The sequence below is a fragment of the Candidatus Cloacimonadota bacterium genome (assembly GCA_019429305.1).
Lineage (GTDB): Bacteria > Cloacimonadota > Cloacimonadia > Cloacimonadales > JAJBBL01 > JAHYIR01.
In genome coordinates, this window is the sequence record JAHYIR010000002.1 from 1 (window position 1) to 220,289 (window position 220,289).

Consider the following 220,289-nt stretch of genomic DNA (forward strand, 5'->3'; position numbering starts at 1 on the left):
AATTATATCCGGCTAGAGGTGTAACAGACGATTATGCTTATGGTATGCATGGTATTTTTTGCTATACTTTTGAATTAGCAACAGAATTCATTCCACCTCCTGCAGCTGTACAACAGATCGTCTCCGACAATATGGAAGCTGCAATGATCTTACTCCGCAGAGTACATCACTCTACACTGACCGGACTCATAACAGATAGTATAACAGAAGAACCGGTAGTTGCAGAGATATTTATTGATGGTATAGACAATACTGGAGTATTCAGGAATCCATATCTGAGTAATCAGAATTTTGGCAGATATTTTAGAATGCTCTTGCCGGGTCAATATACAGTACAATTCTCTGCTCCAGGATATTATACTTCAGAGGCACTCGCTTTCAGTATTATCGATCTAGAACAAACAATCTTGAATTATGAGATGATACCTTTGAACATACCTGAAATTACGAATATCTTTGGTGGAGACGGATTCGTGAGATTAATGTGGGAACTGCCAATAGCGGAGTCAGATATTAGACAAGATCTGCAAAGGACTAGCGAACCACTGGGATTTAATCTTTACCGTAATGACATTCATCTTAATCCTAATGAGTTAATTACTGAGAACATATACTACGATTATGATGTCATTAATGGTCAATCCTATACCTACCAATTAACTGCTGTTTATCAAGAAGGAGAATCTTTGTTATCAGAATTAGTTACTGCAATCCCCCTAGAAGATGCTTTAATTTCTCCTGATAATTTGACAATATCTATACTTGGAGATGTCATTACAATAGAGTGGGCTCTACAAGAAAATGCTTTAGGATATCATATTTATTCTACCGAAGATCCTTATGCTGAAGAATGGGAGTATTTGAACTATACTACTGACGCGGAATGGAGCGGCAATATTGATAATAGTTCAAAACTATTCTTTAGAGTTACAGCAGAATACTGAAAAATCAAAAGGTTAATTAATCCAGTGCAATTTCTAATATTGTTTAGGGAATTCAGTTATGAAAGAGAAACTAATATTTATTGTTGATGACGAGCCGGACATTCTGGAGCTTGTGGATCTGAACCTTAAAAAAGCCGGTTTCAGAACAAAGAAATTTGAAGATACTATCGATCTTATCAGTCAGATAGAGATGACGCCACCATCTTTAATTATCCTTGATCTAATGCTTCCTCATACGGATGGAATGGAACTCTGCAAGCAGTTAAAAGCAAACCGTGAATATCGTCATATCCCGATCATCATGCTCACTGCCAAAACCGATGAGATGGATAAAGTACTCGGCTTAGAACTCGGTGCTGATGATTACGTAACCAAACCTTTCTCACCAAGAGAATTGACCGCCAGAGTCAAAGCTGTATTGAGAAGAAAGGTGGAGGTAGAGAATGATATTAGAACTGTTGGTAATCTTTTAACATTAGATCTGAATCAATATAATGTTACTGTAGAGGGGAAAAAAATTACTCTGACCAATACTGAATTAAAGATTCTACAACTGTTGACATCTCACATTGGTTGGGTGTTTTCCCGTGACCAGATTCTTGATTATCTATGGGGTCATGAAAAGATAGTTATTGATAGAACTATTGATGTACACATCAATCACCTTCGTAAAAAACTCGGTAAAGCTGGACATTTAATTCATAATGTTCGTGGTATCGGTTACAAGATCGAAGATAGAACAGAATGAAAAAACACTCTATATTCTTAAAAATTATTTTAGGTTTTATTGTCATCAACATTGTTTTAGTTCTTGCTGTCTCACTGATATCTTATCAAATAATTAAGAATCATTATCTGGATACTTTAAGAGACTACTTGTTCGATACTGGAAATATTTTGCTCATCAATATTAAACCTCTCTTGTTAGAACAAAGATATGCCGATCTGGATATATATATAAAAGAGTTAGGATCAAAAAGTGAATTTCGGATTACAGTTATCACCTCTGAGGGATTAGTAGTTGCCGATTCAGAAAGAGATATTTCGGAAATGGATGACCATAGTGGTCGTCCTGAGATCATAACAGCTCTGCAAGGTACAACAGGTGAGTCAATCAGATTCAGTTCTTCGATCCAAACAGATATGCTTTATGTGTCACTACCTATCATAGAACGAGACGAGGTTATCGGAGTAGTTAGAGTCAGTTTGTTTCTTGATAAGATTGATATTCTTATCAGTTCTTTACGCAATGAGATTTTCTTGATTGCTCTAATAGTATTCATTATTGCCTTCTTCGGTCTCTATCTCTTCTCTTTGCGTCTTACGAAACCAATCAAGGAATTATCTAAGGCAGCCAATAAAATATCTGCTGGTAATTTTGATGTGAGTGTTTATCCAAGAGCTAATGATGATATTGGTTATCTCTGCCGAAGTTTTAATTTTATGGTGACCAAAATCCAAGAATTAATTACAGACATAACTCAGAATAAAGATGCTCTTGATACTATTATCAATACAATGCAGGAAGGTTTGTTAGTTCTCAATGAAAATGGAAAGATTGAACTTACAAATAAGAGTTTCGATCTGATTGCAGAAAGTGATGACCTCATAAGCAAATACTATTTTGAAGGCATAAGAAAACCTGAATTGAGCGAATTTATACGAGAGATGTTTGAATCCCAAGAAAATTACTATAAAGAAATTGTTATTGATGATGACTATTTCATCAGTAACGGTTTATCGCTTCCCAATAAAAAAGATAAACTGGTCCTTCTCTTTAACATAACCGATCTACGTAAACTGGAAAAAGTAAAGAAAGATATGATCGCTAATGTTTCGCATGAACTTCGATCTCCATTGACTGCTATTAAGGGTTTTGCTGAAACGTTGGAAGATGAAGTAACGCCTGAAGGAAAGGAATTTTTAGAAATTATCGAACGGAATATAAACCGATTGATCAATATTGTCAATGACCTCTTGACCCTCTCCCAGCTTGAACAAAGAGATATTGTTGAACTTAAACCTATAGCGATTAATGATATTGTTAATCATATAGCTCATATTTATCGGCAAAAGATAGAAAAGAAGAATATGAAATTACAGCTGGAATTGGCTAATAATCTTCCATCAATAAAAGGGGATGAATTTAGAATAGAACAACTGCTAGTCAATTTGTTGGAAAACTCGCTGCAGCATACTGAGGAAGGTTTTATAATAATAAGGACTTATAAAGATGACAGATTCATAGTTCTGGAAATAGATGATACCGGTGTCGGTATTCCTGCTGAGCATAGAGACCGTATCTTTGAAAGATTTTATGTAGTAGACAAGTCACGCTCAAAAAAATATGGTGGAACGGGCCTCGGATTGGCTATAGTAAAGCATATAGCATTATTACATAACGGCTCTGTAGCACTCAAACAAAAGGATAGCAAAGGAAGTTGCTTTGTAGTGAAATTACCGATCAGATAAATCTTAAGAGCATATCTATACAACTAACTGAAAAAAAAGGGGTTAGCATAAAACCAACCCCTACTTGCTTTTTATAAACCTAAAATCTCCCTCGCTTCTGCCGGTGTGGCTAAAGGTCTGCCGTATTCTTCAGCTAAACGGCTAACCCGGGCAACCAATTGGGCATTAGATTCAGCCAAAACTTTCTTATGATAAAAGATATTATCTTCAAAACCTACTCTAATATGACCACCCATGACTAACGCCATCATAGTACAAGGAAGCTGCCATCTGCCAATACCGGCTACTCCCCAAGTCGCTTGAGGAATTTCTTCTTTTAGATGTTCTGCCATATAGAGTACATTCTTGGGTTTGCCACTCATTCCTCCCGGAACGCCTAAAACAAACTGCATATGCAAAGGTTGATGCGTTATAATTCCTTTATTAACTAACTTTGCTACATAATCGATCATTCCCGATTCATATACTTCGATCTCGGGAGCTACACTAACCTCTTTAAAATACTCAGCTAAACGGACTATATCTTTGGGACTATTAACAAAGACCTCATCTCCGAAATTAAGGGTTCCGGCATTAAGGGTAGCCATATCCGGTTTTAGTTTCAATGGTGCCATTCTTTCTTCAAAAGGTACTCCTACGGCACCACCTGTAGAGATCTGAATTATCATTTCCGGCACTACCTCTCTTATTCTTACAATTGCTTCCTGGAATCTTGCCAAACGCTGCGAAGGTGTACCATCATCTTCTCGCACATGAAGATGGAGTACTCTGGAACCGGCTTCAAAACATCTTTGAGCTTCTCTTGCCTGTTCTTCCGGAGTAATTGGTAAATTGGGTTGATCTTCCCTTGTGGTTTCAGCCCCTGTTAAGGCAGTTGTAATAATTAATGGATCCATTACTTACCTCTTTATTTCTTGTTTCTTTTTCTTCTTTCGATTGTTTTTATTTCAACTCAGATAGTGCTTCCCCAATACAGTCAGCTGCATAGTTCAAGTCTTCATCAGTATGTCGATAGGCAATATATCCATGGTGATAAGGTTGCAGAAAGACTCCCCTTCTGATCAGATGAGTATAGAATTGAACACGGCGGGCTTTATAGAGTTTCTGCTCATCGGAGATGAAAGTAATAAAGGGCATCCATGGTGCTCCACTAAATTCAACAGGGATAGAACTCTCTTTGACGATTTTGTTGAGTTTAGCTGCAAACATATCACCCTTTTCTCTAATTTTACCCAGTATGTTATCACGTTGCAGAATCTCAATTGTTTTTAAAGCAGCAATTTGAGCCAAACTATTGGGGAAAAATGTTGAACTGAGAAATACCTTATCCACCAGTACATCCATGATCTCTCTCTTTCCTACAACTGCACTGATTGAATAGCCATTAGCCATAGCTTTACCGAAAGTAGCTAAATCTGGTGTAACTCCAAACTCTTTCTGTGCCCCGCCAAGAGTAACGCGAAAACCAGTACGGATCTCATCATAGATCATTACTGCACCATATTTATGAGTCAATTCTTTTACTTTTTCCAGATAACCCGGTTTAGGATATTCAACTTTATGAGCCAGAGGATGTCCTAACGGAGTAATAATGACAGCAGCTGTTTTATCTCCGACCTTCTTTAACATATCTTCAAACTGATCAAGGTCATTATATTCAACTTCATGTACATCTTCATATAACTTTGGTGGAATGCCACCTTTAACTTCAACACACCAGTCATGCCAGCCATGATATCCACAACGGATGATCTTCTCTCTGTCCGTATAAGCACGAGCTATTCTAATTGCTGCAGTTGTAGCATCAGAACCGGTTTTAACAAAGACAGATTTCTCGCAACAAGGAATCAATTCTCGTAATTTAGTAGCTAAAACATTTTGTACCGGTTGGGTTAAAGAAAAACAGAATCCTTTTTCTTTGATCTGTTTGATTACTGCATCGTCTATCTCTTCTTCTTTATGCCCGATTATGATCGGTCCATAGGCACAGAGCATATCAATGAATTCATTCCCATCAACATCTTTTACTCTGCCCCCCTTTGCCGAATCAAAAAAGATAGGATACTCTCCGGGAACGAAATTGTAAGGTCTGCGAATGCCTAATATAGCACCGGGTACTAAATCCAATGCCTCTTGATACAGTTTCTCAGAATTATCTAATTTAAGTTTATCTACCATGAATCTATCCTCCACTATTTCTATTTTCTTTCATATAGAGTTGCGATGCCCATCCCACCACCAATACAGAGAGAGGCGAGCCCTTTGTTAACATCCCTTTTCTTCATCTCGTGTAAGAGAGTTACAACAATGCGTGCTCCACTAGCTCCTATAGGATGACCTAAAGCAATTGCACCACCATTAACATTTACTATTTCTTGATTTAAACTGCCTATATTCTCATGTTCCAGACCTTTAAGAACTGCTAATGATTGACCGGCAAAAGCTTCATTCAATTCAGCTAATTCTATATCCGATAAACTCCAAATATTATTTGTTAACACTTTTTTGATTGCCGGTACTGGTCCTATGCCCATTATGCTTGGATTTACTCCAGCAGAAGCATAATCGATATAATATGCCAGAGGTGTAAGATTGAGTTCTCTGGCTTTTTCTTCACTCATCATTAACAGAATTGCAGCTCCATCATTAATACCTGAAGAGTTCGCAGCAGTCACTTTACCGTCTGGTTTAAAAGCAGGTTTTAGTTTAGCAACGCTATCGATCGTAGCACCCTTACGGGGATATTCATCTTCAGACACTATAACAGGTTCTCCCCTCCTTTGAGGAATAGATATCGGTACGATCTCTTCTGTGAATCTCCCTTCTTGCAAAGCTTTCTCTGCTCTATTTTGACTTGTGACAGCAAATTCATCCATCGCTTCCCTGGTTAGACTATATTTTTCAACTAAGTTTTCGGCAGTTATACCCATATGATATTTATTGAAAATATCTGTTAAACCGTCGTGGATCATAAGATCAACCGCTTTACGATCTCCCATTTTAGCCCCCCAACGCAAATCGGGCAGAATATAAGGTATCTGACTCATATTCTCTACTCCACCGGCTACTACAATGTTAGCTCTTCCACTCTCAATCATCAAGGCAGCTAAAGAGATTGATTTCATTCCGGAACCACAGACCTTGTTAACTACAAAACTCGGGATATCTACCGGTAAACCGGCATTAATAGCTATTTGGCGAGCCACATTCTGTCCTAAACCGGCACCAATAACATTACCTATTATTACTTCATCTATCTCAGATGGTTTAACTCCTGTTTCCTGTATAATGCTCTTCAAAACATGAGTTCCTAACTCTACTGCAGAGATATCTTTAAAAACTCCACCAAAACTCCCTATGGGACTTCTGCGAGCAGAGACAATAACAACTTTCTGCATATCAACCTCCCTATTTTTGCTTCCAATATTAAAAGTGACTGTTTGTAGTCAACCGATTTAACAAACTCATTAAGCTAACCCTTTCATGTCATATCTATATTTCCTAAAGTAAGATATTGTGTGTTATAATTGATAAATAGCTTTACAAAAATTATATGGTTAAATAGAGATGATAGCAATATGAAATCAATAAACCAAATGAGTAGTTGGTCAGTCTTCTCCACAGGAGAGATAAACTTCAGGGAGGATGTTTAACGAATGAAAAAAGCTTGTTTTACTATTCTATTGGCTCTGTTTATCCTTTCATATATATCAGCAAATGAAGAAACACTACTTAGAAAGAAAATTATCTTTGGTGGTGACTATAACTATCCCCCCTACGAGTATGTCGACGATAATAGAAGGATTACCGGTTTTAATGTCGAGCTGACACGAGCTATAGCTCAAGAAATGAATTTAGATTTTGAGATAGAGTTAGGACCACGTGATTATATTATGGAGCAATTTCGTGCCGGTAGAATTGATGTGCTGATGGGTGTACCATATTCGAGAGAAAAAGCTGAATATTATCACTTTTCTCATTTTCATTCTCTTTTGGAAATGGCAGTCATATTCCGCAAGGGAGATAATAGATTCATTAATACAAGAGATGTTTATGGTAAAGATATTGTTATCACTAAAAGTGAATTTATTGATGATTTTCATCATAAGATAGAACATGCATATAACATAACAGCAGTCGATACACCCGATAATGCATTAAATCAATTAGATTCCGGCTTACATGATCTAGCAATACTTAATCGAATTCAAAGCTCTTTTATTATTCAACAACGTGGCTTAAAGAACCTAACTACACTGCCTGATAATCTGTTTACACAAGAATACTGCTATATCTCGACACCTGAGAATGCTTATTTAATAGAGTTAATAAATGAAGGTTTATCAAGAATTAGAGCAAAAGACATCTATAACGATCTTCATACCAAGTGGATATTACCATATTCTGCAAAAACCGATCCTCTTATTATCATAAAGAACATACTAACAACTTTAGGTATTCCACTATTGTTATTACTGTTAATTATAGGTACTTGGTGGATTTTATTGAGTTTAAAGATCAAAGTGCGGAATCGTGAACTAAAAAAATCACAAGAGGCAAATAAAATTGCTATAGCTCAATTAACAGAAACTAAAAAGAGATATAATAGTCTGGTTGAGTATCTCTCAGAAATTGTTTTTGAGGCGAATACTGAAGGTAAAATTAACTTTATCAGTAAAAATTGCCGCCATCTGTTTCAATATACACCTAAAGAAGTTGAAAATATTATGCGCTTGAATGAGTTCTTTATACCTTCTCAGAGTAAGCAGGTATTAGAACTCTTTAATAATCTACTTATCAAAAAAGAACGTTTAACAGCCGAATTTACCGGACTAACAAAAGATGGAACAAGCTTTCCTGTAAAAATAATTGCTAATGTACTCCTGAAAGATAAAGAAGCAAAAGGGGTCTTTGGCATAATCGTAGATCTTACTTATCAACGAAAAACTGAACTTTTACAATCTGCTCTATACAGTATATCTGAAGCAATTCACAAAGCAAAAGACATTGATGAACTCTTTTCTCATATTCATAAGATCACCTCCACTCTTATGCCGGCTGATAATTTTTACATTGCTCTCTACGATGAAGAGGAAAAGATGCTAAAATACCCCTATAATGTAGAAGCAATAGATTGGGAACAATTAGATTATAATCCGTCAAAAGGATTGACTGAATATGTCTTCAAAACCGGTAAAGAGCTTTTAGCAGATGCAGAAACAATCTATCATCTTCACGAAGAAAATGAAATTGATCTAGTCGAGAAACCGGCAAAAATTTGGTTAGGCATCCCTTTAAAGATAGGGGAACAGGTGATCGGTGTAATTGCAGTGCAAGACTATGAACATGAAGGGACATATAATGAGCCGGAAAAACAAATTCTTACCTTTATATCCGAACAGATCGCCTTGGCTATCGAAAGAAAGCAAAACAGTGATAATATAAAGAAAACACTAGCTTTACTGGAAGAAAAGGTTAAAGAACGTACTATTGAGTTGAAACAATCAGAAACCTTGTTCAGAACACTTACAGAGAATTCTAATGATGTCATCATGCGTTTTGATAGTGATCTGAGACACCTCTATGTTAACCCTAAAGTACAGGAACAAACTGGCATTAAAGTAGATGATTTCATCGGCAAGAAGCATAGTGAATTAGGTTTTCCAGATGATTTAGTAAAACTATGGGAAAAGGCATTATCGACAGTCTTTAAATCCGGTAAAAAAAATCGAATTGAATTTCAGCTGCCAAACGGAGTCTGGATTGATTGGCATCTTGTTCCTGAATTCAGTAGTGATGGAACTATAAAACATGTACTAACTACCGCTCATGATGTCACAGAACGCAAGCAAAGTGAAGAGGAAATCAAGAAGCTCAATGCTGAATTAGAGCAAAGAGTTATAGAAAGAACTAAGCAATTAGAAGATGAGATCAAAGTAAGAGAACAAGCAGAAAAAATCCAACATACTATATACTTGATATCAGAATCAGTAAATTCAACTCATGACATGAATGCGCTGTATAAAAATATTCATAAAGCAATTCAAAAATTGATGCCGGCAAAGAACTTCTGCATAGCTTTGTATGATGCAGCTGTTGATATAGTAAGTTTCCCCTATAACGTGGATGAATTTGATCATACTCCTTCTCCCCATAAAGCGAGAAAAGGACTCACAGAACTTGTGCTTAAAAAAGCTACTGCTATGCTTGCCAAAGAAAAAGATATTAACGACCTATTGGCTAATGGTGAGATTGATTTAATCGGTAAGATGGCAAAAGTGTGGCTCGGAGCTCCACTGAAAATTAAGGACAACATTGTCGGTGTAATAATGCTTCAAGATTACAATAAAGAAGACACTTATAACGATAATGATAAACAGATTCTTACCTTTGTTTCGGAGCAAATAGCTATAGCCATTGAAAGAAAAGAGGCAGAACATCAAACTAATTTACAGAGATTGTATTTTGAGCAGCTATTCAATAATAATCCTGCAGGTATAGTCATGCTCAATACAAAAAATAGAATACTTGCTTGCAATAATGCATTTACTAATATATTTGGATATACGCAAGAAGAGATCGTACATAAAGAGATTAATGACTTAATTGTTCCCGAAACACTTAAAGAGGAAGCAAACAAACTATCCGAGTTAAGTCAAGCCGGTGAAATAATAGAGAAAGAGAGCATAAGGATTACTAAAAGCGGTGTTAATATTAACGTTAAAATATTTGGTATTCCGGTCATTATGAATGATAAACAGATCGGTATTTATGGCATTTATCTCGATACGACTGACCTTCATAATGCGTTAAATTCATTCTTTGAAGAGAAAGAGAAACTTTTAGTTATGTTGAGCTCTATTGCTGATGGTGTTATTGCTACAGATATCAACGGAAATATTTTATTGCTTAATCAGAACGCTGAAAAACTTACCGGTTGGAAACAGCAAGAGGCAGAAGGTGAAAAAATCGAGGATGTTTATAAGATTATCGATGAATCTAGTCGCAATATTGGTGAAAACCTGGTATCCAAGGTATTAAACTCAGAAGATAATGTTCGACTAACTACACGAACTATACTGATTTCTAAAAACGGAACTGAAAGAATGGTTGAGGATAGTGCTTCACCAATTAAGGATCGAAAAGGTAACTTGATCGGTGTTATCTTGGTATTCCGTGATATCACAGAAAGAAAGATCTATGAAGAAGAATTGCAGAAGAGAGCAAAACTTGATTCGATCGGACTCCTTGCCGGTGGTATAGCTCACGACTTTAATAATATTCTGACTGCTATCATGGGTAATATTACATTGGCAAAAAATATGATTGCTAATACAAATCCTAAAGTCAATGAACGTCTGGAAGACGCAGAAAAAGCTTCTATCCGAGCTCGGGATCTAACCCAGCAGTTACTCACCTTCTCTTTAGGAGGAGCACCTATCAAGAAGACTGCTTCTGTTAAAGATACTATCCAGGATGCCGCTTCCTTTGCTACTCATGGTTCTATAGTTAACTGTGAATATGATTTTGCAGAGGACTTGTTAAATGTAGAAGCCGACTTAGGACAAATAAGCCAAGTCATCAATAATATGGTCATTAATTCCAAACAGGCGATGCCAAATGGTGGAAGCATCAAAATTAAAGCCGAAAACATCGAAATGGAAAAGGAAAATATTCACAAAATGAAACCGGGTAAGTATGTTGAGATAACAATCGAAGATTGCGGCATCGGAATACCTCAATCCCAGCTATCAAAAGTTTTCGATCCCTTCTATACTACCAAGAAAAATGGTACAGGTCTCGGCTTAACAACAAGTTACAAAATAGTAGAAAAACATGAGGGTCTGATAACTGTTGAATCTACAATAGGAGCCGGATCAAGCTTTCATGTCTTTCTCCCGGCAACTGAAAAGAAAGAGATATCTCCCCAAGATGACCAATTAAGTGAGATCCGTGGTAAAGGTGAAATACTTCTGATGGATGACGATTTAGTTCTTATAGAAGTAGTCACAGAAATGCTGGTAAGTTTAGGATATAATGTAACCACGACCAATGAAGGATTATCAACCATAAAGAAATACAAAGAAATGAAGGAGCTCGGTCAAAAATACGATTTGGTGATTCTTGATCTAACTATTCCCGGAGGTATGGGTGGAAAAGATACAATAAAAGAGATCATTGAATATGATCCGGAAGCTGTTTGCATTGTATCTAGTGGTTATTCATCTGATCCGGTTATGTCTCAATATGAAAAACATGGATTTAAAGCTGTTCTCACCAAGCCATATTCCCTACAGCAATTAGGAGACACTCTTAAGAAGGTATTAGATTAAAGTAGCCTTAACCGTATTAATGTACTATAGGTAGCTATAAAATAAATACTGCTACTAACCCGGATAAAAGGGTAATAATTATCGGATTTATCCTTGTTTTCGTCAAAATTAGGAATATGGCAGCAAAAATTATCAGGGAAGGCAACTTGATAAATCCAAGCTGCATTTGATAAAAATCGGTACTAAAAAATCTTCCACTTATCAAACTTTTTTCAACAAAATAGACAGCAGCTACTGCAATCATACCAACAGTAACCGGTTTCACTCCATTTAAAACTGCTGCGATGATAGGATTGTCTTTAAATCTTCGCAACAGACGCAAAATAAAAAATACCAAGATGATGGATGGAGATATTACTCCTAAAGTAGCAAAGAAAGCACCTAACACACCGGCATTGCGAAAACCGATATATGTTGCCGCATTAACAGCAATCGGTCCCGGTGTCATTTGTGAAAGTGCAACAATATCTGTAAACTCTTCTAAAGGGATAAGATTATGAATCTCTATATGTTGATATATTAGGGGTAACATCACGTATCCCCCACCGAAACTAAACAAACCGATCTTGAAGAATATAAGATATAGATTTAGCCAACTAAGGATCATTTTACTTTACCGATTATTTCAGTTAAACTGAACATAGTTTATCATTCTTCAGTATTTGTATCAGCTTCTTCTTTGAGTGATCTTGTGAAGAAATTAATAAAACCGAATATAATTCCTCCCAAAATCATCCATGAAGCATTGATGTTAAAATAACCGATTCCTATAAAAACAATTAAGCTGATTACCATATTGATGATTAACCTTCGTTTATAAACTGTCTTGGCTAAATTTATGGTAGTTGATAATATTAAAGCTGTAGATGCAATAATGATACCGGACAGGAATTTTTGCACCCACTCAATGTCTCTGATGTTAAGGAAAAAAATCATGATAAAAAGAATTGCTAAAAATGCCGGTAATACCAACCCTAATGCAGAAATAAAACCACCTATAACTCCTACTTTTCGATATCCAGCATTAAAGGCAGCATTAACGGCAATTGCACCCGGTATTGCTTGTGATACCGTAAGAATATCAACTAACTCCTCATTATTAAACCATTTTTTATTGATAACTAACTCCCGATAAATAAAAGGGATCATAGCATATCCACCACCAAAAGTAATACAACCAACCTTTACGAAGATAATGAAGAGTTCAAGACAAAGCTCAATTTTTGAAGAGTCTGGCTTTTTAAAAGTTCTAGATTTTTTCTCTTTCACTTTTTTTTAGCTCTGCTTGTGATTTTCTCAAATAATATGGCTCTAAGTCAGCAATGTTTTTGAAATCATAATTAGGGATTTTTTGTTCTTGCACAACTATGCTGATCAATGCTGAAGCAATCGGAAAGTTTTGATGAAGAAGACCGGTAGTTAAAGTATTCTTCATTGAACTGATCAGTTCCTGGTATCGATAAATTCCATCTCCTATTATCAGTGTCTTCTCCTTTATAGTACTGAGAAATTCTTCCGGTTTAGCACTTTTAGGAGCGATAAGCTCCTTCATATCACTGTCATATAATGCTGCATAGACTTCATCCATCCGGGCATCGATAAAAGGCAGAATATTTATCTGACACCCATGAGCATTATAAGCAAGTACCTTAAGGGTATTAACCGGGTATAGAGGCACTTTCTTGGCTAAACATATTCCTTTTGCAGTTGCCAATCCTATCCTAACACCGGTAAATGATCCTGGTCCATTGGAGAGGGCAATCAAATCTATCTCATCAATACTCATTTCACTCTGCTTCAAACCGTAATCTATCTGCTGCATTAATCTTTCCGAATGAGTAACTCGGATATCAAGATAACTAATATATTCTATTCTTCCTTCTCTGCTTAAAGCAACACTACCCCAGCTTGAAGTAGTATCAAGAGCTAAAATATTCAATTTGCTGAACTCCTTTTTTTTATTTATTTTTTCGCCTCCTCTCTTAGCGTCAAGCAAAGAATAATTGAACAGTCTTATAACACTTAATTCTAATCTTATGATACCATTAGGGAAGACCGTAGTCGGCTTTAGCTGATTACGGTCCTCCCTATTGGTAACAAAGAGAAATCTCTGAAGTGTTTACTTAATCAAATTAGGTCTGATTTCAATAAAGCAAGAGAAGGTGAGATAGCTGAGAATAACAAGTTGACATTTTAATCTCAGTACAAATTTTTATCAACAAGGGAAAAAATGAGCAATCAGGACTTTATATGCGGGAAAAGAGAATTAAGAGTATAATAGAATATCTGTTATTCATCATTATTCTTCAACTTTTCAAACTGTTGCCATATAAAGCAAGCCAAATGCTTATTGTTTGGATATTTCTCTTTTCTGGATTGATAGTCGGTATTAGGAAGAGAGTAGTTCAAGAGCAGTTACAAATATCATTTCCTGAAAAAGAAGAAACTGAAATAAAAGTGCTAACCCGCCAAATCTACAAAAATCTGGCTTTCACAAGTCTGGAAATGTTTGCCAAACAAAAACTTGATAACATTGAAGTTGAAGGTTGGGATAACATCCTGAATGCGTTGAAACTCAAACGAGGTCTGATCATTGTAACGGGACATATCGGTAATTGGGAATTAGCCGGTAGATATATTGCCCATCAGAAGTTGACGATCAATGTAGTCATTAAACGTTTACGAAATCGTTATTTCAATGATTATGTAAATCGCACTCGGGAAAGAGATGGCATTAAGATAATTTATAAGACAAAGACGATGAGAACTGTCTTAACTGCTCTTAAAAACAATGAAATTGTGGTGCTATTGATAGATCAGGATGCCGGCAAGGAAGGTGTGATCCTTCCCTTCTTGAATCGTGAAGCTTCGGTCTTTACAGGTTTTGCCCGTCTGGCAGAAAGATATGACACCCCCATGATAACAGGAATTGCTCTAAGAGATAGCGACGATAAGAACCGCTTTGTTTTCGAACAGCATCTTCTTCCATCAGAGTTTAATCAAGAAGAGGACAAAATAATGAAGATAACAGCATATTTTCATGCCAGATTAGAAGACTATATCATGAAACATCCTGAACAATGGTTCTGGGTACATCGTCGTTGGAAAGGGGCTAAAAAAGCTAAAAAACTTTATCAATAGATAAAAAAAGTAAGTTATATCCCTATTCTTTGCACTACTTCCCATGGTTTTCTGAGAAAATAGTTAAGCACGACCTTCTTTTTCCCATAAATGTTATCTTCAATTAATTCCTGATTATCTTCGATAACAAGATAGGTGTCGAACTTGATCTTTTTTTGCTGTGCCACTTCTTCAACTATTTCTATACCGTTTTTGACCATCTGCGGAGTAGTTTCATTCATGAGATTTATATTAGCAATTATCTCAGATATCTTGAGCGAACTTGCAGTCTCCAGCATCTTCATCATATCAATTATCTCTTCTGAATTACTGGTAAACGGACGAAGTGTATTCACTACAAAATGCATCTTGTAACCACGTTGCTCAATATTCTTAATAAATCTTCCTAAAGTACGGCAACCAGCAGGATCACCACCGACATCAAGAATTACTGTTTTGGATTGATTCTGAATAGCACCGGCAATACGGGGTGAGATCATAGGAAGATCGGCATGTCCATACTCACCGTCAGGACTTATAACTTCAACTCCGCGGTTTGTGAAATCGTCTCTAACATCTCGGCTGCGGAAATATGGATTAACCACATCCATATCGATCAAGGAAACATCCTCTCCCAATTCTTTAAACTTCAGTGCTAGATTTATGGCATATTCACTCTTGCCACTCCCGAAGGCACCAATTACTATTATCAAATCATTTTTCATCTATCTACAACTGGGATTTCTCCTCTTTTATTCCTCAAAATAGTTTCTATATCATCTACCTCTGGCAATAACTTCTCCTAATCTAACATTTACTGAAGCAACAACCTGAAACAGATCAAAGTTCTGTAAAACATCTTTCGCAAAAGCCATGTTGAGATCTATATCTCGCATATAATAAGAAAACCCACCTGTAATAACTAACTGGTCTGCTTTCTCAACTATACCCAAATCATAAGGTAAGGGATCAAAAATAAAGTCACCCTCAGTGATAGTATCCTCAGGAATAGCAAATGTTCCGGTATAGACTCCGGGAATACTGATCAAACCACCACGGATATCATAGTTTTCAAATTTCTTCTCAAATCCTATTTTCATCTTCAAGCGATCATCAAAAAGCTCGTATTGATTACTGGTTTGCTCATATTCAAAAGCAAGGGCTATGGTGATATCATCACTATATTTATATGACAAACCGGCTTCTAAAAGAGCTGGGAAATGAGTATCATAAATATAATAATAGGGTTCGGTATTCCCCATCTTTATCTCCTCTTCAGCAGCGAATTTATAACTTACACCGAAAGCTAATAGATCATTAGCATAGAGAACACCGGGTTGGAATCTCAAGACCCCCTGTTGAAATTTTATTCTATCAAAATGGGGTGCTATTAAACGTAGTTCATTGAAAGTATAATAATTATAGATAACATTCAGACCAATATTTAGCTGATCAAAATGTCCTGTCATGGTAAATGTTGTTTGGTAATTATTCATCGATGGGAAACGATCGATATATGCCCCTGTAGGTAAAGCTCTTCCCAGAAGATTGTAACGAACGGTCTGGGGAATTGAAATGCTGGCTCCTAAAGAGATATTGTGATGTGGTGAAAACCCGAATCCAAACATACCCGCTGGTATGCCCTGTTCAAGTTTTTGCTTTTCTCCCACCAGTTCATACTCATCAAGATAACTACCCGCTTCTTCTGGATCTTCAATAAAAGCGGCATAAAGATTCATCTCATCTACTGCAGCTTTCACATGTCCTTCAAAATAGAGTTTAAACCCTTCTCCCTTAAAAGCTGCCGGATTAGCAAGTGCATTCTCAATACCGCCCTGCAGGGCTACTGTAGTAGTACCCATACCAAGAGTGCGGGCATTCAGGAAATTTATTGTATAATGATCATAAAATGACGGGATAAAATCAGGTGCTATGTGATCAGGTCCATTATCACCATTCAGCCCGGCTGTCTGAATCAGATAGATACCGATTATTATACTTATTATAAGGGCACTTCTTTTCATATTGCCTCCTTGTGTTCTTTTAATAATTCTATTATGAATAATATACTGTTAGTTAAGCACTTTATCAAACAAAAATTGTTTGTTCTCTTTCCGGACCGACAGAGATGATGCTGACTCTAACATTTAACAGCTTTTCTATCTCTTTCACATAGAGTTGGGCATTCTTCGGTAAATCCTGAAATCTCCTTACATGAGAAATATCTTCCTGCCAACCGGGTAATTCATAGTATACCGGTTTGGCTATGCCTAATGTTTCTGTATCTGGTGGATATTGATTATAGATCCTCTTATTGATAGAATAACTGTGACAGATCTTTATTGTTTCAAATCCCTGTAGTACATCAAGCAGAGTCAGAGCGATCTCATCAAATCCGTTTATAAGAGTAGAAAAATTTGCCGCTACTGCATCAAACCATCCACAGCGGCGTGGTCTTCCTGTTGATGATCCATATTCATTACCCTTCTCTCTTATCAAGTCACCTGTGGCATCTTTGAGCTCAGTTACTAATGGTCCATTCCCAACCCTTGTAATATAGCTCTTAAAGACTCCCACAATTCGATCAATTTTCTTAGGTGAAAAACCGAGACTTGCCGAAATACTGCCAGAAATTGTGTGCGATGAGGTTACGTAGGGGTAACTGCCATATTCAATATCTAAGAGAGTACCTTGAGCACCTTCAAAAAGTATTTTTCGTCCGCTCTTGTAATAATCATCTAAGAGAAAGGGAACTTGTTTTACATACTCGATCAAATAGTCTCCGCAGTGTAGCAAATTCTTTACCAGACTCTTGATATCAACTTGATTGCTTCTAATTCTATGAAATTTATACAATTCAGTCAGTCTTAACGATAAGGAATCCGGTTTCAGTAGATCAAGCATACGAATCCCTACTCGAGATACTTTATCACTATAACAGGGACCAATTCCTCGTCCTGTGGTTCCAATTTTTGTGCCTTTGGTTTTCTTTTCCTTCTTGAGGTCTAATTCTTTGTGCAATGGTAAAACAATATGAGCACGCGGATCTATAAAGAACCGATCTGTAAATTTTACCCCATTTTTTTTAAGCAGTTCCATCTCTTCGATTAAAGCAAATGGATCAATGACTACACCACTCCCAATCATACAAACGATGTTTTTATAAAAAATACCTGAGGGTACAAGATGCAATATAAACTTCTTCTCTCCTAATTTCAAAGTATGCCCGGCATTATTACCACCTTGAAATCTAACAACTGCCTCAACGTCCTTAGCCAGAACATCTACTATTTTTGCTTTAGCTTCATCACCGAAAAAACCACCGATTACTGCTGTAGAACTCATTGAAAACCTTTCCTCCATATTATTCTCTATCCTTAATAAGAAAGAGGGATTCAATGTCAATAAATTAAAGCTCTGGTTTATTAGATGGGATTTTTTTTGACCGAAAGAAAAAAAAAGTTGACGATAGAGCCATTAATAAGAAGTTTTTTATTAACACTTGGAGGTTTAATTCAAAATGAAAAAAATCAGAGTTCTTATAGGGAAACCGGGCTTGGATGGTCATGACCGGGGTGCTAAGTATATTGCCAGAGCATTGAGAGATGCAGGCATGGAGGTAATTTATACCGGTATCCGTCAAACTCCAGAACAAATCGTTACTGCTGCTATACAAGAAGATGTGGATGCTATTGGTTTAAGTTTATTGTCCGGAGCTCACAACTTCCTGTTCTCCAAGGTTGCTGATCTACTGAAAGAAAAAGAAGTAGAAGATATCCTCTTGTTTGGGGGTGGGGTTATCCCTGATGAAGATATTCCTTTATTGAAAGAAAAAGGATTTAAAGCAATTTTTACACCGGGGACTTCGACAGAAGAGGTTATAGACTTTTTAAACAAAGAGCTCGGTACTAAAGAATAGTACCTGTATCATGAGATACATTTTAGCAGTAAAGTTATTACAAGTAATTCAGAATTTTTTTTTGTTGCTGGTAGGAGATAAAGAGGTTTAGTTTTGTTATTGAATCCTTTTCATCAAAATGAAGAACTTATCTGTAGTTTTGGAGATTGCCAGTTTGATTATGATGAAGTTATTAAACAAAAAGAGATCTATGTGGGAGATACAACAGTCGAAGTGAAAAAGCTATACTTTGCTGAACAGATACATTCAGACAGTGTTTTTCAGTTAACTGATGATCTAATAATCAATGTTAGCAATACTTCAAATATTATTCCCCAAGTTGATGCACTAATAACCCATATAAAAGGTATATTCCTCTCTGTTAAGTATGCTGACTGTATTCCTGTTCTGATCTATGATGTCGCTAAAAAAGTAATTGCTGGCATACATTCCGGAAGAACAGGTACTGAGAAAAACATCACTGGAAAAACCATTCGAAAATTACAGGAAATTTACAAATCAGACCCTTCTGATTGTATCGTAGCCTTAGGACCGGCAATTTGTGATTCTCATTATCCGGTCTCAAAAGAGATCTTTGAAGAATTTATAGAAAAAACTGAGGTTTCTCAAGTTTATCCATTCTTGGACCTTAAGAAAGTAGTTTATAAACAATTGTCTGACTCAGGAATATCTGAAGATAAGATTGTTGATTTTCCTTTCTGCACGTTTGAAGATGAAAATTATTACTCTTACCGCAGAGATAGAACATTAAAAAGACAAATATCTTTTATAGGAATAAAAAATGGCTGATAGTTATTATTATAATTCTGACCGCAGCTTAGTCCTTTCTGTTAAATCTAATGGAATGGAAGCATATTTGACAATTGAAGAGGGCATACCTTTCTATAATGAAGCCGAGCTTTTATCATTGTTTAAACAAGCAGGAATAGTGACCGGTTTTGTCGAAGCAAGGGAATTATCAAACAAGAAAGAAGAAACAAAACACCATGGTAAACCATTTTTACTGGCTGTAGGAACTACTCTTTCTCTTCCCAAAGGCAATTTTTCACTTTTTCAAGAAGAACAAATGATCGACAGGGATTTGCTGTTCAGTGATAGATTGCAGTTGATAGATCTGGAATACAAAGCAAAAGCCAGAAAGAATAGTCCATTAGCTACCTTTTATGTTACTGATTCGGGACGATCCGGACACGACATATATGATAATCTAACACCATTGCCCAAAGATAAAATTGCCCTCTGTCATCTCTATGCAGGTGAGAATGTACTATATGACGAGGATTCAGGACAATATGTAGCAACTTCAGATGGCTATGCTTACCTTGATGAAAGCAACAGAATGGCTGTCTGCAATAATATTCAAATAAAAAGTGATGTCTCATTAACGAATCAAGTACCTGCAAACCAAGAGAACTTCTCTCTGGCAGTAAATAAAGATTACGAGATCTGGGGTAATCTTCATGTACAAGGTAGTATTAATGGTCCCGGGAGTGTGAAGGTAAAAGGGGATCTTTTTGTTGATGGGAGAATAGATAATTGCGACTTATATGTGGAAGGAGAGACTCAGTGTCAAGGTAAGATAGTCAATACTTCATTAACCTCACTAAACAATATCAAAGCAATTTCAGCAGTAAATTCGAGAATCAGCAGTGGTAATGAACTCTCTATTCTCACTTATGCAAAACAATGCCTTCTAACAGCAGAAGTTAGTGTACAGGTGGTTTCTAACGATTCTTTTTGTCAGGATTGCCGTATTTATGCAGGGAAATTGATTAAACTACAAAACTGTTATAAAACTAATGTAGGTCTGTCAGAATTGATTATCAGCATCGCCCCCTTTACTAAAGAGCTTATCACACTTCTCACTAAACAACTAAAGAGTATGATCAAAAATCCTTTTAATGATAAGGAAAAGGTTCAAACAACTAAAGATGAATTGTCAGCACTCAAAGAGCATCTCATGAAGCGTTACTCTATTATAGAGTCAGAAGAAAACAAAATTGAAATCATCAAGACAATTGTTGCTGGTGTTTATGTTCGGATTATAAATTATAATCGTGTATTAGATAATGGTTTTGAGAGTGTTGAATTCTATATTGATAACGAAAAGTTAGTAACTAAATCCAAGGTGTATATCACATAAATAAATTTCTATCTGATACTATCGAACAACAACTCTGCCTTTTCTAAATCTTCTTTTGTATCAATGCCAAAGCCTTTATAATCGGTATTGACCATCCTGATCTTGAATCCATGTTCCAACCATCGGAGCTGTTCCAATTTCTCTATATGTTCAAGAATTCCTGGCCCTAAATCGGCTAAAAGATCTAGAATACCCTTACGAAAAGCATAAACGCCGATATGTTTGTAATATGGGCAATCAAGCTCTGATGATTTGTTTCTATTATATGGTATCAACGAACGTGAGAAGTAGAGAGCATCTTTGTTCAGATCTACTGTTACTTTTACTGAGTTAGGACTTTTAAGGTCGGTGGAATCATCTAAGCGATGCATTAAAGAAGCAATTTCAACTTTTTGGTTGTTAAAGACATTGATCAGATTACTTAGTGCTTCTTTGCTAATAAAGGGTTCATCTCCTTGGACATTGACTATTATCACTTGATTGAGTTTATCTCTTATCTCCAAAATCCTTTCCGTACCACTTTGGCAATCAGGAGATGTTAACAGAGCAAAACCTCCAAAACCTTCAACACAATCTTTTATTTCGTTGCTATCTGTTAATACCAAAACCTCATGAAACAAACCGGTCTCTTGTACAACTTCGTAAACCCTCTGAATGAGCGGTTTACCAGCAAGAAGCTGAAGCGGTTTCCCTGGTAATCTTTCTGATGCCATTCTTGCCGGTATGGCAGCAATTGCACCGATAGACATTTTTCCACCTTTCGTTTACATTTATAATAACAAGAATCGGTCATCCTCTTTTTGACAAGTCATTTTTTGTTGACTCACTGACTAAGAGCTTGTTAATTGACCAACTAAAAAAAGCGAATAGTAAATGTAGTGAGTTGTTTCAAAGGAGTAAGCATGGATTTGAAATCATTATATACTAAACAGACAATTACAATGAAATCCTCTATGATCAGAGAATTAGTAGAAATGACCAAAGGTGTACCCGATCTAATATCTTTTGCCGGAGGTTTTCCCTCTCCTAAAACTTTTCCTAAACACGAATTAGCAGAGTTATTCTACCGGATAGTACTGGAGGAAGGAGATGATGTGCTGCAATATGGCTCTAGTGGTGGTGATAAAGACATAAAAGAAGCTATTATCAATTTTATTGATCCTAATCTCAAACCTGAAGAAGTTCATATCTGTAATGGGGCTACTAATGGCATCTTTTATGCCTTACAAACATTTATAGAGCCCGGCGACTGTATAATAACTGAAGTACCGAGTTTCTTAGGATCTCTCGTTGTCTTTGAAGCATTAGGTGCCTATATCGTACCGGTATCCATAGATGAGGAGGGTATTGATACTGTCGAGCTTTATTCTAAGATAACAGAACAGAAAAAAGCCGGTAGGAAGATCAAATTTATCTATTCTATCCCGGATTTTCAGAACCCCAGCGGAATAACAATGAGTCGTAAAAGACGAGAGAGTTTAATTCAGATAGCTATTGAGAACAATATCATGATACTGGAAGATGATCCCTATAGCAGATTGAGATTTTCCGGTTCTCCTGAAGAAAATCTTTTTTCCATAGCGAGAAATCAGTTCCACAATAATAGTGCAGTAATTTACATTGGCTCCTTTTCCAAACTTCTTGGACCCGGCTTAAGAATTGCTTATGTTGTTACCAATCAAGAAGTCATCAAATTTATGAATTCTTGGTCACAAAAGGTAAATGTAACAACTGATCGTGTAGTGCAAAAAGTAGTAGCTACCTATTTGAATAATAACCTTCTCCCAGCCCAAATAGAGAAAATTGTTTCTATCTACAAACCACTGTGTGATCAAATGCTGCAATCTCTTAGTCATCATATGCCTGCATCAGTCAAATGGACAGAACCTGAAGGGGGGATGTTCGTATGGCTCAATCTACCAGAAGAATATAATAGTAATGATTTGTTTCAAAAAGCTTTGGAAAAGAAGGTTGCTTTTATTCCGGGATGCAAATTCTTCCCTCAGGGTAGTGAGAAATATAACGGCTTAAGACTCAATTTTACTTATCCGACCATTGATCAAATAAAACAAGGGGTTTTGAGATTGTCAGAAGTACTTTCATCCAAACAAGCTTAAGAAGATAATGAGGTATATATATGGAAAATCCAGTAGAATTGATAATAAAGAAACGAAGTAGTGAAAAACTAAGTAAAGAAGAATTAAAAACACTGGTGACAGGATACATTGAAGATAATATACCAGACTATCAGATATCCGCTTTTTTAATGGCTATCTTTCTTAATGGTATGGATAAAGAAGAGATCCAACATCTTACTGAGATCTATATTAATTCAGGCAAGATAATTGAATTTTCACAAGAATTGGAGACTGTTGATAAACATTCAACCGGTGGTGTGGGTGACAAAATCAGTTTAATGTTAGCTCCTATTGTTGCTGCTTGTGGAGCTACTATTCCTATGATCTCAGGTCGCGGTTTAGGGCATACGGGTGGCACTCTTGATAAATTGGAATCTATTCCTGGATTTAGAACTGATCTCTCTGAAAAAGAATTCCGTAAAGTTATAGAACAAGTAGGGTTTTCGATTATCAGCCAATCGAAAGAATTAGTACCTGCTGATAGAAAAATATACGCTTTGCGTGATGTAACCGGAACTATTGAGAGCTTGCCCCTGATCACAGCGAGTATCATTAGCAAGAAAATTGCTGAAGGAGCTCAAAACCTGGTTATCGATCTGAAAGTTGGAAGCGGAGCATTTATTAAAGATATGGATAAAGCTCGTGAATTGGGATTATTGTTAAAAAGTACTGGAGAAAGACTGGGGCAGCAAGTAAACATCGTGTATTCTGACATGAACTCCCCTCTTGGGTATCATATCGGTAATGCTTTGGAAATAAAGGAAACTATCGAGTATCTTAAGGGAAATAATATTCCGGACATTGATGCTCTAACACGATTCTTAGCAATCAGAATGCTTTTATTATCCAAGAAAGCAAAGGATGATACTGAAGCAGCAGAGAAGGTTGATAGAGCAATTTCTTCGGGTAAAGCGTTAGAACAATTTGCTCGTTTTATTGAAGCTCAGGGTGGTAATAGCAAGATCTGTGATGATACTAAACTCCTTCCACAAAGTAAATATTCTCTCAGCATCAGAGCAGAAAAATCGGGCTGGATAAGATCTATCAACTGTCAGAAAATTGGCTATGCACTCTTGCATATTGGTGCCGGAAGGCAAAAAATTGATTCTAAACTCGATTACTCAGCAGGAGCTTATCTTACTCCTAAAAGAGGGGATTTTGTTGAATCAAGCCAAGAGATAGGAAAGATCTATTGTAACGATAAAGAGAAAGGTAGTCTTACGGCTAAAAAGATCTTATCTTCCTACCAGATAAGTGATGCAGAATTACCTAAGTCCGAAAAAGTTGGTGCTGATATTATCTTGAAAATTGATGAATAAAGTCTTATAAGTAACCGCTATCCTTCAATAAGAGAATCAAGCATAAATTCAGCTGAATCGTGTAAATTACCATAAGGATATTCTTCTATTAGTTGTCTAAAAATTTGAGCTGCTTCTTCAGATCTTCCCAGTTCTCGTGCAAGGATAAAAGCTTTGGAAAATAGTGCCCGATAATCATCATCATTGTTCTGATAGTTTTCTATTACTTGATCTAAGAAATCTAGTGCTTCAGTGAAACGACCTCTTAATTGAGATTGCTCTGCTAATGAAAACAACTCATCAGCTGTTAAAGTTATAAATAATCTATCGCGATAAAATTGAACATTGTAATCGGAAATGATCTCTTGAACATACTCCTCCCAACGTTCAGTCCTTCTTTCATGAACTAAAATTTCCGACACATCTCTCTGGACACGATCTAAGGGATAAACATATAAGGGATTGTGTTCCAGAACAATCAAAAAGAAGTACAAACCATTACTTGTCTGCTCAATTTCGCTCAATACCCCTAATTTTGTATTCCATATCGTATTGTAGAGAGTAGTATCTTGTCCAAAAATCGGTAGATTATTATCTCTCTCAACAAATTGTAAAGATCTTATCTCTTGAGGATATTTAGAAGCGTTTATCAAATGAATAATTGGCCATTCATCATCTTCCTCAACAGCTTGCAAGACAGTGTTTCTTGAAGCATTTGCTTCACTTTCTGTATCGAAGAAAAAGATATTTAATCTGCGGCTTTCTTTGACTGAAAAATCATCTAGATTCTCTTCATAGTACTCTCTCAGATCTTCTTGTGTAGGGTTAGCAACATCAATTACCTTTTGTTGAAATAGATTCTGTAAGATAATATGTCTGCGGAGTTGCTGCACTTCCGGATTTTGGAATACTACATAATCATATCTTGTCCCCGGTTGTTCAGTCCTTATTGTTTCTCTTTCCGGATCTCCAATGATCAAATCATCATAACCCATTTCGCGGGCTTCATATGCAAATAGATTAACATCAATGACATTGTTGATCAGTCTTTCTAATGATTCTGGACTACTCAACTCTTGCCATTCTTCTCGGGGTAAATGACGATGCAGATTGTAGTACTCAAGATTAGAAGTTAAATCGTTAGACATTATAAACGGGGTAATATTTCTAAAGTGTTCGTATAAATCACCCACTGTAACATTCATCTCAGGGATATCAGCAGTCACAACTCCTAACTTTAATTCTTCACTGAATGGTGTAAGATTAAACATATTGAGAGAAAAAAGTAAATTGTAATTAACATTAACATTGTATCTGTTCTTCAATTCTGCTACTTTTTGGGTCTTAGCATCAATCTCTTTAACCCGTAGTAAACGGTTATTTATTTCTTCTCTGACTTCTTCGAAAGGTTTTAGCTCCCGGGAATTTCGTTCGAGGACTTTGAAAAAATGGATTCCGGTTTCTGTCTCTAACGGTCCTATCCATTCATTCATAGGAGCATTAAAAATCTCTGAATCTAACTCTTCATCTCTTCCCAAGCCCGGTATAAAACCATTCCCCATTATATTACTGATTATACCATCATTCCTTATAGAACGTTGATGTGTAGAATATCTGCTTACAATCTCATTAAAATCTCTTCTACTTTGAAGAGCATCCAAAACATCTACAGACTGAGATATGTCATCTATCATCAAATACTCGATAGTGGCATTTCCAAGCTCAGTGAACCTCTCTAAATTATTACGATAAAAACTATAAATCTCATCTTCATTGATATCAATGTTGTCCTTTATTTCAATTCTACGGAATATTCCGGCATAATAAGGGTTTAGAAGATCACGATAAGCTGTGAAAGCTTCCGGATCTCTATCAATACCTAATTGCTGTGCCTTAAGATACAAAATTTTGTTTAATACCGTCGCTTCTAAAAACTCTATTTTGCCTTCTCTTGATGAGTATCTCGCTCTAAAAATATTGGGGAGTTTATTAAATTCTTCGTCAAAATCTGCTTTCGTAAAAATCCCGTTATCATATTCTGCTAAGATAGTTTCTGGTGGTATTACTCTTGTTTGAGCATCGATTATTGATGAAAAACACAAAACGATGAGGATAATGATAATACTCTCCGGTCGTTTTTTAATGATACTTATATCAAACATTAATAATCTCCTTCATCATGTGGTTTTTACTTAGTAACGCATTAAAAACAGAAACATATCGTGTTAGGTTAATCATTATTTTGTGAGTATTTGAGAGTAGATCACTTAGAACTCTTTATTGGGAGGTTCTGGTTCGAGGAAGAAAGAGAGTAGTGAATTCCGTTCTGCTTTTTTGAGTATTTCAATTACATACTTTCTGTTTTCAGGTTTAAACCATTGAACTATCGCCTTTTGCAGCTTTACTTCTCTTCCCTTTGGTATATAGAGCTCATTCCCTGTATCGAAATCTCTCCCTGTATAATACATGCAACTGCTTATAGTCATAGGTGTAGGAGTGAACTCTTGCACCTGTTTTAGTTTAAGATTATTTTCTTTCAAATAAACCGCTAAATCAACAGCTTCTTTTAGAGTAGTTCCGGGATGACCTACCATAATATATGGTGTAAGCTGATGTTTAAAACCATATTGTTCACAATAATTGCTGAATAACTTAACATATTCCTGATATGTTGAAAAAGTTTGTTTATTCATTAGTTTAAGAACCTTGTCACTCTTATGTTCAGGAGCAATTTTCAATCTTCCGCCCGTGTGATACTTAACTAATAGTTCAATGAATTTCATATTCTTTAAAGCAAGATCAGCTCTAATTCCTGAGGATACAAAGACATGATTAACTCCATCCACATGCCTGACTTCTTCCAATAACTTCATATAAGATTTATGAGTAGTATCGAGTTTCTCACAAACTTTCGGATAGATACAAGATTTTCTTGGACACTTTAAATCTCTACACTCCATACCGTACATGTTTGCTGATGGTCCACCAATATCTGAAACTGTACCAAAAAAATAATCCTGTTCTCTTAGCTTGTCAACTTCATCTACAATGGATGTTATACTGCGAGATTGGATATATTTTCCTTGATGATAGTTCAAAGAGCAAAAATGGCAACCACCAAAACAACCACGATGAGAAGTAATAGAATTCTTGATCTGTTCGAATGCTGGGATATGGATGTTCTTATAAATCGGATGTGGTTTTCGTGCAAAAGGTAAAGCATATATTTCATCAAGCTTACCTGTATCTAACGGAGTTTCAGGTAAGTTATGTTTTAGATATTGCATTCCCGATCTCTGATACAGAGTTTTAAAGCGATTTTGCTGATGAAACATCCTATTCATCTCCCAAAACAAGTCTGGTGTATAGACCTTTTCGTAATCTGGTAATAGTACTGCACTATCAGGTACTTCTGAAACATTAGTAACTGTCCCAGGCAAGTCCTTTAACTCTTTGATAGATACTCCAGTGGAGAGTTGCATTGCAACTTTCAAAACAGTCTTCTCTGCCATACCATATATCAGTAGATCCGCTTTACTGTCCAAAAGCACTGAATTTCTTACTTTATCAGACCAGAAATCGTAGTGAGGAATTCTTCGCAAACTTGCCTCTATACCACCTAAGATTACCGGAACACCTTTAAATATCTGTTTCAAGCGCTGAGTATAGACGATCGTAGCTCTATCGGGTCTTAACCCTGCTTTGCCTGCTGGTGAGTAAGCATCTTCTGAACGAATTTTTCGCTGAGCAGTATAATGGTTAACCATTGAATCTAAATTACCGGCTGTAACACCGAAGAAGAGTTTGGGCTTACCAAGACGAAGAAAATCAGTATCTGATTTCCAATTTGGTTGTGGTATTATACCAACCCGAAATCCATTTGCTACTAAAAATCTGCCTATTATTGCAGCTCCAAAGGCAGGATGATCTATATAAGCATCGCCTGTCACAATGATTATGTCTAATTCATCCCAACCGAGTTTTAAGCATTCTTCTCTGGTAACCGGTAAATACTTCACTACTTTCACAACTCTATTTCCAAAAATGATTTATGAAAAGAAAAAGTCATATCCTTAAACAGGATATGACTTTAGTTTTAAAGGTGAATGGTAATACTATTATTCTTCTTCAGGTTGATTTACACTCAATCTGATGACATTGATGGCTTGAACTCCCCTATCAGTCTCAATTAAATCAAACTCAACATCTTCGTTGGGTTCTAGAACTTTAAGTTCAGTTGGGGAATTTGTAACAATAGATTTCCAATGAACAAAGTACTCTTTGTTATTGGGTAATATAATAAAACCATATCCTTTATTAGGATTGAACCACTTTACTTTGCCTTGCATAATACTCCTTCTTTTGCTTGCTTAGCTATTTGTTATTCTAACTTCCTTTGAAGCTATATCTTACGACTTAACTTCTCAAAAAGTCTCTTGTTAAACAAAATAATCATAATCATATTTGATCTATAATTCGTAATAATTAATCTAAATTCTTTTCACATAAAATACAACTTAAGAGTAACTTCCAGTCTTTTTACAAATTGCTGGCAGTACAAATAGGTTATATTGAAACGAAATGTTTCATCCATAAAATATCTATTCTATTGCTGCTTGCGCTGCAGCTAACCTAGCAATTGGAACTCTATAAGGAGAACAACTAACATAATTCATGCCTACTTTATGGCAGAATTTAACAGATTCAGGTTCGCCACCATGCTCACCACAGATACCAATCTTCAATTCTTTGTTTGTGCTGCGACCTTTATCAATACCTAATTTAATCAACATTCCTACACCCTCTTGGTCAATAACCTGAAAAGGATCCTTCTTCAGAATATTATTTTCCAAATATACAGGTAAGAATTTTCCTGCATCGTCACGAGAATATCCAAAGGTCATCTGTGTCAAGTCATTAGTGCCAAAAGAGAAAAATTCCGCATGTTCAGCTATCTTATCAGCCACTATTGTAGCTCTGGGAATTTCAATCATAGTACCGACCAGATACTCGATACTGTCATTTCTTTCAGCAAATAATTCATCCGCAACTTTACGAATCAGTTTTTCTTGTAAAACAAATTCTTCAACTGTCCCGATCAAAGGTATCATAATCTCAGGAACAGCTTTGATACTTTTCTTCTTTAAATTAAGAGCAGCTTCAAAAATTGCTCTTGCTTGCATCTCAGTTATTTCTGGATATGTTATTCCCAAGCGGCATCCTCTATGACCAAGCATAGGATTCATCTCATTGAGAGATTCAACCTTAGCTTTTACTTCTTTGGCACTTACTCCCAGCTCTTTAGCCATTTCTTCTTGGCTCTTTTCGTCGTGAGGGACAAATTCATGCAGAGGTGGATCCAAGAGCCGAATTGTTACAGGTAAGTTATCCATAGCAGTAAAGATACCTTCAAAATCCTCTTTTTGCATCGGTAACAATTTTTCAAGGGCTTTACGTCGACCTTCTTCATCGTGTGCTAAGATCATCTCTCTGACTGCTTTTATTCTATCTCCTTCAAAGAACATGTGTTCAGTTCTACATAGTCCTATACCTTTTGCACCAAACTTTCTTGCTATACCTGAATCTTTAGGAGTATCAGCGTTAGTTCTGACTGCCATCGTAGTAAATCGGTCACATAATTTCATCAATGTTTCAAAATCGCCACTGACATCTGGAAGTTTAGTTTCCAATTTGCCTTCGTATACTTCACCCGTTGTTCCGTTAAGTGAGATCCAATCGCCCTCTTTCAACTCCGTATCTCCGGCTTTCAAAGTCTTAGCTCGATAATCAATAGTAACCGTTCCTGCTCCTGATACACAGCATTTTCCCATACCTCGAGCTACAACTGCCGCATGAGAAGTCATACCCCCACGAGAAGTCAGAATGCCTTTGGCTACATTCATGCCACGCAAATCTTCTGGTGAGGTCTCTTTTCTAACCAAGATAACATCTTTCCCTCCTTGTGCCCATTCTTCTGCTTCTTCTGCAAAGAAGACAATTTGTCCAGAAGCTGCACCGGGAGAAGCGGGAAGTCCTTTAGATATAACTTTCGCTTTATCTAATGCTTCTTGGGTAAATATTGGATGTAATAGTTCATCTAACTTACTTGGATCGTTGCGTAACAGAGCCGTTTTTTCATTTATCAAACCTTCTTTGAGCATATCTACAGCTATTTTCACCATCGCCGGACCTGTTCTTTTCCCATTCCTGGTCTGTAATATCCATAGCTTTCCGTCCTGAATAGTGAACTCCAAGTCTTGCATGTCTTTATAATGATTCTCAAGTTTCTGTTGGATTTGGTACAGCTCTTTATAAACTTCCGGCATTGTCTCTTCCAAAGAAGGGTATTTACTTACCCTCTCTTCCTCTGAGATATTCTGTAATTTTGCCCAACGCTGCGAACCTTCTTTTGTAATCTCCTGAGGTGTTCTGATCCCTGCAACGACATCTTCACCCTGAGCATTGATCAAATACTCGCCATTGAATAACTTTTCTCCGGTAGCTGCATCACGAGTAAAAGCTACTCCGGTTGCACTATTATCGCCCATATTGCCAAAAACCATTGCTTGAACATTGACTGCTGTTCCCCAATCTGCCGGATAGCCGTGCATTTTGCGATAATATACTGCTCTAGGTGTATTCCAGCTATCAAATACTGCCATTACAGATTCCCATAATTGCTGCCAAGGGTCTATAGGAAATTCTTTACCGGTTTTTTCTTTGATAATCTTTTTAAATCTATCTACCAGAAGTTTCAAATCGTCAATAGTCAAATCTATATCATTATCAATTTTCTTTTCTTCCTTTAAATGATCAATAATCTCTTCGAAAGGATCTGTATCTTCTTTTTTCTCAGGTTTCAGACCCATAACCACATCGCCAAACATCTGAATAAATCTGCGATAGGAATCCCAAGCAAATCTTTCATTGCCGGCAATTTTACTTAATCCTTCAACTACCTCATCATTTAAACCAAGATTAAGAACGGTATCCATCATTCCGGGCATTGAAGCTCTGGCTCCTGATCTGACCGATAATAGTAGTGGATTGTTTTTATCACCAAAACCTGAACTCATGACCTCTTCTACTTGGGTAACTGCTTTCTTTACATCTTGTTCCAATAGTTTTTTTACCTCATCTCTTCCCAGATCATAATATTCATTACAGGCTTCTGTAGTTATTGTAAATCCCGGAGGAACCGGAAGACCAATTAAATTCATTTCCGCTAAATTAGCTCCTTTCCCTCCTAAAAGTTCTTTCATATTAGCTTTACCATCAGCTTTTCCGTTGCCAAAGAGATATACTCTCTTTTTTTCATCCATATACTACCTCCAGTTGTTCATTACCATATGTGATTGCTTAAACTTTTTATTAACTCTCGATAAAACGATGTGTTTCTAAAAATTTTGGTAAGTATTTCTCAGCTCTTATATGTGTCAACAACTATTTCTAATTGTTATTATTATTTAACTTATACTCCCACTACATAACTTATCAAAGTATTTTACTAATCTATTGTCGGTTTTGTGTTTGACAATAAAATTCCTGCTTAAAGAATTGCTCCCAAAAAAAATAAGTGAGTTTATAATGAAATTATCACCAATCTCTTCAGACAAGATCGTATCTTTAAAAGAAAAAGCTTTAATAGCTCGGGCAGCAATATTGAAAGCCACCACTCTCGCCGGATCAGGACATCCCGGCGGTTCTATGTCAACAATAGACATTTTACTGACCCTTTATGAAATGTTAAACATCAAACCTGATAACTTTCAAAGAGAAGATAGAGATCGAGTAGTAGTTAGTAATGGTCACGTTTCACCCGGTGTTTATGCTGCATTGGCAAGTAATAATTTTATGCCGATGGAAGATTTTATATCTCAGTTCCGCTTATGTGGTAGTATCTTTGAAGGTCATATCGAGAGATCAGTTCCTGGAGTAGAATGGGGAACAGGCAATTTAGGTCAGGGTCTTTCTGCGGGTTGTGGTTTTGCACTTGCTTCAAAGATCAAGGGTTTACCATACAAAGTTATTGTCATGATGGGAGATGGTGAACAGCAAAAAGGGCAGCTTTCCGAAGCACGACGTTTTGCTGCAAAATACAAACTAGATAAGCTTACAGCGATCGTTGATTATAACAGACTCCAGATCAGTGGCAAAATCAATGATATTATGCCACAAAATATCAAAGAAAACTACCTATCCGATGGTTGGCATGTATTAGAGATAGATGGACATAGTTTTACCGAAATCAGTAACTCCATAATTGAAGCTTCAGCAATTGATAAACCAGTGATGATTTTAGCAAGAACCGTTATGGGTAAAGGTGTATCTTTCATGGAAAATAAAGAGAAGTATCATGGAGCTGCCATCTCTGAAGAGCAACTTACAGAGGCGTTAAGAGAATTGGGTTTTGAAAATGACATAGAGATTTATAAAGAATTGCGAAGAGCTTATCAGCCATTAACTTCCTGTGATTTAAGAGATACTCAAAATTATAAGCTCAAGGCGGGAGAGGCAATTCTTTATGAGAAACCTCTCGATAACCGTTCTGCTTGGGGTAATGCCATTGCTGATTTAGCTAAGATCAATAAGAAAGAGCCCTATACACCACTTTTAGTTTTTGATTGTGACCTGCAGGGTAGCGTAAAAACAAATGATTTTGAAAAAGAATTACCCCAAAATTTCTTCCAATGTGGGATCATGGAACATCATACAGCCACCATGTCAGGTGCCATTTCATTAGAAGGGTTTCAGACCTTTTTTGCCGATTTTGGTGTATTTGGTGTAGATGAGACATATAATCAACATCGTTTAAATGATATCAATCATACGAACTTAAAGGCCATAGTGACTCATGTTGGACTTGATGTTGGTGAAGATGGTAAAACCCATCAATGTCTTGATTATCTGGCTCTGATGAGAAATCTCTACCATTTTCGGCCGATCATTCCTGTCTGTCCCAACCAAACCGACCGTGTTATTCGCTACCTGATCGATAAAAAAGGAAATTATCTTGTTGCCATGGGGCGTTCCAAAGTTCCAATCATCACCAAAGAGGATGGATCTCCGTACTATGATGAGCAATACCGTTTCGAGTATGGTATTGCTGATATAATAAGAGATGGGAATGATGGAGCTTTGTTAACTATGGGTACTTTAGCAGGAAAAGCTCTAGAAGTTGTAGATAGATTAAGTGAAAAGGATATTCACTTGCAGCTTTGGGCTATCTCCTGTCCAACTGCTATTGATAATATTTGTTTGCAAAAAGCTGCTTCGACCGGATTGATCTTCACTTATGAAGACCATAATGTTAATTCGGGTTTAGGAAGTATCGTTGCTGACAAATTAATGGAATCTAATCTCAACCCCAAACTAGTCAAATTCGGAGTTACCGATTATGCACTCTCCGGAAAATCAGAAGATGTCTTGCGTTATGCCGGATTAGATCCAGTGACAATTACTGGTCGGATAAAGAACGACTTAATAGCAAGTAGTTAATACATAAATTAAGATCCCTTACTACAAACGAATCCAATTTAATGGTTATCTATAGGCAACTTTTTAGCCAAATATTGTTGGAGTTTTAAGGTATCCCAGATAAAAATATCAACCAGTACAGGTTTTTTACTCGGATATTGAATTACTTGTCTCAATATCTTTCCTTTTAAAAACTTGTGATAGAAGGAAAAGGCTTTTGATTCGTGATAACAATAGACAATAATATTTTTAATACTCTGTTTCAAGTATTCATCAACCACCTTTTTAACAAGGTTAGTTCCTATACCTTGCCCTCTATGATCTTTATCTATAAAGAGATAGTTTATCTCTACACCTTTATCGCAATCATCTTCTTCTGCTAAACTAGAGCCAATAAAACCAACAAACTTTTCATTATAAAATGCTCCGTATAATCGCCTTATATCAGTAAAATCTTTTTCGTTTAACCAAGTATGAATTAGATTTAACTCTTGTTCATAATTAAAAGTCCCCGGCTCTACTATATTGGGGAAATCATTATCTTCACAATAGATCTTCAGTCTAACCGCATCGGATATTTCGCTTTTTTTAAGTTCTCTTATTAGCATTTATTGTTTAATATTGATAATAAATACAAGATAGTTGTATTAAGCCATCACTTTATTCTTCGAAATTATAGTACTTCCGGACTGGTTGTTTGATGTTCCAGACACATTTCAATCCTTTTTGGAAAACGACAAAATCACCCTTTCCAAAATGATAAGTCCCTTCGGTAGTCTCAACTTCTACCTCTCCTTCGATCAACAAACACTCTTCTGTATTATCATAATACCAGTCGAATCGGGAGATCTCTTTCTCCCAAATAGGCCAGTTTCTAATACCTAATCGTTGTATTTCCTCTTCTGAAAGTTTTTTTATTACTAAGGATGCCATAAAACCTCCCATGCAAATGAAGTAGTGTTGAAAAAAAAATGAGACGGGAGCATTCTCCCGTCTCTGAATTTTTCTACTGTTTACTCTTACTACTAATCGATATTTTCTTGATCAATACTGATGGAGCAGAACATGATTGCATATTGAATATTTCATCATTCCCGACTTTTTCAATGTCTTGCAAAATCTGAAAGAAGTTACCAGAAACAGTGAAATCTGAGAGTCCTGTCTTTTTAACCCCTTTTTCATAAAGAAATCCTTCAGCTGCTAACGAAAAGTCTCCTGATATTGGGTTAGCTCCTGAATGTAAACCCTGCAAGCTGACCAGTTCTATAATTCTATCATAGCTCTTAAGTAGATCTTCTTTACTATAATCCCCAGATTGCAGCACAAAGTTAGTCGGTGATACAGTCAAAGAGGATTTGTAACTTCGCGAGGCATTTCCGGTAGATTTTGTCTTATCAATTGTCGCTGTGACATTATTATGTAGAAAACTTGTTAAAATTCCTTTATTTATCAGTAAGGTTTTCTGAGATGGATAACCTTCTGAATCAAATGGTGCAGTTGACATACCGTCAGGGTGTAGTCCATCATCAATAATAGTAACGATCGAGTTGGCTATTGTTTGACCGATTCTTCCTTTAAGAAGTGATTTCCCTTCTTGTACATTTTTTGCTGAGAATATGCCAGAAAACGTACTCAACAAAGCACCCATAGTCTCATTGTTGATGACCACCGGAAATTGTCCGGTATCAGGTTTTTCGGCATTAAGCAGATCAATTGCCTGCCTGACAGCTTTATCAACCAGTTTTTCAGGATTTATTTTTTGGAAATCTCGGGTAATAATAAAATCACTTCCCGATTTCTTATCTTCCCCTTCCTGAGCCAAAACCATTAGAAAAGCAACACAATGGTTAGTTTTACTCTCTTTGTGCAATCCTTTGCTATTTGCGATCTTAGCATAACCGTAACCGTCACTATAAGCTGCATAAGGTACATTAAAAATCCTTTTATCAGCTGCCAATGCCAGAGATTCCAATTTTTTTGCTATATCGATCTTAGCTTCAACCTTTACTTTATCCAACTCTTCTGAATAGATATCTAACTTTTGCTCTAGATCGGGAAAATTACTGAAGAAAACGGGTTCTAAGTTCTCTACAGTTTCACTATTGGCAACCGCTTCTTTGATAATCAAACTAAAAGCTTCGTCACTTAACTCTTCTGTATATGCATATCCAACCCGTCCATCTTTGATGATCCTTATACCAATTCCGATACTGTCAGCATAATCAAACGATTCCACATTCTGATTATGAATTCTCACAGAAAATGATTTACCACTTGATAAGAGTATTTCAATATCATCTACTTTATCTTTTGCTTTCTCAAAAATCGCGTTAAATTCATTATCGTACATAATTTCTCAACCTCCTATTATCTTCCACCGATTATAATCTGGTCAACTTTTATGGCAGGTTGTCCTACACAGGTTGGGATACTACCACTGATCGAACCGCACATACCCTCTGAAAAATCAAGATTATCAGAAACCATGCTGATCTTTTTAAGTATTTCTCCGCCATTGCCAATAAGTGTGGCACCTCTTACAGGTGCAGCAATTTTCCCATTTTGTATAAGGTATCCTTCGGCTACTGAAAAGTTAAAGTTACCTGTCCCCGGAAGTACTGAACCTCCACCCATCTTCTTAGCATAGAGACCAAAATCGATCGATTTGATCATATCATCAAATTTATCGTTTCCCGGTGCAATGTATGTATTACGCATTCTCGATGTAGGAGCATATCTATAAGATTGACGACGACCACTACCTGTAGATTCCATTCCCATTTTTCTCCCACCGAGTTTATCTATCATATAAGATTTTAAGATCCCCTTGTCGATCAAAATGGTTTTCTGAGTTGGCGTTCCTTCATCATCTATGTTTGTTGATCCCCACTTGTTTTCTATTGTTCCATCATCGATAGCGGTTACTTTTTCAGATGCTATCTGTTGATTGAGTTTGCCAGCAAATATCGATGCTCCTTTTGCTACTGAAGTCGCTTCTAAACTATGTCCACAGGCCTCATGAAAAATAACCCCACCAAATCCGTTATCGATAACAACAGGAAATGTCCCACTGGGAGCATATTTTGCTGAGAGCATTGTAACAGCAGATTTTGCTGTATCAGCTCCTATCTTGACCGGATCGAGAGTTTTGATAAACTCATAACCGGCTAAAGCTCCGGGACCGTCAAAGCATGTTTGACTCTCTTTATCATTGCTGGCAATGATCATGGTAAAAATCCTCGTATAATTTCGTTGATCTTCGACATGTAAACCTTCACTGTTAGCTATCAGAATATCCTGTTTTTTCTCCAATAGAGTCAGATCTACCTGTAAAACCCTTTCATTGAACCCACGAGCTGTGCTATCAATTATTCTGATAAAATCAATCTTATCCTTTTTAGCTACATTTTCACCGGGTAAGATCATCTTATGAATATTTGTTATCTGTTGATTTTTTAGTTCCCGAGGAGTGATTATTTTATCGTTCTGATCTGCTTTTGATATTGCTTCTGCAGCTGCTAACAATGATTTTTCAGATAAATCACTTGTATAGGCATAAATCGCCGACTTTCCGTAAAACACTCGTAAACCAATACCAAAGTCTTTACCAACCACACTTTGTTGAGTCTTTCCATTATAAAAACGGATAGTTGAATTATAAGTGTTTTCCAGAAACAGCTCAGCAAAATCAGCTCCGTTAGACAAAGCACAGTCGAGAACTTTAGCGATTAATTCTTTGCTTATCATCAATTTTTACCTCCATTTTTTTATAACTTTGCTGCATTTTTTTTATTCAATACAATATGTCAAATCCTATCTGGAATCTGGCGGATAAGACTATTAATTGCGACTTCTATTTAGTACCTTTTTCTGTATCGTATAAATTGTAATCATTGGATTATATAGGCAATATTTTGGATTCAATAACATCCTAACTGAATTGTTTCAATAATTCAGAAATATTACCTTTGACTCCTAATTCTATACAATAGTTCCAGACAAATATTTGTAGTTGTGCTGAAACTTTTTTTACAGTTTTTATTGACATTGTAAGCAAATAATTTTCTATATCTACCCAATAAGATAAGTTATCATGTCATGTTACTTGCTTTGAGTATTGGAAATATAATTGTGATAACAGGTTTATCTTATAGGAGTAGTATGATAAAGAATAGTTCTATCTTTGATGATTCAACAAATATTCATTCTTTTTACTTTAGATTGAATGCTGAAGTATCTTAATGCAAATTCACATTAACTTCTTTCAAAGACCTAGGCGTTAAACAATTATCAGACAATTAAAAATACTTCAGGTCTATCAATAAAAACTAAGGAGTAAAGTATGAAACAGGTCGTTGTTATTGTAGCACTCTTGCTGGTATTTAGTGCACTAAATGCGCAGAAGAGTTATGGATTGAGAGGTGGATTAAGTATGGTCAAAGTCAACGATATGGATATGATAGGTGATTCAGATAGCAAAACCGCCTTTCATATCGGTGGCATGGTCTATTACCCTCTCGAAGGAGATTTCATTGTTCAAGTTGAAGGGCTGTTTTCGCAGCGTGGTGGTGAATACAAAGAATCTGGGTATGATGGTTGGGATTTATGGTCAGAAACCTACAAGTTGAATTTGACCTATCTTGAAGTTCCTGTACTCGTCAAATACGATATTCCTCTGGAGACATTTAATATCCAACCTTATGCAGGAGCTTCCCTGGGTTTACTGCTGAGTTCAAAAATGAAATGGACTGTAAGGGAAAGTGGTTATTCTGAATCAGGAACAGAAGATATAAAAGATGATACTAATGATATTGACTTCGGTTTGCTTTTTGGTGGTGATGTATTGCTGCGCAACCAATTTTTGCTTGGGTTAAGATACCATCTTGGACTGAGTGAAGTCAACGAAGGTTTTGGGGGTAAGAACAGTGCCATTATGATTAATGCTGGTTATCTGTTAAGATAAAAATATCTTTTCAAGGTGATCTTTAGACTGCTAAAGATCACTTTTTTTTAATTAGTAACAAAAAGCTTTGCTTAATCTGATATACATCAATGTTCTCTTCACTGTCAGAAATTAAACTCTGATAGTTCGCTCACAATCTTTCTAATCCCATTAGGAAGCATACGAATTATCTATGATAAAAATATACCAATCTAGACACCCTAAAAAAATCACAAACCGTTAAATCTATGTAGCACAGATATCTAAAGATAAACCTAACTTTCAGCCTCCAAAACTATGAAATCATTGTAATCAAAGTAAAGTTTCAAGGTATTGAAAAGAAAAATCAGGCAGACAGTGAGAAATAATGTGGTAGAAACTTGAGAGAGTAGCCAGAAAACCTGAAAAGGTTTGACATGAAAGTGGTGTTTTTAGGGAATGTGCGTATAAAAAAGTTAACCTAAAGGAGATGAGAAATGGCATTAATCAGAGCTTTTAAAGGTTTCAGACCGCGCAAAGATATGGTGGAAAAAGTCGCCAGCCCACCTTATGATGTGATCAATAGTGAAGAGGCAAGGGAGTTAGCAAAAGGTAATCCCTATAGTTTCCTGCATGTAGTTAAGTCAGAGATTGACTTGCCGGAAGATACCGATCATTATAGTGATCTCGTTTATCAGACAGCGAAAGAGAACCTGCACAATATGATTAATCAAGGTATTTTCGTAGAAGATAAAGAGCCCTCATTGTATCTATATCAGCAGCAGATGGGTGATCATAAGCAAATAGGTCTCGTTGCTTGTGCATCGATAGATGATTATGAAAAGGACATTATAAAGAAACATGAGTTGACCCGCGCTGATAAGGAGCAAGACCGGATCAAACACGTCGATACTCTCAATGCCAATACAGGTCCTGTATTCCTTACTTACCCGGCAGATCCCGAAATCGATAACACTGTTTCCCGTTTAATAACTCAAGAGCCGGAATATCATTTTCAAACCGATGATTCTGTATATCATACTTTATGGCATATCTCAGATCCGCAGGTCATTGATTTTTTTGTAAGCAAATTCGCCCATATCCCTGCTCTATATGTAGCTGATGGTCATCACCGTTCTGCTTCTGCTTATAAAGTAGGTCAAATAAGAAAAGCAGCTAATCCTAACCATACAGGTAATGAAGAATACAACTTCTTTTTATCTGTACTATTTCCCGGCGAACAGCTCAAGATATTGGATTATAACCGTGTTGTTAAAGATCTCAATGGGCTGACCAACGAACAATTCTTACAAAGAGTAAAAGAACAATTTGTTGTGGATGAGATGCCTACAGGCACACAATACAAACCTAATAGCAAACATACAATCGGAATGTATCTTGCAGGTAGTTGGTATAAACTAACTCCAAAAGAGGGAACTTATCAACCAAACGATCCTGTCAAATCACTCGATGTTGCTATCTTGATGGATAATCTGCTTAGTCCGGTTTTGGGTATCGGAGATCCACGCAAAGATAAGAGAATAGATTTTGTTGGTGGTATCAGGGGTTTAAAAGAGCTGGAGAAACGTGTCAATCAGGGCGAAGCAGTTGCTTTCGCTATGTATCCCACTTCGGTTCAAGATCTAATAGAAATAGCTGATTCCGGTGCTATTATGCCCCCTAAATCTACTTGGTTTGAACCAAAACTCAAGTCTGGAATGGTAATCCATTTTCTGTCTTAGATGTCCGGATATAATAAAAAGCAGAAATTTTTTCTGGAGAGTCTTGGCTGTCCGCGCAATTTAGTTGATAGTGAGTTCTTTGCCGGTTTGGCTGAACAGGGTGGTTATCAGTTGACCAATAATCCCGAAGAGGCGACCCTCATTATAATCAATACCTGCAGCTTTATCAAGGATGCCAAAGAAGAGTCTATCGAACGCATTCTGGAATTGGCAGAGATCAAGAAAAAGCACCATTGCCAACTGATCGTTACAGGTTGTCTCGTTCAGAGATACAAAGAGGAATTGCTAAATAGCTTACCGGAAGTTGATCATTTCGTTGAATTGAAAGACTTCCAGAAGTTTTCCGGACTCCTTTCTCTAACTGATCTCAATATGCAAAGATCAGCCCTTGAACCTCTCCCCTATGCTTATTTAAGGATCTCCGACGGCTGTGATAACCTCTGCAGCTACTGTGCTATCCCCTCCATTAGAGGAAGAGTAAAAAGCGAACCATTAGATCAATTAATTGATGAAGCAAGATTACTCGCTGATAATGGTATTAGAGAACTCATTATCACAGCAATGGATATTACCCAATACGGTAAGGATCTCACTCAAAAAACCGGTTTGATCAAACTCTTGGAGGAACTTTCCAGTATCTCAGGGATAGAATGGATCAGATTACTCTATCTTCATCCGGCACATATTACAAATGAGTTGCTTTATTATATCAAAGGAAATTCCAAAGTCTGCCAGTACCTTGATATTCCTATCCAACACATCAATGATAAGATCCTTTCTCAAATGAATCGACACATCACCCGCAAAGAGATCGAAGAACTTATTGATAAGATAAGAAAAATTTTACCTCAAGCAGCTCTAAGAACTACATTGATTACAGGTTTCCCCGGTGAAACAGAAGAGCAACTCAATGAGTTGGTAGATTTCATTAAAAAGACGAGATTCAACCGCTTGGGTGTGTTTCAGTATTCACGAGAGAGTGGCACTCAAGCTTTCAATATACCCGATCAAATACATCATCAGACAGCTCTTCGGCGTAAAAGAGTATTGACAGAATTGCATAATTCAATTTCAGAAGAACTATTGAAGAAAATTGTCGGACAAACTGTCGAAGTAATTATCGACAACAAGTCACTCGATGATAGTTTTTTATGGGAAGGAAGAACCCGTTTTGATGCTCCGGAAATAGACGGTATGGTCTTTATCACATCAGGAAAAGCCAAAATCGGTGATATTGTCCAGGTTAAGATTACTGATAGTCTGGTCCATGATCTGATCGGTTTTATTCCGGACAATCAGGTGAAATAGGAGAAAATATGAAGAGATTATTCAGCGGTGTTAAGCCCACAGGAGATCTGCACTTAGGAAACTATCTGGGTGCTATAAGACAATGGGTTAAACTACAAGATCAGTATCAGGCAGTGTATGGGATTGTTGATTATCATGCAATGACTGCAAAATACGAACCTCAGAATTTACAGGAAAATGTCTTTAAATGCGCCTGTAATTATCTCGCTTGTGGTTTAGACCCCAATAAATCGATATTAATGATCCAGTCCCATGTCAAATATCATGCTGAGCTTACCTGGATGTTGAACTGCTTGACTCCTGTATCTTGGCTGGAACGGGTACCCACCTATAAAGATAAGTGTCTGCAACAGGCAGATAATATCAACGTCGGACTTCTTGATTATCCTGCTCTGATGACCGCTGATATAATCATCTATAAAGCTGAAGTAGTACCGGTAGGCGATGATCAAGTTCCCCATCTGGAGCTGGCTCGCGAAATAGTCAGACGCTTTAACTCAACCTTTGGACATATATTCCCCGAACCGCAAGCTATTGTCGGCAAGAGAATCAAAGGGCTCGACGGCAACGATAAAATGGGCAAGTCACTCGACAACTGTATCTATCTCTATGAAACAAAAGATCAGATCTGGGCTAAGATATCAAAAGCAATGACCGATCCGGCAAGGATCAAAAAGACTGACCCGGGAAATCCTGAAGTCTGCAATATTTTTACTATGCATAAGATTCTCTCTACAGAATTAGTCCAACAGGATGTTATTGAAGGTTGCACCAAAGCTACCATCGGTTGTCTGGAATGTAAAAGATGGCTTACAGATGCTGTTGAACAAGAGATTGCACCGATCAGAGAAAAGTACCTTTATTATATGAGCAATCCTCATGCTATAGCTGAGATCTACATTCACGGTAATGAGAAGGCAAATAAACTCGCTTTGGAAACAATGACTGAGGTTTATGAAAAGATCGGTTTTGAATATGAGTTCTTAAAATAATGGAGAGTTACTAAAGATCGTTTAGTTAGCTCGAAATATAAAAAGAAACTATTCGAAGATCATTTAAGGGCAACAATGAGTTGCCCTTTTTTTATATGGTTCTCTTGTTTGCCATAATTACAACTATATACTAATCAATGAATTAGATAATTATCAAGAGTTTTTTTCTTCTAGCGACAATCATTGATTTACTAATAGGGAACCCAGTAGTCGGCCCCCATCCGACTACAGTCCTTCCTAAGGGTAAAAGAGGGATATCTCTTTTGAAATAAGAAGTTAAGTATTTTTGTTGAAAGACTAGCGAAATCTAGTGGCTTAAATAGTTGCTAACATAACACTCATAGCATTAACAGTCCTAAAGATTATTCGAAGAGATTATAATTATAGCTTTATATATTGAAACCAACAAATCGAATATTCTTTTTCAAGAACTTTTTTGTCTTGACATATGCAATTATCTTTTCGAAGTTAATGATTCTATAAGAGTAAGATAAATAACTAAAACTAATGAGAGAATGTAGAAGATGAAGTTTAATCATATCGAAAGAGTACTAATCATTATTGCTATCATTTTATTGATGAGTAGTACTTTCACTGATTTATTCTCTCAAGCAGAAGATATAAGAGTACGTAAAGTAGAATTTATCGGAAATGATCATTTATCTTCTGGTCATCTTCGTTCTCTAATGGAAGTACGCTCGAAGACTTTCTTAGAAAATTTTATGATTTGGAAGAAAGCTCCTCACTACGAAGCGGGGTTGTTAGATGGTGACCTGTTAAGGATACAAAGAAACTATCAGAGAGCCGGTTTTTTGAACATCAAAATTGAGGAACCGGTTTTGATCTACAATGCTCCCGAAACAAAAGTAACGATTAGATTAATTCTCGATGAAGGAGAGCGAGTAAGAGTCCGAAACATAAATTTTCGTTTCCCAGAATCTCCATCAGAAAATTTTGCAGAAGAAAAGATCATTGCCTTAAAAAAAGCTTTACAGTTAAAAGAACAATCTCCTTTTACTGATGCTGTCTTCCGCGAAGATATAAAAACAGTCAGCAATTATTTCGACAGACTTGGTTATCCATTTATCAAAGTAGCTCATGATTTATTTTTAACCGAGTCTGAACAAGAAGTAGATATAACATATCTGGTTGATCCCGGTCCCAAAGCTTATCTTGCTGAAATCCGATTCACCGGTTTAGATAAAATTTCGGAGCATTTACTAACCCGTATCATCAATATAAAGACCGGTGATGAATACAGCCAAAGAAGACTGGAACAAACGAGAAGTCGTTTACAATCATTAGGAGTGTTTCAATTTGTTAGTGTCAATTTAAGATTAGACACGGTTAGAGAAAATGTGCCTGTAGAAATTACTGTGCGTGAGAATGATACTATAACACTTAATTTCGGTATCGGTTATGAAGTTGAAATTGAAGAGATAGATAAATACTCAGATTTAATTCAAGAAAGACGCTTCCGATATTTTACAGAAGTAAATAGACTGAGATTCTTGGGTGGTTTAAGAAAAGGTACCCTACTAGTTAAAAGATCTTATTTGGAGCCGATCCATATCAATTTCAGATTATATCAACCAGCTTTCCCAACAACCCTTTCTAATGTAATTCTCAATCCCTTTTATCGTCAAGAAAGAGAGCCCGGATATCGGATAGAGAGGATCGGTGGCAATACGACCTTAAACTATTGGGTTTCGCAGCGAACAAGCACCTACCTAACCTATACCTATGAAGATAATAACTTGATAGAGAGTGCTGAGATAATTGAAATAAGAGGAAACAGAGAATTAAATAATGATCATATTCTGGAAGCTTTTTTTCATACAACTGGATTTTCGTTTATGGAGAACAATGAACCTCATTTTTCAGATTTTATGGACAGAAATTTACTGGAAACTCCAAGATATTATCGTAAATCAAGTATAACCTGGGGTATATTGCGCGATTCTTCCCGACCAGTATTCTATCCTAGAAATGGGTCTTTAGTGTCTAACTCAATCACTCTTTCTGGTATAGGATTTGGCTCAGATTTCCGTTTTGTCCGTATTGTAACAGATGGAAGAATGTATCGTGGTTTATCATCTGATTTAGTGCTCGCTTTAAGGCTAAAAGGTGGCGCTATCAAAGGTTTGGCAGAAGGCGAATATATCCCTATTGAGGATCGACTTTATGCTGGTGGATCTTATTCGGTTAGGGGCTGGACACGTTCAGATTTAGGCCCTAAGTCACCTGAAGGACAACCTTTAGGAGGTAAAAGTCTCTTAGAAGGTAGCATTGAATTAAGATATCCGTTATGGAAACAACTATCAGTTGTAGGTTTCTATGATTTTGGCAATGTTTGGGAAGATACTTTTGATCACGATTTTCAAGATCTCAGATATGCAGCCGGTGGTGGATTGCGTTTTGCAACTCCTGTCGGTCCATTTAGACTCGATATTGGAACTCCCATAGGTGAAGGTAGTAAGCCGGTGCAGGTTTTTATTAGTATTGGACAGGCATTTTAATGATGAAAAAACTCAAAAAGCTGTTACTAATTCTACTACTATTATTAGTGATCTTCTTCTTCCTGCTTTTCTTGTTTGCTGTATTTACCCAAACTGCTCCCTTCCGCTCTTTATTAACTAAGATCATTATCAATCAGAGTGAAAAATACTTGGCTGGTGAACTCTCTATTGGTTCATTAGAGGGTAATTTTTATAATCACATAATAGTACGAGATATTGAGATCATTGACCAGGGTGAGCAAGTTTTCTATCTATCTGAGCTCTCTCTGTACTACCAGCTCAGACCTTTATTGAAGAAACAAGTTATTGTTACTAAAGTCCTGTTAAATGATTTAGATATCATAATTGCAGAAGAAGAGTATGGTTGGAACTGGCAAAGAATTCTCAAATTAGCACCTTTCCAAGAGATAGCCGAACAGGAAACTAAACCTGAAAAAGAGGGGCAAGAACTGGGATGGGAGATAGATGTAGAAAATATATCACTGACAAATTTCGACATAGTAATTCGTACATTGAATGAAGAAGAACAGTTCATTCCCTCTTCCATAAACGATTTCAATTTAGAAAGTACTTTTAGCATGAAAGCTGACTTACTCAAATTTGATCTGCAAAAAACTGCGCTACAGATAAATTGGCAAAATGGATTTTCTCTCAATATCAATAACATATCATTCTTTGCTGATATGTCGGACGATGAGATAAGTTTAGCAGATTTTATACTTGATACTGACAATTTTTTATTAACGGCATCCAGCAAAACAAAAATTGACTTAACAAAACTCACTGCCGAATTAGAATTAACACTTCATAATAGTTCTGATTTTACCCGTCTCTTCCCCAATCTAAAGCAGGATACAGATTTGCGGCTCATTGTAGATCTGAGGGGCGAAGCCGAAAAGTTAGACTTAAGTCTGGCTCTACAGGATGACATGGGTAGGCTTGATCTGACATTAGCGATGATCAATCCTCCATATCTTGATTCAGAAATGGTCCCGGAATATACTGCCAATATTAGCGTTGTTGATTTCAATCCTGCAGCATGGTTAATCGATGATTCTTTTTATTCATTGCTCAATGGGAATATCATACTCTCGGGTAACGGATTTGATTATCTAACCGGTTTTTTTACTGTCAGCATCGATCTGTATAATTCTGTCTTTCATGCACAAGACATTATCCGAGAACCAATATTGATCAAGGTATTTAGCTTAGATACTGAGTTAAATAACAAAGTCTTACAAACGGATTTGCATCTATTAACCGAAGACTTTGGTTTGTTAGGTTTAATAGCCCACATGGGAGATATTGAGCATTTAAGCGATTTTCAATTAACAGGTAGAATTGAGAGTCTTGATTTGGCATTTATAAGTGCTCTTGAAGATCTGCCCAGCAATCTTAACATAACATTTGCAGTAAGTGGTAAGAACCCTGAAGAAAGACCAATTGAATTTCAGCTGGAAGTAACCGCTTCTGAATTTGCCGGTTTCCCGATAGAGAAAGTAGAGCTCAAAGCATCTTTAATAGAAAAGGGTGTTCAAATCGATACCCTCTTTTGTAATATCGTTGAGAATGTCTTGCAGGTTAGTGGCTTTATCAGTGAAACCGAAGAGAGCAAAGCAGATTTTATACTATCTATCAACAATATATCACCTATCTTATCCTGGATAGATGAAGAACTAATAACAAACGACTTGGAAGAAGAGAGAGACCCTTCTCTACCTCTGGCAGAAATGATTGAAACTCAAGGAGTCTTGAGTGGTAGTGTAACAGGAATTCTTGGAGAGTTATCTGTTAATGGGATTTTGAATTTAAAAGATTCCCGTTATGGCAACATATTCTCTGAAGAGATTTATAATGAGTTTACAATAACACAAGAAGAAGATCTATTTCTCGCTCAGATAGAATTATTCTTGCGAAATGTATTAATAAATGAGATCCATCTGGAAACTTTAACTTTAAACGGTCAATTGGATAGAGAAAAGGTCAATATTGGGTTAATTGTAAACCAATCACCTGATATTGCATTGACTTTAAACGCTGATATTTATCAGAATGACGAGATTGAAATAGTGCTGCATCGGCTGGACCTCAACCTACTAGAAGATTTTTGGTACTTATCTGAGGATAATGCTTTTATCGGTATCAAAGGAGACACTTTTGATTTTACTGATTTCACGCTCAAGAATCAAGAGCAGGTATTTAAAATAGACGGTTTGTTATCTTTATCGGAAAGCAACAATTTCCGACTGGTAATTGAAGAATTTAATCTATCTCCGCTACTTGAACTTTTTGAAGTTTTACCTGTCTCTTCCGGTATATTGACCATTGATTTGTCATTACTCGGTACTATGATTAAACCCGAGTTGAATAGCGATATATATCTTACAGAGATCAGAATTCATGATCTGCCTGATCTATCAACTATTGCTTCAATGCAATACATTTCATCAACAGAAACTCTACAAGCAGACCTTAATCTGCTACTACAGGAAGTCCCTTATGCTGACATTGTGCTCTATTTACCAATAAAACTCTCCTTAGAAGATGGTTTGAAGCTGCACGAAGATCGTAATTTCTATGTAAATCTAAGAACGAGTGACATCGCTTTAACCACTTTTGATGGTATGATCGCTGATATCAGGGGTCTTAACGGTATCTTGGAAGCAGAATTAACTATAGGTAACTTTATAAACGACATTAGAGCTATAGGATCTGTAGAGATCAGCAATGCTGGTTTTTCTTTACCTGTTATCAATACTAGATACCGAAATTTCAACCTTCTCCTTGAGCTGGATAATAACCGATTTGATCTGAAGCAGTTCAACCTCAATGCTAATCAAGGGAGACTGAGTAGCGACGGCTATATAATACTCGGTAAAGATCTTGCAGGTGCGTCTAATGGTCTTATGGATGAAGAATTGACAGTGTTCAATTTACAGTTAAGAACTGATAATTTCCAGCTCATCAATACTGCTGCCCTTGATCTTTTGATCGATAGCAGACTTACGATTGAAGGTAGTCCAGATCATCCCCTGTTTAGTGGTAGAATAGATATTAATCGCGGAAGAATAGATATCGACAGATTGGTTGGAGACATGCTCACTGATAGCAAAGAAAAACCTTTACTGCTACAAACTAGAGAGAGACAAACTATAAGTGAAGATGAAATAGTAACGAAAAGTCCAGCAGATAAATTTGAGATGCAAAATTTGAGAGGTGAGATTGCTGTTTCTTTCCCACGAAATACTTGGATTAGAAGTTCTGATATGAATATCGAAATGAGTGGTGACTTGAACATAGTAGTTGATGGACCTCATATTGAGATCTTTGGTAACCTGAGTACTCTCCGTGGATATTATGTCTTTTTCGGCAAAAGATTTAATATAGAAATGGGAGAGATTGTATTTTCTGGTGGTCGGGAACTCGATCCTAGTCTTGCTTTACAGGCAATTTATAGTTTTCGTGGTCTTGATTCTACTCGCAATAGCTTACGTCTGATAGTCACCGGTTCCTTGGAAGATATGCAAATCGCTTTTGAATTAAATGATCAACCGATTGAAGAAGCAGATGCCATCTCCTACATACTCTTTGGTCGTTCTTTTGATGAGCTGACTCAAGGTGAAAAAACGGAAGCTCAGAATCAGGCATTAGTTGTAGGTGGCTTTCTGGCTAACAGATTAACAGATCAACTTAGCACTGTAATCGGTGAAAGTTTTCAACTCGATGTCTTAGAGTTTCGTTCAGATACAACAAGATCTGAGATCGGATTGGAAATTGGTAAATATATAACAGATAACCTTTTTGTCAGCTATAAAAGGGATTTCAGTTTTGATAAAACTCAGGATCAGGTATTTGAAGAAATTTTAGTTGAATATGCCATTACCCGCTTTCTTTATCTTCAAGCATCGAGAAGAGAAACAAACGATTTCGGAGTGGATATTATCTGGCGTTTTCGCTGGAGATAAGAACTTAGCTAATATCTGCTAAAAACTCTTTATTGCTTTCTATAATAGCTGATCTACCCTCTAGAGAATATTGAAAATAAACCTTAATAGTTCTCTCATTAAAGAATAACTCAGCCAGTAAAGGCCACTCTATAACTGTGACCCCATCTTCGAGGATATCGTCAATTCCCAGGCCTAAGACATCATTTTCATTGTGTAGACGAAATAGATCTATATGATTTATTTTAAATTCAGTAGCTTCATATTGATTGATCAAAACAAAGCTGGGACTGGTTACCAGTTCTTTAACACCCAACGCCTTGCATAAATAACGGGTGAAGAATGTCTTGCCTGTTCCTAAATCTCCATAGAGAGCAATAATATCACCTCTCTTGATAAAGGGAGAAATTCTTTCAGCAAGCTTAATTGTATCCTCTTCCCTATCGATATTAAATGCTTTCATCATTAGGACTATGTAAATCTAAAGTGTCTTTTATTAACAAAAGATAATCTAATTATTTAGTTCTGCAAATTGCCAGGGGAAGAATCATCTCTTCCATAGAGATTCCACCATGCTGGAAAGTTCCGTTGAACTGCTTCTGGTATTGATGATAAGAATTAGGATACACGAAATAATAGTCGTCTTTAGCAAAGATAAAATTATCAACTATATTCTTAGCCGGTAAGCCAAAGAGATTTGGGCTTTTGGCAAATACCGCATGTCTCTCATTGGAAGTCAGATTCTTTCCTTGTTTGTATCGGACTGTTAATGTAGTCTCTTTGTCGCCAACAGCTTGGGTTGCCCTGTTAACTCGAATTGATCCGTGATCAGTACTGACAATAACTATTGCATCCTGTTTACTGATTACTTTTAACGCTTCATAGAATGATGAATGGAGAAACCAGTGTTTCGTAAAAGCTCGTAACGCTTGCTCATTAGGAATAGTCTCCTGTAGGATCTGATCACGAGATCTATGGTGAGTAAGTAAATCGAGAAAGTTATAAACCAGTACAATTAGTTTATCATTGTTCCAAGCTTCTATCTTTCTGATAACGAAGTTACCCTCCTCAATGTTGAATATCTTTACATATTTACTCGATGGTTCTAAATGATGACCCAAGTCGTTCAAATGAGCATCTAATAATTGATGTTCATTCCGGTTTCGGCTATTTTCCATCTCTGCTAAATCAACCCAATAAGAAGGAAATTCATTTGCTATATCAACTGGAAGTAAACCGCTGAAAAGCGAATTTCTGGAATATGGCGTGGCAGTCGGAAGAATAGAATAGTAAAGATTCAGTTTAATATCAAATAGCTCGGAAATAAAGGGTTCAATCGCATAGTATTGATCAAGACGAAGACAATCCAGGATAATAAAATAAACAGGTTTATTCTCTTTGAATAGCGGGGTTATATATTCACTTACCACATCATAAGATAAAGCCGGTCGTTCGTCACTCTTTAACCACCGGGGATATTGTTCTTCAATATAATTACAGAACTCGGAATTACTATTACGTTTCTCCAAAAAATGTGTTTGAGCTAAGGCGGGATCATTGATCTCATCAATTACCAAATCCCATTTACACATTTCACGATAGATTTCTGCCCAATCATCCCAGTTAGGTTTGGCAAATAGCTTTTGGTTTATTTTTGTAGAAAACTGGGAGTATTCTTCACCAATACGATTTTGTCGTATCTCGTCTGCTTGAAAGATCTTTTTAACAGCCATAATAATCTGGTTCGGATTTACCGGCTTAATTAGGTAATCGGCTATCTGACTTGCTATCGCTTTCTCCATCAGACCTTCTTCTTCATTCTTAGTTATCATTACAACGGGCAATGAAGAATTGATAAGTTTAATCTCCTGAAGCGTACTAAGTCCATCTAAACCGGGCATCATTTCATCGAGCAGTATCAGATCAAATTGTTCTTGCAAAATACAATCAATAGCATCTCTACCGTTAGTTACGGTTTTTACACCATAATCTCTTTCTTCCAAAAACATTATATGTGGTTTAAAATGTTCAATTTCATCGTCTACCCAAAGTATTTTAACTTTCTGCATAATTTTATCCTCTATATATAATTATTAGTAATTCAGTTTTTTAAGTGATCAGATCACTCTCTTTAAATTTTAGTTGCTTATCTTTGATCGTTTTCTCAATATTATTCAGATCACAGTCTTGGAAGTACAAAGCTAATTTAAACATCAATTCCTTCTGAGAACAATTGAAGAAGGTTACAAAATTCTCTACAAATTGCTCGGTAATGACATCCTTCATACTTTTTTTCTTGCTCTTTTCTTTTAAATCTTTGATAGTTTCTTTCAACTTCGTTGACTTCTCGTTCTGAGCTTTTTGTAACCATTCTTCTTGTTCTAACTGATTAGCTTTCTTTATGATGGGTCGCAATAGATTTAATTTGTCCAAGCCAATAGTGACTAAAGCGTTTTCATCCAGATTAAGCTGCCCAACATAATACTTATAGTTGCTAACTAGTTTATTTACTAAAGAACCTGGTAAATTAAACTCGTCTTCAACGAAATCCTTGAACGACTCGTATCCATAAATTCTGAAAATCTGTTCCTTTTTCATTTCACTAAGCAACTGTCCCAATTCCACAAAATGCTCTTCCATTTTTTCACGCATCGCTGTCAATGCTTGTCTTCTCTCTTCCAAATTCATTAATATCAACTCCCGTATTTAAGCAGTTTAAATCTCGTCCCCTTCATATTTTAAACTCAAATATCATTATTCCGTATCAGTTAAGGGATAATATATATGCTCCTTCTCAGGAAATTTTTTATCCCTCACATCTTGTGCATATTTCATTAAGTTTTTGGTAATTATATCGGCTAAATCAATGTATTGTTTGGCAAACTTGGGCTGATAGTCTGATAATCCGAAAAGATCATTATACACCAAAACTTGTCCATCAGTATATCTACCAGCGCCGATTCCGATAGTTATGATTTTAAGCTCATCAGTAACCTGTTTAGCCAATTTTTCCGGTATAGCTTCTAAAACAAGCATAAAGGCACCGGCTTTTTCTATTTCTATGGCTTGTTTGATAAGCCGTTCCGCCTCTTTCTCTTGTTTCGCTTGTACTTTATAACCACCAAATTTATGTATTGATTGAGGAGTTAAACCGAGATGACCTACTGCCGGAATTTCACAATCTACGATACCCTTGATCATGTCTATACGACTCGGACTTCCCCCCTCTAATTTAACCGCATCAGCTCCACCTTCTACAATTAATTTCGCTGAATTCTTCTTAGTCTCTTCTATATTTACGTGAAAACTCATATAGGGTAAATCTGCTATTATAAAAGTGTCTCCTGCGCCTTTTCTTACTGCTTTCGTATGATAGACAATATCTTCAATTGATACTCCAAGAGTGTTCTTATTTCCTTTAATAACCATACCTAAGCTATCACCGACCAAAATAATATCTATACCTGCTTTCTCGACAAGCTTAGCAGCATAATAATCATACGCTGTGATCATGGTAATTATTTCTTGTCTTTCTTTCTTGGTCTTTAACTCAAGTATCCCGATCATTATTTATCCTCAACTTTTTATTTTAATTACCTTTTTGAACCGATATTTTGTCAATATAATCTTATTGTAACTTTTTATGATCAAACTACCTAAACCACTTTTTAATCTATCAGTTTTTTTTGGAATAATCTGACTCTCCATCCCTTTTGTCATCGTATAATTCTGCTAATTCTGCTAAAATATCTTGTAAGCTATTGTCCAAGATAGCTTCTCTGATTCGTTTCATGAGAACATTGTAATAATAAACACTATGCAGTGAAGCTAATCTCATTGCTAACATCTCATCAATATTAAAAAGATGTCTTAGATATGCACGACTGAAATTCCTACATGTATAACAATCACACTCGGGATCAAGAGGACTGAAATCTTCTTTATAACGAGCGGCTTTTATGATCACTTTCCCTTGTGAAGTAAAAACGGTACCCTTTCTGGCATTTCTTGTTGGCATAACACAATCAAACATATCTACCCCGTTCATCACATTACTTATCAGGTCAAGTGGCGTACCTACTCCCATTAGGTAACGAGGTTTATCTGCTGGTAATACATCATTAAGAAATTCCGTAACTCGGTACATATATTTTTTTTCTTCTCCAACGGCTAATCCACCAATAGCATATCCGGGAAAATCCATTGAAATTAAAGCCCGTGCGCACTCTTCCCGTAAATCTTCATAAATACCACCCTGAACAATAGCAAAAAGTGCTTGTTTATCATTTTCTTGATGAGCATCCAAACATCTCTTACTCCATTCAAGTGTCAATTTCATCGATTCTGCAATATAGCTCTTTGTTTCCGGATAGGAAGGGCACTCATCAAACACCATAATTATATCGGCACCCAATGATCTTTGTATCTCCATTACCTTTTCAGGAGTAAAAAAATGATAACTTCCATCTAAATGTGACTGAAATCTCACCCCTTCTTGGGTTATCTTTCTTAGTCCTTGTAGGCTCATGACTTGAAAGCCACCGCTATCGGTTAAGATCGGTCTATTCCAACCCATGAAATTATGCAGACCTCCTGCCTGTTCGATAAGCTTATGACCGGGTCGTAAATAGAGATGGTAAGTATTTGCTAAAATAATTTGCGTTTCAGTTTCTTCTAACTCAGCAGGTGTGAGGGTTTTAACTGCTGCTGAAGTTCCAACAGGCATAAAGACAGGAGTCAATATATCACCATGACTTGTGTGAATTCTTCCCAGACGAGCTTTAGCAAGTTTTTTTTCGATATAGAAACTAAAAATAATCTACCTCGCTAATATGAGTTTTCAGGGATTTCAATGTTTTCTATAGTTTGTTGCTGGCTCTTTATTGCGAGATCTCGCCTGAATAATCTGGTAATATCATTATAGAAAACAAAGATCATTAATGCTATGAGAATCATAAAACCAATTTGTTGGATCAAAGCTTGAGTCTTGAGTGGTATCGGCTTTTTGAATATTCCTTCAATAAAGTAAAAGAATATATGTCCACCATCCAGTATTGGGATTGGTAGGAGATTCATAATCATCAGAATTAAACTAATGGAAGCAACAAAATAGATTATTGCACCCCACCCCAAAGCTGTAGTTTGCTTGGACATGGCAACAATCATTACGGGTCCGCCAAGTTGGTCTTTTGCCATGATTGGCCTTGAAATCAGACGAAACAAGGCGTAGTAATTAACTACTATGAATGTAACCGTAGAAATAGCTCCATAATTTATCGATTGGAAAAAACCAAATCTTTGAAAATAACTGACCGGTTGTTTTTGAGTGATCCCGATCATTTTCTGTTCTGTATCGAATAAGATGTTCTTTTCCAATTCAATAGCAATAGTAAGAGTATCTTCCTCTCTTCTGATAGTGAGTTCGACTGTTTCTTGCTGATGATTAGCTATTAACTCTCGCATATCGTACCAACTGTCAACTTCTTGATCATCTACGGCAATAACTAAATCATCTACCTGCAAACCTGCACGATAAGCAGGCATTCCGGGAGTTACCGAACCAACTATGGGTAACACTGCTGGCTGTATATCGGTATACCAAGTAGTGGGTTGTATATCTCTCGTTACCATTTTGATAAGTAGTTCATCCCTCAAAATAACAACTTCGTTGATATCATCTTTTCTTGTCTTCTCGGGTAACTGACTCCAGTATTCAATATCATTATTGTTCAGAGCAACAATTTGATCCTGAGGTAATAATAGATTCTCGTACTGAGAAGATACTTTGCCAACTATTGGCTTATGATCTTCAACTGTTCGACCAATCCAAAAAGAGAATGTAAACAACAATAAACCCAAGAGCAGATTCGCTATTGGTCCTGCAAATACAATAACAGCCCTTTGCCACCATTTCTTACCATAGAAGTCCTTATTGCTGAACTCTACTCCATCTTTTGGCTCATCTCCACTCATCTTAACATAACCACCGAGAGGAATTAAAGATATAAGGAAATTTGTCCCTTTATATTTATATCCCAATAACTTAGGACCGAAGCCAATGGAAAACTTTTCTACTTCAACACCAAAAGAGCGAGCTGCAATATAATGTCCAAACTCGTGAACAACTACAAGTATTCCTAGAACAATCAAGACACCTATGATAAACAAGACAATCCTCCAATATATGTTAAACTAAAATTGTTGTTCCCAAACTCTTTGCCACTGTGATAAGGTCAAGAGTTTTCTCGTATTTAAATTCTATTGAAATTTTTCTTCATAAAAAAGATTGACTTCGTATATTGACTCGTTTTTTCTTAAATAGTTTCAATCTAAATTTATCTGTTTAAAGAAAGAATATATCGGAGGTATTAGATGACAGATTTTTCAGTCAACGAGATTATTGAAATGGCAATCCAAATTGAAAAAAGTGGTTATGCTTTTTATGACGGTGCTTTACAAAGAAAAAACCTAAACGAAAAAGGAAGAGAATTATTGTTAAAACTTCGCGATCAAGAAAGACAGCATGAAATTACCTTTAATAATTTACACACTAAAGATGATTTTGAACTTTTAGACTTGGGTAGTGAACAAGAAGTCGTTAGTGATTATCTAAAATCAATCGTTAATTATAGAGTCTTTAATAATCCTAATGCAGCGATTAAGACTGTTGAACAGGCAAAAGATGAATTATCCTTGATAGAAACTGCTATCAATTTTGAAAAGGATACTCTGCTCTATTTCCAAGGTATCAGAGATATAATAAAAGAGTCGAAAGCTAAAGATGTTTTGGAAAAAATAATCAAGGAAGAGATTTCTCACATACTCTGGCTTTCGCTATATAGAGATAAGATCATAGTTTAAGAAATAACAACAACAGAAATCAGGACAGAACTTTACATAGGAGGAATTAATTACATGCTCAGTGATATAGAAATAGCTCAAAAGACTAAACTAAAAGGAATAACAGATATTGGAAAAACGATTGGTTTAAAACCCGAAGAACTTGAACTTTACGGGAGCAGTAAGGCAAAATTAACTTATAAAGCCCTAAAAAGAATCGAAAAGTTGCCTTATGGTAAACTTATACTTGTTTCTGCCATTACTCCCACTCCTGCCGGTGAAGGGAAAACAACAACTTCTATCGGGCTCTCTATGGCACTAAACAAGATTGGTAACAAATGTATAGTTGCTATTCGTGAACCATCACTCGGACCGACTTTAGGAGTCAAAGGTGGTGCAGCCGGTGGCGGATATTCTCAAGTCCTACCTATGGAAGACATCAATCTTCATTTTACCGGTGATATGCATGCTATAACAGCAGCTCATAATACACTCGCCGCCTTGGTTGATAATCATATTTATTCCGGTAATAAATTGAACATAGACCCTGTAAAAGTGGTCTGGCGAAGAGTATTAGACGTTAATGACCGATCCTTACGTCGTGTTATTATAGGGTTAGGTGGGAAAGGACAAGGAATACCAAGAGAAGAAGGATTTGATATTACTTCAGCTTCCGAATTCATGGCTATCCTCTGCCTATCCAATAACCTTGATGAGTTAAAAGAAAAAATTGGTGACATCATAGTAGCTTATACTTTTGATGATCAACCAGTTTCAGTGAGCATGTTAGGTGTACAAGGAAGTTTAGCAGCACTTTTAAAAGATGCCTTACGCCCAAATTTAGTGCAAACTACTGAGAATACACCTGCCTTTGTACATGGTGGTCCATTTGCCAACATAGCACAAGGTGCTAATAGTATTATTGCTACCAAAACTGCTCTTCGATTGGCTGATTATGTCGTCACTGAAGCTGGGTTTGGTTTTGATTTAGGTGCTGAGAAATTCTTTGATATTGTTTGCCGCTATGGTCAATTCTGTACTTCCGCTGTTGTTTTAGTTGCAACAGTTAGAGCTTTAAAAATGCATGGAGATGCAAAACTAAAGGATTTGGCATATCCCGACCCTGAAGCAGTAAAAAAAGGTCTGGTAAACTTAGAGAAACACATAGAAAATATTAACAAGTTTGGCATGAAGTCAGTAGTTGCACTCAATCGCTTTTCTACCGACACAGAAAAAGAGATAAAAATTATTACAGACTTTTGCCGAAAAAAGAACACTGCTATCGAGATAGTAGATTATTTCCAAAAAGGAAGTGCCGGTGGTCTTAATCTGGCTGAAAAAGTCGTTGGCTTAATTGATAAAGAAAAGTGTGAATTGAATCCGCTCTATGATTGGAATTCTCCGGTAGAAGAAAAGATCTATAAGATCGCAACTGAAATTTACGGTGCAGTAAATATTGACTTCACTTCTTATGCTCGCAAAGAGTTAAAAAAAATATACAAACATGGCTTTGATAAGCTTCCTGTTTGTATTGCTAAGACTCAAAAATCTCTTTCTGATAATCCAGAACTATTAGGAAGACCTAAAGACTTCTTAGTTACTGTTAGGGAGATTTTGGTAGCAGCAGGTGCAGGATTCTTGATCCCTATAACAGGAGAAATCATGAGAATGCCGGGCTTACCAAAGAAACCGAACGCGGAGATCATCGATATAGATAACGATGGCAATATCAAAGGGTTGTCATAATCAATAGAGACATTAGTTATTATAATTAATTAACTGTCTATAGAATAAAAAAAGGGGAGCAAGTTTGCTCCCCTTTACATTTATAGTGGTTATACTTTATTTCATGAGGATCATTTTCTTGGTTGAGTTATATGATCCTGACTTCATTCTATAGAAGAAGATACCGCTACCGGCTTCTCTTCCCTGATCATTACGTCCATTCCAGACTACTGTATGATAGCCCGCTTCCATATCTCCATTTACCAGTGTTCGAACTCGTTGACCCTTGACATTGTAGATCTCGATCGTTACATGAGAGAACTCTTTCAAGCTGAAACTAATATTAGTATCAGGATTGAATGGATTCGGATAGTTGCCTCGAAGCTCAGTAACTAACGGAACTAAGATATTATCATCATCAGTGCCGACAAAAGATATCTCTTCGGTCTCGACTGCCTCAGCTTCTCCTGATGTATATTGAGCTATTACTCCATAGACATAGGTTCCGGTCGGAACGTTAAGATCCGTGTAAGTTAACTCTTGCAGACCTTCTACTAGTACTACATCGTTACGCATTACCTTATAACCGGTAAAGGCACGATTAGGTTCAATGTCTCTTTGAATTGAGCTTGTTCGTGTTGTTTGGCTGGTTCCTTTAGATTCACTGATCAGATCGGTTGCTCGGAATGTCATATCGCCTACACTGATATCATCTACATACCAGATATACCAGAGACCATCATTAGTCGGTCCATCTACTGCCTGCCATGCCAACATGATCTCCTGTCCGGCATAACTTGCCAAAGATACACTCATTGGAGTATTGTAATAATTCCAACCTCCGGTCATAGCTGATAGGTCTTGCAGCACAGTCCAATTACTACCGCCATCTGTTGATACTTTCACATAGTAATGGTCGGCATAGGTTGATCCTAAGTAACCTACAGTCCAGTATACAAGCTCTGCATTCGGAGGACATACAAACTCAGGGGTCTTTAACCATTCATCCTGATGATTGTAACTCCACCAGAGACCACAATGATACTGTCCAATTGGACTATAATCTGCTGATGAGTAGTTATTCACTGTCCAGTAACCCGGGGTAGGACCACTGGCATCGGTATTGACTCCCGTTATTGCCCAACCAGCAGGTAATTGACCTGTCTCGAAACCGTTCTCCCAATATTCACCAAAGGTATGACCCGGTTCGTACCAGTTCAAGGTGATATTGTTGTTATCAAAGATATCATAAGTCAGTTCGACTACTGGCAGTAACAACTCTATCAGTTCGATATCATACATGAACGTATCGTCTAAGATAGGCACACCAAAGGCCTCATAATGCTCGAAGCCTGCTAAATGTGCTTCTATCGTATAAGTTCCACGCCAGACATTAGGAAATACTACTATACCACTTGCCGGTGATGACATGGTATATACATGGTTCGGATCACCATCATCATTGATTAAGGTAACTAGCGTTCCCGTAACAGGATCTCCTGAGTTGGTTGTCAAGTTAATGGTTACCAGTGAGGTCATGCTGTGTTCCAAGGTATTGGAAAACGCAGGTGCTGACAGAACATTATTGGTGTAGATCGCCTTGATCGCATATTGGTATACACCGGCATCCAAGGTTGACCACTCTGTATCAGTATAAGTTGTATCGGTTGGTGATGTTATCGTTCCTATCTCGGACCAGAGGTTTTCATTACCCTGATCCTGAGCTAAGAAACGATATGCTAAATATCCCTCTAATGCTCTGGTCTCACGGTTAATTTGTGCTTGAGCTTCATATCCGATAGCTCGTTCTCTGCTCTTATAAACAGGACCATCTACCTTGATACCTCTGGGACTGCTACTACCGGTTGATAAACCGATCACTTCTCTACTAGGTCTGGAATCCATTGCTCTCGTATCTCTACTTACGGCTACTTCTTCTGCTGTACGGGTTAACTCACCATAATCATAACCTATCGCCCTGAGCAGATAGCTTACAAAGAAAGAGAAATTCTCGATCGGATCCCAAACATTTCCTGTATAATCTCCAGTGAAGAACTGGGTATTAGGAACAAATGCCCAAGGGTCTCCTAATCCATCATCTGTTGCTAAACCCAAGAATCCGGCGTAACTGAGACCAACCAAGAAACCATTAGGTGCATCGATAGGATCCGGTAATTCAAATACATTCCATTGCATATCAACATTGGGAACATTCATCTGGGAGAAGAGTATATCGTTACCATTGGGCATACCTGCTGCATTCAAACCAAAGATGAACAGATTGATCGCATTGTGAGGACCACCCTCGCTGGTGGTCATCCAGGTTACTTCATGGATCTGGGCATCTCTTCTATGGACAGCTCCCAGTACGGTATTATTGGTTCCACCGGTGCTCCCTAACTGAGCTACCTGTACTCCGTCATCATATCGGAACTCAGTTAATACACCGCTACCCGGTGTGTTCCAGATCAGATCTACATTGTTCTCTGCTGTAAGTTCTGCTATTACGTTAGATACAGGGAAGGGGATTTCTGTAACCATAACATCAAGTACTGTTACATCTTGTATTGGAATATTTGATTGAGTATAAGTAGCATAACCGGTTAAGGTTACTTCCAGATCATAATTACCCTGCAATACATTATTGAATTGAGCTACAGCAGGAAATGATCCAACTGCTACTTGGGTATAGACAGGACTATTACCGTCAGGATCCTGATCAAGGCAGAAAAGTGTAACTTCAGCTCCTTCAGCACTAGTGCCATCATTAGTAGTAATATTAACGGTCACATTGGTTGTTAAATCTTTACCTACCCAGTTGGAGATAGCTGCTGCAGAAACAACATCATTAGTATGTACTGACTTCACACCATACCGATAATATCCACCATCAACAGTAGCCCAACCATTATCGGTATATGTGGTATCAGTAACTGTCGCTAATTCTACCCAGTTATCTTCATTATCCGTATCTTCATTGAGGAAACGGTAAATCCTAAATCCCTCAAGGACTCTATTAGAATCTCTGAAATTTCGAGAAGATAATTGTCCAATACTATCAATAAAGCTCTGGTCAATATTATCTGCTCTTCTTCCTTGAGGTTCTGAACCGATATATACATCATCTATATACCAACCGGCATAATTTACAACAGTAGTTGCGTAGTGTTCAAAGACAATTTCAACTTCAGATAAACCATCAAAAGCTGAAAGATCTATCACTACCTCTTGCCATTGAGTATTTGTGTAATCCCATGCCGGTCCCCAAACAATCTGACCATTTACTCTTACCTGACCATAATCAAAATTACCGAAAGAATCGTTCCAGCTCCAGAAGATCATAGTAGCATCGGTGAAAGTAGTAAAGTCAAATGTCTGAGACAGATAACTAAAACCACCGGAATTAGTGTGATTGGTAAAAATCACAGTTCCCCATAATCCTGTACCTGAATAAGCAAACGGTGGTGGTGTTGCGGTATCTGAACCGGAATTATACCAGTTATTAACATCATAATTGTTTGCCCATTCCCAGTCACCTACAGGATGCCAATCTGCTGTAGCTTCCCAGCCACCATCATCATTTTCGAAATCTGAGAAGTAGTAATCAATAGCTAAAGGTGAACTCCAGATCAAATCAACATAGGTATCATCAGGACTCTGAGTAGCAACAACATTGTAAGGTGGATAAGCGATCTCATCAACAATGATAACACCAACATCCAGATCCACTTCACCCACTGTAACCTGACCTGTATAGGGAGCATAACCCTCTACCATTACACTGATATTGTAGGTTTGATTAGTATATACCCCGGGTATAGAAAACATCCCATTAGCGCCGGTTGTTGTGCTATAGTTTTCGTAACCGGTAAGATTTACTAGACCACCTACCAATCCTACGGTCGGTTGATCACTCCCAACTACCTGACCTGATACTGTAACGTTATCAAGCTGTACTAAATAGAAGGAGATGGTTGTAGTCTCGTCTTCTTCAACTAAAACGTCTTCTAATATCAGATCATTATAGCCAAAGATAGATGCTTTAACATCATAAGTCCCTTCCGGTACATAAGGGAATACAAAATAACCATTATTATTGGTTACAGCGTTATAGTTGGTGCCGATTACCTCTACAGCAGCCCCTGCTAAAGGATCATTTGTGTCGCTGTTATAAACATATCCGTCTAAAACACCCATACCGGCTGTAACAAAATACAAAGTTGTATTAGGAACTCGATTTGTCAGAGTACCAGTAGTGGGTGGATTGTCAGGAAAGTATTCCGTAGCATCAGCTTGCACATTCCTTGATCTATTGGCAAATGCTGTCACGGAATAAAAGAAATGATTCGTAGATTGATAATATTGAGTATCCATTGGTCTATTGGCTAATATTACCAGATTCGAACCACTATAAGCATAAGGATTCTGTAAAGCAATATTAATCGTATTCTGACCAATAGGAAAATCAATTGTACCGTCAAATACTAATTGCAGCTGGGTAGCTGGTATCCAACCAGCAGATAGGTTATCAAGATCTGTCTCTCCTACCCAGATCTTTACTGGCATGTTCGGTAAATCTTGGGTAAAATTGCTATAATATGTGATCCCCGTTAACAAGCCACCAATATTGAGCTCCGAAGCCATGTAGATAGTCTGAGACATACTGTTTCTATAGAAAAAGTTGAGAGGTAAAGTGTTAGCTGTTGTTGTATCTGTTCCTATATTAACCGCTGCCGTGCCGGATGGTTGTACTGCCACATTCAAGTTCGGTGTAATATTGTTACCGGGAACTTCATCATCAGTTAACACTACCTCACCGTACAGATAAGTTGCTCCCGCCACATCAGGCGTCCAGGTAAAGACATAGTCAATAACTTGGCCTTGTTCTATTGTGGTACCGGCAGTAGAACCAAGTTCAATTCCACCCTCTTGCATCAACTTAACAGTATAATCGGACTGAGTATTCATACCTGCATTACGAACTGCAATAGTATAATCAACCGGAATACCAACCGTCGCACTATTAGGACCTGTTAAGCTCAATGCCTGTAGGTCGTTATCAAAAGATCCTTCAATAGCTAAATGATAAATCCTCCACCAGTTGATATTCCAGGTACTTGTCCCCCAGGAACGGAAACGTAGTTGAACGTCCTGATTTTGGAACGGTACTAATGACAATGTTAACAGTTGACCTCCATCAGCACCCCAATCAGTTCCACTGTGAGTCCATAGAACTGTTGGTGTCCCGTCAACAAGCACTGCTATCTCGAATGCCTCATCTACATAAGAATAGTAATTAACCCATTGCGTAACATGCAGATCACCCGCATTATCCGGGATCGTTATTACTGGGGAAGTAGCCGAAAAATTATAGTTCTCGGTTGTGGGTGACCAGTAAAACTGAAGATAACCGGATGTTATGGACCAATGAGATTCTAAAGTCCAAGTACCCGGATCCACAGCAAAATCTTCTTCCCAAACAAAGGTCTGACCGTAAATGAAAGTAGTCATCACTAAGATCGAAAAGACTAATAACAGCTTAAAATGATTTGTTTTCATAAATTTTTCCTCATAATTTTGTTTTGTTGGTTATCTGACTAACATTTGATAATCGATATTAAGTACATATACTTCATATCCCTAAGATGATAAAAAATTCTTCACAGCAAATTTGATAATCGAAGTTATCATTCACTATTTAATCAATTTTAAGGTATTATCCATGATAAATGTTCCTCATCTCCACCGTAGATACTATAAATTTCCCATATTCAAATTGATAGGATAGTATCTAAGAACTATATCTTTTTAGTCAACCTTTTTTATCGGAGAATTTGTTAGGGCGATTTTTAAAACAAGAATGTTCAATGATAAAGCAAAAGGGACGCATAGCTTATATGCGTCCCTTTTGTAGAATTATTTACTCCGATTAATATCGGAACTCAAGTGTTTATTTCATGAGGATCATTTTCTTGGTTGAGTTATATGATCCTGACTTCATTCTATAGAAGAAGATACCGCTACCGGCTTCTCTTCCCTGATCATTACGTCCATTCCAGACTACTGTATGATAGCCCGCTTCCATATCTCCATTTACCAGTGTTCGAACTCGTTGACCCTTGACATTGTAGATCTCGATCGTTACATGAGAGAACTCTTTCAAGCTGAAACTAATATTAGTATCAGGATTGAATGGATTCGGATAGTTGCCTCGAAGCTCAGTAACTAACGGAACTAAGATATTATCATCATCAGTGCCGACAAAAGATATCTCTTCGGTCTCGACTGCCTCAGCTTCTCCTGATGTATATTGAGCTATTACTCCATAGACATAGGTTCCGGTCGGAACGTTAAGATCCGTGTAAGTTAACTCTTGCAGACCTTCTACTAGTACTACATCGTTACGCATTACCTTATAACCGGTAAAGGCACGATTAGGTTCAATGTCTCTTTGAATTGAGCTTGTTCGTGTTGTTTGGCTGGTTCCTTTAGATTCACTGATCAGATCGGTTGCTCGGAATGTCATATCGCCTACACTGATATCATCTACATACCAGATATACCAGAGACCATCATTAGTCGGTCCATCTACTGCCTGCCATGCCAACATGATCTCCTGTCCGGCATAACTTGCCAAAGATACACTCATTGGAGTATTGTAATAATTCCAACCTCCGGTCATAGCTGATAGGTCTTGCAGCACAGTCCAATTACTACCGCCATCTGTTGATACTTTCACATAGTAATGGTCGGCATAGGTTGATCCTAAGTAACCTACAGTCCAGTATACAAGCTCTGCATTCGGAGGACATACAAACTCAGGGGTCTTTAACCATTCATCCTGATGATTGTAACTCCACCAGAGACCACAATGATACTGTCCAATTGGACTATAATCTGCTGATGAGTAGTTATTCACTGTCCAGTAACCCGGGGTAGGACCACTGGCATCGGTATTGACTCCCGTTATTGCCCAACCAGCAGGTAATTGACCTGTCTCGAAACCGTTCTCCCAATATTCACCAAAGGTATGACCCGGTTCGTACCAGTTCAAGGTGATATTGTTGTTATCAAAGATATCATAAGTCAGTTCGACTACTGGCAGTAACAACTCTATCAGTTCGATATCATACATGAACGTATCGTCTAAGATAGGCACACCAAAGGCCTCATAATGCTCGAAGCCTGCTAAATGTGCTTCTATCGTATAAGTTCCACGCCAGACATTAGGAAATACTACTATACCACTTGCCGGTGATGACATGGTATATACATGGTTCGGATCACCATCATCATTGATTAAGGTAACTAGCGTTCCCGTAACAGGATCTCCTGAGTTGGTTGTCAAGTTAATGGTTACCAGTGAGGTCATGCTGTGTTCCAAGGTATTGGAAAACGCAGGTGCTGACAGAACATTATTGGTGTAGATCGCCTTGATCGCATATTGGTATACACCGGCATCCAAGGTTGACCACTCTGTATCAGTATAAGTTGTATCGGTTGGTGATGTTATCGTTCCTATCTCGGACCAGAGGTTTTCATTACCCTGATCCTGAGCTAAGAAACGATATGCTAAATATCCCTCTAATGCTCTGGTCTCACGGTTAATTTGTGCTTGAGCTTCATATCCGATAGCTCGTTCTCTGCTCTTATAAACAGGACCATCTACCTTGATACCTCTGGGACTGCTACTACCGGTTGATAAACCGATCACTTCTCTACTAGGTCTGGAATCCATTGCTCTCGTATCTCTACTTACGGCTACTTCTTCTGCTGTACGGGTTAACTCACCATAATCATAACCTATCGCCCTGAGCAGATAGCTTACAAAGAAAGAGAAATTCTCGATCGGATCCCAAACATTTCCTGTATAATCTCCAGTGAAGAACTGGGTATTAGGAACAAATGCCCAAGGGTCTCCTAATCCATCATCTGTTGCTAAACCCAAGAATCCGGCGTAACTGAGACCAACCAAGAAACCATTAGGTGCATCGATAGGATCCGGTAATTCAAATACATTCCATTGCATATCAACATTGGGAACATTCATCTGGGAGAAGAGTATATCGTTACCATTGGGCATACCTGCTGCATTCAAACCAAAGATGAACAGATTGATCGCATTGTGAGGACCACCCTCGCTGGTGGTCATCCAGGTTACTTCATGGATCTGGGCATCTCTTCTATGGACAGCTCCCAGTACGGTATTATTGGTTCCACCGGTGCTCCCTAACTGAGCTACCTGTACTCCGTCATCATATCGGAACTCAGTTAATACACCGCTACCCGGTGTGTTCCAGATCAGATCTACATTGTTCTCTGCTGTAAGTTCTGCTATTACGTTAGATACAGGAAAAGCAATCTCTTCCAAAACTATTGTTGGAACTACTAAATCGGTATTTCCGACAACTATTTCTCCGTTATAAGTTTGATAACCCGGATAAGCTACTGTAATTGAGTATGTATGATCAGCATAAACTCCGGGGATAGTAAAATCACCAGTAGCATCTGTTTCTACTTCATAATTATCGTAACCTTGAAGACTAACGGTAGCACCGTCAAGTCCTATACCAGGAGCATCACTGCCAACTACATCACCGGAGACAGTTACTTGTGGTAAGCTGACTAAATTAAATGTTACATCTGTGGTCTCACCTTCAATGATCGTGACAGTTTCTACTCCATCATAATAACCAAATTTTGTAGCGGTTATATCGTGAGTTCCTACCGGAACATAACCAAAGAAGAAATGTCCCTGAGAGCTGGTGGTCTGAGTCATTGTATAACCTTCGATATGAATAACAGCCCCCTGAATAGGATCATTTGTTACACTATCATAAACATACCCCTCTAACGATCCCATATCACTAACAGTAAATGTTAATCTGGTATTGGGAACATTGGAAATAAGTGTACCACCGGTTAAGTTATATGGATCATATACAATACTATCTGATAGCAGATATCTTGTTCTGTTGGGATATTGAGGAGTAGCAGTATAGTAGAATTGATCAAGCGAACTATAATATTGATCATCCATCGGTCTATGGTAAGTTATCGCAATATTTCCGGAACCATAGAAAAATGGTGTTTGTAACTGAATACTAATCTCATTCTGCCCTGAGGGGAAATTTACTAATCCATCAAAGACAAGTGTTTGCTGGTCAACCGGAGCCCATCCACCGGAAAGATCATTTAAAGTTGTTTCTCCTATCCAAATCGCTACCGGCATATTTGGTAAGTTTGTTGAGAAAGTATTGAAGAATGTTACATGTGTGATCAGTCCGCCGACATAGATCTCATTATCATAATATATTGTCTGGCTAACACTGTTGCGATAGTAGAAATTCCAAGGGATATAATACCCGGAGGTAGTTCCTGTACCGATCTGTACGTTAGCGGTACCTTCTGGATAAACTGTTACATTAATTGGTTGGGTATTATCGTTAACAGGATTCTCATCACCGGTTAAGACAACACGACCCCAAATATCAAAAACTCCATCTGTCGTTGGCGTCCAATTAAGATCAAAAGTAGCAGATTCATACTGATTCAACGGAGTTGTGGCAGTATATGTTGCTACTTCAACATTATCTGTTATAATTAACTTAACTTGATAGTTATCCTGCAGTTCAGTACCCATGTTACGGACAGTTACTGAATATGTGGATGGAGTACCTACAGTAGCTCCTATCGGACCGGTAATATTGGTCGCTGCCATATCATCTTCATATATAGTACCGGGTTGAAAAGCCATCTGGATTTGTGGTTTATAATCAACGGTAGCTGTAGTAGTGGCATCTCCTTGATCAGATGAATCACTGCGGACATAACGCATTCCAACCGGAGATGAGAAAATCCTCTGCTGACCTGAAGAACTCCAGTTAGCAACCATATCAAATGTTGTATCGATCAAGATGTTATCTACCCCGTTCCAATCAAAGGGAGTAGTAAAGGGAAGCAGGTTCCATTCATTAACAACTGGCATATAGGAAGCATTCTGATAAACCAGTTCAAAAGGTCCGGCGTCATGAGCACCGGCATTAGTGGCTGTAGTATGCTTGACTCTGATCCTGAAATTCGGTAATGCCAGATTCGGCAGACCGGTGACATAATAAGCGATCGATAAAAGATCATTGGCACCAAAAATCCCTGCTGCATTAAGTTCAGCAACTGTATAGACAGTTTGTGTTCTTAAACTGCGATAGAAAATATTAACTGGTGCAGCTTCAGAAGTTCCATTTGTTGTTTCTCCAGTTCCTATTGTGGCGACAAGAATTCCCGAAGGCATGACAACTACATTGAGATTTGGTGTGGTATTATTTCCCGGATTTTCATCGTCCGGTATTACAACTTCACCATATAAATAGGTTGCACCTTCGACATCAGGTGTCCAGCTCAAAGTATACTCAGCAGTTTCACCTTGAGCTAAACTTTCTGTTCCGACCATTGTATCAAGTTCAATTCCACCCTCTTGCATCAATTTTACAGTATAGTTATTCTGTACAACCTGGCCAACATTAAGCACAGTTATTGTGTATTGAGCTGTTGTACCAACAGATGGTGAAGTCGGTCCGATAATACTCGTTGCTGCCATATCGGTTTGAATAAAAGTTCCGCCTTCAAAAACCATCCTGATCTGAGGTTTGTAATTTTCAGTTGTTGTTGTTGCAACATCAGTTTGATCTGCTAAGTCCGAACGAACATATCGCATCCCATTAGCTGCATCATAAATTCTTTGCTGTCCGGTTGAACTATAATTATCAAGCAAGCTAAAAGCTGTGTCGATCAGAATATTATCTGTTCCGTTCCAATCGAAATCGGTTGTAAATACGAGCATGTACCAATCTCCAGCAACAGGCATCAAAGAAGGATTGGTATAAACGGTTGTGAAGGGCCCATTATCGTGCGCAGAGGCATCGGTAGCTGTAGTATGTTTAACACGAAGAATAAAATTGGGTAATGCATACAACGGTACGTCAGTTACATAATAACCGATCTGCTGCAAGGTTGCCGGTCCGCCAAAACCGATTGCATTCAGTTCCATTGCAGTATAGACTGTTTGAGTTCTCAAACTCTTATACCAGATATTGAATGGGGCAGCTCCTGTTGTAGTATTCGTTTCCGTTCCCTCACCCAGATCAATAGTAATCGTCTGAGCACTCAGCATTACTGCCATACCGACTATTAACATAATAAATAGCGGTTTAATTAGATTTTGTTTCATAAATCTCTCCTTGTTTAGTTTTCACTGGTTAATTTATTTATCATATTCAAGGTCAACATCTTACAGTTAAAGCTGGAGTCACAACAAGTATCCCAACTTTTCTCTACAAAAGCAACCTTAAAAGTTTGTATTACGAAGTTCAACGTTATATCCTCTTACATAACTGTCTGAAACCAATATGTTCAAAGATTCTCTACTCCACTTACCTGTACCAATTAAAAAATTGATACCAGGGCAGAGAACATGATTTCCTTTAAATATCTTATATTCCATTGAAAAACATGTTCAATATTAACTAATAATTCTGTCAAACTTTTTTATCCCATTACAGCATAAAATATCAATATTCGGGCTGATAGACCCTTGCAAATCATTGTTTCATATATCCTGTGTGGATAATTAATTCGATTGACAATAACCTATAATCTAGATAGTAAGGTATTCAAATATCATCAAAGGATTGAGCGAATGAGATTGTTTACTAATAGAGCAGCCAAACATAATTATTTCTTTTTGAATGAATTTGAAGCCGGTATTGTTCTGGTTGGTACTGAGATCAAATCGATTCGGGCAGGCAAGATAAATTTCAAAGACAGCTTTGCCAGAGTAGAGAAAGGAGAAGTCTGGCTCTATAATCTCCATATCAGTCCTTATGAAAAAGGGAACATTTTTAATCACGACCCGGAGAGAAAAAGAAAATTGCTGCTTAATAAAAGCGAGATCAGACGACTGAGTAAAAAAACAGAAGAACAGGGACTCACTCTGATACCTAAGGATATTTTCATTAATGAAAAGGGACTCTGCAAGGTGACAATAGTTTTAGCAAAAGGTAAGAAGCAATACGATAAACGGGAAGATATCCAGAAACGTGATCTGGAAAGAGAGATCGACAGAAGAAAAAAGGTTGAATAAAAAAGACGGTAACACAATGTTTACCGTCTCTTTAGTTATTATTACATCTTACTCAGTTCTAATTATTTGAAAACAGCTAACACCTTCTCATAGTCAGGTTCATTACCTATTTCCGGTACTAATTGAGTATAGATTATTTTTCCTTCTTTATCAATGCCAATTACTGCTCTACTGAGTAAACCCTTCATTGGACCTGAAGTAATTAATAATCCATACTCTTTACCAAAATCCGGAGCTCTAAAGGCAGAAAGAGGAATGATGTTATTTAATCCCTCTGCTGCACAATGGCGCTGTAGTGCAAAAGGAAGATCATGGGAAATTCCTAATACTACAGTATCTGGTAGTTTATCAGCTGCTTCGTTAAATTTTCTTACCGACATAGCACAGACAGATGTATCAATACTGGGGAAAATGTTGAGGATCAAGTTTTTTCCCTTGAAATCATCTATTGTAACCTCGGAGAGGTCTGATTTAACCAATCGGAAATATGGTGCCTTGGATTCCCTATCCGGTAAGTCACCATAAAGCTGTACCGGATTCCCTTTCAAAGTTACTGTTGCCATAACAACCTCCAAACTCTTTTTTCTTATAAAATCTAATCAATTCTGGTACTATGGCAATTATTTTTGAGTTAAAAGACACCTGAGTTTTTGAATCGGGAGAAAAGAGTTTATTTATGATTGTTTTTGAAGGGCAATTCGTGAATTGCCCCTACAAAGAGTTCTACATGTTTATCTAATCTTGTGTTTTTTTACTTTGTAAATCTATATTCGTGATCGAGTAGTTTTTGTTTCAGATCATCACCGGCAGAGAAACCGCCAAAGGAACCATCTTTCCTCAACACTCTATGGCAGGGAATAATGATCAAAAAGGGATTTTTGCCACAAGCATTCCCTACAGCTCTGACTGCCTGCTCCTTGCTTATTTTTTTTGCGATCTCACTATATGATGCGGTCTTGGCATAAGGAATCTGACTTAATGCCTGCCAGACACCTTTTTGGAAAGATGTATGTCCTTCAAAGCTAAGTTTTAAATGGAAATACTTCCTCTTACCGGAAAAATACTCTTTTAACTGGTTGATAGTCTCGGTAATGATCTCATTTAATTCTTGTTTCTTTGGTTTCCCGGTACCAAGGAATGAGATTGAAAGTAAATCTGTTTCAGAAGAGATTATCCCTAACAAACCAATTGGAGAGTCATAATGATATCTGTATTGTTTCTTCATACATCAATGAATATGAACAGACGGCAGAGTTGAAACTACCGTCTGTTCTCTACTCACCCTCCCTCCGTCTAATTAAGTAGCAAAAATTTTCGCACTAAATTACTGTTGTTAGTCACCATCTCATAAAAATAAATACCTTGAGCAACAGATCTGTTCTTACTGTCTCTTCCATCCCATTGCAGAGTATAATTACCCCGAGAAAAGTTTTCCTTAATGAGATTTTTCACTAACTGTCCTTTGATATTGTAAATGTTTATCTTCACAAGAGAATCTTGAGGTAGATTGAAATTGATGTTAACTGCTTGACTTCGGTTGCCTATATTGCGATAAACAGGGTTTGGGTAGTGATACAATTCAGGGTAAGGTATTAAATCTACGGTGTCAACTGACTGATATTCCAAAATCCCGTTAGCCAGATAGAGCTCACCGACTCCAGGAGCTATTGCTTCCTCTTCCAAGCCAATATGCAGAGTAAGGAAGATCTGGTTATCTTGAGCAATAAGACCCAGAGGACTTTTTGAGTTTTCGAAATCACTCCCTGGATGTCTTACAATACCGTGCTGCCAAATATATTGATCCAACAGATCTCCAGTAGGATTATAGACATTGAATTGAATTATCTCCTCATTTATTGAAGCAGCCCAGAATACATTCCCAACATCCGTTGCAATGCCTTGCTCCCAGTTAGGCAGTATTCGTTCATCGATTGTAAACAGTTCGTAACTCCCTGGATCAAATCTTTGCAGCTTATCTTGAGACAAAATAAAGATCCCTTCGGCACTATAAACCAGATCAATAATACTGTCGTTGGTAATGTCGAGTCCAAATTCCTGAAAGTTACTACCGGTTTCATCAGAAAGCAGCAAATTGTTACTCATCAAGATAGCCACTCTATTGTTATGGGCGTCAATCAACAAGTTATCCTTAAAGCGGATTAAATCCTCAGATAGAACGGGACTAAAATCCTCTGAGCCCTCTTCCTGCCTCCAATAATGAAAAGCAAAATTAGCTGCACCATCTAAAATACTACTACTCGGAACATCGAGTGGTCTTAGATACTCCAAGCGGGAATCATGAAAATAGTTTTTATCATAACCGCTTGCCCCACCGGGTGGAGTTAATCCATTAGAGTGATGTCCAAAAAAGTGATTATCTATATCCCAGATACCGGTATCGTAATCTGCATTCCCGCTACGACGGACATAACCACATCTTCTGGAGGCAAAACCACCGAAAAGATTGATAGACCCCCTTAAGTATGTAACACTGGGTGCTCCATGAGGATTGGGGATAGGTATAGAATATGGTGCTCCTGGACTAAAGATAGGACCGGGTTCAGGCCAAAGCGGATTATACCAAGGATAATCCAAACCGGGAGGCCAAGGATCTAAAGATGAAGTAGGATATCTTCGCAGGTGCAGATCAATCTGGGTATAAAAATCGCCTTGAAACATTTGATCGGGGGTAGATCCTTTGGGAAATTGATACTGGAAAGAAAAGATCCCATCTTTATAATGAACCCCTGCAGGTGTAGTCTCTCCCTGACCATCACCGAGAGCAAAGAGATAACCATAGATGTTCACACTGTTGCAGTTAGGTTTGTATCTCATGCCATCGGTAGGATCACGGTATCCATACTGGATCAGAATAGATTTCTCAGAAACGAGAGCTAACATGTCAGTCTCATTGACCGGATATTCACCATCTAAACCACCATCAGGGGGTTGACCAACGATAGTGTTTTGATAAGTAAGATCATCTTTAATATAGATATTATGCGAACTGCCCCATGTCTGTAAACCTGCAACATTACCGGAAATCCACAATTCAAAAGGAACCCAATAAGAAGTATCATTAGACAGAGTTCCGCTCATTACAACCCATGTTGTATCATGTCTGGCGATATAATTGACCCCTATTTGATTACCTATAGGACCATAAGGAGGATATTGATCGTAAATAATAAACTCTTCCGGTGGATGAATTTCTTCAATATGACCGATCCGTGCATTATATAATAAACCATTGATATTAACAAAGGCAATTTTGTTATCAGACTGAGATTCTCCAAATAACCTAACTCCGTTTCGCCTGATCAAATCTGCTCCTCCAGGTAGATCAAAATGTTGATAGTTTTCGATCAAACCACCGCGGAATACCTGTTCTATCGGATAAGCACCTCCACCAAAAACCCTTATTTCGCCGACAGTCGTTACCAGTCCATAGAAGGTTGGCCAACCGTTATTATCTCCCCCTCCGATCTGTCTGATCCAGATGTCAGTATTACTATGAACTCTGCCATGAATTACATCCTGCCCATAAAACCTGACATTCCCCTCTACATCATCTAATGAGCTATATTTATCGAAGAATAAATGATAATCAATGATATCTAACTCATGTTCGAAACCATTTTTAAAGAGGAGATGAAGATTGTCGTCATCGTTGACAACAGCGGCTGTTGTGTAAACACTCTGATAGATCGATTCAGTAGAGACAATAATTCCTTCGGGACTTATTTCCGTCTTCATTAAATGATAAATCTCATCATCGATGTTATAAAGTGGATAGAAAATGAGAACTCTCCCGTCGGACATCAATTCCAATACCGGATCTCCAAAGATCACCCCCCAGTGATCCATCATTTCCGCAATTTCCAGAACCGAGAACTCATTGAATGGTTCGCTTGATTTAGTATATACTATTTGGGGGGAGTAGTCATTACCTGGACCATATGTCCGATAAGTTAGATGAACGGTATCTCCTGCCTGTCTTAGTCCTTTCTGCCCGGCAGATAAGATCCACTCATATTCCTGATTGATCTTGATCGGCTCCCCCATTTGAGCACATAGAAGTGTAAACATTGTGAACATCAAAACAAGAAACGCTATGATTACTCTCTCTCTCATTTTTACCTCCGATAAATGTCGAATTCTATCGATAGATTAAAGGTTTCAATGATCTCTTTCTGCAGAAAACTTATTCTTTCAAGAAAAACTAATAGAGATTATCATTCTATTTGCAAACTTTAGTGCAATTTCTGTTCCATCCATATTGATACTTTGCTTATTTCACCTAGATTGAAAACTCGGAAAATCAAAGAGGATGTAATCATTGATCATCCCTTGTATTATTGTCTTTTACTATTAGTCACTCTACGAGTCGGCTAGGTCCGACTCGTAGGGTGACTAATGGTAAGAGAATGGTATCTCTTTGAAGAAGGCAGTAATAATAAGATTTTCTTTACAAATAATTCAATACTGAATTGATAGTAAATTTGAGGAAAAATATGAGTGAGCCAAAAAAGACAATCTTCTGGGTAGCTGGAGAAAATTCGGGTGATTTGCATTCCTCGATGGTATTGAAAGCGTTAAAGGAACAAGGTGTTGATTATCGTCATATAGGGATTGGTGGTCACCGTATGCAGGCGGAAGGTTTCACTCCATTATTCCCCTTTCGCAAGTTTTCTTTAATGGGTTTTTGGGAGGTATTAAAAAGTTTGCCTTTCATCTGGCGAGTGGAAAAAGAGACCAAGAAATACTTTCAGAATATCAAGCCCGATTTGGTAGTCCTGGTAGATTATCCGGGGCTTAATCTCAGATTAGCCAAGATGGCTTATGAACTCGATATTCCGGTCCTATACTTTATTTGTCCGCAATTTTGGGCATGGCGGCACGGTAGAGTAAAAAAATTGTATGAATATACTAATTTTGTTGCTTCCATTCTCCCTTTTGAAAAGGAGTTGCTCGATTTACATCGGGTAACTTCCGAATATGTAGGTCATCCAATAGCTGAAGAGATAAAGGTAGAGGTGGATCGAGAACAATTTGCCCGTACATTTGGTTTGAATCCGGAGAAGCAATGGCTCGGATTTATGCCTGGCAGTAGAGACACTGAGATCAAGAAGATACTCCCCGTTTTTATGGAAGCGATCAGGAAATTCTCCGATGAAGATTACGAGTTCCTTCTCTCAAAATCTCATACTGTCAGCAACGAGCTTTTTATGAGTTTCATACCCGTAGAAATGGTTAAAAATATCTTTATTATTGACGGCTATATGTATGAGATGATGAAATACTCACATTTTATGGCAGTAACATCGGGAACAGCTACTTTAGAAACGGCATTTATCGGTACTCCGTTCATAATCGTCTATAAAACGAGTAAAATATCCTATACAATAGCTAAGGAATTGGTCAGGATCAAACGCATCGGTTTACCGAATATCATCTTAGAGGATGATGTCATACCGGAACTCATTCAGGACGATGTCAACGGTGATAAGATATACAGCAACATAAAAGATTATCTTTCTAATCAGAGTGAATACAATAAGATTAAAACCGAACTGGCAAAAATAAAGGACCTACTCAGTGAGAAATCTGCATCAAAAGAGGTTGCTTCAATAATCGAGAGGATGGTAGAGAAGGAATAGATGTTAACAAAGCTGCTCTTTTTTCTGGAAAAGCATCTTGTGTGTTGGATGATTCTTCTTCTCGGGAAAACGTTGATTTATCGAGAACAGACACCACGACCGGCAACCCCCTGTATTTACGTTTTCTGGCATCGCAATATCATCCCTCTGATGTATCTCTACAGAAAGCAAAATGTTGCTATTATCGTGTCTCAATCGAAAGAGGGTGAGATCATTGCCGGACCAACCGAGTTACTTGGTTATAAAGTAGTTCGGGGATCTTCCACAAGAAGAGGTACGGAGGCATTGCTTCAGTTCCTGAAAATAGCCGGTGAACATAGCTTAGCTGTAACACCTGACGGACCGTTAGGTCCTCGTGAAGTTTTAAAGAAAAGTATATTATTTATGGCTTATCATACCAACTTGCCGTTAATCCCTATGGCTGTTGATATTGACCGGGAATGGCTCTTCCCGACTTGGGATCTCTTTCGGGTACCAAAACCAAAGAGCATTATCAGCGTCTCTTGTGGAGAACCGGTGTTTATCAACACCAAAGAGGAAATAGAGAGCAAAATGACAGAATTCCAATTTGAAATGGACAGATTACAGTATGTAAATAGAGATTATCGGAATAGAGAAATACAAGAAAGATAGAGGAGAATAATAATGAAATTATCACAACGAGCTTATGATGTACAGGCATCACCGATCCGTAAACTGATGCCTTATGCTAATTCAGCCAAACAAAAGGGGATCAAGGTCTATCATCTCAATATCGGACAACCTGACATTGAGACCCCACAAGTAATGATGGATGCTTACCATCGCTTCAGTGAAAAGGTTTTAGGGTATGGACCTTCGCAAGGTTTAGATGAATACCGTCAGGGGCTTGCCGGTTATTATCAAAAATGCGGACTGAAGGTTGAAGCGGATGACATAATCGTCACCGTAGCGGGTTCGGAAGCTATTGTTTTTGCCTTTTATGTTACCTGTAACGAAGGTGATGAGATCATTATACCGGAACCTTTATACACCAACTATAATGGCTTTGCCACAATGGCAGGCATCAAGATCGTTCCTTTAACTACCTTTGCCGAAAATGGTTTTGCTTTGCCAACTAAAGAAGAGATCGCAAAATTGATAACTCCGAGAACGAGAGCCATAATGCTCTGTAATCCCGGTAATCCTACAGGAACGGTCTATACTAAGGAGGAATTACAGAGAGTAGTAGAATTAGCCAAGGAGCATAATCTCTTTGTCATTTCTGATGAGGTTTATCGTGAGTTTGTATATGATGGTTTGCATCATACCAGCATTTTGGAATTTACCGATATATCTGACCGGACGATGATAGTTGACAGTGTCTCTAAAAGATATAGTGCCTGTGGTGCACGAGTAGGATGTATCGTATCGAAGAACAGAGATCTGATGGCTGCTGTACTGAAATTTGCTCAAGCACGGCTCTGCCCCCCCACTATTGATCAATATGCCTCAAATGCCTGTTTAGAGCTTGGTGATGATTATTTTACAGGAATAATCAAGGAGTATACTAAACGTCGTGATCTGGTTTATGCTGAATTGCAAAAAAATCCTGAGATAGTATGTACTAAGCCGGGTGGAGCTTTTTATATTTTCCCCAAACTACCTGTTATGGATGCTGAGAAATTCATCATCTGGCTGTTAAGTGAATTCGAAATAGACGGAGAGACGGTAATGGCAGCTCCGGCTGAAGGATTCTATGCCACACCTGAACGTGGTAAAGATGAATTGAGAATAGCTTATGTGCTTAATACTGATGCCCTGCTCAAAGCAATGAATATCTTGCTGACAGGTCTGGAAAGATACCGCAAGATAGAAGAATAAAAAAAAGTTAGTTTTTCAAGGATAAGTAAGAAATGAATGAGAGATTTTACGGCAAAATAGACCTTAATGAAGAGATTCATCAAAATCTAACATTATTAAAAGAGCTGGAGCTAAATCTGGAATTGTGCATTACCGACTCATCTTATCTTTATGAAAAATATCAACCATTTGCAAGAACATTAGCGCATACTATTTCCGAACTGAATCTTAGAACAATATTCCATCTACCCTTTTATGGATTACAGCTTGGTTGCAAGGATACCTACATTCGAAAACTATCTTATGAAATTATCATACAGGGATTGAAACGCTGTTCTGAGCTAAATATGAAAAGGGCAGTAATGCATGTTGCAACCCCTTCTTATATACCAGCAATAGGTTTGGAAAAATGGTTACAGAGCTTTTATCAAAATCTGGAGAAAATACTCGGATACTGTGAAGAAAAAGATATTACACTTTTGTTAGAGAATACTTTTGAACCGGATCCGGAGATCTTTGCAACCATTTTCCAGCGTTTTCCATCGGATAAGTTATCAATATGTCTTGATATAGCACATATTTATTGTTATTCTGAAGCTAATTTCCTTGATTGGTGGAGTTCTCTCAGTCAAAAAATACAACATATTCATCTGAGTGATAATAACGGTGAAGAGGATAGTCATCTTGCTCTGGGAGAGGGTATTATTGATTTTCAGGAAGTGTTCGAGCACAGTTTTACTCTACCTGTTACTTACACATTAGAGACCGAAAAATCCTGTTTTAGAAAGTCAATCCATTATTTAAAGAGTTTGATAACCCCCCAAGAGAAAATTTCATGAAGAATGATTGAGTAACAGGTTAGATAAGTGACAACAGAAGAAAAAAGAATCGAGAAGGAAATAAAAAGATTAAGAAAATTGATCGAAAAACATAATCAGCTCTATTATCTATTCACAGAGCCGGAGATAAGCGATTATGAATATGATCAACTCCTGAAGAAACTGACTGAACTGGAAGAGAGGTATCCCCAGTTCAAAAGCAAAGAATCACCAACTGCCAAGGTGGGTGATGATATCAGACTGATAGCAAAAGTCATTGAGCATAAAGTCAGAATGTTCAGTCTTGATAATGCCTATACTTTGGAAGAAGTAGAATCCTTTCTCAAAAGAGCTGCTAAAAATACAGATAATACTTTTCTGCCAGTGACCTTAGAGCTGAAAATTGATGGCTTCAGTATCAACCTTTATTATGAAAATGGTGATCTGCAATACGCAACAACACGGGGTGATGGTTTCAAAGGAGAAGAGGTCACCGAAAATGTTAAGATGATATCCTCTATACCACAAAAGATAGGCTATTATAAACCGATTGAAGTCAGAGGAGAAATTTATCTGCCAGTTTCCGAATTTCAAAGAATAAATCTTGAGAGGGAAAAAGTGGGAGGAAAAATCTTCGCCAATCCCCGCAATGCCGCAGCAGGAACTATTAAGGTCAAAAATAGTGAGTTAGTTGCAGAACGAAAACTCAATTCTCTGATCTATTCAGTAGGAATATTTAACAATAAAGATATCAAAACACAATGTGAATTGCTCGATTTTCTGAGAAACCTTGGTTTTAATGTTAGTCCTCATAACAAGCTGGCTATTAATTTTGCCGAAATAACTGAATACTGTCAATGCTGGGAAAAGAAACGTGCCGAGCTTGAATACGATATTGATGGTGTAGTGATCAAAATTAATGACCTTAGTATTCAACAAGAACTGGGCTTTACAGATAAAAACCCCCGTTGGGCTATCGCTTATAAATTCAAAGCAGAAGAAAAGAGTACCGAACTGCTGGATGTTCTCTATAGTGTCGGAAGAACAGGTGCAGTAACACCAACAGCTATTCTGAAACCTGTTTTCATTTCAGGTTCCACGGTCTCAAGGGCAACGTTGCATAATGAAGATGAGATCGCTCGTTTAGACCTGCATTATGGTGATACTGTGACACTGATCAAATCGGGTGAAATCATCCCCAAAATCCTCAGAGTTGAACGATCATTACGCAAACCGGATGCTTTACCTGTTAAATTCCCTTCTTCCTGTCCGGAATGCCATACCCCCTTAACTAAAGAACCGGAAGGGGTAATTCGCTATTGTAATAATATCAACTGTCCGGCACAAATACAAAGACGCATCGAACATTTCGTTTCTCGTAAAGCTATGGATATCGAGGGATTAGGTGAAGCATTAATAGCTAAGCTATTGGAGAATAATATTATAGGCAACCTGGAAGATATCTATCATATTGATTATCAAAAGGTTTTGGCTTTGGAAAACCAGGGTGAAAAGTCTGTTTATAACTTGAAACAAGCCATCGAAAAATCTATCGAACAACCATTCGACAGGATTCTCTTTGCTCTCGGTATCCGTTATGTGGGAGATAAAACAGCAAAGATCATTTCCGAACACTTTTCTGATCTTTCATCACTCAAACATGCCAGTATTGAGGATTTTTTGCAGGTTGAAGAGATTGGAGAAAAGATCGCTCAATCTTTATATGACTTCTGGCACAATGAAGAGAGTCTAAAAACCGTCGAAGCATTACAAAAAGCCGGCTTGAAGTTTCAAGCAAAGAAGAAAATAAAGAGTGATAAGCTAAATGGTAAAAGTTTTTTAATAACTGGGACACTTGCACGTTATACCAGAGATGAAGCAAATAAATTGATAGAGGAAAATGGAGGGAGAGTGATCTCAGCAGTTAGTAAAAAGTTAGACTATTTAGTTGTTGGTGAGAATCCCGGTTCCAAGATTCAGAAAGCTGAACAAATAGGAACTATTAAAATAATCAACGAAGATAAACTGTTAGAACTCCTTAAAAGCGGGTCAGATGAGTAATAACTTTCGCTAGAGGAAAGACAAGATAATGAAAATATTAGAGCGTTACATCCTAAGAGAGAATGTAAAACCCTTTATTATCGCCTCGATGGTCTTAACTTTTATTTTTCTGCTCGATAAATTGATCGACCTGCTCAATCTGATTATCGAAAAACGGCTCGATATTCCGGCAATTATTTCAGTATTTAGTCTCAGCTTACCCTTCATGTTAGCTCTCTCGATACCTATGGCTGTATTATTGGCAACAATAATGTCCTTCGGCAGATTATCGGTAGATAACGAGTTATCTGCCTTTAAATCTTGCGGGATCAATATTTATACTTTGATGCGTTCAACTGTTATAGCCGCCTTTTTTCTCTCACTTTTTATGATATATTTCAATCATCATATCCTACCAGAGACCAATCATAAACTAAAAAACCTGCTGATCAGATTACATTATCGTCGTCCTGTAACAAATATTACACCGGGTGTCTTTACTACTATTAAGAACTATACTATTTATACTTCTGAGATCAGAAATGATGAACTGATCGGAGTTACCATCTATAATAGACAGGGGACCGGTTTCCCTCAAACTATTACTGCTGAAAGAGGTTTGATAGAGCTGACGGACGGAGGTAATAATTTTAAAGCTACTCTTTTCAGTGGAGAAGTACATGAAAGAGATGCCCGTGACCCGGCACGTTATACTCTCCAAAAATTTGCCCGCTTGGTCATCCATTTACCAGATCTGGGATACCAGATGAATATTGACGATTCAGACTATCGAAGTGATCGGGAGATGAATACGTCAACGATGTTGCAGATCAATAGAGAGCGCAGGCAGGAGATCCTTGATACACAAGCCCAGATAGAACGGCTGCAGAATCGTAACGAGCTTCTTGAACCTGAAATTCATCTATCTCAGGTTAGAACTGAGGTTGAGCGAAACACTAATCTAATAGGTATATCACAGAACAAGATCGAGGATCTGGAACAGCGGGTACGAGAATTTCAAGTAGAGATCCATAAGAAGTATGCAATAGCTTTCGCTTGCTTGATCTTTGTCTTTTTAGGTGTGCCTATCGGAATGATGATCCGTAGTAGTGGTGTTGGAGTTGCTTTCTCCACCAGTGCTATAATTTTTATTATCTACTACATTTTTCTTGTAAGCGGTGAACAACTGGGTGATAAGGGGTATGTTGCTCCATGGATCGCTATGTGGGCACCAAATTTCTTCTTTGGTGCTGTTGGTATATATCTGGTGATCACTTCAACTAAAGACATGAAAACTATTAAGTGGGAAATCTGGAAAGAAAAGATCTCTGCCTTTAAGAGAAGATTTCTTAAGAGATAACAAAAATGCGAATTCTCGATAGATATATAATAACTCAGTTCTTGAAGACTTTCATCATCATAAGTTTATCCTTGGCATTTGTGTTTATTGTAGTGGATGTTTTTGACAGATTACCGAGATTACTTAGAACAACCAGTGAATTACATTTCCTTATTCAGTACTTTCTGCTTCGCATTCCTTACCTTTTTGTTATTACTTCACCAGTTACAGTACTTTTAGCCGGCCTCTTTTTAATGGACATGCTTTCCAAATACAATGAATCAATAGCTATTCGGGCTTCCGGAGTAAGCATTAACCGCTTAGTTACTCCCCTTTTCGTATTCGGAATAATCTACAGTATTTTTATTATGTTTTTTGGTGATCTTATACTACCAAAAGCAGAAGATCATCGAGAATACCTGTTTAGGGTGAAAATTCGCGGACAGGAACATGAAGATGTCCGGATGCGTTCCAATATTCAATATCGTGGAGAAGGTAATACTCTTTATAATATCGGGTTCTTTGATGGTTTCCGAAATACGCTGAGAATGATTGATATTACAACCATTAATCCGAAAACGTATGAAATAGAAAGAAAACTCACTGCTGTAACTGCAAGATGGCAAAATGATCAGTGGATCTTCGACGATTGTGTCATCCGTACTTTCCAAGATGGAAAGTTGTTATCAACCAAGCATTACAAGTCCATATCACTCGATGACATAAATGTCACTCCAACCGATTTTGTAAAGAGTGCAAAAAGTCCGATGTCAATGAATTACTTTGAGCTTAGTGATTATATCGCTCGGTTAAAGCGTGTAGGTGAGAATTATAATACCGAACTGGTTGATCTCTATACCAAAATATCCTTTCCTTTTGCTAATTTCATCATCATGCTCTTTTGTGTACCTCTTGCTACTGTATCTATGCGGAGTAGATATCGAGGCATGATCTTTATCATCGGGATAATTATCTGCTTTCTCTATCTTACTGTAGTCCGAATTAGTCAAAGTCTTGGATATAATGAAGTTTTACACCCAGCAACCGCAGCTTGGTTACCACACGCTGTCTTTTTCTTGACCGGTATTATGTTCGTTTCCAAAGCCGAAGTATAGATAATTTCTTAGATGGTCTGATCTATGAATATTTTAATGCTTTTAGAACACCATTTTCCACCTGATATCAGGGTAGAGAAGGAAATTAAAACTCTTTTGGCAAATGGTTATCAGATCACTGTTGCTTGTGTTTCAGACAAAGATGAGACTGAGACTAATGATAACAAAAATTTAACAATAATTAGAAAAAGGATCCCGAAGTTTGTCTATAAATCTAGCGTCGGTGCCTTGAAATTTCCCTTTTATTTTAACTTTTGGAGAGCTTTCGTTAATTCGATAATAAAGCAAGAACAAATTGATGTTCTTCATGTTCATGACCTTCCACTGGCTAAGATAGCTTGGGAGATTCGTGAAAAACATAGTATCCTCTTTGTTCTCGATCTTCATGAAAATTACCCCTATATGCTACAAGTATCTCCCCATACAAAAACTATACCAGGCAAATTATTATCATCTTTTAACCAATGGCTTGAATATGAAAAAACTATGATCAAAGAAGCAGATTTAGTTCTTAGTGTAATCGAAGAACAAAAAGATCGTCTTGTTGCTCTTGGTGCAGATCCTGAAAAAATCTATCTCGTCTCCAATACTCCCATCATCGAAAAAGATATGATCCATGAAGAAACTACTCTTAACAAGAAGAGAAACGTTTTTCTATATGCTGGCAATTTTTACAGTGCACGAGGCTTGAATATCTTGATACCGGCTTTTAATGCAATAGCTTTACAAGTTTCTGATACTCAATTATGGCTTGTTGGTAACGGGAAAAACCTGCAGAAAATGAAACAATATGCCCATCAGTTTCCAACTTATGACAGGATAGTTTTTTATGGTTGGCAGACTTATGAGAAAACTCTCTCTTTAATAGCAGAATCAGATTTCACAATTATTCCGCACCTGAGAAATGGACACAGTGATAATACCATACCGAACAAATTGTTTCAATATATGATGTTGGGAAAAACTGTGATCTCAAGTAATTGTCCTCCTATAGAGAGAATTTTAACTGAATGTCAAGCTGGACTTACTTATAATGATAAGGATATTCAAGAACTAAGTGATAAAATGCTTTATGCTATCCATCATCGTGAAGAGATGAGAATGATGGGTCAAAATGGCAGAAAAGCTGTGGTGGAAAAATATAACTGGAACTTTGCAGCTAAGAACCTGATAGCGGGATATCAACATTTATTCTAAACCTGACAAAACCTGAGAAAATCCACAAAATTAATGACTATACTTTCTAAGCATTTTAGTATGTACTACAGCATAGAAAATTCTTTATATATCTCTCAAAAAGAAACACTTAAATTATAGTAGAATGAAGAAATTGAATATTAATCCCTCAACCAGTATTTTTGATTGACAAATCTGACGAAAATTGAGATTTGCCTAAAAGTCATGTAGAAGAAGAGTCTCTCTTCGGAAGATGGATTTAATAAAAAGGGTGAAGGGTTACATCTAATCCGAATCTAATTTAAATCGTGGAAATGAAGCAATGAAAAATAATAAACAAAGGAAGTAGATAATGAAAAAGATATTGGTCATCGGTTCAGCCGGTCAAATTGGATCAGAATTAGTTCCCGAGCTGCGCAGAATATATGGGACTAATAATGTCGTTGCCTCCGACATTCAACAGAACCCTCCGGAAATTTTGCTTAATGGTCCTTATGAAATAATAGACTGTTTGGATGCAGAAAAGATTAAAACCGTTATAAAACATAATGACATAGATACTGTATACAATCTAGCTGCTCTGCTTTCTTCAATTGGTGAACGCAATCCTCAACTCTCCTGGAAAATCAATATCGGCGGTTTGATGAACTTGCTGGAACTGGCGACTGAATTTAAGTTTGCTCTCTTTACCCCTTCTTCTATCGGCGCTTTCGGGCCAACAACACCACATGACAACACACCACAAGATACTATTATGCGACCTACTTCCATGTATGGAGTAACAAAAGTAGCCGGTGAGTTACTCTGCGATTATTATCATCTGAAATTCGGAGTAGATGCTCGGGGTGTCCGCTATCCAGGTATTATTTCTAATGTGACCTTACCCGGTGGAGGAACTACAGATTATGCAGTTGATATCTATTATAAAGCTATCCTGGAAGGAGAATTCACTTGTAATCTTAAAGCAGGAACTTATCTTGATATGATGTACATGCCTGATTGTTTAAGGGCAGCTATCGAGCTCATGGAAGCAGATCCGGCAAAATTAATTCACAGAAATTGTTATAATGTAGCCGCAATGAGTTTTGAACCGGAAGAAATTGCAGCTGAAATCCGGAAACATATTCCTGAGTTTAAATTGAAATATGATATAGATCCTGTTCGCCAAGCTATTGCTGACAGTTGGCCTAATAAGATGGATGACTCTGTTGCTCGATCAGAATGGAATTGGCAACATGAATATAATCTTCCTGAGATGACAGTTGATATGTTGAATGTACTAAGAAAAAAACTAAAAAAATGATCTTCGGTATTGGTATTGATAATATAGAAGTTGAAAGAGTCCAAAAGCAATTGGAGAAAAACGGCTTCAAAGAAAAAATATTCTCTGAAAAGGAAATTGAATATTGTTCTGCTAAGAAAACCTATGCTGAGAGTTTTGCTGCCAGATTTGCAGCTAAAGAGGCATTTTTTAAGGCAATTGGAACCGGATGGCGAGGTGGAATGAGTTTCAAGGATATTGAGATTGTTAACAATGATCTAGGAAAACCTACCATTTGTTTGCACGGTAAAGCGAAGCAATTTGCTTTAGAAAACAAGCTTGACAAAATCTATGTATCATTAACTCATCTAAAATCTTGTGCTGGAGCGATCGTCATCATAGAGAAGAAAGATTTTACTTCAATAAAATAAATTAAGGATAAAGGAGAGGTTTTATGTCAAACATAGGATCATACGAAGAGAGAATCAGGAACTTTGATTGGTCAATTTCCGAACAAGAACTCGGTTATAAAGAGGGGGATAATATCAACATTGGTTGGTATTGTTCCGATCGCATCTGTGAAATGGGAAAAGCCGATAAAATCGCACTCTATTGGGAAGGAATGAATGATAAGAGAAAGCAATATACATTCGATCAGGTCCGCATCAACAGTAATAAAATTGGTGATTTTCTTCGTAGTCTGGGGATCAAGAACGAGGATCGAGTTTGTCTCTTTATGGACAAGATCCCTGAACTTTACATAGGTTTTTTAGGAGTTCTTAAAATTGGTGCTATTGCTCAACCGCTTTTTTCAGCTTTTGGCGATGAATCTTTACACGTTAGATTAGATAATGCCAAGACATCAGCTATTATTACTCAAAGAAAACATGTCGGCAAGGTTCGTAAATTACTTGAAATAAGCCCGTATCTGAAACATATAATAGTTGTAGATTCTGATCTGAGCAAACCATTAAAGGAAAGAGAAATAGCTTTTGATATGGAGAATTATCCGGAACCACAAAATTTTGAGATCTATCCGACAAAAGCCGAATCACCATCTGTTTTGCATTATACTTCCGGTACGACAGGACAACCTAAAGGTGTTAAACATGTTCACTATTCACTTATCTCGCAATTTTTAACGACAAAATGGGTACTTGATCTGCAGGATGATGATATCTACTGGTGTACTGCAGACCCTGGTTGGGTTACAGGAACCTCTTACGGAATAATTGGTCCATGGAGTCTCGGTGTCACCCAATTTGTTTCTGATGTTGGATTCAGTGCTGAGAACTGGTATCATTTCATAGAGAAATATAAAGTTTCCATGTGGTACTCTGCTCCAACCGCTATTCGTTCATTGATGAAAGCAGGGGATGAAGTTGTAAAAAAATTCGATCTATCTTCTCTCCGTCATCTGGCAAGTGTGGGTGAACCACTCAATGCCACAGCGGTTATCTGGAGTGAAAAAGTTTATGGTCATCCTTTCCACGATACTTTCTGGCAAACTGAGACCGGATCTATTATGTTGACCAATTTCCCGGGTATGAAAATCAAACCCGGTTCGATGGGAAAACCTTTCCCGGGTATTACTGCTACTGTTTTAGATCCTAAGACTTTCGAACCTTTTACTGAGCCGGGAAAGATCGGTCTGATAGCTTTTCGTCCCGGTTGGCCTGCCATGATTCGTACTTACTGGAATAATGAAGAGACCTACAAATCAAAATTCAAAAATGGTTGGTATTTGTCCGGTGATAGGGCATCTATTGATCATGAAGGTTATTACTGGTTTGTGGGTAGAGATGATGATGTTATCAATACCGGTGGACACCTGGTAAGCCCCTTCGAGATAGAATCAGCACTGCTTGAACATGAAGCTGTTGCTGAAAGTGCTGTTGTATCAAAGCCGGATGAAGTAAATATGGAAGTAGTAAAAGCATTCGTATTATTAAAACCGGGATACGAACCTGATGATATGTTGGAGTTGAGCATAATGAATTTTATCCGCAAGAAATTATCTTCGTTCGCTATGCCTCAGGAAATAGAATATGTAGATAGTTTACCCAAAACACGCAGCGGTAAAATAATGCGTCGCTTACTACATGCTAAAGAATGGGGAGAAGAGATCGGAGATACATCTACATTGGAAGACGATGAATAAATAAATCAAAATAAGAGGAGAAAAAAATGGAAGAGATTAAAGACATTGTATTGGAATATGTGATCAACGAGTATCTGGAAGATGAAGATGAAGAACTTACTTATGATACCCCGCTTATTTCAGGTGGGATCGTAGATTCATTTTCAATGGTATCATTAAAACGATTTTTGGAAGCAAAATATAAGATATCTATCCCTGATGATAAAGCTACACCGGAAGCTTTTGATACTGTGAATAAGATCACACAATTAGTGAAAGAATTTATTGGTTAATCTACCCTTGAGTTGATCAAAGTAATCAAATTTACAGGATAAAACATTTAAGGGTAATTTGTAAATTTCTAATAAGGAGTAAAGATGAGTTATAGCGACAAAATAAGAGGAATATATCAGGAACAGCTTAAATCTATTCAAGATGCAGGAATCTTTAAAGTAGAACGATTTATTCATTCTGCTCAAGCTGCTGATATCGAAGTAGAATTTCCTACCGGTTCCTCACTAAAGAAAGTTATAAATATGTGTGCTAATAATTATCTGGGGTTATCCAGCCATCCGGAAGTTGTGAAAGCAGCACATGAAGGATTAGATACCAGAGGTTATGGAATGTCCTCGGTTCGTTTTATTTGCGGGACACAGGATATACACAAAGAACTGGAAAGAAAAGTTACTGAATTTCTGGGAACAGAAGATACAATCCTTTTCCCAAGCTGTATGGATGCCAATGCTGGTGTTTTCGAAGCAGTACTCACTGATCAAGATGTAATGATCTCCGATCGTTTGGTTCATGCATCAATTATTGACGGTATCCGCCTTTGCAGTGCTATGCATGATACTTTTAAGCATTCAAATATGCAACATCTGGAAGAGAAACTGCAACTTCACAGTGATAAAAGGTTTAAAATGGTCATTACCGACGGTGTTTTTAGTATGGACGGAGACACAGCAAAATTAGCCGAAATGGTTGAATTATGTGAAATATATGATGCCATGCTCTTTGTTGATGATTCACACTCCTCAGGTTTTATTGGAAAAACCGGAAGAGGAACACATGAGCATTGTGGAGTAATGGGAAAGATTGATATCATTACAACAACTTTTGGGAAAGCTCTGGGTGGGGCTTCCGGTGGTTGTGTTTCAGGAAGAAAAGAGCTTGTAGAGATGTGCCGTCAAAAGGCGCGTCCTTATCTTTTCTCTAACACTATTGCACCTGTAGTGGTTAGTGGCGTTTTAAAGGTTCTGGATATTCTTTCGGAAAGCACAGAAAGAAGAGATAAGTTAGAAAAAAATACCGAATATTGGCGAAAAGGACTCACCGAAGCGGGATTCGTGTTGCAACCAGGAGATACTCCAATTGTTCCGGTCATGCTCTTCAATGCTAAACTATCTCAAGACTTCTCTAAAGATCTTTATGATGAAGGGATCTATGCTATTGGTTTCTTCTTCCCTGTTGTTCCCAATGGAAAGGCGAGAATAAGAACCCAGATCTCGGCGGGACATGAAATTCACCATCTTGATAAAGCTCTTGATGCTTTCATCAAAGTTGGTAAGAAATATGACATACTTGGAAAAACTAAACAGGAAATCATCGAAAAATACGGACTATAAAGCTTAAAAACCTGCAGTTGATAAACAGCTGCAGGTTTTTTATTTAAGGAGATGGTATGGAAAATAAATTAGCAAATCCAGCCCCACTTGGTTTAATGGGTTTTGGTATGACTACTGTCCTTTTAAATATTCATAATGCCGGATTCTTTCCTATTAGTGCTATGATCCTTAGTATGGGAATATTCTACGGCGGTATGGCTCAAATATTTGCTGGTATTATGGAGTTTAAAAAAGGAAATTCATTTGCAACTACTGCTTTTACTTCTTACGGGCTTTTCTGGATATCATTAGTCTTTATCTGGGTTTTCCCTAAACTTGGATGGTCACAAGAAACTCCACTTGCTTATATGGGTTGGTATCTCTTCATGTGGGGATTATTTACTTTCTTTATGTGGATAGGAACTTTCGGAAAAAATCGAGCTCTGCAATTCGTATTCCTATCTTTGACCATTTTATTTTGGTTACTGGCAATAAGAGATTGGACAGGTAATGAATTGATCGGGATAATAGCTGGCTGGGAAGGTATTATTTGTGGTTTATCAGCTATATATCTGGCAATGGCTGAAATAATCAATGAATCACATGGAAAAACTGTTTTACCGATAGGTGAAAGACAAGTTACTTAACACTGGATCGGGTTTTTCACTTCTAATTAAAACTCGGATATTTAACAAGTTACGAGAAATCAAAGCTTATCTAAGGAGACTTATTTAGTGATTAAAGTCGTCAGATCAACTAATCGGGTTTGAAGTGCCTAAAAAGAATTTTTTACTGACTTGCATTATATTTAATTGAAAACTATACAACCATGAATAAAGGTACTTTGTACATTATTCCAACCCCCATAGGTAATCTGGGAGATATAACTTATCGGGCTGTGGAAACTTTAAAAAATGTTGCTTTAATTGGTGCAGAGGATACAAGACATTCTGCACTACTACTAAAATACTATCAGATTAGCACGCCAACAATCAGTTACCATAAGTTTAATGAAAGGAGTAGAATAGATAAATTTTTGGCATTGCTTGAAGAAGGTAAGGATGTTGCCATTATTTCTGATGCAGGCACTCCGGGAATATCGGATCCGGCAGCTATTGTAATCAAAGAAGCTATCATAAACGATTTTAATGTTTGCACATTACCCGGAGCTACTGCCTTACTACCCGCTTTAGTAAGTTCCGGATTAAATACGGAAAGATTTCTCTTCTGCGGTTTTTTACCAGCTAAAGAGAGTGAGCAAAAAAAACTCTTTGAAGAAATAGCACCCTTGACTTCTACTTTAATTTTTTACGAAGCCCCACATAGAATAACTACTTTTCTGAAGAAGTTATACGATAATCTCGGAGACCGAGAAGTAACTATTGGCAGAGAATTAACAAAGAAATTCGAAACCTATTATCGAAACAAATTGAGTTACTTCATCGAAAACAATGATGTTATTAAGCATAAGGGAGAAATTGTTATTATATGTGAAGGTTTCCCCGAAGAAAAGGAAATTACTGACGAAGAGATCCTGAATTGTATCAACAACTTATTAGAAAATGGTGAAACTACAAGTTACGCGGTTAACAAAGTAAGTAAAGAACTCAAGATACCAAAAAACAGAGTTTATGCTTTAGCTCATAAAAAAGATGAAAATGATAAGTAGTTTTTTTCTAAGAACGATAGTAACTATTATCCAAAGCTTTATTGCAGTATGATCTTAAGGAAATCATAATCGATCTTGAAAAATCTTGACAGATAGTTCGTTAATACGATGATTTATAAAAAAAAGAGGAGTGATAAATTATGTTCCCAGGTGGAAAGAAAGGTTTGAAAGACCTTATGAATCAAGCTAAGAAGATGCAAGATGACTTAGCTAAAGCACAAGAAGAACTTGCTAATAAGACTGTCGAAGCTACTTCTGGTGGCGGTATGGTTAAACTCGAAATGAACGGCAAATATGAGATAAAAAAGCTAAAAATTGATCCGGAAGTTATAGATCCAAATGATGCTGAAATGCTTGAGGATCTTATAATTGCTGCATTTAACGAAGCTCACGAAAAAATAGCTCGCAATTCTCAGGAAGAGATGTCAAAATTAACTGGTGGTATAAATATTCCCGGTTTGATGTAATGAAATTCAATAAAACACTTGATGAGCTTAAGAATGGTTTGAAGCAACTACCGGGTGTAGGAGAAAAAACCGCTCAAAGATATGCCCTATATCTGCTCAATCAGGACAAAGAAAAAGCCATAGACTTAGCTGATACTATCAAAGAGGCAGTAGAACTACACTCATATTGCCCAAAATGTAATATGTTGAGTGATTCTAATCCCTGTTCAATATGTGCTGACCCGGATCGTGATAAGAGGCTTATTTGTATTGTTGAGAATACTTACGATGTATACTTGATCGAAAATACTGGAGAATACTCCGGTTTTTATTTTGTTTTAGGTCACCTACTATCTCCAATGGACGGTATCGGAACAAATGAAATTCATCTTCCGGAGCTTCTTAAAAGTATAGAAGCATCGGAGATCGAAGAAATCATACTGGCATTAAATCCATCTACTGAGGGTGAAACTACTATAGAACTCATTGCCACAGAGATAGCACATTTGAATAAAAAAATAACTCGTCTTTCAACCGGCTTACCTTTCGGTGGTAACATTGAGTATAGCAGCCCAATAACACTTTCTAATGCTCTTAGAAGACGCTATCCTATTTAAGTATATTATGTTCACTGGTATTATTCAAGAAATCGGCACAGTAAGAAAATGCTTACAAAAAGGAACAAGCAAGGTTATTGTCATTGAATGTACTAACATGTTAGCAGATCTAACATTAGGTGATAGCATTGCTTGTGACGGATTATGTCTTACCGTTTCGGACTTCTCTAATAACAGTATCACTGTTGAAGCAATGCCAGAAACTATTAAGACAACAACACTTAGTCTGTGGTATCCAGGTTATCAGGTGAATCTCGAAAGAGCCCTTAGAGCCGACTCTAAGCTTGATGGACATATTGTTCAAGGACATGTAGATTGCATCACAAGTGTCTTACAGATTATACATCATACTGGTAGCTTGATCATTGAATTTGCTTTACCGTCTCTCTATAAGAATTTCATTGTAGATAAAGGTTCTATTGCAGTTAATGGAGTTAGCTTGACAGTAGCTTCCCTGAATACCGGTTCTTTCTCTGTTTCAATTGTGACGTTTACTCAAGAGCACACTAATCTAAACAACTTAAAACCGGGTAGTAAAGTGAATTTGGAATTCGATATCATAGGAAAATATATCAACCGTTTCTTAACAAATGCAAACCAACAACTAACAAGGGAGAAACTTCTTGAAAAGGGCTTTTAAACTATCTTTTATTGTTTTGTTCGTTTTATTACTTAATGCATGTGGTAACAGAAGAGCCCCAACAGGTGGTGAAGTTGATACTGAGAGTCCTGTTATAGTATCAATCATCCCTGAACAATTCAGTGACATTACTGATCAGAATATTGAAATTACTTTTTCTAAACCCATTGATCGATCTTCTATCTATGAAGGTGAAAGAGGAATTTTGTTCTATCCTCTTATAGATGATAAAAGATTCCGGTGGAGTGATAATAATCTGATCATTGAGATCAATGAAGAGTTAAAGCAAGATCGAAATTACTTTCTGACACTATCTAAACAAATCAGAGATTTAAGAAGAAATAGTCTGGAAGAGGATTATCTCTTTGTTTTCCATACCGGCGTACTCACAAACAATAGAGTTTTTGGTAATATCCGTTATGAAGTAACAGATGATATTGGTAAGGAGATTTCACTCTCTCTCCTATCAGCAGACAGTCTCAGAATTTTTAGTAAGATTATTAGCGGAAGAAATTATAATCTTGAGAATATTGATGATGGTGATTTCATTCTAAGAGCATTTATTGATAAAAATAACAACAGAAGATACGATAGAGGAACTGAACCATATTTTGAGACTGCTTTCTCTGCTGTTAGGAATAAAGAAGTTAATCTTTTCTTAGATTATTACGACGATACTAAACCTGATATTCAATCTATTCGAGCTGAGAATAATTCTCTCATCAGGGTTACTTTTACTAAACCAGTTAAATCTATTGCCGACTTACAGATAACAACTGCTGATTCTCTGCAAAAATCTCTCAATATTCGTGATTATGATATTATAGATAAACAACTAGAGATTGTTACAGTTGCCATGGATTCAGTTTCCTATTCACTTACGCTGTTAGATACAAGAGATTTTAAAAACAATATCTCTAACGAACTAGTTATGGAATACCTTGGAAATAATGTGATTGATGACATTCAACCAGCAATAGTAAATTCGATACCTCGAAATGGTGGTATAGTCGACAATTTAACCCCTTCACTAATAATTACTTTTAATAAATTTATGACTGTTGATAATATTGATATGCTAATGATCAATACTATCACAGGTGAAAAGATACCAATTAAGTTGCAACGTGATAGCTCCAGACAATTTACAGTAATTCCACAAAAAAATCTTACTAATCGTACGCCCTATCATTTAGAAATTTTTGATAGCTCTAAGGATATGTCTGGCAACACCTTAGCCAATACTTACGTCTTGCAGTTTTTACCTATATCCCCTGATTTTTAAGGGTTTAGGTCGCTACTCCTACCTTTTTTTATTGACAACTTTACACTATATTAAAATGATTCACCTTGTAGATACTCATTACAGATGAGTGTATCCTAAAAAAGGAGGAGATATGAAAAAATTTATTCTTGTGCTGATAGTGTTCACCCTTTTTGCATCTTTTGTTTATGCAGATTTATTAACAAGAGGGGAACTAAGAACTCGAATGGCTCTCTATTATGAAATTGGCAAAGATATGCCAACTCAATCTTTCATTGACAGCAGATTCCAGATGACTTTTGAAAAGGCCTTCAGCAACTACTTAACCGCAGTTTGGAAAGTTCAGGTTGGCGATCTAGTTTGGGGTCAAGGTGGAGCTGGATTCCCAGCTGGAGAAGTAAACATCGAAACAAGAAATCTGTATTTGGGATTTCTATGCCCACTTACAGGAGTGAACGCTAAATTAGGTATTCAAGAATGGAAAGATCCACGTAGCTTAGTATTAGATGATGACCAGGCACCCTTCGCCGGTATTATGATCAACAAAATGTTTGGCGAAGATATTATGTTAGAATTTGGTACAGCCAAGTTGTATGAAGGCGAAATCGATTATGATGACGACATCGATCTTTTCTTCATTAATTTCGACAAAGGAAAGATGTTTGGATTAAACAATATTATCAGAAGATGGAATGCCGGTAATAATATTGATGCTTGGATCATGCCCTACTTCAATTACATGTTTGATGGTTTCGATATCAACCTGTTAGCCGCTTACAACATGGCTTCTTACTCAGAATGGATCCCTACTGAAGATGGATGGAAAGATTACTCCAACGGTGGTTTTGCTGTTTCTTTGAAAGCTGGTTATGACTTTGAAGTAGCCATGGTAGGACTTGATTTCTTATACACCAGTGGAGATGATGAAAGTGATCCTGAATCAACTACCATCTTCAATTCAATCCATCCATATTATAAAAATGGATTAGAGATTTTTGGTATTGGTATTCACTCAGGTGCTTCAGCAGGTTATGTTGAACCGGGTAACGATGGACAAGGACTTATGAGCATAGTTCTGAATGGTGCTTATCCGGTAAATGACGAGTTAACTCTTAAAGCCGCTTTTGGTATGCTTAATGCAGTTGAAGCTGATGAAACAGATATGGGAATGGAAGTAAACTTGGGTATGAATTACAAACTATATCAGAATCTTCACTTTGATCTAGTCGGTGCTATGGCTATGCCAGGTAAATACTATGGTGATGATGTAGACAACACAATGGCTCTGGTTTCCAGATTCATGTATAGATTCTAATATAGAAGATATAGATTAAACTTATTCTTAAAAGCTGCTTCGACGAAGCAGCTTTTTTTTACTCATTTAAATGCCTTCTTATAAAATGACAATTAATACGAAAATTTAAATAAAAATCAATTCTATCTAAAATTTCTTGACGTAATATTATAATCCTCTTTTATAGTCAAAATTTCATAGGAGTTTGAAATGAGAATTAGTTTAATTTCTCTATTGGTCTTGTTGCTAGTTACGAGTTTATCCGCTTTTTATCAGGGGACTATTAATGTTGGTGGTAGCGCAACTTACGCAAGTTACAAATCTGATTCTGATGCAAATGCTATTTCAATTATTTCTTTTGCACCACAATTTGGCTACTTCTTTGTAGATAATCTTGTGGCAGATTTTTTGCTTAATTATGAAAGATTAAGTAGCGATGATTGGTCATCATCGACTTTTTCTATTGGTGTTGGAGGAAGATACTTCTACAATCAACTTTATGGTGGATTAGGATTTATGATGCAATTCTATAGCGAAGAAGATGATTGGTATGGAGATTTTAAATACTCTGCTAATTATCTTGATTTTAAGGCAGGATACCTACTTCCTGTAGTCCAAAATGTATTTGTTGACTTTGGCTTAGGTTATGCATTAGGTTTAGGAAAATATGGTGGAGATTATGATATTTATGACAATGAAGAGAGTATTTTTGGGATCTATGTTGGATTACAAATCTTTTTTCCAGCTAGATAATTAATGATCTAAATATTTCGAGCCCGAAGGAGAATTCGGGCTTTTTTTTCTTAAAGAAAGACTTCTTAAGTTAAGCAGCTTTTTTTATTTGTAACTCTACTCTTAACTAATACTTAACAATCGGTTTATTCTTACTTAAATAGTCCCTCCTATAAATAGATATAATAATAAGCTCATTTTTAATGAGTTAACTAAGAGGAGGAACAAATGAAACGATTAATACTCGTTTTGATGGTATTATTTATCTTTGCTTCAACAGCATTAATGGCTGAATTCAACCCTTACGGCAGTGCTAGGATCGGTTATTGGTATAATAGTGAGAACGAAGACTGGAGTAGCACTGGTGAAAATGAATTGAATATGGACTACTATTTACAAAGTAATAGTCGTTTTGGAGCTCGTTTTAACAATGATGATGTTAGTGGACGAGTAGAGTTTGGTGGTACCGGCAGCATTCGTCTTCTATATGGTAAATACAAGATGTCCGGCTGGTCATTATTGATTGGACAGGAACAGGGTAAGATTGAGATGAAGTCAAAGCAGGTTTGGGGTTCAGATAAGAATCTCGTTGGATGGGGTGGTATTGATGAAAGTCGTAAACCCCAAATCCGTATTGAAGTTGACAATGGTTTGTACTTAAGCTTTATACAACCTGAAAAAGTTAATGCCCAAGGAACTGGAACCAACCAAGACAAAAAAGTCTTATTACCAAAAATCAACTTGGGTTATTCTGGTAAATTTAGTGAGAACATAAAATTCCATGGTACATTTGGTGTTAATCACTACACTTACAACGACAATGCCGGAGATCTCGATCAAGCTGTATTAGCTTATATTTTAGGTTTGCTACTTGATTTTAACTTTGACCCTATAATGTTTCGTACCCATTTTAATTATGGGCAGAATACTAAACATTACGGTTTAAACTCTGTAACACCTAATACAGCTATATACGAAGAATCAAAAGATGAAATAGTCGATGTAACAACTATGGGTGGTTTCGGCGAGTTTACTTACAAAATGTCACCTCAAACAGCATTTACAGTAGGTGTTTCTTATGTAACCTCAAATTCTGATAGCTTTGACAATGCAGAAAGTGCTATGGCAGCTTTCGTTCAGATAGAGTATAGATTGCACAGAAATTTCCACTTAATACCTGAAGTAGGTTATTTAGACAAAATGAAAGACATCAATGATAATGATCTTGGTAATATGGTCTATTTCGGGACACAGTTAAGAATGGACTTCTAACGTGTCTCCTCGTAGGAGAAGAGCCCGGAAGAAGTTCTTCCGGGCTTTTTTGTTTTATATGTATCGTTTAAATCTGTTAAAAACTATACTTAAGTGAGAGTTGTGTAGCAATACCGTTACTTTTCCCACCTATGAAGTTGGGACCATCAAAGAGGAAAGAGTCGCTTAGTACACCATCAATAGTAAAGTTCCTGAAATTTACAGCAAATCCTATGGATACATTGAAATTTGATTCATAGTAAGAGTATTTCTCAATCAGATAAGATTGATCACCATAAGTAAAATTCTTTTCATAACCAATAAAATGATATTGCTGATAAGCACCTACACGACCAGTTAGCCAGGAACTAATTCTTGATTCTAATCCTACACGATATTCAGGTAAAGTAGTTATTGTCTGCTCGATCTTAGTGACTTCTTTATCAGCATTTATTAACAGGTACTCCTCTTCATGTGCAGTCTTGGTCATTCCTAATGGTTTTAATCCCAAAACCAGTAGATTATTATCATTGATTTGATAATTGATTCCTATTCCAAAGCTTACACCTAATAATGAGTGGTCATCCTTTTCGGTATAAAAAAGTGTATCTTCATCATAGTGTTTAAATTCAAAGGAGGTATTACTTAGTTTGATATCTAGTATTGTCATCATAGAGACATTGTCTTCATCAATAATAAAATAACGACCATTAAGACCCAACAATAACCCACTCAATTCACCTTTATCTAAACTAACTTCATTTTCGAGAATACCGTTTGGTAATTGCATTGTTAATCCAAGATCAAACATCTCATTAGAATAGCCACCCATGAACTCTAAAAGCAATGCATCGATACTAAATTCCAATTCTATTATGCTTCCTTCTTCTTCATAAACTTGTAAAGTATAATTTGCTTGGTCCATAGCCATACCGAAACCTAGACCAAAATTATCCATAAAACCGAAGATAAAATTAATCTTATGATCCATATCAATAACATCCCAATCTCTGTAAGGACCACTATCGTAATCAAAATCATATAAATCAAGTTCAGTAGGCACATTGAATCTGAAACCAAATACATTGGTATAAAAGGGAATATTTCCACCAACTGACCAATTACTTTTATTATTCCATGAACGCATTTCTGCAAAAACTAATCTGTTATAGCGATGTATTGATCCCGGGTATATCATTACATCTGTATCATCTCTTAAAAACCCATACACACTGCCCATACTGAACATCCGGCTTTCTGAAGCAAAAGCTAAAGTTATAAACAGCAACATAAATAGATTGACGACCAATGTCTTAAAGCTATACATCAAACCTCCAAGTCCTTACTTTTCATTTCAGTTAATGTTTGTTAATATGACATGTTCATTTCAATTTTGTCAACAGATATTTTCTAAACGGAAGATAAAAAAAAATTAACTAACTATACCATATAAAGATAGTCATCAGTAATGACTATAAAGCATATCTAGATATAAGTTTATTTTAGAAGCATCATTTTCTTTACTGCAGACATTCTATTGCCTACAGATAAGCGATAAAGATATACTCCTGACGCTAACTGTCTGTTCCTGTTATCTCTCCCATCCCAACAAACCGTGTGCTTTCCAGCGTTTCTTTTCTCATCTAGAAGTATTATTATCCTTTGTCCCTTAATATTAAAAATCTCTAACTTTACATCGTCAGATCTATCAATATAAAAACTAATATTAGTACCTATACTCTTATCAGTTGATGAAGAGATATTGAAAGGGTTAGGGTAATTACTAAAGAGCACTGGTAATTCCGGTAACTCTTCAACAGAACTAACATCTTTATTAGTAACTAGTATTTTTCCAATTATCAGATCGGATGTTGGTTGAAATACAAACTCCAGTTCATCCGTAAGAACAACAAAAAAATCTTCAATCATGAGAACAATTCTATACTCTGTAGGTAAACTAGAATTTGATAAATTAAAAACAACTGGCTGTAATTCAGAAGACCATTCCAATACAAAATTCCACAGGAGTGAATCTAATCCTACTTGATACAAATCACTTTTAAACTCAGAGTGCAATTTTTGAAAAGGATGAGATTGTTGGTCAGGCAAGAGATAAAGATAAACATCTGAATTAGGTCTGGCTGGAGGTTTTGGTAAATCGTAGAGATAATTATAGTTTTCATCGGTAAACAAAGCACTACCGATTAATATTTGATCTCTAACCCCATCATATCGACTTACTTCAATCTCAGATTGCCAACTAACTGGAAAATCTAAATAATCATTAGTAATGTGGAAAGGTCTTAATCTTAATAACAAATCGGTACTATTTACCCATATCCATACAGATTCACCACTATATAAATAATCGCTCAAGTAGTACCCGCTATCTCTGATCCCAATTACTCCCCTGTTAACTATATTGTATTGCATGGCTTGTCTAAAAGTGTATTGATTATCCTGAGTAACAAAAAGAAGATCACTGACTTTGATATCCGACAGAAATACATTGGGAATTAAATTCCATCCTTGAACTAATACAATATCATAAGTCTGCTGTCTGATACGACCTCTTTTTTCTGTATTATAATGGACAGGCATATAGACAAAATGGCCTAAACCAAATTGATAAAGTAATACGTCATCATATTCTTCTTCAATACTATTATAAGCAAATAATTGTGACTGGTTTCCAAAAACATCGGTACCGAAGATGTAGGGAAGTTCGAGAAAATTCGCAGTCATATGCCAACCAGCTTGGTTAGCGAATGGAATATAAGCAGGTACAAGTCCAAACATATATGGGGAATAATGTTCTAGAGGATATCCATCGATAACAATAGTTCTTACAACTAGTTGAGCATTTTCTAAAAGATGATCATCCGGAACATACCAAGAATAAGTTGTTGTGTCTGAGGGTAAGTTACTGGCAATCAACAGACTATCATTCTCTGTTTTTATATATAAATCTATAGTATCAACAAGGAATTCTCTGTTAATAATCCAACTGTAAACTACAAAATCATTAGCCTGAAGGAAGTGATAATCAAAAGGGGTGAAAACAACTTCTGGTAATAAATCACCCCAATAAAGAGTGAAATACCTAAACCCGACGGTTTCTGCTTCGTAAGTGAAAGAACTCGCAGTTAAATCATGAAAAACACCCTCTAACTGATCAAAAAGATATAACTTTTCACTATTTCTTTGAAAATTAGTTGATATAGAAATATCGAGTGGTTCAAGTAACTGGTCTGTAGCAACTCTGATAACCCAATTTTTTAGTTCATTATCTGGATCAAAAGGGCTATAAATGTCCCGATGTAAATTACGAAATGATGAAGGCCAACTGCTTTTATATGACATTGCCCATATATAAGCTTCATTAGGATGGCTACCTTTAACAATATCGAAATTAGCGTCATAATTATCCGTTGCAAATAGGTTGCAACCAAATTCAACCGTATCGTAAATGGTTCCATTCTGATTATTAATTATAAGAGAATATATAGGGCTTGATGCCGCTTCAGCAATAACATCATGATAGTATTCATTAGTTTCAGTATCATTAGTGGTCAATATATAATAATATTTGTTCCCATTAACAACTGCTGAGTCCTGATAATTATAGATAACATTTTGATTTTCAGTCCCTACCAAGGAACGATCTGTTTCCCAAGAAGAAATTAGAGTAAAAACATTCTCTTCCTCTTCTCTTCTGAAAATATTAAACCCAAGATTATCATACTGAAATCTCGCTAACCAACTCACTCCGATATAATTATCTCGTCCATAGGCAGCAAAATCAGCGATGGAGACCATTCCAGTATAACGTGCGGTCGAATTAGAAAATAGAGAGTAGTTATTATTATAATCCTTAGCTCTGATTTTAAAGTAATACTGAGTTTCAGGTATTAACCCGGAAATCGTGATCTGATCTGCTGCCTGAGTTCCAAAAAATGGAATAACAGATCTGTCATATAGTAGATAATCGTCTTCATTTGAGTCAAAAGGTTCTGTAGCCACCAGCAATTCGTAAGTCTTAAAATCATAAGCATAAGATCTATCCCAAACTAAATCAACAGTTGTATTACCTGACCCTACTACTCGTAAATTAATTGGATCGGTTGGTGGTTCAAGATCGTTGAATTCAAATAAAGGCGGTAAAACTTGATCCATTGCTACTAACCAGCGTGTGTAGAAAGCTATAGCTTTGGTATAAAAATTTTCTGGATGCCAATTTCCCATTATATGATCATAATCATAAAACCATTTATAATGATATTCATCTTGAGGATAGATACTCGGAAGTTCTTCCATTTCAATATGAAAGAAAGGGGTAAACACATCATATTGTGACCAGTTTGACATTGGATATGACATTGGAAAACCTCCCACACCTGGTAAGTTTACTGCATTGGAAATAGGAAGCAATTCATCACCATGTTGATAAAACATACCATGTTGATCATAATAAACTGAATAGTAATCAGTAACAAGAACATCAGAATGTATACCGATTGTATTTGCAGGGATGATCAAATAAGGTGAGGCGTTCACAATATCAAGAAAATTGCCACTTAAATCCCTAATAGGCAATTGTGGATATTGATGGGAAGTAGCAGATATTTGTAAGCATTTTCTACCCATATGGCTATAATCAAAACTGTGAATTTGAACCGATAATTCCCTTCTATTAAAATTCATCCTGATTTCATCAGCAAATTCTTTAAAGGCAACATTAAAAACATGATTTGTGCTTCTAGACGGATCACTAATTGAGAGATTATTATGATATATAGGATAATTATCATGCCACATTACCTCTCTACCTGCTCCAGCAACCATCAGATAACGGGCATTCCACTTTTGAAAAGCATGAACAGCTACAGGTAGAGCGATAAAATCATCTTTTGGATGTACTACATTGATAATTACCGGTACTTCAGATAATGGATCATAAATATATATTCCCCAGCCGTAATCAAAACTTCCGTGTTGATGTATCTGGGGTTGGTTTGGTTCATTATTATCATCAAAATAGTCCATGTTAAGGAATTCTCTAAGCATATAGTAAGTTCTGTTTTTATCTGTATCATGAAATTGCACTATTTCGTAGGGAAAATTAAACCAATCTATTGCAGCTTGCGCTGCATCAAAATCTTCAGTCAAAAAAAGATTTATTATTGTTCTCCAATCTTCTCTCTGAGCAGCATTAGCATGAATATAATTCCCAAACCCATTTGTTTGAACATCCCAAGGAGCATACAAATTATAACCTGGGCGAGCCAATCCCTCAACTACATGACCAACCCAATTATCGTATGAGGTCGCATCAGTAAAGCCATACATAAAATCTCTTAATGATGCTGTTTCTCGTGCAATTGATAATATTGATGTTGTTGATAGAATAAGACAAATAAAGATAAAAAAGCTTTTGGGTAGCTGAATAATGATAGATTTCAACCACAGAATAAAGGGTGGCATTTTACACCTATTGACCCTATATAAATCTCTTTACATAAGGTATTTTGTAACACAAACTTCCAGTTTTATTTTAGCAACATCATTTTCTTGATTTGCGATTTAGTTTCTCCAGTAGTTAAACGATAGAAGTAAACACCTGAGGAAACGGTTCTATTTCTATTGTCGTTCCCTTCCCAACGGACGATATGTTTCCCGGATCCCATTTTTTCATCAATAAGAGTAGTTACTCTTTGTCCTCTAATATTAAAAATTTCTAATTTAACTCTTTCTTCTGTATGAAGATAAAAAGCAATGTTCGTTCCGGTGTTTCTTCTTGAGGATGCTCCAGCAAAGAATGGGTTAGGATAATTACTAAATAACAGAGGCGATTCAATGAGCTCGTCAGTTGAGCTCCCATAAGAATTAGTCACCATGATCTGACCGTTTATTGTAGTAGAAGTTGGAATATAGACATAATCTTCATCTTCAGAGAGAACTTCCATAATCCCATCTAACAGCAAAACAACAGTATAATTTGTCGGTAAATTTGTATCACTTTTTCTGAAATAAATAGGTTGTATTTCTTCATCAATATCAATGACAAAATCCCAGAAACGTGATTCTTCTAAGTCATTATTTAAATCTGTCTTAAACTTGGAATACAATTTGTTGAATGGTTGTGCATCTTGATTTCCAGGTATATAGAAATAGAAATCTGTTTCTGGTCTTTTCGGAGGTTTTGGTAGATCAAAGAAACGATTAAATTCATCTGTAGTATTATGCCAGCTTCCTATTAAGATTTCGTCCCCAATGAAATTTACTTGTTGAGCAATTATTTTTGTCTTCCATAGTGAAGGATATCCTGAGTAATCAGGATTTTGTTGGAAAGGAACTATTTTCAAAACCAAATCAGTGATGTTGGAGTATATCCATAATGATTCTTGACTTGGCAGAAAATCACTCAAAAAATAACGGTTATTATTCATACCATAGAGAGAACGTTCAACCATATTATATTGCATTGCTTCAACGAAATTAAACTGCTGGTCTTGATATAGAAAGAGGAAATCGCGAATATTTATATCAGATAGAAATACATTCGGAATAAGATTCCAACCTTCTTGGAGTGAAATCTCATACTGCAATTTACGGATTGTTCCTGTAGTAGCTAACTCATAATCAACAGGCATATAGAGCCAATATCCTTGACCGAATTGGTATGATAATACTTCCATATATGATTGGTCATTAAAGTTATAAGAATATAATTGAGATTCTTGCCCAAAAAGTGTTGTTCCAATGAAATTTGGACTTTCAAGAGGATTAGATTTCATATGCCATCCAGCTTCATTCGAAAATTGAACCGTGGAAGGTATTATACCGAGCTTGAAATTTGAGTAATTGTCATATGCATATCCATCAACTATATTAGCTCTAACTACCAAATTTGCATCTAACATCATAACATTATCGGGAACTGTCCAATTATACGAAGTAGTTGTTACAGGTAGACCATTGGCAATCGAAAGAACATTTGATCCGTTTGTCAGATAGAGATCGAAATTGTTTACTAATAAAGGAAAATTAACTGACCAATTAAAGTTAATAGAATCTCCTGCTTGTAAAAATCTATTATTCATACCAGTAATGCCCACGTTGGGTAGCAAATTACCCCAATAAAGAGTAAAAGTACGATATGCTGCACTTGTTGCCTGATACACAAAGCTATCTTGCGTCAGATCGACCATATTGCCGGTTGTGGCATCTCTAAGATATACTTTTTCACTGTTCCTCGAAAAGTTATCAGAAAGTAAGATTGTTATTGGTTGATTTGTTTGATTGGTACTAATTCTAATTACATAGGTTTTAAGATATAAATCGGGATCAAAAAAGCCATAAATATCTCTTTGGAGGTTTCTTAGATTAACGTTCCAATTACTATGATAAGACATGGCAAAGATATAATCACCGCCTGGGTTATCGCCTTTTAATATATCGAAATTCGAATCATATCCATCTGTAGCAAAAGGGTTAGAACCGAACTCTACTGTATCATAGATCAAACCGTTATCGTTTTGCACAATGAGACTATAGATATTTTGGGGTGAAGCAGAATAAACAAAATCATGTATAAATTCATTAAATGTGCTATCTACTGAAGCTACTTTATAATCATAGATTAAACCATTTTCTATATTGTTATCTACAAAAGCATAACTAACGTTATTATTAGGAGAACCTAAAAGGTCAGTTTCAGTCTCCCAAGAAGCAATCATTATATAATCATCAGTTCCGCTTATAGCCCGCCAGATATTGAATCCTTGATTATTACTCTGATATTGAGCCAACCAACTAATATCAACGTAACTATCTCGTCCGTAAGCCCTCAAATTGGCTATAGTCGCCGAACCGGTATATATTGATATTTCATTAGAAAACTGAGAATATAGACCATTATAATCCCGAGCTCTCAATCTAAAAAAATACTGGGAAGCAGGTTGTAAACCAGTAATAGTTGCTTTAGTAAATGCTTGTCCAGCTAAGGTTGTTATATTGCTCCGGGTTATGGTAGAGTAATTTGGATTTATTAGATCAATAGGTTCAGTTGCATAGATGATTTCATATGTTTCAAAATCGTATGAATGAGATCTTTCCCACTCTAAAACTATATTATTATAAGAGGCACTAACTAAACTCAAGTTTGTTGGATTAGAAGGCGGTAGATCATCATTTAGATTCAGAACAGTCGGTAAGATTAGGGCATAGTGTTCTAACCACGGTGTATAGAATGCTAAAGCTTGTGTCCAAAAATCTTGAGGATTCCATTGTTGATTAATTGCATCAAATCCATAAAACCACCGGTAATAGTTCATTGTCTGAGGATAGGCACTTGGTAGCTCCTCCATCTCGATATGCATAAAGGGCGTAATTACATCATATTTATTCCACCCGCTATTTGTATAAGCTACTTGATTGTTACCATCAGCACCCGGTAGATTAATGTTATTACTTATGGGTAGGAACTGACTACCAAAATTGAAAAATAATCCGTGTTGATCATAGAGCACCGAATAATAATCAGTTACCAAGATGTCTTCATGAGAACCTATTGTGTTAGCAGGAATAACAAGATATGGAGAAGAATTAATCATATCCAAATAACCACCACTAACGTCTCTGACAGGTAGTCCGGGATAGTTATAATTCCATCCTCCACCACTTATCTGCAGATGATTGTAACCCATGTGAGTATAATCAAAACTGTGTATCTGGACTGAGAGCTCTCTTCTTCCGAAAGTGCTTCTAATCTCCTGGCACATTCTTTGGTAGGTTACATGAAAGACATGATTGGCATTACGAGAAGGATCACTCAGTGATTTTGAATTAAAATATGGTGGTACATTTGTCCAAAGAACCTCTCTTCCAGCTCCAGCAATCATCATAAATCGTGCATCCCATAATTGAAAAGCTTTTGTAGCGACTGGTATGCTGATAAAATCATCTTTAGGATGGACTACATTAACAATCAGGGGTACATTAGAATCGGGATTGAAAAGGTATATACCCCAACCGAAGTCAAAACTTCCTATCTGATGCATCTCCGGTTGATCAGGAAATCCATTATCATCAAAATGTGAGTAGTTAAGTTGTTCACGCAACATATAAAAAGTCCTGCCTGTATCAGTATCGTTGAACTGGACTACTTCGTAAGGGAATTCATATTGATTAATTAATGTCTGTGTCTCATCAAACAACCCTGATAGGAAAAGATCTACAATTTCACCCCAGTTAGTTCTCTGAGTAGTACTAGCATTAACGAAATTTCCAAAACCATTTGTTTGAACATCCCACGGGGCATATTGATTGTAACCGGGTGAAGCTAAACCCTCAACTACCCTATTATAGAAATTGTCATACGCTGTATCTTCTGTTGTTCCAAACATAAAATCCGATAGTGATGCTGTCTCAACTACTAATGAGTTAAGAGCAACAACCGTTAAAAATAACCATAACAAAATGGTTAGTCTCATCTATACTCTCCTTACTTGAATATATTACTCCATTTTCAAATATAAAAGCTTCTTTTCTTAGTTTAATGTCAAGATTTTTTCAAATTCTAGAACTCACATCCCCCCGTTTTTTTTATAGGGGATTAGAAGCTGTTGTGATTTTAACCATCTTCCGGCATACGGGTTAATGTTATATTTGGTTACTGAGGTGAAACACATTTGGACAAGTATAGACAGCCTATAATAAATAAAGTCATAGATCTTTTTCCACCTGGAATTACAGTATTTCATGATACTGGGAAAAGCCTCCAAAAAGAGATAAGCATATCGTTTTAAAGAGTAAAGAAAGCAGACTGCTATCAATAGAATCTGGTTCATGGTCTTCAGTCTGGTGTATGAAGTTAACTGTATCTTTTGGCTTCGCCGAGCTCGGAAGCAGCCACGAAGAAGACCTTTCCTCGGTTCCCAGCCGTAATCTTGTTTAACTTGCTTGTGTACCTCTTCTATCTTCCAACGGATTCCATACATCTTTACTACTTTCTCCATAATTGCCGGTTTCGATAAATGAGGTTGATTAGGGAAGTCACATAGGAAATAGAAAAATCCTGATTTATTTTTCTCATCGGAGATAAAGCGACATATAATCAACCATGCCTCTATTGTTTCTGGATTTTTCTTAGGGTGGGGATCTGTTCGCAACTCTACCCTCTTGATCCCGCATCTTATCTGACGGTTTGATCCCTTTAATTTGAACCAGTGTGTAAACTTGACTGACTTTGCTACTTCTATAAATTTCAGTTCATTACCATCAACTATTAAACTTCGTTTGCCGGTTAATCTGACAATAAAATTTAGTCCGTGTTGTTTTAAAAAAGAGAAGAACTTTCTAGTATCTAATCCCCTATCACCTATATATACTCCTTTCCCATTAACAGTGATGGCTATGTCTACCAACCTATCTTCCAGGGTTTGAGAGATACTGTCCATTTCAAGATCACGGGATATTAAATCAGAACTTATTGGCTTGATCTCATATCCTTCCCCGTTATCCTGAAAGGCTATGATATTCAAAAGATTATAACCGGATTGATCATACCGTCCTGTACTGCCGTCTCTTACTTTCTTTAATCCTTCCATCTTCTTTGCCTTACTTTTGATAATATCACTGTCATCTATTATAATACCTGTATCGTTATCGATCCCCCGACACTGTTTCTTCATTGTTATTTTCTGAAGGATATTAGATAAGTTCTCCTTGTTTAAATGTCTGGTAAAGCGTTCACATGTCTTCTTTACTGTAATGGTCTCAAAAAGCTTTTGAGCAATTCGATGATTGATTACAGAACAACTCTTTAGAATACCTAAGCAAATAGTTTCAAGAAATTTATATTCAGGAACAGTCCGTATTTCGCGGTATCTTCTGAAATATCTTAAAAATTTTACTTGCAAGATTTCTTTGGTTTTAGTTTGAGTCGTATTAATCATGTGTGGCTCCTTTTCTGTTTTAACGAGCAGATAATAGGAGCCATTCTTTTTTGTAAAGTAAAATCATAATATATACTCATTATTATTAACGTTTATCAAAATTATATATTTAATGAATGGTGTATCTCCATAATAGATAAGTGGTTATTAAAATACCATTCTTTCTATGCCATACAATAATCTGAACTTGAGCTGTTCAAATACTTTTTCAACTTTCAAAATCAGTTACTTGCCACTAATAGTAAGTCTTTCGAGCAATCTAAAACTAAAATTTCGGGGGGATGTGAGATTTTCAAATTCTAGAACAGAACGCTCAATTTTATCTCTTTAGAAGCTTGCTCAAACACTATATGTGATAAAATCTTTATCGATACTCTTTACTTCAGCAAATTATGCTGACATATATCTCCTTCTGGACTAATTATCTGATTAGTTGTGGATTTGTTATCAATAGTTTTGTTTTTTTGTTGTTAGTATAAAAAACAGACCTACTATTGCCGGTAAAACTGAATTGATCAGAAAAATAATCAAAGAAGCAGTTACTGCGATCTCCGGTTGAATATCAAAATCTCTCAACAAATAAATGGCAAAGGTTTCTCTCAAACCGAGACCTGCATAAGTAATCGGGATTATGTTGGCTATTAATATTAGAGGTACGCTTATTAATAGTTTAACTAAGCTAATTGTATAAAACTGATTTATTATTAGAAAATATTGAAATACCGTGAGAAAGACAAACAAGATTTGCCTGAGAGTGATCACCGGCACTATTCTGATATATTGACTAAAATAATCTTTCCAAGACTCCATTTTCAAAGCTCTTGACGACCAATAAACAGCAACCGGTATAAGAGTTATTATTACAACACCCCCTAATCTCATATAGAAAGGAAACTGCTTGAAATAAAAAAAGCCGGCAAAAGAGGCAAACCATAGGTTTGTCCATGTTTGCATAAATCTTTCTATCCCTATCGAAAAAAGGGTAGCTCTCTTCTTGTTAGTAACAAAATATACTTTGGCAAAGGTTGCGTGACCACCAGGTATTAAAAAACGTAATGCTTGTCCGATAAAATGAGATTTTAAGATCTCATTTTTTGCAGGTTGGTATTCCGTAGTTATTTTCAGACAGGACTCCCAGTTCTTGTATTGAGTCACAAACTTAATTATAGATATTAATATTAAAAGCATGAAAATTGTTAAGCTAATTCCTGAAGCAGCAAGAAATACCTCGTTAAAATCTATTTTACGGAAAATTAACCATAAAATTATTGTTGTTATGATTACTTTGAACAGAAACAGTATTTTTCTATTAAACAACTTATTGTTGGAGCTAGCAGAAGATCCGGTTTTAGTGTTTTCTAAATAGTGTTTAGAGGTTTGTTTTTCTTTTTTTAACTTTTCCATTGCCAATCACCTTTTGTACCGAGAACAGTATAATAGATCACCTGATAAGGATAGATCAGAATAAAAACAAGATCGAGCAAGCAAAACCTCTCACTGTGTTTAAAAAGATTTACACTCCAGACGAGAAGAGCAGAGAAATAGAAAACAAAAAAACTTAACAAGTCTTTAAAGACAAATAGTCTTATTGGTAGATAGATAAAGAACCCGATAACTAATACTGTTAAGATTAAGTATAGTTTTGAGGACATATGGAGTTTGCCGAATCTCCTCTTCTGTTGGTCTTTGTAGTTTTTTAGTTCAGGATAAGTTATAACATTTTTTATTGGAGAGTATCTTATTTGACCTGGCTGTTTGTTCATAAGATTAAGAATTTGCTTGTCATCTCCGGCTTGAGAACCAGTCAAATTCTTGTAACCACCAGCTTTTAACAGCATCTCCTTCGATATAGCCAGATTTCTACCGTAACAACTAAATGGTTTTCTCAATCCAATAGTAGCGGCAAAAACACCTCCCGTAGCAATCTGAGAGAATCGTCTTAGTAAAAAAACAAACTTCTTTCTTAAGGTTGCTTCTTTTAAAATACCTGAATAATCTTCCGGTGCGTATCCAACAACCATTTTTGTATTATTTTCCCAGAAACTTGATACATCATTTAGCCAATTTTGCGAAAAAATACAATCAGCGTCAGTTAATAGAAAAATCTCCTTACGCGCTAATTCCAAAGCTTTTTGCAGCCCCTCTTTTTTCCCGAGTAATGTCTTCTCTTCTTTTCTTAACTTTACTACGAAGACATTATCCCTAACACTGGCAAATTGCTCAAACAACTGCAATGTGCTGTCTGAGGAACAATCATCAACAAGGATTATCTCATAAAACTCTTTGGGATATTTTAACTTATCAATGGATCTCAAGGTAAATGGGAGATTTTTTTCTTCATTACGAGCCACAATCGCAACTGAGATCGTTTTCAAATCATATTGCCTGCCTCTTTTATTAAGTATAATACCAATACAACCAAGCAGAAGAAAAGCGGAGAAAACTAATATCACCAAACTCATTATTTCTTTTTTCTGTTCGCTTAGTACATCGCTTGATAACCAAATATCAGATTCTGTTGCCAATCATTTTGATCTACTTTCAAAAGTTCCAGCCCGATCCGGAACTTGTGATGTGTTAGCATATTCCAGCTAAGAACACTACGGTTTAACCATCGTTCTGATTTGTCACCTTCCAACCATTTAGCAGTATCAGAGGGGCGGTCATTGTAATTAATAGAAAAATCATTACCGACACTACCCTGTTTCGTATAGGAAAGAAATTGATTTAGTTTTAATGAGGCGATCAAAGGCAAACTGACTTCTCCTGCTACCTGCAGTAAATTACTCCCTTCAGGAAACCCTAAACCAAAACCATCGTGAGAAAACGTAGTCAGTGCAGTTTGATGAGTATACATCCAAGGACGAATTGCAGTAAACTCCACAGTAGTCCTAATCGGTTCATTATCCTTTACAATAAGTCCTTCGCCATATAACCAAGATATTCCTCCCTGTATAGCATATTTATTACCCCACCAATCACCAAAAATTTCGCTCTTTCTTAATTCATCGAGGGAGATACTTCCATAAAGAGTTAATAAATTCCTGATCGTCCATTGCATTCCGGCATAAATAAGAACATTATCCCGATCTTGAAGATTATGTTCTGTAATACGATAGAATGTATGAGGAAGAAGATAACTTGGATCGATGCTTCTGTTAGCATAGATGATTTGTTCTCCAAAGTAAAAATCGAGTTGTGGGCGTGGTTGATAGTTCAAATGGTGCATTACCAAGTACTTATCTTGATAGTCAAAATCACCAAAATCGCTAAGACCATCTGGTATCAATGTAGCATGTAGAAATGAGAGAGATAGTTTACCAAAATAAATTTCAGTACTGAAATAGCCATAGTCGTTAACAGCATCATTTAACACAATACTCCCGCTAATATTATCACCTACTAAGTGAGTCCCCCTCCCGATAGCTACTTTACCGAAATTAAATAGATATGTGATATTACCGGAAATCTTATTGAGATGAGTGTAGGGTGGATGAAGATGATGACTCTTATAAAATCCTTTAATCAAAGGAGAATTTGCTTCTGCATAATCCAAATCACCCTGGAACCTACCTGCCCACCAATTACCCCATAAAACTAAGCGATTATAAATATTTCCCCTGACTTGAACACCTCGATAGAGATGAAGATATTGTTCCTTAAAATCTGTGTGATAATCAACACCGGCAATAAGACTAATCTGTAATCTCCCTGATATACTGTTATCAACAACAGAATACTCTAAAAAGCTCTTTTGTCGTTCTCTATCAGTTAGAAAATGTGAGAGAGCTTCCTTAAAAGACTCAAGACCATAAAGAACAAAACTAAAACTTCCTTCTGGAAATTCATATTTCTCAATCAATGCATCTTCATTCGGTTCTTCCTGCAAGTTAAACAAATATACTTCATTTTTGATCTGAGGTTTCATCATACTCAGTTCAAAGAAACGGGTAGAATTAGCTATATTTTCTGTTAAAGCGGACAAAAAATTTATCTTCAATCCTATCATTATGATAGTTATCATCATAGTTCTAACCTTCATTATATACTCCCTTTACGCTATCAGATTAGATGTAACGATCATCTGCTTTTTAACTTATCTCAATCCTTTATTAGATGAATTTCGATTGCTAGATCTTCTATATTTAAAGTCTGCCACTCGAAATAATGGACAAACATTCTTTTAGAACTAACTGAATAACCTCTCTCTTTGTAGATCGAAAAAGGTTGATATCCCCTATTAGCAATTACAAGAAAGAGATTATCCGGCAATGGTACATCAGGAACAGAAAAATTTATAAAATCATCACCATTGCTAAAACTTCTTGTCTGATAAATTTTGTCTGCTGCTGCATACAAAATCAACTCTAAATTATCAGAACGAAAATTTTCATTACCGGCTATTCGAACTTCCTTGATCAGATAATCATTATTTCCTGCAGGATAAAGACTATAGTCGATACCAATCATTGTTTCCGGATGTAAGTACCAAGAATTTAGAGGATTATAGTCGCTTGCATAAGTCAATATTTCGTTTTTATCTTGTAGAAAGATTATCTTATTTTCCAGTTTATCATTGTCATTATCTAAGAATCGATTTCTTTCATAAGATTGGATCGTTAAGAAACCTTTGTCCGTAAGGTTTGTAGGTATCCAAGGAAAATTGAACTCTCCATCAATTTCGATTATCATTTCTTGCCGATATAAAAGGGACAAACCCTTTGAGAGTGTAAGGTATAAAGATCTTATTGGACCGTCATTATCATCTTGATTATTCTCAATCCTCAAAGGTGGAAAGTACTGAAACACAGGATTGGTCATTATGATTGCTTCACCATTATTGACTCTTTCTTTAAACACGGGAAGCTCTTTTTCCGTATCAATATAGAAGGAATACTCAATTCGCTGATCTTCTTCTTTGAGAATCAAGAATTCCAAGTTGTTTATTAAGATGTTGAAAGGTGTTTCAGATGGTTTTAGATAGTAGAAAAAGTAACCTCTCTGGTTAGTTAAAAGATTTTTCTTATAGGGATTTTGTTTAGATCCGAATATAATTTCAGTATTGCTAAGAGGTAATTCGTAATATCCCTTCACTTTACCAATGAGAAGATTCTTATCATACTCTTGAAGAAGCCTTAACATTGCCCTTGTATGCTTTCTTTTAATCTCTTGCAGAACATTATTGGGAGGATTAACGACTCCCTCTCCATAAGGTGAATTCCCGCCAACTTCAATTAACATGGCTAAAGTTCCATGTTCTGAATAAATATAATCTCGTGCAAAACCAGTTCTAGAAGTATTAAATCTATGAACATTATAATTCCCTCTGGTGTAGGTTCGAGGCAAATTCTGAGCTAAAATTTCAGCAAGATAAAGCATCTCGTAGTAATCGGGAGACATTTCTTCACCCCATCTCCATGGGAAAAAGATCCTTTCCGAGTATGTTCCGGAAGCAGAACTATGATAGAAAAAAGCTAATTGGAAACGTTTTTGTTTGTAAAAATCTATCATTGCTCTGACTTCTGATTGTGACACTGGTTCGTATCCTTTAAAATAAGGACTTTCCGGATCATCCATTTCGTCTTCTTCCCAGTTAAAGGGATAGTTGCGATTCAAATCAACTCCATCTCGATCAATTTCGAAAACTCCATTCATATTGGTATCAGTGTTATTCTTTCTTTTCAACCGATAATACCCTTGATTTACTATCCTAAATCCTTCAGGATTCATTGTGGGTACAAACCATAAATTATAATTATCTAACAGAAAGGTTATAAAGTTGTCTTTACCGTATTCTGATAGAAAGTACCTACTCAAAAAGAAGATTATTTCAACGCCGATCGGTTCTTCAGAATGATGCTGTCCATGGAAAAGTACCGATGGTTTGCTAAACTCTGAACCAGTATTTGGATTAGATATCATAAATGCATAAATAGGGAGTTTTTCATTACTGCTGTGGCCAATCACTTCCCAATGGACAAATTCCGGATTTATATCAACTAACTCCCATAATGATGGCAATATATCTTCCTGTCTATGATAGATAGAATCTAAAGGATATTTGTTGATAATCTCAGCATATAAATTCCCCTGAAAGTTATCAGTTAATCCTGGATAGAAAAAGAAGCAAAGCAATAATAGACCTAAGGTTTGAAGATGCTTTTTATTAGGGTAACTAACTGAAATGGAGTTATTAATCATACTGCTCTATTTATCAGACTACCATTTAAACAAAGATTGAATAGAGGATATAAAAAGCGGGAGCTGCAATAACAAAGCTGTCAAATCGATCCAATACTCCACCATGACCGGGGATAATATTTGAACTATCTTTTACACCTACATCTCTTTTAATCAAAGATTCCAGTAAATCACCAAATTGCCCAAAAATCCCGGCTGATATAGCAGCCAAGAACATAATCCTCATAGTAACGAATTCCCTGAAAAGAAGGTGTAAGATATAAGCACCAACAAAGGCAAAAATTATTCCAAAGATAAAACCTTCGATTGATTTTTTAGGACTGGCTTTTAGAAGCCCCCTATGCTTCCCGAATGCCATACCCAGAAAATAGGCAAATGTATCTGTAGTCCAGATCAGTATTATTAATGAAATGACCAGATATTCACCATTTTCAAGACCTCGAAGTCTATAGACAAAAGAGTAGAGTAATGGTTGATAAACAATGGCAAAGGTAGCTAAAGCCAATCTATTGGTTGCACCTTCAATTCTGTTGGCAAAAATGTCATAGGCGGCAATAATGAGCAGTATAGCAAGAAATGAGATTATAATACCTTCCTGCCCAAAAAACAATACCAACCAGAGAAAAATCAAACCGAGTGGTATAACGCAACATGGTATCACCCCGTATTTCTGTTTAAAAAGCTGCCTTAATTCATAAAGCCCAACAACAGTAAAGATTGATAGCATAATCATAAGAGGAATATCTCCCCTCAACAACGCTACTAAAATCAGGGGGATAAAAATAACTGCTACTATGATTCTTTTCAGGACTATCATTATTCTGACGCTCCAAATCTTCTTTTTCTTTTCTGATAATCTAATATTGCCTTAATGAATTCTACTCGGTTAAAATCAGGCCAAAGTGTTTCAGTGAACCATAACTCAGCATAGGCAGATTGCCAAATGAGAAAGTTGGAAAGCCGTAGCTCACCACTAGTTCTTATCAATAGATCGGGATCGGGCATATCACCGGTATAGAGATATTTCCGCAGCAGTTTATCATCTATCTCTTCCTCTTTGAGAAGACCTTTTTGATGATCTTTGAGCATCTTCTGAGCCATCTCTACTAACTCTTGCCTGCCACCGTAGTTCATTGCTACATTAAGATTTAAACCTGTATTATCCCAACTCTTTTTACAGGTTCTAGTTATCTTGTGGTAATACTTTTCATCCAATCCCTTCTTACTCCCGATAAAACGGACTACAATATTGTTTTTTGCTAGTTCATCTATCTCTTTTAGAAGTGTATCCATAATCAGTTTCAGTAATCCATGCACTTCCGTTTTGGGACGTCGCCAGTTCTCTGTTGAGAAGGCATAAATAGTCAGATAATGCAACCCAATCTCTACACTAGATTCTACCACTTCTCGGACTGCATTTGCCCCATGTTTGTGACCATTCAAGCGAGTAGTGTTATGACGTCTAGCCCATCTCCCATTGCCGTCCATTATAATCCCGATATGCTCTGGTAGTTTATCTTGATTCACTAAAGCCAACAACTCTTTGTATTTTTCCATACCCACTTCCTTATAAAATCTAACCCGTAAACTTTTTGTCTCTATTACTTTCTTTCAAGTGCTTTATTCTTGAGAAACTCATAAATAAAACCGTCTAGATCACCCTCCATTACTGCACTCAAATTTCCTGTTTCATAATCAGTACGATGATCTTTAACCATCTGATACGGATGAAAAACATATGAACGGATCTGATTTCCCCATCCGATATCTGTTTTTTGCTTTTCTACTGCTTCCTTTTCCTGATCTTGAATCTCTTCGTAATATTTATAAAGCCGAGAGCGAAGTAATCTCATTGCTGTCTCACGATTTTTAATCTGAGATCTCTCTTTTTGGCATTGTACAATGATCCCGGTCGGTAAGTGTGTTATTCTGACAGCAGAGTCAGTAGTATTAACATGCTGACCTCCTGCCCCACTAGCCCTGTAGGTATCAATCTTTAAGTCGTTAGGGCTAATCTCTACCTCTATCTCATCTTCAACAATGGGATAAACAAATATTGAAGCAAAGGAGGTCTGTCGTTTTCCCTGTGCATTAAAAGGTGAAATACGAACTAATCTATGAACTCCAGACTCACACTTTAAAAAACCATAAACATAAGATCCACTGATCTCCATTGTTACACTCTTTATCCCTGCCTCTTCTCCGGGAAGCAGATCATCTATAGAAACCTTGAAACCTTTATTGTCTGCCCAACGACGATACATTCTCATCAACATCTCTGCCCAATCTTGAGATTCTGTGCCACCAGCTCCGGGATGAATTGTCAAGATAGCATCATTGCTATCATCTGGCTCATTCAAAATAAATTCAATTTCTATTTTCTTGCTTATATTTTTGTACTCTTTATACTTAGATATTGCTTCGTTAAGAAATTCCTCGTTATCTTCTTCTTCTATAAGTAGTTGATAGGTTTCCAGATCACTGATGATTTTCTGTAATTCATTATCTTTTTCTATCTTCTCACGTAGAAGGGTTAACTCCTTAGTAATGGTTTTTGCAGCTTTTTGATCTGACCAGAATCCGGGTTCATTGGTTTTTATTTCTAATTGAGAAATATTGTGAGATATTCCCTTTATATCAAAGATACCTCCGAATTTCCTGTAATTTCTCTACTAAACTCTCAATTTCTCTAATTAACTCTTGTGAATCCATATTGATCTCCTCAATTATTGTTTATATCTTTCGTTTATTTTTCTTAAGACTTTTCTGCCCCTTCTTTGACTCGACAAACAATATTAACTACTTCCAAGGGATCAAATAATCCTTCGCTTCTTCGTTAAAATACCTGTCGGTCATTGTTGCTATAAAATCTCTCACTTGTTCTGGAGGCGAGAAATGCTGTAAATACTCTTCACTTTTGTTGTCTAAAAAATGTTTGAATACCTTTGAATCCCTGTTCTCCTTCTCAATATCAACCATATATTTTTCAAAGAGGAGCGCCATAGATCTTTCAATCATATCATTATACGCTTTGACATTGTCATTATGATAGATTCTCTCATAATTGAATTTCTTCAGTTTTTCCAGATAGTGAGAAGTCTCCTCATCAAAGGAAACATAATCTTTTTCGTAACTATTTTGAACAACGCTCTTTATCAAAGTATCAACAATATCACTATTCCTATTGCCTAGATATTTAGCACAATCTTCAGGCAACTCTTCTCGTTTCAATATATTAAATCTAATCGCATCCTCAATATCCTGCCCTATATAGGCAACTGTATCGGTTATTCTTACTACGCAACCCTCCAAATTAGCCGGCATCCAATTTTCTACTTTGTTTCCTCTATTTACTACTTGGATATAATTTTGCAGATCTTGCTCTTTTTTTGTTCTTTTGGGATATAATCTCGTATTATGTACTTCACCGTCATGAGAAAGAATTCCATCTCGAACCTGAAAGGTTAGATTAAGCCCGTTACCACGTCTCGCTATATAATCTACGATGTGAAGACTTTCGATATTATGATGGAACTCTCCTATGCCGTATTTTAGGCAGCAATCGTTCAATGCCTTCTCTCCATCATGCCCAAACGGAGGGTGTCCTAAATCATGCCCCAAAGCAATAGCTTCGATCAGATCTTCATTTAATCTCAATAACTTGCCGATTGTACGAGATATTTGTGAAACATAAGTTGTATGCAGACTCCTGTTAGTCATCTCTTCATCGAACATATTAGAAAATGAAAAGACCTGTGTTTTACCTTGATAACGTCGATACGAGCCACTATAGAGGATTCGGTCTCTATCGAGCACAAAATCTGTCCTTAATCTTGTTCGCGTTTCTTCTCTTAACCTATATGCTTCTCTATTTCTGCAAGCATAGGGTGATAAATGCTCTTCTGCTATTTTATGGCTTTCTTCGTAAATCTTCTTTAATTCTTGTCTCTTGATCATCTTTATTACCTCTTGATAAATCGCATATAGTATGGAGGATAGCCCTTTTTCTTTAGTTTTTGTTCAAAATGAGTCTCAATATGGCCATCAAACGGTTCTCTACTAAATCCTTCCGGATAAAAAGACGTAAATCGGTCATTATCCCTGAAGTGTTTGACTATCCATTTCATATATTCCTCATGATCCGTAGTTACAAGGACCTCTCCCTCATCCTGTAATATCTTAAACAGACTCACCAAAAATCCATTTTGAATGAGACGGTTTTTAAAATGTTTCCTTTTCGGCCATGGATCAGGATGAAAGATATAAATCCTCTCAACAGATCCGGATTCTATCATTTTTAGAAACTCTTCATCAACTTTCACTTTCATCAATCTAACATTAGAATGTTTTTCCATATCTAACTTTTTTAGCATTGTAACAATTCTTTTATGCTTCAGTTCTAGACCTAGGAAATTTCTATCAGGTTCTAAAAGAGCTATTTCGACAATGAACTCTCCTCGCCCACATCCTATCTCAATGTGCACGGGTCGATCATTATGAAAAATCTCCTCAAACCTAATTTTATTCCTTACTGCTTCACACAGGAAGAATTCTTCTTTATCTTTCATTGATATATTCTCGCTTGTCAAGTCTATTTTATCAGATAACCTTTTTTAATCATATGCTAAAATTGATTAGGGTTTTCTTAATTGTTAAAAGGTATAAGCTTGATTCCTAAACACCTGTTCAAAACATGGATACATTCGTTATACCTTTGTATTAAAGAAGAACATTAAGTTGGATGACTCAAAGTTAATCTTTACTCCTCGGATGCGCCTGTTTATAGATTTTCAATAGATCTGTATGAGAAATATGGGTATATTTCTCTGTCGTTGAAAGGTTACTATGCCCGAGCATCTCTTGGATGGCTCTTAGGTCAGCACCTCTGGAAAGCAAATGCGTTGCAAAGGAATGTCTTATTGTGTGAGGAGTATATCCCTTTGTACGAGCTACTAATCTAATATATCTATCCAAAATAGCTCTAATTTCATCTGGATGTAGAGGTTTCCCGCTTTTAGAGAGAAACAAGGATTCATCACTATATTTGGATAAAAACTTATACCTTATCTTTTCATATTCTTCCAAATGTTCCTTAGCTATTTTGCCAATCGGTACTAACCTTATTTTATTCCCTTTCCCCAAGACCCTTATCATACCTTTTTTCAGATCAATATCTTTTCGCTGGCAACCGGCTATTTCTGAGATACGTAATCCGCTGGAATACATCAATTCCATTATAGCTCTATTCCTTTTCCCAAATTTACTTGTAGTGTCAGGTATATTTAAGAGAGTTTCCATCTCCTTTTCGGTAAAATATGTAGGAATATAAGATTCTGTCTTAGGCATTGACATCCCTGTCAGCGGATTATGTGTTAAAATACCTTGTCTTACAGCAAAAATAAAGAAATTATTAATTGCTGTCATTTTACGCGAAAGGGTTTTATTACAGCGTTTAGTAACACTCAATTCCCTCAGATAGTCACGCATCATTAACTTTGTTATCACTTCAGGTATGACTACTTCACCTTCAAAGTACTTAGATACATAACCAAAAAACTGCTCTATATCACTGACATATGCTCTTACAGTATGCTCTGATGCACCCGTAGATTTCAGATATTGCCTGTAAAGATCTATCTTATCTTTCATATCGTTAAACCTGATTTACTAATGTAACTCTATCTACTAATTTAGTTTCCTCGTCAAGAATTCTCTTCTTACACATATCCCTGCGACAATAATACTGTGAGAGGCTGAACTTTTATTGAGGCAAAAATGGCGGACGATTATAGAATAAAAAATCAATAATTACGATATAATTTCAAATATTTATTGACTTTTTCCTCAATGTATCTTCATTACCAACATGTTCAAAAATGAAAAAAGAAAAAATGATGTTGGATCTATTGAGAGCATTGATTTACTTTAAGGATTGTAGATAAATATGTTATCATTCGAATTTAAAGCAAGTGAATATTATCCTGACCTGATTACTAACAAGGCAATCTTTCAGCAAACAGCTTTTACGGAAAGAGAGATACCCCGTTTTGTTGCCGAATCGATTATTGCAGATTTCATGAAGGAAGGCACAGAACTAACAGATATTATTCGGGATCAAATAAACGGTTTTATTGAGAATCATGTACCCCACAAGTCACAAAGAGGTGAACTCAAACAAAAATTTCTTAGTTTTGAAGTAGTAAACCTATTAGATAATTATTCTGTTGCAGTAAACAATAATAATGACGAAAAGTACCTACGGATACCATTTTTAAACCTCAATTATGCCGGAGTGATAGCAAAGATTGTTCAAGACAATGAAAATCTTCTCAAACAAGGGGTCTGGGGAATTGGTGAACTTTTTTATGTTCCTTCACCAGACAAATCGGGCGAAGGACAAGTCTGGATGCTTAACTTTCAACCATACAAAACAAAACCAGTAGATCTAATTGCCTTTATTGAGTATCGTAAATTTTTCAATATCACTGAATGGATAGATTTACTTATTTCTTCAATGGGGATAAATCCCGTTGATAATGAAGAACAACAAAAGTTAATACTGCTATCAAGACTAATCCCTTTATTAGAACCAAGTATCAATTTAATTGAGTTGTCATCAACAAAAGATAGATCTTTGAAGATGGATCGGTTCTCACATTATGCAAGTGTTACTCAAGGACCCAGAATCTCGCATGAAACTCTCTTCTATAACCCAAAGATTTTTGTCTCAGGACTCTTAAAACGCTATGATACAATTATGATTGATAATACAAAACATATTAAAGATGATGATAGCGGAAAACTCCTTACTAAGTTGATTACATATCTTAAAATAGGCAAATTCTTTGACGGTAGTTCTGAGACCACTGCCAATACAAATTTAGTGTTATCAACAGACATTAGTTTAGATGAGCATAATATCCCGGTTAATTACGATATGAGCTGCTTCCAAGAACTCCCTCCATTTCTTCAGAAAACCGAGTTAATAGAACTATTCGATGGTGTTATTCAAGATTGGCATCTTCCTACTCCAATCCATGATACACCATCCGAATATATCGGTCTTAAGGGTTATATCTTTGCCGAATTACTTCACGAGCTCAGAAGACACAAGTATTACTCTAACTGTGTTAAGCAAAATATTCGGTTGAACGGATCAGAAGATATGAAAGACCAAAAAGCGATTCTCAAAATGGCTACAGCCTACTATAAACTTTTATTCCCACATCAACAACTTACACTTGCTGAATTCAACCATTACTGTTTGCAACCTGCGATAGAGTTAAGACAAACCCTCCGTGATGAACTTCATAAACTAAACAAATGCGTACCAAAGGTTACACTTGCTATAAAATAGGACAAACTCCTACAACTGGTAACAACTCTCGCAGATTTCATTTTCTTCATTATTGCTTTCATACTATACCACTCGTTGTAGCTAATTCTTTATCAACGTTGCCTCCCTTCATTCATTAGGCACCCTACGAGTCGGCCCTATCCGACTCGTAGGATGCCTAAAGGTTGACCTAATGTTAAATATTTGATAATCAGAGATAAAACAAGTTGAACCAAAACAAAAAAGCCCTCTTTAAGAGGGCTTTAATATGGCTCCGGAAGAGGGATTCGAACCCCCGACCTAGTGGTTAACAGCCACCCGCTCTACCGCTGAGCTATTCCGGAATATTAACTAAGAACGAATACAGCAAAAAAAAGTCGGTATCTTCGTCAAGTAGTATTTTTCAATCTTAATTGTTTTGATGAAGATCCAGGCTGTATGGTCTTCCGATCTGTTTATTATATCTTTTCTATGATACAGAGAACTTCGTCTTTACCCGCATTATCTCCGGCATTCTTGGTAATGAGTTTCACTATACCGTCACTGTGAGCAGTAAGGTTATTATACATCTTCATTGCTTCCAGAACAACAACTGTATCTCCTGCTTTAACTGTATCTCCGACTTGAACTTTATACTCAACCACCATTCCGGGAATAGGAGCAACGATTTCATCTTCACCTACATCGGCATGAACTTCATCTTTAGCCGGTTGGGCTGGTTTTGCCTGCGGTTTAGCAGGTGTCGGAGCAGGTCTCTTAACTACAGGAGCAGTTTTAGGAGTTGCTATAGTGCCTGGATTGGCTGAAACCTTAACAGGATGATGTTGATCAACTTCTACTTCAACTTTAAAATATTCATCGTCAACAAAGACATTAAAACTTCTGAGGTTTTCCGGTTTTTGAATAGTTTCTTTCTTTGACTTTTCTACTAATTCCCCTGCTAATGCTTTCTTGATCAATTCTTGTTCCCTTTGGCAATCTTCATCAGTACGAGGTTTGACTTCAGCAGGTATCTCTTCCAATCCGTATTTCCACTTAAGGAATTTTTTACCTGTTACTGGATAGAGTGCTACTATCAAAACGTCATCCAGATCTTTTGCTAATCCCTCAACCTCTTTTTCAACTTTGGGTAGTTCAGGTTCCAATACATCACCGGGACGAACAGAAATCGGTTTTTCACCTCGTGGATAGTCTTTTAGTGCCCTTTTCTGTACTTCAGGATTTATTGGAGCGGGAGTTGCGCCATAGAGACCATAACAAAGATCTTTTACCTGTTCTGTGATATTCTTATATTCACCTCGGTATGAATCAAACAGGACGTTATTGACTGCTTGAATACCGACGATCTGACTCGTTGGAGTTACCAAGGGAACCTGCCCCAGATCTTTTCTGACCTCCGGAAGAATCTCGAACACTTCATCAAGCTTATCTAAAGCATTCATCTGGCGCAGTTGATTGACAAGATTGGAAAGCATACCACCGGGAGTTTGATGTAATATAACATTTGTATCAATGATCGACATTTTCGTGTCATCTAGGAAACAGCGATATTTAGGAGTTACTTTTTCTAACTGTCGGTCAATCTCAGCTAAGAGTTCGATATCGAAACCTGTATCTCTGGAAGTACCGTATAGAGAGACAACAATCGGCTCAACAGCAGGATGAGAAGTTCGATAAGCATAAGGTGCTAAGCAAGTATCGACAAGATCGACACCAGCTTCTATAGCTTTGAATATTGCCAGATCACCCATACCGGAAGTAAAATGAGTATGAAGATGAATAGGAACGTTCAAATGAGCTTTGAGTGCTTTCACAAGATTATAGGCATCATATGGTGAGATCAATCCCGCCATATCTTTGATACAGACGGTTTCTGCACCCATTTCTTCTAATTGTTTACCTTTCTGCAGATAATAATCAATATTATAGATTTCTCCACCCATTCTATATTCGGTTAAAGAATAACAAATCGTCCCTTGAAAATGTTTACCGTTCTTCTTGATTATTTTTAGTGCAGTCTCAAAATTTCGAAAGTCATTAAGAGCATCAAAGACACGAAAAATATCAATACCATTATCACAGGCACGTTGGACAAAAGCTTCAACTATATCATCGGCATAATTACGGTATCCAACAAGATTCTGACCGCGGAGTAACATAGAGAAAGGGGTATTTTTAATATGTTTCTTGAGGGTTCTGATCCTCTCCCAAGGATCTTCTCCCAGAAAACGATGCATGGTATCAAAAGTAGCTCCTCCCCAGACTTCCATGGAATAGAAACCTACCTGATCTATCAATTCTGCAACCGGCAACATATCTTCCGTTCTACCTCGTGTTGCGAAGATCGATTGATGTCCATCCCTAAATGTTAGATCCTGTATTTTGATAGGATTTGGAGCTTGGGGTCTATCCTTTTTATATTTCATATCTGTCATCGTAACAGCATTATGTTTATCGAAGTTAAATTTCTTAATCTCCTCTTGATTCATGAAACCTCCACAAATATATTTTATCTTTTTACTATTCTTCTTTGAAATCTATCCCGATTGATCATCGTCATCTGCCTACTATATGCAGACCAATTAGTCGGTTGATTTGTTAATTCTCTATCAATTGTCGCAGAACTTCTTTCTTTCTCTTCCTGTAGATAATACATAACTCCTGCAACTGCTGCTTTTTTCTTCTTATCTTGATCCATATGTAACTCCTATACGGGTAAATTGCCGTGCTTCTTAGGTGGCAGTGACTCGCTTTTATATATCATAACTTCCAAGGCATCTATTATGCGTGCTCTGGTTTCGGAAGGACGAATGACTGCATCTATGTATCCTCTTTCGGCAGCTATATATGGATTATTAAACGCTTCCTCATATTCTTGGATCTTTTCCTGACGCTTTTTAGCGGGATCTTCTGCCTCTTTGATCTCTTTACGATAGCTGGATATAATATTCGCCGCACCCTGTGCTCCCATAACAGCTATTTCCGCAGTAGGCCAAGCAAAGACCATATCAGCTCCCAGATGTTGAGAACTCATAGCAATATAAGAACCACCATAATTCTTGCGGGTTACTATCGTCAGTTTGGGTACTGTTGCTTCTGAATAACACCAGAGTAATTTAGCTCCATGTCTGATTATACCACCCCATTCCTGATGTGTTCCGGGAAGGTATCCGGGAACATCGACCAGGGTTAGTAGTGGTATATTGAAAGCATCACAAACTCTTACAAAACGAGATGCCTTATCAGAAGCGTCAATATCGAGACAACCAGCTAATACAAGCGGTTGATTAGCTACAATACCGACCACTCTGCCATTCAAACGGGCAAAACCAATGATTACATTAGTTGCATAATACTGATGTGGTTCAAAAAAGATACCGTCATCCACGATAGAATGGATAACATCCTTCATATCATAACCGGTTTTGGGGTTATCCGGTATAAGAGAATCTAATTCCGGACACAAGCGATGAGGATCGTCACTGCACTTTATCATTAGAGGATCTTCCATGTTATTGCTGGGGAGATAGCTTAAAAGATTTTTTACCTGCTCTATTGTGTCAGCATCATCCTCACAAGCAAAATGGGCGTTTCCACTTTTAGTGTTATGCGCCATTGCTCCACCTAAATCCTCGAAGTTCGTATCTTCGCCTGTTACCGTTTTAATAACTTCAGGACCAGTAATGAACATATAGCTGGTATGTTTTACCATAAAGACAAAATCGGTCATGGCTGGTGAATAGACAGCACCACCGGCACAAGGTCCCATAATCACTGATATTTGAGGAATAACACCCGATGCTCTGGAATTACGGAAAAAGATATTACCATAGCCATACAGAGAATCCACTCCCTCCTCTACTCTGGCACCACCGGAGTCATTCATACCAACAACAGGAACTCCCGCTTTGAGAGCTAAATCCATTATCTTGACTATCTTCTGAGCATGCTTTTCTCCCAAAGAACCACCACGGGACGTAAAATCCTGCGCATAAGCAAAGATCGGTCTGCCATTCACTAAACCATGCCCAGTGATCACTCCGTCAGCCGGGATTTCTATCTTTGGCATACCAAAATTATTGCAGCGATGCTTGACAAACATATCTATTTCACGAAAAGACCCTTCATCAAATAGTAGATTAATTCTTTCTCGGGCTGAAAGCTTTCCTTTATCATGCTGTGCTTGAATTTTATCAGCACCACCCATTTCCAAAATCTTTTTTTCTCTCTCTAAGAGCTGCTCAATCTTTTCATTATTAGTACTCATAGACACTCCTATACAGCGATTAATCAAATCATGTAATATTTTTAAGAACTAAGTTTTTAAGCAAGTTTTTTATCAGAATTGATTGGTTTCTAAATCGAATGATATTATTTAAGCAAGATATATACTGGGAAATTACATGGAGAGGGTTTGAATCAAAAGTATGATGGAGAAATACTTGAGAAAAAACCCGCCTTAACAAGACGGGCTATAATAATACTTTTTAAGTAATTAGCCTATTTTAGACTGGAGATTCTGGAGAAGAGGGACATACTTCTTAATCAAGTCGTCAATTGCTTCTTTCCCTAATTCTTCTAATTTTAATCTCTTAATAGCAGCAACTGTCTTGAACATAGCTACTGTGTCTTCATCGAGTCTGAATGTCAAGCGAACTGCTTTTGATTCATCAAACTCGGTAGTTGTTTTTCTTGGTCTTCCTCGTGGCATTTTTACACCTCACAATTTTTTGTACGAGACCTATAAAAATGCAGAGGAAAAAACGTCAAGTTTTTTCCGAAAATAAAATCTCATTTTGATTAGTTAATAGACACATCAGAAAAGGATTTTGACTTGATGGTCGCATATTAAGTATTTTAATCAATAAAGTGGATAAAAATTATCAAACAAAAAGCTTTACAAAGAATTGCCCCTATTAGTATGAAATGTTTAAAGAAAATACTGGTTCTAATATGATGTAGTATTGATAGTATATATTGATTACTAGGATTGCGAGATAGAAAAATATGTTAATAAAACCAAAGTTGATAAAGATAATAGTTCTTCAATGTTTGATCGTGCTTGTAATTTGCCCCTTTGTGTATGCAACCATTGAGATCAATAATGAGGTTTATTTTGAAGATCTAACCAAACGTCAATTAGAACGATACTTACAAAAGAATTATCATGATAGTTACGACCAATTTGTTAAAAGCAGTATTTTTTACGATTTTATGACCTTTAATTATCAAGAGAGTTATAAGTTCTATCATTTTGAGACAAGAATTATTCGTAGTTCTTTCTTTAATCTTGATTTCCTTACAAAGCCCTTTAATAATTTTTTTGAAATGATCCCTTACGAAGATTATTATGATATCTTTGATCAATACTATTTAAGTGATATTGAGATTCTTTCGCTCAGTGATTGGGGAAAATTACGCATCAACTTGAGTGATTTGACTCAAGGTGATTATTTTATGAAGTTAAATATTAACTTCTTCCGCATCAGAAATTAAGAGAGAAACTGATTAATGAGTGATTTCAAACTCTTTTCAAAATATCAACCGACAGGAGATCAACCTGAAGCTATAGAAGAACTCTTAACCAGTTTAAAGGAGAATCGCAAATATCAGGTACTGTTAGGTGTAACGGGCTCCGGAAAAACATTTACTATAGCTAATGTCATTGCCAAAATAAACAAACCTACATTAATCATTTCTCATAATAAAACTCTGGCTGCTCAGCTCTATGGAGAATTCAAGCAGTTGTTTCCCGAGAATGCCGTTGAGTACTTCATCAGTTATTATGATTATTATCAACCGGAAGCTTATGTCCCTACTAAAGATCTGTATATCGAGAAGGATACTGATATCAACGAACAAATAGATAAACTTCGCCTTAGGGCTACTATGTCTTTGATGGAACGCAGAGATACAATTATAGTGGCAAGTGTCTCCTGTATCTATGGTTTGGGAATTCCTCAAGATTATAAAGAAGCGCTAATATCACTCAAAACAGGTGATGTTATAGAAAGACAGGATCTATTAGAAAGGTTGATAACTATACACTACGGTAGAAATGATATAGCTTTTGAAAGAGGGACATTCAGAGTGCTCGGTGATGTAGTAGAGATCTATCCTGCTTATATGGAACACTCTATCAGGATCGAGTTCTTTGATAATGTTATAGAAAGAATTACTAGAATAAATCCTATCGATAATAAGATTTTGGAAGTAGTCGATAATTACTCTGTATATCCCGCAAAGCACTTCATTACGACACAGGAAAAACTTGAAAGAGCAATAGAATCGATCAAACAGGAATTAGATGAGCAAATAAGGATTTTCATTAGTCAAAATAAGCTTATAGAAGCCCAAAGAATAGAACAACGCACACTCTATGATATTGATATGTTAAAAGAGTTGAATTATTGCTCGGGGATTGAAAACTATTCTCGGCATCTTAGTGGAGTACCTGCCGGTTCACCACCCTTCTGTTTAATGAATTACTTCCCCGAAGACTATCTCGTTATAATTGATGAGTCTCATGCAACCATTCCGCAAATAAATGCTATGTATGGTGGAGATGTATCAAGAAAGAGAAATCTTGTAGATTATGGGTTTCGTCTTCCTTCTGCTTATGATAACCGCCCACTAACTTTTTATGAATTTGATCAATTACTTAATCAAGTAATCTTCGTTTCAGCCACTCCCGGTGATTATGAATTGGAAAAGACATATGGTGTCTTTGTGGAACAGATTATTAGACCTACAGGTTTACCTGATCCACAGATCGTAATTAAACCATTAGCAACCCAAGTTGACGACTTGTTAGAAGAGATTCGGCTCAGAGTAAATGATCGAGATGAAGACAATGGTTTGGGCGGTAAAATACTTGTTACAACCCTTACAAAAAGAATGGCTGAAGATCTAACCGATTATTTAAAAGAAGCAGGAGTTAGAGTAAGATACCTACATAGTGAAGTCGAGACGATTAAGAGATCTAAATTGATCAGAGAACTACGACTTGGAGAGTATGATGTTCTTGTTGGAATAAATCTGCTTCGTGAAGGACTCGATCTGCCCGAAGTTTCTTTAGTCGCAATTCTTGATGCGGATAAAACTGGTTTCTTAAGGTCAGCAAGATCTCTGATCCAGACCTCCGGAAGGGCAGCAAGAAACATAAGTGGCAAAGTGATCTTCTATGCTGATAAGGTTACTCCCGCTATTAAAACTGCTATTGAGGAGACCAATAGACGTCGTGAAAAACAGTTAGCTTATAATAAAGAACATAATATTACTCCCGCTTCTATACTGAAAAGTATAGAAGAGATCATGGAATCGACTACGGTTGCAGAAGGTTATCAAGAATATGAACCTCAAAAGAAGAGATCTAATTTCGAGCAATATCTAAATCTGGAATCTAAGGAAGAGATCATAACTCTGTTAAAAAAAGAGATGAAAGCTGCTGCTGAACAATTAAGATTCGAAGATGCTGCTGAACTGAGAGATCGTATCTTTGAATTGGAACATATGGTGTAAAAAATAACAACAGTCTCGTTCTGATACAGAATTATTGAAAACTTATTACTCCTCGTACCGATGACTTTTTCTTTATCCCTCTTTTAATCCAGCTGTTGCATAACTACCGATAATTTGACGTTGAGCTATCAAGAAGAGAATCACCAACGGCATAATACTGAAAGTAGAGGCAGCCATTAGAAGAGTTGTTAGGGTCGAAGATTCTTGCGAGAAATAACTCAATCCTACCTGTAATACTCGTAACTCCTCAGAATTGATCATAACCAAAGGCCACATAAAGCTGTTCCAACTAGTGATAAAAGCAAATATTGACGAAGTAACCAATATTGGTTTTGAAATTGGTAAGACAATACGCCAAAGTATACCAAAACGACTGCAACCGTCAATCTCCGCTGCATCAAACAATTCCTGTGGTATTGCTTTAAAGTGTTGCCTGAGTAGGAAGATAGTGAAAATATGAGCTAGCCAAGGCACTATAAGGGCATAGTAGGTATCTATCCAACCTAAATAATTCAACAGTACGTATGAGGGGATAAGATAGATCGGTTGAGGTACCATCATCATACTGATAAAGAAACTAAACAGCAAATTATTCCCCTTAAACCGCATACGGGCAAAGGCATACGCAGCAAGTGACGATGTAATTAAAATCCCAAAAACAGTACAAAGAGCCACTAAAATAGTATTGAAAAAATAACGGGCAAAAGGAACTCTGTTCCAAGCATTAATAAAATTCGACCAGTGTATGCGAAACTCTCTTCTCTCTTCAATCTTATCATTCGGTATCTTGGCATAAGCACGCTCAATTTCTCCGAGTTCGTTGAAGAAGTGAACATAAGAACTATCACCTACAGTTTGTACTATACTGATAATAGTCTCTTGATCTCCATCAACATAGAGAGTGAAGTTATCTATGGGAATAAATCCGACATTACCCTTATTAAACTCTATCTGTGAACGTACTGCTGTTGTCATCATCCAGACAAAAGGAATAACCATTGCCAGACCAAATAATACTAATAGAAAATATGCTATGAATTTGCCGAATAAAGTCATTATCTCATCTCACTATAAAGTTCTTAATAATGCACATATTTTTCCAATTTCTTCTGGATCAAAGTCAAAGTCAGAATTATCGCGAACAGAACTAAAGCTATAGCACTGGCATAACTTAGATTCTGTGCTTCACCAAAACCCTGCTCAAATATATAATACACAATGACTTTCGTAGTCCCCAAAGGTCCTCCAATGGGTGGTCCAGTCATTAAATATACTTGAGAGAAAACCTGAAAAGTTACTATAGTAGTCATGATCAAGACATAAAATGTTGTTGGAGATATCAGTGGCAAAGTGATCTTGAAAAATTGTCTTATCTTACTGGCTCCATCTATCTCTGCTGCTTCATAATATACTTTCGGAATGTTTTGAAGTCCTGCCAGATAAATAATGACATTGTACCCGACACTTTTCCATACAGTAACAATTATTATTGCAAAGAGAGCCAGAGATGGACCTCCCAATGAATCAGGTAAATTTATACCAAAGTTTTGAAAGAATAGTTGAAATATGCCGGTACTTTCTGCCAACCAGCCAAGTGGAGCAATCCCTATCTTTTGGAGTAAGAAATTCGCCAGTCCACTCTGTTGATTAAAGATGATTCTCCATACAATCGAGACAGCTACCAATGAAGTAACGGTAGGGATAAAATATACGGTACGAAAAAGACCCCTGATGAATGATATAGTATTCAATAGAGCAGCAAAAAGAAGAGAGAGGATTATCGTTGAAGGAACAACGAAAATAACTAAATAAAATGTATTGAGCATTGATTGCCAGAATTCTGCATCAATAAGTAACAGCTGATAATTCTCCAATCCAACAAAACCAGCAGGACCGGTTATTGTCCATTCAAAAAAACTTATTAAGAAAGATAGAACTATCGGTATAAAGCGAAACAGCATTATTATAATCAATGCCGGTAACAAGTAAAGAAAGGGTGTTAATTTACCCATACTGATCCAGTCTCCCGTTTCTCCTTTTTCTATTAGCTATTTGCTGGCAATCTTGAGAATTTCTTTATCACTGTCAACTTAAAAAGAGTTTTTTAGATTCAATATTCGGTTATAGGGGTTCAATCTTAGTAAAGCGTTTATTATTTAAGCACAATTGCGTAAACAAAAGGATTAAGTAACAGGTAAGTTATTTACTAAACCAGCTAGAAACAAGATCACAAATCTCTATCGGTGTCTCGGCACTATATATCTTTGTTGGAATTATCTCTCGAAAATATCCTCCATAGAACTTGTTAATAACTCTACTATCGGCTATTAGAACAACTCCTCTGTCCCTCTTATTTCGGATCAATCTTCCGAATCCTTGTCTAAAACGCAGCATGGCATTCGGTAAAGTCGAATACATAAAAGGATCTTTACCTTCCTTCCTGAGTTTTTCATAATAAGCTTCTATAATAGGCTCCGAAGGAACTTGGAACGGTAATTTATAAAGAATCAAAAGTGATAAAGATTCTCCGGGAACATCGACACCTTCCCAAAATGAGCTTGTTCCAAGCAATACAGCTCTACCATGATCCCTAAATTCATTTAAAGTAACTGTCCGACTATATCCTCTACCTTGAGCCAAAAGGAGAATATCTTTCTTGTATAGATCTTCACTGATTTGTTCATAAACTGTGTTAAGGTCTTTATAAGACGTGAAGAGAACCATGGAACCGACTTTGGCACTATCTATAGCCATTTTGAGTAGCTCTATGCTTTGAGGTGTAAAGTATTCATCGGACGGTATTGGTAAGTAACTAGCCGCTAGAACAAGAGTTTGTTTATTGTAATCAAATGGTGAAGGAATAATAGATTCTCTAATAACCTTTTCTTCGTCAAATGGGAGACCCATTCTCATTGTGAAGAACTTGAAATTATTTCTTAAGGCAAGAGTTGCTGAAGTAAATATAAGTGAGTTCATTCTATTATAGAGTATCTTTTGCAGATAACTTGAGACATCCAAAGGTGCATAATTGATAACCCCGGAAGGAAAGTTTGGTTCAGAGGTAGTAAAACTACTCAACCAGAGAGCAAAGTTATCAAAATCAGGTTCTTTTAAGATTTTTAATGCTTCAATGATGTCTTTCACTTTCTCCAAAGCACCGGATAACTTTTCCTGATGTTCATCATGATCAGCTATCTGACTCTGATTGATCTGTGAAAGAAACTGTGATAGATTAAACAATCCCTTTTGTATAATTGTTAAATACTCTATGAGTTGTTCTATTCCGCTCAATAAGTTATCTTCTTGTTGTTTAACTCTCTGTTTACCAAAACTACCCTGTTTACCAACTCTTTCGCCAATAGTTCTAAAATAATCAGCACCAAATTGTTTAGGATCTTCCAGAGACAAGATCAAACGGTCTATGTCACTATGGAAAATTGTTTTCTTCTTATCATCGATAACACTCTTTTGAATTGCTCCCTTTAAATTGGGCAAAATTCCCGCTTGGAGATTTCTTCGAACATTGATATTTGCCAATTGGTGAATGTAGTTAGTTATATCAGTGTAAGATATTGATATTCCCAGATAGCTGGAAGCCATCTCGGGTAGATTATGAGCTTCATCAATAATGAGATAATTCTCTTCGTCGTTGTTAAATCTGTCAAAACTCAGATCGGTTAGTAATAAAGAATGATTTGTTACAACAAGACTTGATTTTTCTGCTTTTTGACGAATACCCATATAATAGCACTGATTGTAATCAGCACATTTTCTTCCGGAACAGAAATATCTTTCAGAAGAAATTTTCCTCCAAATTGACGAATATTGACGTCTGATATCGGTCTCTGATTCTCTAACAAAAGAACTGTTTTCTGAAATATCACCAGAACGCGTATATTTCTGCCAAACGACCAGATTAAGCAAAGCACCAGCTTCGTAAGGTGTTACTAGTTTACGATATCCCGTATGAGTCTCTTTCCATTTACGGTAACAGAGATAATTTTCACGTCCTTTGAGAATTACCGCTTGAAAAGGCACCGGAACGCATTGTTTAATAATTGGTAAATCTTTATAAAACAGCTGTTCCTGCAAGTTCTTGGTATTTGTCGAGATATTTACTTTACGTGATTTCTTGATAGCAAAATGTAGCGCTGTAACAAGATAGGCAAGAGTTTTACCGATTCCAGTCCCTGCTTCAATAATCAGAAATTCATCATTATTGAGAGCATTGTCGATAGCATGTGCCATCTCTACTTGCCCTTCCCGATACTCATATTCCGGAAACTTATGAGCAAAAAAACCATCTGGTTGAAAACTTAAATTCACTATAGATTCTTCGCTCTTCATTTTCTTATAATCTTCTATAGGATTTGGTTCTGTCGAATCACTTGAGGTGAAATCCATAGTTGATAGCTGATTACCGGAAAGTTTTTCGGCTTCTTTCTCCTGGTACCAGTTTTCGGTTCTGATCAGATTGTGTGATTGTGTAAATCCGAGCGTTTTTGCATAAGGAGATTGATAGAGTCGATAATAATCATCTGATTTTCTATCTATCAGGGCGAATTGTCTCTGATGTTCGACTATTTTTTTGAAAAATCTTTCTAAATCAGCATCTTGTTCTGCGTATTCAGCAAGCTCTAACAAAGCTGTATTTACTTCAAACGGCATGTTTTCAATTATGAATTCAGTTAATCTGATAAAGACATTACCAGTTATTAAAGCGTCATTGAGTGCACGGTGATATTTATTAGGTGGTTTTATTTGTAAGGCATCGGCTACAGTTTCTAGTTTATGATTTCTGATAAAGGGGAGATAAATTCTGCTAACCTCCAAAGTATCAAATGAAGAGTTGGTCAATGATGGCATTAGATGCATTGTAAGATTATTCTGTATGAAGGTTAGATCAAAACCTGAATTATGGCAAATAATGGGATCTTTTTGTATGAACTCGAGAAGCTCTGTCAGTGCCTTCTTGATGTTGACACCGTTTTCCAGATCACTCTCTTTAATACCGGTCAACTGTTTAATAAAGGTTGGTACTTCTTGTGTAGGTTTAATCAGAACAGAAAATTCTTCTGCTTCTTTGCCCTCTTTAAATCTAACAGCACCTATTTCAATGATTTCACAGTTTTGAGGATCTAAACCGGTTGTTTCAATATCAAGAGCGACAAATGCAAAAGATTTCCAAAATTTATTATTTTTCAAGGTCATAGCGTTTAATCTTCTTGATCAAGCCCTGTCGACTTAAGCCGAGCTCCTTAGCTGTCTGGGTTTGATTCCAAGCATTACGCTGTAGCGCTTTCAAGATCATGCTTCTCTCAAGATCTTCTATAGCATCTTTTAAAGCAGCATTTTCATTAAAACTCATAGATTCTTCTGTTATAGTATGGCGGAAAATATCTTCCGACAGATCCGATGGTTTAATATAGGCATCATTTTCTACCAAAGTAACTGCGCGTTCTATTTCATTCTCCAGTTGTCGAATATTGCCTGGCCAATCACAATCCATGAAGTATTTCATTGCTTCGTCGGTTATGCCTTTGATATTCTTAACCATTTTTTTGTTATATTTATCGAGGAAATGGATCGCTAAAAGTGGAATATCCGATTTTCTCTCACTTAATCTCGGTACTTCGATCTTGATAACATTCAATCTATAGTAGAGATCCAAGCGAAATTCTCCCTTTTCGATCTTTTCTTTCAAAGGAACATTTGTTGCACAAATAACTCTAACATCAACTGTTTGAGTTTTAGTTGAACCGACTCTTTTGATCTCTCCCTCTTGCAGAAATCTCAGAAGTTTGGCTTGAGTAGATAAACTAATATCGGCAATTTCATCTAAAAAGAAAGTACCACCATCGGCTATCTCGAACAACCCTTTTTTATCATAAGTAGCTCCGGTAAAAGAACCTTTAACATGTCCGAACAATTCACTCTCTAACAGCGTTTCAGGTAAAGATCCACAATATTGAGCTACAAACTTCTTGTTGCGTCGAACACTGTTATAATGAATAGCTTTGGCAATAAGCTCTTTTCCAGTCCCACTCTCTCCTTCTAACAATACGGTAGTTGGAACATCTTTTACCTTTTCTATTATATCAAATATCTCCTGCATCTTCTCACTTTTACCGATGATATTTGTAAAGATCTGTGGAGAGCTCAGCTCTTCGCGTATACTAGCGTGAGACAAAGACAACGCGGAATGCCGAAAATTTTCTATGATAACAACTGTTTGATTAGAAAGAGCATTAAGAAGATTACAGATTTGTTCGGAAAAATAGTGTGAGCCATGCTTACTAAAGAGTAACATAACTCCTAAAACCTGATTATGAAAACTAAGCGGGAATGCGACAATATTGTTATAGTCTGCAGCAAAATGCGGTTGTTTGTAGTTTTGAAACTTATTTTCCATAAAGGTTTTTTGAACAATATTCATCATGTTATCATAATCTTTATCGTCATTAGAAAAGTGATTAAAGAGTTTATATTCCCAGCTTTCCGGATTTGCACGACTATTATAGAGACAGAATATACCCCCATCCGCTTCAGAAAGGTCAATAAAGCTATCCAAGGCATATTCTAATAACGAATCAAAACTTGTTATCGATTTTAAGTTTTGTGTTGTTTCGTTGAACTTAATCAGCAAAGATTCTTGCTTGCGACTCTCTTGTATTTCCGGTTGGAATGTTTTTTCTATTTTCTGGATAAAGAGATCATTCTTTTCAATCAGACTGATCGCACCATATTCCTTAAGAATCTTCTTGTTATTGTTCAAAATCTCTAATGCTTGTTGCCATTCCTTGTTCTCATAAAGAATCGTAGCAAACTCATAATTAGCAAGAGCTAATTCATAGTAATTTTTTGTCTCGACAAATATTTTAATCGCTTTTTCGAAATATTCTTGCGCCTTTTCGGCATCTTTATGCTCTAATTGTCCTTTCAGGAAATATGTATTCCCTATCTCAAATATACTGTTAATCTCTTCCGCTTTTTCTAAAGCCAGATCCAGATAATAAGAAGCACTTTCGTAATTTCGGCTGACGATGAAATAGTAAGCCATTTTATGGCACCCTTCAATGATCCTATCGTGAGCATTCAGAGCTTTAAAGAAATCCAAACTCTCTACCAAATAACCGTACGCTTCACTAAATTTATGAAGATTGGTGAGTACGCTTCCCATGTTTCCAGATATCTCAGCTCTTAGATATTCGTCATTAAGTTCCGGAATAATCTTGGTTGCTTTAAAATAGAGATCATAGGCAAGTTCATATTCACCCCTTTTTTCATATAACTCACCCAAATTATTATATGATGTGCATAACCCTTCTAAGAAGTTATTCTTGTTGGATTTTTCAATAGCTTCCTCGTAGCATTCTACTGCTTTAGCCCATTTCCCAGACTTGAAGTATAGAGCACCCATATTATTCAGCACTGCTATCAAGTTTTTCAGTAAATTAAAGTTTTTGGCTATTTCCAGAGTTTTTTCAAAAGCTTCAGCAGCTTTCTCAAATTCTCCGTTATCCATGTAAGTCACTCCGATGTTATTATAAATGTTGCAGATGTTATAACGGTCACTGAGCAGCTTTTTGATTGTGAGAGCTTCGTTGAAATAATTGAGCGATTTTTTATAGTCTCCCCTATCTTCCCACAGACCCCCTAAATTGTTATAGCAGACTGATATACCGTCTAAATTATATCTTTTCTTTTCTAAATTGAGACTCTTAAGATAATACTCTTCTGCCTCTTTCCAATCACCTTTATACATTTTGAGAATACCGAGATTATTATTGATCGCTGCTTGACCGGCAATATCTTTTATATTACTATATATTTTTTCTGCTTCATTAAAGGCGGCTTCCGCCTTATCCCATTGGCTGGTATAATAGTAGATTTTTCCTAAAACCTTTTTAGTTTCAGCAAATATAATCTGCTTTTTGTCTCCATCTTTGATGTTTTCATATTCTTGATAAATCTGGTCAGTGAATTCTTTTGCCTTTTTATCGTTATTAAGCTCGATATTGATCTCTGCCTGTAAAAGTATGATTTTACACAACCAATACTTATCATTTAATGATCGTTGATACTTTTTAATAACTTCCAGAGCATAGACGTATGAATTCATCTTGTAGAGACTTTCGGCTAATTCATAGATGATTTCTTCCAGCGGTATTTTGTTTTTACCGGCAATCTGCAATGCTTCCCGAAGATTCTGTCCTGCTGTTTCGTAACGGTTTAGTTTCTTATTAACTCTACCGATCCTAAGTTGAAGAGCTACCTTCTTTTTTTCCGATTTAAAAATCTTATCCAGTATATGCAACACATCTAACAAATTATCATAATCATGAATCTGTTCCAAATAAAAACTGACACTGGAGAGAACTTTCTCTTCGGGCAACCTCGCCTCTTTATCATAGAGATATTGCTTGATCTGGTAAGTTTCTATTAACTTATGTTGATCACTGTCGTACTGAGTATAAAAACCATGAAAATACTGATAGAATCTTTTCTTTTCTTCGCGATCAAGATTAAAAAAGTATTCTTTGAAACAATCCAATTTCAAGATCCAACAACAGCTCTCTGTATCTTCAATAATTATTTCTTTTAAAAGATCTTTCTTCAGATCTTTCAGTTTTGCCATCTCAATTTTTATTCCCTTTTGAGAAAAAAATTGCTTTAGTGTTTCTTCGGAAGATTTTTTATCAAGCAGGAAAATCGCTTTGAGTAAATCCTTTTGTTGATTATTTAATCTATCTAATTTCTCTTTATATATCATATGAATATTGATCTTCTTGTCTAAATAACCTGTTAAGTTAAAATCCTTAGGTTTTTCTTTCTTATAGAACTCATTTAAAATATGCTCGATTATATAAACATTACCTTGTGTAAGGTTGTATAAGATCTCACTCTGTGACTGAAGTCCTTCCTCTTTCTGATTGAAAAGCTCTTGCAAGATGCCTAAAATATCTGATATATTAAAAAACTCTAATTTCTCTTTGGTTGAAAAGGGAAATAACTCTTTGGTAGAGAATACTACTATCTTTATCTGACGATTCGTTGAATACTGGATAAAATACTGGATGAAATCCAAGGAGTAACTATCGATTTCTTCTCCGCTGTCTATCAACAGTACCAGATCATGTAACTTCTTTTCCTTTCGCATCTTCTCTGTTAGCTGATAAAAGAAATCATACTTTCCTACGGTTTCTAGTTCTGATGCTTGTTTGATAACTCTATCAAATTCTTTATCTGTTAAATTGAAAACCAACTTAAAGATGTTCCTGAACTGATTGATATCAAAAACAGAGGGATAGTATTTTATATATTTGATCTCTTTTTCATCTAACTCTTGACAAAGCTTTTTGTAAAGATAGGATTTACCGGATCCTGAGGCACCATTTACTTCAATTAGCTCACTGCTCTTTAAGTCGATCTTGCGCAGTAGTTCGTTAATGATCTCACTTTGCCCTATATGTTGTAATATTGTCTTATTAATAACCCTATGCATACAAATATCCTCAACATTTATGGGTTCTATTTTTTTTCACCCTCCTTCTTTTTGTCAACTATTTTTACATCGGCTGTAAAAACTGATTACAATCTGTCTTTTAAGCGATTTTTTTTATTCGCTAAACAATCTGTTGACTGATCAATAAGAAAAAATTATAAAGTTGTACAAATTTTACATAAGGATGAAGAGCTATGCAATATCGAAAGATGCCAAATTCCCCTGACTTCATATCTTCACTAGGTTTTGGTTGTATGAGATTTCCAACTAATTCTGAAGGGAAAATAGACGAAGAAAAGAGTCTCGAGATGCTCCACTATGCATATAAAAAGGGAATAAACTACTATGACAGTGCCTGGGCTTATCATAATGGAGAGAGTGAACCATTGTTGGGTAAATTCATAACAGAGGTTGATCGCAAGAAGATTTATGTTGCTACTAAACTCCCCTGCTGGTTGATCAAGAGCCGGGAGGATATGGATGAATATCTGAACAAGCAATTAGAGAGATTACAAACTGATTATATTGATTATTATCTGTTACATTCACTCAATAAAAAGAGCTGGTCAGAAATGCAAAAACATGGTGTAATCGACTTTTTAGAAAGAGCTAAAGCTGATGGAAAGATCCGTTTTGCCGGGTTCTCCTTTCACGATCATTATCCTATCTTTGCCAAGATCACTAAAGCGTACGATTGGGATTTTACTCAGATCATGCTCAATTATCTTGATACCCACTATCAAGCTGGACTGAGAGGATATAGACTAGCAATGGAGAAAGGGATGGGCGTTATCTCCATGGAACCTTTGCGTGGAGGTAAACTGGTTACTCCTATTCCAGCAGAAGTAGAGAAAATCTGGAAAAAGAGCAGATTTGACCGTAAAGCTGTCGATAGGGCACTTCGTTGGCTCTGGAATCTTGAGGGAGTAACTATCGTCTTGAGCGGGATGAGCAGTATGAATCAATTGCAAGAAAACATACATTTAGTAGATCAATGTCACGTTAATGAACTCGATGAAGACGAGTTGCAGATCTATAAAAAAGCACGCAGAGAGTATATAAAAAGAATTGTCATTCCCTGCACCGAATGCCGTTACTGCCTACCTTGCCCGGCTGGTGTAGGAATTCCCTTCGTTTTGGGTATGTATAACGAGGCAATTATGTTCAATGATAAAGAAAGGCACAAGAAAGAGTACTTCAGTTTTCTTCCTGAAGCAATGCGGGCTGATAAATGCACGAGATGCGGAGAATGCCTCCCAAAATGTCCTCAAAAGATCAAAATAACTGATGAAATGAAGAAAATTGATGACTATTTTAAAGATTAAGAACTACTAAGTAACCTTTGGTCACCCTACGAGTCGGCTAGATCCGACTCGTTTGGCTCTGAAAGGTAAGACATTAGTAAAAAGAAAGATTACTTTCCTTTGATATCTAAAACAATAATGGAGTAATCTTTAACTGGAATAAAAGCTGAAAAGAGCTTTCTTGAGCATATCCGGGGTAATATTCTTCATACATTTAAAATGAATGCGGGGACATGTACTCCCACCGTGAAGAGAACAAGGTCGGCAAGACAGATCGATCTGAATTATCTTGGCTTTGTCGTTTAATGGTCGGAATCCGAGTTTAGGGTGCGTAGCACCGAAGATAGCGATCTGTTTTTTGTTCAAGGCAGCTGCCATATGCATGGGTCCACTGTCATTGGTGATAATAACATCAAACATAGAAATGAACTCTATCAGTTGTTTTAATTCAAATTTTCTGCACCAATTGAGTGGTTTGACCTGACAGAGATCCTCAATTTCTCTGGCTAATGGGGAATCTTTTTCAGAACCGAGGAGAACAAAGCGAAATTTATTTCCCTGTGCACATAGATCAATAAACTCTGCAAACTGTTTTATGGGATACCGTTTGGTCTGATGTAAAGCACCGGGAAAGATCCCCACCATTTTTTTCTGTTCTTCATCATCACCAATCTTCATTTTGACTCTTATATCTTTGCGGTCAGTATTGATTGTTAAGCTGGGCTGATATTCTTTTCCCGAAACATCAAGTTTTAATTTGGAAAAGATGCTCATATATAGTTGCAGAGTCGAATCTATTGATTTCTTCGTCAGTTTTTTAACTATTAAACGTCTCTGCAGATGTTGTTTATTATAAGTAACTTTGACTTTTGCTTGCAGCTTATTTTTCAAACACCATGTTTTGTATTTTCCATGCAGGTCGATTAAAATATCATATTGTTTATCCTTCAATAAATTTGCTGTCTGATTATTGTTCGTATAAGGAATTATTTTACTTACACCTTGAAAAAACTCAATTAATGGTTTGTATTGTTCTTTAGTAAGATACTCGATCTCAGCATCGGGATAGAACTCTTTTAAGCAACGAACTACCGGCTCTGTCAGAACAATGTCCCCTATCGAACTCAAACGAATAATTAGTATTTTCACCTTTTAATTCCCTTGGGATACTTAAGTTTTGTTAACTATTCCACTAACGATATTAGCTACTTCATCTATTGCAGAAGAGAGCTTGTGTAGATCTTTACCACCTGACATAGCCATATCGGGTCTTCCTCCACCTTTACCACCAACCAAGACAGCCAATTGAGCTGCAATATCTCCCGCTTTTATAACTGCGGTTAGATCAGAAGTCACAACAACCAGAAAAGATGCTTTGTTTTCAATAGCTGCTCCTAAGACACCAATACCGCTTTTGAGCTTCTCTTTTAATACATCTCCCAGATTTCTCAGGGCTGAACTGTTTGAGACTTCTGCTATACCCGTAACCACCTTTATCCCTTTGATTTCAGAAGCAGTAGCCAGAATATCATCTAAATCCTTTCCGGCATGCTGTTGTTGCCTGCTCTCTTTCTCTTTGATTAGTTTTTTATGCTCTTCTGATAATTTGATAACCTTGTCTGTCAGTTGTACCAATGGGACATTCAACACTCCGGCAATGTAAGACAACTCCTTTTCAATTTTCCTGACGAAATCTTCTGCAAAAGAGCCGGTGATGGCAACAATTCTCCTGATACCAGAAGCAGAAGCAGATTCAGAGATTATCTTAATGAGCCCGATTTCACCGGTACAACGAATGTGTGTACCTCCGCATAATTCATGAGAATAATCTCCTATTTTAACCGCACGAACCTGATCTTCGTATTTTTCACCAAAAAGAGCTATTGCTCCCTCTCTTTTAGCTTCTTCGAACTGTTTATATTCAACATGTAGTGGAATACATTCTCTAACCTTTTGATTGATGATCTTTTCTACTATTTCGATCTCTCGTTCATCTAATGCTTTAAAATGGGTAAAATCGAAACGGAGATGATCTGCAGCTACCAAAGACCCTTTCTGTTGGATATGAGGACCGAACACCTCACGCAAAGCAGCATGTAATAGGTGTGTAGCCGTGTGATTTCTCTGGATATTGAGCCGATATTCAATGTTAATTGAGGATTCTAATTCTTGATCAGAAATCTCACCTTTGACTATCTTACCATAGTGGACTATGAGCTCATTCTCCTTTTTTACATCATAGATATCTATCTCTACATCGTTATTAACAATCTTTCCTTTATCAGCGACTTGTCCTCCTGCCTCATGATAAAACGGAGTTTTATCGAGAACAATTTTTATCATTCCATCTGGCAATTTGATATATTTGAGGATCCTGCTCTTTGTTGAAGTGGTTTTATATCCCATAAATTCGGTAGCAGCGACGGATGAGAACTCTGACCAATTTTCTTCTTCATTCTTCATTTTAAAAGAAGAACTTTCACGGGCTAATTGACGCTGCTTCTCCATTTCTTCGGCAAACCCCTGTTGATCGACCAGCATATTTTTCTCTCTTGCTAAAAGCTCTGTCAGATCGGGAGGAAATCCAAATGTATCATAAAGGATAAACAGATCTTTACCTGTAATAGTATTATTCTGGGCAGTTTTGCAGATCTCAGCAAATTTTTCCAGACCTTTATCGAGAGTCTCGTTGAAGCGTTCTTCTTCCGCTTTGATCACAGTTTTTATATAGACCTCTTTCTCTTTTAGCTCCGGATATGTATCTCCCATAATATGTATAACATTGTCAGTAAGTAGATAGAGAAAAGGTTTTTTCAACCCTAACAATCTGCCAAAACGAGCAGCTCTCCTCAATATTCTTCGTAAGACATATCCTCTACCATCATTAGAGGGGTATCCCCCGTCAGCTATAGCTATACAGAGAGTTCTGATATGATCGGCTATAACTCTATGTTCGATGTTCTTGATGCTTTGCTGATCTTCTTCTGGTTCATAGTTTTTACCTGAAATATCTATTATAGCTTTGATGATAGATTGAAAGACATCGGTATCGTAATTTGATTTTTTATGTTGTAAGACCTGACATAGTCTCTCAAAGCCGGCTCCCGTATCGACAAACTGTTTTTCTAAGGGATTTAATTTTCCCTCTTCATCTCGAAAGAACTGGATAAACACGAGATTCCAGAGCTCAAAAAACCTGTGACAATCACCGTTAACACGGCACTGGTGATCTTTTTGACCTTTTAGGTTACAGAATTCTTCACCGTAATCTATATGTATCTCCGAACAGGGACCACAGGGACCGGTCTCCCCCATCTCCCAGAAATTATCTTTATCGCCATGATATTCAATATGTGTCTTATCTATATCGGTTTCTTTTTCCCAGATACGATATGCCTCATCATCTGTTTGGTGTACTGTTGCATAAAGTTTCTCTGCCGGTATCTTCCAAAGTTTCGTTAGCAGTTCCCATGCCCAGATTATGGCTTCTTTTTTGTAATAATCCCCAAAAGACCAATTACCAAGCATTTCGAAGAAAGTATGATGATATCCATCCAGCCCCACCTCTTCCAGATCGTTGTGTTTGCCTCCAGCCCGAATACACTTTTGACTATTGACAACTCTCTTGTGCTGAGCAGCTTTCTTACCAAGAAAGATATCTTTAAACTGATTCATTCCGGCATTTGTAAAGAGAAGAGTAGGATCTTCAAAGGGAATTACCGGTGCTGATCTAACCTCAACATGGTCTTTCTCTTTAAAGAAATCAATAAACTGTTTTCTTATCTCATTTCCTGTCATTCAATTTCTTCCTTTATGAAATTTGTTCCTCTCCAGAAACTTCAGCACTTTTTTCTGACTAAAATAGTAGTTTTATTAGCGTCATATTAGTCTCTGTTCAGCTTTTCTTTGCTTAAGTTGTACACTTGTAAATGATTTATAAGTCAAGCAAAAAGTCAATTTTTGCTTAATATATTTTAATGATAACTATAAAAACATTGCCATGTTTATCTGATAGAGAAATACTTGTTATCAGGAGTTCAACAATGGCTTATACAGAAGAATTATTAAACGATGTCGTTCAAGGACTAAAGAATACGGAAAAAGATATCCTATTCCTGCTAAATACAAAGGAACAGAAAGTAATCAAAACATCGCGGGATATGGCTGGTTTTTATGGAGAGAATCACGACTTAGTCATCATTGAACCAATGCTGAAGGATATTATGGAATTAATGGAAGATTTTGCCTTGGAGCAAGATACAGAAGAGATACAGGAGCATTTGCTAACATTACTGAAAAATAGAGAGAGATCCTCTGCTGTAAAAAGCTTCTACAGGGCTTTGTTAGACTATCCCCGTTCCAAGAAGAACTGGCAAATGATCGAGGATAAATGGCTCAAAGAGAGAGCCCTTGAACTCCTTGACGATTATATTAAGTTAACTCCGGTCTTGTAACTTTCTATTTTTACCTGACTACAAGTTGAACAATCAGCAAAATCAACAGACCAATCAGTAAGATATTACTCCAAAGTAAACGGTTTTTCAACTCTTCGATCTCTCTACGGCACTCCTGCAGCTTATTTTCTAGTTTTAGCAGCATGTTGTCGATAGTCTGAAACTGCTCACCATACTTCTCGAATTTCTTGGCTGTTCTATTGATCTCGAAATCATGAATGAAATGTTTGATCACTTCAAATAAAACCTTAACAGCACCTGCAATTAACGGCTTACTTTGCGGTTCTTCTCTGTTTTTATTACCCATAATTCGGACCCCCTTTGCTTATTTAAAACCGGTAACCGATCCCGAAATGATGTGTAGTCCTCAAGACGGAATGAGTATTAAGGGCATAATCGACTAAAAAGTCATGAACGACGAAAGAAGCCCCACAAGAGAAGCTAGCTGGATGATTTCTCAATCCTGCTCTTAAAGTCAGTACCGGATGTACTTCTACCTCTGCACCTGTATGAATTTGAGTAGGTTCGCCGAAAGGTTTTTTCAGATCTAAGGACGTCGTAACGCCGGGATATGGATTATAAGTAATGCCCATAGCTAATCTTTGAGGAATCTCATGCTTATTGTTAACTCCAATCCTTGGATTGTTAATGTTATCGATAGCAAATCCGAGTCTAGTTCTATGATGTAAGATCACTAAAGCACCTAAATTGAGACCAAAAGTTGTTTCGCTACCAAATCTATCGATATCCAGAACATAGAGACTCCCGCTATACCCTAAATGAAACTCGGAATGCACATCTCTCATAAGAGTAAACGAGTGTCCCAGATTAATAACCTTTTCCGACATCATGTTTACATCTAGATATTGCACATCCATTGATTGAAAACCGATACCGATAGAGCCGGCTCTTTTTGGTAAAGGCATAGTAAAAGCTGATGTCATTAACACTTGAAAGTCATTACTGAAGATGCGTGTATAACTTCCTGTAAAATGACCCGGAGATTTGATCAAACCAGCAGGATTATAGAAAATGCCTGTGGCATCATCTGAGAGTGAATAAAAAGCACCTCCAAGACCTCGTGCTCTAACAGAGGGCTCGTAATCATCAAAGACTGCATTAAGAGTCGTAAGGAAAACTACACTGATAATTAAGATTGTTATAATATGTTTCATAATTATATTCCTTCCTTATTTTAATGGTGAACCGATAACAATTGGGGCATTGGCTGTTTTCTTCTTACCGGTATTTCGATCTATGACTTCCAGATGACAAATATATAATCCAATGGGAAGTATATGATTACTGCGATCCCTACCGTTCCAATGATAGTAATGAATCCCTTCCTGTGAGTTCGGGACATTTTCCAGAACTGTGTTAATCGGGGTAAACATCAGCTTCCCTTCTGCATTGTAGATTCTCATAATTGCTTTATTTCCTGCTTCAGAAAAGAATCCGATAGAAATGGTCTCACTATCCCACGGGTTAAATGGTGTGGGAGGTATTTTCAACATTGCTTGATGTGATAATACGGAATATGTATAAAAATACTCATTACCATCCAGATCTTCGCTATGCATTGTAAATAGACCATCACTATCGGCTGCAAAAATAACAACCTGAACTATTGTACCCTGTGGTTGCCCCGGCACAAAACCTCTGTATAGATCAACTCCGACTGAGTCAAAATCGGTATGATACTCCTGAGCACGATAATTCAGATAATAAAACAGTCTTGTTTCGATAATCTCAGTCTCAGGGTCAAGTGATGGCGTTACTATTGAGGCAGTTACCGAAAGTGGATCTCCCGGTTCAGGGTCACCAAATGTAATATTATATACTATAGGCTTTCTTTTAACAACCGGAATACGCTTGGAGGCAGTTGAGATATTACCGTCATTATCGGTAGCTTTGATGGATATGATATAATTGTCTTCCCAATCTGTATAGGTTTCTAACGGAGGTATGTCAACCCTGTATATATCATTTGAAGTAAATTGCATATCCAGTGTATCTAAAATTGTAGCAACTGATTCTAAACGGTAAGACAATTCAACGCTCTCGATCTGTCCATCATAGTCAAAAACGACTGCAAAAACTGTTATTTCATCATCAACATAGGGAACCCCGACGTACGGATTTTCTGGAGACCAATATATATCATCAATCACCGGATCGGCAATATCAATGATAATATCTTCTTGATATGCTGGTAAAAGCTGAGATTGATTATTATAAACACCAACGGGCCCTCTGGCACGGATAGGAACACCACGGACTAATCGAGACACATTGATACCGGTGCTGTCCCAAACCCTAACAGTCAATCTTCTACCGCTCTGATCTTCAATATTTACATTATAACCGCCACCGGCATAGTAGGGATTTTCATAGAGTCGACCACTAACCTCAGCCATAGTTCCTTCCCAAACCTGATAATTCTGGGCTTCGGCAAGGCTTAACTCAATAATATAGGGTTCGATGTTTATACCAGTTGCCAATATCTGATAGGTGTAGTCTGTCAACTGCATCACACCCTGATACATCCCGATAGTGCCTGTAACTTCTAATCTGTGTCCTCTTTGAATATTGCCGTCAGCAGTATAGTCGAACATCATAATTCCACGTTCCGATTCGTCTTGTATATAGGCACGGAGCTGTGTTGCATGAATTGTTCCTGATCCGACAGTAACGACTCCTTGAACAGTAACTGTTTTACCATTGTAATAATCGAAGTTTTCTCGTATTTGTCTTATTGTTGTATAACCTACCTGATAAACAGCAGTAACTATATTACTCGGAGCCATTCCTTCTTTAAAAGCTCTGACTTTTATTGTCGTGGTTTCATCTAAATAGATCGGAGTTGTATAGGGTATAGAATTCTGAGTAGGTGTAGTATCATCTATTGTATAATATATTGAAGCATTCTCTGTCGGACAGAATATCGAAACATTAATTGGGTCAGCATATTGTCCGGATGGTGGAGATAATATTGGAGTCAAAACCTGATCTTCCGGAATGATCTCAGCAAAGTCAGCTATATTTCTTGCTGAAATGAAAAACCCTTCGGGAGGAGTAGTTCGAGCATTAGCCAGACCTGTTAGATCAATTGGTTCCTGAGGTATGACTGTTCCAATATAATCTACATTGTAGAATGTAGCACGAAAATCTATTGTTGCTGTACCATCGGTTATTTGATAGACTACTCCGTTCTCAAAGACAGCACTACCATCGGCTCCCAAGAACGTGACATTTCTGATAGTTAACAATTGAGCATCATATTGGAAATAATTCCCCGAAAATTGTGCTGCTGTAATAATTTCCGGTACAATGACATTTCCGGTTGAATTCGCAGGTCCCGGGTCTGAGATTGGTGAAAACTGCATCATATTACCGAATGAACCCAATGTACCGGTCATGTTAACAATCCCATCACCAACATTATAGGCAGTTGTTATTACTCCGGAATCATCATCGATAAGAATTGCAGCAGTATCATCCTGAATATATTTCTGATTTCTGAAACTCTGTTTAAAAGTTAGGATAACCTCACCAGTTACTCTATAAAGAGTCCCGTCTTGACTGCTTGCTCGTAGAGCAGCAATATTCGGAACTTCTACAGTCTGAATAAAAGTATAATTGGCAGTAGCAGTAATGCTTGGATTCCATTCCTCTTTAAATGCCTTTGCTTTCAAAGTCGTGTTTTCTGACAATTGGATCGGATTTTGAGGATCGAAAATAGGAGATTCTTCAGTTGGTGTTGAATTGTCTGTTGTATAGTGGATCGTTGCACCCTCTGTTAAAGTCGAGATAGTGACTGATACCGGCTCATAATAAGTGCCTCCGGGAGGGCTGAATGTTGGAGTTGATACTGTAGGCACTCCATTCCCTGTATAGCCTGACCACATGATATTGTCTAAGACAAGTTGTCTATTCTCACTGCCACCGGTTATATGTCTTATCTCAAGAGTGAAATCACCTTCAATGTTGATGTCATTTACTTCAAACAGGTGAATCGTATCATCTGCTCCGCTTGGGGCTCCGAATTCAATTGAAGTACCCTTGGAGACACCATTTATAAACAGCTCAACTTGCCGGACTCCTGTAGATGTATGCGCTTTTCTCATCTGTACTGAAAAATTTCCTATACCACCGGGAATATTCCCTGAGTAAATAGTACTCCCTTCTCCGGATCTACGGAGCATAATACCGTTTCCATCGATAGGAAATTCCTGTTGATTTCGGGCATGGACATAATTCCATGTTACGCCGTTATTACCAACGAATGACCCATCTTCATAAGCAATACCAGTATAAGTGAAGTTATCGAAAGTCTCATGTCCTTGCCCAAATAGACTCCAACTACCTGTAACAAGAACAAGAAATGCGATAATAATTATTCTTGAATGTTTCATAGACTCTCCTCTATTGTTTCCAAATTAATATTTTGCTTTGCTTTTTCTTCCCTCTTTTGAGGAAAGAAAAGATCGAATAGTAATAAAATTACTGCAAGAACTATGGCACTGTCTGCGATATTGAAAACAGGCCAACGATCTATAATGAAGCTAAAGAATTTAAAATCAAAAAAGTCAATAACCGCTCCATATGCAATACGGTCGATTAAATTGCCTATTGCTCCACCCAATATCAAAGCATATCCACATTGAATAATCCGGCTCTTCTCCTTTGATAGTAAGTAAGCAAAAATGATGATAGCTATAGTTGTGCTAGTAATAAAAAAGATTCTATCCAGACTCTCGTTTCCCAATGATATACTAAAAGCAGCACCCGTATTGGTTATGTAGTGAATTCTAAAAAAATCGCCAATGACGGTAATCCTTTGACCTATGCTCATTGATTGACTAACTCTTAGTTTAGTTGCCTGATCTAGTAGGATAACAAGGATTGTTATCCATAAGCAATAGAATTTTTTCATCTTTTTCGCTTCTTTTTCTCTTCCTCTGATGTCTTGCAGTTTATACACATTGTTGCAAATGGTACTATCTTCAATCGTCCCTCTTCTATGAGATCACCACACATTTCGCATAATCCATAGCTCTTTTCAAAGATTCTCTTAAGGGCTTGATTAATTTCCTTTAGTTTCTCCTGCTGGTTCTCCAGCATATAAACTTCTTTCTCCTGTGAATCTGCATCAGTTCCCTGATCTGCCTGATGTGTTGAATATGAAGAGAGATCACCGTTTTCATTTTTTACCCCTTTCCTTTGTGAGGTATTGATATCTCGAATGATCTTTAATGTCTCTTCCTTCTCTTTTTCCAATAGTTTTTCAAATTGTTTTAACTTGGTTTTAGTTAACTCTTTGACCTTCATTGTTGTGACTCCTAATTATCAGATCTATATCTTTTCTATTATTCTTTCTATTAAGACGGATATCTTGCTGAAAGCTTCCTGAGCAGTTTTTTCTATATCTGCCTGCTTATGAATCTCACCATGGAAGAGGTTGCTCATATTCGTTACCACAGAGATCCCCAAAAGTTGCATCCCACATTGGGTGCCAACTATAACTTCCGGAACTGTTGACATGCCAACTACATCGGCACCCCAGTTCGCAAAAGTTTTACATTCACTTTTTGTCTCTAAACTTGGACCTGATACGGCAATATAAACCCCTTTTTTTAGAACGATGCCCTCAGTATGGGCTACAGATAATGCTATGTTTCTCAGATTGTCCGAATATGGTTCATTGAGACTGGGAAATCTCTCACCATAATAATTATCATGCTCTCCTATCAATGGATTGGTTCCCATAAAGTTTATATGATCTTCCAAGAGCACTAAATCACCCGGCTGCATATCGTTATTTAAACTTCCGGCAGCATTAGTAATTATTAAAAACTTAACTCCGAGTTGATTCATTACCCTAATCGGAAAAGTTACCTGCTCCATGGAATATCCTTCATAGTAGTGGAATCTTCCCTGCATAATGAGCATTTTTTTGTCTCTAAATTCTCCCAGCCACATTTGTCCACGATGTGAAGGAGCTGTCGAAACGGGGAAACCAGGTATATCTTGATAAGGTATGATCACTCCATTGGGTATGTTATCAGTTAGAGAGCTCAAGCCAGTGCCTAATATTAGACCACCTTCCGGTTGAAATCCGGTTCTGGCTCTGATAAAAGCAACAGCTTCTTTGATCTTGAATTCCCTTTCCTTCATTTACTTATACCTTAAATAATCAATTAATATAAATCATCCCTTCGATTCTTCGACAGATTTTTCATCAGTTTCTATCTTTACTTTGTCTTTAGGTTGAGAAGATCTACTTTTAGACATCAATTCATCTTCATTAATCTTAATCAACTGAGCTTCCATTTCTGCTTTAAATTTTAGTAAGAACATTCTCTTTTGCTCTTCCAAATTATATATCTGGTGTTCCAAAACACTCACTAAATTTTTCGCTTCAGCTAGCATTTTCTTACCTTTTAAATCTGCTTCTTTGACAATGTTCTCCGCTTCTTTATGAGCATTTCTGATCACGTCATCTTTAGTTCTCTCAGCCATCATTAGTGTCTTGCTGATTAACTCTTCGTGTACTTTCAGTTCTTCCTCGTGTTTTTCCTCTTTCTTGACCGGTGCCTTTAGCTTTGAGTATTGTTCCAGTTGCTTTTCTAATTCTTCGATATAAACGGCAACTTTCTCCAGAAATGCTTCTACTTCTCCCTTCTTATAACCAAACATAGATGTAGAAAAATTCCTGGTTAGAATTTCAGCTGAACTAATATCATTCTCTTTTGTCATCTACTGCTCCTTATTTTTCAGAATTAACATTAAACCCCTATCAAGAGTCGAATAACTAAATGAATCAATAATATGGCAATTATAGGAGAAATATCGATCCCCTGAATCGGAATTATTTTCCTAATAGGTCCTAAAACTGGTTCTGTTATGTTCACTAATATCCTGTATAACTCATTGCGTGGATCTTGTACAAACCATGACATTATTGCTCTGACTATTATGATAATTATGTATATATTTGCTAACCGTGCAATAAGATGAGCCAATAACATCAATCTCTCCTATGACAATTCCGACAGCGTGCTTCATAGATATCAGCTGCTCCAACAACAACTGTTTCTTCTTCTTTTGACAACCTCTCGGTTCTGTTAGCCGGATTACCACATTGCATGCATATTGCCATAGTTTTCGTGATATATTCGGCAATAGCCAAGAGATTAGGCATTGGACCAAATGGTCGTCCTAAATAATCCTGATCAAGACCAGCAAGAATTACTCTTTTCCCGTCATCGGCAAGTTTATTACAAATATCAATTATCTTATCATCTAAGAAATGTACTTCGTCTACTGCTACAACTTTTGTGTCTTCTTCTACTAATTCTATCAAGTCTGAAGCTTTGTTGATGTTTTCTGATGGCATCATTAACCGACTATGTGACACTATATGATTATCATCATAGCGGTTATCAATCTCCGGTTTAAATACCTGTACCTTTTGTTTGGCATATTCTGCTCTTCTGACTCGTCGGATAAGTTCTTCGGTTTTACCACTAAACATGCTTCCACAAACGACTTCAATCCATCCGGTACGGTGATTTATGATATTCATAATATTAAACTCCTGTGATGCTTCATATAAAAAAGTTGGATTTGTGTCAATCTATTTATAGATTGCCCTTTACAGATAATACTTTCAGCCATTTTTCCCGACTAAATTTATCATAAATCTTGAGTTAGCAAAAATATGTGTAAAACCATTAGTAATATCTCACCCCAAAGGTAATTCAGCAATCTTTTTCTTAATTTTTCCACTATCAGATAAATACATTCCAATCCAAGATGGTGCTATGATTATTTTTTTATTGACCTGTTTTAAGAGCTGTTTTTCCTGTACTGGAATAACTAATTGGTGATCACATGCTCTTAAAACAAAGATTGATATTATACATAGGGTTGATAACGATATTTTTCCTTTCTCCCTTTGCTCTAATAAGTTTCGTCCCTCAAAGGAGCAACTTCGAGAATGATTATCAGCATCAATTATACATTTCTTGGATGAAAAGAAGTGGTTTTGACCACCGTTCTCCTGCCAATATTTCTCATACACTAATAAAAATCACTTATAATGATCCCACGAATAACGATAGGGTAATCATTGCTTGCAGCTTGAAAGATAATAGTATTGTGTCCTTGAGTGAAATGATCTCTTCAAATGTAGTCCAGACAAATCTTCCGCAAATAGAAATGGAGTTTCGCCACTATTTAGAACCGTTATTATATAGAATCAATAGTGATCAGAGCTTTTTTGTAACAGATATGCTTACTGGCTTGAATATTTCCTTGGAGATTAACGGAGAAAAGTTTGATTTAGATGACGGCACAGATGCTTTGATAAACAGAGAGAGGTTTTTTTGGCATAGTTTTTCATTTAGTAGGATTGATGAAGGGTCGTATAAATATTCTACTCAGTTGAACGGGATTGGTGTTTTAGATATCATTTTCCCCGATTTGACAGAACTATCGAACTCATTGATCAGCTTGACTAAAAGAGAATACTATTCAGCAGACATAGAGAGATTAAAAGAAGAGAGAGGTACAGCACACTACTTAGTGCCATCATCACAATATTATGCTCAACCACCGATATCAGGTAGCAGAATCCCCATACCTGCTTATACTTATCAACCGATAGTTATAGATCGCAATATGCCGATCAGAGATTATATTGACACCTATCGAGACAATATTTGGGGCAGAGAGATGCTATATAACAAGATCAGTAATCCAGAGTATTTCTTATCCCAAGAGTTTCCTAATCACCAATTAAGTAGGAACCAGAATAGCTACGAGTTAAAGACTATTCCTTTTAACGGAAATATCTCAGCCGATATTCAGCTGATCAAAAGAAACATTAAAGATGGTATTACTTTCGAGGTAATAGCTGATTATACTATAGATAGTAATAAATCTGTTAAACTTTCAACAGGTGATACTATTAAAACCACTGATCTGAATGAACAAGAGATCGAGATAATCTCTCCTTACTTAAGCCAGTTGATTACGATGCACAGAGCAATGGGAACAAAGCTGCTAAATTTTCTTCTCATACCTGCTGACGTTCCGACAATACTGGTTCTTAGAGATCCCGAGAGAACGATATCCGAATTCACCTCTTATACCGATCTGATTTTAATGCTCTCTCATTACTGGGAAGAAAGGACTGTCTATTTCAGAATAGAGCAAGTAAAAAAAGTTAACAATTATATCGAATTGCATGGTTTTTTAGCAGCGTCGAAGTCGAATAGAGATGATTTTGATTTTGCTGAACTAAGATTTGCCCTTGATAAATCTTTTCGTATAGATTTAGCTATGATGTCTCTCTACACTAACATTACTATTGATGCAGAATAGTTTATCTCAATATGCTCAACATTAGAGATTATTTAGCTCTATTGATGTATCACAGTTGTTTCAATGAAAGAAAATCTAAAATAGCTCGCTTAATTTCCAGTGTTTTCCTATAATATAATGTAAACTACACTTGACTCATCTCTGGCTCTTTAGATTTATTGTCAAAATTATTCTTGCAGATTCTGGCATAGAATTTGCATTGATTATTATCGGTTTAATCTTTTTTAGCTCAGATAGAGAACTTAGGTATGAAAAAGATAAAAATAAATGAGATAAAGGATAACATAACAATATGACGGTGTTGATTATCGCAACGCTAATACTTGTAACCAATTTAATCTTTGAGTATTTTCGTCATACTCGTAATGTAAAGATGATTCCCATTCGGATACATGTCAACGGAACAAGAGGGAAATCAAGTGTTACGCGACTGATTGCAGCCGGATTAAGAGCCGGTGGTATAAGAACTTTAGCCAAGACAACAGGAACTATACCGAGATTGATTCTACCAGACGGAAGAGAATCATCAATAATCCGTCTATTTGCTGCTAACATCATAGAGCAAAAGTATGTTTTTCGTTATGCTGCTTCTTTGCAACCAAAGGCAATAGTAGTGGAATGTATGGCGGTTAATCCTGTTTTTCAGTGGATAACAGAACGAAAGTTTGTCAAATCAACTCTATCGGTGATAACCAATGTGCGACTTGATCACATTGATTTGATGGGTTCAAATATCCAGAGTGTTGCAAGATCAATTGCCAATACAATACCCAATCATAGCATTTGCTTTACTTCTGAAGAAAAACAATTTCCTCTTCTAAACCAAATAGCACACAAAAGAGGAACTATGATCAGGCATGTTACCCCCGAGCAGATCACTCAGAATGACCTTACTCCTTTTGAGTATATTGAACATGCCGATAATCTATCCTTAGCTTTAGCAGTTTGTGAGCATTATGGTATTGATCGCAAGGTTGCTCTGAAGGGTATGCAACATTCTAATCCTGACCCCGGTGCTTTGCAGAAATACACAATAGAAAATGACGGTAAAAAGATCGTTTTTTATAATGTTTTTGCTGCGAACGATCCTGAATCTAGTTTGTATATCTGGGAAAAGATTACTTCGCCATTATTAGATCAAGAAAAGATGATCGTATTAAATACTCGAGCAGACAGATTTGCTCGTTCGCATCAATTAATTGACACCTTCTGCAAAGAGAATTATGATTATTTTATCCTGACAGGCGAAAGAACTGACCAATTAGAGCATTATGCTCTTGATGGCAGAATACCCAAGGGTAAATTATTAGTATTAGGAGAAATTGAACCTTCGCTAATTTTTGATAGAGTTTTATCATTAACAACCAAAGAATCCCATATCATTGGCATAGGTAATATAGCTGGAACCAAGAAATATGGTGCTAAAATAGTTAATTATTTCCGTAAGAAATCCAAAGGAGGAGTATAAGTGGTTGAAGCTGCTGTCGGTTTAGGGGTTATTCTTAGCTTACTCTTCAGCGAATTATTGGGTGCATCAGCAGGTGGTATTGTTGTTCCCGGTTACATTGCAATGTATCTTCATCGTCCCACACTGATAATAGGAACGATAGCTGTAAGTTTAGCTACTCTGATCATCATCAAGATCATATCAAATTTTTCTCTTTTATACGGTAAAAGAAGAATGGTACTCTCTATCTTAATAGGATTTATCTTAGGTTGGGCAACCAGAAACATAATTTTTGTCAACATAACTATCTATGATTTAAAGATGCAATCAATCGGATATATCATTCCAGGATTAATTGCTAATTGGATGGAAAGACAGGGAATTTTCAGAACACTGTTCACAATGATCATTGCTGCCGTTCTGGTTCGATTAATATTGATAGTCATATCTGGTGGGGAGGTAATGTTTGATGTATAGACCAACACTCAAATCTATCTGGTCACTCGCTGCTCTCGCACTAATCAGCATTGTTCTCTACTATATCTCTCAAAACAGTTACAGTGAAATCAGAGCAGAAGGTTATGAACAGAAAATTGAAGCAGGGAAGCACATGAAAGCTTGTATGGAAGTACTGCGTGAAGAATTTGATGCTCGTGGTTATATAATTGATACAACTAATGATCCGAATCAGACCGGTTTAATAGGGCTTAGTGGTTCATCAATCACAACCAGTAGAGGTATTTTATCTGACAAGCTAACCGGACTAAACCCCAATTTTGCCGCTGTTTTTGTAGATATGTTTCTCTCTGCTCGTGTCCGACCGGGTGATTATATTGCAGTGGGACAGACAAGTGCTAATCCCGGCCTTAATCTCGCTTTATATTCTGCAATGCACACATTAGAGCTTAATCCCGTTGTCATTACTTCTGTTGGTTCTTCTATGTTTGGAGCAAATAGAGAAGATTTTACATGGCTCGACATGGAAAATATTTTAAGAGAAAGGGGCTTGATCAACTTCTCTTCTGTAGCTGCTTCTATTGGTGGAGGCAGTGATATAGGAAGAGGATTACCCTTAGACGGTAGAAATTTAATCATTGAAAACATAGAACATCATGAGATCATTTTGATCCATAATAACGACCTGCAAGGAAATATACGTGAAAGAATGGAGATTTATGATGATCTCATTCCCAATAGACAACGCTACCGTCTCTTTGTAAATATTGGTGGTGGGTTAGCAAATGTCGGAGCTTCTGTTAATGCTTCTCTCATTCGTGATGGTATAAATTATAGAATAGCTGATCGTACTTTTGCTACAGACGGGGCAATAATGCTCTTTGCCCGACGCAATATCCCTATAATCCATATTTTCAGACCACAGGTAGTTGCTGAGCGATATGGACTGGTTGTAGATCCAATTCCATTACCGGAAGTAGGTACAGGGAAAGTGTTCATTTCTGAAGTTAACAATACGACTGTAGCTGCAATTTGTTTAGGTATCTTGCTGCTCTGTTTGATAGTAGTAATTATCTTCGATCGCTATGACAGACATTTCACAACCAATATTATAGATCCAGATCAGGAGCTTATATGATTTTTTCTAACATCTCCAATAATCTCAAATCTTTCTTACTTCTGTGTCTATTCTTGGTAGTAGTAATAACAACTGGATATTCATTTATTGAAGCCCAATGGCGGATAATAAACTTCAAAGAACATGGTACTCGCCGAATAGTTGAACTAGACGATAATCGTTGGTTCTTCTATCGTTCAGAACCAAATCGTGAACTTGTTCTTGATATCGAAGGTGGAAGAATAATGATTAAATCGGCAGTCAGACAGGATGTACCCGCTCTGACCTATCAGGTTAAAATCAATAATGCCTTTCGTAACTTTACCGTTATTCGTCGCAGCGAAAGTGGCGATTTTGTGGTGATGGAAGATATCCTATTAAATCTGGCACCAGGAAGACATACGATCAGTATCTCAACGACCAATAGATTGGCATATTTTAAAGTTTTCAGAGAAGAAGAGGTTTGGACTGTTCCGACAGTAAGAGCTGCCTTTGAACCGCAAGTATTTATCAGTGAATACACTCTCAAATCAGAAGATAGTGAAAACCTCTATTATTCAGCTAGCCCAACTACTCCCTTAGAGTTCATAGCAACAGGTCCCAATACAATAACAGGGTTCAGTAGATTTCTCATAAATCAAACCCAAACTGAGGGACAATTCGACATAGAGGTTAATGGTATTATTATAGAAACTGTCACTATACCAAACAGAAGGACTGGTGCCTATTGGCTGGAACAAGTCCCTGAACAGGCTCTTTCTATTGGAAGAAGAATAGAATTCTCTCTACCTGTTGGTGAACATACAGTTCGTATCATTCCTAGTTCAGGTCATTACTTTATATACCGTCTTTTTATGGATACACCTGAAGAAATACCACTCACTTCAGATCCTGAATATGATATGGGTTCTTTTTTGGAGCCAACTATTTTTCAAAGATCTCTCACAGGGTTACGAGCAACCTTTGGCTTAACTTTTGGCTATAATGATAATATTTTTTCTCTCTCAGATTATGACAGAGATAGATTTGATGATGGAGAACAAATATTATCATTTATTGAGACTGCTGATGATCTGATCATCAATCCTTCACTCAGATTACGATATCCTATCAATTTCGGTGAATTAACCGTGGAGCCCTATATCAATGCCAACTACTACCAGTATCTGAGCAATTCTGATAAGTCCAATTTCAGTATTCTAACAGCGCTCTTTAATAGCTATCAAGGTTTTAATCTGAACCTCTATTACGGTTACTATGGCGATCTGTATGCCAGAGATTACCGATATCGAGATCCCGAAACGAGTGAACCGATAGATTATGAAAAATTTGAGTATGAGAAGAATCTCTATCGTCTCTATTCCTATTTTTCTTTAACGAGATATGATACACCACTCCTCTATTACCAAATTGAGGAATATTTCTATAATGAATTTTTCACCGAATATGATGGTGTAGCAACCACTTATGGATTAGGTTGGAGGCGTTCTTTTCCTACTTTCTATCTAAGATTTTTCTATTATTACAGACAATTCGAACCCTCAAATGTTTCTTATAATATAGATGAGGTTGTCATTAGTGATCATATAACAGATCCAGCGTATGAAAGTAACATCTATGATCTTCAATTCCGTAATAAAAGGATAAACCTCATTAATAACTATGATTTCAGACCCTATTTTGGGTTTAGAGTAGAAAACAGATACTATCAGACAGAGCTTCCTGTGGAAGTTGCCCCTTTTCAGAGCACAAGAGAAGAAAAACGTTACCGTATAAACCTTGGCTGTGATCTATACTTAGTAAGAAATTTAAACATAATTCTTGACTATAAACATTACCTCCGAGATGTTCATTCTGAAAATCCAAATGTAGCAAAGTACAAAGATTATCGGCAGAATGTTTTCAGCATAGATTTCGCCTATACGGTAAACTTTTAAGGAAGAGTGATTATATGATGCACAAAGAGACAGATCGGGGTAGAATACGAGAATTTCTCGACCTGCTTGGTGAAGAGCGGTATGACCTGCGCAAATATAATAAACCTGTTCTGGTTTATAAAGTTGAGGATGAGACAATTTATTATTCTATGTGGGAAGAAGACCTGCTTAATAGATTTGGGTTGAAAAATGTAGATGGCTGGGACTATAAAGAAGACACTATCTTTTGTCCCGATTGGATTATCGGCATTGAAAAGGACGAGATCCTTGCAGTCCTTGATGATGACGAAGAGAAAGAATAACTAACCTATTTCATCACCGCTTTTTCTAATGCTTCTTGTACGGCATTCATAATTGCCTTACTACTACCTGTAGCTCCCGTAACGATCTCAAAATTAAGTGATTGTTCTATAACTTTGGACAATATTTATCAATTAATTCCCCTATAGTCATCTACTGTTCTTTTCATTATCAAGCCATAGATCAACCATATAGTTTCTTTCAAGATTAACTCCTATTAAACCGTGTGGGGGCAATTCATGAATTGCCCAGCAAATCATAATTTTACATTCAAAGGTTCTTGAGGAATTTGAAGCAGGATTTCAATATTTAACCCCTTTAATAACTATTACAACAAAAAAAGGCAATTCGTGAATTGCCCCTACTTAGAAAATATCTCATAGTATCTATTAGATACCTTAAGTTACTGATCATCTTTGTGTTATGCATTAGCTTAATATCTTTTTCCATTAGGAAGTAATATAGTCGGATCTATCCGACTATATTACTTCCTAATGTTTGAGAATAACTATCAATCAGCAAATTCTTGACACATATAGTAAGGGAATGAAGCCTGTTATCATAAAAAACAGTAATCATTTAAGGAGTCGTTTTCAGTTAAGAATGAGGATCAGGGTTGGCTTATTAATTATATTAGGGCTTTTTTCACTAACATCATTGTCCTATGCAGAGGAAATTGAATTATTAGATAATGTTCAAGAACCTGATTCTCTTGATGTTCCTGTAATACTCGATGATATTTCAACAGCACTTGTAGAACTAGATTCCTTGCTATATTCAGCAGACGATATCTATTATGATGTTATCAATGAAAAGATTATCCTCACTTCTAATGCTACAATGAGATATCATAGTTCTAATATTAAAGCTAACGAGATCATAATTGATCTGGCAAACAATCAGGCGAATACAAAGGGTGAAACATGGATGCAGGACGGCACTCAGGTCTTGTTTGGCACAGATGTCAGTTATGACATAGCAACTACCAATGGTGTGATACATAATGGTGCTAGTAGGTTAGAAAAAGGGTTCTATTATGGTAGAGAAATACGAAAAGTGAGTGAAGATGTCTATGACATAGATCATGGATACTTTACAACCTGTGAGATAAAAGACCCGAATTTCTTTATTTATTCAGGACGGATGCGTCTTTTTTATCGAGATAAAATTGTCGCCAAACCGATCATCTTTTTTGTGAATCACTTTCCGATTTTGATGTTACCTTTTGGCACGTTTTCCGTAAAAACAGAGAGGGCAAGTGGGATATTAGTACCTGAACCGGGATATAATTCAGTAGATGGAAAATTTTTAGAAAACATCGCCCTTTATTATGCTTACGATGATTATGCGGAAGTAACGACGGCTCTTGACTGGCGGGAAAGGACTGGCTGGGAAGCACGATTAGAGAGTAATTACATTAGAAGATATTATTTTAACGGTAGTTTGTTAGCTCGTTATCAACATAGAATTGACTCTCCTTATAGTTCGCGTCAAGAGTGGTATATTCGGGGAAGACATCATAGTGACTTCATTGACCGCTCTACACTCGATGCTAATTTAGAGTTTATGAGCAGTAGGACTATCTGGGAAAGTTCCGATATTATTGATGAAAGATTGATGGAACGGGTAACCTCTTCAATTGCCTATAGAAGACCTTTTTTCTCAACCACTTTGAGCTCCGGTGCAACTTACACTGAGATACTAACAGACAATACAAAGCAGTTGATATTACCAACTCTCTCCTTTTCTTTGCCTTCTAAGCCAGTCTACGAGCTTTTCACAAGAAAAGAGACCGGTTTCGTTGATGCTTGGTGGAGTCATTTCAGTTATTCATACAGCTTTAGGGCTGTTCACTACGGATTTATTACTGATCCAAATCCAAGTTTAGCGGATATCCTATACAAAAATACTAAAGATCCGGAGGGAAATTACATCAACCAACATAATGCCGGAATTAGGCATACACTCGGTTTATCCTACAATAGAACCTTTTTTAATTGGATGAATTTCAGCCAGTCATTGACCGGAAATGAAGTTTGGTTTGATCGTGACCGAGAAGGGAAGATCTTGGTAAGAGGACATGATTATGGTACTAATACCCGTCTTTCTGCTCCTTTATATGGAATGGCTTCATTCCCCAATTTCAAGATCAGAACTATCAGGCATATTGTTACCCCGTCAGTCGGTTTTAATTATTCTCCTGATTTTACAGAGAATCAACGTTTCTTTTCCTTTAGCGGCATCAGTTTAAATTCCTCGTACCGCAGGAGAACCATTAATTTCGGACTCGATCAAAAATGGTCTATGAAATATCATGAAACTCTTACAGATCGAGACCGTGCTTTAAACGATGTACTCACTCTGAATTCAACTATTTCCTATGATCTGGAAAGAGAAGGGAAAGCATTTTCTGACATTAATCACTTTGCAGGATTTCGTCCCGGCACAATTTCACTACCATGGTTCAACTTCAGATACTCCACCACCGGTTCTGCCCGTCAAGATGCCTATAGTTTCGATATCCTTAACTGGAGGATATCCAATACATTAAGTATCTCAGGAGAAAGACCATATTATAACTATTTTCCTCAAGAAAAAAACGTTTTCTTTACCGGTGCTGCCTTTCAACCGGAAACAAGAACGGAACAGATAGCGGAAGAAGACTTACGAGATACTGCTCGGGACCTGTCTCAACTAAGCCAACGATATCCTTGGGATTTAACCTTTAATCATGATTATTCGCGGGTGACGGCAACAAACTTTTCTACGAGTAATCTCCGTTCTTCACTCTCTTTTAGATTAACATACAACTGGTCAATAAACTACAATAATTATATCAACTTGGAAAGAAACGAACTGATCTCACAATCATTATCGATCAGTAGAGATATGCCCTGTTGGAAATTACTTATCAATTGGTCTAAACAGGGTGATTACTGGAATTTCCGAGTAATGTTCTATAATATTCAGCTTCCTGAGACTTTACGCCTAAGACACACAGAATATCGAAGAGGATAGTCATTGTGTTAACTGCAAGATTCTCTGGCGCAGTCTTTCTTGACCGTGATGGGACGATCAATAAGGACAGTGGATATATAACTCATCCGGAGGATTTTAATATCTTTCCTTTTGCAGGTGAAGCAATAAAGATCTTAAATGACCTGGGATTTTTAACCCTTATCGTCACCAATCAATCGGGAATTGCTCGAGGATTTTATACTTTTAATGACTTAGGAAAAATACATACAAAGATGCTGTCTCAATTAGCAGAACATGAAGCAAAAATCGACAAGATATATATCTCCCCCTATTTTCATGAGGGAACAGTAGAGCCGTACAATGTATCTCACATAGACAGAAAACCGAATCTTGGTCTTTTTTATCAGGCACAGAAAGATTATGAATTCTCAGTGCAAAAATCTTTTATGATCGGAGATCGCTATACCGATATTGAGTTTGGGAAAAGAGCCGGACTGACTACGATTCTTGTCTTGACCGGTGATGGAGAGAGTGATTTTTTAACTAATCGCCATAATTGGATATATAAACCAGATTATATAGTCAAGAACCTTTTAGTGGCTGCAAAATTGATCAAAAAACTTAATAGTTAGACACGTTTAAGAGAACTGAGATTCTCTTTTATAGTCAGATGTTACTTGTCTTTTCAATAGAAATGTTATCTTCTTTACCCTGTTTTCTGCTTTGATTGACAATAAGCTCACCAATCAAGCCGATAGAGAAAAACTGTAACCCTACCATAATAAGCAGGATACTCACGAACAGCAAAGGTCTGTTGTAGAGTGGCATCCCGCCAAAGAATTTCAGATAAGAAAGATAGAGTCCGATCAGAACACCTACTAATGTTAAGAAGAGTCCTAAACCACCAAAGAGATAAAGAGGACTACGGACATAATTGGTAATCAACTTTACTGTAAGTAGATCAAAAAAACCACGGAAAAACCTCTCTTTACCGTATTTAGATTTCCCATAGGGTCTTGGTCGGTGTTCGACTTCAATTTCTGTCACTCTGAACCCTTTAGCTGCAGCCAAGACAGGAATATAGCGGTGCATCTCACCGTAGATATCGAGCTCCTTGACAACTTGTAAACGATAGGCTTTAAAACCACAGTTAAAGTCATGTAGTTTGATCTTGAAAAAAAGAGCAGTAAAAAAATTGAAAAATCGGGAAGCCAGTCTTTTTCCAAATGGATCATGTCGCTTCTTTTTCCAGCCGGAGACTAGGTCATAACCATCCTCAATTTTTTTGATAAACGTTCCGATCTCTTGTGGATTGTCTTGTAAATCGCTATCCATAGTAAAAACAATCTCTCCCGATGCTTGTGCAAAACCACTTTGCAAAGCTGCTGCTTTACCGAAATTCCGTCTTAACTTAATTATCTTTAGTGAGGGATCATTCTCGGCCAATTTTTGTAGAATCTCAAAACTCGTATCATTACTACCATCATCAACAAAAACCAACTCATATTCATGTTCTTTAATTTCAGCAATAATTTCTTTGTATAGTTGTTCTATACTTTGAGATTCATTTAAAACAGGTATAACAAAGGATATCTTCATTACAAATCCTCACATTTATCGAGTTATTGGCATAATTATTGATGCAAAAGACATTACAACACCTGTTATTATAGGCATCTTAACATTATCGTTGATGGGTAGATTTACCATTTCTGATATCGTTGCAGCTAAAGCACCAATTAAGGACATAGTAGGATGTAAACCGAAAATAAGGGCGTAAGCAAAACATGAAGCGAAACAGGCTATAGATCCCTCTAAGCTCTTTGAAGTACCCTTAATTTTTCGATAACCATAGCGAATACCAAAAATCGCAGCTAAAGTGTCACCTAAAGAGAGGAAAGACAAAGCAGCAAAAGCGATCTCTCTGGGGAAAAGTGCAATAGAGAAAACTGTTGCAGTCAATAAATAGGAGGCACCGGTCAAGTCATGCATCTCGTGTTTTCGTAACATAATGCCGAAAATTTTATAAAAAACACGCTTAAAAGATTTATTCTCTAATCTGATCACCTCGAGTATAATAGCACCAAAGGCAAATGGGAAAAGAATTAAAATAGCTAATATTTTATTGTATCCGAGAATATATCGATAAGAAAGAGGTAATGCAATAGAACTTATATGGATTGATTTACGGTAGAGTTCTTTAATTTCGCGGTGGGTAAGTATTAGTCCTTTGGCCATTTAGACACTCACTAAGCTATTAATAGTGTATCACAGGCATTTTTCCCGTGACTTTTCGAATCTCTTATCACCATAGATATGACCTATTATAGATCAGAAATTGATCTTGCTGACCACAAAAGCTTTTGCCATATCAGCAATTAACTTTGGATCACCTTTAATTACCTGTTTGAATAAATCGGTTAATGTAAACTGGTCAGGAGGCATATTCTTACACATTTCGGATATTTTGTTCAGTCTCTCATCTGAAGCATAAAGAACTTTTTCTTTGATCGAATACATGAACCTATGTTTAGAACCGAGTGCTTTCTCCCACTTTTGAGAATATGGTTTAAGGGCTTTAGCCGAACAATCATCTTTGCGGATCGCTTCAGCAGCAGTTTCACCGGCAATCTTACCAGCTATCATTGCCTGCTTAATTCCTCCGCCGGTAATCGGATTTACCTGATGAGCAGCATCTCCTACCAACATAAGATTGTCAGCTATTATATTTGGTAAAGTCGTAGCTATCGGAATACCTGCATAAACAATATAACTAACAGAAGCATTGGGAAACTTTGCACAAACGAACTCGTCTAAGTATTCTTGGGCTCTCTTATGAGAAGCAAAACTTCCGGCAATTCCTACTCCAACATTGGCAGAAGTCTCTGACTTGGGAAAAATCCAGACATATCCGCCGGGAGCTATCTTTGTACCAAAAAAGAAAGATATCACATGTCTATCAACTTTTATATTGTTAATAGTATATTGGACACTGGTCGAGATATCTTCTAACTTTAAATTGGTTTTCAATCCAAACCATCTGCCAACTCTTGATTCAATACCATCTGCTCCTATTACAATTCTACACTTAACCTGCCGTTCTTCACCAAGAAACTTATAAAACAGCGTTACAGTGTGATCATTATTTCTTTGCATGCCGGTAACATTGGATTTTGTTTTCATGATAACACCTTTGTTACATGCTATGTCACACAGTGCACTATCAAAAATACGCCGTTCTAAAACATATCCCTTAACTTCAGACTTCATCTCCAGCATATTGCCGTCCGGAGTATATAATCGGGCTGCAGTAATCTCACTTGCTATCCATCTTTTATCGATATTGATAAAGGTTTCTAAGCCACCACCTGAGATCCCTTCTGCACAGCGAACCGGAATTCCCGGTTCTCTATCACGTTCCAACATTAATACCGAGAGACCATTCTCTGCAGCAAACCTTGCCGAAACACTACCGGCAGGTCCTGCACCAACAACTACAACATCAAACTGATTTTCATTTGTCATAACTAACTCTTGTGTTCGATGGCCTTAGCGGGACAAATAATGAGACAATTACCGCATTCAGTACAGACATTCTGATCAATCTCAGCATTAAATTCTTCTATAGTAATTGCATCAACTGGACATACGGATACACAGCTACCACAAATATCGCACAGGTCTTTTCTGATAAACATTTAGCGACTCCCAACAATCTATATCAATGGTTCAAATATTATACTGACATGCATTAAACTAAACAACTGTCAGTTAATACTCTCCTTGAAATCGAGTATTAGATACTTACCGTCCGGTTTAAAAGTAAATACTATGTCGTAATGATGATTTATCTCATAAGTTTTAAAAGAGATGGGACAGTTATTATCCAACAATTTTTCAATACGATAATTACGGATGAGAAAAACCGGTTCGAGTGCGTTTTCTCCATAGGGAGCAAAATAACTCAGTAATTCCGGCAAGTCATTTAGATCTTCTTCTACTATCTCCGCATCAATGTTAATAACTCTTTTCTGTTCAATAAACTCTCTGTTTTGATTAGCATAGTCACTAAAAAGCTCTATAAACCTTTCAATTTTTGAATGATGGGTTAGAAATCCTGCTGCCCTAATATGTCCACCGTATTGATCGAGAGATTCTTGAGCAAAATCAAAGGCCTTGACTAAGTCGAATCCTTCTGTACACCTCGCTTCACAGACATAATTTTCCTCTTTCTTTTTAAGCATAATCACAGGTATCTTAAAAAGATAGGAGATATAGTTAGCAGCCCATCCAAGAAAAACATAGGGAATCTCATCCCTATCATCTTTGAAGATATAAAAAATTTCATCTTTGCTCGGGAGTTTCTTATCAATAATCTTCTTTACATGGTGAAGAGTATTTTCGTATTCGTTTTTTTTCGGCAATAAAGAAGCTATAAGCTCTCTCTTTTTATAAACAGGTGCTAACAACAGATATAATGCCGTATTCTCTCCATCATCGTCACGACCATTATTGAACAATTTTATTAAATTGGTAATAAACGCCATTTTAGAGAAATAATTATCTCCAACCAGATTGTAATTAGGACAGAGCATGAGAGTAGTATCATCTATAGCAAACCATCTTTGGAGAGCTATCTGACATAAGACACGATTTACACCTGTCATCGGTGCTTTATCAGCGATCGTACCAATAGCAGTCCACAAGATATAATTTTCAGGTTGCTTAACCTCTAAGAGTTCAGCCATAGCTTTGACAAGGAAGAATGTCACACCAACACCGGCTAACATATCATAAGGATAGGGACAATCTGTCTGTTTGGGATTTACTATAGTATAGGCATCTGGTAATTTTTCCGGAACTATATGATGATCGGTTATTATAGTTTCACAACCAAGCTGATTTATTTGTTCAACACCCTCTATTGAAGTGATTCCACCATCTACTGTAACAACTAATGAATGTCCTTCTTCTCTTACTTTATCTATAAATTTACTCTGGATCCCGTGATGTTCTTGCATTCGGTTAGGTATATAGTAGTAGTGATTCTGTGATCCAATGTAACTAAGAAAATCAAAAAGAATATATGTACTGGTTATCCCATCCAGATCATCATGGCCAAAAATGATGATCTTTTCCTGCTTTCTGACAGCTTTGATTATTCTTTGAGCTGCCGTTAGAAGGTTTTTCATAATTTTTTCATCAGGAATATTGTGACCGTAATACTCATAGAGTTTGGTCTCACTATAAATAAAAACATCTATAGTACTCTTAGTCAATCTTAGATGCTCTTTTAATGAAGGTGATACTCTATCAACTAAATGCCACTTCAGCATTATCTATATCCTTCAAATTCTGCTTCCGGTATTTCTCTTGGTTCTGTTCTTCTGGGTCTACTTCGGAAGAAATCAAATCCTGCCAAACCAATTCCAAACAGTAACTGCTTGTCCTGATAAAGATTGACTGTCTTATCACCCCTCACCATATATTTAACTGCGAAATCAAGCTGACTATTGGGAGACTGAAGTGGAATTGTAAAACCAAAGGTTAATGCCATTTCCGATAATTCATTTCCATTCACATCAAAAGGAAGAGTACGATAATAACCACCTGTTCTCAAGGGTATTTTCTGGTACCATTTCTCGAATCCCCAATATGGCTCATAAGCAAAACCAATTCCAACTTTATAAGTATCGGAAGAATTATTGTAATACTTATTATCGTTCCACAGCTCAAATTCAACATCCGCAGTAACTCTATAATTATCAGTAAACCTATAGGCAGTGCCTAGACCGATTTTATGAGGAAGTTCAAAACTACTTTCTCCTAAATCAAAAACCGAATGGACTGAGACTAGCTCTGTTTTCCCTTTCATGGATACACCATATCTATACATTCCCCCCAGAGAGAAATTTCCAAAACTTCTGTTTAGTCCAACGGTAATACCCGGGTTACGAAAAGTTTCATTGTATTCATATTTGGGATTTATGAAACCGCCAGCTCCCGTAAACTCCTGAGTCCAAGCTCTGAACCTATGCCCTAAGTAATAGTCCAGAGAAAGACCGACATTGGCAATTCTATCGGTATAAGCATAAAAGAAAGATCCTTTATACATATAGGAACGTACTTTATTTATCTCAGTATAATCGTAACTAATGTCATCTTCAGTCCAATTTTGATCGTAGCTATATACATCTGCATTACCTGACAATATCGGAGCAAAATCAAAACCGATACGGTGTCTTTTTAGGGGAATTGTCATGTTGAAATAAGGAAAGTGTAAACCATCTTTGCGGAATTCATTGCCCTGGTTGTCATAGTAATAGTAATTACCATACAAGATCCCCGTTGCAAAGTAAACCTGATTTAAGGTAGAAGCTAAGGAAGGATTTTTATACCCTGTATTTCTCCTGTATACATCACCTAATCCGGTCTCACCCATACCAGTTCCATAAATATCGGCATTGTTTTCCTGATTGGGAATACCATAAAATGAGAAAACTGAGTTTGCATTCAAACCTGAAGCACAGAAAAAAGCAACAATAGCAGCTATTAAGATAATCTTGATCGACATAATCTTCGTCCATTATATTTAGTTTACTTTCTCCAAAAAAAAACGATAGAATTAGTTGTCAACATTTTGCTCTATTGACATAATTATTGATAGTTGTTCGAAAATATCGGTTTATAAAATGATCCTACTGCCATCCTAAAAAATAAACCAAGCTATATGCTATATTCGATAGATGTCTTTTTTTGTTGACAAAATTAATCACCTAATGGTATGAATATTTTAGTTGTATTTTGTAGAAAATATCTGAATTGATGGAGGTTTTAGATGTTTTTGTTTTTATTTACCAAAAGAAGAGAGACTAAAGAGGAGGAGATGCCGGTAGTAAAAACTCTAAAAGATTATCAAAATGTGACATATCTTCATCGTGAAGATCCATTTTCACGATTGAAAATAATTGTACGCAGATTGTTCAGTAAGTAATACTGCTTGTCATCTCTACATGACTTTTAACACATTCTTTATCTCGGTATGAAAGGCAATCACTGGGATAAAATATGTGGTTTTACTGCTTTCGGTGAGAGTTATAGTCCTGCTGTAGGCGTAGTTATTGAAGATATCCAGCCCGGCATTGAATTTCCTTATCAGGAGATTCAGGAGGAACTAAACAAGCGTAAACCGGGTAGAGGAGAATTTATATCTCCGAGACAAGAACCGGATGAATTAGTCGTTCTCTCTGGTGTATTTGAAGGGAAAACAACCGGTATGCCGATCTGTATGCTTGTTTATAACAAGGACTTGCGAGCTGAAGATTATGAGGTGATTAAAGAAGTTTTCAGACCCGGTCATGCTGATCTGACCTATTTTAAGAAATTCAAAATCTATGATTACCGTGGTGGTGGAAGAGCTTCAGGTCGTGAGACTATTGCTCGAGTAGCTGCTAGTGTATTAGTTAACAAGATCCTGGAACCTATCAAAATAGATCTATATCCGGTATCGATCGGAGAGATTTCTACTGAAATTATTGATCTTGATTTTGCTAAGAATAATGATCTTTGTTGGCCTTGTCCTCATACTTACATTAAACTTTTAGATTATCTAAAGACTATTAAGCATTCTGGTAATTCTTCAGGAGGCATTGTAGAGGTAATCATCAGGGGTGCTCCAAGTGGACTCGGTGATCCCGTTTTTGAGAAACTGGATGCCAATCTTGCCAAAGCAATACTCTCGATTGGTGGTGTAAAAGGGATAGAATTCGGAGCCGGTTTTGCTTTAAGTCGAATGAAAGGTAGTGAAGCAAATGACCCCATCTTAACATTAACTGATGAAGATGCTTCAGATAGGTCTGGTGGGATTAATGGTGGTATATCTTCAGGAAAACTCATAACTTTCAGATTTGTTGTTAAGCCGACACCTTCTATAGCTTTACCACAACAGACAATAGATAAAAAAGGAACTCCCCGAATTCTTAGATTAAAGGGTCGTTTTGACACCTGTTTAATTCCAAGAGTGATTTCGGTTGCTCGGGCAATGATAAAACTGGTCTTAGCCGATGCTCTTAGTTACCAGAAGTTAATCGAGCAGAAACCTGTTGATCTTGATACTCTGAGAGAAGCCATAGATAAAGTTGATGAAGATATATTGATATCACTGTGCCGTCGTGATAAGATCATTGCACAGATAGCTGGCTTTAAAAAAGAAAAAGGGATCGCAGTTCATCAACCGGAGAGAGAACAAAATCTCATAAAAAATCTGTTACAAAAAGCAGAGCTACTTAACCTTGAACCGAGATTAATTATTGAAATCTGGTCAAAGCTGATAGAGCATAGTAGAAATAAACAGTGAAAATTTTTTCTATTCCGGCTTGCAGTAACTTTCCCTACTCTGAAATTCGACACTATAGTTATGATCTATTAGAACTTAGGTTAGATTACTCTGAAAATCCATTAGTTTTTCCGACACGTTTGGAGAGTTTCCTTTCAATAGACTCGACAACTATTGTCACGATTAGAGACCTTTCGGAGGGGGGAGTTAAATCAATTCCTTTCGAACAAAAATTAGCTTCATATTTAGAATTGATAAAAAGAACCAATTGTTTAGTGGATTGTGAATTTGAACTATTCATCAAACACAACCCTCCAATACCACACGAAAATCTAATTCTCTCCAAACATTTCTCTGAAGAGTGCTCGAATCTATCGGAAACAGTCTCAGAGACTATCGACAAAGCGAATAAGTTCAATGTTAGATATCTCAAGCTAATCATTCCTGTTGAAACTTATCAACAGATGCAGAATTTCTCGAACTGGAAAAAAGCATCAAAGACTCCCCTAATAATTTTAGGATCAGGATTATTGGGCAAATTATCAAGGATTCTATGGAAACTGAACGGTTCGGTTGGGACATATCTTGCACTGGAAAATTTTAAAACATCTCCTGATCAATTAACCTTTGAAGAATATGAACTGTATGGTTGTGAACTACTGGATGAAAGAACAATATTGGGTGGTATCATCGGAGATAAGCATGTCTATAATTCTCTGGGATTACTCTATTATAATCGGAAACTTCGTAGGATAGACAGTAGAATTGCCTATCTACCATTTCCTGTAAAGGATCTACAAGACTTTGTTTCTTGGTTGAGATATATGAATCAACAGATCATATTTTATGGATTCTCTGTTACAATGCCTTTTAAATCTTTGTTTTCGCAATACTTTTTTACAACAGAGCAGAAATCTGATCATCATTTGTCATCAGGACAGGAACATCCATCAAAGTCTGATTCTTATCAACAGCAAAAGATAAAACAGAGCAGCCAAACAAGTGATATCTTGACTTCACTTGCTCAAACAAACGATCTAACATCTAAGATTGCCAATCTCTTCTCTGTCAAAGTTGATACTAATCATCAATTAGAAGACATTCTGCCCGAACAATTTCTCAATACTGACCTTGATGCCTTTAGAGAATCAATAAAGATTCTGAACGTTGATAAAGATGATTTAATTCTAGTTTTTGGTGCTGGGGCAACAGCTTGTACTTTTTTAAGAGAATTCACTAATTTCGCCAATCTCAAAATCAGTTCCAGAAATGAAGAAAAAGGAATCGCGTTGGCAAAATTGTGTAAGATTCGATATCTATCACTGAAAGAGATCGCTGACGTAACATTTGATTTAGTAGTTAACTGCACTCCTTTAGGAATGGTTGGTGAAGACTTTTTTTCTGTAACAGGTATTACTATGCCCAAGAAGTTTCTTGATCTAACATATACAAAACAAAAAACAAAAGCTATTAATAGATGTATTGAAAAAAAAATCCCCTGTGTTGATGGTCAGAAATTTTGGTTGCTTCAGGCAAGGAGACAAGAAGAGATGTTTAGGAGAAACATTTCTAAGCTGTTATAATAAGTAGATTGACACAATATCAAAGTAAATTAGTTTATATTAAAGATGCTTACTTATCTGTAATAAGAGAGAAGAGAAATGAAAATAATCAAAGCTATCCAGAAACTTATGAATATAAATAACTTCTATTTTGTACTTACTATGTTATTGATCATTGGCTTGACAAGCTGCCGTCTAGGTGATGCAACTGGACCAGGTACAAATATACCATATATATATCATATTGGAGAGATCAATACCCCCGGATTTGCCTATGCAGTTGCTGCCAGTGGTAACAAAGCATATATAGCAGATGGAATTGGTGGCTTGAGAATTATTGATATCTCGATGATGCACTTTCCGGATGAAGTAGCTTATTATGAAGACGATGGAGTTTATTACGATGTGAAATTCTCCGGTGGTGATCATGCCTATGTTGCTGCTGGTGAAGCAGGATTCAAGATCATAGATGTCAATAGTCCTTTTGGTCCTGAATTGATAGGTCAATACTCAACTTTTAATGCCTTCGGATTAGATTTCGCCGGAAATTACATTTATCTAGCCGATTTTACAGATGGGATAAAAATTCTTGATATTACCAGCACTTATAATGTCTTTCCAATAAGCAGTTTTAGTGTTTCCGGTCAAATAGTCAATAATGTGACTATCAGCTGGCCTTATCTTTACGCTTCAGCTCGTTACGGATTTTCCATAATAGATATAAGTAATCCTTTTGCCCCGTTAGAAGTGCATTTTGAACCGTTGAGTAATGTTTATGATATAGAAGTTATGAACCAACTTGCCTATATAGCTTATGAAGGCGGATTAAGAATATACGATGTAAGCCAACCTAGTGATCCCCAGGAACTTGGTTTCTGTGATCTTCCTGCTACTGCCCGTTCAGTACAAGTGCGAGGCGATTTTGCCTATCTGGCAATTGGATCTAGTGGTCTCTCCATTGTAAGAATAACCAATCCGTTACAACCCTTTGAGATTGCCTATTACAACCCTGTTGCTGGTGAAATGTCAGATCTCTTGCTCTTTGGTCGTTATTTATTGATAGCTAATGGCAATGCCGGATTTCTAATTCTTGAGTTTTCACCCGGCTATTAAATGTAGTGTAATTGGGATATGTAATTTCAAATTTGTTAGAAAGAAAAATATAATAGTGCGTTAGCCCGCCAGAGAATGTCATCTAATTTAGTTCCGGAACTGTTAACTCCAACACTAACGTAGTTATTGCGATTGGGGAAAAAGTAAGAGATTTCATATTGATGATTAAACTCATAACGAAAAGTAGTCCAGATAAATCTCGGTCTAATCATGAACTCAAAGCGTTCTATCCTGCGAAATATCTCCATTTGTAGGGTATGATAATCGTTCTCAACAATAACTTCATAGGCATTACCTACTAAATTTCCACTACTATTGTTTTCATAAGAATATGTTACACCTGCAATCATATCATTATATAAATAAAGACTTTCCCTGTCGAGAGAAATGGGATAAATATATTTAGTCCAAGGGAAAGTAGTCAAAAGTGTATATGATGCTGAAAACTTCCGGTACATTCTGTCTCTGACAGTATCACCCCAGTAATAATCATCGTAATCTGCCCGGAGATGATAATCCTGCAAAAAGAGCAAATTCGGGGTGAGAGCAATATTCAATGATGGTAAGAAGTTATAAATGCGCGTTGTCTTATTATTTGCTGACATCGCAGAGTTCACATAAATTTCTTCGCGTAAGGTGTAATTGAGATGATTTATCAGTTTTATTTGATCACGTATATATGTATAATAACTCAATTGGTTTTCATCAATCAGTTGATCATTATCTAAAATATTTGTGCTAATAGTATAATCAGTTCTGGTAAGATTCAGATTTCGTTTGAAGATCAAAGAATCTCGTTCAGAAAAGATATAACTGATACTGCCTTTGAAAATTCGTTGTTCTTGCTGTCTACTATTTCTATCTTCTCTAAAAGATCTTAATAAAATGTTATACTCCCCTCCTATAGAAAATCTAAACCGCTGCCAGAAATATTCAGTATCAACATATAGTGAGTTATCTAACTCTAAAAAATTACGGTCTCTCATAGTTCTGAGACGATTGTCACGAACCTGAAATATATCTCCCAATCTTAAGTACAAAGAATCTGATATCCTGTTTCTATATAATACTGAAGCTCTATAGACTGATCGAGTGTGAGTGTCTATTTGATCGTTTAAGAGAAAGATCTTGTTAGTGTGCCTTCGAAAAGTTAGTTCTGTATCTATCATGGGGTCAAAGATTGTGAATTTAAGTTCAGAACCGTAGTTTCTTGAAGAATCATAATCTAGATTCATGATATCAAGAAAAGAATATAGAGAAAAGAAAGCTACTTTAAACTCTCGAGAAAAACTTGCATTGTTAAAACTATGATATCCATCACTATAAAAAGTTCCATCTGAGTACCTGCTATTCAATTCATCTGAATGAATATAAGTCAGTCTGCTGTAAACAAAAAGACTATCATAGATGTTATATGCAACATCTAAACCTATTCTTCTATATGTTTTTTCAATTTCATATCTCTCAATATCCGGTTTTGCTTTATCAATTGCAGCGTTAAAATCCATATGGAGTGAAAAAGAAGTGTTTTCAAATTCTCTCATTATTTGCCAAACCAGGTCAGCATTTCTACTATATCGTTGGAATCTTTTGTTGCGAGATTGAGTCAGTGTTCCGTAGTGTCTAAAAGACCAGTAGTTAGGTAATGAATAAAAATACTGGTAGTTGTTAAGAAAGTTGATATTTCCGTAATAACTCTGGTATTCACTCTCTAATAAGAGAGCTTCAACTTTGATGACTACGAATATTATTAATATGATGATAAAGATCAACAAAGTCTTTTTCATCTAAACTTTCGCCTCTTCGGGATAAATTATACTTGTGATGACTCTTGGTTTCTTTATTCTGTTTTCCTTCCTGATTATCATTCGCCTCGAAAATTTCTGTCAAGAATTGAAGTTCTTGTTTACTGAGAATAGCTGATAAATTGTTCTTCAAAGTCTTGCGTCGCAAATGAAAGGCAGTTTCAACAATTTGCCAAAATAAATCAGGATTTCTTATATCTTCCTTATCTTCTCTTTTGATCAGACGAATCACTTCTGAATCTACTTTTGGTTGAGGTCTGAAGAGATGGCGGGGTACTTTAAATAGTTTTTTCACCTTAAAGTTGTACTGAACTTTCAGAGTTAAGACTCCATAACTTTTAGAGCCGGCAGAAGCAGTCAGCCTGTCTGCAACTTCTTTCTGTAACATCAAAACTATAATCCTAAAATAATCTGCATAATCTGATAGCTTATATAACAACGGTGAAGTTATATTATAGGGGATATTGGCTACTAATACAATCTGAGATCTCTCATTCTTTAGTCTCTCAATGTTACTAAGAATTTCAGCCCAATTTGCTTTTAATACATCTTGAGGTATCAGGTTGATACTGTCATTAAAACGATCTTTTAGCCAAGGGATCAGGTCCCTATCAATCTCAAAACAGGTCAATCTGCTGCCTGCTTTGATGAGTTCTTCGGTCAAAATACCTTTACCGGGACCAATTTCCCAAACTTCTTCATCCTTCTCTATCTCAGCAGACTTCACTATATTGGCTGCAATATTCTTATCGATAAGAAAATTCTGGCCTAAAGCTCTCTTTGGTTTAAACATAGTTGATACTATTCTTCTTGCTCTTTCAGAATCACTGGGCTGGAATCTGAAGTATTATTGTTGCTAAAGTAAAATAGACGATTAACGATAAAGCATCAACTATAGTAGTTATAATCGGTGCAGCCATGATTGCCGGATCGACCTTTAAGCTTTTAGCTATTATTGGCAGTACACAACCAACCGCTTTGGCAATAACAACAGTAAAGAAAAGTGAAATTGAAACCGTTAAAGATAAAAGAACACTAACTCTGTCTACAAGAAGAACTCTACCAAAATTTATGATAGCTAACATTAGACCAACAATAATACTGACTCTGAACTCTTTGTAAAGGACAGTATAAAAATCCTTGATAGTTACTTCTCCTAAGGCCATACCTCTTATGATCAGAGTTGCAGATTGAGCACCGGCATTGCCTCCTGTATCCATTAACATCGGAATAAAAGCTGCTAAAATTACCACCGAGCTGAGAGCGTTTTCAAATCCCTGTATTATCAGACCAGTGAACGTTGCTGAAATCATCAAGACCAACAGCCAAGTGATCCTTTTCTTAGCCAAATTAATAACACTGCTATCTAAATACTCCACTTCATTATGGATTAAGGCAGCCATCTTTTCAAAGTCTTCTGTATTTTCTTCTCTTAAAACATCCATAATATCATCAGAAGTGATAATACCTTGCATACGGTTATGGTGATCAACTACCGGGATGCTGGCAAAACCATATTTTTGAAATAAACGACCAACTTCTTCCTGATCAACATCGGTTCTTACACTTATTACCTGTTCGTTCATGATGTCTGAAATTTTTGTATTGAAACCGTGGACTACTATATCACTCAATGAAGCAACGCCGATCAGATAACCATCGTCATCTAACACATATAGAGTATTTGTAGTCTCTGCTTCCTTGCCCTCTTTCTGTAATAGATGCAAGACTTCCCAAACAGTCATATTCCCCTTGACGACTATAAATTCAGTCGCCATTATACCACCAGCACTCTCCGGACCGTATCCCATCAAGCGTTTAACTTCTGCTACATCTTCTTTATCTAATTGCTTGATTATGCTGTCTGCCTGCTCAGGATCGACTGATTCGAGAAAGTCGACCAATTCGTCGGATGCCATTTCACGAAGAATTTGCTTCTGCTGAGATGGTGAAAGAAGATCATAAATCACTATCTTATCTTCGTCGTCTGCTTCTTCTAATAGCTCAACTACTGTATTCAAACTCAATTTATTGATCAATTCTCTTCTATCGCCATCAAACTCAAGTATAGCTTCTAATATATCTACAGGATGGATATCTACAATCAGATCTTTCAAATGCTCTGCACTGTAGCTAGAAAGTATTTGTATTAAGTCACTTGTCGTAATGTCTCTTGCCATATGCCACCTCACGTTGCCAAACTCATGATACTCTTTGCCAACTTTGCTCTCTGTTTGTTTAAGCAATATTCTAATTAATATCTAGCGCTATATATTTAATTCATTCAAATAAAAACACCACTTTGCTTAGGTCAAGAATAATCAATCTTTTCACTAATTCGGCTATGTTTTTAAAGCAGTGGATAATCCCTTATACACCCTTGCTTTAGAAAATAATTCTCTATTTTTGACCTTTCTGTCTAAGAACTTTCTAGTTTTTTAAGCTAAAATTTTTGTGTTTATCATTGAGATTAATTATTATAGTCAGCAGAACTTTTTTTGAGTTATAAATAACGCAAAGCGATCTAAATTAAAATTAAAGGGCAATATATGAACTTCATTCATATTTATAAAACCTTATCAAGCATATAGTTAGAAATAGATAATACAGAGAGCCATAATTGTTGACAACAAGTCTCATAGTTTTCCATTGACTTAGTTGTTTATATCCTTGATAAAAAAATCAGATTGCTAAATATCACAAATTAATCTTTAAGTGAATAGCTTTTAAGGTTAAAATTTAACAAAGTGAGGTGTATTATGGCAAAAGCAAAAAAGAAGGTAACGACTACAGATGAAGCTACTCGTTTAACTTTCAGGTTAGATGATGATACCGTGGCTACCTTTAAAACAATAGCTGCGATCAAAAGAATGAAGTTAGAAGAGCTTGGTAGGGAAGCTGTTTATGATTTAATTAAGAAACATAAACCAACACTTAAAAACTTCCAATCCATGTTCGAGTAGAAGTTTCAGTAGTAAATCTTACAGTAAAAACCCGCTATAATATAGCGGGTTTTTTTGTTTATCAAACTAATTGATCCTTTTTTGTGCTTTTCTTCATCTAACATCTAACAAAGAAATTGAAAGAAGTATTGATACAATCTGCTCTCCGAAAAGTTATGATTGACAAAAAGATAGATAATAAATCTTTGTTTGAAGATTAACAACAAATAGCGTTTTATAGCAGGAGGTTTTAGGAATGCTTGATATATTTAGGAAAAAAGCGAAAATAATCATTTATATAACCGCTTTTGCTTTCATAATTGGTATGGCCTTAATGGGTATAGGAGGGTTGTTTGATAGCCGTTCTATGCATGTTGGTCAAATTGCAGGGAAAAAAATATCAGCTCAAGAATACGAGAATCTATTTAGAAATACCCTCTGGAACTATATGCAAGAAAATCCAGATACTCAACCTGATGAACAAACAATACAGCAATTGAATGATCAGACATGGCAACAATTAGTGCAAAGAATACTTTTCGATCAAGAAATACGAAGACGTCGCATCAGAGTCAGAGATCAACAAGTAATTGAAAAAATGAAAAATGATCCCCCTCAATTCCTTAGAGAATGGGATTTGTTTCATACAGATGGTGTTTTTGATAACGAGCTGTATTTAAATACATTACGTACAGGTATCGCCCCTAATGGTCAACCGCTTGATTTCAGCTGGTTAGAAGACCAAATACGTGCCCAATTACCATACGAATTACTCTTTGAAGAGATCAGAAATGAAGTAACGGTAACATTAGATGATGTTGAAGAAGATTTCATTAAGAAGAATGATAAAGCCCAGGCAAAAGTAATCTATTTCGACCCCAATAAAATAACCGATGTAACAGTAACTGATGAAGAGATTGAAGAATACTATCAGAACAACTTGGAAGAGTTTAAAAAACAACCGAGTGCCCGTTACGATTTTGTTCGTTTTCAGATGCAACCTAGTGACAGGGATCAAGATGAGGTATTACAAGTAGTGAATGATATACATTCTCAGTTATTGGATGGTGAGGATTTTGCTGAATTAGCCAGAGAATATTCACAAGATCCTAGTAATGCTGAACAGGGTGGAGATTTAGGATTCTTTGGTAGAGGCAGAATGGTTCCTGAATTTGAAGACAAAGCTTTCACTATGGTAGTAGGAGAAATCAGTGAACCAGTAAAGACCCAATTTGGTTGGCATATAATTAAGCTAACTGATACTCGTATAGGCGAAGACAATGAGACAGAGGTTCGTGCCAGTCATATCCTATTGCGGGTAGAAGCATCCGAACAAACAAAGTTAGAGATCCAAAACAGAGCAGATGAATTTCGCTCATTAGTTCTCAAAAAAGGGATCAAAGAAGCAGCTGAGGAATTAGAATTAACCGTTTCGGAATCTGGTCTTTTTGAAGAAACAGCACAATTCATTCCCGGGGTTGGTAGATTTGAAGAACTTGCTGAATTTGCCTTTTCAAAAAGAGTTGGAGAAGTACCTGAAGTTAAGGAAGCTGCTAATGGTGATTTATATGTTCTTCAATTGGCAGAAAAATTGCCTGAGAGATACGATGAATTAGATACTGTACGAAATAGAATCAGACCTAATCTGGAAAATCAAAAGAAGCGAGAGAGAGTAAAACAAATAGCAGAAGAATTTTATCAAAGCCATGAATCGAGTGAATTCTTGGTTTCTGCTACAAGAGAAGGTTGGGAAATAATTGAAGCTCAAGATGTCACCATAGATCGATCCATACCTCGAATAGGCAGGATAGAAGAATTAAATGAAGCCATTTTAGCTGCTGAAGTAGGTGAATTCACAACATTAATTAAAGGCGAAAGAGGCGCTTATATCGCCTATATAGATGAGAGGATCTATCCTGATATGGAAGATTTTGCTCAGAGACAGGATTTATTGTTGATGGAGATGACTGAGAGGGAACAGACTCAACATCTGAATGAGTGGTACCGAAACTTATTGGATGAGACCAAGATAGTAGATAATCGACATCTCTTCTATTAGGTCTAATGATCAATTATTATTGAGGCATAGAGATCAAAAGAGAGCTATTAAAAATAAGGAAAGGAGGGATGTATCCCTCCTTTTAACCTTTTAGGGATCGATACTATACAACTGGGTATAGAAAATGCTAAAGAACAACTCAATATATAAGAAGAATAAATAATGAAGAAGAAGGGTCAAATACTTCTTTTTTTTGTCAAAAAATCGTTCCGCTTTAGCAGTAAGCAATTAAGAAAACCTTCTACTATCATCACTTTTGGTGGTTTTGCATTATCAGTCGCTATTCTTACTGCATCTTTAACATTGCTTAACGGTTATCAGCGTGCATTAAAAGAGGGGTTATTAGGTGTTAATGCTCACATCTATCTCTATAGTTTGATCGATAATAAATTGACCGTTGACGAAGTTAACAGAATAACAGAATTTTTTCATGAACAAGAAGAAATTGAATCTTTTGCAGCTGTTAAGATGACTCAGGTCATGGCGGTCGGAGAAAGACAAATAAAGGGTGTATTAGCCCGTAGTATTCAATGGCAAAAGAAGAATCTGCCAATCAATTATCATACCTACATCATAGAAGGGAGCGGAAAATTAGAAGACCAATTTGATGCAGTTCTGGGATCTGAATTAGCAAATTTTCTTCAGGTTAGTGTAGGAGAGCAGATCAATCTGATGACACCGGCTAATATGCAATACACATTATTCGGGTTAAAAACCGGAGAAGTTACAATCAACGTCAAAGGTATCTTTCATTCAGGAATATATGAATCCGATTCCCGCACGGTATATCTAAATGACGAGATTTTTTCCTTTCTAACGACTGATCCTGACAAGCATGATATGATAGAAGTCAAACTAAAAGCAAATCATATAGATCGAGCAGACTATCTGGCATATGTCTGGAATTTAATGTTAGAGGAGAATTATATCATCAACTCATGGATAGATTACAATAGCAATCTCTTCACTATGCTTGTTCTGCAAAAATGGGTAATAGCCATTATCCTTAGTTTCTTGATTGTTATCGCTTCTTTTAATATTATCAGTAATACCACAACTTCGATCATGGAGAGAAAGAAAGAGATCGCCATACTTATGGCTATGGGTTGTAAAAATGAATTGCTGAAGCATTTCTTTCTGATAAAAACCACTCTATTGAGTCTATTTTCTGTAATCATAGGAGTAGGTAGTGGTCTCTTATTAGCTTATCTGCTAACAAAACAGACCTATTTGGTTTTAAAAGGTGATGTATATTTCATTGAATCTTTTACAATAAAACCTGACATAGGAACTATTGTTATCACCTTGACCTTATCACTATTTATTGCTTTGTGGGCAACAATAATGGCTTTAAACAAGATATCACAATTAACTATCATTGATATTATAAGAGGAAATTAGTAAATTAAGAGGTAACATGTCACTATTAAAGGGAATAAACATATCAAAATCATACAGTGATGCCGGAAAAATATTACAAGTATTGAAGGGATTAGATTTAGAAATTGAAAGTGGAGAAACTGTTGCTATTACCGGTGAATCTGGTTGTGGCAAAAGTACTCTTTTACATCTATTAGGAATACTGGATAGAATGGATAGTGGAGAGGTTTATTATTCTGAGAAAAAGATAGATTTTAATCACAGAAATATTGCCAAATTCCGTAATCAAACTATCGGTTTTGTTTTCCAGTTTCATTACCTGTTAGAAGATCTTACCGCCAGTGAAAACGTGGCAATCCCTCATTTTATTAATTGTGGAGACTGGACAAGCAGTATAAAAAAAGCTAAGCAACTACTTAAAGAGGTTGATATGCAGGATAATCTTAGTAAGTATCCTAATCAGCTTAGCGGTGGTGAACAGCAGAGAGTTGCCGTTGCCAGAGCTTTGATTAATCATCCTTTAATCATACTTGCTGATGAACCTACAGGAAATCTCGACCCCCGTCACAGTAGTGAAATTATCGAACTAATGATAGAACTCAATAAACAAGAAAACTGCTCTCTGGTTATAGTAACCCATAATCAGGAAATAGCCGAAAAAATGCAAACACATTACATCTTAGAAAACGGCTTATTAAAGAGGCAGGACTGAACAATAAAGAACGCATATTAAAGTCTATGTTACGGAGTTTCAGTATTGAAGAATAAGAGATGGTTGTTTATCCTACTGGGAATTCTCTTTTTGATAAATATCTCTTTTCTGGTAATAGTCAGGTTTGTTAGATATGAAGCTTGGATTATTAACAAACTGACTTCTATGGTAGAAAAAGAGCTTGGTGCTACATCATCAATAGGTACTCTTTCTCTTACAGACAGACAATTACATCTTTCAAATATTAGTATTGAAGATCCGAATGAAGTCTTTCGGGTTGAAGTAGCAAACATCTATGTAAATTACAATCTTTTAAAAGTCCTTGTCTCGAATATAAAGATCTCAAAAGCTGTTGAAAGCATCTCAATTATTGAACCAGTTATATCTGTTAGAATTCCTACATCAGAAACTGTTCTGCAAGCTGAGGAACAGCAAAAAGCTTTTTCCTTGCCGATCCTACCCGATATTAGTGATTATTTTAGGATATTAACTCTTTTTAACGGCACTTTAAATATTGAATACAAAGATGACTTCATAACCTACTATGATACTTTCCCTCGTTTTGATTTGCAGGTTGAAAATAATCGTACCAGTAATTATAATCTTAAATTGTACCATGAAGCAGCATTATATGACAAAAAAGATAACGAAAGAGAGAATGAAATATCTACTGCGACTATAGATATTAATCTTGAAACAATTAAGGGACAGATTTCATCGTTTGAGTTTGTAGTTAGCAATTATCAGCCGACTGAATTGATTTCGCATTATTTATCAGAACTTTCTCTTCAAGTAGATCTACAGGGTCAATACAAAGATGGAACATTAAAATTAAACGGATCAATTACTGATCTTGAAGCTGTTTATGAAGGTAGGATATTATTAGCTGAAGATATTATATTTTTTGCTAATGAAGAGCGGTTATTTCTGAATACAGATAGTCTCTTATTAGATGGTAATTCAGCTCTTCTTCATATAGAAGTAATGAATATCTTTTCACAACCCGAAATAAACCTTAGTCTCAATTCTGAGAAGGTTACCTTAGATAATTATCTGCCTGTGGTTAACGGAACTGCTGATATAGAATTAAAAATTACAGGATCGATATCGCAACCTATTGGCTTATTACTTTTAGAAAGCAAACAGATCGAGCTTTATAGTGAGAAAGTCAAAGATATTATTTTAACCGGAGAGTATTTCGACAAGCAACTTAATATTTCTCTTGATCAAGCTATTTGGCAAAATAATAATCTCGAAGGTAAAGGTAGTTTTTCATCTGATCTAGGATTAAACTTCAACCTTCAAAAGGAAAGATTAGCAGTTAACTTATATGATTATAGTTTTGTAGCAGACATCAATACAGCAATAAATTACCAAGAAGGCATAACTATTAACTCATCACTTAGTAATTTGAACATCGAAAACGGATTTCTCTCTCTATCTGGTATGGAAATGGATTTTAACCTGATTAATAATGATTTCACCTCAACTTTGAAAGGTCAACGTTTAAATATATCAACACAAGGAAATATTGCAGAGAAGGAATTCTCTTCCACTTTAAATCTACACGGTATTAATCTAAATGAAACAGTCAAAAAGAGGACATCTCTGTTAAAATCCTATCCCAATCTGACTGGCAGATTGGAGTTATCTTATGAGAATAAAGTACTGAAGGGTGAAACAGCAATAAGAATGTATAATCTTCGGTATGGTGAATTACAGGGAAACTTCAGATCTGATGTTTATCTTGATTTTCTGAAAAAAAGTTCCTCTTTTTCTTTCGAAACTATTAACACAACATATCATTATGAACCGTTTAGCATTATCATCTCAGGATCAGGAAGTTTAGATAGTCTTAAAACAGATAAATTTTTGTTAAACAAAGATCTAAATACAGACTTAATAATAACTGCCAAACCTGATCTGAATGTCACAGCAAATGTTAGTGGAAATAATGTCGAGCTTTCCAGATATCTGCGATATTTTTTTAAACCAAGTATAGCAAATCAAATCAAAGGAGAACTTGATATAGAAATTGATATTGCTTATCCTAATCACATAACAGGATCTTTTAATGGGAACAACTTATCTTATAGAAAACTCGGTCCGTTCAAAAATGATTTTTCTTTCTCTTTGGCTAACAGTGATATAAATAATACTTTAGAAACTCCTCTATCGATAGATTATGATGGCACAATCAGGTCTATAGGAAATGACCCTCTGCTCGTTTTAACAGGTCATACTCTCTTTAATAGCGATCTAGATACTGATATAGATGTTTACATAAACGATCTGTCGGCAAATAATTTAATGCCTGATAGTAACTTGACTGGTTTAATTAATGCTGATCTGCACTACATAAGAAGAGAACGCAGCAATGTGATCGATGTTGAATTAACTGCTACTGAATTCCGTTACATTTGGTCACCGGTCAATGGTAGATTAAATGGTAATTCAGCAGATTTTGCTGTTGATACACTTCAGTTAAACGTTAGACAGACTGATAACATTCTATCCACTAATAAATTCTCTGCTCAAAAAGAAGATCTTTTCGAAATGAGTATCAAAGGAGTTCTCGGTTATAATATCATCACAAATCGTGTCTTCGACACTGATGACGAGTTAAGAGTAGATTTTTCAGGAGATTTGCTAAGAGTTCTCGCTAACACTTTCAACTTTCTTGAAAGTGGTAGATCTGAGACTGATCTGGAACTTCAATTAGGTATTAGGCAGGAAGAACTTTCAGTTACTACAGGTAATTTTGTCATCAATAGGGGTAATCTAAAAGTTAAGAATCAGCCGGAAAGAGCTGAGGATATCAATCTTGATTTACAATTTGATAACAACAGAATGACTATAAACCTTTTTGAAGCTCAGATAGGCGAGGGAAGAATATTCATTCGAAATGAGATCAGAGAGAACGGTGATGATTTTCAACTCGGTTTTCTTAACTTGGGTCATTTCTATGCTACTACAACACCAAACGGTGTATCAATACATCTTCCCAGATACTTACCCCATGGTTCTACCGGTAATGTCGTTGTCAGAGGAAGGGATTCTTCAGAAGCAGAAATAAGGGGACCTTTCGATGATATTAAAATTACAGCTGATCTGCATATTTCACACACTTATGTAACTTATCCTCCTGATACAGAAAATCTTTTCAAATTGATTAACATTGCAACCGAAAGAAGGCCTGACAGAACTCCTACTCCTATACCTTTAGAATTAGATCTGATGCTTGTCGCCAATAATCAGGTTCGTTATGTGACTTATCCCTTGAACCTCTTGGTTAATACGAATAGTTACCTTCATCTCGTCTATGAAGATGAAACATGGATTCCGGCAAATGCTTTCTTGTCCGCAGATTCCGGTTCATTAGATATGTTTGGTACCTCCTTTAGTCTTGATTTCGCTCAATTCTTAATCAATTATGATCTAGATGATTATAGATTGAACGGTATTTTTTATAAATATGCATCAGATGGCAGTTTAATTACTTTGGAGATTTTTAATGAAACTAATGGTAGTTCCTCCGATATTTTAGATACCATGCAGTTCAATTTAAAATCTGATAATCCTGAAGATACGACAATACTTCATGTTTTATCAAAATTAAGATACAATCAGAGATTGGAAGATATCCCACGATCTGAGCAGAATGCGTTAATGCAGGATGAGTTTCTTCAATTGGCCGGTATTGGTTTATCCGGAGCATTTGTCGATCCTTTTATCTATCCCTTTATCAATAGAACACGACAATTGTTTAAACTGGACTATTTTGCCATCAGACCAAGTTTGGTTGAGAATCTTATTCGTGCCTATGGGTTTACCGACAGAACGCGTGAACCGGAAGAAGAAAACGAGGTCATTCAATTTGGCAAGAATATCATCTTGAACAATCTCTCTATAACTATGGGTAAGTTAGTTGCTCGTGATTTATTCATTGATTATGAGATGCTGTTACAGAAACCTGTTGATGTTGTGGGGAGAAGAGATTTACTATTGTATCATAATTTTACATTTCATTATAATCTCCCTTACCGTTTGAGATTAGCATACAGATTCTATTTAAAACCGGAAGGTGAAAAGAATTCTCATGAAATATTTGTTAGACGCGGTTTTTCATTTTGGTAATATAGTATGAAAACAGCTGAAACCAATAATTCGCTAAATTTCAGGAAGATGAATTCAGGGAGAAGACTTATATTAACAGCTCTCTTTACTGCTGCTGCTTCCTCTATATACATCTTAGAGAGCTTTATTCCTAAACCTTTGCCTTTCATGAAGATTGGCTTAGCTAATGTTATCCCTTTAATATTGATTCTTACAAGGAACTATCGAGAAGCATTCTTGGTAATGTTTGCTAAAATCTTACTTGGTGGTTTTATTACCGGTACTTTGTTCAGTCCAACCACAATTTTATCTTTTAGCGGTAGTGTAATATCTTTTTCAATTATGGTTTTCCTCTTCATAATACCGATAAATTTCAGCATTATTGGGATCAGTTTAGCAGGTGCAGTATCCCATAATTTCGGACAACTACTCATGGTAAGATTGCTGTTAATCAAAGAGAGTGAAATATTTTATTTGACTCCATTGTTAATAATATTGGGAATGATAACAGGTGCAATCACTGGATATATAGCTTATTTGCTACTAAATAAACTAAATTGGCAGGAGAATAATGAAGTTTTACATCTATAGATATCTATACATTATGGTCGGCATAGTTTTCTTGATGGCAGGAGTCTTTGCTGGTTTATTTTTTTTCTATAGTAACCAGTTACCCCCTCTCTCTGAATTACAGCGTTATGATATGAAGACAGGTTCGGAGGTTTATGATATCAATGATAGGCTGATCCATGTCTTTGCAGTTGAACATCGAAGGAATACCGACCTGAGTGAGTTGCCCGATTATCTTATTGATGGGTTACTGGCGGTTGAAGATAGAAGATTCTACTCCCACTGGGGGGTTGACCTCTACAGGACAATCAGCGCCATTCTCATAGATCTGAGAAGAGGTGATTTTTCTCAGGGTGGTAGTACTATAACTCAACAGCTGGCACGAAATATGTTCCTGACCTTTGATAAGCAGATCCCCAGAAAAATCAAAGAAATGATGCTGGCTGTCAAGATAGAGCAGAATTACAGTAAATACGAGATCTTAGAAATGTACCTCGATAAAGTCTATTTAGGAGCGGGTGTTTATGGTGTCGAAGCTGCGTCACACCGCTATTTTAATAAGGATGCACAAGATCTGACAATATCAGAAGCAGCAATGATAATCGGACTTATACAGCTGCCTAGTGCCTATTCTCCTATCAGTTATCCTGACCGTGCCATTAGAAGAAGAAATACCGTTTTATATGTAATGTATGATCAGGGAGTAATAAATGAACAAGAATACAGAGAACTTATCGATGAACCTATTATATTAGCTTCACAAAGAGGAAATCAAGGAACAGCAGATTATTTCTTAGAACATATCAGATTACTTGTCGAAAGAAAATATGGAACAACCCGGCTCTTCACAGAGGGGTTAAAGATTTATACAACCCTTGATTACGATTTACAGATTTATGCCGATTCATTATTGAATAATGAATTAACAATGTTAGAACAGAGACAAAGATATCCCGAAAAATATGAGGATTTCCCTCCCAATATGACTGACATAACTACACCCTATATACAGGGTGGTGTTTTGGGTATAGAACCGCAAACCGGATATGTCAGAGTGATGATTGGAGGTAGAAATTTCAATCATAGCAAATTCAACAGGGTGACTCAAGCAAGAAGACAACCTGGCTCTGCCTTTAAACCGATCCTTTATACTGCCGCTTTAGATTATAGATATACACCGGCAACCATAATTAAAGATGAACCGGTAGTATTTGTTCAGAGTGACTCAGTTTTCTGGAAACCACGGAACTATTCTCAAACTTTTGAAGGTTATGTCAGGTTGAGAGAAGCATTGAATAAGTCAATTAACACGGCTGCCGTAAAAGTTATTACCGATATTGGACCTTCAAGGGTTGTTGATTATGGTAGGAGATTCGGGTTGACAACTCCTTTGAGACCTTATTATTCTTTAGCAATAGGTTCTTTTGAAGTAATTCCGATGGAACTTGTAACTGCCTATACAACTTTCGCCAATAATGGAACAAGGGTGACCCCCATTTTCGTGCGTCGTATAGAGGATAAGAACGGTAATCTACTTGAAATGGCTGTACCGGAACACATCAGAGTAGTTGACGATAAAACAGCTTATCTGGTAGCAAATTTACTGCAAACAGTAGTTGATGAAGGGACGGGTAGATCTGTAAGAACGAGAGGATATCGCTGGTTTGCAGCTGGTAAAACAGGAACAACAGATGACTATCGAGATGCTTGGTTTATTGGTTTTAACAAGCAGCTCGTTCTGGGTATTTGGGTTGGTTTTGATGATAACACATCTATGGGTAGAAATCAAACCGGTGCTGTGGCAGCTCTCCCCTCTTGGCCTCCAGTAATGCAAAAAGCGATTGAAAGAATTGCTCCCAAAAGCAGTACTGGAACTCCAATTGTTGATGCCCTGGAACTGGAACTTACCAAGCCGAATGGCATCATAACTCAACGTGTCTCTGCCAGGACAGGACTACTTCCTCGAAGTTTGACAGAAGCTAGTATTGAAGAGTATTTTATTGCCGGTACCGAGCCTACTCTATTATCTGACAGTCTCCGATATAATTTCCACCCTTCCATGTATCGTGAAAACCTATATGATTCATTGATCGTGAACTTAGGGGGTCGCAGGAGTACTGAACAGGATTCAATCTCGTTCTTTGATCAGAATGCTCCAAATGTTATTATTCCGCGACCATAGATAATTAAAACTATTTTAACTGGAAGATCACAATGCCTTTTTACATGCTTCTCTTCTTTATCGGTTTTCTCTTTCTTATTGATTATCTATTTTATCTGATAATTTTTGCTTACGGTTACAAAAGAAGAAACGAGGAATTGATCTACAAGAAGAAAACTGTATCGATCATCATAGCAGCCAGAAATGAAGAAAAAAATATTGGACGTCTTTTGACTTCATTGGTAAATCAATCCTATCCTGAAGAGCTTTATAAGGTCTATGTTATTGATGATAGATCAGAAGATAAGACAGCTCAGATAGTTCAACAATTCGCAGATAAATGGAATAACGTCCAATTAGTCCAGATCAAGAAAACTCCGGTTGCTGTATCACCCAAAAAGTTTGCCCTATCAGAGGCAATAAAAGAGAGCGACGGTGAAATAATCTTGCTAACTGATGCTGACTGTTTAGTCACTAAATATTGGGTAGAAGCGATGGTTAGTAACTTTACTGATAATATATCAATGGTTGCCGGCTTTTCTCGTACTCTTATTCCCAATTGGAGAAATAGCACTTTGCTGGAAAAATTCGAATATTTCGATTTCCTCCTCATGTTTATGGCTGCTGCCGGTGCAATTTTTGCGGGCAAATATTTTTCCTGTTCCAATCAGAATCTAGCATATTTAAGAACCGCTTATAAGAAGGTTGGTGGTTTTGAGAAGATCAAACACATTCTTTCCGGAGACGATGTTAACTTGATGCAACTCTTTCGTAAAGAGAGATTTAAAATTCGTTTTTCCCTAATTAACCACTCTTTTGTCTATACTCAACCTGTCTCAACATTTGGAAAGTTGATCAGTCAACGTAGCCGTTGGGCTTCTAATGCTAAATGGCAATTGCAACTAAATCCCGAGTTCTTTGTTTATCTGGTTTCAATATTTATTGTACATGTATCTATCATTACTCTGATTTTTCTCTGTTGGCAGTTAGCGATGCTTATGTTCCTATTTAAAGCAATAGTTGAATTTATTTATGTAGCATCTCATTTTAAACTTTTTGAATCGGAAAAGCAAAGAATGAGTTTTTTCCCGTATTGGGCAATTATCCAACCATTTTATCTAATAATTGTCACTCTCAGAGGCGTCTTAAACCTATTCTCTTGGAAAGTATGATCTTGTTCTCTTAAAGATTGATGAGAAGCTTTTTTGCTCATTGAGTATTAATACTATTTTACCGTTCTCCTCTTTCACCACTTTTTATTGACTTAATCATCTTGCATAAAATTATGTAAATCATTAAACAACTACTGCTGTAGTTCTAAGTATTGAGGTTAACAATGACTTATGTGATATTTGATGATAGATTTACAGAGAATTTTTATCCTCTGACTCTGAATCGTTCTCAGGGTGATCTCAGAGTAGGTATTCTCAAATTAAGGCAACGAATCGCTGCATATCTTGAGATAGAAAATCCGCCCTTAATTATTTCTTCCAGACTCGAATCATTATACCGGTATAGGCATCCGAACCGACAGATCAATTCTATAAAGAGCGGAGAGACACTATTTATTAACAGCAGATTAAAGATAGATGATGACTGGGTAAAACGAATCCATGATCTACCAGAAAACTCAGTTTATGCTGATGATAATTGCTTTTTGGTTGCCCGTTTAAAAGTTGAAGGACAAGATCTAACTGCGGAAAATTGCGATTCTCTTTTTGATAAACTCAATAATATTTCGCTAAATACAGGTAATTGTTGGCAATATATCTGGGAATTAATTTCCAGTAATGCAGAGTATATAAAGAGAGATTTTGAAGATTTCTTCTACGATCAGGACAATTTTTACGAGACAGAGATGGGGGTAACAATACTCAATCCCTATAATGTCTGGATCGGAGAAGGAACAGAGATGAAACCGGGGGTGGTGATCGATGCATCTAATGGTCCGGTTGTTATTGATGAAGGAGTAAATATTCTTCCGAATGCAGTTATTATTGGACCTGTCTATATTGGAAAGAGGTCTGTTATTAAAAGCGGTGCTAAGATATATGCAGGAACGTCAATTGGTCCAGTTTGTAAGATCGGTGGTGAGGTGGAAGCAACGATTTTTCAAGGATATTCCAATAAACAACATGACGGTTTTTTGGGACACAGTTACTTAGGAGAGTGGATTAACTTAGGTGCCGACACTAATAATAGTGACTTAAAGAACAACTATAAGCCGATAAAATCCTATTTCTATCCTTGGAATAAGAAGATAGAGACTGGTTGTCAGTTTTTGGGTGTAGTGATCGGTGATCATACTAAAACTGGTATTAACTGCACTATCAATACTGGCGCGGTAATTGGACTTGGATGCAATCTTTATGGATCTAAGTTAATTACTGACTATATTCCCTCTTATAGTTGGGGTAGTGCTAATGATTTGATCCCTTATCAAATGGTGTCATTTCTCGAAACTGCTCAAATTGTTAAAAAGAGGCGAGATCTGCCCTTAACCGACGCTGAAATAGAACTGTTCAAACAGATACAAAATCAAAAGTAACTGACTAAAAATAAGAACTTTTGACTTCGTCGAACTCGGAAGCAGCCACGAGGAAGTGTTTTCCTCGGTTCTGTAGCATAGACTTTAGTCTGTGATTTTTTTTAAATCTTTAAGATGATATTTAAGAGTAATAAATAGAGGTAAATATGAATCACTTTGTGGAAGTTGAGTTTCGCTCAGGGCGGCTCGGATATTTCACTAATCCAAATAATTTGATGCTTGAACCCGATATGCTTGTTATTGTAGAAGTAGAGCGTGGTTATGATATTGCTACTGTAATTCATGGTTCGATTTCTAATGAAGAATTAGACAATCTTTTTGCTAATAACAAGATAATGAAGATAATCAAAATCGCCCAAGATGAAGAATGTAAACAGCTCGATATTGTTAGGGACAAGGAACGTACAGCAGCTGAAAAATTCACTTCTCTGTTGCCAAAATACTCCTTTGAGATGAAGCTTATCGAAACCATTTATCAATTTGATGGTAACAAACTGACCTTCTTTTTTACTGCCGATAGTCGTATTGACTTTCGTGATTTTGTCCGTGAACTTGCCACAATATTCAAAACGAGAATAGAATTGCATCAATCTACAGGAAGAGATGAAGCAAAGAGGATCGGCGGTATTGGTATGTGTGGTTATAAATACTGTTGTGCTTCATTTCTCAAGAGATTTAATCAAGTCACTATAAAGATGGTGAAAGATCAAAATTTATCGGGAAATCTATCCAAGATCTCCGGTCCCTGCGGAAGACTACTCTGTTGCCTTAATTATGAAGAAGATTTCTACGTTGAGTCATCAAAGGGATTTCCTGAAATTGGTGATGAAATCGAGTATAACAAGCAAAAGTTCTTTGTCTATAAGAACGATTATTATAATCAAAAAGTCCATCTATCCAATGAAGATCAACTCATCGAGATCATTCCGTTACAACAATTTCTCGATATGAAAAGTGGCAAACAGGTTGAGAATGCACCCAAGCAAAAGAAAAATCATCAACGAAGGCACAAGAACAATCAAAAAAAATGACCAACCGTAATGTCTCCCCTATTGCCTATACACCTGAAGATTGGCAGGAAATATTAATACCTCTGTGTGATAACAGTATCAAGACAGCTCGGTATAGATCTATTCAAATCTGTGATTGGATTTTTAAAAAATTTGTTCCCGACTTTAGCTTAATGTCCAATCTTCCCAAGCAACTGAGAGACTATCTAGCAAATCATTATCCTCTGCAATTTCCACTAATCAAACAAAAAACTGTTTCTAATGACGGAACAACCAAATTTCTTCTAAAATTGGCGGATAATAGTCATATAGAAATGGTACTTATTCCTGAGAAAGAGAAATTAACACTCTGTATCTCCTCGCAAGTTGGTTGTCTAAGAAGGTGTCGGTTTTGTGCTACCGGTGATATCGGTTTCAAGCGTAATCTAGACTCAGCTGAGATAATTACTCAATTATTGCTGGCTTTTCGCTATTCATTAGGAAGACGGATAACTAATCTCGTTTTTATGGGTATGGGAGAACCTCTTGATAATCATGTGAATGTCTTCAGGGCTATCAGATTGATGCAGGATAATCGCCTGCTTTCCTTTAGTCCCAGACGTATTACCGTATCAACTTGCGGTTTGATCCCCGGCATCAGAAAGCTTCTTGCTGAAAAGGTTAAAATCAAGTTAGCAGTATCTCTAAACTCAGCAATACAGGAGAAAAGAGAATATCTCATGCCTGTAGCAAAACTATATCCCCTGAAGGAACTGAAACAGGATTTACAACTCTATAGACGTAATAACCCTTTTCGTATAACGTTAGAATATGTCATGTTTAAGGGATTCAATACCGGCAAGGAAGATGCCCGTGCCTTGATTAAACTTTTGGGTGACCTATCTTGCAAAGTTAATTTGATCTCTTGGAATGAAACACAGTGTAATAGTGAGTTCCAGGCACCTTCTCCAGACGAGATCGAGAAATTCATTAGTTATCTGCAACCACTTCCCTTTGCTGTAACCTACCGTAAAAGTAGAGGAAAAGATATACAGGCAGCATGCGGGCAATTAGCTGCCAATTATCAAATTTTGAAAGAAGATATAAGTTAGTCAAATATCATTGTATTAATCAATAGGAGTACAAGTATGAACATAATCAAAGAAATCGCCCTAAAATTCATAGTCCCCGGTGAAGAAAGGCAGTGCATGTGCGGCGGGGCTCACGAAGTATGTCTCCGCTGTAAGATCTGCCGTGCTGAAAGCCCTGATATGACTGTCACAAAGGTCGAAGATATCGCCCGTTACATAGATCATACAAATCTCAAACCACAATCTACTTCCGAAACTATCGTCAAGCTCTGTGAAGAGGCAAAGAGTTATAATTTTAAATCGGTTTGTGTAAATCCGTACTTTGTTCGTTTGTGCCAATCATTTCTGAAAAAAACAAATTCTCTTGTTTGTTCTGTTGTCGGATTCCCTCTCGGTGCCAATATAAGCGAAGTTAAGGGAGAAGAGACGCAACAATGTATTAGAGAAGGAGCTAAAGAAATTGATATGGTTAATAACATTGCCTCAGTCAAGGAGAAAGATATTTCAACCTTGCTGACTGATATCGGAACTGTTGCCGATGTTTGCCGTAACAAAGATGCTGTATTAAAAGTTATTATCGAAACCTGTCTGCTGGGTGAAGAGGAAAAGATCATTGCCTGTTTGGCAGCTAAAAAAGCAGGATCACTATTTGTAAAGACCTCTACAGGTTTTTCTACAGCTGGTGCTACATTGGAAGATGTCGCACTGATGCGACGTATAGTCGGTCCGAAGTTCGGAGTTAAGGCATCCGGTGGTGTCAGCAGTGCTGAGATTGCTCTCAAGATGATCGAAGCTGGCGCCAATCGTATCGGGACAAGCAACGGTGTCTCTATTGTCGAAGAATTCAGAAAGTAGATAACCATAAATACTTACCTTGTAATCTGAGGAGATATTTTAAATGATAGTAAAAATTGCCGGTTACAACATAGATAAATCATTGATAGATAAACTAAATTTGCCGCAAAAGGCAACTCCTGAAACGATCTCAGCAGCTTATGCCCGGATAAGTAGAAGCAAGAAAACTGTCTCGGAATTGAGACAGGATGCTATTAAAGAGGTCGAAAAAGCTCGACAATCAAATGAGAAGATCATCTTCGATATGGGACACTCATCCATAGCTGAGCATGCTGTCTTTAATTTCGATATAATTGGTATATCTCGTTATCTGACCGAATATATCCAGAAGAGCAGATTGGCTTCTTTTACAGAAAAATCACAACGATATGTTACTTGGGAGAGTAATTACTACACACCTCCAGAACTAGCTAATTCCAAGTTAAAAGATACATTTCAAAAAAAAGTAACAACTCTTTTCGATCTATATAAAGAACTTTTTGAAACCGCTAATTCCTTCTACAAAAAAAACTCTCCTGAATTGAGCCCTAGAAAACGGGAAGAGATGGCTAAAGAGGATGCCCGCTATGTTTTGCCACTCGCAACAGAAACACAAATGGGTGTGACCATAAATGCCCGTAGTTTGGAGAATTTGCTCCGCCGTTTAGCTAACCTTGAACTCACAGAAGCCAAGACACTTTATGATGCTCTCATAGCACAAGTTAAAGAACTCACCCCCTCTCTTATCCGCTATATTGAACCTGATCTTTACAAAAAAAACCTCAACTGTTTGGGAAAGAATTTCAGATCTGCTTCTGAAACCGATTCACTGACTTATCCCGTAAAAACCAAAGTGAAAGTACTAACAACAGATGCTGAAGAACTAATTCTCGCTTCTTTCTTATTTCAAGAAAACCCTCAAGATTTATCAAATTTGATCAACAAGATAAAGAAAATCTCGGCTTCTGAAATAGAAAGACTCTTTTCCTGCATCTTCCAAGATATGAAAGCATATCATCAGGCACCAAAGAACTTTGAGTTAGTAGAATGTATGGTTCAAACTTCTATATCCGCCAGCTGCTTTGCTCAACTTAAGAGACATCGTATGGCTACCATTATCCGTTCTAATTATCAACCTCGATATGGTTATGTTATACCCCCCATATTTAATAAAACCGGCTCTGCAAAACATATCAGCAAAATCTTAGCTGAGCTTGCTACTCTCTATGAAGATCTGGAAAAGAAGAAGAAAGACCTTGGCTCATACATTTTGACAAATGCTCACAGAATAAATCTCCTCTTTAAAACTAACTTGCGAGAGATGTATCACTTCTCGCGACTCCGCTCGGATAGCCATGCTCAATGGGAGATCAGAGAACTTTCTTTGGATATCGACCAAGAATTACTAAAAATGCTACCTAATGCAGCAAAACTCCTCATGGGTAAAGATCGCTTCCAGTACCAATAATTTTAGCCCTCTTCTCCTTTTTGTCATGTCTAGCGTAGTCTAGACATCTCACCTTTGCTTGCTCAAATTCTAAGTTTGCCTAATATGAAATCTCTCGTCACCCTACGAGTCGGCCCTAGCCGACTCGTGTGCTCCCTTTAGATCGAATAGAATAAACTTATCATCCGATTGATTTGGCAGGTGATCTTTAAAACCTTCTATCTCGTTCTAATTGTATTTGTATTAACAAAAGTTGCTCCATCCGAGATAACTATATAGGAAACATCAATATAAAGACAACCCTTGCTGTTGATAAAAAATAGAACTGTACATGAGACACAAAATATGTCTTGACACATTATAAAGGGTAGTTAATTCTATATTTGTCATTGATTTAATGACTTTTTGACTTTTCACAGAAGGAGGTATCTTATGAAAAGTATTAAACAAAATTTAACAATGAGATTTTTGCTAGTAGTGGTAGTTGTTCTCATTGCTTCTTCTATCAACAGTATTTTTGCGCAAACTCCGATTTTGTCTGTAGAACCGGAAGAGCTATCTTTTGGTGAAGTTGAATTGGGAGAAACGGTTGTGCTTAGTTATACATTAACCGGTTCTGATTTGGTATCCAATGTATATCTTCACTCAACAATGGGTTATCTCATATCTTTAGATGAAGAGACCGGATACCAGCAAAATTTGATGATCCCTGAAATTGAGGGGGAGGTATCCGCCACCATCTATGTTAAATTCGCACCTCTTTTCCCGAGAGATTATAACGGTAGAGTAAGGAACCGAACAACGGGCTTTCCCGATCAACTAGTTCTTTTAACAGGAACGGGTATTATTGACGGAGAAGATTTACCCGAACTAACAATAACCCCTCAGTCACTCTATTTTGGTGAAGTACAGATCGGAGATGAAGCGATACAAAGCTACACTTTAACAGGTACGAATTTGATCTCTAATGTGATTGTTAATGCTCCTCTAGGTTATCTATTGTCTTTAGACGAACAGGGTGATTTTTTACCACAACTTATAATTGAACCTTCTGACAGCGAGTTATCGGAGATAATTTTTGTTAAGTTCGTACCATTCTTCCCCAGAGAATACAATAGAAGAATCTGCCACCGTACTATGGGTGTTATGGGAGAATTTCTCTGGGTTTACGGAACTGGAGTATTAGACGCAGAATTTCCCCCTGTTTTATCAGTTTTTCCTGATTCACTCTATTTTGGTGAAGTACTGGTCGGTGATGAAGCAATCCTCAGTTATAACTTAACCGGAGAAAATTTACTGGCTGAAGTGCTTATCCGTGCACCACGCGGCTATCTTGTATCATTGGATGAAGATGGAGAATTTCTCCCTATATTGAGTATTGAACCATTAGAAGGAAATGTTTCGGAAACTGTATATGTCAAATTCGCCCCACTATATGAGAGAAATTACTTTAGTGCTGTTCGCAATCGTACTATTGGAATAATGGGTACACCGGTTAGAGTACGTGGAGTAGGAGTTTTAGAAGAGCCAGGGTCAGAGCCACTATTAAATGTTGATACACCAATAACGCAGAAGACAGACCTGATTGGTAATTATCCTAATCCATTCAATCCGGATACTAACATTAGTTACTATCTTGAAGAAGCGGGTTTTGTCACAATCGAGATATATAACAGCCGTGGACAGAGGGTTAAAACACTGGTAAATGGTTATGCAGATGCTGGTGAACAGGCTGTTTATTGGAACGGAAAAGATGAAGCGAATCGTGACATAAGTAGTGGTATTTACTTTTATCGCATGAAGAAGGGCACATTTACTTCAACTAAGAAGATGATCTTGATGAAATAGTGTTTTCAAGCTCTTTTTATTAGATTTTCAGGGTGAGATAGAATTATCTCACCCTTTTTTTATAAACACAACCGCTAATTGAATTTTTCGTTGAATCGCTGATTAATCAGTTGCTTGGTGCAATTCTGATACACAGACTAAAGTTTAGGCAAGGGAAAGAAAGACCGAAGAAGAGAGCTTGACAATTATGCTTCATTCAAGGAATTTGCTAATGTGTGCTAGGCGGGGAGCCAGCGGTGCCCTGTAACCCTCAATCCGCTACAGAGGGGCTGAATCCCTGCAGGCGAATATTGATTCTCCCTGATGATGAGATAAGTGGCGTTGACGAACAGACCCGACGCAATTGTAACCTGTAAACCTTGTCAGGTCCGGAAGGAAGCAGCAATAAGCAGATCTTACGATGTGCCGCCGGTAAATCTGTTCCGAGTTAACTACCTCATTTTTCAGATGAGATAGGTATCAACTGCAGGTGCACACATTTTTAATGAAATAATAACAATGAAATACGAATAATGCAGGTAAAAGAAATGGCTGAGAAATACTCAATTCCACGCGGTACTTTTGATATTTTACCGGATATGAGTTATAAATGGCAATATGTTATCGAAGCTTTTCGTAATGTAGCCCGAGTCTATAATTATCGAGAGATAGTAACACCCATATTCGAGAACAGCGGATTATTCGAACGTAGTGTCGGAGAAGTTACCGATATCGTAGAAAAAGAGATGTATAAGTTTAGCGATAAAAAAGGGCGAATATTTGCTCTGCGTCCTGAAGGTACTGCACCGGTAGTACGAAGTTTCGTAGAAAATAGTCTCGATAAAACCGGAAGTTTAAACAAATTGTATTATGTGGGTCCTATGTTTAGATATGACAGACCACAAAAAGGAAGATACCGTCAATTCTATCAATATGGCGTGGAATTGATCGGTTCTGATAACTCTTATTATGATGCTGAAGTTATCTCTTTTGCAATGCAATTTTTTAAAACTCTCGGTCTGACAAATTACCGCTTGGAGATCAATAGCATAGGTTGCAGTAATTGCTCACCAAAATATGATAACATCCTCAAAGAGTATTTTACTGAGTATAAAGACCAACTCTGTGGTGATTGCCAAAGACGAATCGTCTCAAATCCTAAAAGATTGCTCGACTGTAAGAATGAGAGTTGTATCAGGATAGCTGATAAGGCACCTTCAATCCTGGATTATCTCGATGAATCGTGCCAAAAGTCTTTTACTGAAGTTAAAGATTACTTGGATAATTTGAATATCAATTATGTCGTCAATCCACGCATTATCAGAGGGTTGGATTATTATAATAAAACGGCTTTTGAAATCATAACCGACAGTCTTGGTTCTCAAAATGCTCTGCTCGGTGGCGGTAGATACAATACCCTGATCAAGGATCTAGGAGGACCCGATTTACCGGCTATCGGTTTTGCCGGTGGTTTTGAAAGACTATTGGCTGTCATGGAAGCAGAAAAACTTTCTTTCGGTGAAGAACCGAAACCTTTGGTTTATATTGTCTCGCTTGGTGAAAAAGCAGCAACTTACGCACTGAAAATTTGTGCTGAGTTGCGTAACAAGGGTATTGCTGTCGAATATGATATTGATAGAACTTCATTAAAGGGACAGATGAAAGCTGCTGACCGGTCTAGTGCAGAATATACTCTGATCATTGGAGAAGATGAACTGGCTAATGATATGATGACTTTGAAAAATATGAAGGATGGAACCCAGCAAAAACAAAAAGCAAGTGACCTGTTGAAAACTCTTCTAACTTTAAAGAACTAATAATCATTCTCGATAAATTGAACTCATCTTCAATAACCTAAATTTTTCAATTGACATCTTAATGGGAATATGGAAACTGGCACTCGAAATGAGAGTTTGCTAATATATTGAAATCATTTATATTATAAGAAAGAAAAATAAGGAGGAAGATTATGAAATTACAACCGATTGATGACCGTATAGTAGTAGAGGTTAAAGATGTGATGGAGAAGAATGTTGGCGGTATCATCATTCCCGACACAGCAAAAGAGAAACCTCAAATGGGTGAGGTAATAGCAGTGGGAACAGACGAAGAATTACAAAAGATTCTCAAGGCAGGAGATAAGGTTCTATATGGCAAATACAGCGGAACTGAGATTGATGTAGAGAACAAGAAATACATTATCTTGTCCCGCAATGACGTATTAGCCAAGATAGTAGAATGATTATTGCTCTTTAAATAAGAAAAGCTCCTGTTTATCGGGAGCTTTTTTTATTGTATCTATTAAGGTATAAAATCTAAAATTTTCTCTTCAACTTGTTTTTTCAGCCATTCAATAAATAATCTGATTCCTTCTGAAAATTCGGTATTTGGCTTGTATCCGAGTATATTCTGACTCTTTACTATGGAAGCATACGTTTGCCATACATCACCCTCTTGAGCCGGTAAATGTTCTATCAGGGCTTTAATCCCAAGAGTATTTTCCAAACAATTTATCATTTCGGAGAGAGATATTGCTTTTGATCCTCCAAGATTAAAAATATCAAAGCAATTGTTTTCCGTTACATAATCAATTGCTTTTAATGTTCCGTCAATGATATCAGCTATATAGGTGTAGTCCCTTCTTGATGACATCTCTCCATACAGAGGAATTGGTTTCCCCGCCAACATTAAGCGGGCAAATTTATGAATAGCCAGATCAGGTCTTTGTCTTGGACCATAGACAGTGAAGTATCTGAGACAGACAATTGACATCTGATAAAGATGATGATAACAATGACAGATCAATTCTCCCGACTTTTTGCTTGCAGCATAAGGTGATATGGGGTTATCAACGAAATCTGATTCAGCAAAAGGAATTTTTTTGTTATTACCGTAAACAGAAGATGAAGAGGCGAAGATGAACTTCTTGATCCCGCGCTCTTTACATTTCTCTAATAGGTATAGAGTGCCTGTTAAATTTACATCATAATATAGTTCCGGATTGATTATAGAAGGTCTTACTCCAGCCATTGCTGCCAGATGAACGACAATATCAAAGTTGTTATCAGAAAATATACTTTCTAAAAAACCCTTGTCTCTTATATCTCCTTCTAACAATATAAAAGAACTGTTGCTTTGAAGAGAGTTTTCTATATTGTTTCTTTTGATCTTTGGGTCGTAGAAATCATTAAAGTTGTCGAGACAGATGACATCGTGATTTAACTTGAGTAACTTCTCAATTAAATGAGATCCGATAAATCCGGCTCCACCTGTTACTAATATGTTCATTTGACTTCGTCGAGCTCGGAAGCAGCCACAAAGATGCGTTCTCCTCGGTTGATATCCTTTGTTATAATGTTCTTTTCTTTGTAATTCATAGTATCTATATGTTGAATCTTTTGATGGAAGCACCAGCTTTATTTAATTTGTGTTCCATCTTTTCATAACCACGATCGAGATGGTAAACACGAGAAATAGTAGTTTCACCCTGAGCTGCTAATCCTGCTAAAACAAGAGCAGCACTGGCTCTTAAATCTGTAGCCATAACCTCTGCCCCGCTCAACTGAGAAACCCCTTTTATATAAGCTTTATTGCCCTCTAAAGTAATATCAGCATCCAATCTATTAAGTTCAGGAATATGATGGTATCTTTCAGAGAAAATCGTCTCTTCAACAATAGAAGTTCCCTCTGCTAAACACATCAGCGAAGTGAACTGCGCCTGTAAGTCTGTTGGAAATCCGGGATAGGGTTTAGTGATTATATCAACCGGTAAAGGATGTTTCTCCATAACCAATCTTATCCAGTCCTCTCCTTTCTCAATATTGCATCCGGTCTGCTCCAGCTTTTCTAGTAGTGCACCTAAGTGTTCCGGAGCTAATCTAACGATCTTAACATCACTTTTTGTTATTGCTCCGGCAATTAAGAAAGTTCCAGCTTCTATTCTGTCCGGAATAACAGTTGTCTCAGCAGGTGATAGTTTTTCAACTCCTTTCACAGTTAATTCGGTTGTCCCTTTACCGGAAATATCTGCTCCCATTGCTTGGAGAAAATCTATTACAGCGCCAATTTCAGGTTCTAAGGCAGCATTAGTGATTTTAGTTATTCCATCTGACTTAACAGCAGCCAATAAAACTGTTACTGTAGCACCAACACTCGCTTTATCAAATAAGATATCACAACCTTTAAGCCGTTTTACTGAAGCATTTATGTATCCGTGTTCAATTTTTATCTCTGCCCCCATCTTCTCTAATGCCATTAGATGAAGATCAATAGGGCGTGCTCCAATAGCACAACCACCAGGAAGAGATACCTTTGCCTGACCAAATCTGGCAAGTAGTGGACTTAGAACATAGATAGATGCTCTCATTTTGCTTACTAATTCATAGGGAGCTTCGTAATAACTGCAATGACTACTATCTATCGTGAGAACAGAATTTTCAAAATCAACTCTGGAACCGATTATTCTCATAAGATGTGCCATCATCTTGATATCATTAAGCACCGGAACATTATAGATCTTACAAACACCACCAGTCAGTAGTGAGGATGCCATTAGAGGAAGCACAGCATTTTTTGCTCCACTAACTTTAATTTCATTACTAAGTTTTTTACCACCTTCAATGATCAGCTTTTCCATATAACCTCGTTTTTATAAGTAAAGATTTTTTTGATAACTATTTTATTTTCATCCTTAGATGACTTCGTCGACCCTGAGTTGACTTCGTCGAGCTCGGAAGCAGCCACGAAGCCAACGAATGAGTTGACTTCGTCGAGCTCGGAAGCAGCCACCCCGATGAAATGGAAAAAGGATTTCATAGGGCAGGCGAAGAAGTGTTTTCCTCGGTTCGAGTGGTCCACCTTTTTGTCATGTCGAGCGAAGTCGAGACATCTCATCACTGATAATGGTATAGCATGTATGATTTCGTATTTAATGTGAGTCCGTGATGAGATCTCTCCATTACGAAAGACTTACTACCGTAACTCTTTCTCCAGTCGAGATGACAAACTTTTTCTAATATAGGATTTAGTTTGCCTAATTTCACTATACGATCAAACTGTTGATAGTCCTTATAAATGTCAACAACTCTGTAATTCAATTCTGCTGCAAGATCCATAATTCTATTACTTTGATTATGACCGATCTCAAAATAGACCAAACCGTCGGGATTTAGATGTTTTGCTCCTTCTTGCAGGATCCTGCGAAAGAAAAACAACCCTTCTTCCTTCGCTAATAAAGCTAATCGAGGTTCAAAGACCCTTACTTCAGGAGAAAGTTCCAGATAATCTCTTTCCGAAACATAGGGCGGATTGGAAACGATTATATCGTAACATTTACTTATTCCCTGATAGAGATCAGTATGATAAAAAACAACTTCAACCCCATTACGAGTAGCATTATTCCGGGCAACTTTTAGAGCATTTTTAGATATATCAGTGGCTTCAACATCCCAATCGGGACAGAGTTTCGCGATAGAAATGGCAATGTTACCTGATCCGGTACCAATATCCAGCAATGATCTGCTTTCTTGGTTATCTTTAATTACCTGTTCTACTAACAACTCCGTTTCTTTTCGAGGAATTAGCACATCCGGATCAACTAAAAATTCAAACCCCATAAAACAGGTCTCTCCAAAAATGTGTTGCAGAGGTTCGTGTTTTGTTCTTCGTTGTGACGCTCCGATAATATGAGAGATCTGGTCTTTTGATAGCTTGTCTTGAGCATGTAAATTTAACTCCAAACGGGGAATACCGGTATAGTGGGAAACTATTAATTGAGCATCAGATTGCGGATGGCTCAGTTTATGTTTAGAGAAAAGTTCTGATAAGTATATAATTAGTTGAGTGACAGAATCAAAGTACATGGGGCTTCTCATAACATGACACTTTTCTCTGTGTCATCTCGACTGGAGAAAGAGTTACGGTAGTAAGTCTTTCGTAATGGAGAGATCTCAACACCGACCAGAGTATTAAAAAACATAATGTAGATTCCTTTACCAACCACTGTTTTATCTTATATTGATCAATGAGAAGGGAGAATAGAGAATGAGGAAAAAAACAGGCGAAGGGCGAAGGGCGGAGGGCGAAAGAAGGTATGATTTTTTCCTAACACCTGATACCTATTCCTGAGTTACTGTCAAAGCTCTTTTTTGTTTTCTGCCTATCTTCTTCTCGATCCTGATGGTCCTTCCTTCGTTAAAAAATTGCACATTGTCGGCTATGATCTTGATCAGAGACAGGCCACGAAAGATGTTCTTTTCATCTTCCAGATCATGGCTTTTAAAATCAAATCCATTGCCTTGATCAGTAACTGTGATCAAGACAACTTTGGCTTTTTTGCGATAACTGATGTTAACAGAGACCCTTTTGTTTTTGATCTCACTGTCCTTTAATAACTGATTGATCAAGTCATTGTATTCATCGTGATCCATTTGCTTATACGAAGAAGCGATCAGAAATGTCCCGTGTATGAAGGCATTACTGAGCATTTCTTCTATACATAAAGAGAGCTCATTGCAAACTGCCGGGGTGATCTCCTTTAATTTGATCAGATGGCTAACCAGAAAGTCGGTTATGTTAAATTCAATGTAGTCATTAGCTGTGAACTCAAAAGAGTAATTGGTACCTAACAGATACCGGGTATAGTTATTAAAGTATGAATCCTTCTTCCTTTTACTTATCTGTCGCAGGATCGCCTTATATATTTGGGAATCATTGAACGGCTTCTTGATAAAGTCCGCAGCACCAAGATTGATCGATTTAACAGCTATATCAATAGTTATCATTCCAGTCATCAGAATTACAGGGATCTCTGAGTTAATTGTAAACTTAATGCGTTCTAAGAGTTCCAAGCCGTTAAAATCAGGAAGATGAATATCCGAAAGAACTACGTCATAATTATACAAAGTGATCTTTTCTAAGGCATCTTTTCCTGAAAAAGCAAGATCAACTTCAAATTTATACAACTCTAACAATTGCTGGATAGATTGCAATAGGTCTTCGTTTGTATCAACAACTAAAATCTTATCACTCATCAGATGATCATAAGCTTATGTTAAAGAGCTGGTTAAGTTTGATCGTAGTAAAAAGTTCATAAATACTGGGTGAACATTTAACTATCTCTAATACCCCATTACGTTCCTGGAAATCTTTGAAAAAATAGAGGATCTTGCCTATTGCAGAACTACACATACTCCTGCAAGCACTTAAATCAATTTCCAAGCGGTTTACATTTGATTTTAAGACCTCATTGAGTTTATCTTGCAGAAAAAATACATTCTCACTGGAAACAGCTCCCTCAATCTTCATTAATGCTTTACTATCGGCAAAATCTAAGGTTAAATCCATCTCTTACTCCTCTTTGTTGCTCGTCAAAATTGAGACAAGCTTAAATATTTTTTTTATTAACTCCGTCGACCCTGAGTTGACTTCGTCGAGCTCGGAAGCAGCCACGAAGCCAACGAATGAGTTGACTTCGTCGAGCTCGGAAGCAGCCACGAAGAAGTGTTTTCCTCGGTTCGATACAATCCGCCCAGCCGATCACTCAAGGTGGCAACCACAACGATTAAAAAAATGTTAGCACATGATCCCAAAAAACCGCTACATTATGGAAACAGATCACTAATATCCTCTGATATTTTTGATAATTCCGTTTTGAATAACAGTAGTTGTCTTTTCATACTTCAAAAACTCCATTGTATATATTGCCCTGCCCTGGGAAAGTGACCTTATCCGGGTCGAATAACCGAAAAGTTCACTCATCGGTACTTCTGCCACTATGTTCTGTTTGTTCTGATTGGAACGGATAACGATAACTTTCCCCCGCTTGGCATTAATATCTCCGATAATATCCCCGACAAATTCTTCCGGTGTCAAAACGTTAACCAACATTATCGGTTCCATAATCACTGGTCCGGCTTTCGGCAAGCCATTACTTACCGCTACCGAGGAAGCGATCAGAAAGTCAACGTCTTTGGAGACCAACTCATTGAATTCTCCACCAATCAGTTCAATATTGACCTTCTCGACAGGGCTACCGGTCAAAGGTCCATCTATGAGGGCACTTAAGCAACCCTCTTCTACCGCTTTCCAGAATTGGTCAGGGATGACATTCTCGCTAACCCGGTTAACAAATCTGTTCCTGGTATGCTCCTCTGTAGTTCCTTCCGGCAAGGGGGACATTCTTAACTTCACGACAGCAAAATGTCCTTTACCTTCTAAATCACGGATAAACTCACCGACCGTCTCGATCGTTTTAGTAATAGTTTCTTTGTAGGAGACTTGTGGATTACCCGAGTTCAAGTTTACATTCTGTTCCTTTCTCAATCTGTCAATGATAATTTCCAGGTGTAGCTCTCCCATACCTGAGATCAAAGTTTGTCCCGTTTCTTTATCCTGATGAACGTGGAAAGTGGGATCCTCTTCCTGCATTCTGTTGAGAGCATCAGAGAGGTTATCCTGGTCTGCTTTGGTCTTGGGCTCTATAGCTACTGAGATCACCGAATCGGGAAAGGTTATCGGTTCCAGGAGGAGATCATTTTCTTCCGTAGTCAGAGTATCTCCGGTTATGGTAGCTTTCATACCGACAATAGCCCCGATGTCTCCGGCACGAAGAGTATCAATATCTACTTTTTTATTGGAAAACATCTGTAAAATACGGGCAATTCGTTCTTTGCGGTTAGTGGTCTGATTGACCACCAGATCCCCCCGTTTGATAGTTCCTGAATAAACCCTGACATAGAGAAGCTTGCCGACATATTTATCCATCTGGACCTTGAAACATAAGCAGGCGAATTTATCGTCATACGAGGGATAGAGTGAGATCTCCCTGCCGGTTTTGCGGTCTTTGCCTTTCATAGGAGGAACTTCCGGTGGTGAGGGGAGGTAATCGGCAACAGCATCAAGCAGAAGTTGAATGCCGGTATTTTTGAGTGCAGAACCACAGAGAACAGGTATTACCTGGTTTCTGAGGGTTAAAGCCCTGATCGTTCTCTTTAAGAGATCGGGTGTTATCTGTGCACCGTGGATGTATTTGTCTAAAATCTCTTCATCGTGTTCCGCTAAAATCTCAAGCATTTTCTCCCTTAACTGATAAGCACTCTCCTGATAGATCTCCGGGATCTCTGCGATAGCATACTGTAAACCGAGGGTGGTGAGATCAAAAAGATAGGCCTGCATTGTGACCAGATCAATGATCCCCTGAAAATTGTCTTCTTTACCAAGTGGTATCTGGATGGCAAAAGCATGAGGGGTCAACCTTTCCCGGATCATATCTACGACATGATCAAAATCTGCCCCTATTCTATCCATCTTATTAATAAAAGCTAAACGTGGTACCCGGTAATGATCTGCCTGATGCCAGACAGTCTCTGATTGGGGTTCGACACCGGCAACTCCACAAAAAACACCGATCGCTCCATCTAAAACCCGCAACGATCTTTCAACCTCAGCGGTGAAATCTACATGACCGGGGGTGTCGATAATATTGATCTGCTTCTCTTGCCAAAAACAGGTGGTCACGGCGGAGGTAATAGTTATACCTCGCTCTTTCTCCTGCTCCATCCAGTCCATAAAGGCATTACCGTCATGGACTTCACCCATGCGGTGCAAATAACCTGTATAATAGAGGATCCTTTCGGTTACTGTAGTTTTCCCCGCATCAATATGGGCAATGATCCCTATGTTCCTTATTGACGAAAGACCTGATAATTTGGACATGGTAGGGGCTGGAGCTAAGAGCGTAGAGCTTGGTAGTTACCAACGCAGGTGAGCAAATGCCTTGTTCGCTTCAGCCATCTTATGGGTATCTTCCCGCTTCTTGATACTCGATCCCTCTTTATCAAAAGCAGCAAGTAACTCAGCCGCTAATCTCTGCTTCATGCTCTTTTCAGAGCGGCTCTTAGCATGACTGATGATCCAGCGAAATGCTATCGCCTGCCCATTCTTCTCGGTTACTTCGATCGGAACCTGATAGTTCTGACCGCCAACTCTTTTGGAAACAACTTTAACAACCGGACGAACATTGTCTATCGCTTGCAGGAAAACCTCTAAAGGATCTTTCTTCGATTTCTCGGAGATGATATCCAGGGCACCATAAACTATTCCCTCAGCAATGCTCTTTTTACCTTTTCTCATAACGCAATTGATGAACTTGGTCAACTTAACATTATTATATTTCGGATCGGGTAGTATTTCTCTCTGTACTGACTTTTTTTTCCTCGCCATTTATAAATCCTCACCTTTACTTTTTCGGTCTTTTGGTACCGTATTTGGAACGGGAATTGACCCTTTTCTCTACTCCACTCGCATCAAGAGCACCTCTGACGATATGAAACCTGACGCCGGGAAGATCTTTGATCCTGCCACCTCTGATCAAGACAATTGAGTGTTCCTGAAGATTGTGACCTTCTCCCGGAATATATGCTGTTACCTCAAAACCGTTGGTCAATCTGACTCGAGCAACTTTTCTCAAGGCAGAGTTTGGTTTTTTGGGGGTTGTGGTATATACTCTCGTACATACTCCCCGTCTTTGAGGACATGCTTCCAGGGCACGGTTCTTATGTTTCTTAGCGATCTTCTTTCTTCCTTTGCGTACTAATTGATTAATTGTTGGCACTATTTTCCTCCATTTTTATTTAAAAATTCAAGATATCTTCTGCTTCTTTTTTCTCTTGCTGATGTGCTATCTCGCGTACTATCTCAGCGATAGTCTTACCCTCTTCAACGGCTTTATTCACAATATTGTTATAATGTTTTGATCCGGTTCCGACAGGTACGCGGTGACCAAGAATGATACTCTCTTTCAAACCTTCTAATTGGTCTATCTTGCCTTCAATTGATGCCTGTGTTAAGATCTTGGTTGTCTCTTGGAATGAAGCAGCAGATAACCAACTGTCTGTATGAAGAGATGCTTTGGTGATACCAAGTAAAACCTGCTCATAGGTTGCTCCGGAACCACCCTCTTCCTCGATCTTCATATTCTCTGCCAAGACATCGTTCTTATCGACCAGATCGCCTTCCAAAAAGTATGTATGTCCCGGATCAACTATTTTGACCTTCTTGAACATCTGTCTGATAATGACACCTAAGTGTTTATCGTCTATCTTCACACCCTGTTTACGGTATATTTCCTGGATCTCATTGAGTATCAGCATCTGGGCAGCTTTGATACCTTTGGCTGCCAAAATATCATGCGGGTCTAATGGTCCATCTGATAAAGGATCTCCGTTCTCAATAAAGTCTCCCTGATGAACTACAAGACGTTTACCGGGGGGGATGATATATTTCTTCTCTTCTCCGGTCTCTGCTATGACAAAGATGGTTCTTCCCAATTTGGTCAGATCACCTATCCTTACCTTACCTGTGATCTCGGTAATTATTGCTTTTTCCTTTGGAATGCGGGCTTCAAAGAGATCCCCTACCCTTGGTAGTCCTCCGGTAATATCCCGCGTCTTGGTCGTAACTCTTGATATCTTACCTAAGACATCTCCCGGATAGACATAAGCTCCATCTTCTATTTCTAAACTTAAGCCGGTTTGTAAGGGAACTATCTCAACGGCTTTATTCGGTTTAATTAGCTTGAACTGAGGTTGCAGTTTTCTATCTTTTGATTCGATGATCGTAGTCTCTCGTTTACCGATCTGTTCGTTAAACTCTTCTCTGTATGTTACGTCTTTGATCAGATTTTCAAATTGAATATGACCTTCAGCAGTAGCAATCAGAGGGTTATTATAGGGATCCCAAGAGAAGAGCTTAAAATCCTTCACTACGCTTTCACCGTCCCTGACAAAGATCGTTGCGGCGTATTCAACCTTATACTCATCCAGAACTGTTTTACCATCTTCTGCTAATAACTGGATCTTACCGAGTTTACTTATTGAGATCAACTCACCTGTCTTAGTAGTAACAGTATTCATTCTCTTGAACTTTATGATCCCATCCACAGAAGCTGAAACCTCAGCAGATTCAATGTCTGTACTGGCTGCTCCTCCGATGTGGAAGGTTCTTAAGGTAAGCTGTGTTCCCGGTTCGCCTATGCTTTGGGCAGCTATGATCCCGACAGGTTCTCCAATAAATACCGGTTTCTGAGTTGCCAGATTTCTGCCGTAACATTTTGCGCAAATACCTTTTTTCGCTTCGCAGGTGACTACCGACCTGATCTTCACAGAAACAACGCCATGTTTCTGGACTTTTCTCGCTGCTTCATTGGTGATCTCTTCACCCGCACTGATTAGCAGCTTTCCTGTTATCGGATCATTAACATCTTCCAGAGCTGTTCTACCCTGAATTCTTTCAGCTAAAGATACCACTACCTCTAAACCTTCTTTTATGGCTGAGACTTCCAGACCCTCGATTGTACCACAATCTTCCTGCAATATAATTGCATTCTGGGCAACATCAACTAAACGACGCGTCAAATAACCGGCATCTGCTGTTTTCAGAGCTGTATCTGCCAAACCTTTTCTGGCACCATGAGTAGAAATAAAATACTCCAACACGGTCAGACCTTCTTTGAAGTTCGATTTGATCGGGGTATCAATAACTTCTGCTTTTTCTGAACCGGTCTTTGTTGGTTTATCCATTAATCCACGCATACCGCCTAACTGCTTGATCTGATCCTTACCACCTCTGGCACCGGATAGATACATCATATGGATTGAATTAAAACCGCCCTGATCTACAACTAATTCCTCCATTAGGGCTTCTGTTACTTTTTCAGTAACATTCTTCCATCTATCGATAACCCTTTGAGATTTCTCTCCTTCGGTGATCAAACCCTTATTGTAATTATCAATAATATTCTTGATAATCTCTTCTTCGGCTTGGATCAACTTTTCCTTTTTCTTTGGTATAATAATGTCACTGGCACTGAATGTTACTCCTGCTTTAGTCGCATATTTAAATCCCATGTCTTTCAGATCATCCAGAAATTTCGCTGTAATAAACTGACCAACTGATTCAAAACACATCATCGCGACATCATTGAGTTTACCCTTATCAAATGTGTTGTTCTGGAAAGGGACTTCTTCGGGGATGATCTGGTTGAATAGTACCCTACCAACTGTCGTGAGTGTCCTTTTGCCATCTATCATTACATTGATCCAAGTATGAATATCAAGCTTTCTGTTCTCTTTTACGTTTACCGGCACAAAATTCTTATAATTATGCTTTACTTCTTCACTCTCATAAGCTAATAAAACCTCATTCGTATTATAGAATGTTCTGAGTTTACTTGTATCTTCAGGCTCTTTATCCAAGGTCATAGTCAGATAATAACATCCGAGAACAATATCCTGGCTGGCAACCATAGCCAGCTTACCATTGGCTGGCAGTAATAAATTACGAGAGGCAAGCATAAGCACTTTCGCTTCCATCTGTGCTTCATGAGAGAGGGGTACGTGCACAGCCATTTGGTCACCGTCAAAGTCAGCATTAAATGGTGTACAAACCATCGGGTGTAGCTCGATTGCTTTATTCTCGGTCAGAATTGGTTGAAATGCCTGAATACCCAGTTTATGAAGAGTCGGGGCTCTGTTCAATAACACCGGATAATCTTGAATAACCTCTTCTAATATCTTCCAGATCTCCGGCTGTTTCTTATCAACAAGTTTTCTGGCACTCTTTGTCTTTTCGATCTCACCGTCACGTTCTAACTTCTCAATAATGAATGGCTTAAATAGTTCAACTGCCATCTCTTTGGGAAGCCCAACCTGATTGATCTTCAGATCTGGTCCGACCGTAATTACTGATCTTCCTGAATAATCGACCCTCTTTCCAAGTAGATTCTGACGAAATCTACCTTGCTTACCGGTAAGCTGATCAGTAAGAGATTTCAAGGGTCTATTCCCTCTCCCCTTGACTGGTCTTGTCTTTCGTGAATTATCAATTAAGGCATCTACTGCTTCCTGCAACATTCTTTTCTCGTTACGAAGTATGACTTCCGGTGCTCTGATCTCGATCAACTGCCTTAATCTGTTGTTTCTTGTAATCACTCTTCGATAAAGATCATTAAAGTCAGCCGTAGCGAAACGGCCACCTTCAAGTGGAACTAAAGGTCTCAAGATCGGAGGCAAAACCGGCAAAACTTCCAAGATCATCCAAGAGGGATTATTACCCGACTTCAGGAAAGCATCAACTATCTTTAGTTTCTTAATCGCTTTCTGTTTCTTGATTGCTGAAGTTTCCATCTTGATCATGGTACGCAGGTTCATCGCTTCAGCTTCCAGATCCAGATCGTCGAGGAGAATCTTGATCGCCTCTGCGCCCATCATCGCTACAAAATCGTCATCATAACTATCACGTTCTTTATAGTAGTCATCTATATCAATCAGATCTTTCTTTTCATAGTTTGTATGACCAGGGTCAAGTACAATATATGATTCGTAATATAGCACCCTTTCCAGTTTCTTGATACTGATATCCAGCAAGGTTCCTATTTTACTCGGCATACTCTTAATGAACCAGAAATGAGCTACAGGAACTGCCAGCTCTATATGTCCCATTCTTACTCTTCTGACCCTTGATGTAGTAACTTCCACACCGCATCTGTCACAAACAGTATTCTGAAATCTCTTTTTCTTATACTTACCGCAACTACATTCATAGTCCTTCTCGGGTCCGAAAATCCTTTCACAGAATAGACCATCTTTTTCTGGTCTAAGTGTACGATAGTTCAGAGTATCGGGCTTGACAACTTCTCCGTAAGACCATTCTCTGATAGCTTCCGGAGAGGCAATCCTGATCCTTACATTATCGTAATGTTCTATCTTTTTTTCTCTTTTTATTTCTCTAATCACTTAATGTAACCTCCTGTAATAATCGGTTGAAGGTTTGAAATAACTTTATTATTCATGATTTGATAACTCTTTGTCGGTCAGAAACTCGATATTAAAGCAGAGAGATTTCAATTCACTGACCAGAACATTGAAAGATTCCGGAACACCTGGTTTGGAAGGATTTTGACCATTTGTAATTGCCTTAAAAGCACTTGTTCTGCCATCAACATCATCAGATTTGATGGTAAGCATCTCTTCAAGTATTCTTGATGCTCCATAAGCTTCCAGAGCCCAAACTTCCATTTCACCTAATCTCTGTCCACCGTGTTGTGCCTTACCACCTAATGGTTGTTGAGTTATTAAGGAGTAAGGTCCTGTTGAGCGAGCATGGATCTTATCTTCTATCAGGTGATTTAGCTTCATCATATAGATCACACCGACTGTCACTCTTTCTCTGAAAGGTTCACCGGTCTTGCCATCAAACAGGATCTGTTTTCCGTCGAGAGGAAGTTTTGCTTTTTTCATCTCTTTTTCAATATCTTCGAGAGAGGCACCATCAAACACAGGAGTTTCCACTTCAAACCCTAACAATCTGGCAGCCATTCCGAGGTGAGTTTCCATGATCTGTCCGATATTCATACGCGACGGTACACCGAGCGGATTAAGAATGATCTCTACCGGGGTTCCGTCTTCCATGAACGGCATATCTTCGATAGGAGCGATTTTTGAGATCACACCTTTGTTTCCATGTCTTCCGGCAAGTTTATCACCCACCTGGATCTTTCTCTTTTTTGCGATATAAACCTTAACCATTTTATGGACCCCGTAAGGAAGTTCATCTCCATGTCTCAGACGTTCTTTTTCCTTTTTAAAGATGTTATCACTCTCTTCGGTTGCATTTTTTACTTTCAGAATGATATTGTTGAAGATCTGCTGATTCTTTTCTGAACTTTCTACTAATTCATAATCAATACTCAATTTTTTGAAATTGATCTTCACCAGGTCTTCTTTAGTGATCTTCTTCCCTGAAGGGATAAAGAAACGGTTATCTTTGGCATCCATAATATTCTTGGCTTTTTCGCCCAAGAGATATTTTTTGAGGTTGGTTTCCAAGAAGTTATCAATTCTTTTCTTTCGTTCGGTATGTTCCTGTTTGAGTTTATTAAGGATATCTTTCTTATCTGTTTCGAAATCTGTAATATCTTCCTGTTTCTTGAAAACTTTGACATCGATAACGACCCCTTCCATACCCGGTTTAGCTTTTAACGAGCTATCGGTAAAGTTACCTGCTCTATCACCAAAAAGTGCTCGCATCAGATTCTCTTCCGGAGAGGGATCAATATCGACACTCTTCGGTGTGATCTTACCAACGATTATATCACCCGGTTTTATCACCGATCCGACTCTTACAATACCGGTTTTATCAAGATTTCGCAGCGCATGAATCGGTACATTAGGAATATCATAAGCGAGTTCTTCCCGCCCATTCTTGACCTGTCTTACCAAAACTTCCTGAACTTCGATATAGATTGAGGTCAGTTTATCTTCCCGGGCAACACTCTCACTCAGGATGATAGCATCTTCATAATTATAACCGTACCAAGGCATGAAGGCAACTAAGAGGTTTTGTCCCAAAGCGAGTTTGTCACCATAGATAGAAGGTCCGTCAGAAATTGGATCTCCGCTCTTAACTTTATCACCAACTTTAACGATCGGTCTCTGATTCATACATGTATCTTGATTAGAGCGGTAGAATTTTTTCAGATAGACTCGATTTTCTGTATGGATATCTAGAGATTCTTCGCTTTCATCGATCTTTCTCAGATCAATATAGGCAGATGTTACCTTTTCAACAACAGCATCATACGGTGCCACGGCTGCAGCACCACTGTCACGGGCAACCACCTGCTCCATACCTGTACCAACTACCGGAGCTGCCGGATTAAGTAAAGGAACGGCTTGGCGTTGCATGTTCGAGCCCATAAGTGCTCTGTTGGCATCGTCATGTTCAAGGAATGGTATCAAAGAAGCAGAGACAGAAACGATCTGCTGCGGTGATACATCTATATATTCAACTTTATCGGGGTTAACTAAGATATACTCTTCACCCTCTTTCGCAAAAACTTGTTCATCTTTGATCCGTAGGTCTTTACCTACATTAACATCAGCTTGAGCAATAATAAAATGTTCTTCATCACCGGCATCTAAATAATCCACCTGATTAGTGATCTTACCATTAACGACTTTGATGTACGGGGTTTCCAAAAAACCGAGCTTGTTGACCCGCGAATAGATAGCAGGTGAAGAGATCAAACCAATGTTCGGTCCTTCAGGCGTTTCAATAGGGCATATTCTTCCATAGTGAGAATGATGAACGTCTCTGACCTCAAAGCCGGCTCTTTCCCGGGTTAACCCCCCCGGACCCAAGGCAGACAATCTTCTTTTATGCGTAATAGCAGCTAAAGGATTAGTTTGCTCCATAAACTGAGAAAGCTGTCCGGTAAGAAAGAATGCCTGTATTACACCTATAAGGGCAGAACTGTTGATCAGATCGCTCACGGTAACTTCATCGGGATTAGTAATTGACATGCGTTCTATAGCTATCCGTGATACCCTTGCTAAGCCGTTGGCATATTCATCTTCCAGCAGTTCACCTATAGTTCTGATCCGTCTATTGGCTAAATTATCAATATCATCAATATCGTCCTTACCACGATATATAGCGATCATTTTTTCAATGATGGCAATAATATCCTCTTTGGTCAGGATACAAAAATCTTCTGGGATATCCAGATTCAAATGTTTATTGAGTTTGTAGCGACCGACTTCTCCCAGGTTATATCTCTTCTCATCAAAGAACATTCTGTTCACTAAAGATACGGCTGCCTCCATAGTCGGTTCTTCACCCGGTCTGATCAGATTATAGATTTTTTTGACAGCTTCTTCTTCGTTGACTGTCGAGTCCTTAGCAATGGTCTTTTCAATGATCTTTCGGTGAACTTCTGACTCGGAAGCAATGATCTTAACCTTTTTATATCCCGATTCACGCAGATCGTCAATATTCTCATCGGTTACTTTTTCCCAGCAGGAGATGATCACAGAGCCATTTTCTTTATCAATGACATCTTCTGCCAAGAACTCACCTTTAGCTTGCTCTATGATGACTTTTTTTGTTTTATAAAAATGTTCTCTGATCTCATGATTTGTTGAAAGCCCGATACAACGCAAGAGAACAGAAACCGGCAACTTCCTTCTCTTATCAATGTGAACATACATTGTATCGTTAACATCCATACTGAATTCCAACCAGGAACCTTTATAGGGTATGATAGTCGCTGAGATAAGCGATTTCCCGCTAGGATGTCTCTCCTCTTCAAAGAAAGCACCGGGAGAGCGATGCAACTGGCTGATGATCACCCGTTCAGCACCATTGATTATGAATGTTCCTTCATCAGTTATCAGTGGGATCTCACCCAGATAGACGTCATTCTCAATGATCTCTTTAACTACTTTTTCACCGGTCTCTTTTAAAATATCTTCGTCATATTTAGTGAGCTTCATCTTAGCTCTGATCGGTGACTGATAGGAAAGATTTCTTTCAATACATTCCTCTTTGGCATATTTTTCCTTGAGCACTCTGTATTCAATAAACTCAAGCAAATAATATCCTTTTGTATCCTCTATAGGGAACAGCGTATTAAAAACAGATTGTAACCCGATATTTTTTCGCAACTGCGGATGAATATCTTTCTGTAGAAATCGATCATAGGATTCGATCTGTATTGCCAGAAGATTAGGTATCTCCACTGCCGGAATACCGGAATCTTCAATCGTCTTCTTCAAACGGGAATAACTTTTGATACTTTTCAAAAGCGTTTCTCCTTATGGTTTAGCGGTTAGATTAATTCCAAAGCATCTTATTTGACTTTTTTCTTCACATTTTCGTAACATAGATTATTTTAGGCACCATCTTGCTTATCTTCGCCCTTAGCTCTTCGCTGCAAAATGACAAAAGATCACCTTTCACCAAGATTGTAAGCTTCATCGAGGGAGTATTCAATTTTGGTGAAGGGGATCTTTTGCTTTACTAAAGCTATTTGATCTCAGCAGTGGCTCCTGCTTCTTCCAATTTCTTCTTTACGGTTTCGGCTTCCTCTTTTGATACATTCTCTACAACCGGTTTTGGACAAGTATCAACTAATTCTTTTGCCTCTTTCAAACCTAATTGAGTTATCTCTCTGATAACTTTTATAGTCTGTATCTTCTTATCACCGGCACCGGTAAGGTTAACAGTGAATTCCGTCTTTTCTTCTGCTTGTTCTGCTGCTGCCGGAGCTGCTGGAGCTGCAACCGGAGCTGCTGCTGACACACCAAACAAATCTTCCAATTCTTTGACCAATTCTGACAGTTCCATAACTGTCATCTCTTTAATAATATCAATAACCTGTTGTTTTTTATCACTCATTTTTTCCTCCAAATTTATATGATTTTTTTCCTAACACCTTGTCACCATTGTTACCTTGTCACTCTGTCACCTTGTCACCATTGTTACCTTGTCACTCTGTCACCTTGTCATTTACCGCTTAGCGATCGCATCGACAGCGTAGACAAATTTATTGGTCACAGCTTTCAAAGTATAGACAAAATTAGCCATTGGCGCATTAAAACCACTGAGCATCATCGCAATCAGTTGTTCTTTTGCCGGTAGTTTTGCTAATCTTTCCAGTTCCTCTTTATTATACAGTTTACCATCAACATATCCGACCTTAAAAGTCGGAAATGATTTATCTGCCATGACCTCTTTGATAAATTCCGCAATACCTCTTGCCGGAGCAATTTCATCAACTTTGGAAACTGCCACCGAGGTTGGTCCCACTAATGCCTCATCCAGATCAGAGATCCCCAGCAAGTTAAGAGCCCTTTTAATAAAACTGTTCTTGGAGACGAAATAATCAACCTGTTTATTTCTCATGCGGTTTCTCAGATTATCTACCTCTTCAATATTGATCCCTTTGAAATCTATCAAAACGATCGCTTTGGCATCTTTTAGTCGTTCTGTCAGGTCTTGCACTTTGTTTACTTTTAGTTCATTCGCCATTATCTTCCCCTTATTTCTTTGCTTCCACAGAGGTATTGGCGACATTTAGCCGGATACCCGGACCCATTGTTGAGGTTATAGCCATACTCTTGATGTATTGCCCTTTAACAGTCGCCGGTCTGTCTCTTAAGATCGAACTGACCATGGTTAATATATTCTCTTTCAGATTCTCTTTGGCAAAGCTCATTTTACCCACAGGAACATGAATATTGGAGAATTTATCAACCCGGTAAGCTATCTTACCCGATTTTGATTCCTCTACTGCCTTACCGACATCCATAGTTACCGTCCCAACTTTCGGATTGGGCATTAATCCTCTGGGACCCAATACTTTACCCAATTTACCGATCTTACCCATCAGATTAGGGGTTGCGATCACGATATCAAAATCAAACCAGCCACCGGTTATCTTTTCCATCAGATCATCAACACCGACATAATCTGCTCCTGATCTGGAAGCTTCGTCTGCTTTTTCTCCATCAGCAAAAACCAAAACTCTCACCTTTTTTCCTGTACCGAAAGGAAGGATAATGGAATTCCTGATCTGCTGATCTGCTTTCCTCGGATCTACGCCCAGATTCATATGAAGTTCAATAGTTTCATCGAATTTTGCCTGTGGTAACTCTTTCAATATCCCTATTGCTTCTTCCAGTTCATACTGGCGTAGCCGATCGATCTTTGACACCGCTTCCTTGTAGCGTTTGCTTCTTCTCATCTCTTCTCCTTGTGATCCCCTTCACCAAAATAGATTGCTCCCTCGAGGATGCCCCCTAATTTAGTGAAGGGGATAGTATAATCTCCTGCGTTCTGATATACTCCGGTTTTGCTTATTAAATGACAATTGTCATTGCTTAATAAAACAGAAACTTAGCTGTTTTCGATAGATAGCTCTTAGCCCTTAGCTCTTAGCCCTTAGCTCTTCGCTCTCAGCTCCAAGCCATCAGCCCTCTATCTTAACACCCATGCTTCTGGCAGTACCTTCGACCATACTCATCGCAGAATCGATCGTATAAGCATTTAGATCTTTCATTTTTATTTCGGCAATTTTCTTCACTTGATTTTTAGTGATCGAGCCGACTTTTGTTATATTAGGTTCCGCAGAACCTTTTGCTAAACCGGCTTCTTTTCTTATTAAGACAGCAGCCGGTGGAGTTTTAATTTCAAAAGAGAATGATTTATTCTTATAGACATAGATCACAGCCGGGAAGATCATCCCCGGGGAATCTTTTGTTCTATCATTGAATTGCCTGCAGAAGTCTGCAATATTGACCCCTGCTTGCCCTAATGCCGGACCGACAGGTGGTGCCGGAGTAGCTTGACCGGCAGGTAATTGTAACTTTATCATACTCACAACATTTTTTGGTAACGCCATTTCTTTCCTCTATATTTTATTTTTCAACTTTACTTCTTGTTAGCCATCCGCTTGGGCGACTCATTTTTTCTCCATGTCCTCTGTTTTTATAATATCTCCTTGCTGCACTACCACTGGTGTGTCCTAAACTCTTTTTCATTTTTTTCTCCGTGCTCTCTGTGGTTCAATGCTTGCTCCGCTTCCGATGGACTTGCTATTCTTCCATAAGTTTTCACCCTATCACCTTTTCACCATTCCACCTTTCCACGATCTGTATCCATCCGTGGATAATGCTTGCTTCACTTCCAATGGACTTGCTTTGCATCCGCAGGTTTTTCTCCGATCACTGATTACTGATCACGGTTTTTATGCTCCCAATGGACTTGCTATCCTTCCAAAAGTTCATCCCTAAAACCTAACATCTAAATCTTATTGATCCGTTCAACCTGATCAGTATTCAGTTCGACAGGTGTAACCCTCCCAAATACGGCAACATTGACCGTTAATTTATGACTATCCTGACTAACTTTTTCAATTACCCCTTCAAATTCAGTAAAAGGACCGGAAATAATCTTTACCATATCTCCCTGTATAAATTGGTAATCCTTTTCCGTCTCATCTTCCCGGTCAGAAATACCTAACAATCTTTTTGCTTCTATTTCGCTCAATGGTACCGGTTTTTTAGTGGAACCAAGGAAATGGGTTACGCCGGGCATATTGAGAATGAAAGCAGTAAGTTCAGGAGTTAGATTGGCTTGAATGATAATGTAACTGTTAAAGATCTTCTTCTCTCTCTGAACTTTCTTACCGTCTCTAATATGAAAAGTCTTCTGAGTAGGGATCAGTATCTCACCCAGATCTTTTTCCATATCAGTCCCAGCAACACTTTTCTCGATCGCTTCCTTTATTCGGGACTCTCGGGCGGAGTAAACATGCAAAACATACCAGTTCATTTTTTACCTTTATCTTAACAAAATAAACCTGATGATCATAGAAAAGATCGCATCCACTCCGGATAAAAATAGAGCTACTATGGCAGACATGACTATAACAACCACTGTCCCTTCTTTTATATCCGCTCTTGTCGGCCAAGTAACATACTTCAGTTCCTGCCGCACATCTTTGAAAAATTTAATTATACCTTGGATCATAACACCATTCCATTTTTTTCTGTAGCATAGACTTCAGTCTGTGTATCTGTCACCCTGAGTGTTTGTCATCCTGAGTGATTGGCGAAGCCAATTGTATCAAAGGATGAATTCTCTCGAAAGGCTGACACTACCTAACTCAGCTGCGTAAACTGGCAGGACAGGCAGGAATCGAACCCGCAACCCCCGGTTTTGGAGACCGGTGCTCTACCAATTGAACTACTGTCCTGCACTATGCTTGTCACCCTGAGTGCCTCGACTCTTTTGTCGAGGTGTATCGAACCGAGGAAAACACTTCTTCGTGGCTGCTTCCGAGCTCGATGAAGTCAACTAAGGTTGACATTCGTAATATAGACTTCACTCTTTGCTTTATCTTGTCTGTTTATGTATTGTATGCTTCTTATCAAAAGGACAATACTTTTTATATTCGACTCTTTCAGGATGAGTTCTTCTGTTTTTCGTAGTTGTATAATTTCTTCTGCCACATTCCTGACAAGCCAAGATCACTGTTTCTCTCATAGCTTAAATCCTTATTCCACAATATCACCGACAACGCCGGCACCGATAGTTCTGCCACCTTCACGGATAGCAAAACGTAAGCCCTGTTCCATGGCAATTGGGGTTATTAGTTCCGCCTCGATTGTTAAACTGTCTCCCGGCATTA

165 protein-coding genes, 2 tRNA genes and 1 other RNA gene are annotated in these 220,289 nt (G+C 37.1%); 76 read left to right on the forward strand and 92 right to left on the reverse strand.

All coding sequences use genetic code 11. The features are described 5' to 3' along the window. From K0B81_01390 to K0B81_01400, 3 genes are all read left to right on the forward strand, one after another. Positions 1 to 944, forward strand: a 944-nt coding sequence (locus K0B81_01390; GenBank protein MBW6515253.1) for a hypothetical protein, incomplete at its 5' end; no start/stop codon positions are given. Between the two features lie 58 nt (positions 945 to 1,002). Next, entirely contained in the window at positions 1,003 to 1,692 is a 690-nt protein-coding gene (locus K0B81_01395; GenBank protein ID MBW6515254.1) for a response regulator transcription factor, read from the forward strand. Continuing rightward, positions 1,689 to 3,416, forward strand: a complete 1,728-nt coding sequence (locus K0B81_01400; GenBank protein ID MBW6515255.1) for a HAMP domain-containing protein — start codon at positions 1,689 to 1,691, stop codon at positions 3,414 to 3,416. Before K0B81_01395 ends, K0B81_01400 begins: the two co-directional genes overlap by 4 nt. A 71-nt stretch (positions 3,417 to 3,487) precedes the next feature. Here the strand turns inward: K0B81_01400 and K0B81_01405 are convergent, their stop codons facing one another. The 3 genes from K0B81_01405 to K0B81_01415 are packed head-to-tail and all read right to left on the reverse strand — an operon-like array spanning position 3,488 to position 6,814. Further along, positions 3,488 to 4,312, reverse strand: coding sequence for a 3-keto-5-aminohexanoate cleavage protein (locus tag K0B81_01405; protein ID MBW6515256.1), 825 nt, complete (start codon positions 4,310 to 4,312; stop codon positions 3,488 to 3,490). 46 nt (positions 4,313 to 4,358) lie between these two features. Beyond that, positions 4,359 to 5,594: an aminotransferase class III-fold pyridoxal phosphate-dependent enzyme gene (locus K0B81_01410; protein MBW6515257.1), complete on the reverse strand. Its 1,236-nt coding sequence runs from the start codon at positions 5,592 to 5,594 to the stop codon at positions 4,359 to 4,361. A gap of 20 nt (positions 5,595 to 5,614) precedes the next feature. Further along, positions 5,615 to 6,814, reverse strand: coding sequence for an acetyl-CoA C-acetyltransferase (locus K0B81_01415; protein ID MBW6515258.1), 1,200 nt, complete (start codon positions 6,812 to 6,814; stop codon positions 5,615 to 5,617). A 258-nt stretch (positions 6,815 to 7,072) separates the two neighbouring features. On the opposite strand from K0B81_01415, the gene K0B81_01420 reads away from it, so the two are divergent. After that, positions 7,073 to 11,749, forward strand: coding sequence for a PAS domain S-box protein (locus K0B81_01420; protein MBW6515259.1), 4,677 nt, complete (start codon positions 7,073 to 7,075; stop codon positions 11,747 to 11,749). 34 nt (positions 11,750 to 11,783) lie between these two features. Here the strand turns inward: K0B81_01420 and K0B81_01425 are convergent, their stop codons facing one another. The 3 genes from K0B81_01425 to tsaB are packed head-to-tail and all read right to left on the reverse strand — an operon-like array spanning position 11,784 to position 13,688. Then, positions 11,784 to 12,356, reverse strand: coding sequence for a chromate transporter (locus K0B81_01425; GenBank protein MBW6515260.1), 573 nt, complete (start codon positions 12,354 to 12,356; stop codon positions 11,784 to 11,786). 41 nt (positions 12,357 to 12,397) lie between these two features. Then, on the reverse strand, positions 12,398 to 13,018 hold the full coding sequence (locus K0B81_01430; GenBank protein ID MBW6515261.1) for a chromate transporter: 621 nt from the start codon (positions 13,016 to 13,018) through the stop codon (positions 12,398 to 12,400). After that, a complete protein-coding gene (tsaB, locus tag K0B81_01435; protein ID MBW6515262.1) occupies positions 12,999 to 13,688 on the reverse strand; it encodes a tRNA (adenosine(37)-N6)-threonylcarbamoyltransferase complex dimerization subunit type 1 TsaB in 690 nt (229 codons plus the stop codon). Before tsaB ends, K0B81_01430 begins: the two co-directional genes overlap by 20 nt. Before the next feature lie 311 nt (positions 13,689 to 13,999). Here tsaB and K0B81_01440 point away from each other — a divergent pair, with 311 nt between their 5' ends. Beyond that, the gene (locus K0B81_01440; GenBank protein ID MBW6515263.1) at positions 14,000 to 14,890 is read left to right on the forward strand and encodes a lysophospholipid acyltransferase family protein; all 891 of its coding nucleotides are present in this window, start codon (positions 14,000 to 14,002) and stop codon (positions 14,888 to 14,890) included. 14 nt (positions 14,891 to 14,904) lie between these two features. Here the strand turns inward: K0B81_01440 and K0B81_01445 are convergent, their stop codons facing one another. The 3 genes from K0B81_01445 to K0B81_01455 all read right to left on the reverse strand — a co-directional run bounded on the left by K0B81_01445 (position 14,905) and on the right by K0B81_01455 (position 18,214). After that, positions 14,905 to 15,594 carry a hypothetical protein gene (locus K0B81_01445; protein MBW6515264.1) on the reverse strand — a complete coding sequence of 230 codons (690 nt, stop codon included), beginning with the start codon at positions 15,592 to 15,594 and terminating at the stop codon, positions 14,905 to 14,907. 51 nt (positions 15,595 to 15,645) lie between these two features. Then, complete coding sequence (locus tag K0B81_01450) at positions 15,646 to 16,893, reverse strand: hypothetical protein (GenBank protein ID MBW6515265.1); 1,248 nt, start codon at positions 16,891 to 16,893, stop codon at positions 15,646 to 15,648. A gap of 64 nt (positions 16,894 to 16,957) precedes the next feature. Beyond that, the gene (locus K0B81_01455) at positions 16,958 to 18,214 is read right to left on the reverse strand and encodes an adenylosuccinate synthase (protein ID MBW6515266.1); all 1,257 of its coding nucleotides are present in this window, start codon (positions 18,212 to 18,214) and stop codon (positions 16,958 to 16,960) included. Positions 18,215 to 18,389: 175 nt separating this feature from the next. Here K0B81_01455 and K0B81_01460 point away from each other — a divergent pair, with 175 nt between their 5' ends. The 3 genes from K0B81_01460 to K0B81_01470 all read left to right on the forward strand — a co-directional run bounded on the left by K0B81_01460 (position 18,390) and on the right by K0B81_01470 (position 20,931). Continuing rightward, complete coding sequence (locus K0B81_01460; protein MBW6515267.1) at positions 18,390 to 18,788, forward strand: cobalamin B12-binding domain-containing protein; 399 nt, start codon at positions 18,390 to 18,392, stop codon at positions 18,786 to 18,788. Between the two features lie 93 nt (positions 18,789 to 18,881). Continuing rightward, positions 18,882 to 19,577, forward strand: a complete 696-nt coding sequence (gene pgeF, locus K0B81_01465) for a peptidoglycan editing factor PgeF (protein MBW6515268.1) — start codon at positions 18,882 to 18,884, stop codon at positions 19,575 to 19,577. Further along, positions 19,570 to 20,931 carry a FapA family protein gene (locus K0B81_01470; protein ID MBW6515269.1) on the forward strand — a complete coding sequence of 454 codons (1,362 nt, stop codon included), beginning with the start codon at positions 19,570 to 19,572 and terminating at the stop codon, positions 20,929 to 20,931. The genes pgeF and K0B81_01470 overlap by 8 nt, the downstream gene beginning before the upstream one ends. An 8-nt stretch (positions 20,932 to 20,939) precedes the next feature. Here K0B81_01470 and kdsB read toward each other — a convergent pair whose 3' ends face one another. Then, complete coding sequence (kdsB, locus tag K0B81_01475) at positions 20,940 to 21,674, reverse strand: 3-deoxy-manno-octulosonate cytidylyltransferase (GenBank protein MBW6515270.1); 735 nt, start codon at positions 21,672 to 21,674, stop codon at positions 20,940 to 20,942. Between the two features lie 165 nt (positions 21,675 to 21,839). Between kdsB and K0B81_01480 the strand changes: the two genes are divergently transcribed. Both K0B81_01480 and K0B81_01485 read left to right on the forward strand, forming a co-directional pair. Beyond that, the gene (locus tag K0B81_01480) at positions 21,840 to 23,048 is read left to right on the forward strand and encodes a PLP-dependent aminotransferase family protein (GenBank protein ID MBW6515271.1); all 1,209 of its coding nucleotides are present in this window, start codon (positions 21,840 to 21,842) and stop codon (positions 23,046 to 23,048) included. A 14-nt stretch (positions 23,049 to 23,062) separates the two neighbouring features. Continuing rightward, on the forward strand, positions 23,063 to 24,388 hold the full coding sequence (locus K0B81_01485; GenBank protein MBW6515272.1) for a thymidine phosphorylase: 1,326 nt from the start codon (positions 23,063 to 23,065) through the stop codon (positions 24,386 to 24,388). A 17-nt stretch (positions 24,389 to 24,405) separates the two neighbouring features. On the opposite strand, the gene K0B81_01490 is transcribed toward K0B81_01485, so the two are convergent. The 4 genes from K0B81_01490 to ppdK form a co-directional block, all read right to left on the reverse strand. Then, positions 24,406 to 26,529, reverse strand: a complete 2,124-nt coding sequence (locus tag K0B81_01490) for a peptidyl-prolyl cis-trans isomerase (GenBank protein MBW6515273.1) — start codon at positions 26,527 to 26,529, stop codon at positions 24,406 to 24,408. A gap of 105 nt (positions 26,530 to 26,634) precedes the next feature. Continuing rightward, positions 26,635 to 28,386, reverse strand: a complete 1,752-nt coding sequence (locus tag K0B81_01495; protein MBW6515274.1) for a YgiQ family radical SAM protein — start codon at positions 28,384 to 28,386, stop codon at positions 26,635 to 26,637. Between the two features lie 99 nt (positions 28,387 to 28,485). Then, a complete protein-coding gene (locus tag K0B81_01500; GenBank protein ID MBW6515275.1) occupies positions 28,486 to 28,716 on the reverse strand; it encodes a cold shock domain-containing protein in 231 nt (76 codons plus the stop codon). Between the two features lie 252 nt (positions 28,717 to 28,968). Continuing rightward, entirely contained in the window at positions 28,969 to 31,689 is a 2,721-nt protein-coding gene (gene ppdK, locus K0B81_01505) for a pyruvate, phosphate dikinase (GenBank protein ID MBW6515276.1), read from the reverse strand. A 265-nt stretch (positions 31,690 to 31,954) separates the two neighbouring features. Between ppdK and K0B81_01510 the strand changes: the two genes are divergently transcribed. After that, the gene (locus tag K0B81_01510; protein ID MBW6515277.1) at positions 31,955 to 33,865 is read left to right on the forward strand and encodes a transketolase; all 1,911 of its coding nucleotides are present in this window, start codon (positions 31,955 to 31,957) and stop codon (positions 33,863 to 33,865) included. A gap of 38 nt (positions 33,866 to 33,903) precedes the next feature. On the opposite strand, the gene K0B81_01515 is transcribed toward K0B81_01510, so the two are convergent. The 4 genes from K0B81_01515 to K0B81_01530 form a co-directional block, all read right to left on the reverse strand. Then, a complete protein-coding gene (locus K0B81_01515; GenBank protein ID MBW6515278.1) occupies positions 33,904 to 34,452 on the reverse strand; it encodes a GNAT family N-acetyltransferase in 549 nt (182 codons plus the stop codon). A 52-nt stretch (positions 34,453 to 34,504) separates the two neighbouring features. Further along, the gene (locus K0B81_01520) at positions 34,505 to 34,777 is read right to left on the reverse strand and encodes a DUF861 domain-containing protein (protein MBW6515279.1); all 273 of its coding nucleotides are present in this window, start codon (positions 34,775 to 34,777) and stop codon (positions 34,505 to 34,507) included. A 73-nt stretch (positions 34,778 to 34,850) separates the two neighbouring features. Further along, a complete protein-coding gene (locus K0B81_01525; protein MBW6515280.1) occupies positions 34,851 to 36,194 on the reverse strand; it encodes a TldD/PmbA family protein in 1,344 nt (447 codons plus the stop codon). Positions 36,195 to 36,211: 17 nt separating this feature from the next. Next, complete coding sequence (locus K0B81_01530) at positions 36,212 to 37,591, reverse strand: TldD/PmbA family protein (protein MBW6515281.1); 1,380 nt, start codon at positions 37,589 to 37,591, stop codon at positions 36,212 to 36,214. Positions 37,592 to 38,186: 595 nt separating this feature from the next. Here K0B81_01530 and K0B81_01535 point away from each other — a divergent pair. From K0B81_01535 to K0B81_01560, 6 genes are all read left to right on the forward strand, one after another. Then, the gene (locus K0B81_01535) at positions 38,187 to 38,807 is read left to right on the forward strand and encodes a PorT family protein (protein MBW6515282.1); all 621 of its coding nucleotides are present in this window, start codon (positions 38,187 to 38,189) and stop codon (positions 38,805 to 38,807) included. Between the two features lie 455 nt (positions 38,808 to 39,262). Continuing rightward, complete coding sequence (locus K0B81_01540) at positions 39,263 to 40,507, forward strand: DUF1015 family protein (protein MBW6515283.1); 1,245 nt, start codon at positions 39,263 to 39,265, stop codon at positions 40,505 to 40,507. Further along, entirely contained in the window at positions 40,508 to 41,815 is a 1,308-nt protein-coding gene (rimO, locus tag K0B81_01545; protein MBW6515284.1) for a 30S ribosomal protein S12 methylthiotransferase RimO, read from the forward strand. Between the two features lie 8 nt (positions 41,816 to 41,823). Continuing rightward, positions 41,824 to 42,807 (forward strand): tryptophan--tRNA ligase, encoded by a 984-nt coding sequence (trpS, locus tag K0B81_01550; GenBank protein ID MBW6515285.1) that lies wholly within the window; start codon positions 41,824 to 41,826, stop codon positions 42,805 to 42,807. A 524-nt stretch (positions 42,808 to 43,331) separates the two neighbouring features. Continuing rightward, a complete protein-coding gene (locus tag K0B81_01555; GenBank protein MBW6515286.1) occupies positions 43,332 to 45,326 on the forward strand; it encodes a BamA/TamA family outer membrane protein in 1,995 nt (664 codons plus the stop codon). Further along, a complete protein-coding gene (locus K0B81_01560) occupies positions 45,326 to 49,291 on the forward strand; it encodes a translocation/assembly module TamB (protein ID MBW6515287.1) in 3,966 nt (1,321 codons plus the stop codon). The genes K0B81_01555 and K0B81_01560 overlap by 1 nt, the downstream gene beginning before the upstream one ends. Positions 49,292 to 49,295: 4 nt before the next feature. Here K0B81_01560 and tsaE read toward each other — a convergent pair whose 3' ends face one another. From tsaE to rseP, 6 genes are all read right to left on the reverse strand, one after another. Further along, entirely contained in the window at positions 49,296 to 49,736 is a 441-nt protein-coding gene (gene tsaE, locus K0B81_01565) for a tRNA (adenosine(37)-N6)-threonylcarbamoyltransferase complex ATPase subunit type 1 TsaE (GenBank protein ID MBW6515288.1), read from the reverse strand. Positions 49,737 to 49,785: 49 nt separating this feature from the next. Then, positions 49,786 to 51,339 carry a response regulator gene (locus K0B81_01570; protein MBW6515289.1) on the reverse strand — a complete coding sequence of 518 codons (1,554 nt, stop codon included), beginning with the start codon at positions 51,337 to 51,339 and terminating at the stop codon, positions 49,786 to 49,788. A 40-nt stretch (positions 51,340 to 51,379) separates the two neighbouring features. Beyond that, positions 51,380 to 51,958, reverse strand: coding sequence for a hypothetical protein (locus tag K0B81_01575; protein MBW6515290.1), 579 nt, complete (start codon positions 51,956 to 51,958; stop codon positions 51,380 to 51,382). Positions 51,959 to 52,024: 66 nt separating this feature from the next. Continuing rightward, positions 52,025 to 52,837 carry a 3-methyl-2-oxobutanoate hydroxymethyltransferase gene (gene panB, locus K0B81_01580; GenBank protein ID MBW6515291.1) on the reverse strand — a complete coding sequence of 271 codons (813 nt, stop codon included), beginning with the start codon at positions 52,835 to 52,837 and terminating at the stop codon, positions 52,025 to 52,027. A gap of 109 nt (positions 52,838 to 52,946) precedes the next feature. Then, positions 52,947 to 54,086, reverse strand: a complete 1,140-nt coding sequence (tgt, locus tag K0B81_01585; protein ID MBW6515292.1) for a tRNA guanosine(34) transglycosylase Tgt — start codon at positions 54,084 to 54,086, stop codon at positions 52,947 to 52,949. An 11-nt stretch (positions 54,087 to 54,097) separates the two neighbouring features. Continuing rightward, positions 54,098 to 55,438, reverse strand: coding sequence for an RIP metalloprotease RseP (gene rseP / locus K0B81_01590; protein MBW6515293.1), 1,341 nt, complete (start codon positions 55,436 to 55,438; stop codon positions 54,098 to 54,100). A gap of 204 nt (positions 55,439 to 55,642) precedes the next feature. Here rseP and K0B81_01595 point away from each other — a divergent pair, with 204 nt between their 5' ends. Together K0B81_01595 and K0B81_01600 are read left to right on the forward strand one after the other, a co-directional pair. Next, on the forward strand, positions 55,643 to 56,131 hold the full coding sequence (locus K0B81_01595) for a ferritin family protein (protein MBW6515294.1): 489 nt from the start codon (positions 55,643 to 55,645) through the stop codon (positions 56,129 to 56,131). Between the two features lie 54 nt (positions 56,132 to 56,185). After that, on the forward strand, positions 56,186 to 57,856 hold the full coding sequence (locus tag K0B81_01600; protein MBW6515295.1) for a formate--tetrahydrofolate ligase: 1,671 nt from the start codon (positions 56,186 to 56,188) through the stop codon (positions 57,854 to 57,856). Between the two features lie 96 nt (positions 57,857 to 57,952). Here the strand turns inward: K0B81_01600 and K0B81_01605 are convergent, their stop codons facing one another. After that, positions 57,953 to 63,394 (reverse strand): carboxypeptidase regulatory-like domain-containing protein, encoded by a 5,442-nt coding sequence (locus tag K0B81_01605; protein MBW6515296.1) that lies wholly within the window; start codon positions 63,392 to 63,394, stop codon positions 57,953 to 57,955. A 391-nt stretch (positions 63,395 to 63,785) separates the two neighbouring features. Next, positions 63,786 to 69,062: a carboxypeptidase regulatory-like domain-containing protein gene (locus tag K0B81_01610; GenBank protein ID MBW6515297.1), complete on the reverse strand. Its 5,277-nt coding sequence runs from the start codon at positions 69,060 to 69,062 to the stop codon at positions 63,786 to 63,788. A 468-nt stretch (positions 69,063 to 69,530) separates the two neighbouring features. On the opposite strand from K0B81_01610, the gene smpB reads away from it, so the two are divergent. After that, the gene (gene smpB / locus K0B81_01615; protein ID MBW6515298.1) at positions 69,531 to 69,974 is read left to right on the forward strand and encodes an SsrA-binding protein SmpB; all 444 of its coding nucleotides are present in this window, start codon (positions 69,531 to 69,533) and stop codon (positions 69,972 to 69,974) included. 62 nt (positions 69,975 to 70,036) lie between these two features. Here the strand turns inward: smpB and tpx are convergent, their stop codons facing one another. The 3 genes from tpx to K0B81_01630 all read right to left on the reverse strand — a co-directional run bounded on the left by tpx (position 70,037) and on the right by K0B81_01630 (position 74,108). Next, a complete protein-coding gene (tpx, locus tag K0B81_01620) occupies positions 70,037 to 70,537 on the reverse strand; it encodes a thiol peroxidase (protein ID MBW6515299.1) in 501 nt (166 codons plus the stop codon). A 188-nt stretch (positions 70,538 to 70,725) separates the two neighbouring features. Next, positions 70,726 to 71,199 (reverse strand): methylated-DNA--[protein]-cysteine S-methyltransferase, encoded by a 474-nt coding sequence (locus K0B81_01625; protein ID MBW6515300.1) that lies wholly within the window; start codon positions 71,197 to 71,199, stop codon positions 70,726 to 70,728. 68 nt (positions 71,200 to 71,267) lie between these two features. After that, entirely contained in the window at positions 71,268 to 74,108 is a 2,841-nt protein-coding gene (locus tag K0B81_01630) for a T9SS type A sorting domain-containing protein (protein ID MBW6515301.1), read from the reverse strand. A gap of 380 nt (positions 74,109 to 74,488) precedes the next feature. Between K0B81_01630 and lpxB the strand changes: the two genes are divergently transcribed. The 22 genes from lpxB to K0B81_01740 all read left to right on the forward strand — a co-directional run bounded on the left by lpxB (position 74,489) and on the right by K0B81_01740 (position 96,882). Continuing rightward, on the forward strand, positions 74,489 to 75,634 hold the full coding sequence (gene lpxB, locus K0B81_01635) for a lipid-A-disaccharide synthase (GenBank protein ID MBW6515302.1): 1,146 nt from the start codon (positions 74,489 to 74,491) through the stop codon (positions 75,632 to 75,634). Then, the gene (locus tag K0B81_01640) at positions 75,635 to 76,267 is read left to right on the forward strand and encodes a lysophospholipid acyltransferase family protein (GenBank protein MBW6515303.1); all 633 of its coding nucleotides are present in this window, start codon (positions 75,635 to 75,637) and stop codon (positions 76,265 to 76,267) included. A 12-nt stretch (positions 76,268 to 76,279) separates the two neighbouring features. After that, complete coding sequence (locus tag K0B81_01645; protein MBW6515304.1) at positions 76,280 to 77,476, forward strand: pyridoxal phosphate-dependent aminotransferase; 1,197 nt, start codon at positions 76,280 to 76,282, stop codon at positions 77,474 to 77,476. 32 nt (positions 77,477 to 77,508) lie between these two features. Next, on the forward strand, positions 77,509 to 78,294 hold the full coding sequence (locus tag K0B81_01650) for a sugar phosphate isomerase/epimerase (GenBank protein ID MBW6515305.1): 786 nt from the start codon (positions 77,509 to 77,511) through the stop codon (positions 78,292 to 78,294). 27 nt (positions 78,295 to 78,321) lie between these two features. Further along, entirely contained in the window at positions 78,322 to 80,334 is a 2,013-nt protein-coding gene (gene ligA / locus K0B81_01655) for an NAD-dependent DNA ligase LigA (GenBank protein MBW6515306.1), read from the forward strand. Positions 80,335 to 80,362: 28 nt separating this feature from the next. Next, the gene (locus K0B81_01660) at positions 80,363 to 81,673 is read left to right on the forward strand and encodes an LptF/LptG family permease (protein MBW6515307.1); all 1,311 of its coding nucleotides are present in this window, start codon (positions 80,363 to 80,365) and stop codon (positions 81,671 to 81,673) included. Between the two features lie 5 nt (positions 81,674 to 81,678). Further along, positions 81,679 to 82,767, forward strand: a complete 1,089-nt coding sequence (locus tag K0B81_01665; GenBank protein MBW6515308.1) for an LptF/LptG family permease — start codon at positions 81,679 to 81,681, stop codon at positions 82,765 to 82,767. Positions 82,768 to 82,791: 24 nt separating this feature from the next. Next, positions 82,792 to 83,964 carry a glycosyltransferase family 4 protein gene (locus K0B81_01670; GenBank protein ID MBW6515309.1) on the forward strand — a complete coding sequence of 391 codons (1,173 nt, stop codon included), beginning with the start codon at positions 82,792 to 82,794 and terminating at the stop codon, positions 83,962 to 83,964. A gap of 331 nt (positions 83,965 to 84,295) precedes the next feature. Then, positions 84,296 to 85,246: an L-threonine 3-dehydrogenase gene (locus K0B81_01675; protein MBW6515310.1), complete on the forward strand. Its 951-nt coding sequence runs from the start codon at positions 84,296 to 84,298 to the stop codon at positions 85,244 to 85,246. Then, positions 85,243 to 85,635, forward strand: a complete 393-nt coding sequence (gene acpS, locus K0B81_01680; protein ID MBW6515311.1) for a holo-ACP synthase — start codon at positions 85,243 to 85,245, stop codon at positions 85,633 to 85,635. The genes K0B81_01675 and acpS overlap by 4 nt, the downstream gene beginning before the upstream one ends. Before the next feature lie 23 nt (positions 85,636 to 85,658). Continuing rightward, the gene (acsA, locus tag K0B81_01685) at positions 85,659 to 87,365 is read left to right on the forward strand and encodes an acetate--CoA ligase (GenBank protein MBW6515312.1); all 1,707 of its coding nucleotides are present in this window, start codon (positions 85,659 to 85,661) and stop codon (positions 87,363 to 87,365) included. Between the two features lie 26 nt (positions 87,366 to 87,391). Next, on the forward strand, positions 87,392 to 87,637 hold the full coding sequence (locus K0B81_01690) for an acyl carrier protein (GenBank protein MBW6515313.1): 246 nt from the start codon (positions 87,392 to 87,394) through the stop codon (positions 87,635 to 87,637). 84 nt (positions 87,638 to 87,721) lie between these two features. Next, positions 87,722 to 88,969, forward strand: coding sequence for a glycine C-acetyltransferase (gene kbl / locus K0B81_01695; protein MBW6515314.1), 1,248 nt, complete (start codon positions 87,722 to 87,724; stop codon positions 88,967 to 88,969). Between the two features lie 56 nt (positions 88,970 to 89,025). After that, complete coding sequence (locus K0B81_01700; protein ID MBW6515315.1) at positions 89,026 to 89,595, forward strand: acetate uptake transporter; 570 nt, start codon at positions 89,026 to 89,028, stop codon at positions 89,593 to 89,595. 182 nt (positions 89,596 to 89,777) lie between these two features. Next, positions 89,778 to 90,617, forward strand: coding sequence for a 16S rRNA (cytidine(1402)-2'-O)-methyltransferase (rsmI, locus tag K0B81_01705; protein MBW6515316.1), 840 nt, complete (start codon positions 89,778 to 89,780; stop codon positions 90,615 to 90,617). Between the two features lie 140 nt (positions 90,618 to 90,757). Beyond that, the gene (locus K0B81_01710) at positions 90,758 to 91,084 is read left to right on the forward strand and encodes a YbaB/EbfC family nucleoid-associated protein (GenBank protein ID MBW6515317.1); all 327 of its coding nucleotides are present in this window, start codon (positions 90,758 to 90,760) and stop codon (positions 91,082 to 91,084) included. Further along, complete coding sequence (recR, locus tag K0B81_01715) at positions 91,084 to 91,680, forward strand: recombination mediator RecR (GenBank protein ID MBW6515318.1); 597 nt, start codon at positions 91,084 to 91,086, stop codon at positions 91,678 to 91,680. Before K0B81_01710 ends, recR begins: the two co-directional genes overlap by 1 nt. Next, positions 91,652 to 92,320, forward strand: a complete 669-nt coding sequence (locus tag K0B81_01720) for a riboflavin synthase (protein ID MBW6515319.1) — start codon at positions 91,652 to 91,654, stop codon at positions 92,318 to 92,320. Before recR ends, K0B81_01720 begins: the two co-directional genes overlap by 29 nt. Next, positions 92,304 to 93,605 carry an Ig-like domain-containing protein gene (locus K0B81_01725; protein MBW6515320.1) on the forward strand — a complete coding sequence of 434 codons (1,302 nt, stop codon included), beginning with the start codon at positions 92,304 to 92,306 and terminating at the stop codon, positions 93,603 to 93,605. The genes K0B81_01720 and K0B81_01725 overlap by 17 nt, the downstream gene beginning before the upstream one ends. A gap of 112 nt (positions 93,606 to 93,717) precedes the next feature. Next, positions 93,718 to 94,899 (forward strand): hypothetical protein, encoded by a 1,182-nt coding sequence (locus K0B81_01730; GenBank protein MBW6515321.1) that lies wholly within the window; start codon positions 93,718 to 93,720, stop codon positions 94,897 to 94,899. A gap of 330 nt (positions 94,900 to 95,229) precedes the next feature. After that, positions 95,230 to 95,631: a hypothetical protein gene (locus K0B81_01735; GenBank protein MBW6515322.1), complete on the forward strand. Its 402-nt coding sequence runs from the start codon at positions 95,230 to 95,232 to the stop codon at positions 95,629 to 95,631. A gap of 207 nt (positions 95,632 to 95,838) precedes the next feature. Then, positions 95,839 to 96,882, forward strand: a complete 1,044-nt coding sequence (locus K0B81_01740) for a hypothetical protein (GenBank protein ID MBW6515323.1) — start codon at positions 95,839 to 95,841, stop codon at positions 96,880 to 96,882. Positions 96,883 to 96,958: 76 nt separating this feature from the next. Here K0B81_01740 and K0B81_01745 read toward each other — a convergent pair whose 3' ends face one another. The 14 genes from K0B81_01745 to K0B81_01810 form a co-directional block, all read right to left on the reverse strand. Next, entirely contained in the window at positions 96,959 to 98,188 is a 1,230-nt protein-coding gene (locus K0B81_01745) for a hypothetical protein (protein ID MBW6515324.1), read from the reverse strand. Positions 98,189 to 98,358: 170 nt separating this feature from the next. Beyond that, entirely contained in the window at positions 98,359 to 102,210 is a 3,852-nt protein-coding gene (locus K0B81_01750) for a T9SS type A sorting domain-containing protein (protein MBW6515325.1), read from the reverse strand. Between the two features lie 200 nt (positions 102,211 to 102,410). Beyond that, positions 102,411 to 106,355 (reverse strand): fibronectin type III domain-containing protein, encoded by a 3,945-nt coding sequence (locus tag K0B81_01755; GenBank protein ID MBW6515326.1) that lies wholly within the window; start codon positions 106,353 to 106,355, stop codon positions 102,411 to 102,413. 93 nt (positions 106,356 to 106,448) lie between these two features. Beyond that, positions 106,449 to 107,555, reverse strand: a complete 1,107-nt coding sequence (locus K0B81_01760; GenBank protein MBW6515327.1) for a transposase — start codon at positions 107,553 to 107,555, stop codon at positions 106,449 to 106,451. A 711-nt stretch (positions 107,556 to 108,266) separates the two neighbouring features. Continuing rightward, positions 108,267 to 109,223, reverse strand: coding sequence for a flippase-like domain-containing protein (locus tag K0B81_01765; protein ID MBW6515328.1), 957 nt, complete (start codon positions 109,221 to 109,223; stop codon positions 108,267 to 108,269). Next, complete coding sequence (locus tag K0B81_01770; GenBank protein MBW6515329.1) at positions 109,211 to 110,281, reverse strand: glycosyltransferase; 1,071 nt, start codon at positions 110,279 to 110,281, stop codon at positions 109,211 to 109,213. The genes K0B81_01765 and K0B81_01770 overlap by 13 nt, the downstream gene beginning before the upstream one ends. Positions 110,282 to 110,301: 20 nt before the next feature. Then, entirely contained in the window at positions 110,302 to 111,861 is a 1,560-nt protein-coding gene (locus tag K0B81_01775) for a hypothetical protein (protein ID MBW6515330.1), read from the reverse strand. Positions 111,862 to 111,920: 59 nt separating this feature from the next. Beyond that, positions 111,921 to 114,020 (reverse strand): hypothetical protein, encoded by a 2,100-nt coding sequence (locus tag K0B81_01780; protein ID MBW6515331.1) that lies wholly within the window; start codon positions 114,018 to 114,020, stop codon positions 111,921 to 111,923. Between the two features lie 25 nt (positions 114,021 to 114,045). Further along, on the reverse strand, positions 114,046 to 114,837 hold the full coding sequence (locus tag K0B81_01785) for a phosphatidate cytidylyltransferase (GenBank protein MBW6515332.1): 792 nt from the start codon (positions 114,835 to 114,837) through the stop codon (positions 114,046 to 114,048). Continuing rightward, positions 114,837 to 115,577, reverse strand: coding sequence for an isoprenyl transferase (locus K0B81_01790; protein ID MBW6515333.1), 741 nt, complete (start codon positions 115,575 to 115,577; stop codon positions 114,837 to 114,839). Before K0B81_01790 ends, K0B81_01785 begins: the two co-directional genes overlap by 1 nt. Positions 115,578 to 115,621: 44 nt before the next feature. Beyond that, a protein-coding gene (prfB, locus tag K0B81_01795; GenBank protein ID MBW6515334.1) for a peptide chain release factor 2 occupies positions 115,622 to 116,732 on the reverse strand; the annotation gives its coding sequence in 2 pieces (ribosomal slippage) (positions 115,622 to 116,668 and positions 116,670 to 116,732; 1,110 coding nt in all). Positions 116,733 to 116,819: 87 nt separating this feature from the next. Beyond that, positions 116,820 to 117,977, reverse strand: a complete 1,158-nt coding sequence (locus tag K0B81_01800) for an HD domain-containing protein (GenBank protein MBW6515335.1) — start codon at positions 117,975 to 117,977, stop codon at positions 116,820 to 116,822. A 5-nt stretch (positions 117,978 to 117,982) separates the two neighbouring features. Further along, positions 117,983 to 118,588, reverse strand: a complete 606-nt coding sequence (gene trmB / locus K0B81_01805) for a tRNA (guanosine(46)-N7)-methyltransferase TrmB (GenBank protein ID MBW6515336.1) — start codon at positions 118,586 to 118,588, stop codon at positions 117,983 to 117,985. A gap of 184 nt (positions 118,589 to 118,772) precedes the next feature. Beyond that, the gene (locus K0B81_01810; protein MBW6515337.1) at positions 118,773 to 119,669 is read right to left on the reverse strand and encodes a tyrosine-type recombinase/integrase; all 897 of its coding nucleotides are present in this window, start codon (positions 119,667 to 119,669) and stop codon (positions 118,773 to 118,775) included. Positions 119,670 to 119,964: 295 nt separating this feature from the next. Here K0B81_01810 and K0B81_01815 point away from each other — a divergent pair, with 295 nt between their 5' ends. Further along, complete coding sequence (locus K0B81_01815) at positions 119,965 to 121,377, forward strand: BREX system Lon protease-like protein BrxL (GenBank protein MBW6515338.1); 1,413 nt, start codon at positions 119,965 to 119,967, stop codon at positions 121,375 to 121,377. A gap of 248 nt (positions 121,378 to 121,625) precedes the next feature. On the opposite strand, the gene K0B81_01820 is transcribed toward K0B81_01815, so the two are convergent. The 5 genes from K0B81_01820 to K0B81_01840 all read right to left on the reverse strand — a co-directional run bounded on the left by K0B81_01820 (position 121,626) and on the right by K0B81_01840 (position 126,067). Then, positions 121,626 to 121,700 (reverse strand) — tRNA-Asn (locus tag K0B81_01820). A gap of 114 nt (positions 121,701 to 121,814) precedes the next feature. Then, positions 121,815 to 123,845 carry a pyruvate carboxylase subunit B gene (locus K0B81_01825; protein MBW6515339.1) on the reverse strand — a complete coding sequence of 677 codons (2,031 nt, stop codon included), beginning with the start codon at positions 123,843 to 123,845 and terminating at the stop codon, positions 121,815 to 121,817. 20 nt (positions 123,846 to 123,865) lie between these two features. Then, positions 123,866 to 124,054, reverse strand: coding sequence for a hypothetical protein (locus K0B81_01830; protein MBW6515340.1), 189 nt, complete (start codon positions 124,052 to 124,054; stop codon positions 123,866 to 123,868). 9 nt (positions 124,055 to 124,063) lie between these two features. Continuing rightward, positions 124,064 to 125,623 carry a methylmalonyl-CoA carboxyltransferase gene (locus K0B81_01835; protein MBW6515341.1) on the reverse strand — a complete coding sequence of 520 codons (1,560 nt, stop codon included), beginning with the start codon at positions 125,621 to 125,623 and terminating at the stop codon, positions 124,064 to 124,066. Between the two features lie 228 nt (positions 125,624 to 125,851). Further along, positions 125,852 to 126,067, reverse strand: a complete 216-nt coding sequence (locus tag K0B81_01840; GenBank protein MBW6515342.1) for a beta-lactamase family protein — start codon at positions 126,065 to 126,067, stop codon at positions 125,852 to 125,854. Positions 126,068 to 126,363: 296 nt separating this feature from the next. Between K0B81_01840 and K0B81_01845 the strand changes: the two genes are divergently transcribed. Then, entirely contained in the window at positions 126,364 to 126,852 is a 489-nt protein-coding gene (locus K0B81_01845; GenBank protein ID MBW6515343.1) for a hypothetical protein, read from the forward strand. A 15-nt stretch (positions 126,853 to 126,867) separates the two neighbouring features. Further along, positions 126,868 to 128,877, forward strand: coding sequence for an excinuclease ABC subunit UvrB (gene uvrB, locus K0B81_01850; protein ID MBW6515344.1), 2,010 nt, complete (start codon positions 126,868 to 126,870; stop codon positions 128,875 to 128,877). Between the two features lie 72 nt (positions 128,878 to 128,949). Here uvrB and K0B81_01855 read toward each other — a convergent pair whose 3' ends face one another. The 4 genes from K0B81_01855 to K0B81_01870 form a co-directional block, all read right to left on the reverse strand. After that, positions 128,950 to 129,933 (reverse strand): carbohydrate ABC transporter permease, encoded by a 984-nt coding sequence (locus K0B81_01855; protein ID MBW6515345.1) that lies wholly within the window; start codon positions 129,931 to 129,933, stop codon positions 128,950 to 128,952. A 23-nt stretch (positions 129,934 to 129,956) separates the two neighbouring features. Next, positions 129,957 to 130,889 carry a sugar ABC transporter permease gene (locus K0B81_01860; protein ID MBW6515346.1) on the reverse strand — a complete coding sequence of 311 codons (933 nt, stop codon included), beginning with the start codon at positions 130,887 to 130,889 and terminating at the stop codon, positions 129,957 to 129,959. 187 nt (positions 130,890 to 131,076) lie between these two features. Further along, entirely contained in the window at positions 131,077 to 134,082 is a 3,006-nt protein-coding gene (locus K0B81_01865) for a 3'-5' exoribonuclease (protein MBW6515347.1), read from the reverse strand. Beyond that, positions 134,072 to 138,382 (reverse strand): sigma 54-interacting transcriptional regulator, encoded by a 4,311-nt coding sequence (locus tag K0B81_01870; GenBank protein ID MBW6515348.1) that lies wholly within the window; start codon positions 138,380 to 138,382, stop codon positions 134,072 to 134,074. The genes K0B81_01865 and K0B81_01870 overlap by 11 nt, the downstream gene beginning before the upstream one ends. A 194-nt stretch (positions 138,383 to 138,576) precedes the next feature. Here K0B81_01870 and K0B81_01875 point away from each other — a divergent pair, with 194 nt between their 5' ends. Continuing rightward, the gene (locus K0B81_01875) at positions 138,577 to 139,707 is read left to right on the forward strand and encodes an aldo/keto reductase (GenBank protein ID MBW6515349.1); all 1,131 of its coding nucleotides are present in this window, start codon (positions 138,577 to 138,579) and stop codon (positions 139,705 to 139,707) included. Between the two features lie 129 nt (positions 139,708 to 139,836). Here the strand turns inward: K0B81_01875 and waaF are convergent, their stop codons facing one another. Together waaF and alaS are read right to left on the reverse strand one after the other, a co-directional pair. Then, positions 139,837 to 140,835 carry a lipopolysaccharide heptosyltransferase II gene (gene waaF, locus K0B81_01880; GenBank protein ID MBW6515350.1) on the reverse strand — a complete coding sequence of 333 codons (999 nt, stop codon included), beginning with the start codon at positions 140,833 to 140,835 and terminating at the stop codon, positions 139,837 to 139,839. A 21-nt stretch (positions 140,836 to 140,856) separates the two neighbouring features. Next, positions 140,857 to 143,484, reverse strand: a complete 2,628-nt coding sequence (gene alaS / locus K0B81_01885; GenBank protein ID MBW6515351.1) for an alanine--tRNA ligase — start codon at positions 143,482 to 143,484, stop codon at positions 140,857 to 140,859. Positions 143,485 to 143,729: 245 nt separating this feature from the next. Between alaS and K0B81_01890 the strand changes: the two genes are divergently transcribed. After that, a complete protein-coding gene (locus K0B81_01890) occupies positions 143,730 to 144,140 on the forward strand; it encodes a hypothetical protein (GenBank protein MBW6515352.1) in 411 nt (136 codons plus the stop codon). A 10-nt stretch (positions 144,141 to 144,150) separates the two neighbouring features. On the opposite strand, the gene K0B81_01895 is transcribed toward K0B81_01890, so the two are convergent. Genes K0B81_01895 through K0B81_01935 form a run of 9 tightly spaced genes read right to left on the reverse strand, consistent with a single transcriptional unit; the run spans position 144,151 to position 151,728 of the window. Next, positions 144,151 to 144,447 (reverse strand): hypothetical protein, encoded by a 297-nt coding sequence (locus K0B81_01895; protein ID MBW6515353.1) that lies wholly within the window; start codon positions 144,445 to 144,447, stop codon positions 144,151 to 144,153. A 22-nt stretch (positions 144,448 to 144,469) separates the two neighbouring features. Then, positions 144,470 to 145,315: a hypothetical protein gene (locus K0B81_01900; GenBank protein MBW6515354.1), complete on the reverse strand. Its 846-nt coding sequence runs from the start codon at positions 145,313 to 145,315 to the stop codon at positions 144,470 to 144,472. A gap of 15 nt (positions 145,316 to 145,330) precedes the next feature. Next, complete coding sequence (locus tag K0B81_01905; GenBank protein MBW6515355.1) at positions 145,331 to 148,555, reverse strand: chitobiase/beta-hexosaminidase C-terminal domain-containing protein; 3,225 nt, start codon at positions 148,553 to 148,555, stop codon at positions 145,331 to 145,333. Then, the gene (gene lspA / locus K0B81_01910) at positions 148,552 to 149,076 is read right to left on the reverse strand and encodes a signal peptidase II (protein ID MBW6515356.1); all 525 of its coding nucleotides are present in this window, start codon (positions 149,074 to 149,076) and stop codon (positions 148,552 to 148,554) included. The genes K0B81_01905 and lspA overlap by 4 nt, the downstream gene beginning before the upstream one ends. Next, the gene (locus K0B81_01915; protein ID MBW6515357.1) at positions 149,073 to 149,471 is read right to left on the reverse strand and encodes a TraR/DksA family transcriptional regulator; all 399 of its coding nucleotides are present in this window, start codon (positions 149,469 to 149,471) and stop codon (positions 149,073 to 149,075) included. The genes lspA and K0B81_01915 overlap by 4 nt, the downstream gene beginning before the upstream one ends. A 24-nt stretch (positions 149,472 to 149,495) precedes the next feature. After that, positions 149,496 to 150,317: a purine-nucleoside phosphorylase gene (locus tag K0B81_01920; GenBank protein ID MBW6515358.1), complete on the reverse strand. Its 822-nt coding sequence runs from the start codon at positions 150,315 to 150,317 to the stop codon at positions 149,496 to 149,498. A gap of 33 nt (positions 150,318 to 150,350) precedes the next feature. Then, the gene (locus K0B81_01925; protein MBW6515359.1) at positions 150,351 to 150,899 is read right to left on the reverse strand and encodes a DivIVA domain-containing protein; all 549 of its coding nucleotides are present in this window, start codon (positions 150,897 to 150,899) and stop codon (positions 150,351 to 150,353) included. 29 nt (positions 150,900 to 150,928) lie between these two features. Continuing rightward, on the reverse strand, positions 150,929 to 151,171 hold the full coding sequence (locus K0B81_01930) for a YggT family protein (protein ID MBW6515360.1): 243 nt from the start codon (positions 151,169 to 151,171) through the stop codon (positions 150,929 to 150,931). Next, positions 151,171 to 151,728, reverse strand: a complete 558-nt coding sequence (locus K0B81_01935; GenBank protein ID MBW6515361.1) for a thymidine kinase — start codon at positions 151,726 to 151,728, stop codon at positions 151,171 to 151,173. The genes K0B81_01930 and K0B81_01935 overlap by 1 nt, the downstream gene beginning before the upstream one ends. Positions 151,729 to 152,174: 446 nt before the next feature. Between K0B81_01935 and K0B81_01940 the strand changes: the two genes are divergently transcribed. From K0B81_01940 to K0B81_01965, 6 genes are all read left to right on the forward strand, one after another. Next, positions 152,175 to 153,530, forward strand: a complete 1,356-nt coding sequence (locus K0B81_01940; protein MBW6515362.1) for a hypothetical protein — start codon at positions 152,175 to 152,177, stop codon at positions 153,528 to 153,530. A 292-nt stretch (positions 153,531 to 153,822) separates the two neighbouring features. Next, the gene (pgsB, locus tag K0B81_01945; protein ID MBW6515363.1) at positions 153,823 to 154,998 is read left to right on the forward strand and encodes a poly-gamma-glutamate synthase PgsB; all 1,176 of its coding nucleotides are present in this window, start codon (positions 153,823 to 153,825) and stop codon (positions 154,996 to 154,998) included. Then, positions 154,999 to 155,454, forward strand: coding sequence for a poly-gamma-glutamate biosynthesis protein PgsC (gene pgsC, locus K0B81_01950; GenBank protein MBW6515364.1), 456 nt, complete (start codon positions 154,999 to 155,001; stop codon positions 155,452 to 155,454). Then, entirely contained in the window at positions 155,447 to 156,571 is a 1,125-nt protein-coding gene (pgsW, locus tag K0B81_01955) for a poly-gamma-glutamate system protein (protein ID MBW6515365.1), read from the forward strand. The genes pgsC and pgsW overlap by 8 nt, the downstream gene beginning before the upstream one ends. Next, complete coding sequence (locus K0B81_01960; GenBank protein ID MBW6515366.1) at positions 156,568 to 158,487, forward strand: hypothetical protein; 1,920 nt, start codon at positions 156,568 to 156,570, stop codon at positions 158,485 to 158,487. Before pgsW ends, K0B81_01960 begins: the two co-directional genes overlap by 4 nt. A 14-nt stretch (positions 158,488 to 158,501) precedes the next feature. Next, positions 158,502 to 158,789 (forward strand): hypothetical protein, encoded by a 288-nt coding sequence (locus tag K0B81_01965; GenBank protein ID MBW6515367.1) that lies wholly within the window; start codon positions 158,502 to 158,504, stop codon positions 158,787 to 158,789. A 5-nt stretch (positions 158,790 to 158,794) separates the two neighbouring features. On the opposite strand, the gene K0B81_01970 is transcribed toward K0B81_01965, so the two are convergent. Beyond that, the gene (locus K0B81_01970; GenBank protein ID MBW6515368.1) at positions 158,795 to 158,914 is read right to left on the reverse strand and encodes an FMN-binding protein; all 120 of its coding nucleotides are present in this window, start codon (positions 158,912 to 158,914) and stop codon (positions 158,795 to 158,797) included. A gap of 419 nt (positions 158,915 to 159,333) precedes the next feature. On the opposite strand from K0B81_01970, the gene K0B81_01975 reads away from it, so the two are divergent. Both K0B81_01975 and K0B81_01980 read left to right on the forward strand, forming a co-directional pair. Further along, a complete protein-coding gene (locus K0B81_01975) occupies positions 159,334 to 161,805 on the forward strand; it encodes a hypothetical protein (protein MBW6515369.1) in 2,472 nt (823 codons plus the stop codon). A 5-nt stretch (positions 161,806 to 161,810) separates the two neighbouring features. Continuing rightward, on the forward strand, positions 161,811 to 162,398 hold the full coding sequence (locus K0B81_01980; GenBank protein MBW6515370.1) for an HAD family hydrolase: 588 nt from the start codon (positions 161,811 to 161,813) through the stop codon (positions 162,396 to 162,398). A 34-nt stretch (positions 162,399 to 162,432) separates the two neighbouring features. On the opposite strand, the gene K0B81_01985 is transcribed toward K0B81_01980, so the two are convergent. The 6 genes from K0B81_01985 to K0B81_02010 form a co-directional block, all read right to left on the reverse strand. Further along, positions 162,433 to 163,365 (reverse strand): glycosyltransferase, encoded by a 933-nt coding sequence (locus K0B81_01985; GenBank protein ID MBW6515371.1) that lies wholly within the window; start codon positions 163,363 to 163,365, stop codon positions 162,433 to 162,435. A 15-nt stretch (positions 163,366 to 163,380) separates the two neighbouring features. Then, positions 163,381 to 164,004, reverse strand: a complete 624-nt coding sequence (locus tag K0B81_01990) for a phosphatidate cytidylyltransferase (GenBank protein ID MBW6515372.1) — start codon at positions 164,002 to 164,004, stop codon at positions 163,381 to 163,383. 93 nt (positions 164,005 to 164,097) lie between these two features. Continuing rightward, the gene (locus tag K0B81_01995) at positions 164,098 to 165,291 is read right to left on the reverse strand and encodes an NAD(P)/FAD-dependent oxidoreductase (protein MBW6515373.1); all 1,194 of its coding nucleotides are present in this window, start codon (positions 165,289 to 165,291) and stop codon (positions 164,098 to 164,100) included. 2 nt (positions 165,292 to 165,293) lie between these two features. After that, the gene (locus tag K0B81_02000) at positions 165,294 to 165,464 is read right to left on the reverse strand and encodes a 4Fe-4S binding protein (protein ID MBW6515374.1); all 171 of its coding nucleotides are present in this window, start codon (positions 165,462 to 165,464) and stop codon (positions 165,294 to 165,296) included. Positions 165,465 to 165,533: 69 nt separating this feature from the next. Then, entirely contained in the window at positions 165,534 to 167,102 is a 1,569-nt protein-coding gene (locus K0B81_02005; GenBank protein ID MBW6515375.1) for a DHH family phosphoesterase, read from the reverse strand. Continuing rightward, positions 167,102 to 168,340, reverse strand: coding sequence for a hypothetical protein (locus K0B81_02010; GenBank protein MBW6515376.1), 1,239 nt, complete (start codon positions 168,338 to 168,340; stop codon positions 167,102 to 167,104). The genes K0B81_02005 and K0B81_02010 overlap by 1 nt, the downstream gene beginning before the upstream one ends. Positions 168,341 to 168,604: 264 nt before the next feature. Here K0B81_02010 and K0B81_02015 point away from each other — a divergent pair, with 264 nt between their 5' ends. The 4 genes from K0B81_02015 to K0B81_02030 all read left to right on the forward strand — a co-directional run bounded on the left by K0B81_02015 (position 168,605) and on the right by K0B81_02030 (position 172,776). Continuing rightward, entirely contained in the window at positions 168,605 to 168,760 is a 156-nt protein-coding gene (locus K0B81_02015; protein MBW6515377.1) for a hypothetical protein, read from the forward strand. A gap of 48 nt (positions 168,761 to 168,808) precedes the next feature. Further along, positions 168,809 to 170,122, forward strand: coding sequence for a chorismate synthase (gene aroC / locus K0B81_02020; GenBank protein MBW6515378.1), 1,314 nt, complete (start codon positions 168,809 to 168,811; stop codon positions 170,120 to 170,122). After that, positions 170,119 to 171,684 (forward strand): type I 3-dehydroquinate dehydratase, encoded by a 1,566-nt coding sequence (locus K0B81_02025; protein MBW6515379.1) that lies wholly within the window; start codon positions 170,119 to 170,121, stop codon positions 171,682 to 171,684. The genes aroC and K0B81_02025 overlap by 4 nt, the downstream gene beginning before the upstream one ends. A gap of 78 nt (positions 171,685 to 171,762) precedes the next feature. Continuing rightward, positions 171,763 to 172,776: a hypothetical protein gene (locus tag K0B81_02030; GenBank protein ID MBW6515380.1), complete on the forward strand. Its 1,014-nt coding sequence runs from the start codon at positions 171,763 to 171,765 to the stop codon at positions 172,774 to 172,776. 35 nt (positions 172,777 to 172,811) lie between these two features. Here K0B81_02030 and K0B81_02035 read toward each other — a convergent pair whose 3' ends face one another. The 3 genes from K0B81_02035 to mgtE are packed head-to-tail and all read right to left on the reverse strand — an operon-like array spanning position 172,812 to position 176,761. Then, the gene (locus K0B81_02035; GenBank protein MBW6515381.1) at positions 172,812 to 174,563 is read right to left on the reverse strand and encodes a hypothetical protein; all 1,752 of its coding nucleotides are present in this window, start codon (positions 174,561 to 174,563) and stop codon (positions 172,812 to 172,814) included. Continuing rightward, entirely contained in the window at positions 174,502 to 175,374 is an 873-nt protein-coding gene (rsmA, locus tag K0B81_02040; protein ID MBW6515382.1) for a 16S rRNA (adenine(1518)-N(6)/adenine(1519)-N(6))-dimethyltransferase RsmA, read from the reverse strand. The genes K0B81_02035 and rsmA overlap by 62 nt, the downstream gene beginning before the upstream one ends. A gap of 31 nt (positions 175,375 to 175,405) precedes the next feature. After that, complete coding sequence (gene mgtE / locus K0B81_02045) at positions 175,406 to 176,761, reverse strand: magnesium transporter (GenBank protein MBW6515383.1); 1,356 nt, start codon at positions 176,759 to 176,761, stop codon at positions 175,406 to 175,408. A 579-nt stretch (positions 176,762 to 177,340) separates the two neighbouring features. Here mgtE and K0B81_02050 point away from each other — a divergent pair. The 17 genes from K0B81_02050 (at position 177,341) to K0B81_02130 (ending at position 199,499) form a co-directional block, all read left to right on the forward strand. Beyond that, on the forward strand, positions 177,341 to 177,544 hold the full coding sequence (locus K0B81_02050) for a hypothetical protein (protein ID MBW6515384.1): 204 nt from the start codon (positions 177,341 to 177,343) through the stop codon (positions 177,542 to 177,544). A gap of 235 nt (positions 177,545 to 177,779) precedes the next feature. Next, positions 177,780 to 179,582: a peptidylprolyl isomerase gene (locus K0B81_02055; GenBank protein MBW6515385.1), complete on the forward strand. Its 1,803-nt coding sequence runs from the start codon at positions 177,780 to 177,782 to the stop codon at positions 179,580 to 179,582. A 162-nt stretch (positions 179,583 to 179,744) separates the two neighbouring features. Next, positions 179,745 to 180,983, forward strand: coding sequence for an FtsX-like permease family protein (locus K0B81_02060; protein MBW6515386.1), 1,239 nt, complete (start codon positions 179,745 to 179,747; stop codon positions 180,981 to 180,983). 16 nt (positions 180,984 to 180,999) lie between these two features. Next, the gene (locus K0B81_02065) at positions 181,000 to 181,674 is read left to right on the forward strand and encodes an ABC transporter ATP-binding protein (GenBank protein ID MBW6515387.1); all 675 of its coding nucleotides are present in this window, start codon (positions 181,000 to 181,002) and stop codon (positions 181,672 to 181,674) included. A gap of 45 nt (positions 181,675 to 181,719) precedes the next feature. Further along, positions 181,720 to 185,811: a hypothetical protein gene (locus K0B81_02070; GenBank protein ID MBW6515388.1), complete on the forward strand. Its 4,092-nt coding sequence runs from the start codon at positions 181,720 to 181,722 to the stop codon at positions 185,809 to 185,811. A gap of 6 nt (positions 185,812 to 185,817) precedes the next feature. Further along, on the forward strand, positions 185,818 to 186,381 hold the full coding sequence (locus tag K0B81_02075) for a Gx transporter family protein (protein ID MBW6515389.1): 564 nt from the start codon (positions 185,818 to 185,820) through the stop codon (positions 186,379 to 186,381). Continuing rightward, positions 186,362 to 188,542, forward strand: a complete 2,181-nt coding sequence (locus K0B81_02080; protein ID MBW6515390.1) for a PBP1A family penicillin-binding protein — start codon at positions 186,362 to 186,364, stop codon at positions 188,540 to 188,542. Before K0B81_02075 ends, K0B81_02080 begins: the two co-directional genes overlap by 20 nt. Positions 188,543 to 188,574: 32 nt before the next feature. Next, complete coding sequence (locus K0B81_02085) at positions 188,575 to 189,693, forward strand: glycosyltransferase (GenBank protein MBW6515391.1); 1,119 nt, start codon at positions 188,575 to 188,577, stop codon at positions 189,691 to 189,693. A 164-nt stretch (positions 189,694 to 189,857) separates the two neighbouring features. Continuing rightward, positions 189,858 to 191,069, forward strand: coding sequence for a hypothetical protein (locus K0B81_02090; protein ID MBW6515392.1), 1,212 nt, complete (start codon positions 189,858 to 189,860; stop codon positions 191,067 to 191,069). Between the two features lie 146 nt (positions 191,070 to 191,215). Next, positions 191,216 to 192,100 (forward strand): Tpl protein, encoded by an 885-nt coding sequence (locus K0B81_02095; GenBank protein ID MBW6515393.1) that lies wholly within the window; start codon positions 191,216 to 191,218, stop codon positions 192,098 to 192,100. Continuing rightward, positions 192,097 to 193,170, forward strand: a complete 1,074-nt coding sequence (rlmN, locus tag K0B81_02100) for a 23S rRNA (adenine(2503)-C(2))-methyltransferase RlmN (protein MBW6515394.1) — start codon at positions 192,097 to 192,099, stop codon at positions 193,168 to 193,170. Before K0B81_02095 ends, rlmN begins: the two co-directional genes overlap by 4 nt. Before the next feature lie 36 nt (positions 193,171 to 193,206). After that, entirely contained in the window at positions 193,207 to 194,004 is a 798-nt protein-coding gene (deoC, locus tag K0B81_02105; protein MBW6515395.1) for a deoxyribose-phosphate aldolase, read from the forward strand. Positions 194,005 to 194,047: 43 nt separating this feature from the next. Next, positions 194,048 to 195,451, forward strand: coding sequence for an FAD-dependent thymidylate synthase (gene thyX / locus K0B81_02110; protein ID MBW6515396.1), 1,404 nt, complete (start codon positions 194,048 to 194,050; stop codon positions 195,449 to 195,451). A gap of 411 nt (positions 195,452 to 195,862) precedes the next feature. Next, positions 195,863 to 197,278, forward strand: a complete 1,416-nt coding sequence (locus K0B81_02115; protein ID MBW6515397.1) for a T9SS type A sorting domain-containing protein — start codon at positions 195,863 to 195,865, stop codon at positions 197,276 to 197,278. Positions 197,279 to 197,491: 213 nt separating this feature from the next. Then, positions 197,492 to 197,755, forward strand: an RNA gene (gene ffs / locus K0B81_02120) — signal recognition particle sRNA large type. A gap of 50 nt (positions 197,756 to 197,805) precedes the next feature. Then, on the forward strand, positions 197,806 to 199,074 hold the full coding sequence (gene hisS / locus K0B81_02125; protein ID MBW6515398.1) for a histidine--tRNA ligase: 1,269 nt from the start codon (positions 197,806 to 197,808) through the stop codon (positions 199,072 to 199,074). Between the two features lie 152 nt (positions 199,075 to 199,226). Further along, positions 199,227 to 199,499, forward strand: coding sequence for a co-chaperone GroES (locus K0B81_02130; GenBank protein MBW6515399.1), 273 nt, complete (start codon positions 199,227 to 199,229; stop codon positions 199,497 to 199,499). A gap of 59 nt (positions 199,500 to 199,558) precedes the next feature. On the opposite strand, the gene K0B81_02135 is transcribed toward K0B81_02130, so the two are convergent. The 19 genes from K0B81_02135 to tuf all read right to left on the reverse strand — a co-directional run. Further along, the gene (locus K0B81_02135; protein MBW6515400.1) at positions 199,559 to 200,545 is read right to left on the reverse strand and encodes a GDP-mannose 4,6-dehydratase; all 987 of its coding nucleotides are present in this window, start codon (positions 200,543 to 200,545) and stop codon (positions 199,559 to 199,561) included. A 94-nt stretch (positions 200,546 to 200,639) separates the two neighbouring features. Continuing rightward, positions 200,640 to 201,893, reverse strand: coding sequence for a UDP-N-acetylglucosamine 1-carboxyvinyltransferase (murA, locus tag K0B81_02140; protein MBW6515401.1), 1,254 nt, complete (start codon positions 201,891 to 201,893; stop codon positions 200,640 to 200,642). A 256-nt stretch (positions 201,894 to 202,149) separates the two neighbouring features. Then, complete coding sequence (gene prmC / locus K0B81_02145; GenBank protein ID MBW6515402.1) at positions 202,150 to 203,130, reverse strand: peptide chain release factor N(5)-glutamine methyltransferase; 981 nt, start codon at positions 203,128 to 203,130, stop codon at positions 202,150 to 202,152. Positions 203,131 to 203,373: 243 nt separating this feature from the next. Continuing rightward, the gene (locus tag K0B81_02150) at positions 203,374 to 204,288 is read right to left on the reverse strand and encodes a response regulator (protein ID MBW6515403.1); all 915 of its coding nucleotides are present in this window, start codon (positions 204,286 to 204,288) and stop codon (positions 203,374 to 203,376) included. Between the two features lie 7 nt (positions 204,289 to 204,295). Beyond that, positions 204,296 to 204,601 carry an STAS domain-containing protein gene (locus K0B81_02155; GenBank protein ID MBW6515404.1) on the reverse strand — a complete coding sequence of 102 codons (306 nt, stop codon included), beginning with the start codon at positions 204,599 to 204,601 and terminating at the stop codon, positions 204,296 to 204,298. Positions 204,602 to 204,874: 273 nt separating this feature from the next. Continuing rightward, a complete protein-coding gene (gene fusA / locus K0B81_02160; GenBank protein ID MBW6515405.1) occupies positions 204,875 to 206,971 on the reverse strand; it encodes an elongation factor G in 2,097 nt (698 codons plus the stop codon). Positions 206,972 to 207,007: 36 nt separating this feature from the next. Then, positions 207,008 to 207,478: a 30S ribosomal protein S7 gene (rpsG, locus tag K0B81_02165; protein ID MBW6515406.1), complete on the reverse strand. Its 471-nt coding sequence runs from the start codon at positions 207,476 to 207,478 to the stop codon at positions 207,008 to 207,010. Between the two features lie 16 nt (positions 207,479 to 207,494). Beyond that, entirely contained in the window at positions 207,495 to 207,869 is a 375-nt protein-coding gene (gene rpsL / locus K0B81_02170) for a 30S ribosomal protein S12 (GenBank protein MBW6515407.1), read from the reverse strand. A 19-nt stretch (positions 207,870 to 207,888) separates the two neighbouring features. Further along, on the reverse strand, positions 207,889 to 212,049 hold the full coding sequence (rpoC, locus tag K0B81_02175) for a DNA-directed RNA polymerase subunit beta' (GenBank protein MBW6515408.1): 4,161 nt from the start codon (positions 212,047 to 212,049) through the stop codon (positions 207,889 to 207,891). Between the two features lie 48 nt (positions 212,050 to 212,097). Next, complete coding sequence (gene rpoB, locus K0B81_02180; protein MBW6515409.1) at positions 212,098 to 215,898, reverse strand: DNA-directed RNA polymerase subunit beta; 3,801 nt, start codon at positions 215,896 to 215,898, stop codon at positions 212,098 to 212,100. Positions 215,899 to 216,121: 223 nt separating this feature from the next. Next, positions 216,122 to 216,493 carry a 50S ribosomal protein L7/L12 gene (gene rplL, locus K0B81_02185; protein MBW6515410.1) on the reverse strand — a complete coding sequence of 124 codons (372 nt, stop codon included), beginning with the start codon at positions 216,491 to 216,493 and terminating at the stop codon, positions 216,122 to 216,124. A gap of 111 nt (positions 216,494 to 216,604) precedes the next feature. Further along, positions 216,605 to 217,126, reverse strand: coding sequence for a 50S ribosomal protein L10 (gene rplJ, locus K0B81_02190; protein MBW6515411.1), 522 nt, complete (start codon positions 217,124 to 217,126; stop codon positions 216,605 to 216,607). 10 nt (positions 217,127 to 217,136) lie between these two features. Further along, positions 217,137 to 217,841: a 50S ribosomal protein L1 gene (rplA, locus tag K0B81_02195; protein ID MBW6515412.1), complete on the reverse strand. Its 705-nt coding sequence runs from the start codon at positions 217,839 to 217,841 to the stop codon at positions 217,137 to 217,139. A gap of 225 nt (positions 217,842 to 218,066) precedes the next feature. Beyond that, positions 218,067 to 218,498, reverse strand: a complete 432-nt coding sequence (gene rplK / locus K0B81_02200; protein ID MBW6515413.1) for a 50S ribosomal protein L11 — start codon at positions 218,496 to 218,498, stop codon at positions 218,067 to 218,069. A gap of 401 nt (positions 218,499 to 218,899) precedes the next feature. Next, entirely contained in the window at positions 218,900 to 219,430 is a 531-nt protein-coding gene (gene nusG, locus K0B81_02205) for a transcription termination/antitermination protein NusG (GenBank protein ID MBW6515414.1), read from the reverse strand. Positions 219,431 to 219,439: 9 nt separating this feature from the next. Then, on the reverse strand, positions 219,440 to 219,628 hold the full coding sequence (secE, locus tag K0B81_02210) for a preprotein translocase subunit SecE (protein MBW6515415.1): 189 nt from the start codon (positions 219,626 to 219,628) through the stop codon (positions 219,440 to 219,442). 150 nt (positions 219,629 to 219,778) lie between these two features. After that, positions 219,779 to 219,854, reverse strand: a tRNA-Trp gene (locus K0B81_02215). A 140-nt stretch (positions 219,855 to 219,994) separates the two neighbouring features. Continuing rightward, positions 219,995 to 220,144: a 50S ribosomal protein L33 gene (gene rpmG / locus K0B81_02220; GenBank protein ID MBW6515416.1), complete on the reverse strand. Its 150-nt coding sequence runs from the start codon at positions 220,142 to 220,144 to the stop codon at positions 219,995 to 219,997. An 11-nt stretch (positions 220,145 to 220,155) separates the two neighbouring features. Further along, a partial coding sequence (gene tuf / locus K0B81_02225) for an elongation factor Tu (GenBank protein MBW6515417.1) occupies positions 220,156 to 220,289 on the reverse strand: 134 nt, incomplete at its 5' end.

Excerpts from the sequence above, each read along its gene's own strand:
- K0B81_01395 (MBW6515254.1), top strand. The coding sequence starts at position 1,003 with ATGAAAGAGAAACTAATATTTATTGTTGATGACGAGCCGGACATTCTG.
- K0B81_01400 (MBW6515255.1), top strand. The coding sequence starts at position 1,689 with ATGAAAAAACACTCTATATTCTTAAAAATTATTTTAGGTTTTATTGTC.
- K0B81_01405 (MBW6515256.1), bottom strand. The coding sequence starts at position 4,312 with ATGGATCCATTAATTATTACAACTGCCTTAACAGGGGCTGAAACCACA.
- K0B81_01410 (MBW6515257.1), bottom strand. The coding sequence starts at position 5,594 with ATGGTAGATAAACTTAAATTAGATAATTCTGAGAAACTGTATCAAGAG.
- K0B81_01415 (MBW6515258.1), bottom strand. The coding sequence starts at position 6,814 with ATGCAGAAAGTTGTTATTGTCTCTGCTCGCAGAAGTCCCATAGGGAGT.
- K0B81_01420 (MBW6515259.1), top strand. The coding sequence starts at position 7,073 with ATGAAAAAAGCTTGTTTTACTATTCTATTGGCTCTGTTTATCCTTTCA.
- K0B81_01425 (MBW6515260.1), bottom strand. The coding sequence starts at position 12,356 with ATGATCCTTAGTTGGCTAAATCTATATCTTATATTCTTCAAGATCGGT.
- K0B81_01440 (MBW6515263.1), top strand. The coding sequence starts at position 14,000 with ATGCGGGAAAAGAGAATTAAGAGTATAATAGAATATCTGTTATTCATC.
- K0B81_01445 (MBW6515264.1), bottom strand. The coding sequence starts at position 15,594 with ATGAAAAATGATTTGATAATAGTAATTGGTGCCTTCGGGAGTGGCAAG.
- K0B81_01450 (MBW6515265.1), bottom strand. The coding sequence starts at position 16,893 with ATGAAAAGAAGTGCCCTTATAATAAGTATAATAATCGGTATCTATCTG.
- K0B81_01455 (MBW6515266.1), bottom strand. The coding sequence starts at position 18,214 with ATGAGTTCTACAGCAGTAATCGGTGGTTTTTTCGGTGATGAAGCTAAA.
- K0B81_01460 (MBW6515267.1), top strand. The coding sequence starts at position 18,390 with ATGAAAAAAATCAGAGTTCTTATAGGGAAACCGGGCTTGGATGGTCAT.
- K0B81_01470 (MBW6515269.1), top strand. The coding sequence starts at position 19,570 with ATGGCTGATAGTTATTATTATAATTCTGACCGCAGCTTAGTCCTTTCT.
- K0B81_01490 (MBW6515273.1), bottom strand. The coding sequence starts at position 26,529 with ATGTTTGATATAAGTATCATTAAAAAACGACCGGAGAGTATTATCATT.
- K0B81_01500 (MBW6515275.1), bottom strand. The coding sequence starts at position 28,716 with ATGCAAGGCAAAGTAAAGTGGTTCAATCCTAATAAAGGATATGGTTTT.
- ppdK (MBW6515276.1), bottom strand. The coding sequence starts at position 31,689 with ATGGATGAAAAAAAGAGAGTATATCTCTTTGGCAACGGAAAAGCTGAT.
- K0B81_01510 (MBW6515277.1), top strand. The coding sequence starts at position 31,955 with ATGAAATTATCACCAATCTCTTCAGACAAGATCGTATCTTTAAAAGAA.
- K0B81_01515 (MBW6515278.1), bottom strand. The coding sequence starts at position 34,452 with ATGCTAATAAGAGAACTTAAAAAAAGCGAAATATCCGATGCGGTTAGA.
- K0B81_01520 (MBW6515279.1), bottom strand. The coding sequence starts at position 34,777 with ATGGCATCCTTAGTAATAAAAAAACTTTCAGAAGAGGAAATACAACGA.
- K0B81_01525 (MBW6515280.1), bottom strand. The coding sequence starts at position 36,194 with ATGTACGATAATGAATTTAACGCGATTTTTGAGAAAGCAAAAGATAAA.
- K0B81_01530 (MBW6515281.1), bottom strand. The coding sequence starts at position 37,591 with ATGATAAGCAAAGAATTAATCGCTAAAGTTCTCGACTGTGCTTTGTCT.
- K0B81_01535 (MBW6515282.1), top strand. The coding sequence starts at position 38,187 with ATGAAACAGGTCGTTGTTATTGTAGCACTCTTGCTGGTATTTAGTGCA.
- K0B81_01540 (MBW6515283.1), top strand. The coding sequence starts at position 39,263 with ATGGCATTAATCAGAGCTTTTAAAGGTTTCAGACCGCGCAAAGATATG.
- rimO (MBW6515284.1), top strand. The coding sequence starts at position 40,508 with ATGTCCGGATATAATAAAAAGCAGAAATTTTTTCTGGAGAGTCTTGGC.
- trpS (MBW6515285.1), top strand. The coding sequence starts at position 41,824 with ATGAAGAGATTATTCAGCGGTGTTAAGCCCACAGGAGATCTGCACTTA.
- K0B81_01555 (MBW6515286.1), top strand. The coding sequence starts at position 43,332 with ATGAAGTTTAATCATATCGAAAGAGTACTAATCATTATTGCTATCATT.
- K0B81_01560 (MBW6515287.1), top strand. The coding sequence starts at position 45,326 with ATGATGAAAAAACTCAAAAAGCTGTTACTAATTCTACTACTATTATTA.
- tsaE (MBW6515288.1), bottom strand. The coding sequence starts at position 49,736 with ATGATGAAAGCATTTAATATCGATAGGGAAGAGGATACAATTAAGCTT.
- K0B81_01570 (MBW6515289.1), bottom strand. The coding sequence starts at position 51,339 with ATGCAGAAAGTTAAAATACTTTGGGTAGACGATGAAATTGAACATTTT.
- K0B81_01575 (MBW6515290.1), bottom strand. The coding sequence starts at position 51,958 with ATGAATTTGGAAGAGAGAAGACAAGCATTGACAGCGATGCGTGAAAAA.
- panB (MBW6515291.1), bottom strand. The coding sequence starts at position 52,837 with ATGATCGGGATACTTGAGTTAAAGACCAAGAAAGAAAGACAAGAAATA.
- K0B81_01595 (MBW6515294.1), top strand. The coding sequence starts at position 55,643 with ATGACAGATTTTTCAGTCAACGAGATTATTGAAATGGCAATCCAAATT.
- K0B81_01600 (MBW6515295.1), top strand. The coding sequence starts at position 56,186 with ATGCTCAGTGATATAGAAATAGCTCAAAAGACTAAACTAAAAGGAATA.
- K0B81_01605 (MBW6515296.1), bottom strand. The coding sequence starts at position 63,394 with ATGAAAACAAATCATTTTAAGCTGTTATTAGTCTTTTCGATCTTAGTG.
- K0B81_01610 (MBW6515297.1), bottom strand. The coding sequence starts at position 69,062 with ATGAAACAAAATCTAATTAAACCGCTATTTATTATGTTAATAGTCGGT.
- smpB (MBW6515298.1), top strand. The coding sequence starts at position 69,531 with ATGAGATTGTTTACTAATAGAGCAGCCAAACATAATTATTTCTTTTTG.
- tpx (MBW6515299.1), bottom strand. The coding sequence starts at position 70,537 with ATGGCAACAGTAACTTTGAAAGGGAATCCGGTACAGCTTTATGGTGAC.
- K0B81_01625 (MBW6515300.1), bottom strand. The coding sequence starts at position 71,199 with ATGAAGAAACAATACAGATATCATTATGACTCTCCAATTGGTTTGTTA.
- K0B81_01630 (MBW6515301.1), bottom strand. The coding sequence starts at position 74,108 with ATGAGAGAGAGAGTAATCATAGCGTTTCTTGTTTTGATGTTCACAATG.
- lpxB (MBW6515302.1), top strand. The coding sequence starts at position 74,489 with ATGAGTGAGCCAAAAAAGACAATCTTCTGGGTAGCTGGAGAAAATTCG.
- K0B81_01640 (MBW6515303.1), top strand. The coding sequence starts at position 75,635 with ATGTTAACAAAGCTGCTCTTTTTTCTGGAAAAGCATCTTGTGTGTTGG.
- K0B81_01645 (MBW6515304.1), top strand. The coding sequence starts at position 76,280 with ATGAAATTATCACAACGAGCTTATGATGTACAGGCATCACCGATCCGT.
- K0B81_01650 (MBW6515305.1), top strand. The coding sequence starts at position 77,509 with ATGAATGAGAGATTTTACGGCAAAATAGACCTTAATGAAGAGATTCAT.
- K0B81_01660 (MBW6515307.1), top strand. The coding sequence starts at position 80,363 with ATGAAAATATTAGAGCGTTACATCCTAAGAGAGAATGTAAAACCCTTT.
- K0B81_01665 (MBW6515308.1), top strand. The coding sequence starts at position 81,679 with ATGCGAATTCTCGATAGATATATAATAACTCAGTTCTTGAAGACTTTC.
- K0B81_01670 (MBW6515309.1), top strand. The coding sequence starts at position 82,792 with ATGAATATTTTAATGCTTTTAGAACACCATTTTCCACCTGATATCAGG.
- K0B81_01675 (MBW6515310.1), top strand. The coding sequence starts at position 84,296 with ATGAAAAAGATATTGGTCATCGGTTCAGCCGGTCAAATTGGATCAGAA.
- acpS (MBW6515311.1), top strand. The coding sequence starts at position 85,243 with ATGATCTTCGGTATTGGTATTGATAATATAGAAGTTGAAAGAGTCCAA.
- acsA (MBW6515312.1), top strand. The coding sequence starts at position 85,659 with ATGTCAAACATAGGATCATACGAAGAGAGAATCAGGAACTTTGATTGG.
- K0B81_01690 (MBW6515313.1), top strand. The coding sequence starts at position 87,392 with ATGGAAGAGATTAAAGACATTGTATTGGAATATGTGATCAACGAGTAT.
- kbl (MBW6515314.1), top strand. The coding sequence starts at position 87,722 with ATGAGTTATAGCGACAAAATAAGAGGAATATATCAGGAACAGCTTAAA.
- K0B81_01700 (MBW6515315.1), top strand. The coding sequence starts at position 89,026 with ATGGAAAATAAATTAGCAAATCCAGCCCCACTTGGTTTAATGGGTTTT.
- rsmI (MBW6515316.1), top strand. The coding sequence starts at position 89,778 with ATGAATAAAGGTACTTTGTACATTATTCCAACCCCCATAGGTAATCTG.
- K0B81_01710 (MBW6515317.1), top strand. The coding sequence starts at position 90,758 with ATGTTCCCAGGTGGAAAGAAAGGTTTGAAAGACCTTATGAATCAAGCT.
- recR (MBW6515318.1), top strand. The coding sequence starts at position 91,084 with ATGAAATTCAATAAAACACTTGATGAGCTTAAGAATGGTTTGAAGCAA.
- K0B81_01720 (MBW6515319.1), top strand. The coding sequence starts at position 91,652 with ATGCTCTTAGAAGACGCTATCCTATTTAAGTATATTATGTTCACTGGT.
- K0B81_01730 (MBW6515321.1), top strand. The coding sequence starts at position 93,718 with ATGAAAAAATTTATTCTTGTGCTGATAGTGTTCACCCTTTTTGCATCT.
- K0B81_01740 (MBW6515323.1), top strand. The coding sequence starts at position 95,839 with ATGAAACGATTAATACTCGTTTTGATGGTATTATTTATCTTTGCTTCA.
- K0B81_01745 (MBW6515324.1), bottom strand. The coding sequence starts at position 98,188 with ATGTATAGCTTTAAGACATTGGTCGTCAATCTATTTATGTTGCTGTTT.
- K0B81_01750 (MBW6515325.1), bottom strand. The coding sequence starts at position 102,210 with ATGTATGGCTTTACTGATGCGACCTCATACGATAATTGGGTTGGTCAT.
- K0B81_01755 (MBW6515326.1), bottom strand. The coding sequence starts at position 106,355 with ATGAGACTAACCATTTTGTTATGGTTATTTTTAACGGTTGTTGCTCTT.
- K0B81_01760 (MBW6515327.1), bottom strand. The coding sequence starts at position 107,555 with ATGAAGAAACAGTGTCGGGGGATCGATAACGATACAGGTATTATAATA.
- K0B81_01765 (MBW6515328.1), bottom strand. The coding sequence starts at position 109,223 with ATGGAAAAGTTAAAAAAAGAAAAACAAACCTCTAAACACTATTTAGAA.
- K0B81_01770 (MBW6515329.1), bottom strand. The coding sequence starts at position 110,281 with ATGAGTTTGGTGATATTAGTTTTCTCCGCTTTTCTTCTGCTTGGTTGT.
- K0B81_01775 (MBW6515330.1), bottom strand. The coding sequence starts at position 111,861 with ATGAAGGTTAGAACTATGATGATAACTATCATAATGATAGGATTGAAG.
- K0B81_01780 (MBW6515331.1), bottom strand. The coding sequence starts at position 114,020 with ATGATTAATAACTCCATTTCAGTTAGTTACCCTAATAAAAAGCATCTT.
- K0B81_01785 (MBW6515332.1), bottom strand. The coding sequence starts at position 114,837 with ATGATAGTCCTGAAAAGAATCATAGTAGCAGTTATTTTTATCCCCCTG.
- K0B81_01790 (MBW6515333.1), bottom strand. The coding sequence starts at position 115,577 with ATGGAAAAATACAAAGAGTTGTTGGCTTTAGTGAATCAAGATAAACTA.
- K0B81_01800 (MBW6515335.1), bottom strand. The coding sequence starts at position 117,977 with ATGATCAAGAGACAAGAATTAAAGAAGATTTACGAAGAAAGCCATAAA.
- trmB (MBW6515336.1), bottom strand. The coding sequence starts at position 118,588 with ATGAAAGATAAAGAAGAATTCTTCCTGTGTGAAGCAGTAAGGAATAAA.
- K0B81_01810 (MBW6515337.1), bottom strand. The coding sequence starts at position 119,669 with ATGAAAGATAAGATAGATCTTTACAGGCAATATCTGAAATCTACGGGT.
- K0B81_01815 (MBW6515338.1), top strand. The coding sequence starts at position 119,965 with ATGTTATCATTCGAATTTAAAGCAAGTGAATATTATCCTGACCTGATT.
- K0B81_01825 (MBW6515339.1), bottom strand. The coding sequence starts at position 123,845 with ATGAATCAAGAGGAGATTAAGAAATTTAACTTCGATAAACATAATGCT.
- K0B81_01830 (MBW6515340.1), bottom strand. The coding sequence starts at position 124,054 with ATGGATCAAGATAAGAAGAAAAAAGCAGCAGTTGCAGGAGTTATGTAT.
- K0B81_01835 (MBW6515341.1), bottom strand. The coding sequence starts at position 125,623 with ATGAGTACTAATAATGAAAAGATTGAGCAGCTCTTAGAGAGAGAAAAA.
- K0B81_01840 (MBW6515342.1), bottom strand. The coding sequence starts at position 126,067 with ATGCCACGAGGAAGACCAAGAAAAACAACTACCGAGTTTGATGAATCA.
- K0B81_01845 (MBW6515343.1), top strand. The coding sequence starts at position 126,364 with ATGTTAATAAAACCAAAGTTGATAAAGATAATAGTTCTTCAATGTTTG.
- uvrB (MBW6515344.1), top strand. The coding sequence starts at position 126,868 with ATGAGTGATTTCAAACTCTTTTCAAAATATCAACCGACAGGAGATCAA.
- K0B81_01855 (MBW6515345.1), bottom strand. The coding sequence starts at position 129,933 with ATGACTTTATTCGGCAAATTCATAGCATATTTTCTATTAGTATTATTT.
- K0B81_01860 (MBW6515346.1), bottom strand. The coding sequence starts at position 130,889 with ATGGGTAAATTAACACCCTTTCTTTACTTGTTACCGGCATTGATTATA.
- K0B81_01870 (MBW6515348.1), bottom strand. The coding sequence starts at position 138,382 with ATGCATAGGGTTATTAATAAGACAATATTACAACATATAGGGCAAAGT.
- K0B81_01875 (MBW6515349.1), top strand. The coding sequence starts at position 138,577 with ATGCAATATCGAAAGATGCCAAATTCCCCTGACTTCATATCTTCACTA.
- alaS (MBW6515351.1), bottom strand. The coding sequence starts at position 143,484 with ATGACAGGAAATGAGATAAGAAAACAGTTTATTGATTTCTTTAAAGAG.
- K0B81_01890 (MBW6515352.1), top strand. The coding sequence starts at position 143,730 with ATGGCTTATACAGAAGAATTATTAAACGATGTCGTTCAAGGACTAAAG.
- K0B81_01895 (MBW6515353.1), bottom strand. The coding sequence starts at position 144,447 with ATGGGTAATAAAAACAGAGAAGAACCGCAAAGTAAGCCGTTAATTGCA.
- K0B81_01900 (MBW6515354.1), bottom strand. The coding sequence starts at position 145,315 with ATGAAACATATTATAACAATCTTAATTATCAGTGTAGTTTTCCTTACG.
- K0B81_01905 (MBW6515355.1), bottom strand. The coding sequence starts at position 148,555 with ATGAAACATTCAAGAATAATTATTATCGCATTTCTTGTTCTTGTTACA.
- lspA (MBW6515356.1), bottom strand. The coding sequence starts at position 149,076 with ATGAAAAAATTCTATTGCTTATGGATAACAATCCTTGTTATCCTACTA.
- K0B81_01915 (MBW6515357.1), bottom strand. The coding sequence starts at position 149,471 with ATGAAGGTCAAAGAGTTAACTAAAACCAAGTTAAAACAATTTGAAAAA.
- K0B81_01920 (MBW6515358.1), bottom strand. The coding sequence starts at position 150,317 with ATGAAGGAAAGGGAATTCAAGATCAAAGAAGCTGTTGCTTTTATCAGA.
- K0B81_01925 (MBW6515359.1), bottom strand. The coding sequence starts at position 150,899 with ATGACAAAAGAGAATGATATTAGTTCAGCTGAAATTCTAACCAGGAAT.
- K0B81_01930 (MBW6515360.1), bottom strand. The coding sequence starts at position 151,171 with ATGTTATTGGCTCATCTTATTGCACGGTTAGCAAATATATACATAATT.
- K0B81_01935 (MBW6515361.1), bottom strand. The coding sequence starts at position 151,728 with ATGAATATCATAAATCACCGTACCGGATGGATTGAAGTCGTTTGTGGA.
- K0B81_01940 (MBW6515362.1), top strand. The coding sequence starts at position 152,175 with ATGAAAAGAAGTGGTTTTGACCACCGTTCTCCTGCCAATATTTCTCAT.
- pgsB (MBW6515363.1), top strand. The coding sequence starts at position 153,823 with ATGACGGTGTTGATTATCGCAACGCTAATACTTGTAACCAATTTAATC.
- pgsW (MBW6515365.1), top strand. The coding sequence starts at position 155,447 with ATGTATAGACCAACACTCAAATCTATCTGGTCACTCGCTGCTCTCGCA.
- K0B81_01960 (MBW6515366.1), top strand. The coding sequence starts at position 156,568 with ATGATTTTTTCTAACATCTCCAATAATCTCAAATCTTTCTTACTTCTG.
- K0B81_01965 (MBW6515367.1), top strand. The coding sequence starts at position 158,502 with ATGATGCACAAAGAGACAGATCGGGGTAGAATACGAGAATTTCTCGAC.
- K0B81_01975 (MBW6515369.1), top strand. The coding sequence starts at position 159,334 with ATGAAGCCTGTTATCATAAAAAACAGTAATCATTTAAGGAGTCGTTTT.
- K0B81_01985 (MBW6515371.1), bottom strand. The coding sequence starts at position 163,365 with ATGAAGATATCCTTTGTTATACCTGTTTTAAATGAATCTCAAAGTATA.
- K0B81_01990 (MBW6515372.1), bottom strand. The coding sequence starts at position 164,004 with ATGGCCAAAGGACTAATACTTACCCACCGCGAAATTAAAGAACTCTAC.
- K0B81_01995 (MBW6515373.1), bottom strand. The coding sequence starts at position 165,291 with ATGACAAATGAAAATCAGTTTGATGTTGTAGTTGTTGGTGCAGGACCT.
- K0B81_02000 (MBW6515374.1), bottom strand. The coding sequence starts at position 165,464 with ATGTTTATCAGAAAAGACCTGTGCGATATTTGTGGTAGCTGTGTATCC.
- K0B81_02005 (MBW6515375.1), bottom strand. The coding sequence starts at position 167,102 with ATGCTGAAGTGGCATTTAGTTGATAGAGTATCACCTTCATTAAAAGAG.
- K0B81_02010 (MBW6515376.1), bottom strand. The coding sequence starts at position 168,340 with ATGTCGATCAAGATTATCTTAATAGCTGCTATTGTTGCTTTTTTCTGT.
- K0B81_02015 (MBW6515377.1), top strand. The coding sequence starts at position 168,605 with ATGTTTTTGTTTTTATTTACCAAAAGAAGAGAGACTAAAGAGGAGGAG.
- aroC (MBW6515378.1), top strand. The coding sequence starts at position 168,809 with ATGAAAGGCAATCACTGGGATAAAATATGTGGTTTTACTGCTTTCGGT.
- K0B81_02030 (MBW6515380.1), top strand. The coding sequence starts at position 171,763 with ATGAAAATAATCAAAGCTATCCAGAAACTTATGAATATAAATAACTTC.
- K0B81_02035 (MBW6515381.1), bottom strand. The coding sequence starts at position 174,563 with ATGAAAAAGACTTTGTTGATCTTTATCATCATATTAATAATATTCGTA.
- rsmA (MBW6515382.1), bottom strand. The coding sequence starts at position 175,374 with ATGTTTAAACCAAAGAGAGCTTTAGGCCAGAATTTTCTTATCGATAAG.
- mgtE (MBW6515383.1), bottom strand. The coding sequence starts at position 176,761 with ATGGCAAGAGACATTACGACAAGTGACTTAATACAAATACTTTCTAGC.
- K0B81_02050 (MBW6515384.1), top strand. The coding sequence starts at position 177,341 with ATGGCAAAAGCAAAAAAGAAGGTAACGACTACAGATGAAGCTACTCGT.
- K0B81_02055 (MBW6515385.1), top strand. The coding sequence starts at position 177,780 with ATGCTTGATATATTTAGGAAAAAAGCGAAAATAATCATTTATATAACC.
- K0B81_02060 (MBW6515386.1), top strand. The coding sequence starts at position 179,745 with ATGAAGAAGAAGGGTCAAATACTTCTTTTTTTTGTCAAAAAATCGTTC.
- K0B81_02065 (MBW6515387.1), top strand. The coding sequence starts at position 181,000 with ATGTCACTATTAAAGGGAATAAACATATCAAAATCATACAGTGATGCC.
- K0B81_02075 (MBW6515389.1), top strand. The coding sequence starts at position 185,818 with ATGAAAACAGCTGAAACCAATAATTCGCTAAATTTCAGGAAGATGAAT.
- K0B81_02080 (MBW6515390.1), top strand. The coding sequence starts at position 186,362 with ATGAAGTTTTACATCTATAGATATCTATACATTATGGTCGGCATAGTT.
- K0B81_02085 (MBW6515391.1), top strand. The coding sequence starts at position 188,575 with ATGCCTTTTTACATGCTTCTCTTCTTTATCGGTTTTCTCTTTCTTATT.
- K0B81_02090 (MBW6515392.1), top strand. The coding sequence starts at position 189,858 with ATGACTTATGTGATATTTGATGATAGATTTACAGAGAATTTTTATCCT.
- K0B81_02095 (MBW6515393.1), top strand. The coding sequence starts at position 191,216 with ATGAATCACTTTGTGGAAGTTGAGTTTCGCTCAGGGCGGCTCGGATAT.
- rlmN (MBW6515394.1), top strand. The coding sequence starts at position 192,097 with ATGACCAACCGTAATGTCTCCCCTATTGCCTATACACCTGAAGATTGG.
- deoC (MBW6515395.1), top strand. The coding sequence starts at position 193,207 with ATGAACATAATCAAAGAAATCGCCCTAAAATTCATAGTCCCCGGTGAA.
- thyX (MBW6515396.1), top strand. The coding sequence starts at position 194,048 with ATGATAGTAAAAATTGCCGGTTACAACATAGATAAATCATTGATAGAT.
- K0B81_02115 (MBW6515397.1), top strand. The coding sequence starts at position 195,863 with ATGAAAAGTATTAAACAAAATTTAACAATGAGATTTTTGCTAGTAGTG.
- hisS (MBW6515398.1), top strand. The coding sequence starts at position 197,806 with ATGGCTGAGAAATACTCAATTCCACGCGGTACTTTTGATATTTTACCG.
- K0B81_02130 (MBW6515399.1), top strand. The coding sequence starts at position 199,227 with ATGAAATTACAACCGATTGATGACCGTATAGTAGTAGAGGTTAAAGAT.
- K0B81_02135 (MBW6515400.1), bottom strand. The coding sequence starts at position 200,545 with ATGAACATATTAGTAACAGGTGGAGCCGGATTTATCGGATCTCATTTA.
- murA (MBW6515401.1), bottom strand. The coding sequence starts at position 201,893 with ATGGAAAAGCTGATCATTGAAGGTGGTAAAAAACTTAGTAATGAAATT.
- prmC (MBW6515402.1), bottom strand. The coding sequence starts at position 203,130 with ATGAGAAGCCCCATGTACTTTGATTCTGTCACTCAACTAATTATATAC.
- K0B81_02150 (MBW6515403.1), bottom strand. The coding sequence starts at position 204,288 with ATGAGTGATAAGATTTTAGTTGTTGATACAAACGAAGACCTATTGCAA.
- K0B81_02155 (MBW6515404.1), bottom strand. The coding sequence starts at position 204,601 with ATGGATTTAACCTTAGATTTTGCCGATAGTAAAGCATTAATGAAGATT.
- fusA (MBW6515405.1), bottom strand. The coding sequence starts at position 206,971 with ATGTCCAAATTATCAGGTCTTTCGTCAATAAGGAACATAGGGATCATT.
- rpsG (MBW6515406.1), bottom strand. The coding sequence starts at position 207,478 with ATGGCGAGGAAAAAAAAGTCAGTACAGAGAGAAATACTACCCGATCCG.
- rplL (MBW6515410.1), bottom strand. The coding sequence starts at position 216,493 with ATGAGTGATAAAAAACAACAGGTTATTGATATTATTAAAGAGATGACA.
- rplJ (MBW6515411.1), bottom strand. The coding sequence starts at position 217,126 with ATGGCGAATGAACTAAAAGTAAACAAAGTGCAAGACCTGACAGAACGA.
- rplA (MBW6515412.1), bottom strand. The coding sequence starts at position 217,841 with ATGAGAAGAAGCAAACGCTACAAGGAAGCGGTGTCAAAGATCGATCGG.
- rplK (MBW6515413.1), bottom strand. The coding sequence starts at position 218,498 with ATGGCGTTACCAAAAAATGTTGTGAGTATGATAAAGTTACAATTACCT.
- nusG (MBW6515414.1), bottom strand. The coding sequence starts at position 219,430 with ATGAACTGGTATGTTTTGCATGTTTACTCCGCCCGAGAGTCCCGAATA.
- secE (MBW6515415.1), bottom strand. The coding sequence starts at position 219,628 with ATGATCCAAGGTATAATTAAATTTTTCAAAGATGTGCGGCAGGAACTG.
- rpmG (MBW6515416.1), bottom strand. The coding sequence starts at position 220,144 with ATGAGAGAAACAGTGATCTTGGCTTGTCAGGAATGTGGCAGAAGAAAT.